The organism is Variovorax ureilyticus, from assembly GCF_050632185.1.
GTDB lineage: Bacteria > Pseudomonadota > Gammaproteobacteria > Burkholderiales > Burkholderiaceae_C > Variovorax > Variovorax ureilyticus_A.
The window spans coordinates 1,974,573-2,201,927 of the sequence record NZ_CP192579.1 but is presented as its reverse complement, the minus strand read 5'-3'; the positions used below and the strand labels follow the sequence as shown (position 1 = coordinate 2,201,927).

Below are 227,355 nucleotides of genomic sequence, written 5' to 3'. Positions count from 1 at the left end.
CGCAGCCATGGCTCCTCGAGCAGTCGGTCGAGCACGCCCCAGGTAAACGCGCCGTGGGCGCCGCCGCCCTGCAGTGCAAGGTCAATCGGAAGTGTTTTCAAGCGGTTCCTCCAAAAGGGCATCGTGTTCGTGGTGCACAGCCAAGCAATGCCCGCGCCAGCGTAGTGGCCGGGCCATCCTATGCGAGCGGTGGGCCTGACTCAAGCCGACCGTTTGACGATCGTCAGGCGTGCCACGAACAAGAAAAAGTGGTAGCGGCGGATGATGGCGGGGTTGCATGACAGTCGCGCGTCGGGGGTGTCCGCGGGCTTGGGGATTGCACCAAGGGGCCATTGCCTGCGCGATCCTTTGAAGCGACATTAGCGGTTCACAACAGCCTGCATCGGGTCGGTCGTCGTGCGCGATCGGCGTGGGCGAGGAGGATGGTCTATGGGTTTGTCGAACGACGCGGCCTTGCGAGCACGACGAGCAGGCCTTTCCTGGACAGGCGCCGCAACGAGGGTTCGCGGCCTGTTCCCGCTGTTATGTGCGGCGGTGCTCCTGTCGGCCTGTTCGAAGTCGGAGCCTGAAAAGGCCGCACCACCTCCCACCGAAGTCTCCGCCGTGAGCGTGAAGGCGCAGACGCTGCCGGTGACCTTCGAGTTCGTCGGCCAGACCGAAAGCTCGCAGCAAGTGGAGATCCGGGCCCGCGTCAACGGCTTTCTGGAAAAGAGGGTCTACACCGAAGGCACCTTCGTCGAGCCCGGCCAGGTTCTCTTCAGGATGGACGTGAAGCCCTTCGAGGCCAGCCTGAAGGCCGCGAAGGCCGAACTCGCGCAGCAGCAGGCGCGGCTCGCCACCGCACGCGCGAACCTCGCGCGCGTGAAACCCCTGGTGGCCGACAACGCATTGGCGGTCAAGGACCTCGACGATGCCACCGGCACCGAGCAGGCCGCCTCCGCCGCGGTCGAAGCTGCGGCCGCCAAGGTGACCGATGCGCAGTTGAACCTCGGCTACACCACGATCAGCTCGCCGGTCGCCGGCCAGTCGTCGTTCGCCAAGGTCCAGGACGGCGCCTATGTGAATGCCGAGAACAGCCTGCTCACCTACGTGGCGAAGCTCGATCCGATGCGGGTGAACTTCAGCCTCTCGGAGAACGAATCGCTGCGCCTGCAGGACGAGATCGCCAAGGGCAAGCTGATCAAGGCGCCGCGCGATGACTACGCGGTCGAACTGGTGCTGGCCGACGGCTCGAGCTTCCCCGGGCAGGGCCGCATCACCTTCGCCGATGCCTCCTTCAGCCAGGAGACCGGCACCTTCCTGCTGCGGGCCGAGTTGCCCAATCCGAAGGGCGAGTTGCGGCCGGGGCAGTTCGTGCGGGTGAAGGTCCACGGCTTCAGGCGGCCCGATTCGATCATCGTGCCGCAGCGCGCGGTGCAGGAGGGCCCGCGCGGCGAGTACGTATGGGTCGTTGATGCCGAAGGCAAGGCCAGCCAGCGGCCGGTGACTGTCGGCGACTGGATGGGAGACCAATGGCTGGTGACCAACGGGCTCAAGGACGGCGAGCGCGTCGTGGTCGACGGTTTCATGCGGCTCGCGCCGGGCGTACCGATGAAGGTGAAGGAGGTGCCGCCGGAGCCGCTGCCTGAGGGCAAGGCGGTGGGGCGGCCGGTCGGCCCGACGCCGGCGGGAGGGGTGGCTGCCGCTACCTCCGTGATGCCGAACTCGGGGGCGGGCCCGGCGGGCGGTGCCGCAAACGCCGCGGGTGCATCCGCAGCCTCGGCATCCGCGTCCGGCGGTTCGGGTGCCAACGGCGATGCCGTCTACTTCGATCGCGGCCGCACCGCGCTCGATGCGACCGGCCAGTGCGGCTTGTCGCGGTCGTCGCGGCGCTCAAGGCCAAGCCTGAGCTGCACGTCGTGCTGCACGGCTATGTGGATTCGAGCGGCGACCCGAAGATCAATGCGGCCCTGGCCAAGCGTCGCGCGGAATCGGTGCGCGATGCGCTGCTCGCGGCCGACGTGCCGGCTGACCGGATCGAGATGAAGGCACCGGCCAACATCGTCGGCGGCGATTCGCCCGCGATGGCGCGGCGCGTCGACGTCATCCTGGCGGGGGCACGATGAAGTTCGCGCACTTCTTCATCGACCGCCCGATCTTCGCGTCCGTCATCTCCATCATCCTGGTCATTGCCGGGGTGGTTGCGATGCTCAACCTGCCGATCGCGCAGTTCCCGGACATCACGCCGCCGCAGATTTCGGTCAGTGCCACCTACCCGGGCGCAAGCTCGTCGGTTGTGGCGGAGAACGTGGCCGCGCCGATCGAGCAGCAGGTCAACGGCGCGGACCGGATGATGTACATGAACTCCACGTCGAGCTCGACCGGGAACATGACGCTGTCGGTCTACTTCGAGATCGGCACCGATCCCTCGCTCGCCCAGGTGGACGTGCAGAACCGCGTGAACCTCGCACTGCCTCAACTGCCGTCGGCGGTGAGCCAGCAGGGCGTGAGCGTGCAGAAGAAGTCGCAGGCCTTCATGCTGATCGTGGCAATCTATTCGCCCGACAACAGCCAGGACCCGACCTTCGTCGCGAACTACGCGAACATCAACGTGCTGGATGCGATCAAGCGCATTCCAGGCGCGAACCAGAGCTCGATCTTCGGCTCGCCCGATTACGCGATGCGCCTGTGGCTCAAGCCCGACCGCATGGCGAGCCTGGGCATGACGGCCACCGACATCCAGCACGCGGTGGCCGCGCAGAACCAGCAGTACGCCGCCGGCCGGCTCGGCGCCTCGCCGACGGCGACGCCGGTGCAGCAGACGATCCCGGTCGCCACCTCCGGGCGCATGACCGAGCCCACGCAGTTCGACAACATCATCCTGCGCGCCTCCCAGCAGGGTACCGGCGCCATCGTGCGGGTGAAGGACATCGGGCGTGCCGAGCTCGGGTCGAAGGACTACTCGATCCGCTCGAAGTACAACGGCAAGACCGCCACGCTGATCGCGATCTATCAACAGCCCGGCGCCAATGCACTGCAGGTCGCCAAGGACACGCGCGCGCTGATGGCCGAGCTGAAGAAGTCCTTCCCGGCCGGACTGGACTACGACATCGCGCTGGACACCACCGAATTCGTGCAGGAGTCGATCAGCGAAGTGATCCACACCTTCTTCGAGGCGGTGGTGCTGGTGGTGATCGTGGTGTTCGTGTTCCTGCAGAGCTTTCGCGCCACGCTGGTGCCGATCCTGGCGGTGCCGGTCTCGATCCTCGGCGCCTTCATCGGCATGACCGCGATGGGCTTCTCGATCAACATGCTCACCTTGTTCGGCATGGTGCTCGCGATCGGCATCGTGGTGGACGACGCGATCGTGGTGGTCGAGAACGTCGAGCGCAACATGAGCGAGTTCGGCCTCGGGCCCAAGGATGCCGCCAAGCGTGCGATGGACGAGGTGAGCGGGCCCGTGGTCGCGATCGTGCTGGTGTTGTGCGCGGTGTTCATTCCGGTGGCGTTCCTCTCGGGCATCACCGGGCAGCTCTACAAGCAGTTCGCGATCACGATCGCGGTGTCGGTGGTGCTGTCGGGCCTCGTGGCGCTGACCTTGTCACCGGCGCTCGCGGCACTTCTGCTGAAGCCGCCAAAAGAAGGCGAGCACGAGAAGAAGGGCTTCTTCGGCTGGTTCAACCGCAACTTCGAAAAGCTGACCGAGGGCTACGCCTCGACCACCAAACTCGCCATCAAGCGCGTGCTGGTCTCGGTGCTGCTGATCGCCGGCATGGTGGTGATCATGATGGGCCTGTTCAGGAAGGTGCCGACCACTTTCCTGCCGGTGGAAGACCAAGGCTACATCTTCACCGCGGTCATCATGCCGGACGCCGCGAGCCTGGATCGCACCGAAGCCATCACCGACCGCGCGCAGCAGTGGTTCAGCAAGCAGCCGGGTGTCAAGGCGGTGGCGGCGGTGCCGGGCTTCAGCCTGATCGATTCGCAGAACAAGTCCAACGCGGGCGTGCTCTTCGTCTCGCTCAAGAGCTTCGCGGAGCGGCAGTCGCCGGACGACCGGGCCGATGCGCTGATCCGGCAAGCCAGCGCCGAGTTCTCGACCTTCAAGGAGGCGGTTCTGGTCCCGGTCAATCCGCCGTCGATCCCGGGCCTGGGCACGACCGGCGGCTTCGAGTTCTGGATTCAGAGCGAGGGCGATGCGCCATTGCAGCGGGTGGAACAGGTCACGCGCGACTTCATCGCCAAGGCGCGGCAGCGGCCCGAACTTCGAGGCCTGAACTCGACCATCAACACGCGCTCGCGCCAGCTGATGGTGGACGTCGATCGCGACAAGGCCGAGAGCCTCGGCGTGCCGACGGAGGATGTGTATTCCACCTTGCAGACGCTGTTCGGCTCGCTCTACGTGAGCCAGTTCCCGAAGAACAGCCGGCTGTTCCAGGTGATCCTGCAGGCCGAGCCCGATTTCCGCACCAAGCCGGAAGACCTGCAGAACATGTACGTGCGCAACAAGGAGGGGAAGATGGTGCCCCTCAAGGCGGTCGCGAGCACGCGCTACGTGACCGGCGCCGACATCGTCACCCGCTTCAACAACTTCGTCGCGGCCAAGGTCACCGGCGACGCGGGCATCGGCTACAGCTCGGGGCAGGCGCTGGCCGCGATGGAGGAGGTGGCGCGCGAGGTGCTGCCCGCGGGCTTCTCGTTCGCATGGTCCGGCGAGGCCTACGAAGAGCGCAAGGCCGGCTCGACGGCCGGGTTGGTCTTCGCTTTCGCGCTGGTGATGGTGTTCCTGATCCTCGCGGCGCAGTACGAGAAATGGTCGTTGCCCTTCGGTGTGCTGCTCGCGGTGCCGTTCGCGCTGTTCGGTGCCATCGCGGCGATCTGGCTGCGCGGCATCCAGAACGACGTGTACTTCCAGATCGGCCTCACGGTGCTGATCGCGCTGGCGGCGAAGAACGCGATCCTGATCTTCGAGTTCGCGGTCGAGCTGCGCCACAAGGAAGGGCTCTCGCCCTACGACGCGGCCGTCGGTGCGGCCAAGCTGCGCTTGCGGCCGATCATCATGACCTCGCTGGCCTTCATCCTGGGGTGCATCCCGCTGGCGATCGCGAGCGGCGCGTCGGCCGCCAGCCGGCAGTCGCTCGGCACGGGCGTGATCGGCGGCATGCTGGGCGCGACGGTGATCGCGATCTTCTTCATCCCGATGTTCTTCTGGGGCCTGGAAGCGTTCAGCGATCGCATGGGCGGCAAGAAAGCCGAGCATGCGAAGGGTGAGGGTCCGGAAGCGACCGGACAGGGAGCTGTCGATGCGCCGCGTTGATGCGACCTGTCGCCGCGCGGCGGCACTGGTGTCCGCGCTGTTCCTGGGCCTGCCGCTCGGCGGCTGCATGCTCGGACCGGACTACAAGCGTCCCGATCTCGACGTTCCGGCGCAATACCGCGGCGCGACGCCGATGGGCGCGGTCGATGCGGCCGCGATCGAATCGGCGTGGTGGCAGCAGTTCAATGATCTGGCGCTCGACGCGCTGATCAGCGAAGGGCTGCGCAACAACCAGGATCTGATCGCAGCGGCCGCACGGGTGGAGCAGTTCTACGGCGTGCTCGGCACCACGCGTTCGGCGCTCTTTCCGCAGGTGGGCGCGCAGGTGAGCGGAAGCCGCACGCGCGCGAGCGAGCAGACCATCAGCCCGGCGCCGTCGATCAATCCGTACAACGCCTACCAGGCTGGCCTGCTCCTGAGTTGGGAGATCGACCTCTTCGGCCGCACGCGCCGGCTCACCGAAGCCGCGACGGCGGAGCTGGAAGCGAGCGAAGCCTTCCGCCGCGGCACGGTGCTGTCGGTCGTGACCGCGATCACGTCGGGCTACGTCAACTTGCGTGAGCAGGATCGCGAGCTGGAGGTGTCGCGCGAGACGCTGGGCCTGCGCCTCGATGCGCTCAATCTCTTCGAGCGGCGCTTCAAGGGCGGCGTCGTGTCCGAGGTCGAGGTCAGCCAGGCGCGGTCCGAATACGCGACGGCGCTGCGTTCGATCCCGTTGCTCGAGCAGTCGATCGTGCAACTGGAGAACGCGCTCGCGAATCTCGTCGGCCGCAACCCGGGCCCGATCGCGCGCGGCAAGCCGATCGACCAGCTCATGCTGCCGCCCGTGCCGGCGGGCCTGCCGTCCGATCTGCTGGAGCGGCGTCCGGACATCCGTCAGGCCGAGCAGTCGATGATCGCGGCCAATGCCCGCATTGGCGCGGCGAAGGCGGCGTACTTCCCGACGATTTCGCTCACCGGGGCCTTCGGGCAGGCGAGCCGCTCGCTGTCGGACCTGTGGGAAGGACCGTCGCGGCTCTGGACCTATGGCGCGGACATCACGATGCCCATCTTCACCGCCGGCGCGATCGCAGGGCAGGTCACGAGCGCCGAAGCGGCGCAGCGGCAGTCGGTCGCGCAGTACCGCAAGGCGGTGCAGTCCGCGTTCAGCGAAACGGAGAACGCGCTCAGCGGCATCGCCACCTCGCGCACCGCGCTCGATGCGCAGGTGATGCAGGTCGCCGCGCTCGACAACTATGCGCGACTCGCGCGCAGGCGGTTCGAAGGCGGCTACACCAGTTATCTCGAAGTGCTCGACGCCGACCGCGCGCTGTTCAGCGCGCGGCTGCAGCTGGCGCAACAGCAGGGCAGCGTGCTGCTGCAATCGGCGGCGCTCTACCGTTCGCTCGGCGGCGGCTGGGTCGATGTCGCGGACAAGGAAGCGCCGCAACCCGGCGTGAACGTGAGCGAACGGCCCCGCGCCTTTCCCTAAAGCGCTCGTGAACCGCGTGGGCTGACTCAGCCCCGAAGCCGGTGCACCACGACGGAGGCCTCGAGTCCCTCGTAGGCGCCGGGATCGCCGTACCAGGTGCCCGAGACCGGCGCGGCCAGCGAAGGGTCGCGCGCGACCGCGACCCGGATCAACTGACCGCTGCCCGTGAGATTGTTGGTGGGGTCGTAGGCGACCCAGCCCGCGCCCGGCAGATAGGCATGCAGCCACGCATGCGTGGCGCCGGCGCCGCTCACCGCGTCCCCCGAGGTTTCGCCGTCAACGTCGAGCGCCGCGTCGTACAGGTAGCCGCTGACGAAGCGCGTCGCCACGCCGAGCCGGCGCGCGGCTTCCATCATCAGCAGCGCGTAGTCGCGACAGCTCCCGCTGCCGAGTTCCAGCGTCTGCAGCGGTGTCTGCGTGCCTTCCTCGTCGCGCGCGGCATAGGTGAAGTTCTGCCCGATGAAGGCGTTCATGCGCGCGAGCACGTCGCGCGTTCCGTTGGTTTCGTCGGTGTAGAGGAACTGGTGGGCCCAGCGGATGAGCCGGCCCTCCGGATCGTCGTGGTGCGGGCGCAAATAGTGCTCGAGGTCGATGCGGTCCTGCACCGAATAGGCGAAGGGCAGCACCTCGGCCGAGGGATCGAGCGCGAGCTGATTCACGCTGCCGGGCTCGTGCTCGATCGTGAATCGGCAGACGATGCGCAGCTCCGTCGCCTCCCCGACTGGCTGCACGAGCGCCACGGAATTGGAGTGCGGGTCCTGGATCAGCCGGATGCTCGCGTCCGGGCTCACCTGGAGGTCGGTGGCGAGCACGCGCAGGTCGTGGCTCTCGCGCGGCCGGAACATGACCCGGTGCAGGCCAAAGCGGACCGGCTTCCTGTAGCGGTAGACGGTGGTGTGGGTGATGTCGTAGTGGATGGGCATGGCCGATCTTTCCTTGAAACGACGGTGCTCGATTACATGGTGCTCGCCCATACGCGCCGTGTGTCGAGCGCGCTTGCGAGCCTGGCCGGCAGCGGCAGTGGTTCACCATGCCAGCGTGCGGTCAGCAGCTCGGCGCAAAGCGCGGCGAAGGTCATGCCGCGCGAGCCGAGCGCAGTGCAGACCCAGACGCCGTCTTCGGTCTCCGGCCGCATCGGACCGACCAATGGACGGCGGTCGCCGGACGCGCAGCGCACGCCGGCCCACGCGTGCACCCGTCCGTTTGCGAAATCGGCCTGCAGTTGCGCAGCCGCGTCGGGATGAAGGCGGCGGAGTTTTTCGAGATTGACTGCGTTCTCATCGGGCCGCAGCGCGGGGTCATGGCTGTCGCGATCGAAGGTCGCCCCCGTGAGCCACAGTTCGCCGCTTTCGTCGGGCACATGCGCGATCAGGTGGCCGTCGCCATTGATCGGCAGGGCGGGAAGCCTCGAACCGTGCGGCGCCACGCCCCACGCGACCTGGCCGCGCACGGGCTGCAAGGGCAGGTCCGGCGCGAGCGCGAGGCTGTCGAAGCCCGCTGCGATGACGACCCGGTCGGCCTGCACGAGGGCCTCGCCGTTCGCGCCGCGCAGCGTCCACTGCGTCGCGCCTTTTTCATCCGAGGGTTCGACGCGCGTCACGCGGTGCCCCGTTTCGACACGGATGCCCGGTTGCGCAAGCCGGCCTGCACCAGCTGGACGGGGCGCACCCAGCCGGCCCGCGCATGCCGGATCGCGGCGGCATCGGCTGGCAAGCCGAGCGCGCGAAGCTCTTGCGCCGTCGCGAGCCACGATTCGTTGGGACCTTCGGCCGTCCAGTCGGCGGGCAGGCGCGCATCGCCGGGCGCTCGCCGTTCGACCACACCGGTCGCGCCCCAGTCCCGGCCTTCCGACAGGCATTGCTCGAGCTGAGGCCACACCGCGCCAATGCCGGCGCGCGTGAGTCGCGAGAGCAATGCATCGTCCGGCGACACATGCGGCGCGAGCACGCCCACCGGCAGACCCGAGGCGCCGGTGGCGGGCTGGTCGGATGCGTCCAGCACCGTGACCGTCCATCCGCGTCGGGCGAGGCTGGAGGCGACGGCGGCGCCGGCAAGGCCGGCGCCGACCACCGCGCAGTGGCCCGGCCTTGCGACCTCCTCGCGCGAGGGCGAACGGCGGCGCGGTTCCCATGCCGGCTCGTACACACCTTGCAGGCAGTCCCGCTTGGGCGGCAACCCGGGCACCTTCGCGACCTTGAACCCGTATTGCGCCAGCGCATCGCGCACCGGGCGTGCAATGGACCAGGTGGCGACCCCCGTGCCGCGACGCGCGAAGCGGGACACCGCCTTGAGCGTCTCGGCCGACCACATCTGCGGATTGCGCTGCGGACTGAAGCCGTCGAGATAGATGCTGTCCGCCTCGAAGCGCTGCGCGCGCAGCATCGGTTGGACGTCGCCGATGCACAGGGTCAAAAGCACCTGGCCCGCGTCCAGCCAGAGACGATGGAATCCCGGGAGCAGGCCGTGCCACTGCGTTGCCAGTTCCTCGGCCAGCGCCAACAGTTCCGGCGAATTGGCGGCGGCACGCAGCAAGTCCTCGCGCGAGACCGGATAGGCCTCGATCGAGACGAAATGCAGCAGCCGGCAGCGCTTCGGGTCCGCACGCCACGCCTGCCAGGTTGTCAGGAAATTGAGTCCGAAACCGAATCCGGTTTCGAGGATCCGCCATTGCGCTTGTCCGGCCCAGGCCGCGGGCAGGCCGCAGCCGCCCAGGAACACATGCCGGGCCTGCGCGGCGGCGCCGCTTTCGGAGTGGTAGATGTCATCGAACCGCGCGCTGCGCGGGATGCCGTCCGCGCGCCATTCGACCGGTTCGGCCATGCGCGCGCGTGGATCAGTTGGAAGGGGGACGTAACCCTGCGCCACGTCGGCACCGTCGCCGAAGAAGTGCTTTTCCATCTGGCGGGCCAGGTACTGGCGGGCGCGGGCGTCGGCAAGGTTCAGGCGGTTTTCGTTCACTAGCATGGTCTGCTGCTTGAGCCAGGCGGCCCAGGCCTCCTTGCTGACGTTCTCCCAGATACGTTTGCCGAGTTCGCCAGGGTAGGGCGGGAAGTCGAGACCTTCGGCCTCTTTGCCGAGCTTGATGCACTGGACCATGCGTGCCATTTGGATGCCTTTTGGGGGTGTCTTAGTTGATTTCGCTATTTAGAACTGACAACTCGGTCGTTCCGGTTTTCTTATGCCGTATTCAGAATACGTGGCATCTTCTTTATGCCATTTACGAGCACAAGACCATGAGCCTTCGCCGCGACTTTATCAAGCTTTCCCTCGGTGCCGCCGCCGCGGCGGGCATCGCCCTGACGGCGTTGCCGTCGTTCGCCCAGGGCGGCGTGACGTTGCTGAACGTGTCTTACGACCCGACGCGCGAACTCTACGTGGACTACAACCAGGCCTTCGCCAAGTACTGGAAGGCCAAGACCGGGCAGGACGTCACGATCAAGCAGTCGCACGGCGGTTCGGGCAAGCAGGCGCGCTCGATCATCGACGGCATCGACGCCGACGTCGCGACGCTGGCGCTCGCCGGTGACACCGATGCGCTCGTCACGCACGGCGGGCTGGTCAAGCCCGACTGGCAAAAGCGCCTGCCGCACAACTCGGCGCCGTACACCTCGACGATCGTCTTCCTCGTGAAGAAGGGAAATCCCAAGGGTCTGAAGGATTGGGACGACCTGGTGAAGCCCGGCGTGCAGGTGATCACCCCGAACCCGAAGACCTCCGGCGGCGCCCGCTGGAACTACCTTGCGGCCTGGGAATTTGCCAAGCGCAAGTATGGCGGCGACGACAAGGCCAAGGAATTCGTGGGCAAGCTCTACAAGAACGTGCCGGTGCTCGACACCGGGGCGCGCGGCTCGACCATCACTTTCGTTCAACGCGGTGTGGGCGATGTGCTGCTCGCCTGGGAGAACGAGGCCTTCCTCGCGCTGAAGGAATTCGGCTCGGACAAGTTCGAGATCGTCGTGCCGTCGATCAGCATCCTCGCGGAACCCACCGTGACGGTGGTCGACAAGGTGGTCGACAAGAAGGGCACGCGTGCCGTGGCCGAGGAGTACCTGAAGTACCTGTACTCGGACGAGGGCCAGGATATTGCCGGACGCAACTACTACCGCCCGACCTCGGAGAAGGCCAAGGCCAAGTACGCGACCCAGTTCCCGAAGCTGACGCTGTTCACGATCGACGAAGCCTTCGGTGGCTGGACCAAGGCGGATAAAGCGCACTTTGCGGATGGCGGCTCGTTCGACCAGATCTACACGAACAAGTAGCTCGCCAAGCGGCCAAGCGGCCAAGCGGCCAAGCGGCCGAGCGGCCGAGCGGCCGAGCGGGCGCGATGTAGCGTCTGACGTTCATCCGTCTTCGCGGCGCCCGATGCGGCGCCTCGCCGTCCAACCCTTCGTCCCGATTGGTGCCGCCGCGATGCGGTCAGGGGCGACCTACGCCTGAAAGAAGCCCATGCCTCCTTTGAATGTTCCGGGCGCATCGAACGTCCGTCGCCGCTTGCTGCAACTGCTCGTGGTCACGGCTTCGAGCTGGGGATTGGGCGGCCCGGTCGCGCTGGCGCAGCCGGGGACATCCTCGCCGTCGCCCGAGGCGCTCCAGCAGCTGCGAATCGGCTACCAGAAGTCCGCCGCCAACCTCGTGATCGTGAAGCAGTCGGGCTGGCTGGAGAAGCGCTTTCCGAACGCGAAGATCGCCTGGATCGAGTTTCCGGCGGGGCCGCAGTTGCTGGAGGCGCTGTCGGTCGGCAGCCTCGAGTTCGGTCTTACGGGCGATTCCCCGCCGGTATTCGCGCAGGCCGCCGGCAAGGATCTGGTCTACGTCGGCGCCGAGCCGCCCAAGCCCGACAGCTCCGCGGTGCTGGTGCTGAAGGATTCGCCGCTGAAGTCGCTGGCCGATCTCAAAGGCCGCAAGGTGGCCCTGCAGAAGGGGTCGAGCGCGCACTATCTGCTCGTGCGGGCGGTCGAGAAGGCGGGCCTGCAATGGAGCGACATCCAGCCCGTCTACCTCGCGCCGGCCGACGCGCGCGCCGCCTTCGAGCGCGGCAGCGTCGATGCGTGGGCGATCTGGGACCTGTTCTATGCCGCGACCGAGCTCGCGATCCAGCCGCGCGCGTTGGCCACCGGCCGCGGCCTGTCGGGCAACAACTCCTTCTATCTCGCATCGAAGCCGTTCGCGGAAAAGCATGCGGCGGTCATCGCGGCGCTGTTCGAGGAACTGACCCGTGCCGATCGCCTGGTGCAGCAGGACCGCGCCGCCGCGATCAAGCTGATCGCCGACTTCAGCAGCCTCGATGCGGGCATCGTGAGCCTGTTTCTTCAGCGCCGGCCGCCATCGCCCGTGGGGCCGATCCAGCCTGCGACGGTGGCCGACCAGCAGCGCGTCGCCGATGCCTTCCACAAGCTCGGGCTCATTCCCAAGCCTGTGGAGGTCGCACGGATCGTGTGGCGCCCCGACACGCGGCTCGCCGCCGCCAAACCCTGACGACGAAAGACTAGGCCTCGCCATGAACATCTTCTGGTTTCTCCCCACGCACGGCGACAGCCGCTATCTCGGGACCACCGAGGGCGCGCGTCCGGTCGATCTGGCCTACCTGCAGCAGATCGCGGGCGCGGCCGATCAACTGGGCTACGAAGGCGTGCTGATCCCGACCGGCCGCTCGTGCGAAGACCCGTGGGTCGTCGCGGCGAGCCTGATCGGCGCGACGAAGCGGCTCAAGTTCCTGGTCGCGGTGCGGCCCGGGCTGCATCAGCCGAGCCTTGCGGCACGCATGGCCGCGACCTTCGATCGGCTGTCCGGCGGCCGCGTGCTGGTGAATCTCGTGACGGGCGGCGATCAGGCCGAGCTCGAAGGCGACGGCGTTTCCCTGGCCCACGCCGAGCGCTACGAGCAATCGGCCGAGTTCATCCGCATCTGGCGCGAGATCATCGCGCGCAGCCACGAAGGCCAGAGCTTCGACTACGACGGCAAGCACCTGCGCGTGAAGGGCGCGAAGCTGCTGTTTCCGCCCACGCAGAAGCCGTATCCGCCGGTGTGGTTCGGCGGCTCGTCGGAAGCGGCGCACGAGCTCGCCGCCGAGCAGGTCGATGCCTACCTGACATGGGGCGAAACGCCCGCCGAGGTCGCGAAGAAGATCGCCGATGTTCGCCAGCGCGCAGAACGCAAGGGCCGCACGGTGAAGTTCGGCATCCGCCTGCACGTCATCGTGCGCGAGACCGAGGACGAAGCCCGGCGCGCGGCCGATTCGCTGATCAGCCGCGTGAGCGACGACACCGTGGTCCGCGCGCAAGCCGCCTTCGCGCGCATGGATTCCGAAGGACAGCGCCGCATGGCCGCGCTGCACGCGGGCGGTGCGAAGCGCAGCCGGGCCGATCTGGAGATCAGCCCGAACCTGTGGGCCGGCGTTGGCCTGGTGCGCGGCGGCGCCGGCACCGCGCTGGTGGGCGACCCGAAGACCGTCGCGGCCCGCATCGAGGAATACGCATCGCTGGGCATCGAAAGCTTCATCTTCTCGGGCTATCCGCACCTGGAGGAGTCCTACCGCTTTGCGGAACTCGTCTTCCCGCTGCTGCCGCGCAAGCAACGCCCCGGCGTGCCGCTGCAGCAGGCCCTGACAGGGCCTTTCGGCGAAGTGGTCGCGAATCTCGATGCGCCTTCTCGCCTGCTGTCGCAGAGCTGACCGGCGACCCGGACAAAGGACTCCCATGACAGAACAAGTGCAAACACAACCGCTGCCGGCGTCCGTGCCGTCGCTGAACGGCGCGAAGGCATTCGGCGTCTCGGTGGCGAAGCGGCTCGTCCCGTGGCTGGTGCCGGTGGGCCTGATCGTGGCCTGGCAGATCGCGTCCTCGCTCGGCTGGCTGTCGACCCGCGTGCTGCCGGCGCCGATCGACGTGGTGAAGGCCGCGTGGAATCTCTCCGTCTCGGGCGAGCTTTGGACCCATGTGAAGGTGAGCGCCGGACGCGCACTCGCCGGCCTCGCGATCGGCGGCGGGCTCGGGCTGGCTCTGGGCCTGCTCACCGGGTCCATCCGCTTCTTCGAGACGCTGCTGGATTCGAGCATCCAGATGGTGCGCAACATCCCGGCGCTGGCGCTGATCCCGCTGGTGATCCTCTGGTTCGGCATCGACGAGTCGGCCAAGCTGTTCCTGATCTCGGTGTCGGTGTTCTTTCCGATCTACCTGAACACCTTCCACGGCATCCGCAATGTCGATCCGCAGTTGATCGAGATGGGCCGCACCTACGGCCTCACGCGCTGGCAGCTCTACAGGGAGGTGATCCTGCCGGGCGCGACCTCGTCGATCCTCGTGGGCCTGCGCTTCTCGCTCGGGCTGATGTGGGTGATCCTGATCGTGGCCGAGACCATCTCCGCGCAGTCGGGCATCGGGTACCTGACGATGAACGCGCGCGAGTTCCTGCAGACCGACATCGTGCTCGTAGGCATCCTGCTCTACGCGCTGCTTGGCAAGCTGGCCGACCTGTTCGCCCGCGCGCTGGAGCGATGGTGGCTGCGCTGGCATCCGGGCTACCAAAACGCAAAGTGAGGAGGACAAGACCATGAGTGCCATTCCCCAGATTGCGCAGCACGAGGCCGAGGTGCCCGGTGGCGTGCGCCTCGAAGTCCGAGGCCTGTCCAAGCGCTACGGCGAGCGCGAGGTATTGCGCAATACCCAGCTGACGGTCGAGCCCGGCCAGTTCATCGCGATCGTGGGCCGCAGCGGCTGCGGCAAGAGCACCTTGCTGCGCCTCGTCGCCGGCCTCGAACAGGCGACCGAGGGTGCGCTCTATACCGACGGCAAGGCGGTCGACGGACTGCACGACGACACGCGGATCATGTTCCAGGAAGCGCGCCTGTTGCCGTGGCGGCGCGTGCTCGACAACGTCACGCTGGGCTTGCCGGCCGAGCACAGGGCGCGCGGCGCCGAGGTGCTCGCGCAGGTCGGTCTCGCCGAGCGCAAGGACGAGTGGCCCGCGCGCCTCTCGGGCGGCCAGCGCCAGCGGGTGGCGCTGGCGCGTGCGCTGGTGCATCACCCGCGCCTGCTGCTGCTCGACGAGCCGCTCGGCGCGCTCGATGCATTGACGCGCATCGAGATGCATCGGCTCATCGAGAGCCTCTGGCAGCGCCACCGATTCACGGCGCTGCTGGTCACGCATGACGTGCAGGAGGCGGTGGCGCTGGCCGACCGCGTGATCCTCATCGAGGACGGGCGCATCGCGCTCGACGAGAACATCGCGCTCGCACGGCCGCGTTCACAGGGCGATCCGGCCTTCGCCGCGATCGAGAAACGCATCCTCGATCGCGTGCTGCAGAAGCCCGATGAGGCAGAACCTGCCAATGACACGCGCTGGGCAGATGGCCCCGCACACGCTTTGCGCTGGGCAGTCTGACCGCGTCATCCAAACCCATTTCTTTCCCACCCACAAGGAGTTCCTCATGTCCATCCAGGCCATCAACGTCCGCAACCAGTTCAAGGGCAAGGTCCGCGAGATCATCCGCGGCGACGTCGTCTCCGAGATCGACGTCGAGACCGCGTGGGGCATCGTGACCTCGGTCATCACGACCCGTTCCGTCGACGAGCTTCAGCTCAAGGTCGGTTCCGATGTGGTCGCGCTGGTGAAGTCGACCGAAGTGTCGATCGCCAAGCTTTAAAATGGGAATGATCCAACTCTCTGATATTCACCAGATCTATAAGGGCCCGAGCGGGCCGGTCGAGGCCCTCAAGGGCATCGATCTGACGGTGGCGCCGGGCGAAGTGTTCGGCGTGATCGGGCGCAGCGGGGCGGGCAAGAGCTCGCTGGTGCGCACCATCAATCTTCTCAATCGTCCCGTGCGCGGCAGCGTGCGCGTGGACGGGCGCGAACTCACTGCGCTCGATGACGCCGAACTGCGTGCCGCGCGCCAGGGGATCGGCATGATCTTCCAGCACTTCAACCTGCTCGCTTCGCGCACCGTCTACGAGAACGTGGCGCTGCCGCTCGAACTCGCGGGCCTGCACCCATCGGACATCCGCGGCCGCGTCGAGCCGCTGCTCGAACTGGTGGGCCTGACCGGCTTGCGTGACCGCTACCCCGCGCAGATCAGCGGCGGACAGAAGCAGCGCGTGGGCATTGCGCGCGCGCTGGCCAACCGGCCAAAGGTGCTCCTGTCGGACGAGGCGACCTCGGCGCTCGATCCCGAGACCACGCGCTCCATCCTCGCGCTGCTGCAGCAGATCAACCGCGAGTTCGGTCTGACGGTCGTGCTCATCACGCACGAGATGCAGGTCATCAAGCAGCTCGCGCAACAGGTCGCGGTGATCGACCATGGCCGCATCGTGGAGCAGGGTGCCGTGCTCGATGTGTTCACCCGCCCGCAGCACGAGACGACACGCAGCCTGCTCGATGACATCGCACCGCAGGAACTTCCCGAAAGTGTGCTGGCGCGCATCCGCACCCTGATGCACGACGGCAGCAGCGAGGCGCCCCGGCTCTTGCGACTGGCCTTCGCGGGCGACGATGCCGCCGACCAGCCGCTGCTCTCGCAGGTGATTCGCCGCTTCGGCATCGATCTGTCGATCGTGCATGGGCAGGTCGACGAGATTCAGGGGCGGCCTTTCGGCTCGCTCGCGGTGCTGGCACGCGGCGCGGGCGAATCGGTGGCTTCGGCCGTCGCCTATCTGCGCGGCGCTGGTGTGGCGGTTCAGGAGGTGGCGCATGTTTGACGTCTTCACCGGCCCCATGCTGGAACTCTTCGCGACCTCGCTGTGGGAGACCATCGTGATGGTCGGCATCTCCGGGCTGATCGGCGCGGCGGTCGGCGTGCCGCTGGGCGTGTACCTGCATCTCACGGACACCGGCGGCGTGCTCGAGAACCTTCCGGCCAACCGCATCGTGGGCGCCATCGTGAATGCGGTGCGTTCCACGCCCTTCATCATCCTGCTGGTGGCGATCATCCCGCTCACGCGCCTGTTGACGGGCTCGTCGATCGGGACTGCGGCGGCCGTGGTGCCCTTGAGCATCGCCGCTGCGCCCTTCGTCGCGCGGCTGGTCGAGACGTCGCTGCGCGAAGTCGATCGCGGGCTCGTCGAGGCGGCGCAGGCCATGGGCGCGACCACGCGCCAGATCGTCTGGAAGGTGCTTCTGCCCGAAGCCCTGCCCGGCATCGTGGCGGGCGTGACGATCTCCTTCGTGAGCCTCACCGGCTACTCCGCGATGGCGGGCGCGATCGGCGGCGGCGGGCTCGGCGACCTGGGCATCCGCTATGGCTACCAGCGCTTCCTGCCCGAGGTGATGCTGGCCGTGGTGATCGTGCTCATCCTCTTCGTGCAGGCGCTGCAGAGCGGCGGCGACTGGCTGGTGCGCCGGCTCAGCCACAAGTGATTCGTTTTTTTCTCCGAGGACCCACCGGTCCTTCTTTCTCCCTCCCACAAGGAACACGTTTCATGTCTTCATCCAAACGCAAGCTTCTCCAGTCGATCGTGGCACTGGCGATCACGTCGGGCTTTGCAGCCGTGCCGACCTTCGCACAGGACAAGCCGATCAAGATCGGCGTCACGGGCGGCCCGCACGCGCAGATCTTCGAGCAGGTCAAGAAGGTTGCCGAGAAGGACGGCCTCAAGATCCAGATCGTCGAGTTCAGCGACTACGTGCAGCCGAACGCCGCACTGGCCGCCGGCGATCTCGACGGCAACAGCTACCAGCACAAGCCCTATCTCGACCAGCAGGTCAAGGATCGCAACTACAAGCTCGTGGACGTGGCCTACACGGTCAACTTCCCGATCGGCATCTATTCGAAAAAGGTCAAGAGCCTGAAGGATCTGAAGGACGGCGCGCGCGTCGGCATCCCGAACGACCCTACCAACGGCGGCCGCGTGCTGCTGGTGTTCCAGGACCAGGGCCTGATCAAGCTCAGGCCCGAGGCCGGTCTCAAGGCCACGCCGCTCGATGTGATCGAGAACCCCAAGAAGATCAAGTTCGTCGAAGTCGATGCCGCCCAGCTGCCGCGCTCGCTCGACGACCTGGATGCCGCGGGCATCAATACCAATTTCGCGCTGTCGGCCGGCCTCAATCCGGGCAAGGACGCGATCGCGAAGGAAGGCGCGAAGAGCCCCTACGTGAATATCCTGGTCGTGCGTGAGCAGGACAAGGACAAGCCGTGGGTCGCCAAGCTGGTGAAGGCCTATCACTCGGAAGAGGTGCGCAGCTATATCCAGAGCGAATTCAAGGGTTCGGTGCTGGCCGGCTGGTAAATCGCTCCCGCCAAAGAACTGAAAAGCCCCCCGACGCGCGATAGCGCTCGGCGGGCTTTGTTTCGTGATTGGGCAGTGTCCCCGAGGAGCATCCTGATTCCGGGGCCGCGATGCCGGGTTAACCTGTATAGACAAGTCTAATCAAGAAAGTGAAGCTCGCTTGCTACGAATCGAAAGGAAGCCTATGCGCACTGTCTGATCCGCACCGTGGTCCATCAAAAAGGGAGATACCAAAAAATGAGCAATACGCAAGTCAAGGAACTGAAGCAGGGCCTCAATCGCCGCCACATCCTCTTCATCGCGCTGGGGTCGGCGATCGGCACGGGGCTTTTCTATGGCTCGGCCAAGGCGATCCAGCTGGCCGGCCCGTCGGTCATCTTTGCCTACCTGCTGGCCGGGGCGGCGGTCTTCATCGTGATGCGGGCGCTGGGGGAGATGATCCTCCACAAGCCGCTGGCCGGTTCCTTCGGTGGCTATGCCAGCCACTACATGAGCCCGTTGGCTGGCTTCGTGACCGGTTGGACCTACATCATCGAGATGGTCCTGGTCTGCATCGCGGACGTGATCGCCTTCTCGATCTACATGGGGCTCTGGTTTCCCGACGTGCCGCCCTGGATCTGGTCGCTCGGCATCACGCTGATCATCGCAGGCCTCAATCTCTGCGCAGTGAAGATGTTCGGCGAGATGGAGTTCTGGCTGTCGCTGATCAAAGTGGTCGCGATCTGCTCGATGATCGCCGGCGGCGCCTGGATCATCTTCTTCGGCTACACCTCGACCGATTCCGACGGCAGCGCGGTGCGCAACGCTGCCTCGGGCATCGCCAACCTCTGGTCGCACGGCGGCTTGTTTCCGAATGGTCTGCTCGGGTTCGTGTCTGCCTTCGCGGTGGTGATGTTCGCCTTCGGCGGCATCGAGATCATCGGCCTGACCGCCGCCGAGGCGCAGCATCCCGAGAAGAGCCTCCCGCGCGCGATCAACAGCGTGCCGTCGCGGATCCTGATCTTCTACGTCGGCACGATGTTCGTGCTGATGTCGATCTATCCATGGAGCGAGATCACCGGCGCCAGCAGCCCGCTGGTGCAGATCTTCGGCAGCATCGGGATCTCCTCGGCGGCTCAGATCCTCAACGTGGTGGTGATCGCGGCCGCCGTCTCTGCGATCAACAGCGACCTGTTCGGGGCCGCCCGCATGATGTACGGCCTTGCCAAGCACAAGCATGCGCCCGAGGCGCTCGGCTCGGTGTCGAGGTCCGGCGTGCCCGTGGTTCCGGTCATCGTGATGCTCGCGGCCATGCTGGCGGGGGTGCTGCTGCACCGGATCTACCCCGAGGGCCTGTTTTTCGTCGTGGCCGCGATGGCGACCTTCGCGACGGTCTGGGTCTGGCTGATGATCCTGCTGTCACACTGGTGCATGCGCAGGAAGATGTCCCGCGAGGCGGCGCGGGCGCTGCGGTTTCCCGTGCCCTGGTGGCCGGTCGCGCCCGCGGCCGCGATCGGCTTCCTGGTCCTCACGATCGTGCTGCTCGGTGTCAACGAAGCGTCCAGGCCGGCCCTGTATGGTGGCGCGATCTGGATCATCGGCTTGTCCCTGGCCTACTGGAAGTTCGTGAAGGACCGCGAGATCCCGCTCACGACCCTCGCGGAAGTCGGCGGGAGCGAGCTGAGAAAGCAGTTCTGAGCGACAAGACCCGCGCGTCGTGGGGTCTTGGGCGATGGTGCATCGTCGATGCCTCCACGACTGGAGGAGTTTGCATGTCCTTATTCGATGTCGGCGCCGTTGTCAGTGCACTGCATGAGGCGCGCGATGAATGGCGCGATTCGCAGCAGCGATCGCGCGAGCCCGGCAGCCGGGAGTTCCCCTCGCGCGACGCCTTGGCGGGGATCGTGGAGTCGCTCAAGGGTGCGCTGTTCCCGATGCGGCTGGGCCCGCCCGAACTGCGCCGCGAAAGCGAGGACTTCTACGTGGGCTACACACTGGATGCGGCGCTGCAGTCGCTGTGGACGCAGGCGCGGCTCGAGCTGCTCTACACCTCGCGCCACCAACCGCGGCCGGCAGAGGAAATCGACGAACAGGCCACGGCGGCGGTGCGCGAATTCGCAGCCGCGCTGCCGGGCATCCGCCGCCTGCTCGACGGCGACGTGCTCGCCGCCTACCAGGGCGACCCCGCGGCGCGCAGCGTGGACGAAGTGCTGCTGTGCTACCCGGGCATCCTCGCGATGATCCATCACCGGCTCGCGCATCGCCTCTACCGGCTGCAATTGCCGCTGCTCGCGCGCATAGTGGCCGAGCTCGCGCATGGACAGACGGGCATCGACATCCACCCCGGTGCGCAGATCGACGCGGGTTTCTTCATCGATCACGGCACCGGCGTCGTGATCGGCGAGACCGCGGTCATCGGCAAGCGGGTGCGGATCTACCAGGCGGTGACCCTGGGCGCGAAGCGCTTCCCGATCGATGGCGAGGGCAACCTGCAGAAGGGCGGGGCGCGGCATCCGATCGTGGAGGACGACGTCGTGATCTATGCCGGCGCGACCATCCTCGGCCGCGTCACGCTGGGCCGCGGCGCGACCATCGGCGGCAACGTGTGGATTACCGACGACGTGCCCCCGGTGCCAGCGTGTCGCAGGCCAGCCTGCAGAACGCGCCGTTGCGCAAGACGGCGGCCTGAGTCGCACAATCCACACCTCACGACTTCCTTCAACCCGCCTCACAAGGAGTTCTCATGGCCCAGAAAAAGATTGCCGTCGTCATCGGCAGCCTGCGCAAGGATTCGCTGAATCGCAAGCTTGCGCTGGCGATTGCGCATCTCGCTCCGTCGGACTTCACCTTCGAGCACGTGCGCATCGATGACCTGCCGCTCTACGACCAGGACCAGGACGGCAACCAGGCGCCCGCGGTCAAGCGGCTCAAGACGGAGATCGCGGCCGCCGATGGCGTGCTGTTCGTGACGCCCGAATACAACCGCGCCATTCCGGGCGTGCTCAAGAACGCGATCGACAACGCGTCGCGGCCCTACGGGCAAAGCGCCTGGGCGGGCAAGCCGGCCGGCGTGGTCGGCATCTCCGTCGGCCAGATCGGCACGGCCGTCGCCCAGCAGCAGTTGCGTGCGGTGCTGGCTTATCTCGACATGCCGACGCTCGGCCAGCCGGAAGTCTTCCTGCAGAACAAGGAAGGGCTCTTCGACGACAAGGGCCATGTGGCCGAGGGCAGCAGGCAGTTCCTGCAGGGGTGGGTCGACAAGTACGTCGCCTGGATCAAGGATCACACGAAGTAGGCTGCGCCCGCCGTTCAGGCGCCGACGGGATCCTGGCAGGCTGCGCGGGCCATGAGGGGCGTGTAGCCCGTTTCCCAATAGACGAGGGCGCCGTCGTCGGGCGCCGCGGTTCGCAGGGCGCGCACGCGCCCCAGGACGACCGCATGGCCGTGGCGCTCGAAGACCTCTTCGATCTCGCAGGCGAATGCGGCGGTCGCGCCTTCGAGCAGCCAGGCGTCCTCGACCTGCTGCCATCGCGAGCATTCGTAGCGCGCTTCGGCGTGAATGCCGTCGCGACCCGAGAACCGTTCCGCGACGAACTGCTGGCGTTCGCCGAGCACGTTGATCCCGAATCGGCCGCCGGCCTGCATCAGCGGCCAGGATGACGACGCCGTGTTGACGGACACCATCAGCACCGCCGGGGCGACCGAGAGCGAGACGACCGACGTTGCGGTGAAGCCGGAGCGCTTGCCCTCGGCGCAGACCGTGACGACGCTGACGCCGCCGGCCAGTCGGCGCATCGCCCGGCGGAAATCCTGGCTATCGACAGAGACGGCCATGTCAGGCCTCCCGCAGTCCGTGGGCGCGAAGGATCGGAAGGACCGTGTCGCGGAAGTAGGGGAACTCCTCGACATAGTCCACGAAGGACAGCGTGGTCCCGCTGAAACCGGCTTCGGCGAGGCTGATGATCCCCTTGGCCACCTGTTCGGGCGTACCGACCAGCGGGAAGCCGCCATGGCCCGCGGCCATGCGGTCGCGGATCAGCGCGAGCAGGTCGTGCGGGAAGGACTGCGCATGTGCGAACTGCAGGTTGACGAGGTTGTCGACCGCCGCCCAGTCGGCGTTCTCCTGGCCGAAGTGCGCCAGATAGGACCGCGCCTCCGCCTCGGTGGGACGGCAGACCACGTGCGAGAAGGTCAGCACGCCGACGTCGCGCCCCTTGGCCTGCGCCGATTGCCTGAGCTGCGCCACTTCCTCCTTCGAGCGCTCGAGGTCGATCGCCGGCGTGAAGAGGAAGTTGGCATTGCGTGTCGCGAATTCGCGCCCGAGGCCGGAGCCCGCGGCGTTCAGGATCGGCGGCATGGCGCCGTACGGCTTTGGCTCGCTGTGGATGCCCTTCAGGCGGAAATGCTCGCCGTCCCAGTCGAAGGTGCCCGGGTCCTGCCAGAGCTTCCGCACGACCTGGTACCACTCCTCGGCGTAGGCGTAGCGGGTTTCGTGGTCGGGCGCGAGGCGCAGTCCGAGCGCCTCGTATTCCGGGTTGTTCCAGCCGGCCACGATGTTGAGCCCGGCCCGGCCCCGGCCGAGCTGGTCGATGGTGGCGATCTGCTTGGCGACGACGGCCGGGTGGTTCGCGGCCGTGTGCACCGTGGCGAAGACCGTGAGCTGCTGCGTCCGGGCGACCAGGCCGGTGGCCCAGGTTACCGTCTCGAGCACGTTGCCGTGGAAGTTGGTCTCGCCGCCGTAGCCGATCCAGCGGGCGATGGGGAGCATGAAGTCGATGCCTGCGTCGTCGAGCAAGCGGGCGAGTTTCAGGTTGTTCTCCCAGGAGTTCTGCCAGCGTTCCGGCACCTTGGTGACGGACATGCCGCTGGAGCAGTTGGAGGCGAAAGTGCCGAGGAGGAAATGCTTGCGTTGCAGCAGGGGAGTGGGCTGGGTTGGCATGGGGTGTGCATAGGTGAACTTCGACGGGGTTCACGATAGGGACGCGTCGCCGGGGCCCTGTCCCGGGCGCGCAAGCGCTGTCCCGTGAGTGCAAGTCTTTGTGTCGTCCCGGGCCGAGGCGCGGGAAGGCCCAGGGTTATCCCCGAAGTTCCACCCCGGCGGGACCGCTCACCATCGGGGCCGCCGTAGCGTTTCAACACCAGACTGCCCGGGAGAGCGCGTGATACCAACCCCAGTAGCCCCGAGCCCCTCGGCTCGCGCCGGCCACTTCCAGACATCGGATCTCGAGGAAGCGCGCAGCCGCGTCACGCAGGTCTTCTGTGATCACAAGTTGTCCGTGGTCGGCGGCCGCCAGCGCGTTAGGGCTTCGATGCACTACCGCGCCATCGGAGCCCTCGGGCTGGGGCGCATGAGTTATGGCGCCACGGTCGCGATCGATCCGGGGCAGTTGCAGAGCTTCTATCTGATCCAGATCCTTCTCAAGGGGCGCGAAGGCGTCCGGACGGCCGGAGAGACGGTGCAGTCGACGACGCAAGTGGCCTCGGTGGTCAGCCCCAGCGAGGCGATGACGATGCTTCACTACGACGGCTGCGACAAGCTCTTCGTGCGGCTGGAACGCGAGGCGCTCGAGAAACAATGCGCCGGCCATGTCGGCCGGCCTCTGCGAGATCCGCTCGTCTTCACACCGGGCATGGCGCTCGATCAGCCGCGCGCCGCCGCGTGGGTGCGCTGGGTTCGATGGTTGTTCGAGGAACTCGGCGACGATCTTTCGAAGAATTCGCCCTGGGTCGATTCCCCGATCCTGGCGTCGCAGATCGAGCAGGCGGGCATCGCGGCGCTTCTGCAATGCCAGCCGCATTCGTACCGCGAAGCGCTGGGGCCCTCCAGGCTCGGCATTTCCCCGGGCTTCGTGCGACGCGCGGAAGCCTTCATCGACGAGCACGCGCACGAGCCGATTTCGATTGCGGACCTGGCCGCCCACGTCGGCGTCAGCACGCGCGCGCTGTTTCTCGGGTTCCGCAAATACCGGAGCACCACGCCGATGCGCCACTTGATGGAGGTGCGCATGGCGCGGGTCCACGACGAATTGTCCGAGGGGCGGCTGCCCGGCGAAACCGTGCGGGATGTCGCATTGCGCTGGGGTTTTTCGCACCTGGGGCACTTCAGTGCCCGCTATCGACAGACCTATGGCGAGTTGCCCTCCCAAACACTGAACCGCTGAGACCTCGTGGTGTCAGCGGTTCTGGTGCCCCTTTGGCCGGGGGAGAGCGAGGCGTCGCGGATCAGGCGGCCAGCGTCGCCTGGTCCTGATTGGCCGCCGGGCCGGTCGCGGCAACGACGTCGGCGCGAGCGGCTGCGAGTGCGGCCGCCTTGGCGGCATCGCCCATGCCCACACCTTCGGCGCGCACGAAGCGCACGTCGGTGATGCCGAAGAAGCCGAAGACCACCTTGAGGTAGCTTTCCTGGTGCTCCATGGCTTGGCCGCCTTCGCTGGTCGAGTAGATGCCGCCGCGGCTCGACGCGACGATCACCGTCTTGCCGCCGGCGAGGCCGACCGGGCCCTTGTCGGTGTACTTGAAGGTACGGCCCGCTTGAGCCGGGCGGTCGATCCAGGCCTTGAGCTGAGTCGGCACGGTGAAGTTGTAGAGCGGAGCGCCCACGACGATCACGTCGGAAGCGAGGAACTGGCTGACCAGACGCTCGGAGACTTCGTTTTCACGGCGCTGTGCCTCGGTCGGCTCGGCTTGCACGCCGACCTTGATGCCGAGTGCGTCCGCGCTGAAGTGGTTGGGGGTGTCCACCGCAAGGTCAAGGTACTCGACCGTGGTGTTGGGATGGTTTTTGCGCCATTCGGCCACGATCTCGGCCGTGAGTTGGCGCGAGACGGAGTTGGTGCCCAGGACGCTGGAGTCGACGTGCAACAGTTTCATGATCGATGGTCTTTCTTGAACAAGGTCGGCACGGAAATCGGCCGGCATGGAGAGAATTCTATTTTTGTGGCGATTCTTTGATAAGTCGGCAAAAATGGCTTAATTCGTTCCACCAATAGGACAATCGACGGATGCAAGACCTGAACGACATGGTGTTCTTCGCCGAAGTCGCCGAGCGCGGCGGATTCGCCGCCGCGAGCCGCGCACTCGGCATTCCGAAGTCACGGCTGTCGCGTCGCGTCGCGGACCTGGAGTCGCAACTGGGCGTGCAACTGATGCAGCGCAGCACCCGGCGCCTGTCCCTGACGTCGGCCGGCGAGATCTTCCTGAAGCACTGCGCGGCGGTGCGCGATGCGGCGCAGGCGGCTTCCGAGGCGGTGGCCCAAGTGCAGACGGAGCCGCGCGGCACGGTGCGCCTGAGTTGCCCGGTCACGCTGGCGCAGAGCAACGTCGGGCCGCTGCTGCCGCGCTTCATGGAGCGCTTTCCGGCGGTACGCATCGAGATGCGGGTGCAGAACCGGCCGGTCGATCCGATCGAGGAGGGCGTCGATCTCGCCCTGCGCGTGCGGCCCGAGATCGAGGACAGCGCGACGCTGGTCGCGAAGACCTTCGGCATGAGCCGCGGCATCCTTGTCGCGAGCGCCGATCTGCTGCGGCGGCAGGGGCCGGTGCGGACGCCGGCGGATCTGGGGAAGCTCGACACCGTCACGATGTCCACCGGCGACGGCCGGGCCGACTGGCGGCTGGAGGGCCCAGGCGGCAAGGTGGCGGTCCACACCCATGTGCCGCGCTACGTGGCGGACGACCTGCTCACGCTGAAGTTCGCGGTGGTGCAGGGCGCCGGTGCCTCGGTGCTGCCCGACTACATGTGCCGCGCGGAACTCAAGGCCGGCAGGCTGGTGGAGGTGCTGCCGGGCTGGGGGCCGGCGCCGGGCATCATCCACGCGATGTTCCCGGCGCGGCGGGCACTGGTGCCGGCGGTGCGGCAACTCATCGATTTCCTGGTCGAGAACCTCGGTCGCGAAGAACCATACGACTACATCATCTGAGCTCTTATTCGAAAAACGTCATAACCAAACAAGTAGATATTCGTTTGTCTTCGAAGGAAGGCTTCGGAGAATCACCGGTTCCCAATCCACCGAGAGCAAGCAAGAGGAACCATGGCCCATGAGCCGAAGCCGACCATCGTCATCGTGCCGGGCTGGCGCGATTCCGGTCCGGGCCACTGGCAGAGCCTGTGGGCCGAGCGGATGCAGGGCGCGGTCCGCGTCACGCAGGACGACTGGCTCACGCCGCGCCGCGAGGCCTGGGTGGCTTCGCTTGAAAAGCTCGTGCTCGAAAGTCCGCGGCCGGTGGTCATCGTCGCGCACAGCCTCGGCTGCATCGCGACCGTGCATCTTCCCGAAGCAGCCGCGGCACGGATCAGCGGCGCGCTGCTGGTCGCGCCCGCCGACCCCGAACGCCGCGCGGTGCTTTCCGATTTCGCGCCGGCCCCTTACGCGAAGCTGCCTTATCGCAGCATCGTGGTGGCGAGCAGCAACGACCCCTACTGCCCGGTGCGCCTGGCCGGCGCGTATGCCCGCGCGTGGGGGAGCGAATTCGTCCGGATGCAGAATGCCGGGCACATCAACATCGAATCCGGGCACGGCGACTGGCCGCTGGGCCTTGCGCTGCTGCAATCGTTGACGGACGAGCCGTTCCCTCTGCTGAACGGCCGCAAGAATCTCGAACCCCTGGCAACCCTATGACTTCAAGAATCAAGACACTCCTCGGCGCGTTCGCGCTGGCCGCCGCCGGTATCGCGTCCGCGCAGCCAAGCACCCTGCTCAACGTGTCGTACGACGTGGCGCGCGAGTTCTACAAGGACTACAACGCCGCCTTCGTGGCGCACTACAAGAAGACCACCGGCAAGGACGTCAAGATCGACCAGTCGCATGCCGGTTCTAGCGCGCAGGCGCGCGCCGTGGCCGATGGCCTCGACGCCGACGTGGTCACGATGAACACCAGCACCGACGTCGATTTCCTCGCCAACGCCGGCGTGGTCGCCAAGGACTGGCCCAAGCGCTTTCCGTACAACGCTTCGCCCACCACGTCGACCATGCTGTTCCTCACGCGCAACGGCAATCCGAAGGGCATCAAGGACTGGGACGACCTGATCAAGCCCGGCGTGCAGGTGGTGATCGTCAACCCGAAGACCGGCGGCAACGGCCGCTACGCCTACCTCGCGGCATGGGGCTACGTGAAGAAGAAGGGCGGCACCGACGCCCAGGCGGCCGAGTTCGTCGGCAAGCTGTTCAAGAACGTGCCGGTGCTCGCGCGCGGTGGCCGCGATGCGACGACTGCGTTCCTGCAACGCAATATCGGCGATGTGCTGATCACCTTCGAATCCGAAGTGGTCTCGATCGATCGCGAGTTCGGCGCGGGCAAGGTCGACGCGGTGTATCCGTCGATCAGCATCCTGGCCGAGAACCCGGTGGCCATCGTCGAGCGCACAGTCAACAAGCGCGGTTCGGGCGAACTCGCGAAGGCGTACCTCGACTATCTCTACTCCGACGAGGCGCAGGAAATCGCAGCCAAGCATGCGCTGCGCCCGCGCTCGGAAGCCGTGCTCAAGAAGAACGCCGCGACCTTCAAGCCGCTGCAGCTCTTCACGGTGCAGGAGCTGTTCGGCAGCCTGGGTGAAGCGCAGAAGGTGCACTTCAACGACGGCGGGCAGTTCGACAAGATCTATACGCCTGGCGCTAAATAAATGAGTGGCGCGGTTTCCTCGGCGCTGCCGTCTTCGGCGGCGCCCCTCGCGCGCTCAGGTGGCACGGGCGTGTCGCGGCGCGTGCTGCCGGGCTTCCACCTGACGCTCGGCTATTCGCTGCTGTACCTCGGTCTGATCGTGCTGATCCCGCTCTCGGCGCTGGTCTTCAGGACCTTCGCCTTGACCTGGGACCAGTTCTGGGCGGCTGTGACGGGGCCGCGTGTGATGGCCTCGTATCGACTGACCTTCGGCGCCTCATTCGTCGCAGCGCTGGTCAATCTCGTGTTCGGACTGCTGGTGGCATGGGTGCTGGTGCGCTACAAGTTTCCGGGCAAGCGGATCGTCGATGCGCTGGTCGACCTGCCTTTTGCGCTGCCTACCGCGGTGGCTGGCATATCGCTGACCGCGCTGCTCGCCGGCAACGGCTGGATCGGGCAGTACCTCGAACCGCTGGGCATCAAGCTCGCGTTTACGCCGGCGGGCGTGGTGATCGCGCTGATCTTCATCGGCCTGCCTTTCGTCGTGCGGACGGTGCAGCCGGTGCTCGAGGACACCGAAAAAGAACTCGAAGAAGCCGCCACCAGCCTGGGTGCGACGCGCCTGCAGACCTTCACGAAGGTGATCCTGCCGTCGATCATGCCGGCGCTGCTCACCGGCTTCGCGATGGCTTTCGCCCGCGCGATCGGCGAATACGGATCGGTGATCTTCATCGCCGGCAACATGCCGATGATTTCCGAGATCACGCCGCTCATCATCATCGGCAAGCTCGAGCAGTACGACTTCGCCGGCGCCACGGCAGTGGCACTGGTCATGCTCGTGATCTCGTTCGTGATGCTGCTGGTCATCAATGGCCTGCAGGCATGGCAGCGCCGCCGTTCGGGAGGACCGGCATGAGCGGGGCCGCCAAGACCGTGCGCCGCGCGCAGGCCGGCACGACCGAATCGGCAGGGGTGCGCTGGACGCTGACCGCCATCGCGCTGCTTTTCATGCTGCTGTTCCTGGTGCTGCCGCTCGCAGCGGTCGCGACCGAGGCGCTGCGCAAGGGCCTCGGCGCCTATTTCGAGGCGCTGCAGGAGCCCGATGCATGGAGCGCGATCCGCCTGACCCTGCTCACCGCGGCGATCGCGGTGCCGCTGAACCTCGTCTTCGGCATTTGCGCCGCATGGGCGATCGCCAAGTTCGAGTTCCGCGGCAAGGCACTGCTGACGACGCTGGTCGATCTGCCGTTCGCGGTCTCGCCGGTGGTTGCGGGCCTGATCTACGTGCTGGTGTTCGGTGCCCAGGGCTGGTTCGGACCGTGGCTCTCCGAGCACAACATCAAGATCATCTTCGCGGTGCCGGGCATCGTGCTCGCGACGGTGTTCGTGACCTTCCCGTTCATCGCGCGCGAGCTGATCCCGCTGATGCAGGCGCAGGGCACCGACGAAGAGCAGGCCGCGATCGTGCTCGGCGCGACCGGCTGGCAAACGTTCTGGCGCGTGACGCTGCCCAACATCAAGTGGGGCCTCATCTACGGCGTCATCCTGTGCAATGCGCGGGCGATGGGCGAGTTCGGCGCGGTATCGGTGGTCTCGGGCCACATCCGCGGCCAGACCAACACCATGCCGCTGCACGTCGAGGTGCTCTACAACGAATACCAGTCGGTTGCGGCCTTCGCGGTCGCCTCGCTGCTGGCCATCCTGGCGCTGGTCACGCTGGTGATCAAGTCCTTCGTCGAGTGGCGTCACGAGCGCGAAATGAAGGCGATCGCCGATCTGCCGCCCGAGCGGCCCACGCCGGCGACGCCTTGAGAGCCTGAAAGAGAGAAATCATGAGTATCGAAATCCGCAACGTCAGCAAGCGCTTCGGCGACTTCCACGCGTTGCGCGACGTGAGCCTCGATGTGTCGTCGGGCGAACTGATCGCGCTGCTCGGCCCCTCGGGCTGCGGCAAGACGACGCTGCTGCGCATCATCGCCGGGCTCGAAACGGCGGACGCCGGAAGCATCCTGTTCTCGGGCGAGGACACCACGGACGTGCATGTGCGCGAGCGCCAGGTCGGTTTCGTGTTCCAGCACTATGCGCTGTTCAGGCACATGTCGGTGTTCGAGAACGTGGCCTTCGGCCTGCGTGTCAAGCCGCGCAGCCTCCGGCCCAGCGAGGCGCAGATCAAGGCAAAGGTGACCGAACTGCTGAAGCTGGTGCAACTCGACTGGCTCGCGGACCGCTATCCCTCGCAGCTTTCGGGCGGCCAGCGCCAGCGCATCGCGCTCGCCCGTGCGCTCGCGGTGGAACCGAAGGTACTGCTGCTCGACGAGCCCTTCGGCGCGCTCGACGCCAAGGTGCGCAAGGAACTCCGCCGGTGGCTCCGCCGCCTGCATGACGAGCTCCACGTCACCAGCATCTTCGTCACGCACGACCAGGAGGAGGCGCTCGAAGTCGCCGATCGCGTGGTGCTGATGAACGGCGGCAAGGTCGAGCAGACGGGCTCCCCGCAGGATGTGTGGGACCACCCGGCCAGTCCGTTCGTCTACGGCTTCCTCGGTGATGTGAACCTGTTCCATGGTCGGGCCCATGAGGGCGAAGTGCATGTCGAGGGCTTTCGCATCGATTCGCCTGAGCACCGGGACCTGCGCGACGGCAAGGCGCTGGCCTATGTCCGGCCGCACGATCTCGACGTCGCGCCGTACAGGCAAGGTGCCTCGGGCATTGTGTCGACTTTGTCACGGGCGATCGTGGTCGGCCCCATCGCGCGCCTGGAACTCGAACCGGTCGAACCGAATCCCGATAATCCGGGCTCCGGAACCATCATCGAGGCGCAACTCCCTGCGCAACAGTTCCGGGAACTGGGTCTTCGCGAGGGCGACAAGGTCGTCGCCACGCCGCGCAAGGCCCGGGTGTTCGTAGAGGACTGGGTATCACCTTGATCGATTGGTATTTCGGCGCGCCGCGGCGCGCTCTTGCGTTGATTTGTGCCGCATGCATCGCCATGCTGGCGTTCGGCATGTATCTGCAGCATGTGGTGGGCCTCGAGCCCTGCCCGATGTGCATCGTGCAGCGCTACGCGCTCGTGCTCGTTGCCCTGTTCGCGGGACTGGCGGCCATGAGTCGTCGCAGGGGCTTGCAGGTTGCGGGCTCGCTGCTCGGCCTGATCGTGGCCGTCGGCGGCGCCTACACCGCCGCACGCCAGAGCTGGCTGCAGTGGTATCCGCCGGAAGTCGTTTCCTGCGGGCGCGACATCTACGGAATGATCGAGATGTTCCCGCTCCAGCGGGCGGTCCCGATGATCTTCCGCGGGGCGGGGGACTGCACCAAGATCGACTGGACATTCCTCGGCCTGTCGATCGCCAACTGGTCGTTCATCGCCTTCAGCGTTTTCGCGGTGCTGCTGCTGGTTCTGATGTTCCGTCGCGGAACCCGCTGATTTCGGCGCTCCGATTTCGGTCGTAAGACAAGAGTTTTCGTCGGAGCATTCCGATGTTCCCTCGCGTTCCTGGGGCAGAACGCGAGGGCCTGGGCGGTAGATTTGACGGCGTCCAATAACACCCCTGGCAGGCCCGCCGTCCCCACGATTCATTGCAGTTCGCCATGCGCAAGGCATGGCTCAAGCGCAGGACAGCCGGGCCAGCCGCCGCTGTCACATCATGAACACCAACGCCGCGGGCGAGGTTTCCATCCCGTTTGCGCATCCCGTCTACATCCGAAGCGTCCTTGACTGCCTGAACAGCCGCGGCATCCGTCCGTCGACCGTTCTCGAACGCGCCGGCCTCGGCTGGCACGATCTGCACGACGAAAAGCAGATGGTCGATTTCTCGGTCTTCCGTCGCTTCGTCGCGCATGCGATCCACTGCAGCGGCGAACCCGCACTCGGCCTGATGGCGGGGTCGATGCTGCAGCCCTATCACAGCCCCGTTGGCATCGCCGCGATGAGCAGCGAGACGTTGGGGCAAGGACTGCAGTTCCTGAGCCGCCATTCAAGGCTGATCTTCGGCAGTCTCGAGTTTCATTTCGAGATGGGTCCGCGGCTGAGCACGCTCAAGGTGAAGCCCTCGCGCCCGCTGTTCGAAACCCGCGTCTTCGTGGCGCAGTCGATCGTCGGCGCGTATTGCCGGCTGCTGGAGGCGATGCTCGGCCGTCCGGCCGACGAACTCGTCGTGGGACTGCCTTACTCCGCGCCGAAGGACAACGACATACCGTGTCTGCGCTACGTGCGAAGGGCGGTATTCGAGCAGGAGCACCTGACGCTCCAACTGCCCAGTGAACTGCTCGCCGTGCCTTGCAGCTGCGCCGATGCGAAGGTCTTCCTGGAGGCGTCGCAGGCCTGCCAGAAGATGGCGTCGGAGATGCGGCACGGCGGCTTCGTGCAGCGCGTTCGTCATGCGCTGCTCGACCGCCTGATGGCCAATCCGGATGTGGCCGAGCTCGCATCCAGTCTGGGAATCTCGGCCCGTACCCTGGTGCGAAGACTCGCCGAGGTCGGCATGACCTACTCCGACATCAAGGATGACCTGCGCAGAACCCATGCGGCCTCGGTACCTGCAGCACACCGACTTGCCGGTGGAGACGATCGCGTCGCAACTGGGGTATGCGGACCCGACCAGCTTCGGGCGCAAGTTCAAGACCTGGTATCAGGTCGCCCCGAGCAAGATGCGGCAGGCGCTGCGCGGGGGTGTGCAGTGGAGCGTGGCGGCCGCGCAGTGAGAGCAGTCGACGTACGACCAGAAGAATCCGTACGTCGCCCGTTTCTTCCGGTCAGCCAAGCGCCGGTCCTACTGACTCCGTGAGCAAATTCTTGCGGGCGCTTACAGAATTCTCATTCCGAGGTGCTTCTTTTTTCACGGTCGTCACGCATTGGATCGTCTCGTTCACGTGAGAGACGATTTCCAAACAACGCTCTCGAAGTGCAATGCCGCGACGGGTCAATTGCACCTTGCGCGTCGTGCGTTGAATTAAAGGCGTTTCCAGCGTCGATTCAAGCCTGGCAATGCTTCGGCTTACGCTGGATTTGTGAATTTTCAGTGCGTCGGCAGCCTGCGAAAAGCTGGCAAAAGAGGCAACGTAGGCAAAGATCCGGAGATCGTTCAGGTCGATCATTTCATCCGCGACATGGATTGATAGAATTTTGTTCGGCAATTTGGAGACTCCCTGGCCGGACTTTTCTCATTGAATTCTGCCGGCAATGCGAAAAAGGCCGCCCGGTTTTCACCGGGGCAGCCTTCAGGTTCACACTTGGATGATCGAAGAAGCGTTTGGCCCGATCAGAATGTGTGGCGGATGCCGATGTCGTAGCCGGTCGACGTCTTCGGCGTCAAGGCAGCATCCACCGCGCTGAGGGCGGGGCGGTAGGACTGAGCGAAGCCAAGGTCGCTGTTGACCGACAGACCTGCGCCATCCTTGTTGCTGACACGCGCCACCGTCGCGTACAAGGCAGTGCGCTTCGACAGGTTGTGCACGTAGCCGACCGCGAATTTGTTGGCCTTCGGATTCGCCACCGACACATAAGGATTGAAGATCGGATCGAAGCCGGCGCCAGGGTTGAGCAGCTGCGTCTGGTCTAGGTCGTACTTGACCTGGGAATAGGACACACGGATCAAGCCAGCACCGACCGGCGCTGTCGCGCCGATCAGCCAACCCTTGGTCGAGGGTTTGTTGAAGGAGCGGAGACCGGTGATCGGGTCGTTGATGTCGATGACCGGGTTGCTGTCGGAAACCTTGTACTTGGCCTGCGAGTACTCGCCGAAGAGCTTGACCGGACCAAAGTCGTATGAGCCGCCGAGGTTCCAGGTGTCCACCTTCTTCGTGAGGCCGTCGTAGAAGTCGTCACCCACCGTGGACGAGCCGTAGGAAGCGGCGAGATCGAGCGGGCCGTTGGCATAGCCGAAACGACCACCCACGTAGCCACCCGTGCGCGAGTTGTTGAGCTGATCATGGGGCGTGGCGTCGCCAGGGCTGTATTTGACTTGTTCGTGGAACGAGTACATCAACTGCCCGTAGAAGCCACCCAGGTTCGGCGGCAGGAAGTAGCCGACCGAGTTGCTGGCGCGGTCGTAGTTCATGTTGCCCATGTACCCGTTGTTGGCCGAGTAGATCAGGCTGGTACCCACACCATTGGTGCCGAACGGATCGAACACGGTGTCGTTCCAGAACGTCGGGGTGTAGTCGCGGCCCAGGCGGACTTCACCGAACGGGCCCGACAGGCTCAGCGTCGAGCGACGATTGAAGAACAATCCGTTCTTGCCTGCGGTGCCTTGATCATTGCCCAGGCCGGCCTCCAGCCAGAAGCTGGCGGCCATGCCACCGCCCAGATCTTCCGTGCCTCGGAAGCCCAGGCGGCTGGCGGTGTAGCCGGAGTTGCTCAGCCCGGTGCGGCTGGTAGTGACGGTGCCGACGTTGAGGTAGTCGGGGTTCGTCAGGGTGGGGTAGCGCTTGTCTTCCGCCTTGTTCGAATAGCCGCTGATCGAGGCATCCAGAACGCCGAAAAGTGTGACAGACGATTGAGCCGAGGCGGTGCCGATGGTGGCGAGAGCAGCCAGGGCGACCAGAGTTTTTTTCATTGCAAATTACTCCAAGGTTAAACATAGGGCACCGGTTTTCACCGGACCCGGCCAACCTCCTTTTGGGAAGTTGGTGAGATTCCATCAGAGCGATTTGCGAATGGCTGGCACAGTCCTGCCGAATTGCGCCACGATCCTGCAGGATCGACGCGTCGAATTCAGCATTGCGTTGCGGGATTGCGACAGGCTCGTGCGGACGAGCCGAATTCAGCGGTTGTGTGCAATTGCGAAATCACGCAATTGCACGAGGGCGCGAGGGGCCTGCCGTCAAAGCGGCAGGGTGTCGAAGGCTCCGTAGGCCGTCGCCAGCCAGGTCTTCACGCGTTGGCGTTCTAGCAGGCCCAGCGCGTGCGGGCCCTCGCGGTCGTTGACCGCCTTCCAGAAGCTGGTGTTGTGCGCGTCGATCTTGCGCATGCTGGCTTCGTGCAGACGCGGCAAGGTGATCACGCGCGCGCCATGCGCAGTCGCCTTGGTCAAGGACTGCGATCCAAGCAGCATGCCGAAGTCGCTGCCGCGCCCGTAGTTCTGCACCACGATGTAATTCGGCCGGTTGCCGAAGGTGTCGATCAGGACGCCGAGCAGATCGGTGGAGTCCTTGCCATCGTCCAGCACATGCCAGAAGTTCACCGACACGCCCAGTTCGGCGAAGACGTCGAACAGGTCCGACTCCTTGATCCAGCGCGCGAGCGGCGCCAGCGTCTGCGCGGCGAGGTCGACGATGACGTTCTGGTGCGGGTTGTGCTCGAAGCCGTTCACCACGGTGTCGAGCCCCTCGAAGCTGTCCACCACCACCGGCGACGCAAAGCCTTCATAGAAGCGGGTGAAGGAGCTGTGCGAGCGATCGGTGTCGAAACCCACGAAAGGCCGGCTGTGATCGATGAAGTATTGCGCCAGCACGCGCGCCGTCACCGATTTGCCGACACCGCCCTTTTCGCCGCCGATGAAGTTCAGGGAGCTCATGAAAGTTCCTGCAGAGTGGGAATGGTTGGGTGCGAAGCATTCTATGGGCCAGCTCGCGGGCCTTCACTCGATTCCGACCACCGCTTGAGCGAGCCCGCGAACCCGTGGGCGACCTAGTTCTTGGGCAACATCGAGAAGAACGGACCGAGGTTTCCGAGAAGCCAGTTCTGACTGAAATCCAGCGCGGCCCGGCGGTATTTCTCGTCGGCCTGCGCGGCCAGCAGGTCGAGGCGCGCGACCACTTTCGAGAGCTCGCGATCGACCAGCAGGTTCCGGCCCCGGTCGCTGATTTCAGTCGCAAGCAGCAGCGGCTGTCCATCCGGGCCCGGCTTGGAGCTGATGAGCCAGAGCGAGATCTCGAAATTGCGCGCCGCGCGGTAGCTGTTCTCGGCGTTCACGCCGTCGAGCATGGTCTGCTCCCAGGTGTCGCCATTGGCCTGCTTGAGCAGGCTCGCCCAGCCGACCACCAGGGCGGCCACGCGGTCGCCTGCGTAGGGCTTGGCACCGGTCTCGAAGGCGAGGCGGATCGCGTCGATACCCGTGTTCCCCTGCAGGGCGGGCAACGGCTGCTCCTTGGTGATCGCATTCCAGGTGCGGTTGGTGGCGTCCTCGGCGCTGGTGGCCCATTTGTGCCATTCGCGTGGATTGCGCCGGTAGAGCGACAGCTGCACGCGCTTGACGGACTGGAGGTTGTCGCGCAGCGCCAGGTTGGCGATGCGGTTGGTGCTGCTTTGCAGCCACTCCTTGCTTTCGTAAGGCTCCGCGCGCTGGGTCGAGGCGCATCCGGTGGCGAGCAGTGCCGCTGCGCAGGTCAGGGGCAGCCAGGCAAGACGTCGGACGAAAGGGAAATCACGAGGGAAATCGAGAGAGGAACGGAACAGGGCACGCATGGCCCGCACGTTATCATCCCCGCCTCGGGTGGCGGCCGGCCCCGAGGGCGCCGGCCAGTGAAATTTCCCTTACAAATCAACACCTTGGCATAGGGCCGACCTGTCGTGCGTCTCAACTCCATCAAGCTGTCCGGCTTCAAGTCGTTCGCCGAACCCACCAATTTCCTGCTTCCAGGTCAGCTCGTCGGGGTCGTCGGCCCCAACGGCTGCGGCAAGTCGAACATCATGGACGCGGTGCGCTGGGTGCTCGGCGAATCACGCGCTTCCGAACTGCGTGGCGAGTCGATGCAGGACGTCATCTTCAACGGCACGACCACGCGCAAGCAGGCGAGCCGTTCGAGCGTGGAACTCGTCTTCGACAACGCCGACCATCGCGCCGGCGGCCAGTGGTCGCAGTTCGCCGAGATCGCGGTCAAGCGCGTGTTGACGCGCGACGGCAATTCGAGCTACTTCATCAACAACCAGCCGGTGCGTCGCCGCGACGTGCAGGATGTGTTCCTCGGCACCGGCCTCGGCCCGCGGGCCTACGCCATCATCGGGCAGGGCACGATCAGCCGGATCATCGAGTCCAAGCCCGAGGAGCTGCGCCTCTTTCTCGAGGAGGCCGCGGGTGTCTCCAAGTACAAGGAGCGCCGCCGCGAGACCGAGAACCGTCTCGGCGACACACGCGAGAACCTCACCCGGGTCGAAGACATCCTGCGCGAGCTGGGCAGCAACCTCGAGAAGCTGGAGAAGCAGGCCGAGGTTGCCGCGCGCTACAACACGCTGCAAGCCGACGCCACGCGCAAGCAGCACCAGCTCTGGTTCCTGAAGCGCGCCGAAAGCGAATCGGACCAGACGCGCATCAAGCTCGATGCGGAAAAGGCGATCAACGATCTCGAATCGCGAACCGCCGATCTGCGCCACATCGAGGCCGAACTCGAAACCATCCGTCAGGCGCATTACTCGGCGGGCGACCAGGTCAACCAGGCGCAAGGCAAGCTGTATGAGGCCAGCGCCGAAGTGGGCCGCCTCGAAGGCGAGATCCGGTTCGTTGTCGAAGGGCGCCAGCGTGTCGAGCAGCGTCTCGTGCAACTGCGCGAGCAGATCGCGCAATGGAACGCGCGTCGCGAGGACGCCGAAGCCGAGATCGAAACCCTGGCCGGACAGGGCGTGAACGCCGAAGAGCAGGCAGAACTGCTCGCCGCCCAGCTCGAAGAGCACGATGCCCGCATGCCCGAACTGGAAGACGCGCAACAGCGCGCGCAGAACGAGGCCAATGCGCAGCGCGCCACGGTCGCGCAGGTGCAGCAGCAGATCCAGGTGCTGGCCGCCGACCAGCGCAACATCGAAGAGCAGAGCCGCCAGCTCAATCAGCGCGCCGAGCGGCTGCGCAGCGACCAGAACGCGCTGGCCGCGCCCGACGAAGCGCGTCTGCAGGACATGCAGGAGCAGCTGGCCGCCGCGCAGGAAGCCTCCGCCGAAGCCGAAGCACGTCTGCACGAGCTGCAGGACTCCGTCCCGCAACTCGATGAGGACCGCCGCAATCGCCAGCAGACGGTGAACACCGAAGGCGCACGGCATGCCGAGCTCGCGGCACGCCTCGAAGCGCTGAAGGCGCTGCAGGAAAAGGTCAAGACCGACGGCAAGCTCGCGCCGTGGCTCGCCAGGCATGGACTCGAAAGCCTGCAAGGGCTTTGGAGCCGTATCCATATCGAGCAGGGCTGGGAAAACGCGCTCGAAGCGGCGCTCCGCGAACGCCTGGGTGCGCTCGAAGTCAGCCGCCTCGACATGGTCCGCGCGTTCGGCAACGACGCGCCGCCGGCCAAGCTCGCGTTCTACACGCCGCCGTCGGCCGCCGCGCCGCAGGGTGAGGGCGCCTTGCCACGGCTTTCCGCATTGCTTCGCCTGAGCGATGCCGGCCAGCAGGCGCTGCTCGAAGAATGGCTGCACGGCTGTTTCACCGCACAGACGCTCGAAGAGGCCCTGGCGCAGCGCGAGCAGCTCAAGCCCGGGCAGGTCATCTACGTCAAGAGCGGCCATGCGGTCACTGCGCACAGCGTGAGCTTCTATGCAGAGGATTCCGAGCAGGCCGGCCTGCTGGCACGCCAGCAGGAAATGGAAAACCTGGAGCGCCAGCTGCGCGCCCAGACCCTGATCGCGGAAGAATCACGCACTGCGCTTGCGCGCGCCGAGTCGGCCTACGCCGATGCGGCGCAACGGCTCGTCACCGCGCGCCGCGAGGCGGCCGACACGCAATCTCGCGCACACGAGCTTCAGGTCGAGACGCTGCGCCTCACGCAGCTTGCCGAACAGACCCGTGCTCGCAGCGAGCAGCTCTCCAACGACCTCGGCGAGGTCACGGCCCAGCTCGAAGAGCTGCAGGAACGCCGCATCGCCGCCGAGTCGCGCTTCGAAGAACTCGACATGCAGCTCGCCGACAGCCAGGAGCGCCACGCGCAACTCGACGAGCGCGTGATCGAGGCCGCACGTGTGCTGGCCGCAAGCCGCGAACAGCATCGCAGCCTCGAGCGTCAGGCGCAGGAGGCCACCTTCGCGCAGCGATCGCTCGAAGCCCGTCGCGCCGAGCTCAGCCGCGCCATCGAGACGGCATCGCAACAGACCACCGCGCTCGCCGATGAAAACGAACGCGCGCGCGCCGAACTGGGGCGCTTGTCGGATGCCGCAGCTCAAGCGGGCCTGCAGGATGCTCTGTCGGTCAAGCTCGAACGCGAGTCCGCGCTGGGCGCGGCACGCAGCCAGTACGACGACCTCACGCTCAAGCTGCGCGCGAGCGACGAGCGCCGTCTCCAACTCGAACGCGAGCTCGACCCGCTGCGCCAGCGCATCACCGAATTCCAGCTCAAGGAACAGGCCGCGCGCCTGGGCTTCGAGCAATACCAGCAGCTGCTGGCCGATGCCCACGCCGACCTCGAAGCGATCGCGCAGTCGATCGAGACCGACAAGGTGCGCCTCACCGGCCTGCAAAGCGAAATCGACCGCCTCAACCGCGAAGTAGCCGGACTCGGCGCGGTCAACCTTGCAGCGCTCGACGAACTCGCGGTGGCTCGGGAGCGCAAGACCTTCCTCGATTCGCAGTCGGCCGACCTCAACGAGGCGATCGGCACGCTCGAAGACGCCATCCGCAAGATCGACGGCGAAACGCGCGAACTGCTCGGCGGCACCTTCAAGACGGTCAACGAACACTTCAGCCGCATGTTCCCCGAGCTCTTCGGCGGCGGCAACGCCAAGCTCATGATGACCGGGGACGAGATCCTCGACTCCGGCGTGCAGGTCATGGCGCAGCCGCCGGGCAAGAAGAACCAGACCATCCACCTGCTCTCGGGCGGCGAGAAGGCGCTCACCGCCATCGCGCTCGTGTTCGCGATCTTCCAGCTCAACCCGGCGCCGTTCTGTCTGCTGGACGAAGTCGACGCGCCGCTCGACGACGCCAACACCGAGCGCTACGCCAAACTCGTGACCGCCATGAGCCGCGAAACCCAGTTCCTCTTCATCAGCCACAACAAGATCGCGATGGAAATGGCCGAGCAGCTCATCGGCGTGACCATGCAGGAGCAGGGCGTGTCGCGCATCGTCGCGGTGGACATGGAATCGGCCGTCTCGATGGCCGAGGCTGCATGAGCCGCCCGGCCGCCCGTAGGCGAATCCCGAAGCGCCGTTGCGCGAGGGGGCTCCAATGAGCAGTCTGACCGTTGCACTCGCCATCCTTGGCGGACTCACGCTTGCGGCCGTGATCGGCTACAACGCGTGGACCTCGCACCGCAACGCGCCGCGCCAGCCCGACGCGCGGAACTCGCAGCCGCCCGGGGCGGACGACGACCCGCCGCAGGAAGACCGCGAGCCGGTGCTTCACGTCGATCCGCACCAGGTCGCCAGCGCCGAGCGGCACGAGCCCTTGTTCGACCCGGCCTTGCCCGCCCCGACCGCGTTGCCCGCGCAATCCGCCGAGCGCCGTGGCGGCCTCGACCCGCTCATCGACGTGATCGCGCCGATCTCGCTCGAAGGGCTGGCTTCCGGCGATGCGGCGATTGCCGCGATGCCGGCCACGCGCCGGGCCGGCAGCAAACCGGTGGCGATCGAAGGCCTCAACGAGCACACGGGTGCGTGGGAGCCTGCGGTCCAGGGCCAGCGCTATAGCGCGTTCCAGGTCGGCGTGCAACTGGCCAACCGCACCGGCGCGCTCAACGAGATCGAGTATTCGGAATTCGTCGTCAAGGCGCAGGCCTTTGCGGATGCGGTGAACGGTGCGCCGGAGTTTCCGGAAATGCTCGACGAAGTCGCCCGGGCGCGCGAGCTCGACCAGTTCGCCAGTTCGCACGATGCGCAATTGAGCTTCGTGCTGCGCGCGCGGCACGCCGCATGGAGCCCCGGCTACGTGCAGCAAAATGCCGCCCGCCTCGGCTTCGTGCCCGGCATGATCCCGGGCCGCATGGTGCTGCCGGCAGCCGAGCTGGGCCTGCCGCCGATCCTCGGCCTGTCGTTCGACACCCAGGCCGCGCTGGCCGACGACCCGGCGCAGTCGGCGATCCGGGAGCTCACGATCAGCCTCGATGTGCCGCAGGTCGACCGCGAGGAAGCGCCGTTCGAGCGCATGCGGGATGCCGCGGCGGCCCTGGCGCGCGACATGGACGGCATCGTGACCGACAGCGACGGCCAGCCGCTGCAGGGCGAGATCATGGACGCGATCGGCATCGACCTCGAGCAGCTCTACGACACCCTTGACGCGCGCGACCTGTCGGCGGGATCGCCGCTGGCCCGCCGTCTTTTCAGTTAACGCCGCTCTTCCGGAGATCCGCATGACGACGCGCGACGACGCGGCCCGCGAAGCCGCCGCATTGAGCGAGCAGCTTCGCCGCCACGCTCACCTCTACTACGTACTCGACGCACCGGAAATCCCGGATGCGGAGTACGACAGGCTCTTCCAGCGCCTGCAGGCGCTGGAAGCCGAATACCCGGATCTGCGCACGCCCGATTCGCCGACCCAGCGCGTCGGGGGCAAGCCGCTGGAGGGCTTCACCAAGGTGCGCCACAAGGTGCCGATGCTTTCCATCCGCACCGAAACCGACATCACGCCGGCCGGCGCCAGCGCCTTCGACGCGCGCGTGCGCAGGGAGTTGGGCCTCGCCGAGGACGCCATGCCGGTCGAATACGTGTGCGAGCTCAAGTTCGATGGACTGGCGATCAACCTGCGCTACGAGAACGGCGTGCTGGTGCAGGCCGCGACTCGCGGCGACGGCGAGATCGGCGAGGACGTCACGCAGAACATCCGCACGGTGCAGCAGATTCCCCTGCGGCTGTATGGCGAGGCTTCGAAGATTCCGCCGGTAGTGGAGGTGCGCGGCGAGGTCTACATCCGCCGCGACGATTTCGAGGCGCTCAACGAGCGTCAGCGCCAGAAGATCACCGACGGCCAGAAGAACGAGAAGGTCTTCGTCAATCCGCGCAATGCGGCCGCGGGCGCGGTTCGCCAGCTCGACCCGGCGATTGCCGCCGACCGGCCCTTGAGCTTCTTCGCCTATGGGCTCGGCGAGGTGACGCCGCCGGAACTGGGCGGACCGGCGTATGCGACGCAGTTCGAGTGGCTGCAGCAGTTCGGCGCCTGGGGCTTTCCGGTGGCGCAGCAGACGGCACGCGCGCGCGGCGCGGTCGAGCTGATCGCCTTTCACGAAGCCATCGGCCGCCAGCGCGATGCCTTGCCCTATGACATCGACGGCGTGGTCTACAAGGTCGACAGCCTCGAACTGCAGCGGCAGCTCGGCTTCGTTTCGCGCGAGCCGCGCTGGGCGGTCGCGCACAAGTACCCGGCGCAGGAACAGCTCACGCAGGTGCTCGGGATCGAGGTGCAGGTGGGCCGCACCGGCAAGCTCACGCCGGTCGCCAAGCTCGCACCCGTGTTCGTCGGCGGCGTGACGGTGACCAACGCCACGCTGCACAACGAGGACGAGGCCCGCCGCAAGGACGTGCGCGTGGGTGACACGGTGATCGTGCGGCGTGCCGGCGATGTCATTCCCGAAGTGGTCGGCGTGGTGCCCGAGAGCGCGCAGCGGCCCGACAGCGAGCGCGGCCCCGTCTTCACGATGCCGCACAAGTGCCCGGTCTGCGATTCCGATGCGGTGCGGGAAGAGGGCGAAGTCGACTACCGCTGCACCGGCGGGCTTTTCTGCGCCGCGCAGCGCAAGGAGGCGATCCTGCACTACGCGCAGCGCCGCGCCGTCGACATCGAAGGCCTCGGCGACAAGCTGGTGGAGCAGATGGTCGACGGCAACCTGATCCGGACACTGCCCGATCTCTACAAGCTCGGCCTGGTGACGCTCGCCGGCCTCGACCGGATGGCGGAGAAATCGGCGAAGAACCTGATCGACGCGCTGGAGTCCTCGAAGAAGACCACCTTGCCGCGCTTCCTCTTCGGCCTCGGAATCCGGCACATCGGCGAAAGCACGGCCAAGGACCTCGCGAAGCATTTCGGCAAGCTCGACGCGATCATGGATGCGACCGGGGAACAACTGCTCGAAGTCAACGACGTCGGCCCGGTGGTCGCGCAGAGCGTGCGCACCTTCTTCGACCAGCCGCACAACCGCGAGGTGGTCGAACAACTTCGCGCCGCCGGCGTGCACTGGGAGGAAAGCGAGCCGGAAGCACGCACCCCCAAGCCGCTGGCGGGCAAGACCTTCGTGCTGACGGGTACGCTCCCGACCTTGAGCCGCGATGAGGCCAAGGACATGCTCGAGGGCGCGGGAGCCAAAGTGGCCGGCTCGGTCAGCAAGAAGACCGACTACGTGGTCGCCGGCGCCGAGGCCGGCAGCAAGCTCGACAAGGCCCGCGACCTGGGGGTGGCGGTGATCGACGAGGCAGGGATGCTGGAGATCCTGCGGAACGGACTCTGAACGGCGCGCTCAAACTCCGGACGAAGGAGCCATCTTTACAGGGCTCGGCGCGGACGCGCTGTCAACACCGGTAGCAGGCCGGCGTTGAGCAAGAAAGGCATCGACCAGGAGTAACGTCATATGAGCGGAGTTCGTCTTCTTGCGGCATGCCTCGCGGCCGGCGGCGCGATCGTGCTGGGCGGCTGCGTGGCCGTGCCGTCGGATCCGTACTACAGCGGCGGCGTGGTGTATTCGCAGCCGACCTACGCCTACCCCTATTCCTATCCGTACTACTACCCCTACTACTGGGGACCGTCGATCTATCTCAGCGGCGTCTACGGCTACTACGGGCATGGCTATTACGGGCGCAGCTACTACGGGCGTGGTTACTACGGCCACCCATACTATGGCGGCTACTGGCGCGGCAATTCGTACTGGGGCCATCCAGGCTACTACGGGCCGTATCGGGGCGGCGCGGGCTCGGTGCGAAGAGGCCACGGCTGAACGCTGAATTCGATGGCCTCACGATAATGTCCCGATGGCCATCCGCGAAATCCTGAAGATGGGCGATCCCCGGCTGTTGCGCGTCGCGCAGCCGGTCGCCGAATTCGACACCGACGAACTCCACCTGCTGGTGCGGGACATGTTCGAGACCATGTACGCGGTCAGCGGCGCCGGGCTGGCCGCGCCGCAGATCGGCGTCGATCTCCAGCTTGTGATCTTCGGGACCGACACGGTCAATCCGCGCTATCCCGACGCACCGATCGTGCCGCGCACGGTGCTCGTGAATCCCGTGATCACGCCGATCGGCGACGAGGAGGAAGAGGGCTGGGAGGGCTGTCTGTCGGTGCCCGGCCTGCGCGGCGTGGTGCCGCGCTTCGCCCACATCCGCTATACCGGCTTCGACCCCTACGGCGATCCGATCGACCGCACCGTGAGCGGCTTCCATGCCCGCGTGGTCCAGCACGAGGTGGACCACCTGCTGGGCAAGCTCTACCCGATGAGGGTGCGCGATTTCTCGCGCTTCGGCTTCACCGAGGTCCTGTTTCCGGGCCTCGATGCCGCCGAAGACGACTGAAGATCAGTTGTAGCGGCCGCCGGTGCCGCCGACGCTGAAGCGACCCGCGCCGAGGAAGGCGATGGCGATCGCGCCGAACAGGTACATGCCTTCGAGTTCGAGGACCCAGCCTCCGCTCTTGCCGATTTCCCAGAGGCGGCCCGTGTGCACCAGCCAGAGGGCGACGAGCATGTTGATGGCCACGATCCATCCGGCCAGGCGCGTGTAGATGCCGGCGATCAGCAGGACCGGCGCAAGGATCTCTCCGACGTAGACCAGATAGGCCACGACGCCCGGAACGCCGTGCGAACTCAGTAGGTTCTCGATCCACCCAACGCCGCCCCCTCTGAGCTTGGAAATGCCGTGCAGCAGGACCAGGATGCCTAGCGTGACGCGCAGAACGAACTTGCCGGTGTCATCGGAACGAATCATGGTCGAGGAATCCTCTTCTTCGAGTGAGTTGAAAGAAAGGTCGGATTGTGGTCGATGTCGGCGCGCGCAAGCGCATGTGCTGACAACCCGCGGTTCTTTGGCAGATGTCCGCGAGCCCCCGTAAACTGCCTGCTGCCGTTAATTCCGACAAGACAAATCAAGAGGGGTTCCGAATGAACAAGGCTTTCCGTCCCGCGCTGGCTTCGCTGGCTGCCGTCCTGGCTTTCGCCGCCGCACCGGCCTTCGCCGGCAAGACGCTCGACGCCGTGAAGCAGCGCGGCAGTGTCAAGTGCGGGGTGACCAACGGCGTCGCCGGCTTCTCCGCGCCCGATACGCAGGGCAACTGGTCGGGCCTGGACGTCGACACCTGCCGTGCGGTCGCGGCGGCGGTGCTCGGCGACGGGAAGAAGGTGGAGTTCGTGCCGCTCAACTCGCAGCAGCGCTTCTCGGCATTGCAGGCCGGCGAAATCGACATCCTCGCGCGCAACACGACCTGGACGCTCACGCGCGATGCATCGCTGGGCTTCCACTTCACGACCATCACCTACTTCGACGGCCAGGGCTTCCTGGTGCCGAAGAAGCTCAAGGTGACGAGCGCCAAGCAGCTCAAGAACGCCACCATCTGCACGCAGGCCGGCACCACCAACGAGAAGAACGTCGCCGACTACTTCAAGGCGCAGAACATCCCGGTGAAGACGGTGGTGTTCGAGAGCTTCGAGGCCTCGTTCAAGGCCTTCTTCGCCGGCCGCTGCCGGGCCTTCACGACCGACACCTCCGCGCTCGCGGGCCTGCGCAACAAGGAGGCCCCGAATCCCGACGACTACGTGATCCTGCCCGAACTGATTTCCAAGGAGCCGCTGGCGCCGCTGGTGCGCCGCGGCGACGACGAGTGGTTCGCCATCGTCAAGTGGGTGCCCAATGCGCTGATCGAGGCCGAGGAGTTCGGCGTCACACAGGCCAACATCGACGAACTGAAGGCCAACAGCAAGGACCCCGCGCAGATGCGCCTCGTCGGCACCGGCGATGACCTCGGCAAGCTGCTCGGGCTGGACAAGGACTGGTCGTACCGCGCGATCAAGGCGGTGGGCAACTACGGCGAGATCTTCGAGCGCAATGTCGGTCCGAAGTCCGTGCTGAAGCTGCCGCGCGGAACGAACAACCTCTGGAACAAGGGCGGCCAGATGTACGGATTGCCGGTGCGGTGAACACCCCGCGGCCGCCGTCGGCCAGCGGGCGCGGTGCCGTCTGGATTGCCTGGATCGTGCAGGCGCTGCTGATCGCGGCGGTCGTGGGCGGCGTCTTCTGGCTGGTGAACCATGCGCTCGAAGTGCTGCGTGCGCGCGGCGTGCGATCGGGCTTCGACTTCCTGCTGCAGCCGGCCGGCTTCGACATCTCCGAGGGCTGGCTGGACTTCAGTTCGGGCCAGCCGTTCTGGCGCGCATTCCTCGCCGGGTTGATCAACACGATCCGGGCGGCGATCCCGGCCGCGGCGATGGCGGTCGTTCTCGGCACATTGCTGGGTATCGGCCGGCTGGCGCCGCATGTGCTGGTGCGCGGGCTGTGCGGTTTCTACGTCCAGGTGGTGCGCAACGTGCCGCTGCTGGTGCAGTTGCTCATGCTCTACTTCGCGCTCACACAGCTCTTGCCGGATTCGACCGAGCCGATCGAGCTGATCGACGGCTTCTGGCTCAGCAAGGGCGGGCTGTCGATGCCCTGGCCGGTCGCGGACGAGGGCGGCTTCTGGCTGAGCCATTTCGAGTGGCCTGAACGCGGCAGCTTCAACGTCAGCGGTGGTGCGGCGCTGAGCCCCGAGTACCTCGCGGTCGTGATCGCGCTCGGGCTCTACACGGCGGCTTTCGTTGCCGAGATCGTCCGCGCTGGCATCACCTCGGTGTCGCAGGGCCAGAAGCTTGCGGCACAGGCGCTGGGCCTTTCGCCGGTGCAGCAGCTTCGCATCGTGGTGTTGCCGCAAGCGCTTCGCGTGATCGTGCCGTCGCTCACGAACCAGTTGCTGAGCCTGACCAAGAATTCTTCGCTGGCCGTCGCGGTGGGCTATCCGGAGCTGGTATCGGTCGCGAACACCTCGCTCAATTCGACCGGGCGGGCCTTCGAATGCATCGCCGTGATCATGGCGGTGTACCTCGCGCTCTCGCTGATCATTTCCGGCGCGATGAACCGCTACAACGCACGCGTCGCGCTGAGGGGATGGCGTTGATCGGCGCCGTGCATGCGCCGGTCGAATGGCGCAAGGAGCTCTGGGGGTCGCCGCTTCGGGCGGTGTTCACCGTGGGGCTCGTGCTGCTCTTCGCATGGGCGGGCTATCACCTGTTCGCCTGGTCGGTGATGCACGCGGTATTCCGTCCGGACGCGGAGGCATGCCGCGCGTCCCACCATGGCGCGTGCTGGGGCGTGATCGCCGAGAAATGGCGTCCCATCCTCTTCGGCCGCTATCCCTATGAAGACCAATGGCGCCCGGCCGTGGCGGTTGTCGTGCTGTCGCTGACCACGATGCTGAGCGCGTGGCCGCGTAGCTGGCGCTGGTGGCTCTTGCCCGTGTGGCTGGTTGCGCTCGCGTTCTTCCTGGTGCTGATGCGCGGCGGCGTGCTGGGCCTGGAAGGGGTGCCGACGAACCGCTGGGGTGGCTTGCCGCTGACCATCGGGCTCGCGGTCGTCGGGCTGGCGCTGGCGTCCCCGCTGTCCCTGGCGCTGGCGTTGGGCCGGCGCTCGCAATGGCCGGTGGTGCGCACGCTCTGCGCCACCTACGTCGAGCTGGTGCGTGGCGTGCCGCTGATCTCGGTGCTGTTCATGGCCTCGTTCCTGCTGCCGCTGCTCTGGCCGGCGGGCTGGCAGCCCGATGTGCTGCTGCGCGTGCTGGCCGGGCTGTCGGTGTTCGTGGCGGCCTATCTGGCCGAGATCATCCGCGGTGGCCTGCAGGCCGTGCCGCGCGGGCAGACCGAAGTGGCCATGGCGCTGGGTTTCGGCCGCTGGCCGGTGCAGCGTGACATCGTGTTGCCGCAGGCCCTGCGGCTGGTGGTTCCGGCGCTGACCAACAACGTGGTCGGCACGCTGAAGGACACCTCGCTGGTCACGGTGGTCGGGCTGTTCGAGTTGACCGGCGCCCTGGGCCTCGCGCTCGGCGGCGATCCGACCCGGCGGCCGTTCTACCTCGAGGGCTACCTGTTCATCGCGCTGGTGTACTGGGTACTGTGCTTCGGGCTGTCGCGCTACAGCGCGTGGCTCGAGCGGCGCCTCGCGAGCGCGCCCTGAGCCTCAGGCCGCGAGCGCGTCGAGCAGCTCGGTCTCGATCGCTGCCTGCGCGCGCTGGCCCTGCAATTCGGGTCCGCTGATCAGGAAGGTATCTTCCACGCGCTCGCCGAGCGTGGTGATCTTGGCGAGCTGCAGGTTCAGGTGATGCCGCGCCAGCACGCGCGCCACCGAATAGAGCAGTCCGGCCCGGTCGCTCGCGGAGATGTTGAGCAGCCAGCGCTGCGCCTTCTCATCCGGCAGCAGGCTCACGCGCGGCTTGATCGGAAAGCTGCGCACCCGGCGCGACACCCGGCCCTTGCTCGGCGTGGGCAGTGGCCCGGCTTCGCTCAGGGTCTTGGCGAGGCCGGCTTCGACCATGTTGATGAGGTCGCGGTAATGCTCGGGGATGAAGGTGGTGATGACCTGGAAGGTGTCCAGCGCGAAGCCGTTGCTCGTCGTGTACACCTTGGCGTCGAGGATGCTGAACGACGCCTGGTCGAAATAGCCGCAGATGCGCACGAACAGGTCCGGCTGGTCGGGTGTGTAGACCGCCACCTGCAGTCCTTCGCCCACCGGCGAAATCCGCGCGCGCACGATCGGTGGGCGGTGCAGGTCGACCGGTACGCCGGCGGGCGGCACATGGTAGGAGAGCTGCCGCGCGTGCCGGGCGATCTCCGAGGGGTCGTGGCGCATGAAGTAGCTCACGTCGAGCGTGTCCCACAGCGCCTTGTGCGCGTCCAGTGGCTCGGCGTGGAGCGCGAGTTGGGCGATCGCCTCGCGCTTGCGCGCTTCGATCTCGGCGCCCGGGTCGGGCATGCGCCCACCCAGCGCACGCAGGGTGAAACGGTAGAGGTCTTCGAGCAGCTTGCCCTTCCACGCATTCCACACGCGCGGCGAGGTGCCGCGGATGTCTGCCACGGTGAGCAGGTAGAGGGCCGTGAGATAGCGCTCGTTGCCCACGCGCTTCGCGAAAGCGCCGATCACTTCCGGATCGCCCAGGTCCTGCTTCTGCGCAACCTGGCTCATCACCAGATGCTCGGCGACGAGGAATTCGATCAGCTTCGCGTCTTCGCGCTCGATCTCGTGCTGGCGGCAGAAGCGCCGCACGTCGCGTGCGCCGAGTGTCGAATGGTCGCCACCGCGGCCCTTGGCGATGTCATGGAAAAGCGCGGCGATGTACAGAATCCAGGGCTTGTCCCAGCCCGCCGCCAGTTGCGAGCAGCCGGGATATTCGTGTGCATGCTCGGCGATGAAGAAGCGCCGCACGTTGCGCAGCACCATCAGGATGTGCTGATCCACCGTGTAGACGTGGAACAGGTCGTGCTGCATCTGTCCCACGATGCTGCGGAACACCCGCAGATAGCGACCCAGCACCGAAGTCTGGTTCATGAGCCGCAGCGCATGCGTGATGCCGCGCGGCTCCAGCAGCATCCGCATGAAGGTCTTGTGGTTCTCGGGGTCGTTGCGGAACTTGCTGTCCATCACGTGGCGCGCGTTGTAGAGCGCGCGCAGCGTGCGGGCCGACAGGCCCGTGACCCCGATGGTCTTCTGGTAGAGCAGGAAGGTCTCGAGGATCGCGTGCGGCTCCCTGAGATACAGGTCGTCGCTCGCGACCTCGATCATTCCCCCTTTTCGAAGAAGCGTTCGTTGATCGGCGTCGGCTGGTCGGCCTGCGGCTGCAGCCGGTCGGCGATGTTGAGCAGCAGGATCTGGCTGAGCTGCGAAACCGCCTTGGCGGCCCAGTAGTAGCGCCGCATCAGCGCCTCGCTGGCCTTGCGCTGCGATTCGCCGACGTAGCCGAAGGTCGCAGCGACGGCGGTCTGCAGGTCGAACACCAGACGGTCTTCGCGGCGGTTCGCGGTCACGTGCAGGCGGGCGCGGATCAGGCTGAGCAGCGCTTCGTTGCGCTTGATCTGCTGCACCTCGAAGGTGGTGGCGAGACCGCTCTTCGCGAGGTCGTCCCAGCGGTTGCCGAAGCCGGCCGCCTTGGTCGCCCAGAGGATGATCTGCAGGTCGCGCAGGCCGCCGGGCGATTCCTTGCAGTTGGGTTCGAGCGCGTAGGGCGTGTTCTCGAATTTCTGGTGCCGGTGCCGCATCTCCTGCGTCTTGGCGGTGAAGAAGGCCAGCGGATCGATGGCGGCCAGGAAGCGCTTGCGGAAGCCGGCATAGAGCTTCTTGTCACCGGCGATCAGGCGCGACTCGAGCAGGGAGGTCTGGACGGTGATGTCCTTCGCCGCCTCGGCCAGGCATTCGGACACCGTGCGCACGCTGGAGCCGATCTCCAGGCCCGCATCCCAGCAGTGGCCGATGAAGGCCTCGATGCGCGCGGGGTCGATCTGCAGGCTCTGTCCCTCGGGCAGCAGGAGCAGCACGTCGACGTCGGAGTAGGGGAAGAGCTCGCCCCGCCCGAAGCCGCCGACCGCCACGAGGGCCAGCTGGCTGCCGAAATCCGCATCGGTCCACAGCGCGGTGAGCGTTTCGTCCGCCAGCGCCGCGAGCTGGCGCAGCACGGTGTGGACGCTGCGCGTCGGGGCGCGGGCGCTGCGCAGCTGGTCGAACAGCGCCAGCTTGTGCGTGCGATAGGCGTCGCGCAGCGATGGGATATCCATCTGGGCACCCCTGAAGAGCAGGCGCGGTTTCAAGCCGCGGCGGTCACGAAGGCGGGGGGCACCGGGCTTCCGGCCGACAACGTGAGGACCTCGTAGCCGGTCTCGGTGACCAGCACGGTGTGTTCCCACTGGGCGGACAGCGAATGGTCGCGCGTGACGATGGTCCAGCCGTCGTACTGGCCGCCCTTGGCGTCTTCCTTGATGTCGCGCTTGCCGGCGTTGATCATCGGCTCGATGGTGAAGGTCATGCCGGGCTTGAGTTCCTCGAGCGTGCCGGGACGGCCGTAGTGCAGCACCTGCGGCTCTTCATGGAAACCGCGTCCGATGCCATGGCCGCAGAACTCGCGCACCACCGAGAAGCCGTTGCCCTCGGCAAAACGCTGGATCGCATGGCCGATGTCGCCGAGGTGGGCGCCGGGCTTGACCTTCATGATGCCGTGCCACATGGCTTCGTACGTGATCGTGCACAGGCGCTTGGCTGCGATCGAGGCGTCGCCGACGATGAACATGCGGCTGGTATCGCCGTGCCAGCCGTCCTTGATGACGGTGATGTCGAGGTTGACGATGTCGCCCTTCTTGAGCGGCTTGTCGTTGGGGATGCCGTGGCAGACGACGTGGTTGACCGAGGTGCAGATCGACTTCGGGTAGGGCACGCTGCTGGCGCCCATGTAGTTCAGCGGGGCGGGGATCGCACCCTGGACCTGCGTGATGTAGTCGTGTGCGAGCTTGTCGATCTCGCTGGTGGTGGCGCCGGGCTTGATGTGGGGGTCAGGTAATCCAGCACCTCGGATGCGAGGCGGCACGCCACGCGCATGCCGGCCACGCCTTCGGCGTCTTTGTAGGTAATGCTCATGAGGCGGAATTATCCCATTGACACCGTTAAAATTCAGGGTTCATGCGGATGGCCCCAGTCAGCGGCTGCCGCCCTCTACGCATTCTTCATCCTCAATCCGGCCAGCCAGCCAACCCGAACGTGACGTTGCCCGTGAACCCGTCTTCCCATCCCGCCCATGTGGTGACTTTCTTCGAGGGCGGCAGCGCGCTCAGCGACTTCCGGGCCCGGCAACTGCTGCCGAAGCTCCAGGCGCTGGACCCCCGCATCGAAGGGGTCAGCGCCCGGTTCGTGCATCTGGTGAGCACCGACAAGGCGCCGGACGCGGCGGCCCGCGAGCAGTTCTCGGCGCTCCTGGCCTACGGAGAGCCCTTCGCCGCCCCGGCGAAGACCGCCGCGACCATCGTCGTCACGCCGCGCCTGGGCACCGTGTCGCCCTGGGCATCCAAGGCGACCGATATCGCCCACAACTGCGGGCTGGTCCTGCACCGGGTCGAGCGCGTCACCGAATACCACCTGACGCTCAAGGCGCCGCTGCTGGACAAGGCCCTCGGCAAATCCGCCTCTCTCGACGGCGAGAAGTTCGCCGCCATCGCCAGCCTGCTGCACGACCGGATGACCGAGTCCGTGCTGCCGCGGCTCGAAGAGGCGTCCGGCCTCTTCGCCGAACTGCCGCCGCAGCCGATGGCCCACGTCGACGTGCAGGGCGGCGGCCGTGCCGCGCTGGTCGAGGCCAACAAGACCTTCGGCCTTGCACTCGCCGAGGACGAGATCGACTACCTCGTCGACGCCTTCACCGAGGCTCGGCCGCAACCCGAGCGACGTCGAGCTGATGATGTTCGCGCAGGCCAACAGCGAGCATTGCCGCCACAAGATCTTCAACGCCGACTTTGTCATCGACGGCCAGCCGCAGCCGCAGAGCCTGTTCTCGATGATCCGGCACACCGAGCGCCAGAACCCGCAGCACACCATCGTCGCCTATGCGGACAACGCCTCGATCATGGAAGGCCATCCCGTCGAGCGATTCGTGGCGGCGGCCGGCTCGGCCAGCTATCGCAAGACCGACGCGACCAACCATGTGCTCATGAAGGTCGAGACGCACAACCATCCGACGGCGATCTCGCCGTTCCCCGGCGCGTCGACCGGTGCGGGCGGCGAAATCCGCGACGAAGGCGCGACCGGACGGGGTTCGCGCCCCAAGGCGGGCCTGACCGGCTTCACCGTCTCGAAGCTCTGGCCGAAGGAGGGCAATTACGGCAAGCCCGAGCACATCGCCAGCCCGCTGCAGATCATGACCGAGGGGCCGCTGGGCGGCGCCGCCTTCAACAACGAATTCGGCCGGCCGAACCTGCTCGGCTACTTCCGCGAATACGAGCAGACCGCGGCGAGCGACGTCGACACGGTGCAGCGCGGCTACCACAAGCCGATCATGATCGCCGGTGGGCTGGGCAGCATCGATGCGGCGCAGACCAGGAAGATCCAGTTCCCGGCCGGAACGCTCCTGATCCAGCTCGGTGGCCCCGGCATGCGCATCGGCATGGGCGGTAGCGCCGCCAGCTCGATGGCGACCGGCGCGAACGCGGCCGAGCTCGACTTCGACTCCGTCCAGCGCGGCAACCCCGAAATCGAGCGCCGCGCCCAGGAGGTCATCAACCACTGCTGGCAGCAGGGCGAAGCCAATCCGATCCTCGCCATCCACGACGTCGGTGCCGGCGGCCTGAGCAACGCATTCCCCGAGATCACGAACGACGCCGGGCGCGGCGCGCGTTTCGACCTGCGCGCTGTGCCCCTCGAAGAATCCGGCATGGCGCCCAAGGAGATCTGGTGCAACGAGAGCCAGGAGCGCTACGTGCTCGCGATCGCACCCGAATCGCTCGACACGTTCCGTTCCTTCTGCGAGCGCGAGCGCTGCCCGTTTGCAGTCGTCGGCGTCGCGACCGAGGAGCGTCAGCTGCGGCTGGTCGACGAGGGCGCCGAAGACCAGCCGGTCGACATGCCGATGGACGTGCTGCTCGGCAAGCCGCCGAAGATGCTGCGCGACGTGAAGTCGGTCGCGCGCCGCTTCAAGCCGCTCGACCTGACCGGCGTCGACCTCCAGAAGGCGGCCATCGATGTGATTTCGCATCCGACCGTGGCATCGAAGCGCTTCCTGGTCACTATCGGCGACCGTACCGTCGGCGGGCTCAGCCACCGCGACCAGATGGTCGGGCCGTGGCAGGTGCCGGTGGCCGATTGCGCGGTCACGCTGGCCGACTACAAGGGCTTCGCCGGCGAAGCGATGAGCATGGGCGAGCGCACGCCGCTGGCCGCGCTGGACGCGCCTGCTTCCGGCCGCATGGCGGTGGCCGAGGCGATCACGAACCTGCTGGCCGCGCCGATCGAGCTGTCGCGCGTCAAGCTCTCTGCCAACTGGATGGCTGCCTGCGGCGAACCGGGCGAGGACGCGGCGCTGTACGAAACCGTCAAGGCGGTCGGCCTCGAACTCTGTCCCGCGCTCGGTATCTCGATCCCGGTCGGCAAGGACTCGCTGTCGATGCGCACGCAATGGAAGGACGGCGGCATCGACAAGAAGGTGACCTCGCCGGTCAGCCTGATCGTGAGCGCCTTCGCCACGCTGGCGGACGTGCGCGGCACGCTCACGCCGCAGCTCGACGCGACCGATTCCGACACCACGCTGGTGCTCGTCGACCTCGGCCGCGGCAAGCATCGGATGGCCGGCAGCATCCTGGCGCAGACGCTGGAGCAGATCGGCGATGCAGTGCCCGATCTCGATGATCCGCAAGACCTCGTGAAGCTGGTGAATGCGGTCAATGCGCTGCGTGCCGAAGGCAAGATCCTCGCGATGCACGACCGAAGCGACGGCGGCCTGTTCGCTGCGGCGTGCGAAATGGCGTTCGCGGGTCATGTCGGGGTTGCCCTCAATGTCGACCTGCTGGTCACCGAAGGCGACGGCATCAGCGACAGCCGGGCCGAGTACGGCGACGCGAAGAACTGGGCCGGTCAGGTCAGCGCGCGGCGCGAGGAACTCACGCTCAAGGCGCTCTTCAACGAAGAGCTCGGCATGCTGCTGCAAGTGCGCACCGCCGATCGCAACGACGTGATGCAGACCCTGCGCACGCACGGCCTGAGTACCCACAGCCATTTTGTCGGCAAGACCCGCCCCGAGAGTTCGTCGATGGACGCGGGCAAGGGCAAGGTCGAGGTGTGGCGCGATGCCAAGTCGGTCTTCAGCGCGAGCCTCAGCGACCTGCACCAGGTCTGGGATTCGGTGAGCTGGAAGATCTGCCGCGAGCGCGACAACCCCGACTGCGCCGATGCCGAACACGCGGCAGCGGGCGATCCGCAGGACCCGGGCATGCATGTGCATCTGGCCGGCGGTGCGCTTGAAGACGTCGCTGCGCCGTTCCTGAACCTCGCAAGGCCCAAGGTCGCGATCCTGCGCGAGCAGGGCGTCAATTCGCACGTCGAGATGGCCTACGCCTTCACCGAGGCCGGCTTCGAGGCCTTCGACGTCCACATGACCGATCTGCAGACGGGCAGGGCGGATCTGGCGGACTTCAAGGGCGTGGTCGCCTGCGGCGGTTTCAGCTACGGCGACACCCTGGGTGCCGGCATCGGCTGGGCGCGCAGCATCACCTTCAACGCGCGCCTTGCCGAGCAGTTCAAGGGCTTCTTCGGTCGCAGTGACACTTTCGGGCTGGGCGTGTGCAACGGCTGCCAGATGTTCGCCGAACTGGCCGACATCATCCCGGGCGCCGAAGCCTGGCCTCGCTTCACCACCAACCAGAGCGAGCGTTTCGAGGCCCGCCTGTCGATGGTCGAGGTGCTCGAATCGCCCAGCCTGTTCTTCGCCGGCATGGCCGGGAGCCGGATGCCGATCGCGGTTGCCCACGGCGAGGGCTACGCCAACTTCAAGCACCGCGGCGACCCGGCCAAAGCCATTGCGGCGATGCGCTACGTGGACAACCACGGCCAGCCAACCGAGCAGTACCCCTTCAACCCCAACGGCAGCGCGGGTGGACTGACCTCGGTGACCACGCCCGACGGGCGCTTCACCGCGCTGATGCCACACCCGGAGCGCGTCTTCCGCAACATCCAGATGAGCTGGACCGCTGGCGACAGAAGCGAGCTCAGCCCGTGGATGCGGATCTGGCGCAACGCCAGAAAATTCGTGGGCTAACCCCCGAGCTTGCTCGCTTCGTGTCGCCACCCACCCCCTTCCAAGGGGGCGGCAGAGCCGGTTCCGCGGTGTTTCCGAAACAAAAAAGCGGCCTTCTGGGCCGCTTTTCGTCGCCGAAGTCTCGGTTTACTCGACCTTCGCCTTCGCGCGGAGGTCTTCCTGGTACTTCTGCAGGCGCTGCTGCTGGAGCTGCTGAACGATCTGCGGCTTCACTTCCTCGAACTTCGGCAGCTGGGCCTGGCGGATGTCGTCGACGCGGATGATGTGGTAGCCGAACTGCGACTTGACCGGCGTCTGCGTCATCTCGCCCTTGCCGAGCTTGACCATCGCTTCCGAGAACTCGGGCACGAAGCTCGCGGGCGATGCCCAGTCGAGATCGCCGCCGTTGGCGCCCGAGCCCGGGTCCTTGCTCTGCTTCTTGGCGATGTCCTCGAACTTGGCGCCCTTCTTGAGGTCGGCAATGATCTTCTTGGCCTGGTCTTCCGTTTCGACCAGGATGTGACGGGCCTTGAATTCCTTGCCGCTGTTGGCGGCGGCGAACTTGTCGTATTCCGCCTTGGCGTCGGCGTCCGACACGGCGTTGGTCTTGCGATAGTTCTCGAACAGCTGGCGGATCAGGATGGCCTGGCGGGCGAGTTCGAGCTGGTTCTTGTAGTCCTCGGTGGCATCCAGGCCCTGCTTCTGCGCCTCCTGCATGAAGACCTCGCGGGCGATGACTTCCTCGCGCAGCTGTTCTTGCATCTCCGGCGTGACGGGGCGGCCGGCCGCGGCCAGCTGCTGAGCCAGCACGTCCATGCGCGCCTTCGGAACCGGCTTGCCGTTGACGATGGCTGCGTTCTGCGCGAAGGCGGCAACGGAAACCGTGCCAACGAGTACGGCGGCCGCGACGGCGTGCAGGATATGTTTCTTCATGTTGGGAGCCTCGGTCCTGGAGGTAGACGCGCCTTGGGCGCGGTTGAATAAAGCGCTGGATGAAAAAAGGAGGGGAGTTTTTCGCCGCAAGGAGTACGGCCGGGGTGCGATCAATGCGGCTTAGAACGTCTCGATGGCAATCGCGTGAAGACCCTGTGCGATGAAAAGCTGCAGCGAATCATACACAAGCCGATGGCACGCCACGCGGGACTTCCCGCCGAAGAGCGGCGAGGCAATCCGCACCCGGAAATGCGTGCCGTAGCCCTCGGCATTGGCGCCGGAATGGCCCGCGTGCGCGGCGCTTTCGTCGATGACTTCGAGCATCGTCGGGTCGAGTGCCTCGCGCAACTGCGCCTCGAGATCGCGTGTGGTGGGGGGCATCATGCGGCGGGCTTGTCGGATTTGAGATACGGCGAGATGTACAGCCCCTGCGCGACCAGGAAGACGATCGGGAAGACGTACCCCCAGAGCTTGAAGTTGACCCACGCCTCGGTGCTGAAATACGCCGCCACATAACCGTTGAGCGCGGCCATGAAAACGCAGTAGAAGACCCACGCCACGTTGAGCCGCCCCCAGATGCGCGCCGGCAGCTCGAGCTGGGTGCCCAGGAGCATCTTGAGGAAGTTCTTCTTGTAGCCCCACAGCGCCACCGCGAGCGCCACGGCCATCGCGCCGTACAGCACCGTCGGCTTCCACTTGATGAAGCGGTCGTCGTGCAGGGCGAGTGTCAGCGAGCCGAACAGCAGGATCAGCACCAGGGTGGCCTTCTGCATGGGCAGCAGCTGGCGCTCGCGCAGCCAGATGATGCCCATCTGGATGACGGTGCCGGCCATCAGTACGCCGGTGGCGGTGTAGATGTCGTAGAGCTTGAACGCCCCGAAGAAGAGCAGGATGGGAAAGAAGTCGAGGATCAGTTTCATGATGGGCGTTCGGTCGCTCTCGGTCACTCGCAGTGGCTCAGCGCTTCTGGAAGTCGAGAGCGGCCGAATTCATGCAGTAGCGAAGGCCGGTCTCGGTCGGTCCGTCGGGAAACACGTGGCCGAGGTGCGCGCCGCAATTGGCGCACACATTTTCGGTGCGAACCATGCCGTGCGACCGGTCGATGATGTTGCGGATCGCGCCGGGCACGGCTTCCTGCGAGAAGCTGGGCCATCCGCAGCCGGCGTCGAACTTGGTCGACGACTCGAACAGCTTCGCGCCGCAGCAGATGCAGTGGTAGCTGCCATCCTCCCAGTGCGCTTCATATTTGCCGGTGAAGGGGCGTTCGGTGGCCGCATGGCGCGTGACCTCGAAGGCGCCGCGCTCGGCGCCTTTTTCGGCAAGGATGGCTTTCCATTCGGCGTCGGTCTTCTGGATGGGTGCGGTCATGATGAACAGCTGATTTCGATCGTTGAAGCCCAGTCGGGCGGGAAGCCGGCAAAGTCGTCGTGGCCGGCGTGCTCTTCAAATGGGGATTCAAGCAGAGTGAGCAAGGCAGCGACGCCGGAGTGGTCCTTGCGCTGCGCGGCTTCGATGGCTTGCTGGCCCAGATGGTTCCGCAGCACGAACTTGGGATTGCTGGCCAGCATCAGGTCGGCCGCCTTCGAAGGCGGGATTGCGGCATGGCGCTCCGAGAATGACCGGAACCAGCCGTCGAAGCCATCACGGTCGATGAAGAGGTCGCGGACCGAATCTGGATCGTCGCCGGCCATCGCCCGCGAGAGCCGCCGCCAGAAGATCGGGTAGTCGACCTTCTCTTGCGCCAGCAGTTTCAGCAGCCGCTCGATCAGGGGGCGGTCCGATTCGGCCCGGTCGATCAAGCCGAGCTTGGCCCGCATGCGCGCCTCGTATTCATGGGGGAAGACGGTCTTGTACGACTCCAGCGCCGCGACGGCGATTTCCTGGTCGCCGATCAGCGGCAGCAGCGCCTGGGCGAGGCAGAAGAGATTCCAGTACGCCACGTTCGGCTGCTGGTTGTACGCATAGCGGCCGGAGGTGTCGCTGTGATTGCAGATGTGCCGCGGGTCGAAGCCGTCGAGGAACTGGAAGGGCCCGTAGTCGATGGTGAGCCCGAGGATGCTCATGTTGTCGGTGTTCATCACCCCATGGCAGAAGCCCACCGCCTGCCATTGCGCAAGCAGCGCCGCGGTGCGCTCGCTCACCGCCTCGAGGAGCGCGGCATAGGCGTTGCCGCTGAATCGGTCGGTGGTCCGGCAGGCAGGGTAGTAGCGGTCGATCACGTAGTCGGCGAGGGCGCGCAATTCCTCGTCGCGCTCGCGGGCGGCAAAGTGCTCGAAATGGCCGAAGCGGATGAAGCTCGGCGCCACCCGGGTCACGACGGCGGCCGTTTCGACCTCCTCGCGGCGGACGGGGGCATCGGAACCGGTGACGCACAGCGCGCGCGTGGTGGGGATGCCGAGGGCGTTGATCGCCTCGCTGCACAGGAATTCGCGGATGCTCGAACGCAGCACCGCCCGGCCGTCGCCCATGCGGGAGTAGGGCGTGAGCCCGCTGCCCTTGAGCTGCACTTCGAGCCCGCCCGCCGTCTCGCCGAGCAGGATCGCTCGGCCATCTCCGAGCTGGCCGGCCCAGACACCGAACTGGTGCCCGCTGTAGACCGTGGAAAGCGGCCGCGAACCCCTGACCGATGCATTGCCCGCGAAAGCGGCCAGGGCGTCGTTCGAAGAAAGCCGATCGGGGTCCAGGCCGAGCTCCCTCGCCATCGCGAGGCTGCGGCCCACCCAGTAAGGCTCGGGCAGCGGCGTGGGCCGGAGTTCGGTATGGAACGCGGACCCCAGCGCCGAGAAGCCCGGAACCCAGCGCAGGCCGAGATCCACGACGTCGGTTTCTTCTACAAGCGTGCTCATGGGCTGGATTGTCCCGCACCTGCCATCCACCGGCCGTGTCTGCGGGTTTCTGTCATTGCGTGACGCGGCCCCCTGAGCAAACCTCGGGCCGCGAGGCGCGCGGTGATGACATCGCGTTGCCGCAGAATCACCAAAGCCCGATTCAATAAGGAGTAAATAGATGCTGGGTTTGATGCAGGATCAACCGTTGCTGATCTCGTCGCTGATCGAGTTCGCCGAACGCCATCACGGCGACGCCGAAATCGTGTCTCGCAGAGTGGAAGGCGACATTCACCGCACCACGTGGCGCCAGATTTCCGCACGTTCGCGGCAGGTGGCCAATGCGCTCGACGAGGAGCAACTGCTGTTCAGCGATCGCGTCGCGACCCTGGCCTGGAATGGCTACCGCCACCTGGAGCTCTATTACGGCGTGAGCGGTTCCGGCCGCGTGCTGCACACCATCAACCCGCGCCTGCATCCGGACCAGATCGCCTGGATCGCCAACCATGCCGAAGACCAGATCCTCTGCTTCGACATGAGCTTCCTGCCGCTGATTCAGGCGATGCATGCCAAGTGCACCACCGTGAAGAAATGGATCGCGCTGTGCGACGCCGACAAGCTTCCGGCCGACAGCGGCATTCCCAATCTGGTGAGCTACGAGGCCTGGATGAGCCAGCGCTCCACCGACTACGCCTGGCCGCGCTTCGACGAGAACTCGGCCTCCAGCATGTGCTACACGAGCGGCACCACGGGCAACCCCAAGGCCGCGCTGTACAGCCACCGCTCGACGCTGCTGCATGCCTACGCAGCGGCCTTGCCCGACGTGATGACGCTCTCCGCACGCGACTCCGTGCTGCCGGTGGTGCCGATGTTCCACGTCAATGCCTGGGGCATCCCGTATTCGGCCGCGCTGGTCGGCGCCAAGGTCGTGTTCCCCGGACCGGCGCTCGACGGCAAGTCGGTCTACGAGCTGATCGAAGGCGAGAAGGTGAGCTTCGCCGCCGGCGTGCCGACGGTCTGGCAGATGTTGCTGGGGCACCTGCAGGCCAACGGGCTGCACTTCTCGACGCTCAAGCGAACGGTGATCGGCGGCTCCGCCTGCCCGCCGGCAATGATCGATGCCTTCCAGCAACAGTACGGTGTCGAAGTGTTGCACGCATGGGGCATGACCGAGATGTCGCCGCTGGGCACGCTCTGCACGCTGAAGAACAAGCACCTCGAGATGCCGCCCGAGCAGCAGACGGCCATCCGCATGAAGCAGGGCCGCGCGATCTTCGGCGTGGACATGAAGATCGTCGACGGCGACGGCAAGGAACTGCCGTGGGACGGCAAGGCCTACGGCGACCTGCTGGTCAAGGGCCCATGGGTGGTCAAGGAATATTTCAAGGGCGAGGGCGGCAATCCGCTCATCGACGACGAGAACGGGCGCGGCTGGTTCCCGACCGGCGACGTCGCCACCATCGATGCCGACGGCTTCCTGCAGATCACCGACCGCAGCAAGGACGTGATCAAGTCCGGCGGCGAATGGATCAGCTCCATCGACATCGAGAACATCGCGGTGGCCCATCCGGCCATCGCGATGGCGGCATGCATCGGCGTGAAGCACCCCAAGTGGGACGAGCGGCCGATCGTCGTCGTCGTGAAGAAGCCCGGCGCCGAAGTGACGCGCGACGAACTGCTCGCCTTCTACCAGGGCAAGACGGCCAAGTGGCAGATCCCCGACGACGTCGTCTTCGTCGATGCGATCCCTCTCGGCGCGACCGGCAAGATCCTCAAGACGCGGTTGCGCCAGATGTTGCACGACTACAAGCTTCCGGGCGTCTGAGTCCTGATTTCTACCGCGGGGTAGCACCAACTCGAGGCGCGCTGTCGCCTGCGTGATAGAAACCGGCCCCGCGGCAGTTTCCTTACGGGCATTCCCTGACGGGCGAGGTTCCAAACACTTGTAATCTCGTCCCGCATTTCGACAGCAGACCAGGAGACATGCCATGAAGTTCGCTCTGAAATTCGCAACCGCCGCCGTGCTTGCGGCTTGCGCCACCGGTGCTCTGGCCCAGAAGGGAGAGACAGTGAAGATCGCCTGGCTCGACCCGCTGTCGGGCCTGATGGCGGCGGTCGGTACCAACCAGTTGAAGACCTACCAGTTCCTCACCGAGGAGTTCAACAAGAAGAACGCCGCCGGCGTCAAGTTCGAGATCATCGCGATCGACAACAAGCTGAGCCCGCAGGAAACTACCAGCGCATTGCGTTCGGCGATGGACCAGGGTGCGCGCTATGTGCTGCAGGGCAACGGCTCGGGCGCGGCGCTCGCGATCATCGATGCGCTCGAGAAGAACAACTCCCGCAACCCGGGCAAGGAAGCGCTCTACATCAACTACGCCGCGGTCGATCCCGACCTGACCAACAGCAAGTGCAGCTACTGGCACTTCCGGCTCGATGCCGACACCTCCATGAAGATGGAAGCATTGACCACCTTCATGAAGGACCAGCCGGAGATCAAGAAGGTCTACATCATCGGCCAGAACTATTCGCACGGCGTGCAGGTGGCCAAGTACGCCAAGGAAGACCTCGCGCGCAAGCGCCCCGACATCCAGATCGTCGGAGAAGACCTCCACCCGCTGGCCCAGGTGCGCGACTTCGCGCCGTACATCGCCAAGATCAAGGCGTCGGGCGCGGACTCCGTCATCACCGGCAACTGGGGCTCCGACCTCGCGCTCCTGATCAAGGCCGCCAACGACGCCGGCCTGAACAATGTCAAATTCTTCGTCTACTACGGCAGCGTGAGCGGCACGCCCACCGCCATGGGCGCCGCCTCTGCTGGCAAGGTCTACCAGGTTGCCTACGGCCACGCCAACATGGGCGGCGAGATTCAGCGCCTGGGCACCGAATTCACGAAGAAGTTCAAGGAAGACCTCTACACGCAGTCGGCCTACACGGCGCTGACGATGCTGAGCGACGCGTTCGCCAAGGCCAAGTCCACGGACCCGGTCAAGGTCGCGCCGGTGCTCGAAGGCATGCGCTTCAAGAGCTTCAACGGCGATGTCGAGATGCGCAAGGCGGACCACCAGCTCCAGCAGGGCCTCTACATCGAGCGCTGGGAGAAGGCGGGCGGCAAGTACCCCATCGATGCCGAAGGCACGGGCTACACCTTTGTGCCGGTCAAGTACTTCGAGCCCTACGTCGCGAGCACGCCGACGACGTGCGAGATGAAGCGGCCCAGCCCCTGATACCTCTCCAGGACTCTGACCCGGTCGAGGCCCGACTTCAACACTCGGGCCTTTTTCTTTTCCAAGTGACCCCATCGATCGATGACCGTCGAATTCCTCGTCATCTCGCTGCTCAACGGCGTGAGCTACGGCTTGCTGTTGTTCATGCTGAGCTCTGGCCTTACGCTGATCTTCAGCATGATGGGTGTGCTCAACTTCGCGCACACCAGCTTCTACATGCTCGGGGCCTATCTGGCCTACACCCTGTCCAGCGTCATCGGGTTCTGGCCCGCATTGTTCATCGCGCCGCTGCTGGTCGGCGCCATGGGTGCCGCGTTCGAGCGCTACAGCCTGCGCCGCGTGCACAAGTACGGCCATGTGCCCGAACTGCTCGTGACCTTCGGTCTGTCGTTCCTCATCCTTGAACTGGTGCAGCTCGTCTGGGGCCGCTCGACCGTGCCCTATGGCCTTCCGACGCAGCTGCAGGGGCCGCTCTTCACGCTGTTCGGCACGCAGTTCCCGAAGTCGCGGTCCTTCATCATGCTGGTCGCGCTGCTGATGCTGCTGTCGGTGTGGCTGCTGCTGACGCGCACGCGCATCGGTCTCGTGATCCAGGCGGCGCTCAAGCATCCGGAGATGGTCGAGGCGCTCGGCCACAACGTGCCGCGCGTCTTCATGCTGGTGTTCGGCGGCGGCGCGGCGCTGGCCGGGCTCGCGGGCGTGGTCGGCGGCAACACCTACGTCACCGAGCCGGCGATGGCGGCATCGGTCGGCTCGATCATCTTCGTGGTGGTCGTCGTGGGCGGGCTCGGTTCGCTCGCGGGGGCGTTCCTCGCGTCGCTGCTGATCGGCATCGTGCAGACCTTCGCGGTCGCGATGGACCAATCGATGGCCAGCGGCCTCAAGGCGCTCGGTTTCGCGGTCACCGAAAGCACCTTCGGCTATCCGCTGCTCAATCTCACGATCTCGCAGGTCGCGCCGATCCTTCCGTACCTGTTCCTCGTTCTGATCCTGATCTTCAGGCCCAAGGGTCTGCTGGGTACTCGCGAAGACTGACCCATGAGCACCATGACGACCTCTCCCGCGTACTACCGCTTCAAGCCCTGGAACCTGGGGCGCATCTTCATCTGGGCGCTGTTCGCGCTCGTGCTGAGCGTCGCGCCCCTGCTCTTCAAGAGCAGCCTTGCGCTCACGATGCTTTCGCAGATGGGCTATCTCATCATCATCTGCCTGAGCTACAACATCCTGCTCGGGCAGGGCGGCATGCTCAGCTTCGGGCATGCGGTGTATGTGGGCCTCGGCTCGTTCGTCGCGATCCATGCGATGAACCTCGCGGGCAAGGGCGGCTGGCCGATTCCGCTGGTGCTGATCCCCGTCATCGGCGGCCTGGCGGGGATGTTCTTCGCGATCCTGTTCGGCTACGTCACGACCAAGAAGTCCGGCACCACCTTCGCGATGATCACGCTGGGCATCGGCGAGCTCGTCGCATCGATGGCGCTGATGTTCCCGGGCTTTTTCGGCGGCGAGGGCGGTGTGACGACCGACCGCGTCTACGGCAAGCCCTTCTTCGGCATCACCTTCGGGCCGCAGAACCAGGTCTACTATCTGATCGCGGTGTATTGCTTCGTCTGCACCGGGCTGATGTATGCCTTCACCGGCACACCGCTCGGGCGCATCCTGAACGCGGTGCGCGACAACCCCGAGCGCGTGGAGTTCATCGGCTACAACACGCAGCGCGTGCGCTACTTCGCCTTCATCATCGCGGGCTTCTTCGCGGGCATCGGCGGTGGCCTCGCGGCGATCAACTTCGAGATCGTGAACGCGGCGGACAGCCTCAACGCCTTCCGCTCGGGGAGCTACCTGCTGTTCACCTTCCTTGGCGGCGCGGTCTTCTTCTTCGGTCCGATCATCGGCGCGGTGCTGCTGGTGTTCGCCGCGGTGCTGCTGTCGGAGCTCACGAAAGCCTGGCAGCTCTACTTCGGGCTGGTGTTCGTCTTCATGGTGATGTTCGCGCCCGGCGGTATCGCGAGCCTGATCATGATGAACCTTCGCGTGGCGAAGTTCGGCAAGTTCAAGCGCTTCTGGGGCCTGTATGGCGGCCTGGTCCTGACCGCGATCCCGGTCGTGATCGGCGCCGCGGCGATCATCGAGATGATCTATCACATCCAGCTCAACTCCGCGCTCGGACCGGAGCTCGACTTCATGCGCGTGACGCTCGACACCTCATCGTTCACGAGCTGGTTCGGAGCGGCGCTGATCTTGCTGGTCGGCCTGGGCCTGCTCGAAACGGTGCGACGCCGCTTCGTGCGTGTCTGGGGGCAGGCTCAGGAAGAGATCGAAGCCGAGATCAAGAGAAGGGAGCTGGCATGAGTGCCGTGCAGAACAAGGCCCACGCCATCGAACTCAAAGGCTTGCGCAAGAGTTTCGGCAAGACGGAAATCATTCGCGGCGTGGACCTCGCCGTGGAGGCCGGGGATCGCGTCGCGATCATCGGCCCCAACGGGGCGGGCAAGTCCACGCTGTTCAACCTGATCAGCGGCCGGCTTGCGCCCACGAGCGGCGAAGTGCTGCTCAATGGTCAGCGCATCGACGGCATGCGGCCGTTCGAGATCAACCGGCTGGGCCTGTCGCGCAGCTTCCAGATCACGAACATCTTTCCCAAGCTCAGCGTGTTCGAGAACCTGCGCTGCGGCGTGCTGTGGAGCCTCGGCTACCGCTACACCTTCCTGCGCTTTCTGTCGAACCTCGACGATGCCAACGAGCGCACCGAGGAGCTGATCCACCAGGTCGGTTTGGACAGGAAGCGCGACGTGCTCGCGGTGAACCTCACCTACGCGGAACAGCGCGCCCTGGAGATCGGTGTGACCATCGCCGGCGGCGCCGACGTGATCCTGCTCGACGAGCCCACCGCCGGCATGAGCAAGACCGAGACGCAGCACTTCATCTCGCTCATCAAGCAGGTCACGGTCGGCAAGACGCTGCTCACGGTGGAGCACGACATGGGCGTGGTGTTCGGCCTCGCCGACAAGATCGCCGTGGTCGTCTATGGAGAAGTCATCGCCTTCGACACGCCAGCCGCGGTGCGCGCCAACGCGCGCGTGCAGGAGGCCTATCTCGGTTCGGCAGTAGCCGACGCTCAGGGCGCTGGACACTGACATGCTGAAGCTCCAAGACATCCACGCCTATTACGGCAAGAGCCATGTGTTGCATGGTGTTTCATTCGACGTGCGGCCCGGCGAAATCGTCGCACTGCTGGGCCGCAACGGCTCCGGCCGTTCGACCACCGCGAAGGCCATCATGGGCCTGGTGCATGCCGAAGGCACACTGCGTTGGAAGGAGAAGGACATCCTGCGCCGCAAGGCTTACGAGGTCGCACACCTCGGCATCGGCTACGTGCCGGAGAACCGCGACATCTTTCCGAAGCTGACGGTGCATCAGAACCTGCTGCTCGGCCAGAAGGGCTCGGGCAAGGGCAGCCGCTGGTCTTTCGACGACATGTACGGCATGTTCCCGCGCCTGAAGGAACGCCAGCACACCGAGGCGGGCGTGCTCTCGGGTGGCGAGCAGCAGATGCTGACGCTGTGCCGCACGCTGATGGGCGACCCCGACCTGATCATCATCGACGAGCCGACCGAAGGCCTCGCGCCGAAGATCGTCGAGTTGGTGGGGCAGTACCTGCGCACACTCAAGGACAAGGGCATCTCGGTGCTCCTGATCGAGCAGAAGCTGACCATTGCCATGCAGATCTCCGACCGTGCGCTCGTCATGGGCCACGGCAGCATCGTGTTCGACGGCACGCCCGATTCACTGCGCGCCGACGCCGCCACCCGAAAGGAATGGCTGGAGGTCTGAACATTGGCTCTCCCCCAGCCTCGCCCACTTCGTGTGGCTCTGCACCCCCTCGCCGGGGGCAACACCAGTGGCCCGGCGAAGCCGGTTCCACGGTGTTTCCCGAAAGTCCCGGTAGTGACTGATGCTGGTTGTCGGTGCGAAGGAAACGCCTAGAATTTCACAAAAAAGAACACTCGTGCTTTTTAAGTGCGGAGTCTTCGGCGTCGATGGCGGCGAAGACTTTGAACCCGCTTTTTCGATCCTCTCCCAATCCAAAGGAACGCAGCATGACGGCTGAATACAAAGTGCTCGGCGACGTCGCCGTGATCACCATGACCAACCCTCCGGTCAATGGCCTCGGTTTCTCGACGCGCATCGGTATCACGGACGGTCTCTCCAGGGCCATCGACGATCCGGCGGTCAAGGCGATCGTCATCACGGGCGCCGGCAAGGCGTTCTCGGGCGGCGCGGACATCAAGGAATTCGGCACGCCCAAGGCCCTGCAGGAACCCAACCTGCTGAGCGTGATCCTCGCGCTCGAAGCCTCGACGAAGCCGATCGTCGCGGCAATCCATTCGGTCTGCATGGGCGGCGGCCTGGAACTGTCGCTCGGCTGCCACTACCGCGTGGCTGCACCGGGCACCAATGTCGCGCTGCCTGAAGTCAAGCTGGGCCTGATCCCCGGCGCGGGCGGCACGCAGCGCCTGCCGCGCGTGCTCGGCGTCGAGACCGCGCTCAACATGATCGTGAGCGGTGAGCCGGTCAAGAGCGAGCTGCTCGCCTCGCCGCCGGGCCAGAAGCTGTTCGACAAACTCGCCGCATCGGCGGAATCGCTGTTCGACGAGGCCGTGGAGTTCGCGAAGTCGGTTGCCGGCAAGACCGGCGAGGCGCTTCCCCTCGTGCGCAACCTGCCGTGCAAGCACCCGCAAGGCGACGCCTACTTCCAGTTCGCGCGCAACATGGTCGGCGGCATGTCGAAGAACTATCCGGCACCGCTCAAGTGCGTCGATGCGGTGCAGGCCGCCACGAAGATGAAGTTCGACGAGGGCATGGCCGAAGAGCGCCGCATCTTCACCGCGCTGATGTTCACGCCCGAATCCATCGCGCTGCGCCATCTGTTCATGGCCGAGCGTGCGGCGTCGCACATTCCTGACGTTCCGGGCGACACGCCCCAGCGTCCCGTCAAGTCGGTCGGCGTGATCGGCGCCGGCACCATGGGCGGCGGCATCTCGATGAACTTCCTGAACGCCGGTATCCCGGTCACCATCCTCGAGATGAAGCAGGAGGCGCTCGACCGCGGCATCGCGACGATCAAGAAGAACTACGAGGCGCAGGTCAAGAAGGGCAAGCTCAAGCAGGACAAGTACGAGCAGCGCATGGCGCTGCTCAAGACCACGCTGTCCTATGACGACCTGAAGGACGTGGACCTCGTGATCGAAGCCGTGTTCGAGGAATTGGGCGTCAAGGAGAAGGTGTTCACCGAGCTCGACCGCGTGATCAAGCCCGGCGCGATCCTGGCATCGAACACCTCCACGCTCGACGTGGACAAGATCGCCGCCTTCACCAAGCGCCCGCAGGACGTGGTCGGCATGCACTTCTTCAGCCCGGCCAACGTGATGAAGCTCCTGGAAGTGGTGCGCGGCAAGCACACCGCCAAGGACGTGCTCGCGACCGTGATGGGCATCGCCAAGAAGATCAAGAAGACCGCCGTGGTCTCGGGCGTGTGCGACGGCTTCATCGGCAACCGGATGATCGAGCAGTATTCGCGGCAAGCAGGTTTCCTGCTCGATGAAGGCGCCACGCCCCAGCAGGTGGACAAGGCGATCGAGAAGTTCGGCTTCGCGATGGGCCCGTTCCGCATGGGCGACCTCGCAGGCAACGACATCGGCTGGGCGATCCGCAAGCGCCGCGCCACCGAGATCGCCGACATGAAGTACAGCCGCACGGCGGACAAGCTCTGCGAGCTGGGCCGCTTCGGCCAGAAGACCGGGGCAGGGTGGTACGACTACCAGCCGGGCAAGCGCGATGCGATTCCGTCGGACCTGGTCAACAAGATGATCGAGGACCACCGAAAGGAGCTGGGCATCACGCCGCGCAAGATCTCCGACGAAGAGATCGTGCAGCGGCTGGTGTATTCGCTCGTCAACGAAGGCGCGCACATCCTCGAAGACGGCATCGCCTCCAAGCCGGGCGACATCGACATGGTGTACCTGACGGGCTACGGCTTCCCGATCTGGCGCGGCGGCCCGATGCACTATGCGTCGCAGGTCGGCCTCTTCAACGTGGCCGAGTCGATGAAGCGTTTCGCGAAGAATCCGCACGACGATGCGAAGTTCTGGCAGCCTGCGGCGCTGATCCAGAAGCTGGTGGCCGAAGGCAAGTCGTTCAGCTAATGAAGTCCACCCCCGTTGCTCGCTCACTTCGTGTAGCCGCCTCCCCCTCAAGGGAGCGCACCCAGCGGCCCGGCGAAGCCGGTTCCGCGGGTGCTCCGGGTTGGGTCGTGCGCGTAGGAAAGGATGGCTTGCATGCTGAAACGCGTGTTCCTTGCGCTGGTGCTGGTGATCGCGGCGCTGGTGGCGGCGGTGGCGGTCAATACCGGCGCACGCCGTCGCGGCAGGTCGCCGTGGCGCCGGCGCCGCCGGTCGCGATCGATCTCCCGGCTGCTGCCAAGCGGCTGGCAGGGGGCATCCAGTTCCGCACCGTGTCGAGCCTCGACGATCCCGCGGGCAACGCGGCGGAATTCGACAAGTTGCATGCCTACCTCGCCGAGCAGTTCCCGAAGGTTCATGCCACCCTCAAGAAGGAAGTGGTCGGGCAGCACGCGTTGCTCTACACCTGGGCCGGCTCCGATCCCAAGGCCAAGCCCGTCGCTCTGATGGCGCACCAGGACATGGTGCCGATCGCATCCGGGACCGAGAAGGCCTGGAAGGTCGATCCCTTCGGCGGCGTGATCGAGGACGGCTTCATCTGGGGCCGCGGCGCACTCGACGACAAGGGCAACCTGTTCGCGCAGATGGAAGCCATCGAGGCGCTGATCGCGAGCGGCTTCAAGCCCGCGCAGACGGTCTACCTCGTGATGGGCGACGACGAAGAGGTGAGCGGCCTGCGCGGCGCGCTGCCGATCGCCGAACTGCTCAAATCGCGCGGAGTGCGTCTCGATTGGGTGCTCGACGAGGGGCTGCTGGTGCTCGATGGCGTGCTGCCGGGCCTGTCGAAGCCTTCGGCGCTGATTGGCCTGGCCGAAAAGGGCTATGCAACGTTCTTCCTGTCGCTGGATACCGCGCCGGGCCACTCGTCGATGCCGCCGGCGCTCAGCGCGATCGGCCAGATGAGCGCGGCGCTCGCGCGGCTCGAATCCAAGCCGATGCCGGGCGGTATCAAGGGTATCGCCGGCCAGATGTTCGGCACGCTCGCGCCCGAGATGAGCGGCCTCAATCGCGTGCTGCTGTCGAACCTGTGGCTCACCGGACCGCTGGTGGAAAGCCAGCTCGAGAAGAGCCCGAGCAGCAACGCGATGCTGCGCACGACCACCGCGCTGACCATCGTGCGCGCCGGCAACAAGGACAACGTGCTGCCGGGCCGCGCCGAAGCGGCGGTGAACTTCCGCATCCTGCCGGGCGACACCATCGACAGCGTGGAAGCACACCTGAAGAGCGCGCTCGGCAACGACGCGATCCAGGTCAAGCGCTACCCGGGCAACTCGGAACCGTCGCCGGTTTCGCCGACGGATGGCGACGGATATCGCGCGATCGAGCGTGCGGTGCGGCAGGCCTTTCCCGATGCAGTCGTCGCGCCGGGCCTGATGGTCGCCGCCACCGACTCGCGTCACTTCAGCCTCGTCAGCGATGCGGTCTATCGCTTCTCGCCCTACCGTGCAAAGAGCGAAGACCTCGCGCGCTTGCATGGCACCAATGAGCGTCTCGCCATTTCCAACTACGGCGAAATGATCAATTTCTACCAGCAGTTGCTGCGCGACACCGCGCAGCCCCAGTAACCGATATCTCCCTCTTCTTCAAAGGACCACACCATGACCCGCGCCGTCATCGTCTCTACCGCCCGCACGCCGCTCGCCAAGAGCTGGAAGGGTTCTTTCAACATGACGCACGGCGCCACGCTCGGCGGCCACGCGGTGCAGCATGCGGTCCAGCGCGCCGGCATCGATCCGGCCGTGGTGGATGACGTGATCATGGGTTGCGCCACGCCCGAAGGCGCGACCGGCTCGAACATCGCGCGGCAGATCGCGCTGCGTGCCGGCCTGCCGATCACGACCTCGGGCATGACCATCAACCGCTTCTGCTCGTCGGGCCTGCAGACGATCGCGACCGCCGCCCAGCGCATCATCGCGGGCGAGGGCGAGGTCTATGTCGCCGGCGGCGTCGAGAGCATCTCGTGCGTGCAGAACGAAGCCAACAAGCACATGCTGGCCGATCCGTGGCTGGTCAAGCACAAGCCCGAGATCTACTGGAACATGCTGCAGACGGCCGAGCAGGTCGCCAAGCGCTACAACATCGGCCGCGACGCGATGGACGAGTACGGCGCCGCGAGCCAGCAGAAAGCCGCCGCCGCGCTCGAAGCCGGTCTGTTCAAGGCAGAGATCGCGCCGATCACCGTGCTGGCCGGCGTCGCCGATCCGGTGATGGGCCTGCGCACCAAGGAAGTCACGGTCGAGAACGACGAAGGCATCCGCGCCGGCACCACCAAGGAAGGCATCAGCGGCATCCGCTCGGCGCTGCCGGGCGGCCTGATCTCGGCGGGCAACGCGAGCCAGTTCTCGGACGGCGGCGGCGCCTGCGTGGTGGTCGACGAGAAATACGCGGAGCAGAAGGGCCTGAAGCCGCTCGGCCGCTTCCTCGGCTTTGCCGTCGCTGGCTGCGAGCCTGACGAAATGGGTATCGGCCCGGTCTTCGCGGTGCCGAAGGTGCTGGGGCGCCTGGGCCTGAAGGTGAGCGACATCGACCTCTGGGAACTGAACGAAGCCTTCGCCGTGCAGGTCATCTACTGCCGCGACAAGCTCGGCATCCCGGGTGACCGCCTCAATGTCAACGGCGGCGCGATCGCCGTGGGTCATCCCTACGGCGTGAGCGGCCAGCGTCTGACCGGCCACGCGCTGATCGAAGGCAAGCGCCGCGGCGCGAAGAAGGTCGTGGTCACGATGTGCATCGGCGGCGGCATGGGCGCTGCCGGCGTGTTCGAAATCCTGTAGCTCTCCCCCAGGCTCGCGCACTTCGTGTGAAGGTCCTGGCTCTCCCCCAGGCTCGCGCACTTCGTGTCGCTCTCCACCCCTCACCGGGGGCAACCCCAGCGGCCCGGCCCAGCCGGTTCCGCGGGGTCCCTGGCCAGAGGCCATCACATCTGAGAACGAACCATGAGCCTTCGTCCTACTCTCGATTTTCTTCTGTACGACTGGCTCCATGCCGAGTCGCTCAATGGGCGCGAGCGTTTTGCCGATCATTCGCGCGAGACCTTCGACGCGGTGCTCGACACCTGCGAGCGCATCGCGCGCGAGAAGTACGCGCCGTTCAACCGCATCGTGGACACCCAGGAGCCGCATTTCGACGGCGAGAAGGTGATCCTCCCGCAGGCCACGCACGATGCGCACAAGGCCTTCGTCGAGTCCGGCATGATGAGCGCGGCGCAGGACTACGACATCGGCGGCATGCAGCTGCCGTACACCGTGCAGGCGGCGGCCAACAGCTTCTTCGCGATGGCCTCGGTCAGCATCGGCTCGAACATGCTGACCAGCGGCAATGCCAATCTGCTGATGGTGCACGGCACCGAGATGCAGAAGGAGGTCTTCGCCAAGAACGAATTCTCGGGACGCTGGGCGGGCACGATGTGCCTGTCGGAGCCGCAGGCCGGATCGAGCCTCAGCGACGTCGCCACGCGCGCGGTGCCCGACGGCGCCGATTTCCAGAACGATCCGCTCGGGCCGCGCTATCGGCTCACCGGCAACAAGATGTGGATCTCCTCGGGCGACCACGAGCTGACCGAGAACATCGTGCACATCGTGCTCGCCAAGATCCCCGACGAGAACGGCAAGCTGATTCCGGGCACGCGCGGCATCTCGCTTTTCATCGTGCCCAAGCGCATGGTCGACACGAAGGGGCAGCTCACCGGCGAACGCAACGATGTGGCGCTCGCGGGCCTCAACCACAAGCTCGGCTGGCGCGGCACGACGAACACGCTGCTCAACTTCGGCGAAGGCAAGTACCCCGTGGGCGGCAAGGCCGGCGCGGTCGGTTACCTGGTCGGTCAGCCGGGCAAGGGCTTGCACTGCATGTTCCACATGATGAACGAGGCGCGCATCGGGGTCGGTACCGCGGCGGTGATGCTCGGCATGGCCGGCTACCACGCCTCGCTCGAGTATGCGAAGAGCCGTCCGCAAGGTCGTCTTCCGGGCGCGGCGGGCAAGGATTCGGCCCGGCCGCAGGTCCGCATCATCGAACACGCCGATGTGCGTCGCATGCTGCTCGCGCAGAAGGCATATTGCGAAGGCGCGCTGGCGCTGGAGCTCTACTGCGCCCGGCTGGTCGACGAGCAGAAGACCGGCTCGCCCGAAGCCGCCGACGACGCGCGGCTGCTGCTCGAAGTGCTGACCCCGATCGCCAAGAGCTGGCCGAGCGAGTGGTGCCTCGAAGCCAATTCGCTCGCGATCCAGATTCATGGTGGCTACGGCTACACGCGGGATTTTCCGGTGGAGCAGTACTGGCGCGACAACCGCCTCAACATGATCCACGAGGGCACCCACGGCATCCAGGCCACCGACCTGCTGGGCCGCAAGGTGCTGATGGAAGACGGGCGGGGCCTCACGCTGCTGGGCGCGCGAATCGCGGATACGATCCAGCGCGCCGCCGCACAGCCCGCGCTGGCCGGCCACGCCAAGTCGCTCGGTGCCGCGCTGCAACGCGTGGCTTCCGCGACGAAGGCCGCATGGTCCACTGGCAACCCGCAGGAGGCACTGGCCAATGCCGTGCCGTACATGCAGGCTTTCGGTCATGTGGTGCTGGCGTGGATCTGGCTCGACGTCGCGCATCGTGCTCTCGAAGCCGATGCAGCGAAATCCCAGCCGGCCACCGCGGGCCGCGTCGGCGCAACGGACTTTTTCTTCAACTACGAACTGCCGAAGATCGGCGCGTGGCTCAATGTCGTGGAGTCGCGCGACCCGACCTGTGCCGCACTGCCCGAGGAGGCTTTCTGATGACCGAAACCAAACCGCACGCCACGCTGGAAAAATGGATCTGGATCCTGATCTATGGCGGCCTCCTCGTCCTCGTCCTCGGCATCGCGACGGGGCGCGAGGAACCGGCGCTCGGCTGGGCCATGGCTGTGCCTGGCGCGGTGGTCGCCGCGGCGGGCTTCGTGCTGATCTACGTTCGCTCACGCCTTTCGGACAAGAAGGAATAGCCATGATCAAACACATCGTCATGTGGAAGCTCAAGAACCCGGGCGACGCGGCCGGGTTCAAGGCCCAGCTCGACAGCTGCAAGGGCCTGGTGCCCGGCATGCGTGAATTCGAAGCGGCCGTCCGCACCGAAGGGCTCGAAGCCAACGTGGACGTGGTGCTCGTCTCGGCGTTCGAAGACAAGGCGGCGCTGCAGGCTTATCTGGAGCATCCGGTGCACGTCGAGGTGTCCGCCGTTCTCGGCGGGCTGCGCGAATCGCGTACCGTGCTCGACTATGAAACCCACTGATTCCCCGGAGACGCCATGACCGCAAGAAGCATCCAGCAACTCTTCGACCTGAGCGGCAAGGTCGCTCTCGTCACCGGCGGCTCCCGCGGCCTCGGGCTGCAGATGGCCCACGCGCTCGGCGAAGCCGGCGCGAAGATCATGCTCAGTTCGCGCAAGGCGGACGACCTCGAGCAGGCCGCAGCGGAACTGCAGGCAGCGGGCATCGATGCCCGCTGGATCGCCGCCGACTGCTCGAAGGAGGAGGACACCCGCCGCCTGGCCGATGAAACCCTGGAGCGCATGGGCGCGGTGGACATCCTCGTCAACAACGCCGGCGCGAGCTGGGGCGCACCCGCCGAGAACCATCCGGTCGAAGCCTGGGACAAGGTGATGAACCTCAACGTTCGCGGCTACTTCATCCTGGCGCAGCAGGTCGCGCGCAGCTACATGATCCCGAAGAAGGCCGGGCGCATCATCAACATCGCATCGATCGCGGGCCTGAACGGCAACCCGCCCGAGATGCAGACCATCGCCTACAACACCTCGAAGAGCGCGGTGATCGGCTTCACGCACACGCTGGCGGCGGAGTGGGGCAAGTACGGCATCAACGTCAACGCGATCTGCCCGGGCTTCTTCATGACCAAGCTGGCGGCGGGCCTGATCAAGTCGATCGGCGAGGAGAAGATGGCTTCGCATGCGCCGTTGGGTCGTCTCGGCGACGATGAAGATTTGAAGGGCATCACGCTGCTTTACGCGAGCGATGCGGGCAAGCACATTACCGGCCAGTGGTTGGCCGTCGATGGCGGCGTCAGTGTGGTTCTTGGCGCTTGAGATGACGGATACCAACGCCAGCATCAACCTGCGGTCCTACACGGATCAGATCCCGTTCGCGCGCCATCTCGGCTTCGAGATCACGAAGTTCGAGGGCGGCGAGTCCGAGCTGCGCTACACCGCGAAGCCCGAGCACCTGAACACCTTCGACGTGACACACGGCGGTGCGGTGATGACGATGCTCGACATCGCCATGGCCGCCGCGGCGCGCAGCGAGACGCCGGAGATCGGCGTCGTCACGATCGAGATGAAGACCACCTTCATGGCGCCTTCGGTCGGGCCGCTCATCGCGCGCGGCAAGCTGCTGACGCGCACCGCGACGATGGGCTTCACCGAAGCGAAGATCTACGACGCGCAGGAGCGCGTCTGCGCGCATGCCACCGGCACCTTCAAGTACGTGAAGCGGCGCCTTCCCACTGGACCGGCGAGCGCGAACGACATGCGTCCGCCGTCTACAGACTGATTCCGACACGGAGATTTCCATGCCCACCAACAAGCAACAGATCCTCGACAATCGTCCCGAGGGCGAGGCCGTCGCCAGCAACTTCAAGCTCGTGACCAGCGAGACGCCGCCGCTTAAGGACAACCAGGTCCTGGTCCGCCATCACTACATGAGCCTCGATCCGTACATGCGCGGCCGCATGAACGAGTCGAAGAGCTACGCCCAGCCGCAGCCCCTCGGTCAGGTGATGCAGGGCGGCACGGTCGGCGAGATCGTCGAGAGCCGGCACCCGAAGTTCGCCGTGGGCGACAAGGTCGTCGGCTTCGGCGGCTGGCAGGAATACAGCGTGGTCGACGCCTCGCAACCCGGCATGTTGCGCAAGGTGGACACCACGCACGTGCCGTTGTCGCACTACCTCGGCGCAGTGGGTATGCCGGGCGTCACCGCCTGGTACGGCCTCGTGAAGATCATCAACCCGAAGGCCGGCGAGACACTGGTCATCACCGCCGCGAGCGGCGCGGTCGGCAGCGCCTTCGGTGCGCTCGCCAAGGCGCGCGGCTGCCGCGTGGTGGGCATCGCGGGCGGTGCCGATAAGTGCAAGTACGTGACCGACGAACTCGGCTTCGACGCCTGCATCGACTACCGCCAGCATCCCGACGTCAAGAGCATGAGCGCGGCGCTCAAGGAAGCCTGCCCGAATGGCATCGACGGCTACTTCGAGAACGTCGGCGGCTACATCTTCGATGCCGTGCTGCTGCGTGCCAATGCGTTCATGCGCGTGGCGCTGTGCGGGATGATCGCGGGCTACGACGGCCAGCCGCTGCCGCTCGCGAACCCGTCGCTGCTCCTCATCAACCGCGTCAAGCTCGAAGGCTTCATCGTCAGCGAGCACATGGAGGTCTGGCCCGAAGCGCTGGCCGAACTCGGCGCGCTGGTGGCCAGCGGCAAGCTCCGCCCGCGCGAATCCGTTGCGCAGGGTATCGAGGCCGCACCTGAAGCCTTCCTCGGCTTGCTCAAGGGCCGGAACTTCGGCAAGCAGCTCGTCAAGCTGATCTGACAATCTCACGGAGGCCGGCCATGGATGCGACTCACGAGGTCTTCAACCAGCCGGCCCCGCTGACCGGCTACAACCTCTTCGAGACCAACCGGCCGCTCCTGGGAGCGCTGAAGTTCAACGCGCCGCAGCTGCACACCGCAGCACTGAGCCATCTGGGCGCGGCGCTCGGCTCGGCCGAGATGCAGGCGCACGCACGCCTCGCGAACATCCACACGCCGGTGCTGCACACGCATGATCGCTTCGGACGGCGCATCGACGAGGTGGAGTTCCATCCGAGCTATCACGCGCTGATGTCGACGGCGGTGGGGGCGGGTCTGCATGGCGCGGCATGGGCGGCCACCGGGCCTTCGCCGCATGTGCACCGGGCGGCGGGATTCATGCTGTTCACCGAGCTCGAGCCGTCGATCCTGTGCCCGATCTCGATGACCTACGCGGTTGCGCCGGCCCTGCGCGGCAACGCCGCGATCCAGGCGGACTGGGGACCGAAGCTTTCCAGCCTCTGGTACGACCCGACCTTTCAGCCGTGGTCCGACAAGCCCGGCGTGACCATGGGCATGGGCATGACCGAGAAGCAGGGCGGCTCCGACGTGCGTGCGAACACCACGCGCGCCGTGCGCGTGGGCAGCGATGCCTGGGGCGAGCGTTACGCGATCACGGGCCACAAGTGGTTCTTCTCCGCGCCGATGTGCGATGCGTTCCTGGTGCTCGCGCAGGCGCCCGCCGGGCTGTCTTGCTTCTTCCTGCCGCGTGTACTCGACGATGGCAGCCGCAACGCGATCGAGATCCAGCGGCTGAAGGACAAGCTCGGCAACAAGGCCAATGCGAGTTCTGAAGTCGAGTTCCACGGCGCGACCGCCTGGCTCGTCGGCGAGGAAGGGCGCGGCATTCCGCAGATCCTCGAGATGGGGACGATGACGCGACTCGATTGCGCGCTCGGCACCGCCGGGTTGATGCGCCAGGCACTCAGCCTCGCGCTCAACCACACCGCGCAGCGCGACGCTTTCGGAAAACCACTGATCGATCAACCGCTGATGAAGAACGTGCTGGCCGACCTCGCGCTCGAAAGCGAGGCGGCCACCGCGCTGGCGATCCGCCTCGCGCGCGCCTTCGACCGGCAGGACGACGAGCACGAGCGCCTGATGGCGCGGTTGCTCACGCCGGTCGCGAAGTTCTGGATCTGCAAGCGCGGCAGCCTCTTCGCCCAGGAAGCGATGGAATGCCTCGGCGGCAATGGCTACGTGGAGGAGGGCGGCGAAGGCGTGATGGCGCGCGTCTATCGCGAGATGCCGCTCAATTCCATCTGGGAAGGGGCCGGCAACATCATGGCGCTCGACCTGCTGCGCGGCATGCGCAAGGGCGATGCAGTCGCTGCCATCGCGCAGGAGCTGGCGCCCGCGCGCGGCACCGACGCGGCGCTCGACCGCCTTGCCGATGCCTTGCCTGCGCGCATCGAGGCCATGGCGACCGAAACCGAAGCGCGCCGCCTCGCGCAGGACGTGGCGCTGGCGGTGCAGGGCGCCTTGCTCGCGCAGACGGCGCCGGGCGAAGTCACGAGCGCCTTCTGTGCGTCGCGGCTCGGCGGCGATTGGGGTCACGTGTTCGGCACGCTGGGCCGGGCAGTCGATTTCGATGCGATCATTTCACGCGCGCAGCCGCACTGAATTCAACGCAACACGAAGGATTTCCATGGCAGACCTGATCCTCCATCACTATGCAACGTCGCCCTTCTGCGAGAAGGTCCGGCTGATCATGGGCTTCAAGAAGCTCACCTGGAAGTCGGTGATCGTCCCGCAGATCATGCCCAAGCCCGACTACGTGACGCTCACCGGCGGCTACCGCCGCGTGCCGGTGCTGCAGATCGGCGCCGACATCTACTGCGACACGGCGCTGATCTGCGACGTGCTCGAACATCTCACGCCGCTGCCGTCGCTCTATCCCGAGCCGGGCAAGGGCCTGTCCCGCGTGGTCGCGCAATGGGCCGACAGCAGCCTGTTCTGGGCCTCGATGGCCTACAGCTTCAGCGGCAAGGGGGCGGCGGATGTCTTCGCCAAGGCACCGCCCGAGGCCGCCAAGGCCTTCGGTGAGGACCGCAAGGCCATGAGCGGCAGCATGATTCGCCTGCGGCCGGGCGATGCCGCATCGGCCTACAAGTCGTACCTCAGGCGGCTGTCCGACATGCTCGAACACACCGACTACCTGCTCGGCGGCTACCCGACGGTGGCGGACTTCGCCTGCTACCACCCGCTGTGGTTCACGCGCAAGCGCACGCCGTCGATGGCCGAGATCCTGCAGCTCACGCCCTCGGTGGTGGACTGGCTCGACCGCATGGCAGGCATCGGCCACGGCACGATGGAGACTTTCGACGAGGCCCAGGCCCTGGGGATCGCCAGGGCTTCGACGCCGCACACGCTGCTGTCGGACAGCACCTTCCAGGACGACCACGGTATTGCGCTTGGCTCGCACGTGACGATCGCGGCCGAAAGCTTCGGGCAGGAGCCGACCGACGGCGAGCTCCTCGCCGCGACGCGCACGCACTACACGCTGCGCCGCACCGGCGAGCGCTTCGGCACGGTGCACGTGCACTTCCCGCGCATCGGGTACGTGCTGCGGAAGGTCGAAGGCTGACCGGGCTCAGCGGCGTGCGGTGATGATGTGGGCCTGGATCTTTCCGTCGATCGGTCCGGTGCCGAATCGACGCGCCAGCGCTCTCTCGCAGATGGCCGTGGCTTCGGTCAGGCTGCCGGAGCGGCCTTCGATCTCGTTGCGCAGCGGCGTGCCCTGGCAATAGGCGAAGGCCGCTGCCTGCGGCGATGCGGCGCGGCTGCGCGCGGCGACGGTTTCGAAGCCGGGGGATGCGGCGAATCCCGCGCTGGCAAGATCGCGCTCGATCACGTGGCGGTCGTGATAGCCGTGCGGCACCCGCTCCATGAAGCGTGGCGGGTCGGTGGGAAACAGTTGGGCAAGCGCCTGAGTCGCGACATCGGCAAACTCGTTGTCTTCGATCCGGTCCCAGACGGCGAAGACGAATGCGCCGCCCGGACGGAGCACGCGACGCGTTTCAGCGTAGGCCGCAGACCTGTCCGGAAAGAACATCGCGCCGAACTGACAAACCACCGCGTCGAAGCTCGCGTCCTCGAACGGCAGCTGCATGGCGTCCGCCTGCTGCCATTGGACTGGCCGCTGCGTGCCCGTGGCGGCGGCGCGGTCGAGCATGGGCTGGTTCAGGTCCGTCGCGATCAACTCGACGCCGGGCGGCAGGGTGCGCGCCATCGCACGCGTCACGACACCTGTGCCGGCGGCTGTTTCAAGCACGCGTAACGGCGCCAGGGCGGCGACCCGCGGCGCGGTCTCGGCCGCATACGCCTCGAAGATCAGCGGGACGAGGTGCTCGTCGTAGAGGGCCGGGATGGAGCCGGAAAACTTGATGTCCGAAGCGGGAATCGCCATCGCGTGCCTCCTGGGTGTTCGCTCTAGTCGATAGGCGCGATTGTGACTGCGTCGGGCGGTTTTCCGTATTTCAATAGCGGCTTCACACACAAGAGACGAAAGGACACGCGCAAATGATTCAGGACTTCAAAGGCACCACGGCCGTTCTCACCGGCGCCGGCTCCGGCTTCGGCCTGGAGTGCGCGCGCATCGGCGCGGCCCGCGGCATGAACCTCGTGCTGGTCGATGTGCAGCAGGACGCGCTCCACAAGGCGCGCGCCGAGTTGGAAGCTGCCGGCGCGCAGGTCATGGCGCGCAAGGTCGACGTGGCCGACGCCGGGCAGATGGAGGATCTGGCCAAGGCGGTGCAGGAGCGCTTCGGCGCACCGCATTTCGTCTTCAACAACGCGGGCGTCGGCGCGGGCGGGCTGGTGTGGGAAAACACCGTGGCCGACTGGGAATGGGTGCTGGGCGTCGACCTCTGGGGCGTGATCCACGGCGTGCGCCTGTTCACGCCGATGATGCTCGAAGCCGCTGCCAAGGACCCGTCGTACCGCGGCCACATCGTCAACACCTCGAGCATGGCCGGCCTGCTGACGCCACCCAACATGGGCATCTACAACACCGCGAAGGCCGCTGTGGTGAGCCTCACCGAGACGCTCTACCAGGATCTGAAGCTCGTCACCGACCAGATCGGCGCGAGCCTGCTGTGCCCGTACTTCGTGCCCACCGGCATCAGCCAGAGCCAGCGCAACCGGCCGGGCGAACTCGCCGCCGGAAAGCCGACGAAGAGCCAGCTCATCGGCCAGGCCATGAGCGACAAGGCGGTCAGCAGCGGCAAGGTCACGGCCGCAGAGGTGGCGCAGAAGGTGTTCGACGCCATCTCCGCGAACCAGTTCTACGTGTTCAGCCACCCGAAGGCGCTGGGCAACGTGAAGAGCCGGATGGAGAACATCGTCTCCATCACCAATCCGGCCGATCCCTTCCTGGAGCGACCGGAAATCGGCGTGAATCTGCGCGCCCAACTGCGCGCGGGCTGACGTGGCACCGGCGGCGCGGGCGATGCCCGTGCTGCCGAACGGGACTGGCCCCCGCGCGACTCGCTGCTTAGACTCGGCCTCGTTCGGTTCGGTATCGCTGTCAATCCACTTCAAGGAGACACCGCATGGCCTACGTCGATGGATACGTTCTGCCGGTCCCCAAAGCCAACATCGAGAAATACCGCGAGCTCGCGCAACGCGCCGCCGCGATCTGGCGCGAACACGGCGCGCTGCAATACCGCGAATGCATCGCCGATGACGTCAAGCCGGGCGAAGTCACCTCGTTCCCGCAGAGTGTCCAGCTGAAGGATGACGAGACGGTGGTCATCGCCTATGTGGTGTTCAACTCCCGGGACCATCGCGACGAGGTCAACGCCAAGGTCATGAGCGATCCGCGCCTCGCCGACATGATGGACATGAAGAACATGCCCTTCGACGGCAAGCGCATGTTCTGGGGTGGGTTCGAGGTGCTCGTCGAGGCTTGATCGAGCGTCAGACAGGCAACGGACTGCGTTCCGAGAACTGCCCGTTCCAGTACGGGTAGTACGGATAGGGCGGCGTCGCTGCGCTCGCGGCATCGAGCCGCGCGATCTGATCGGGCGTGAGTTCCCAGCCGATCGCGCCGAGGTTCTGCTTGAGCTGCGCCTCGTCTCGCGCGCCGATCAGCACGCTCGCCACGGTCGGGCGGCGCAGCAGCCAGTTGAGGGCGATCTGCGGGATCGATTTGCCCGTCTCTTCGGCGATCGGGTCCATCGCGTCGATCACGCGAAAGAGCCGTTCTTCTTCCACCGGCGGCGCGAAGGTGGCGGTGTCGTGCAGGCGGCTGCCTTCGGGCAGCGGCCGGCCACGGCGGATCTTGCCGGTGAGGCGGCCCCAGCCGAGTGGGCTCCAGACGATCGCGCCCACGCCCTGGTCGATGCCCAGCGGCATCAGCTCCCATTCGTAGTCACGGCCGATCAGCGAGTAGTAGGTCTGGTTCGCCACGTAGCGCGCAAGGCCGCGGCGCTCCGAAGCCGCCAGCGACTTCATCAGCTGCCAGCCCGAGAAATTCGATGCGCCGATCAGGCGTACCTTGCCCGCGCGTACGAGGTCGTCGAGCGTGCCGAGCACCTCTTCGGCCGGCGTCATCGCATCGAAGGCATGCATCTGGAGCAGATCGATGTAATCGGTGCCAAGGCGCTTGAGCGCGGCGTCGGTGGCGCGGACGATGTGATGGCGTGACGAGCCGACGTCGTTGGGCCCGTCACCCGAGCGCAGCGAGAGCTTGGTCGAGATGATCGCCTTGTCGCGCCGGCCTTCGAGTGCCGCGCCGAGGATCGATTCCGACGCGCCGTTCGAATAGACGTCCGCTGAATCGAAGAGATTGACGCCGGCATCGAGGCAGATGTCGACGATGCGCCGCGCGGCGGCCACGTCGGTGCGGCCCCAGGCGCTGAAGAGCGGGCCGCTGCCGCCGAAGGTGCCGGTGCCGAAGCCGAGCGCCGGAACCTTGAAGCCGGAATTGCCGAGGTAGCGTTGTTCCATGTTTTTCTCCATTGATCGAAAGGGGGGCGAGCGAAATCAGGCGCCGGCGGCCGCACAGGCGGGGAGGACGTCCCGCCGGTCGAGTGCGCGGCTCCAGAGCGCGATGCCGAGTCCGCCCAGGGTGAACAGTGCGGCGGTCCAGCCCAGGGCTTCGAGGCCGGGGCCGTGGTCGATCACCATGCCGCCGGCCCATGCGCCGAGCGCGTTGCCGAGGTTGAAGGCCGCGATGTTCAGGCTCGAAGCGAGGTTCTGGCCCGCACCGGCGGCCTTTTCCAGCACGCGCATCTGCATCGGAGCGACCGTCGCGAACGAGGCGATGCCGAGCAGCAGCACGAAGATCACCGCGGTGGTCGGCGAATGGATGAGCCACTGCATCGAGCCGAGCGCCACGGCCAGCGCGAGCAGCGTGCCGATCAGTGCGGGCATCAATGCGCGGTCCGCGAACCGCCCGCCGAGCAGGTTGCCGATGGCCAGCCCGCCGCCGAACACCAGCAGGATCGGCGACACCGCGGATTCGGCCACGCCGGTGACCTGCGTCAGCAGCGGCTGGATGAAGGTGAAGACCAGGAATACGCCGGCGAAGCCGAGGATGGTCACCGCGAGTCCGAGCAGCACCTGCGGCCGGCCGAGTACCGCGACTTCCTCGCGCAGCGGTGCGTGATGGCCGTCGGCCTCGGCCACGCGGCACGAAGAGCGCGAGCACCGTGAAGGCGGCGACGCCGATCAGCGCCACGGCCCAGAAAGTCGCGCGCCAGCCGAAATGCAGCCCGAGCCACGCGCCGGCCGGCACGCCGAGCAGGGTGGCGGCGGTGAGTCCGGTGAACATGATCGAGATGGCCGATGCGCGCCGCTCCGGCGGCACGAGTCCGGTGGCCACGACCGAGCCGACGCCGAAGAACGTGCCGTGCGCCAGCGAGGTGATGACGCGCGCGGCCATCAGCATCTCGTAGTTGGCCGCGAGCGCACAAGCGATGTTGCCGATGGTGAAGATCGCCATCAGCGCGAGCAGCACGGTCTTGCGTGGCACGCGGCGCGTGGCGATGGTCAGCAGCGGCGCACCGACCGCCACGCCGACGGCGTAGCCCGAAATGAGCAGGCCGGCGGTGGCGATGGAAACGTGAAGATCCGACGAGACCTGCATCAGCAGGCCCATGATGACGAACTCGGTGGTGCCTATTCCGAAGGCACCGGCGGTGAGGGCGAGGAGAGCGATGGGCATGATGTCCCGTACTGTGCGGGCGCGGGTGCTTCGTGACTAGAATGCGCGTCGGATATAGAGCTGTGAGCTCAAGTCACAAGTCTTCATCCCCGACGCCATGCCCCGCATCGAAGTCAATCGCTCCGGAGAAATGGAAGCCTTCGTCCAGGTGGTCGATCGCGGCAGCTTTTCGGCGGGCGCCCGTGTGCTGGGCATGACGCCTTCGGCCGTCAGCAAGCTCATCGTGCGGCTGGAGGCGCGGCTCGGCACGCAACTGGTGCACCGCTCCACCCGCAAGCTGCAGCTCACGCCCGAGGGGCGCAATTTCTACGAGCGCAGCGTGCGCGTTCTGGCCGACATGGACGAGGCCGAGCGCTGCGCTGCAGCCGGCGCGCTGCCGCGCGGGCGGGTCAGCATCAATGCGAGCGTGTCCTTCGGGCATCACGTGCTGGCGCCGCTGGTCCCGCGCTTCACCCGGCAGCATCCGGAAGTGACGCTCGACATCTCGCTGACCGATCGGGTGGTCGACCTGATGGAAGAGCGCGCCGACGTGGCCATCCGCTGGGGCGAACTGCCGCCATCCGAACTGGTCGCGCGCCGCCTGGGCTCGACGCGGCAGGTCATCGTCGCCTCGCCGGCCTACCTGGCGCGCTACGGCACGCCGCGCACGCCGGAGGAGCTCGAAGCCCACAACCGCCTCGGCTACACCCACCGCCGCCGCTCGGCCGAATGGGCCCTGCGCGTGGACGGCCGCACCATCGAGATGCCCACCGTCGGCAACGTGCGCGTGGCCGATGGCGAGACGCTGCGCGTGCTGGCGGTGGCGGGCCTCGGGCTCGCGAGGCTGTCGCGCTACCACGTCCAGGCGGACATCGACGCGGGCCGCCTCGTACCGGTGATGGAAGACTTCAATCCGGGCGACAGCGCCCCGATCCATGCGGTATATCTCGGCAAGGCCGGGAGACTTCCGGCGCGGGTACGAGCCCTGCTTGACTTTCTTGTCGCCAACGTCACCGACAATGGGCGGCCCAGGCCATGAAAGAAATCTCCGACGCCATCGTCTGCGAAGGCTGCGACGCCATCTGCCACCGTGTGGCCCTGCGACCGCACGAGGTGGCGCGCTGCCCGCGTTGCGGCACCGAACTCGAGCGGCACCCGGGCGACCAGCACGCGCGCATCCTGCCGCTCACCGTGGCTTGCCTGATCCTCTTCACCATCGCCAATCTGTTCCCGATCGTCGAGATCGAGCTGCAGGGCCTCACGAGCGAAACAACGCTCGCGGGGGCGGTGGTTGCGCTGAGTTCCGAAGGCATGTCGCCGGTCGCGTTGCTGGTGCTGGCGACGACGATCCTGTTCCCGCTGCTGCAACTGTGCATCCTGGCCTACCTGCTCGTGCCGATGGCCTACGAGCGCCGGCCGGCGGGCTTCGGCGTGCTGGTGAAGCTGCTGCAGTCGCTTCGGCCGTGGGGCATGGTCGAGGTGTTCCTGCTCGGCGTGCTGGTGGCGATCATCAAGCTGAGCAGCATGGCGCACGTCATCGCCGGCCCGGCGCTCTGGGCCTTCGCGGCGCTCACGGTGCTGCTGACCGCCGTGATCTCGTTCGACCCGCGCGCCTTCTGGGAAATGGCTTTCGAGCCCGGTCCGGGACAAGAGCCGTGAACGAGCTTCCGCCGCCCATCGAAACCGCTGCGCAGCGCGGCTTCCTGAGCTGCCACCATTGCGGCAGCGTCTGGGAAGGCGCCGCCGAAGGCGAGCCCTGCGCGCGCTGCGCGACCCGGCTGCACAGTCGCAAGCCCGATACCTTCAACCGCACCTGGGCGTATCTGCTGGCCGCCGCCATCCTCTATCTGCCCGCCAACATGCTGCCGGTGATGATCACCAAGAGCCTGTTCGGCACGCAGCAGGACACCATCCTGAGCGGCGTCATCTATTTCTGGGTCTCGGGCGCGTACGGGCTCGCGGCGCTGATCTTCGTCGCGAGTTTCCTGGTGCCGCTCTTCAAGCTGACGGCGCTGACCTTGCTGAACTACCTGTCCCAGCGCGGCAGCGACTGGCGACAACTGGAGCGCGCCAAGCTCTACCGCATCCTGGAAGTGATCGGGCGCTGGTCGATGCTCGACGTCTTCGTGGTGGCGCTGCTCGCCGGGCTGGTGCGCATCCACGGCTTCGCCGAGATCACCGCGGGCTTCGGCATCGCCGCCTTCGGAGCGGTGGTGGTGCTGACCATGCTCGCATCGCTGAGCTTCGATCCGCGCTCCACCTGGGACGTGCGAAACGCGCCCGCTCCCGAGGCCGGCCCCGACGACGAAATGAAAAACAGTGGAGAAACCGCATGACCCCACCCCCGCTGGCCGCACCGGCGGTCGCGAAACGGCGCAACTGGCTGCCGTCGCTGATCTGGCTCATCCCTATCGTGGCGGCGCTGGTCGGCGTGACGCTGGTCGTCCGGCTCCTGATGGAGCGCGGCCCCGAGATCGTGCTGACCTTCCGCACCGCCGAAGGGCTCGAGGCCGGCAAGACCGCGGTGAAGTACAAGGACGTGCAGATCGGCACGGTGCAGAACATTCGCCTCGCGCATGACCGCTCGCATGTGCGCGTGCTGGTGCAGCTCAAGAAGGAGGCCTCGGGCTTCACCGCCAAGGACACGCACTTCTGGGTGGTGCGGCCGCGGCTCGACACTTCAGGAATCTCCGGCCTCGGCACCTTGCTGTCGGGCGCCTACATTGGCGCCGATCCAGGCATGTCGGAGGAGAGCTCGGGCGAATTCACCGGCCTCGAAACGCCGCCGATCGTGACGCGCGATGCATCCGGCCGCCAGTTCCTGCTGCGTGCGCACGACGTCGGCTCGCTCGACATCGGCTCGCCGGTGTATTTCCGTCGCATCAAGGTGGGGCAGATCGCGGCCTTCGAGCTCGATGGCGACGGGCGGGGCGTCACGCTGCGCGTGTTCATCAATGCGCCCTACGACAAGTTCGTCGGCGTCAACACGCGCTTCTGGCATGCGAGCGGCTTCGATGTCGAGCTCAACGCCGGCGGCCTCAAGGTGCGCACGCAGTCGCTCGCAACGGTGCTGCTCGGCGGTATCGCCTTCCGGTCGCCCGACGACGTGAGCGGCCCGGTGGCGCAGGAGAACACCGCCTTCACGTTGTCCGATGACGAGACCTCAGCGATGAAGGAGCCCGACGGCCCCTCGCAGACGATGCTGCTCTATTTCAACCAGTCGCTGCGCGGGCTGTCGCCGGGCGCTGCGGTGGACTTCCGCGGCGTGGTGATCGGCGAGGTCAAGTCGATCGGCGTGGAGTTCGACCGCAACGAGCGCGAGTTCAAGATGCCGGTCGTGATCCAGATCTATCCCGACCGGCTGCGGCGCCGGTCGGCGACCTCGCCCGATCCGCGCTTCACGCAACTCGATCGCTGGCAGTTGCTCGTCAGCAAGGGCCTGCGCGCACAGTTGCGCACCGGCAGTCTGCTGACCGGGCAGGTCTATGTGGCGATCGATTTCTTCCCCGAAGCGCCCCCGGTCAAGCTCGACACCACGCGCAATCCGCTGGAGCTCCCGACCGCACCCAACAGCCTCGACGAGTTGCAGTCGCAAGTCTCCGACATCGCGCGCAAGCTCAACAAAGTGCCCTTCGACGAGATCAGCGGCGACCTGCGCAAGACCATCGCCACGCTGAACCGGACGCTCGGCTCCATCGAGCAGCTCATCAAGGGCCTCAACGACAACGTCTCGCCCGAGATGGCCGCCGCGGTGAAGGACGTGCGGCGCACGCTCGGCGCGGCCGAGAAGACCATCGCCGACGACTCGCCGCTACAGCAAGACCTGCGCCAGACGCTGCAGGAAGTCACGCGCGCGGCGGGCTCGCTGCGGGTGCTGACGGACTACCTCGAGCGGCATCCCGAATCCCTCTTGCGCGGCAAACCGGAGGACAAGCAGAAATGAAGAAGAAGACCCCCATCCGCCTCGCCGCAGCGGCGCTCGCGACTGTGTGGCTGGTGTCGGCCTGCGGCAGCGCCGGCGGTCCGCAGTACTACAGCCTTGCGGAGGCGACCCCGCCACCGCCCGCCGCGCAGAAGACGAATGCCGCGCCGGCCTACATCGAACTCGCGCCGATTTCGATGCCCGAACGTTTCGCGCGGCCGCAGTTCGTGGTGCGCAAGAAGGACACGCCGGAAAGCCCGGCGGTCGACATCCTCGAACAGCATCGCTGGTCCTCGTCGTTCGAGGACGAACTCCGCGACGCGCTCGGCACCGGCATCGCGAGGCGGCTTGGCGCCGTCGACGTGACCAAGACCGGGCGCCAGCGCGGCCAGCCCGCGACCCGCATCGCGGTGCAGCTGGGGCAGTTCGATGCGATCGAGGGCAAGCGCGTCGATGCCAGCTTCACCTGGACCGTGCGCCGCACCGACGAAAGTCCCGCGACCGGCTGCCAGCTGTCGATCTCCGAGCCGGTGGGTCCGGGCTTCGATGCGCTGGCGCTGGGCGCGCAGCGCGTCACCGCCAGACTGGCCGACGCGATCGCCGGCAGCGTGTCGGCGGCGAAGACGAACCAGGTTCCGAACTGCGCGGCCTGAGCGTTCGGCGGCGGCCATGAACTCGACCGGCTTCGCGTTGTTCGCCACCGCCATCGGCGCGTGCGGCATCGCGTGGGGGCCGCGCGGACTCGTCGGCGTGCAGTTGCCGGAGGCGGAGGAGGATGCGACGCGTGCCCGCATGATGCGGCGCTTTCCGGCGCAGGTCGAATGCGAGCCGCCGCCCGAGGTGCAGCGCGCCATCGCCTCGATCCGCGCGCTGCTCGACGGCGAGCCGCTGGACCTTGCCGAGATCCGGCTGGATCAGGACGGCATCAGCGAATTTCACCAGCGCGTCTACGCCATCGCGCGCCGCATCCCGCCTGGCCGCACGCGCACGTATGGCGAGATTGCGGAGGAACTCGGCGACAAGGGGCTCGCGCGTTCCGTCGGGCAGGCGCTCGGACTCAACCCCTTCGCGCCGGTGGTGCCGTGCCACCGCGTGCTCGCGGCGGGCGGCAAATGGGGCGGCTTCTCGGCGCATGGCGGCGCGGCGTCGAAGCTGCGCATGCTGGCCATCGAGGGCGCACGGCCGGACAGCGATACCGCACCGCTCTTCTGAACGCAGAAACCAGGAACCCCGCGGAACCGGCTTCGCCGGGCCGCCGGGGTTGCCCCCTGCGAGGGCCACACGAAGTGTGGCGAGGCTGGGGGATAGCCCGCATTTCACGGACCTTCGAGACCTTGGCGACAATCCGCCCAATGACTTCCTCGCGCTTCTTCAGGATCGCGCTCGTGCTGGGCCTTTTGTCGGCCATCGGGCCGTTCGCGATCGACATGTACCTCCCCGCCTTGCCCGAGATCGGCAGCAGCCTCGATGCCGCCATCGGGCCGGTGCAGATGAGCCTCACGGTGTTCTTCATCGCGCTCGGTGTGGGGCAGTTGCTGTACGGGCCGGTGTCGGACATGGTCGGGCGCAAGCCGCCGCTGTATTTCGGGCTCGGCCTGTTCGCGCTCGCGAGCATCGGCTGCGCGCTGGCGACCGACATCGAGATGCTGATCGCGCTGCGTTTCGTGCAGGGCCTGGGCGCTGCCGCCGGCATGGCGATCCCGCGCGCGGTGGTGCGCGACCTGCACACCGGCAACGAAGCGGCGCGGCTGATGTCGCTGCTGATGCTGGTCTTCAGCGTGTCGCCGATCCTCGCGCCGCTGGCCGGCAGCGCGGTCATCGCGTTCACCGGCTGGCGCGGCGTGTTCTGGGTGGTGTCGGTCGCCGCGGTGATCGGCCTGGCCACCATCGCGTCGGTGCTCAAGGAAACGCGACCCGCCGAGGAGCGCGTGGAAAGCAGCCTGGGCAGCGCGCTGCGCGCCTACGGCGTCCTGCTGCGCGACACGCATTACCTCGGGCTGGTCTTCATCGGCGCATTCGCAATGGCCGGCTTCTTCACCTATCTCGCGAATTCCTCCTTCGTGATGATCGACCACTACGGCCTGTCGCCCACGGTGTACAGCGTCGCCTTCGGCGTCAACGCCGCGGCTTTCTTCGGCGCGGCACAGCTCAACGGCATGCTGTGCGAGCGCTTCGGCATCGTGCGCGTGGTCAAGACCAGCGTGACGGCCTGCGGCCTCGTGATGACGGCGATGTTCCTCTATTACCTGAGCGGCGGCGACCGGCTCGCAGTGCTGATCGTGCTGTACTTCATCGCGAGTGCGCTGATGGGCTTCGTGATCCCGACCACTTCGGTGCTCGCGCTCGAGCAGCACGGCGCGATCGCCGGCACCGCCTCGGCGTTGCTCGGCACGTTGCAGATGCTCACCGGTGCGGTGGTGATGACGGTGGTGGGCCTCTTCACCGACGGGCGGCCTCTGCCGATGGTCGCGGGCATGGCGGGCGGTGCGCTGATCGCGGTGCTGCTCGCCTGGATCACGCTCGGCGGCCGTCGGTCGACCCGCTACGCGGCCGGGTGAGGCGATGTCGGCCACCACAGCGTCCACCTCCGCCGTCGTCGCCGCCCGCGATGGCCTTCCGATGCCACAGCGCTGGCATGCGATGCTGGTCATCATCCTCGGCATCGCGGTGTCCGTGCTCGACGGCACCATCGTCAATCTCGCGCTGCCCGGCATCGCGCGGGAACTGAAGTCCGACGCCTCCCATGCGATCTGGGTGGTCAATGCCTATCAGATCGCGACGCTGGTGATGCTGCTGCCGCTCGCCTCGCTCGGCGACCTGATCGGGTACCGGCGCGTGTACCTCGTGGGGATGGCGCTGTTCGCAGCGTCGTCGGTGATCGCGACCTTCGCGAATTCGCTCGGCATGCTGATCGGCGCGCGGGCGCTCCAGGGCCTCGGGGCGGCCGGGATCATGAGCGTCAACTCGGCGCTGGTGCGGCTCGTCTACCCGCGCTCGCAACTGGGGCGGGGCATGGCGATCAATTCGATGGTGGTGGCGACCGCGTCGGTGGCCGGGCCGTCGGTGGCGGCGGCGATCCTGTCGGTCGCCTCGTGGCCCTGGCTCTTTGCGCTCAATGTGCCGCTGGGCATTCTGGTGCTGGCGCTCGGCGTGAGGGCACTGCCGGTCAGCGAGACCGCACCGGCTTCGGGACGGCGCTTCTCGGGCATCGACGTGCTGCTCAACATGCTCATGTTCTCGCTGATCTTCATCGGCGCCGACCGGCTCGGCGTGCGCGGCGAGTCGGGGCAGGGCGTCAGTGCGGGCGCATGGGCGATCCTGCTGGCAGGCGTCTCGGTCGGGTTCGTCTATCTGCGGCGGCAGTTGTCGCTCGCGGTGCCGCTGTTTCCTGTCGATTTGCTGCGCATTCCGGTGTTCGCGCTGTCGATGGGCACGTCGATCGGCGCGTTCTGCGCGCAGATGCTGTCCTTCATCGCGCTGCCGTTCCTGCTGCTGGAGACCTACGGCCGTTCGCACTTCGAGGCCGGCTTGCTGATCACCGCATGGCCGCTCGCGATCGTCTTCATGGCGCCGATCGCGGGGCGGCTGATCGGCAAGTATCCGGACGGCCTGCTGGGCGGCATCGGCCTCGCGCTGCTTGCGACCGGGCTGGTGCTGCTGGCCGCATTGCCCGCGCATCCTGGCAATGCCGACATCGCATGGCGCATGGTGCTGTGCGGACTGGGCTTCGGACTGTTCCAGTCACCGAACAACCACACCATCGTGACCTCGCCGCCGCCGCATCGCAGCGGCGCGGCGAGCGGCATGCTGGGCACCGCGCGGCTCACGGGCCAGACGCTGGGCGCGGTGATCCTCGCCGGCATCTTCAGCTTCTGGCCGCCGCACGACGGCAAGGGACAGGTGATCGCGTTGTCCATCGCCGCTTGCTGCGCAGCGATCGCGGCGGTGTTCAGCACGCTGCGCACGCGCCAGCCGGCCCCCGGCACGCCTGAGTTACTTGGTTGGAATGACCTCGCCGATCCGATCCGCCATATAGGGATAGAACGGATTCGACGACAGCCGCGTCAGCGAATCGAGGCTCACGATCAACGCACCCCGCTCGCCCCGCACCGCAAGCGCGCCGAGATTGACGCCGAACTCGTCGGTGTTCTCCGGGCGCATGCCGTAGAGCGAATCGTTCATCGGGAAGGGCAGTGCGAGGTGCGAGAGCGAGAACACCTCCAGCGGAAACTCCAGATCCAGCGTGCGCGTCTTCTCGTCGGTCGCGCCTGCTTCGGTGACGCGCTCGACCACCTGCCGGCTGTTGGGCCCGGTGTTGGTGATGATGGTCGAGCGGGAAGTTTCTGGGCGCGGCCGGCAGGATGCGGTCCAGCCGCAGGTCGCTGCCCGAACGCAGCAAGGGGCCGAATTTGATGCTGCGATTCAGGTCGAACAGCACCAGTTCGCTGCCGTTGGCCGGCAGCCGTGAATAGAGCCCGGTCACGATCGCACGGGTGCTCACCGTGAAATCGATCAGCGACTGGAAGGTAAGGATCGGCGGCAGCTTTGCGAGCTTGCCCGCGCTTTCCTCGCGCGCGATGTGGGCGCGCAGGTCGCGCGTGAGCAGCGACGATTGCCGCGCACCGTTCACCGGGAACGAGTTGTACTTGAAGGGGTTGAACTCCGGCACGATGCCCAGCCACGCCGCCTTGGCGAAGGCCGGGAAGATCGCCGGCCAGCCGAACACGCCCGCGAAACGCGAGAGCTCGGTAATGCCGATCATCGGCGCGATCAGGATGACGCGGTCGGGACGCGCGAGGCTCTGGTCGTCGAGCCCGTCGAGCGCGAACTTCATCGCGAGTGCGCCGCCGTTGGAGAAGCCCACCACATGCAGCGGCAGCGGCGCGGGCACGCGCCGGCGCGCTTCGCGCACCGCGAGGCGCGTGGCCTCCGACCAGTCTTCCCAGTCGACCTTCGTGAGCCCGGCAGGCACGGTGCCGTGCCCCGGCATGCGGATCGCGACGACGACGTAGCCGCGATCGCGGTAGAGCCGGGCCACGTGCCGCAGGCTGTAGGGCGAATCGGTCAATCCGTGCAGCAGCACGACCGCGCCGCGCGGTGCGCCATCGGGCTCGAGGATGTAGGAGCGGTTCCAGTCCTGCGCGAAGCGGCCCGGGTAGATCGGGCTGTTCTTGTAGTAGCGGTTGCTCGGAACCTGCGCCTCGGGCGGGGTCTTTTCGGTGACCTCGGCGCGGACCTCGTCGAAGGCCTTGTTCTCGGCGGCGATGTAGGCGGCCCAGTCGGCCTTGCGCAGCTCGTCCTGCGAAAGCTCGTGCGGAACGAAGGTGTGCCAGCGCTCGAGCGGCGGCCCGCGTTGCACGTCGTAGGTGCGCAGGGCGATCGCCGTGACGAACACGATGACCAGCACCAGCGCGGTCCACTTCAGGAACTTCAACAACCGGGAAACCATTGCAGCCAGCCCTCTCGTGCTTGCGCGGCGTCGTGCCGCTGCCGGCGGGCAATCTAGCACGAGGGCACCGGTTGCACGCGCCCATTCGATCGCCTTGCGCGGCCTGCGCCGCTTGCCTTCATACTGGCGGGCCTTCGACTGCATCGTGGAAGGCCTCCCATGACCCAGATCGGCAAGCCACCGGGCGACGAAGCGCTGATACGCCACGGCTGCAGGACGGTCGACTGCGCCCCGGCTGCGAGGCCCTGGGTGCTGGCCGCGGCGATCATCGGTTCCAGCATGGCCTTCATCGACGGCACGGTGGTGAACGTCGCGCTGCCCGCGATCCAGGCGGACCTGCATGCGACCGCCTTCCAGGCGCAGTGGGTGGTGGAGTCGTACGCGCTGTTCCTCGCGGCGCTGCTGCTGGTCGGCGGGGCGCTGGGTGACCGCTTCGGGCGGCGAAGAATTTTCGCGACCGGCGTGGCGCTGTTCGCGATCGCGTCAGTGGCATGTGCACTGGCGCGCGATGTGCACCAGCTCATCCTCTCGCGGGCCGTGCAGGGCATCGGCGGCGCGATGCTCGTGCCGGGCAGCCTCGCGCTGATCAGTGCGTCGTTTCCGGAGAAGGAACGCGGCCGTGCCATCGGGACGTGGTCGGGCTTCAGCGGCATCACGGCGGCGATCGGGCCGGTGCTCGGCGGCTTCCTGGTCGATCGCTATTCGTGGGTCTGGGCCTTCCTGGTCAACGTGCCGATGGCGGTCGCGGTGCTGCTGATCGTGTGGCGGCACGTGCCTGAAAGCCGCGGCGGCGGTGCCTCCACCGGCCTCGACGGCTGGGGCGCCGGGCTGGCGACGCTGGCGCTGGGCGGCGTCGTGTATGCCTTCGTCGAAGCGCCGACGCAGGGGTGGATTTCAAGAACGGTGCTCTTCGCGCTGGTGGCGGGCATCGCGGCTGGAATTGCATTCATCGTGGTCGAGCTGCGGGTGCGTTCGCCGATGCTGCCGCTTTCATTGATGCGCATCGGCAACTTCGGCGGCGCGAATCTGCTGACGCTGCTGCTCTATGCGGCGCTCGGCGGCGGGCTCTACTTCTTCCCGCTCAATCTCATCCAGGTCCAGGGCTATTCGGCCACGGCGGCCGGCGCGGCGCTGCTGCCGTTCATCCTGATCATGTTCGCGCTGTCGGGATGGGCGGGGCAACTCGTCGATCGCTTCGGGCCGCGAGGGCCTTTGGTCATCGGGCCGAGCATCGCGGCCGTCGGGTTCGCGATGTTCGCGCTACCGGGCGTGGGGGTCAGCTATTGGACGGCGTTCTTTCCTGCGGTGGTGGTGCTGGGCTTCGGCATGACCGTGACCGTCGCGCCGCTCACCACGACGGTGATGAACGCGGTCGGACCGGACCTGGCGGGCGTCGCATCGGGCGTGAACAACGCGGTGTCGCGCGCGGCCTCGGTGCTCGCGATCGCGGTGTTCGGCGTGGTGATGGCGTGGGCGTTCGGCGGCCAGTTGGGTGAGGGGTTGCGCGACGCGGGGGCATCCGCGCAGGCCACGGCATTTCTTGAGTCGCAGCGGAGCCAGCTGGCGGGTGCTGCGCTTCCACCGGGGGTGGACGAGGCGACCGGCAAGGCGCTGCGGTATGCGGTGAACGCGGCGTTCGTGTCCGGGTTTCGGTGGGTGATGGGGATCTGCGCGGCGCTGGCGCTCCTGAGTGCGGCGAGTGCGTGGTTCTTCATCGCCAGCGGGCCAGCTACACTCCCGGCCCCTTTTTCTGATCGGAGAGCCAAGCGCCCATGAGGAAGAACGAGAGCAAGAACCCGCCGTGGATGGCCGCCGCGCTGGACTACGTTCCCAAGTGGCTGGACTTCCAGGTCGAGCGCTACCGCCAGCCCGGCTGCGCGGTCGCCATCGTCCACGACGACCGGTTGATCGCCGAGTTCGGCATCGGCGTCGCGGACATGCGGACCGGCAAGCCGATGACGCCGAGGCACCGCTTGCGCATCGCGTCGCATTCCAAGACCTTCACCGCCAGCGGTGTGATGCTGCTGCGCGAGCAGGGCAAGCTCGGGCTCGACGATCCCGTCGGCCGCTACGTCGGCGGCCTGCACAAGGACCTCGCCAAGGCGCGCATCGGCGAGCTGCTGTCGCATGGCGCGGGCGTGGTGCGTGATGGTGCGGATGCCGGGCAGTTCCTCGATCGCCGGCCCTATCTGTCGCGCGCCGAACTGCTCGATGAGCTCGCGAAGAAGCAGCCGCTCGAACCCGGTGTCCAGCTGAAGTATTCGAACCATGGCTACGGCCTGCTCGGCATCCTGATCGAGGAGATCAGCGGCTCGCCGTACACGGACTGGATCACGCGCCACGTGATCGAGGCCGCGGGCCTGAAGGAGACCGTCCCCGACATGCCGCAGCTGCCGAAGTCCGCGCCGATGGCGTCCGGCCACACCACCGAGTTTCCGTTCGGGCAGCGGCTGATCGTGCCGGGCAACAACGTCTGCCATGCGATCGCGCCCGCAGGCGGCTTCGTCTCGACCGCGTCGGACGTGGCGCGCTTCTTCGCGCAGCTCGCGCCCGGGAGCAGGCACAGCATCCTCTCGCCGGCCAGCCGCCGCGAGATGGCGCACCGCCGCTGGCGCGACGAGTGCAACACCATGGAGTTCCACTACGGCTTCGGCACCATGATGAGCGAGCGGGGGCCGAAGGAATGGTTCGGCCACACCGGCAGCCTGCAGGGCTTCATCTCGCGGACGGCGCGGTTTCCGGCGACGGGCTTCACCATCACCGTGCTGACCAACGCGATCGATGGCCTGGCGTATGCGTGGGTCGACGGCGTGGCAAGCATTCTTTCCGCATTCAGCAGCCACGGCGCACCGGCCAGGGGACTTCAGGACTGGAACGGCCGCTGGTGGTCGATGTGGGGCACGACCGACCTGGTCGCGATGGGCAAGGTGGTCTGCCAGATCGCGCCGGCCATGCTGACGCCGTTCGACAGCGCCACGACCGAGTTCACGATCACCGGCAAGGACGAGGGGGCCATCCGCAAGACGTCCGCGTTCAACAGCCCCGGGCAGACGATGCGGCGCGTCCGTGACGGCAAGGGTCAGCCGGCCGAACTCTGGGTCGGCGGCACCAAGCTGCTGCCGAAGGAGGCGATGGTGGCCGAGGTGACGGGGCGCTACCGCAAGTCCGGAAAGACGCGGCGCTGACGGCCGTCCGCCGCATACTCCCTTCGCGTTAGCGCGCATGGCCGATAGTCAAGGCGCGCACCCCCTCCACACTGCGCCAACTCGGCCGTCCGCTGTGCGACCAGGCACACGGGCGCTGACGCAGGAGGGAAAGCAATGACCCAGAGGTGCTGGCGCGCGGCAAGTCTCCTGCCGCTTCTCGCGTGTGCCGTGCTTGCGGCATGCTCCAAGGGGCCGCAACCCGGCGAAGTTCTCGACGAAGCCCGGCTGGCCGGACGCGATGCAAAGTCGTTTCCGCAGGCCGACGAGGACTACTTCCACGACATGGACAACGGCATTGCGCTCTCGTCCGAAGAGATCCGCGGCCGCAACATGTGGCTGGTCTGGAGCGGCGGCAACGACCGCTTCTGGAACCTGATGACCGAGTACACCTTCGGCGCCTTCGATCTGCTGAAGATCATCAGCTCGCACCCCAGCCAGGGCTATTCGCGGACCAACCGGTGGAAGTACTTCGGGCTGGTGAACGAACCCTGCTTCGAGAACGCGAGCGGCCCCGACAAGAACCGGCGCGGCCTGTGGCTCGACGTGCGCAGCAAGGACTGCGCGCCCGATCCGTTCGAGAACGAGACGAAGTACCCGGGCGTGAAGATCGGCTCGCGCGGCCAGCCGCTGGGCGACGGCACCACGCAGCCCGTGGGCTCGTACTACGGCTATGCCACCGGCATTGCGGGCCTCAGGCTCTTTCCGAACCCGGCCTTCGACGAGAAGGCCGCCAAGGAATGGGATGCCGAGCGCTACTACACCGACCCGAGCTACTACAACCGCAAGGACCTCGTGCGGCCCTACCGCGTGGGCATGTCGTGCGGCTTCTGCCATCTGGGGCCGAGCCCGATCAAGCCGCCGGCCGATCCGGGCAATCCGAAGTTCGAGAACCTGAGTTCGTCGGTGGGCGCGCAGTACATGTGGGTGGATCGGCTCTTCATCCACAACTCGAACAAGCCGCAGGGCCGCACCAACTACATGTACCAGCTCGCGCACACCTACCGCCCGGGCACGATGGACACCTCGCTGGTCTCCACCGACATGATCAACAACCCGCGCACCATGAACGCGGTCTACGAGTTCGGCGCGCGCATGGGCTCGGCCAAGCGGCTCGGCGCCGAGAAGCTCGCGGGTGGCGAGCTGGACAACAAGCAGTTCAACGACTTCCTCGCCGAAGGGCCGTTGACCGAGTTCTACTCGAAAGGCGACAGCATCGTGCGCACGCCGCGCGTGTTGAAGGACGGCGCGGATTCGGTGGGCCTCCTGGGGGCGCTCAACCGCGTGTACCTGAACATCGGTCTCTTCAGCGAGGAATGGCTGCTGCACTTCAACCCCGTGGTCGGCGGCAAGACCATCACGCCGATCCTCATCGCCTCGGCGCAGAAGAATTCCAGCTATTGGCAGGCCACCGAGATCGGCAACTTCGACACGGCGAAGTTCTTCCTCAAGGCCGCGAAGCCCGACCACCTCAAGGACGCGCCCGGCGGCGACAAGTACATGGCCGATGCCGCCACGCTGAAGCGCGGCAAGGTCGCGTTCGCCGACACCTGCGCGCGCTGCCATTCGAGCAAGGCGCCCCCGGTGCCCGAATCGCTCGGGCTGACGCCTGCGCGCTGCGCCGGCCCGGGCTACGTCGAATGCTTCAAGCGCTACTGGACCTGGACGCAGACCGACGAGTACAAGGCGCAGATGCGCAAGATCGTGCAGGCGCCGGATTTCCTGGAGGGCAACTACCTTTCCACCGACCAGCGCATCCCGGTCACGCTGCTGCGCACCAACGCCTGCAGCCCGCTCGCGACCAACGCGCTGCGCGGCAACATCTGGGACAACTTCTCGTCGCAGACCTACAAGAGCCTGCCCTCGGTGGGGACGATCACGATCGTCGATCCCTTCACGGGCGAGCCCAAGCCCTACCTGATGCCGGCGGGCGGGCGTGGCTTCACGCGGGTGCCTTCGCTGATCAGCGTCTGGTCCACCGCCCCGTTTCTCCTGAACAACACGGTCGGCGAGGCGGACCCGGACAACAACCCGTCCGTCGAAGCGCGGATGAAGGTCTTCGACGCCTCGATCGAAGAGATGCTGTGGCCCGAGAAGCGCAAGACCGATCCCGAGCTCGGCGCGAAAGCCGGCGGCATCATCGACCGCACGACCGAGCGCAGCACCGTCACCATTCCTGCCGGCTTCGTACCCGAAGCGGCGCAGCCCTGCAGGGCACGCTGCATCGCTGGCTGCCGTGGCTGGTCAAGGAAGAGGGCGACATCGTGCTCGGGCCCATTCCCAAGGGCGTCCCGGTGAACCTGCTGGCCAACCTCAGGCTTCGCGCCGAAGCCGACGGCATCGACGAGAAAGTCAGCTACGTCAAGGACGTCGGCGAGCTGCTCGTCAAGCTCAAGCGCACGCTCGCCAGCGTGCCAGCGGACGCGACCGACGAGGAGCTGCGCAAGCATTTCGCGGTGGTGCGCGGCCCGCTGCTGGCGCTGAGCAAGTGCCCCGACTTCGTGGTGAACCGCGGCCACTATTTCGGCACTGCGCGGTTCAACCAGCAGGAGGGCCTGAGCGACGACGAAAAGTCCTTCGGCCGCGAGCCGGTCCTCGGCGACGACGACAAGCGCGCATTGATCGCTTTCCTCAAGACTTTCTGACCGCCTCCCGACCGCGTCCCATGCACGGAGCCGACCCGACCGACTGGGACTACGTCATTGTCGGATCGGGGGCGGGCGGGGGCACGCTGGCGGCCCGTCTGGCCGAGGCGGGCATGCGCGTGTTCCTCATCGAAGCCGGGGACGATCCGCGCACGGGCGACAGCCGCCTGCCGGACGACTACGACGTGCCGGCCTTCCACGCCTTCGCGTGCGAGAACCCGGCGATGAGCTGGAACTTCCATGTGCGCCACTACGCCGACGAAGCGCAACAGGCGAGGGACTGGAAGCACGTGCCGGGGCGGGGCGTGTTCTATCCGCGCGCGGCGGGCCTCGGCGGCTGCACCGCGCACAACGCGATGATCTTCATGTTCCCGCATGCCTCGGACTGGGATCACATCGCGCAGCTCACCGGCGATCTCTCCTGGCGAGCCACCCACATGCACCGCTACGCGCAGCGGGTGGAGGATTGCCGTCACCGGCCGGTGTGGCGCGCGCTGCGGCATCTCGGGCTCGACCCGACCGGCCATGGCTGGCAGGGCTGGCTGCGCATCGAGAAGGCCATTCCGCTGACGGTGCTCGGCGACGACGGATTGGTGCGCGTGCTGCGCGACACCGCGCGGACTTTCGCGAGCACTCTGCCCACGCCCTTGCTCAGCACGCTGCGCTGGTTGCGCGGCGGTATGGGCGACCCCAATTCGCGGCGCGCGACCGGCAAGAACTTCGAAGGCATCTGCTATACGCCGCTCGCGACATCCGGCCACTGCCGCGTCGGTGTGCGTGAGCGGCTGCTCGACGTCGCCCGCCGGCATCCCGACCGCCTGCATATCGAGCTCGGTGCACTCGCCACCCGGCTGATCTTCGATTCCGATGGCGGCGTCTGCGGCGTCGAGTACCGCAAGGGCGAGAGGCTCTACCGCGCCCATGCGAACCCGAGCGCATCGAGCGGCGAGCTGCACGAGGCGAGGGCGCAGCGCGAGGTCGTCCTGTGCGGCGGTGCCTTCAACACGCCGCAGTTGCTGATGCTCTCTGGCATCGGACCGGCAGACCATCTCGCCGAGCACGGCATTCCGGTGCGCGTCGATCTTCCGGGTGTCGGACGCAATCTGCAGGACCGCTATGAAGTCGCGGTCACGCACCGCATGTGCGCGCCGTGGGAAGTCCTCGAAGGCGCGCGCTTCGACCGCGACGACACGTTGTGGCGCCACTGGAACGGCGGCGAATCGGGCATGTACGCATCGAACGGCGCGGCGCTCGGCGTGGTGCAGCGATCGCAGGCCGCAGAGCGTCGCGGGCTGCCGCCGGACCTGTTCTGCATGGCGCTGCTGGCACGCTTCGAGGGCTACTTCACCGGCTTCTCGAAATGGATCCGCGACTATCACGACCGCCTCACATGGGCCGTGCTCAAGGCGCATACGCAGAACCGCGCGGGCACCGTCCGGCTGCGTTCGGCCGATCCGCGCGACATGCCGGCGATCGACTTCCATTACTTCGAGGACGGCAGCGACGCGGCCGTCGAAGACCTGCAGGCGGTGATCGAAGCCATCCGACTCGTGCGCCGCATGACCGCGCCGCTGATCAGCAGCGGATGGATCGCCGAGGAGCTCGCGCCCGGTCCTGATGCAAAGAGCGACGAGGCGCTGGCCGCTTATGTGCGCGACACCGCATGGGGCCATCACGCCTCGTGCTCGTGCCCCATCGGCGCGCAGGAAGAGGGCGGCGTGCTGGACAGCACCTTCCGGGTGCACGGCGTGAAGCGCCTGCGCGTGGTCGATGCCTCGGTGTTCCCGCGCATCCCGGGTTTCTTCGTTGTCGCGGCGGTCTACATGATTGCGGAGAAAGCGGCCGACGTGCTCTTGCAGGAGGCGGACCGCACACCTCTTTCGGCAAATTGACGGCCCCCATCGATCGGCAGACACTTCGCCGGCAAAGGGGCTTCCCCGAGGAGAAGGTGTATGGCGTACGACGTGGCACAACTGCTCGAGATGTCGCAGCAGCAGCTCGACGACCTGTTCCGCGAAAGCCCGGCCGGAGACATCCCCAACGGCGAAGCCGAGGGCACCGCGATCATCGCGCCCGGCACGCGCTATTCGGAATCGATCGCGAAGATCATCAACTACTTCGGCTGGCAGGGGAAAGTGTTCGATGCCGAGAAGGGCGTGCTGAAGAACAAGATCACGCCCTTCGGCGTCGAGGCCATCGTGGCCAAGGTCGGCAAGGGCGACAGCTGGCTCGACGGCAAGGAGTGCATCGTGCTCGACTACTCCGCCACCTCTCTGGTCGCCCACTGGATTCGCGACGAGATACGGCTCATCTCCCCCAACTTCTACCTGGGCAAGGTGTATTGGGGCAAGGAACGCCTGATCGACTTCTGCCTCAAGTTCTGATGATGCGGTGACGCCTCAATCCCACTTCATGGTGGTGGCAGCGCTGGCGGAGGGCCGTGAACAGGCCCTGCGGGAGTTGCTGGGCACCATGAACCTGCTGCCGGGCACGGCCGACCCCGCGAACGCGCTCGTGCCTTTCGGCGAGTTCGAGGGTCTGCATTTCGCGCGCTTCGCGGTGCTCGTCGACGCCACCGGGTCGGACTTCGAGGTCTTCGATCTGCCGAGGCCGCGGGTGCCGGTCTATCTCGCGTTCCTCGGCGAGTGCGACGGGCCGGCCGAGGCGCAGCTTGCGGAATTCGTCGACCGCGCGGGCGAAGGGGTTCGCCGCATCTTCGCGCACTGCGAAGGCTTCGATGCGGGCGGCGATCTGCTGGCGTGGCTGAAGGCGCGCCGGTGCCCACGGCCGCGGGCTACGTGAACTGGATCGGCCGCACCGTGAGGCAGATTCGCGAGAACAGCGCGCTGCAACGGGCGCTGTCGTCGCAGGTGCCGCGCGACGGCACCGTGGCCCACGATCCGCAGGCCGCGCGGCGTGCGCTGATGGCCTACGTGCAGCAGGAGCAGCTCGAAGGCCGCCTGCTTTTGACATCCGCGGAGCGCACGCCGTTCGGCTGGCAGGTCCGCAATGGCCTCCACGCGGCAGGCATCCCTCTGATCGGGCTGATCCTGTTGCCGCTGATCGTCGTGCTCTCGCCTGTTGCCATCGTGCTGCTGCGCCGCCACGAGAAGAGCGACCCGGAGTTCTGCCCTCGGCCCGAGCGTGCTGCCGTGCGAGAGATGCAGCAGCTCGAAGACCACGACCTCACCAACAGCTTCACCGCGCTCGGCTGCGTCAAGCCTGGATGGTTCCGCCGTCGGCTGACGCAGCTCCTCCTGCTGCTCATCGACTACGCGGCCCGCCATGTCTTCGGACGCGGTCATCTCGCGCGCGTGCAGACGATCCACTTCGCGCGCTGGGTCTTCCTCGACGACAAGTCGCGCGTGCTGTTTGCAAGCAACTACGACGGCAGCCACGAGGCCTACATGGACGACTTCATCAACAAGGCGGCGTGGGGGCTGAACCTGATCTTCAGCAACGGCTTCGGCTGGCCGCGCACCGACTGGCTCGTGAAGGGCGGCGCGCGCCACGAGCTGCGCTTCAAGTACTACCAGCGCCGTCACCAGTTGCCGACGCAGGTCTGGTACAAGGCCTACCCCGGTCTTACGCTCACGGACCTGAATCGCAACCAGCGCATCCGCGAAGGCTTCGAGATGGCATCGATGAGCGACGAACAGGTGCTTGCATGGCTGAGGCTGCTATGAACCGGCCGGCCATCGACTACGAGGATATCCAGGGCATCGTGCGCTTCGGCCACAAGCGCATGACACAGGCCTGCTTCCTGCTCTTGCGCGTGACGGATGCCCGCGCCGCGCGCGCATGGCTCGCCAACGCGCGCGTTACCAGCGCGATGACGCAGGAGCCGGCGCCCACGACCGCGCTGCAGATCGCATTCACGAGCAGTGGCCTGCGCGCGCTCGGCGTGGCCGACGACATCGTCGAAGGCTTCTCGACCGAATTCATTGTCGGCATGAGCAGCGATCCGGCCCACTCGCGCCGGCTCGGCGACCTCGGGCCGAACGATCCCGCGCACTGGCAATGGGGCGGCACGCCCGACGCGATCCCGCATGTGATGGTGATGCTTTACGCCGAGCCCGGCGGCCTCGAAGCATGGGGCATCGAAGCGCTGGCCGGTGCGGAAGAGGGCCTCGAGCAGCTCGCCTGCCTTACGACCTCCGACATGGACGGCGTCGAGCCTTTCGGCTTTGCGGACGGCATCTCCCAACCCACGCTCGACTGGCAGCGCAAGCGCGCGGCGCGCGACGAGGAGCGCGAGGACTACACCAATCTCTCGTGTCTCGGCGAGTTCCTGCTCGGCTATCCGAACGAATACGGCGGCTACACCGACCGGCCGCTGCTCGATGCGGCGCGCGATCCCGACGCGGTGCTCGCGCCCGCGGAAGACGCGCCGGACAAGGCCGATTTCGGCCGCAACGGCAGCTACCTCGTGCTGCGGCAACTCGAACAGGACGTCTCGGGCTTCTGGCGCTTCATCGACGCACAGGCGCAGGGCGATCCGGCGGACCGCAAGCGGCTGGCCGAAGCGATGGTCGGCCGGATGATGGATGGCGAGCCGCTCATGGGCCGCGCCAACGAGGCCATCGACGGTGAGGACGATCCTCGCAACACCTTCACCTACCGCGACGACGACCGGGGCCTGCGCTGCCCGATCGGCGCGCACATCCGCCGCAGCAATCCGCGCAACGCCGATCTGCCGGCGGGGCCGCCGGGCTTCATTTCGTGGGCGGCGCGCACGCTGGGTTTCGACGCGAGGGCGCTCGCGAACGACCTCGTCGCCTCGACGCGCTTCCACCGGCTGCTACGGCGCGGGCGCGAATACGGCCCCGGCGTGTCGCTCTCCGATGCGCTCTCGGGCCACACGCCGCAGGAGGGCACCGGCCTGCACTTCATCTGCCTCGGCGCGAACATCGCGCGGCAGTTCGAGTTCGTGCAGTCGGCGTGGCTCGCCGGCATCCGGTTCGACGGATCGCGCGACGAAAGCGATCCGCTCATCGGCAACCACCTCCCGCGTGCCGATGGCGCCGCGACCGATTGTTTCTCGATGCCCGTGGCCCACGGACCCGACCAGCGTGTCTGCGGCCTGCCGCAATTCGTGACGGTGCTCGGCGGCGCGTATTTCTTTCTGCCCGGGCTTCGCGCGCTGCGCTACATCGCGAAGGGAGAACCATGAATTCGAATGTCAGTCGCCCGACGCCGCGCGCCAACACCGGCTCGTTGTGGCGCAACGCCGTCAGCGACGCGGGCATGGCCTTCATCCGCCTGGAGCGCCGCTTCGATCCCCTGTTCCGGCCGGCTTTCGATGCCTTCCTGCGCGATCCGCTCGCGCGCTTCGCCACCGCGCTCATCAACAGCCGGCGCGAGAACGAAGGGCTCGGCATCGCAGAGGAAAGGCTCCTGCCCGACGAGGAAAGCTTCACCGACTCGATCGTCAAGAGCTTCACTCGGCAGATGACCGACCTGTGGAAGCCGGGCGGCTTCGAGCGCGGCGGCAACACCAAGACGCAAGGCATCGTGCGCGGCGAATTCATCGTGCACGACGACATTCCCGAGCAGATGAAGCGCGGCATCTATGCAAAGCCGCAGACTTTCCGCGCGTGGGTGCGCTTCTCGGGGCCGGGGCCCTACATCACGCCGGACATCGACGACGTGGGCTTCATGAGCATCAGCATCAAGCTGATGGGCGTGCCCGGCGAGAAGCTGATGGACGAGGAGAAGCACACGCTGGACATGTTCGCCGTTTCCACGCCGACCTTCGTCACGCCGGATGTCCGCTGCAACGCGGCGCTGCAGATCGAGAGCGTGAAGAACGCGCAGATCTTCTACTTCGTGAACCTGCGCGAATCGCACATCCTCGACCTCGTGATGCAGTCGCTCTTCATCAAGACGCAGAGCAGCCCTTTCGAGGCGCCTTACTTCAGTTGCGTGCCCTACCTCATGGGCGAAGGGCAGGCGATGCAGTATTCGGTGTGGCCCAAGACGAACAAGCGCACGCCGATCCCGCGCCTGCCGTTCCGGCCGCCCGACGACTACCTGCGCAAGGCGATGGTCGCTTCGCTCGAGGCGGGCGATGTGGAACTCGACTTCCGCATCCAGATGCAGACCGACTCGCACCTCATGCCGATCGAGAACGCGGGCGTGCTGTGGCCGGAGAAGCTCTCGCCGCGCGTCAGCGTCGCCACGCTGCGCCTGCCGCGGCAGAAGTTCGATTCACCCGCGCAGATGGAATTTGCAAAGCGCCTGTCGTACAACCCGTGGCACACCATCGCGGACCATCGACCGCTCGGCAACCAGAGCCGGGCGAGAAGGCGCATGTACTGGGCGCTGTCGACGCTGCGGCACAACATGAATGCGGTGCCGCATTTCGAGCCGACGGGGGATGAGGTGTTCGAGTAGGGCCGCCATCAGGCCCGATGGCCCAGATCGAATGACCGGCGATTGGCCCACAGATTGACCAGCGCATCGAGCTCCGTCACATAGATGCCCACTTGCGGCGGGCCGATGGAGCCGTCGTCGCGGCGCTTGCTGCGCATCGTCGCATGCCAGAGGCCGTCCGACAGGTGCCGGTATTGGCCGAGGAATTCGCAACCCAGCGGCGTCGTGAGCGAGAAGCCGCACCGGCGCAGAAGAATGCCGTCGCTGCGCGAGCCTTCCACGCCTTTGGTCGAGACGAGGATATGCACCCCGTCGTCCTGGAGGATGTTTTCTCTGGGAAGCGCGGGAAGCACTCCCGGCGTTCCGCTTGAATCTGGCGTGTCCATGGCTCTGCCTATCGGCGGCCGATGGAGCAAGTTGTAGGCGGGTCTTCGCGAAAAAATGTAAGCGCTGTACTTTTCGCAGGCCGGCCCGCCTCGTCAGATCAACCGTCGGATGGTCTTCTTGCGCCAGACCAAACGGTAGTAGCAGGCCTGCATCGTCAGCATCGCCGTGAAGGCCACGGGGTAGGCGATCCAGATGCCGTGGAGGCCGATGCGGTGGCTCATCCACCAGGCCACCGGCACTTCGATCAGCGCGATGCAGAAGATCGAGATGCTGGTCGGCACCAGCACCGAGCCGCTCGCGCGCATGATCCCCGACAGCGCCGAGCCCATGCCGAAGATCACGGTGCTCCACAGCATGATGTGCAGCAGCGTCTGCGCGACTTCGATCACCGGGTCGCTGGTGATGAAGAAGCCCATCAGCGGCCGCGCGAAGAGGTAGCCGAGCACCACCAGCGCGCCGGTGAGCACGAGGTTCATCATCAGCGCGGTGCGCGTGATCGCGCCGAGGCGGTCGGAGCGGCCCGCGCCGATGGCCTGCGCGCCGAGGATCGACGCGGTGATCGCGATCGAGATCGCCGGGAACTGCACGTACGCGACCACCTGGTTCACAGCGCCGTACGCGGCGGTCGCCTCGGAGCCGTAGGTGTTCACGAAGGACAGCAGCGCGAGTTCGGCCAGCGACACCACGATCATCTGCACGCCGGTCGGCACCCCGACCTTGAGCACCGCCTTGAGCAGCGCCGGGCGCACCCGCAGATGTCGCACGAAATCGGCATCGGGCGCGAGCGGGCTCTTCTTGCGGCGCAGATGGAATGCCAGCCAGGTCGTCGCGACCACGAAGGAGACGACCGTCGCGCACGCGCCGCTCGCCACGCCCATCTGCGGCAGGCCGAACCAGCCGCGGATCAGCGAGGGCGTGATGACCAGGCCGATCAGCGTCGAGATCATCAACGTGTAGAGCGGCGTGACCGTGTCGCCCACGCCGCGCAGCATCGCGGTGGAGAGCAGGAACACGAACAGGCCCGGCATCGCGATCAGGATGATCCGCGCATAGCGCGTCGCGTCGGCCAGGATGTCGGGCGGCGTGCCGAGGATGCGCAGCATCGGCTCGGTGAACGCGCCGCCGAACAGTGCCACGCACAGGCCGAACAGAACGCCCACCGTGAGCGTGGTACCGGCGACGGCACGCGCCTTGTCGGGTTCGCGTGCGCCCCAGGCCTGCCCGATCAGCACCGAGGCGCCGGCGCCGAGCCCGATCGTGAAGGCGATGAAGAAGAACATCACCGGAAAGAAGCCCGACACCGCGGCGAGCGCGCCGACGCCGATCATCTGTCCGAGAAAGACATTGTTGAGCGTGCCCGACAGCGACTGCAGGATGTTGCTGAGCAGCATCGGCGCCAGGAAGATCAGGAAGGTCTTCCACAGCGGCCGCGCCGCCATCGCCGCCGCGCGCGGATGGGCGTGCGAAGGCGTGCTCATTCGGCGGCACTCCAGGCCGCCGCGGCGAGCTTGTGCAGGTGTGCCTGGACGTCTTCGGGCCAGCTTGCGATGTGTTCGTCGAAATGCGCGCGATCGCCGGCAAAGAGCGCGCGGGCCGCTTCCTCGAACCCGGGCAGATCGCCGGCGATGGCGGACATGAACCGGTAGGCGGCTTCACGGGCGGCGCGCTGGGCGTCGCGGTCCGCGTGCACGTGGCGCGCCTCGTCGATCAGCCGTCGCAGAGCGACCGATGCGCCCCCGGGCTGGCGGCCAAGCCATTCCCAGTGACGCGGCAGCAGCGTGACTTCGCGCGCGACCACGCCGAGCCTGGGTCTTCCGACGCCGCGCGCGGCGGGCTCGCCGCCAGCGGCTGCCGGGACCTCAGAGGCGCCTTCGCGAAGGTCGATGTCGAGCCGCTCGCCGGTGCTGTCGTCGAACACGAAGGGCTGCACCTGACCGGAGCGCGCGCATTGCTTGCGCACCTCGGCGATGACTTTCGCACGCGGGCCGGACGCAATGCGGTGGAAACCGGCAAAGGCGGTGAGATGGGATTCCTGGGAAGAAGGCATGGGGCGCGAATAATATCCGGGCAAAAATGAAAATGCAATCTACCCGGGTAAAAATTGCATCAGCGCGCGCGCCGGAAGCTGCGCCAGGAGCGGCGCACGCTGTTCCGGATCCCGCGGGCGACGCGCCAGGGCAGGCTCTGCCGAACCATGAGCATGAGCCTGTCCTTCCAGGCCTTCCAGCGCGGATACCAGCGTGCGAAGAGCGGGATGCGCATCAGCGCGGGCTCGACGAGCTGAAAGAGCCGCGCGAGGATCGCGGTGCCGGCCAGCTTGGCCGCGAGCAGCAGCATCACCGCGCTTTTCGCGTGCCCCTCCGCGAGCAGCAGCAGGCCGATGAGCTTGATGGGGAACAGCATCAGCATCGGCGCGAAAAAGGCGAGTACCGCCCCCCAGGGTGAGAGGTTGCGCAGCGCCTGCTCGATGCGTGCCCAGAGCGGCAGGCGGGCAAGCTGCCCGACGAGCCGGGCAAGCGGCTCCCAGCCCCATTCCTCGAAGAGCAGCACCGGCACGATCACGATCGCGGCGAGCGCGCGCAGGAGTTTCTTGAGGAGGCCCATTGCCGACGATTGTCGGGCGTGCGCCGCGAGAACTCGCTACACGAAGTAATGACGAAGTCGTCGCCCGGGGCCTCGATCTGCCTATGGCAAACTTCCGCGCTTTATCTCGCAAGGCGCCTGACGCGGGCGCCGGACCCAGGGACGTCCTTCCAGCATGCAGAAAATCATTCGCCAGCTCGCCGCCGAGATCAAGGTCGGCGAGCACCGGTGAAGGCCGCCGTCGACCTGCTCGACGGGGGCGCCACCGTGCCCTTCATTGCCCGCTACCGCAAGGAGGCGACCAACGGGCTCGACGACACCCAGCTGCGTGAGCTGGAAGCGCGCCTCGCGTACCTGCGCGAGCTCGAAGACCGCCGCGCGGCAGTGATCAAGAGCATCGACGAACAGGGCAAGCTCACGCCCGAGCTGCGCGCCGCGATCGAGGCCGCGCCGACCAAGCAGGAGGTCGAGGACCTGTACCTGCCGTTCAAGCAGAAGCGCCGCACCAAGGGCCAGATCGCGCGCGAGTTCGGCATCGAGCCGCTGGCCGACAAGCTGCTGGCCGACCCGACGCTGGATCCGGCGGTCGAGGCCAAGGCCTTCCTGCAGCCGGCCACCACGCTCGACGACGGCAAACCCGGCCCCGATTTCTCGACCGTGCCGGCCGTGCTCGACGGTGTGCGCGACATCCTCTCCGAGCGCTGGGCCGAAGATGCCGCGCTGGTGCAGAGCCTGCGCGAATGGCTGTGGAGCGAAGGCCTCTTCAAGTCGAGCCTGATGACGGGCAAGGACGAGAACAACGCCGAAGTCGCCAAGTTCCGCGACTACTTCGACTACGACGAACCGATCGGCCGCGTGCCGTCGCACCGTGCGCTGGCGGTGTTCCGCGGCCGCGCGCAGGAGGTCCTCGATGCCAAGCTGGCGCTTCCGGTCGAGCCCGAGCCGGGCAAGCCGTCGATCGCGGAGGGCAGGATCGCGCTGCACCTGGGCTGGAGCCATTCGGGCCGTGCGGCCGACGACCTGATCCGCAAGTGCGTGGCATGGACGTGGCGCGTGAAGCTCGCGCTGTCGACCGAGCGGGACCTGTTCACCCGTCTGCGCGAGGACGCCGAGAAGGTCGCGATCAAGGTCTTTGCCGACAACCTGCGCGACCTGCTGCTCGCCGCGCCGGCCGGCCAGCGCGTGGTGATGGGCCTCGATCCGGGCATCCGCACCGGCGTGAAGGTCGCAGTGGTCGATGCCACCGGCAAGCTGGTCGAGACCGCGACCGTGTTCCCGCACGAGCCGCGCAAGGACTGGGAAGGCTCGCTGCACACGCTCGGCAAGCTCTGCGCCAAGCACAGCGTGAACCTGATCGCGATCGGCAACGGCACTGCGAGCCGCGAAACCGACAAGCTGGCGGCCGACCTCATCAAGCTGCTCGCGAAGATGAGCGCGCAGGCCGGTGCCGGCACGCACGTGATCGAAAAGGTGGTCGTGAGCGAGGCGGGTGCCTCGGTCTATTCCGCCAGCGAATTCGCGGCGCAGGAAATGCCCGATGTGGACGTGAGCCTGCGCGGCGCGGCGAGCATCGCGCGCCGCCTGCAGGACCCGCTGGCCGAGCTCGTGAAGATCGACCCCAAGTCGATCGGCGTGGGCCAGTACCAGCACGACGTGAACCAGAGCGAGCTCGCACGCACGCTGAGCGCGGTGGTCGAGGACTGCGTGAACTCGGTCGGCGTGGACCTCAACACCGCGAGCGTGCCGCTGCTGTCGCGCGTCTCGGGGCTGTCTTCGAGCGTGGCCAAGGCGGTGGTGCGCTGGCGCGAAGCCAACGGCGCCTTCGCGAGCCGGCAGCAGTTGCTGGACGTGACCGGCTTCGGCGCGAAGACGTTCGAGCAGAGCGCGGGCTTCCTGCGCATCCGCGGGGGCACCAATCCGCTGGACATGACCGGCGTGCACCCCGAAACCTATCCGGTGGTCGAGCAGATGATCGAGAAGACCGGCAAGCCGGTCAGCGAGCTGATGGGCCGCGCGGACATGCTCAAGACGCTCAAGCCCGAACTGTTCGCGAACGAGAAGTTCGGTGTCATCACGGTCAAGGACATCTTGGGCGAACTGGAGAAGCCCGGCCGCGATCCGCGTCCCGACTTCAAGGTCGCACGCTTCAACGAAGGCGTCGAAGACATCACGGACCTCGTGGAGGGCATGGTGCTCGAAGGCACCGTGAGCAACGTGGCGCAGTTTGGCGCGTTCGTCGATCTGGGCGTGCACCAGGACGGCCTCGTGCACGTGAGCCAGCTTTCCCACAAGTTCGTGAACGATGCGCGCGAGGTCGTGAAGACCGGCGACATCGTCAAGGTCAAGGTGATGGAAGTCGACGTGGCGCGCAAGCGCATCGGCCTCACGATGAAGCTCGACGCGGCACCGTCGCGCCGCGACGGTCCGCGCGAGAACCGCTTCGAAGGGGCAGGGCGCGGCCACCAGCAGGGCGCGCGCCGCGACAACTCGCCGCAGCCGGCCGGCCAGATGGCCAATGCGTTCGCGAAGCTGCAAGGGCTGCGCAAGTAGATGGACGCGGCGGCGAGCAAGGCGTGAAGGCACTTCGCATCCATGCCGGGCCAGCCGCCCGCGAACACATCGCCGCGCATGGCCTGCGGCCGCAGGACGTGCGCACCATTCCCGGGGCGGCCGGCGGTCCGAAAGGACTGATCCTCGGGCCGATCGATCGCTTCCTCTTCGGCGACTGGCTGCCGCAATCGACGCAACCGGTCGACCTGGTCGGTGCGTCGATCGGCGCATGGCGGCTCGCCAATGCCTGCCTGCACGATGCGAGGCACGCCTTCGGGCAGTTCGAGCAGGGCTACATCCACCAGCACTTCGAAGTGCCGCCGGGGCAGAAGCGGCTGACGGCGCGGCAGGTCAGCGCGCAGTTCGGCGAAGGGCTGCGCAGCTTCTATGGCGGGCGTATCGACGAGGTGCTGCGCCATTCACGATACCGCCTGCATGTGATCACGGCGCGCGGCCGGCACATCCTGGGCCGTGAAGGCCGGGCGCGCACGCCGGTCGGCTACCTCGGCGCCTTCATCACCAACAGCGTTCATCGCAAGAGCCTCGGCGCATGGCTGGAGCGCGTGGTGTTCTCCACGCCGGGCGCGGCGCTGCCTTTCGGCACGCGCGATTTCCGTACCCGGCAGGTCGAGCTGATCAGGGGCAACTTCGAGCTCGCGCTGCAAGCCTCGTGCTCGATTCCGTTCATGCTCGAAGCAGTGCATGACATCCCCGGAGCGCCGCCCGGCGCGTACTGGGACGGTGGCATCACGGACTACCACCTGCATCTCGACTACCTGAATGCGGACGGCATCGTGCTGTATCCGCACTTCCAGAAGGCGGTGGTGCCGGGCTGGCTCGACAAGGGCCTGAAGTGGCGGCACAAGCCCACGGGCTTCCTCGACCGCACCGTGGTGCTCGCGCCCGATCCCGAGTGGGTGCGCAGCCTGCCCAACGGCAAGCTGCCCGATCGCAACGACTTCGTGCGCTACGGCAACGACGTGCAGGCACGCGTGAAGGCCTGGAGCACCGCCGCGAAGGAATCCGAGCGGCTTGCGGACGAGTTCGCCGAGTTCCTGCAACGCGGCAGCGCGGGCGACCTGCTGCCCCTGTGACTTGCGTCCGCGGGCCGGCTAAAGTCGACGCCCATCGGAGAAGATTTTCATGAACGTGACGCGCGTCATCGGCCTGATCCTGATCGTTGCGGGCATCGCGGCCCTCGGCATGGGTGGCTTCAGCTACACGAAGGAAACCCACCAGGCCAAGATCGGCCCCATCGAGCTGTCGATCAAGGAGCGGCAGGAGGTGAACTTTCCGATCTGGGCAGGCGTGGCTGCGATCGTCGTGGGCGGTGCGCTGCTCGTGTTCGGCGGCCGGAAGGGCTGATTCAGGCGCCGGCCGCCTGCCGGCCGTAGGCCGCGAGCAGGCGCAGCGCGGATGCAAGCATCGGCGTGAAGGTGAGCGCCATGCCTGCCACGCGGAACGCATAGCGCTCCCTGACCTGGCTCACGCCCACCGCATGAAGCACGCGCCCGAGCAGGATGCAGATGCCCAGCCCATGAAGGAACCACGGTTGAGGTGCCGTCGATGCGACGAAGTACATCAGCAGCAGATTCAACGGCACGTATTCCGCGAAGTTCGAATGCACGCGCATCGCGCGCAGCATGCGCTCGTCGCCCGCATCGCCGATCACGATGCGCAGGCGTCGCCGCAGGGTCAGCGTGCGGAAACTCAGGCCGAAGAACAGCAGCGCGAGCAGGGCGGCGTAGAGCCAGACGATGTGCATGGCGTCAGCCGAAATCGTGCGGGCGCAGCTCGATGGGCTGGCCGTGCGGCGTGCGGTCGGCGGCGCGGTCCCAGGCGTCGCGGTAGCGCGCGAGTTCGCCGGCCGTGCTTGCGCCTTTGGCGGCGACGAGCGATTCGAGCGCGGCGAGCCAGTGCCGGTAGTAGGTATCGCCCAGATCCGCGTCGCCGGCGGCTTGCGCAGCAGTGATCTGGCGCGCGAGGGCATCTGCCCATTCGTGCCAGGTGAACAGGCCGCGCCGATGCAGCGTCACCGCCATCGCGAAGGCATGGGCCTCCCAGGGCTCGCGGAAGACCGGTTCGACACCGTCGTCCGTCGGCATGCCGGGCAGCAGGGGCGCGACGTTCGGCGCAGCGCTCATTCGGCGGCCTCCAGGTAGCTTTCCCACGCGTCCACCGAGACGCTGAGGCCGGGCTCGGAGCCCGGTCCCCACAGGTCCTCGCCCGCGAAGACGACCGTGTACAGCCACTGCGGCTCTTCGCCGAGCCCCTGTGCGTGCGCATCGGCGAAGACGTGCACGCCGTGCCGGTACACGATGCTCCCGACCTTGCCTCGCACGTAGGCAGGCAGGCGCGTGTGGTGATCGACGTGGCCCGCACGGGTCCGCACCCGCTGGCCGACGGCGAGGCGCGCGGGCCCGGTGGCGGGCCGCTCGACGTTGGTGCCCTTGGCGAGCACGGCCGGCACGTCGGTCGCCTGGAGCACGCGCTTCACGGGTTGGGGTGCATGCAGCATGTGGCCCGCAGCGATTTCATCGGGCATGACCTGAGACCGTTCGGCCATGAGCTTCTCGAGCGCAGCGAGCCAGATCTGGTAGTAGCTCATCTGTGCATACGCCGGCAGGGTTTCGCGCGCAGTTCGGCTGGCATCGATGTTCCACGAGCCGGTGCCGCCCATGGCCAGGGTCAGCGCGAGCGCGCGAGCTTCCCAGTCGGCATGGAAGCGTTCGTCCTCGGGCTCCGGCACGATGCGGCCGGGCACGCTCTTGCCGCCGAGATCGGCGTGGCTGACGTAGGTCATTGCGCAGCCTCCGGCGCGCGGGCGAGACCGGTGCCGATCATCGAGTCGCGCGTGACGAGGTCGGCGAGCCGCTCTTCGCTCCAGCCGTCGGTGCCGGCAGGGCGTTGCGGGATCACGAGATAGCGCACCTCGGCGGTGGAGTCCCAGACGCGGATGCGGGTCGATGCAGGCAGCTCGACGCCAAACTCGGCCAGCACGCCGCGCGGGTCCCTCACCGCACGCGAGCGATAGGGCGCGCTCTTGTACCAGGTCGGCGGCAGGCCGAGCACCGGCCATGGGTAGCAGCTGCACAGCGTGCAGACCACCATGTGGTGCTGGTCGCCGGTGTTGGCCACCGCCACCATGTGTTCGCCCTGGCGGCCGGTGTAGCCGAGCGAGGCGATCGCGGCGGTCGCGTCCTTGAGCAGCCAGTCATGGAACGCCGGATCGGCCCAGGCCTTCGCGACGACGCGGGCGCCGTTGCGCGGGCCGATCTTCGTCTGGTAGGCGTCGATGAGCACGTCGAGCGCAGCCGGGTCGATGTAGCCCTTTTCCGTGAGCACGGTTTCGAGCGCGCGGACCCGCAGGTCCATCTCGCCGAGCTCGCTGTGGTCCTCGTGACCGTGGCCGTGGTCGTGAGGGGGTGGTCGTGGGCCATGGCGTGCTACATCGACGCTTCGAGCATCTGCCGGTAGTCCTCGCGCGTGGCGAGCCGGGGATTGGTCTTGTGGCAGTGGTCGGCCATCGCGCCGTCGATGATCTTCTCGAACATGTCCGCCCGGACCCCGACCTCGGCGAGGCCCTTGGGCAGGCCGAGCTGCGCATTCATGTCACGGATCGCGCCGCCGAGATCACCGGGCGAATCGAGGTGCATCGCCTGCGCCATGCGCTGCAGCCGCTGCTCCTTGCGCACCGATTCGGCGCCTGAATTGAACTGGATCACCGCGGGCAGGAAGAGGGCGTTGAGCGTGCCGTGGTGCAGCCGCGGATCGATGCCGCCGAGGCTGTGGCTCAGCGAATGCACGCAGCCCAGGCCCTTCTGGAAGGCCATCGCACCCTGCATCGATGCGCTCATGAGATTGAGCCGCGCCTCGCGGTCGCTGCCGTCCCGGGTGGCGCGCTCGATGTGGCCCCAGGCGCGCTCCAGCCCGTCGAGCGCGATGCCGTCGGCCGGCGGATTGAAGGCGGACGACATGAAGGTTTCCATGCAGTGCGCGATCGCGTCCATGCCGGTGGCGGCGGTGAGCTTCGGCGGCAGGCCGAGCGTGAGCTCGGGGTCGCAGATCGCGGCCTTGGGCATCAGGAACCAGCTGTGGAACCCGAGCTTGCGGTGGTCGTCCACGATGACGATCGCGCCGCGTGCGACTTCGCTGCCGGTGCCGCTCGTGGTGGGGATGGCGATCAGCGGCGCCACGCGGTCGGTGATCTTCGGCGAACCGCCCTCGATGGTGGCGTAGGTCTTGAGCGGGCCTTCGTGCGTCGCCGCGATCGCGACGCCCTTGGCGCAGTCGATCGCGGAACCCCCGCCGACGGCGATCAGGCCGTCGCAGCGCTGGTCACGGTAGATCGCGGCGGCGGCGCGCACGGCGGCCTCGGTGGGGTTGGAGGGCGTCTGGTCGAACACCGGGGCAGGCAGGTCGCCGAGCGCATCGAGCGCCTTCTGCAGGATGCCCACGGCGCGCACGCCGGCATCGGTGACGACCAGCGGCCGCGTGATGCCGACGCGCTCGCATTCGCTGCGCAGCAGCCGGATGGCGCCGAAATCGAACTGGATCTGTGTGAGGTATTGGATGAGAGCCATGGGGTCGTGGTCCGGACGGTACGATGCGGGTCCTCGAATCTAACAAGCAGCGAGCACCTTGGACACTCCCAAAACCCTGCGCTTGACGCAACCGGGACAAACGGCCCGGACGTCGGGAGCGCGTTGAACCGATGAGCGCACTCACCCCCAAGATGGCCAACGTGATCGAGCGCATGGAGCGCGCGAAGCGCCCGCCGCTGCACACGCTGACGCCGGCAGAGGCCCGCGCGGCGTACGAGAGGGGCGCCGGCGTGCTCGAGGTGCCCAAGCCGCAGCTCGCGCGCGTCGAGGACTTCACGCTTCCTGCGCGCGACGGCTACGCGCTGCCGGCGCGGCTCTACGCGCCCTCGAACGAAGTGCTGCCGGCGCTGATGTTCTTCCATGGTGGCGGCTTCACCGTCGGCAGCATCGCGACGCACGACATCCTGTGCCGCGTGCTGAGCGAGAAGAGCGGCTGCGCGGTGGTCTCGGTGGACTACCGGCTCGCGCCCGAGCACCGGTTTCCGACCGCGTCGAACGATGCATGGGATGCGCTCTCGCATCTGGCGGCGAACGCGGCGCGATTCGGGCTCCACGGTTCGCGGATCGCGGTCGGCGGCGACAGCGCCGGCGGCACGCTGGCGGCGGTGTGCGCCATCCACGCGCGCGACGCGGGGTTGCCGCTCGCCCTGCAGATGCTCATCTATCCGGGCACCACTTCGCACCAGGACACCGCTTCGCATCTGCGCTTCGCCGCCGGGCCGCTGCTCGGCGAGGCGCTCATCAGCTACTTCTTCGCCCAGTACGTCAATTCGAAGGCCGATCGCGACGACTGGCGTTTCGCGCCGCTGAACGCCGACGACGTGGAAGGCGTCGCGCCCGCCTGGATCGGCCTCGCCGAATGCGATCCGGTGGTGGACGAGGGCATCGCCTACGCCGACAAGCTGCGCGCCGCGGGCGTGCCGGTCGAGCTCGAGATCTATCGCGGCGTGATCCATGAATTCGTCAAGATGGGCCGCGCCATCCCCGAAGCGCTGCAGGCGCAGGCCGACGCCGCGCGCGCGCTTCGAGAAGCCCTGCAACCCTCTCCAAGACCATGACAGAGACACTCAAGAAATCCGACTTCCGCTTCTTCCACCGCCTGCGCGTGCGCTGGGCCGAAGTCGACATGCAGAAGATCGTCTTCAACGCGCACTACCTGATGTACTTCGACACCGCGATCGCCGACTACTGGCGCGCGATGGCGCTGCCGTACGAAGAAGCCATGCTGGCGCTCGGCGGCGATCTCTACGTGCGCAAGGCCACGGTCGAATTCAATGCCTCGGCGCGGGTGGACGATGTGCTCGACGTGGGCATGAAGTGCGTGCGCGTGGGCAATTCGTCGATCCTGTTCCTGGGCGGCCTGTTTCGCGGCGACGAACTCCTCGTCACCTGCGAGCTGGTCTATGTCTACGCCGACCCGGCCACGCAGACTTCCAGGCCCGTGCCGCCGCTCCTGCGCGAGATCCTCGCGGGCTACGAGGCGGGCGAGCCGATGCGCGAAGTCGTCACCGGCGGCTGGGACGCGATCGGCGAGGGCGCCGGCAAGGTGCGGCGCGACGTCTTCATCGACGAGCAGCGCATTCCCAAGGAGCTCGAATGGGACGAGCTCGACGCGATCGCGGTGCATGCGGTCGCGCGCAACCGCCTCGGGCAGGCAATCGCCACCGGCCGGCTGGTGCAGGAGTCGCCCGGGCTGGGCCGCATCGGGCGGATGGCGGTGCATCGCACACTGCGCGGCGGCGGCCACGGCGAGGCGGTGCTGCGCGCGCTCGAAGCGGCGGCGGCGGCGCGCGGCGACAACGAAATCATGCTGCACGCCCAGCGCAGCGCCGAGGCCTTCTATGTGCGCCTCGGCTATGCACCGCACGGCGAGCCGTTCGAGGAAGCCGGCATCGCCCACATCGAGATGCGCCGCAAGCTCTGAGCCCGGCGCACTTGCCGCCCGATGAACCTCCGCACGAAGATCGTCACGCTCGCCATCGTGCCGCTGCTGACGGCGCTGATGCTGGTGGCCTTCGCGGTGCGCCACCAGGAGCGCGATCTGGCGCGGCGCGAACGCCTGCTGGCCGAACAGACCTACATGGCCCAGCGGCGCAGCGAGCTGCGCAGCTACGTCGATCTCGCGGTCAGCGTGGTCCGGCCGCTGTACGAAACCGGCAAGGATGACGAGGCAGTGCGCGCCGAGGCGCTGCGCCTGCTCGCCGCGCTGGACTACGGCGATGACGGCTACTTCTTCGTCTACGATCTCGAAGGGAAGTCGCTCATGCATTCGCGGCAGCCCGAGCTGGTCGGCCAGCGGCTCTGGGAACTGCGCGATTCGGCGGGCCGGCCCACGATCCAGCAGTTGATCGCGCAGGCGCGCAACGGCGGCGGCTATGTCGAGTACGAATGGCGCAAGCCGTCCAACCAGCAGATGGCGCCCAAGCTCGGCTACGTGACGATCCTGCCGCGATGGAACTGGATGCTCGGCACCGGCCTGTACCTCGACGACATCGACACGGCGATGCACCGCCTCGACCAGCAGATGAGCGCCAACCTCACCACCACGATGCTGTGGATCGTCGGCATCGCGGCCCTGGGTATCGCGGTCGTGAGCGCGACGGGACTGCTGCTGAACCTGAGCGAGCATCGCGTGGCCGAAAGCAAGCTGCGGCAGCTGGCACGGCAGGTGGTGCAATCGCAGGAGGACGAGCGCGCCCATCTTGCACGCGAGCTGCACGACGGCACCAGCCAGACGCTGGTGTCCGCCAAGCTCTTGATCGAATCGGCGGTGGATGCGCTGGAGCGCGGGCGGCAGGCGGTGCCGGCCGCGCTGGCGAAGGCGCTGCAGCGGCTCAACGAATCGCTTGCGGAGGTGCGCGGCATTTCGCACCGGCTGCGGCCGGCGCTGCTCGACACGCTGGGCCTGCCGGCAGCGCTCGAACGGCTCGGCGCCGAGTTCGGGGACGAGGGGCCGATCGGGGCCACCGTGTCGATCCACGGCTCGCCGCGCGAGCTGCCGCAGGAGGTGAAAACCGCGCTGTTCCGCGTCGCGCAGGAGGCATTGACCAATGTGCGCAAGCATTCGCATGCCACGCAGGTCGACATCGCGCTCGCGTTCGATGCCCGACACGTCCGCCTCGACATCACCGACGACGGACGCGGCTTCGACGAAGAGGCGGTGCAGGCCGACCCCCGCAGCGGCATCGGCCTGCGCAACATGCGCGAGCGCGTCGCGGCGATCGGCGGGCAACTGGATGTGCACTCGGGCAAGACGGGCACGTCGATCCTGGCCGAGGTCGCGCTCGATGGTGCGGAGGCTGCATGAGGAATCACGAGACGATCCGCCTGTTCCTGGTGGATGACCATCCGCTGGTGCGCGACGGGCTGCGCGCGCGCCTTTCGTCGCTGCCGGAGATCGACATCGTCGGCGAGGCGGACGGCGCGGCCGAGGCGCTGCCGCTGATCGAAGAGCTGAAGCCCGATCTCGTGCTGGCCGACGTCGGCATGAAGGACATCAATGGCATCGAACTTGCTGCCCGGCTCCAGGAGCGGCAGCCGCAGGTGCGCGTGGTCATGCTCAGCATGTACGACAACCCCGAATACGTGCAGCAGGCGCTCCAGGCGGGTGCGCGCGGCTACGTGCTCAAGGATGCGCCGGCGAGCGAGATCGTCGCCGCGATCGATGCGGTGACGGCGGGCGGCACCTTCCTGAGCCCGGCGGTGTCGAAGCGGCTGTTCCGCAACCAGGCGCCGCGGCCGCTCCTGACGCCGCGCGAGAGCGAGATCCTCTCGGCGCTGGGGCGCGGCGCGTCGAGCAAGGAGATCGCGCTCGAACTGGGCCTGAGCGTGCGTACCGTCGAGGCGCACCGGCAGAGCATCAAGCGTCGCCTCGGCATCGAGGGGCAGGCGGAACTCATCAAGTACGCGGTCGAGCACGCCAGGAGGCCTTGAGGGTTATCCCTTAGGTGGTTGCGCGCGGGAGGCTTGCGCGGTGCAACCGATGCGCCAGAAGCTGCCTCTAACGACACTCTCGGGGAACAGCTTCAGGAGACATCCGCATGCACACCCTTCGCCGCCACCTGGTGTGGCTTGTCGTCGCCGTCGTCGGCGCTTTCGCGCTCGGAACGGTGGCGCTTTCGCGAGGCGAGTCCATCAACGCGCTATGGATCGTCGTCGCGGCCATCTGCACGTACCTCATCGCGTACCGCTACTACAGCCTCTTCATCGCCGAGCGCGTGCTCGGCCTCGACGGCAGCCGCATGACGCCGGCCCACCGCCACAACGACGGCCTGGACTACGTGCCGACCGACAAGAACGTGTTGTTCGGCCACCACTTCGCGGCCATCGCGGGCGCAGGTCCCCTGGTCGGGCCGGTGCTCGCGGCCCAGATGGGCTACTTGCCCGGGCTGCTGTGGATCCTGGCCGGCGTGGTCTTCGCCGGCGCGGTCCAGGACTTCATCGTGCTCTTCATCTCGACCCGGCGCGACGGGCGTTCGCTCGGCGACCTGATCAAGCAGGAGATGGGCATCGTGCCCGGCATGATCGCGCTGTTCGGCACCTTCATGATCATGATCATCATCCTTGCGGTGCTGGCGCTGATCGTGGTCAAGGCGCTCGCCGAATCGCCGTGGGGCACCTTCACCGTTGCGGCGACGATTCCGGTGGCGGTCTTCATGGGCGTTTACCTGCGCTACATCCGCCCGGGCCGGATCGGCGAGATCTCCATCCTGGGCTTCGTGCTGCTGATGCTCGCGATCTTCGGCGGCCGGGCCGTGAGCCAGGACCCCGAATGGGCCGCGATGTTCACCTTCGACGGCAAGGCGCTCACCTGGCTGCTGATCGCCTACGGCTTCATCGCCGCCAGCCTGCCGGTGTGGCTGCTGCTCGCCCCGCGCGACTACCTGTCGACCTTCCTGAAGATCGGTACCATCATCGCGCTGGCGATCGGCATCGTCTTCGTCGCGCCGAGCCTGCAGATGCCCGCGCTCACGCAGTTCGCGCAGGGCAATGGTCCGGTGTGGTCGGGCAGCCTCTTCCCGTTCCTCTTCATCACCATCGCCTGCGGCGCGGTGTCCGGCTTCCATGCGCTGATCTCGTCCGGCACCACGCCGAAGATGCTCGACAACGAGCGCCACGCGCGCTTCATCGGCTATGGCGGCATGCTGGCCGAATCCTTCGTCGCGGTGATGGCGCTGGTCGCCGCCGCCTGCATCGAGCCCGGCGTGTACTTCGCGATGAACAGCCCGGCCGCGCTGGTCGGCACCACGCCCGACGCGGTCGCGCACGCGATCTCCGGCTGGGGCTTCTCGATCACGCCCGACATGCTGCTGCAGACGGCCAAGGACGTCGGCGAGACGACCATCCTCGGCCGAGCAGGCGGTGCGCCGACGCTGGCGGTGGGCATGGCCCACATCCTCCACCAGGTCGTGGGCGGGCAGGCCATGATGGCTTTCTGGTACCACTTCGCGATCCTGTTCGAGGCGCTCTTCATCCTCACGGCGGTGGACGCCGGCACCCGCGCCGGCCGCTTCATGCTGCAGGACCTGCTGGGCAGCTTCGTGCCCGCGCTCAAGCGAACCGACCTCGGCGATCTCCAACCTGATCGCGACCGGCCTCTGCGTTGCGGCCTGGGGCTACTTCCTCTATCAGGGCGTGGTCGATCCGCTCGGCGGCATCAACACGCTGTGGCCCCTCTTCGGCATCTCCAACCAGATGCTCGCCGCCGTGGCACTGATGCTCGGCGTGGTCGTGCTGTACCGCATGAAGCGCGAGCGCTACGCCTGGGTCGCGATCGCGCCGGCGATCTGGCTGCTGGTGTGCACCTTGACGGCGGGCTGGCAGAAGATCTTCTCGTCGGACCCGAAGGTCGGCTTCTTGTCGCACGCAGCGAAGTACGCCGACGGCCTGGCCCAGGGCGTGCTGATCGCGCCGGCCAAGACGCCGGAAGCCATGGCGCGCATCGTCTTCAATGACCGGCTCGATGCGGCGCTGTGCGGGCTCTTCATCTTCGTGGTGCTCAGCGTGCTGGCGTACAGCGTCAAGACCTGTCTGGCGGCCCGCGCAACGAGCCAGCCCACGGCGCGCGAGACGCCTTTCGAGCCGATCCCTGCGTCGGCGGCCGCATCATGAGAGCCTCGGGCGCCAGCCTGTCCGAATCCGGGCGCTATCTGGCGCGCTCGGTGGTGCAGTCGCTGCGCCTGATGGTCGGCATGCCCGACTACGACGCCTACCTGAGCCACATGGCGCGCACGCATCCCGACCGCGTGCCCATGAGCTACGAGGCGTTTTTCAGGGAGCGGCTGGAGGCGCGCTACGGCAGCGGCAAAGGCCGCTGCTGCTGAATCGCTCAGATGTCTTCGAGCAGGGGATAGGGCAGGGGTTCGACCGTGAGCGCCGGGCCGTCCGCGGCCCGCGCATGGAGACCGCCAGCTTCGATCGCAGCGATCTGGATCGAGATCAATCCGGCCCAGCCGCCGCCGGGCGCCGCAGCGGCCTGGGCGACCAGTCCGACCGGCTGTTCCGGATCGCTGGCGGCAAACACCTCCTGCCCGGCCGCGATGTCGCCGCTCGCCTGAACCAGGTAGGTGCGCCGCTTCAGCGTGCCGCGGAACTGGCTGCGCGCCACCACTTCCTGGCCCGGATAGCAGCCCTTCTTGAAGTTCACGCCGCCGACCGATTCGTAGTTGATCATCTGCGGCACGAAAGCCTCGACCACCGGCGACGTCAGCGTCACGATGCCGCTGCGCACCTCGCTCCATTGCCAGAGCGCAGGGTCGAGCGCGGGACCTTTGGGGGCGCTGCTGCCGGCCGGCGCGATCCAGAGCGCGCGCGGGACGCCGTCGGATGGATGGAGCGTCACGGCGTGCGCATCGCCCACCGCGATCGATCGCCCGGGGAGCGAAGCCGGATCGACGTCGTTGGCCGCGAGTGCCGTGCCCGCGAGGCCATAGAGCGCGAATTCCTCGCTTGCATCGCTGAGTTTGGCTTTGGCACGCAGTACGTACATCGACAGGCGTTTGAGGGTCGCGGCCAGGATGTCGCGGCTGCAGACGAGCAGGATGCGCTCCGGTTGCGGCCGGATGCCGATGAAACTCGCGATCGCCCGCCCCTTGGCGGTGCACAGCGCCGCGAGGCGGGCCTCGGCAGCGTCGAGCAACGCGAAATCCTGGGTGAGCTGTCCATGCAGGAAGCCGGCAGCGTCGGGACCTTCGGCCCGGATGACACCGAGGTGGGAGAGGGCGGTCACGCCATTCAGAACGACTGAGGTCATCGCTGAATTATCATGGCCGATCCCGATCCGTTCGATCGGCAGGGCTTCCGCCGCTTCTCACTCTTTGCTCCCTTCGCCGGATTCCGTGCGCCGCTTCTTCCTCACGATCTTTCTGTTGGCTGCCCTGGGCGCGCTCGCTGTCGGCGCCGCGGGCCTCTGGTGGCTCAACCAGCCGTTGCGGCTCCCGGCACCGAGCGTCGACCTCTCGATCGAGCCGGGCACCACCCCGCGCGGCATTGCGCAGGCCGTCGCCGACACCGGCGTGGACGTGCCGCCGCGACTGCTCTACTGGTGGTTTCGCCTTTCGGGCCAGGACCGGCAGATGCGCGCCGGCAGCTACGAACTGGAACGCGGTATCACGCCGCACACGCTGCTGCGCGTGCTGGTGCGCGGCGAGGAGGCCACGCGCAGCGTGGTGCTCGTGGAAGGATGGAACTTCCGGCAGATGCGTGCCGCGCTCGCCAAGGCCGACCAGCTCAAGCCCGACACCATCGGCCTGACCGATGAGGACCTGATGGCCAAGCTCGGCCGGCCGGGCCAGCATCCGGAAGGCCGATTCTTCCCGGACACCTACACCTATTCGAAAGGCTCGACCGACTTCAAGCTGTTCCAGCGCGCCATGCGGGCGATGGACAAGAAGCTCGAAGCCGCCTGGGCCGCCCGGGCATCCGATATCGCGCTCAAGACGCCCGACGAGGCGCTGATCCTCGCCAGCATTGTCGAAAAGGAGACAGGCAAGGCCCAGGACCGCGCGGAGATTTCCGCCGTCTTCCACAACCGCCTGCGCATCGGCATGCCCTTGCAGACCGACCCGACCGTGATCTATGGCATGGGCCAGCGGTTCGACGGCAACCTGCGCAAGAAGGACCTGCAGACCGACACCCCCTGGAACACCTACACGCGCAACGGCCTTCCGCCCACGCCGATCGCGATGCCCGGCAAGGCGGCGCTGCTGGCCGCCGTGCAGCCGGCGCAGAGCAAGTCGCTCTATTTCGTTTCGCGCGGCGACGGCACGAGTCAATTCAGCAGCTCGCTCGACGAGCACAACCGGGCGGTGAACCGCTACCAGCGCGGCACCGCCGATCCGAACCAGCGGAGCGGTCAATGAAGGGGCTTTTTCTCACGCTCGAAGGCATCGACGGTGCCGGCAAGTCGAGCCACATCGATGCGCTCGAAGCGCTGTTCAAGGCGCAGGGGCGGCGGGTCACGCGCACCCGCGAACCCGGCGGCACGCCGCTGGCCGAAACCCTGCGCGGCCTGATCCTCGAGCAGCCGATGGACGCGCTGACCGAATCGCTGCTGGTCTTCGCGGCCCGGCGCGACCATGTGGTGCGCGTCATCGAACCGGCGCTGGCGCGCGGCGACATCGTGCTCTGCGACCGCTTCACCGACGCGACCTTTGCCTATCAAGGGGAGGGCGCGGTTTCGATCCGGCCGTGCTCTCGACGCTCGAAACGTGGGTGCAGGCGAATCCGGAGCACCCATCCGATGGGCTCCTGCAGCCCGACATCACGATCTGGTTCGACCTGGCGCCGGAGATCGCGGCCGAGCGGCTCGCCGGTGCGCGCGTGCCGGACAAATTCGAATCGCAGCCGGTCGAGTTCTTCAGGCGTGTCGCCGCGGGTTATGCCGCGCGCGCAAAGGATGCACCACGCTTCGTTCGCATCGATGCCGACCGGTCCCGCGAAGAGGTGTGGCAGCAAATCGAAGCGGCTCTGGCCGAGCGCGGCCTCGTGGCATCGCAAAGCGGAGGTGCGCCATGAGCCGCCGGGCCGCCCCAAGGCGAATACCTCAGCGCTGCTGCGCGGAGGTCGTGCGATGAGCGGGGACACGCTCTTGCCGTGGCTGCGCAAGCCGCTCGCCGAGCTGCTGCGCCAGCGCGGCCATGCATGGTTGCTGCAAGGTCCTTCCGGATTGGGCCAGTACGAGCTGGGCCTGGCGCTGGCCGCGGCCTGGCTGTGCGAGCAGCCCGAAGAGGCCAAGAAGGAAGGCGCCTGCGGGCACTGCCCCAGTTGCCACGCCATCGAGGTCCGCACCCATGCGGATCTCTGCGTGCTCATGCCCGAGGTCGCGATGCAGGAACTCGGATGGCCGCTGGACGAGAAGGCGCAGGCCGACATCGACGACAAGAAGCGCAAGCCGAGCCGCGAAATCCGCGTCGAAGCCATGCGCGACGCCGTCGGCTTCGCCCAACGCACCAGTGCGCGCGGCTTCGGCAAGGTGGTGCTCGTCTATCCGGCCGAGCGCATGAACACGATCACCGCGAACGCGCTGCTCAAGACGCTCGAGGAACCCGTCGGCGACGTGCGTTTCGTGCTCGCCAGCGAGGCGGCATGGCAGCTGCTGCCCACGATCCGCAGTCGTTGCCTCGGCTTCGCGCTGCCGTGGCCGGAGGCCGACGAAGCCCGTGACTGGCTGGTCGGGCAGGGCGTTCCGGCGGCCGATGCTGCCGCCCTGCTGCGGGCTGCCGGCGGTCGCCCCAGCGATGCACTGCGCCTCGCGGCCCAGGGTCAATCGCCCAAGGCCTGGGGACTGCTGCCCAAGGCGATGGTGCGCGGCGACGTCAGCGCATTGGCCGGTCACGCGCCGGCGCAGGCCATCGATGCGCTCCAGAAGCTGTGCCACGACCTGATGGCCGCCGACAGCGGCGCCGCGCCGCGTTTCTTCGAGATGGCGGACCTTCCGCCGGCGCCGTCCAGGGGCGCGCTGGCGCGCTGGTCGAGGTCGCTCGCGAATGCGGCAAGAACCGCAGAACATCCGTTCAATGCGGGCCTCATGCTCGAAGCGCTTGTGAGCGAAGCGCGAACCACCCTAAACTCGGCACGCCGCCGCCCATGAACACACCTGCAGCCTCCACCCCGTCCGCCCCCGTCCGGCCCAGCGTGATCCAGCTGGCGATCAAGGAAAAAGGGGCGCTCTATGCAGCCTACATTCCGTTGTTCGCCGAGGGTGGGATCTTCATCCCGACCTCGCGCGAGTACCGTCTCGGTGACGACGTCTATGTGCTCCTGACGCTGCCGGATGACCCGCAGCGCTATCCGATCGCCGGCAAGGTCGCCTGGATCACGCCGTCGCGTGCCGCCGGCAACAGGGCGCCCGGCGTCGGCATCCGCTTTCCGTCCGATGACAAGTCGCGCCAGCTCAAGGCGCGCATCGAGGAGGCGCTCGGCGGCACGATGGCTTCCGACCGGCCCACCCAGACCATCTGATCCGAATCCCGGCCTCCCGGGGCGCGGACCTCAAGCGGCGCACCATGCGTCGCGCCCATTCCATTCCGCGATGTTTACCGATTCCCACTGCCACCTGACCTTTCCCGAGTTCGCGGACCAGATGCCGCAGGTTCGCGCTGCGATGGCTGCAGCGCAGGTCGACAGGGCGCTCTGCATCTGCACGACGCTGGAAGAATTCGATGACGTCCAGGCGCTCGCGGCTGGTTATGACAACTTTTGGGCTTCGGTAGGCGTCCATCCGGACAGCGAGGACGTCCTGGAGCCGACAGTGGAAGACCTCGTTCGCCGTTCGGCCCTGCCGAAGGTCATCGCCATCGGCGAAACCGGCCTGGACTACTACCAGATGGAAGAGCGCAAGGGCGGCAGGCGCATCGCGGACCTCGAATGGCAGCGCGAGCGCTTCCGCGTGCACATCCGCGCCGCGCAGAAGACGCGCAAGCCGCTCGTCATCCATACGCGCGAAGCCTCTGCCGACACGCTGGCCATCCTCAAGGAGGAGGGCGAGGACGGCGGCCCGAAGGCGGCCGGTGGTGTCTTCCACTGCTTCACGGAGACGGCGGAAGTGGCCCGCGCGGCGCTCGATCTGGGCTTCTACATTTCCTTCTCGGGCATCCTGACTTTCAAGAAGGCGCAGGACCTGCGCGATGTGGCGGCGTTCGTGCCACTCGACCGGATGCTGATCGAAACCGACAGTCCCTACCTCGCCCCGGTGCCGTACCGCGGGAAGACGAACAATCCCTCGTACGTTCCTTTCGTGGCGCAGCAGATCGCCGAGCTACGGAAGTTGCCCGTCGAGGACATCGGCAAGGCCACCAGCGACAATTTCGATCGACTGTTCACGCAGGCGAAATCATGAAAAATTACTTTAAAAAACTCATTTATCTTATTGTTCTCTCAGCAGCTTTTTCTGTTCATGCGGATTCGTTCGACGACTTCTTCCGGGCCGTGCGCGCTGACAATGCCAGCGGCGTCAAGAGCCTCCTGAATCGCGGTTTCGACCCCAACACCCGGGATGCGCAGGGTCAGACGGGCCTGCTGATCGCGCTGCGGGAGCCTTCGCCGAAGGTGATCCAGGTCCTGCTCGACTCGCCCAAGACGGACGTCGAGGCGCGCAATCCGAAGGACGAAAGCCCGCTGATGCTGGCGGCGATCAAGGGCCAGCAGGACGTCGTCACCAGGCTGATCGAGCGTGATGCCGACATCAACAAGCCCGGCTGGACGCCACTGCATTACGCCGCGACCAACGGCCATGTGGCGATCATGAAGCAACTGCTGGACAAGGATGCCTTCATCGACGCGCAGTCGCCCAACGGCACCACGCCGCTGATGATGGCGGCGATGTACGGCTCGGCGGCGGCAGTGAAGTTGCTGCTCGACGAAGGTGCAGACCCGCTGATGAAAAACCAGCTCGGCATGACCGCGACCGATTTCGCGCAGAAGGCCAATCGGACGGACGCGCTGAAGATGATCGGCGAGGCCGTTCAGGCCAAGGCCAAGAGGCCTGCCGACGGCAAGTGGTGACCCCGTCTGGGCGTTGACGGGGGCGGCCCCGGCGCCGCGCACCCGACCCGGCAAGGGTTTGTTCTAGGCTTGCGCGTGGCGTCAGGCGCCACGATCCCACTTGCAAGTGCAAGAGGAGATCCCATGGCCGACCCCATGAACCGGCTTCGCCGCAGACTTGTCGCAGGCGGCACTGGCGCCGTCGCCACCCTCGGGCTGGGCCCGCTCGGCCGAGCCGCCTTCGCGCAGGCCGCGACCGTGGACATGCCGTTCGTCAATGGCAAGCGCAACCTCGCGGTCTACCCGGAAAAGCGGGCGCTGATCGTGCTCACCTCGCGTCCGCCGCAACTGGAAACGCCGTTCGACGTCTTCAACGACGGACTTCTCACGCCGAACGATGCGTTCTTCGTGCGCTACCACAACGCCGGCATTCCCACCTCGATCGATGCCGACAAGCACGTGATCAAGGTCGGCGGCAATGCCGTCGGCAAGCCCTTCGAGCTGACGCTGGCCGAGTTGCGCACGCAGTTCAAGCCGATCGAGTACGTCGCCGTCAACCAATGCTCCGGCAACGGCCGCGGGCTGTTCGACCCGCGGGTCACGGGGGGCAGCTGGGCAACGGCGCGATGGGCAATGCGCGCTGGGTCGGCGTCGCACTCAAGGACGTCCTGGCACGCGCGGAACTGAAGAACAGCGCCCGGCAGGTCACGTTCAACGGCCTGGACACGGCACTCTTCGGAGGCGGCGACTTCGTCAAGGCCCTCGACGTCGGCCATGCGATGGATGGCGAGGTGATGCTCGCCTGGCAGATGAACGGCGCCGACATCCCCATGCTGAACGGCTACCCGGTGAAGCTCATCGTGCCGGGCTACTACGGGACCTACTGGGTCAAGCACGTCTCGGAGATCCAGGTCATCGACGGCGTCTTCGACGGCTTCTGGATGAAGCCGGCCTACCGCGTGCCCGACAACGACTGCGCCTGCGTGGAGCCCGGCACCACGCCGACGGCGACTCGGCCGATCGGCCGCTTCAACGTGCGCTCGTTCATCACCTCGCTGTCCGACGGCGCGCACGTGCGGGCCGGTCGGCCGCTCGTGGTGCGCGGCATCGCGTTCGATGGCGGGCAGGGCATTCGCGAAGTCGCGTACTCGACCGACGACGGGCAAAGCTGGCGCGGCGCCAGACTGGGCAACGACATGGGACGCTATTCGTTCCGGGAATTCACCTTCGGCTTCACGCCTCCCAAGGGGGCCCATGTGCTTCGCGTGAGGGCCTGGAACCGCACCGGGCAAAGCCAGCCCATGGAAGCGCTCTGGCAGCCGGCGGGCTACATGCGCAACGTGGTCGAAAGCGTCAAAGTCCTTGCCGTGTAGGGAGCGACAGACATGAATTGCAGACCCTCCATTGCCGCGATCGCTTCCGCGCTGGTCCTGGGCATCGGCGCGGCGGATGCCGGCGGCGCCGAGAGAACGATCACCCTGCCGCCGGACGGCGTGCAACTCAAGGCGAGCACGCTGCCCGGCTACGAGAAGGCGCAGGCCAACTGCGTGACCTGCCATTCGGCCGAGTACATGCTCTACCAGCCCCCCAACGCGCCCCGCCCGTACTGGGAGGCCATGGTCAAGCGCATGAAGCAGGTCTTCAACGGCCCGATCAACGAGGAGGACATGCCGCTGATCGTGGACTACCTCGTCAAAACCTATGGCAACGAGCAGCCCAAGTAGTAGGCATTGAACCGTTTGGCCACTTCCGGGAATGAACCGCCATGGCCGGCAAGCGCCGTCCGGGCTCATTCGTCTCTCTGGAGGTCACCTTGGATGTCTCACCGCGATCGGCCAACCAGTCCCCAGAGCCCTCCATGACGCGCTTGCCCCACGATGCGCTTCGGCCGGAGGCCGAAGGGGGGCGTTGGCCGAAATCGCCGAGGCACGCCTGGTCGGCCGGACGGCGAACGGCGAGTTGCAGGCGTTCGAGCAGCTCTACCGTGTCTACCATCCCCGGCTCACGCGATTCCTGGACCGCGTGACGCGACGCCCCGGGCTCGTCGGCGAGTTGCTCAACGACACGATGCTCGTCGTCTGGAACCGGGCCGCCACCTACGACGGCCGAAGCAAGGTCTCGACCTGGATCTTCGCGATCGCCTACCGCAAGGCGCTCAAGGCGCTCAGCCGGCTCGACGAGCCCATGGAAGAAGACGAAGGCCGCGAGGATCAGCCCGCCCCGCCGGAGACAGGTCCCGACTACCGTGCGGCGCAGTCGCAATTGCGCGAGATCCTGGCGCAGGCCATGGACCACCTTTCGTTCGAACAGCGGGCGGTCGTCCAGCTCACCTACTTCCACGGCATCGGCTGTCGCGAGATCGGCGAAATCGTCGGCTGCCCGGTCGACACCGTGAAGACGCGCATGTTCCATGCGCGGCGCAGGCTGAGGACCCTGCTGGAGGGCAAATTGGAGGGATGGCGATGAGCGGGCGCGTGGTCCAGTTCGACACCGACGTGCATCGCAGGGTGCAGTCGATGCTCGCCTGGTATGTCAGCGAGCGTCTCGATGCGCAGGAGCGTGCCCATGTCGAGGGTCACTTGGCTGAATGTCCGCGCTGCCGGACGGAACTGGCAGCCGAGCGGGCGCTGCAGTCCGCCTATGCGGCGGACGTCGATCCCCCGGGCGACGTCGACCAGGGATTCGCTGCGCTGCGCGCACGCATCGCGGGCAGCGCGCCGTCGCGGCAGAGCGAAGGTTGGATGGCGCGTCTTCGGAATCGATGGCTCGAAAGTCCGCCATGGACGCGCTGGGCATTGCTGGGCCAGTGCGTCCTCGTCGCGACCCTGGGCGGCGTGCTGGTCGTGCAGCCATCGCCCGTGAAGCAATACCGGGCACTCGGCGAGCCCGCGGGGCCGCCCGCATCCGCCAGCGTCGGGCGCCTGATCGTGAGGTTCCAGCCCGAGGCCACCGAGCAGGAGATGCGGCGCGTGCTGCGCGACGTCGAAGCGCGGCTGGTCTACGGGCCGACCACGACCGATGCCTACGTGCTGGCGGTGCCGGCCGGTCTCGAGACCGCCGCAGTGGAGCAACTGCGCCGGGAAAAGGCCGTGACGCTCGTCGAATCGCTCGACGGCCGGACGACGCCATGAAGTGGCTCCGGGTTGCATGGCTCCTCGCACTGCTCGCAGTGCTGCCGCCGGCGAGCGCCCAGCCTGCCGCACAGACAGGACCACCGGCGACCGGCGGCCAGCAGGTCCTGCTGTTTCTGCAGCTGCCGCAGGAGCACTACCGGCCCGAGAGCGCCTATTCGGGCGGTTACGGCGACGGCTCCGCCCATGGGGCCCGCCGCCGCGTGGCCGCCGCGCTGGCGCACGAGCATGGGCTGGTGCTGGTCACCGACTGGGCGCTGCCGCTGCTGGGGGTCGATTGCTTCGTCATGAACGTGCCCAATGACCGGGAGCTCGATCGCGTGGCGGAGGCGCTGTCTCGTGACCCGCGCGTTGCCTGGGCCCAGCCGATGAACGTCTTTCGGGCACGCGGCCACGACGATCCGCTGTTCACCTCGCAGCCAGCGGCGCAGGCCTGGCACCTGGAAGAGCTGCACGAGATCTCGACGGGCCGCAACGTGCGGGTCGCGGTGATCGACAGCCGCGTGGACGAGCGCCATCCCGACCTCGTGGGCCAGGTGGCGTTGAGCGAGAGCTTCGTCGACGGCCACGGCGAACTGCCCGAAGATCACGGCACGGCGGTCGCGGGTGTCATCGCCGCGCGCGCCGACAACAAGGTTGGCATCGTGGGCGTGGCGCCCGATGCGCGCCTGCTCGCGCTGCGCGCCTGTTGGCAGGAAAGCAGCCAGTCCACCCTGTGCACGAGCCTGAGCCTGGCGATGGCATTGCACTTCGCGATCACGCACGACGCCGACGTCATCAACCTGAGCCTGAGCGGACCGCGCGACCGGCTGCTCGACAGGCTGCTGGACGTGGCGCTTTCGCGCGGCATCAGCGTGATCGGCGCCTTCGATCGCCGCGCCCCGGACGGCGGCTTCCCCGCCTCGCATGCCGGTGTCGTGGCAGTCGCCGACGAGTCCCGCGCATCGGCGCTGCCGGGCGTCCTCGTCGCGCCGGGACGCGATGTGCTGGCCAGCCTGCCCGGCGGCCGCTGGGATTTCGTCTCGGGCTCGTCGTATGCCGCCGCCCATGTGGCGGGGTTGTTCGCACTGATGCGCGAGCGGGCGCCGGCACACGGCGCGCCGCCCGCGCTTGCCAGCATCGTCTTCTTTCCCGGCGGAAGCATCGACGCTTGTGCCACACTCGCACGGGTCGCAGGCCATGGAGCATGCATCCGCACCATGACACGTTCCACGACATCACCCAACGTTCGTCAGTGACATGCCGACCGCCGGCCTGCGCGTCGCGCTCGGCCCAGTGCTGTGCCTCGCCTGCGGCGTCGCGTTCGCGCAGGTGGGCGGGAGCATCGCGTTCCTCTCGGACTATCGCTACCGCGGCGTTTCGTTGAGCGACGACCGGCCGACATTTCGCCTGGGCCTCGGCTATGACGATCCGAGCGGCTGGTTCGCTGGTGCATCGCTTGCGGGCGTGTCGCTGGGTCCGTACGCGCGCCGCCAGGTGCAGGTACTCGGCTATGCGGGTTATGCAGGGCGGGTGTCGGATCGCATCGGCTGGGAAGCAGGTGCAACCGGTGTCCACTTCGGCGCCGATTCCTACGACGACTACGGCGAAGTGTTTACGGGCCTGAACGGCGAAAGGTGGAGCATGCGGCTGCACTATTCACCCGACTATTTCGGAAGCGGCGTCCGCACGGTCTATGGCGAATTCAACGTCGGGCTGCCCCTGTCGCAGCTCATTCGCGTGACGGCCCACGCCGGTGCCCTGCAGCGGGTCGGCGGCGTCCGCGCGCAAGGCATGGGCCTGAACCTCGACGCGAGCCTCGGACTGGCGATCGCACGCGACGCGTGGGAAGTGCGGCTCGAGTGGGTCGGCGGCGAGCGCAGTGCCATCTATCCGACGTTGTACGGGCGCGAGTCGAGCGGAGCGCTGGTCCTGACTGCTGCCATCAGCTTCTGAGACTCGCACGAATGAACCTTACGGACCTGGCCCGGAATACACCGGACCCCAGTCCGAGGCGGAGGCACGCATGGCGTCTACGGGCGCATCGACAGCCGCCAGGCCCATCATCCATGCAGGAGCAACTCACCATGAAACCCTCGATTGTTGTCATCGTGTCCGCCATGTCGCTCGCCTTCAGCCTGTCAGCCGTGGCCGCCGGAGGCGGTGGTGGCGGAGGCGCGGGAGGCGGCGCAGACGGAGGGAGCCAGGCGTACAACCCGGACCCCGATTTCAGGGCCGGCATGACCGCCGTCAAGAAGGAGGACTGGAACCAGGTCGTCTCGCACATGACCGTGTACCTCCTGCGCAGCCCCGGCGACGCCGATGCCTGGAACGAACTCGGCCACGCGCACAGAAAGGTGGGGCAGGTCGATGTCGCGCTGACGGACTACGATAGGGCGCTGAAGATCAATCCGAAGCACAAGGGCGCGCACGAATACCTCGGCGAGGCCTATCTGCAGATGGGGGATCTTGCCCGGGCCGAGCAGGAGATGAAGGTGCTGGAATCGCTCTGTTTCTTCCCGTGCGAAGAAAAAGCGACCTGAGATCGGCGATCGCGAAGTACCGAAGCCAGCACGCGAAGGCAGGATCTTGACGCCTTGAAACCACATATCCGCGCCGTCCTGATGATGCTCTGCGGGGCCCTCTGCGTGCGTGGGTTCGCCAGCACACAGCAGATCGAGACCGACGGCCATGGCGAGGCCATCAGCGTGACGGCGACCGCCGAGATGCTGGTAGACCCGCACACGGCGTGGAAGGTCATCACCGACTACGACCGCCTCGCGGAATTCATCCCGTCCATGCGCAGTTCGCGCGTGGTGCGGCGCGATGCCGACCGGCTCCTCATCGAGCAGACCGGCGAGTTCAGCTTCCTGTTCTTCAGGCAGCCGGTGGAGGTGAAGCTTGCGGTCGTCGAGTCCCCGGAGCGGTCGGTCGCGGCACGCGCCGTCGGCGGCAACCTGCGGGAGATGGACGGCCGCTACACGCTCGAGCGCCTTCCCTCCGGCTTCGTGCGGCTGAGCTACTCGGGCCGGCTGGTGCCCGACTTCCCGATCCCGCCGGTGATCGGCAAGATGGTCGTGCGCAACGTCGTCGCGAATCAATTCAGAGCGATGGTCAGGGAGATCGAACGCCGCGATGCGCAGGCGAGCCGGCACAGCCTGCCCGGCGCAAATGCGCGCTCGGCCACCGCCATTTGACCCAAATCAAGGGCTGCCATCGCTGCGCGCTGAAACATCGGACATGGCCGCCCGACCGCCTCAGATTGTCTTTTGTGCCCGCGGCCTGGGCAAGACGTACCACGCCGGAGACGTCGACGTGGTCGCCTTGCGCGACGTGGATCTGGACATCGCGGCCGGCGAGTTCGTCGTGCTGCTCGGACCGTCCGGCAGCGGCAAGTCGACCCTGCTGAACATCCTCGGCGGCCTGGAAGTGGCCACCACCGGCAGCCTCCGCTACCTGGACCACGACCTGACGTCCGCGAGCGACGAGGCGCTCACGCGCTACCGGCGCGACCACGTCGGATTCGTGTTCCAGTTCTACAACCTCATTCCCAGCCTGACGGCGCGCGAGAACGTGGCGCTGGTCACCGACATCGCGACCGACCCCATGCCCATCGACGAGGCACTGGAGCGGGTGGCGCTGACGGCCCGGCGCGACCACTTTCCGTCCCAGCTCTCCGGCGGCGAGCAGCAGCGCGTGGCCATCGCCCGTGCCATCGTCAAGCGGCCGCAGGTGCTGCTGTGCGACGAGCCGACCGGCGCGCTGGACTACGCGACCGGCAAGCTGGTGCTCGACGTGATCTCGCGCATCAACCTCGACCTGGGCACCACCGCGCTGGTGATCACGCACAACGCCGCGATCGCCGGCATGGCCGATCGCGTCATCTACCTGGCGGACGGCAGGGTGCAGCGCATCGAGCGCAACGCGAAGCGTGCGACCTCCGCTGAGCTCGCCTGGTGAGCCGGCCATGAAAGCACTCGACCGCAAGCTGGTGCGCGACCTGCGCGCGATGTGGAGCCAGGCGCTCACGATCGCGCTGGTGGTGGCCAGCGGCGTGGGCGGCTTCCTCACGAGCCTTTCCGCCGTCGACTCGCTGGCCGTGGCGCGCGATACTTTCTATACCGAGGGCCGCTTCGCGGATGTCTTCGCCACGGTCAAGCGCGCGCCGCTGGGCCTGGCCGAACAGCTGCGGGCGCTGCCGGGCGTGGCCGACGTGCAGCCGACGATCGAAGAGGTGGTGCGCATCGACATCGCCGGCAGCAGCGATCCGGTGCTGGGCCAGCTGATCGGCGTGGACCGTCGCCGGCCGCCGCGCCTGAACCAGGTCGCGATCGTCCAGGGCGCCGGCCTGTTCGACCAGACCGGCATCGACGAGCCCGTGCGCGACACCATCGACGCGCTGGTCTCGCAGGGCTTTGCGCAGGCCCGCGGCCTGCGCCCGGGCGATTCGGTGGGCGCCCTGGTCAACGGCCGCAAGCGGCGTCTGCGCATCGTCGGCGTCGCCGTGTCGCCGGAGTTCGTCTTCGCCGGGCTCTGGGGCATGCCGGACCAGCGCGGCTTCGGGGTCTTCTGGGTCGACCAGGAGGCGCTGGCGGCCGCCTACGACATGGACGGCGCCTTCAACACGCTCGCCGTGCGGCTCGCGCCCGAAGGCGCACGCCGGATCACGGAGACCGAGGTGATCGACGCGCTCGCGCAGCCGCTGGCGCGCTACGGCGGCGCTGCGCCGCGCGGCCGCATCGACCAGATCTCGCACGCCATGCTGGACAACGAGATCAAGGAGCAGCGCGTGCTCGGCACGGTGCTGCCCTCGATCTTTCTGGGCGTGGCCGCCTTCCTGCTCAACGTCGTGATCTCGCGACTCGTCGCCACGCAGCGCGAGCAGATCGCCGCGCTGAAGGCGCTGGGCTACGCCAACAGGGCGATCGCTGCGCACTACCTGAAGCTGGTGCTGCTGATCGTCCTGCTGGGCATCGGGCTCGGGATCGTGCTGGGCGACTGGCTGGGGGCCGCCTTCGTCGGGCTGTATGCCGAGGTCTTCCACTTCGCGCATTTCGAGCACCGCCTGGACCCGGCCCTCGTCCTCATGGCCGGCGGGCTGACGCTGGGCGCCGGCGTGCTCGGCACGCTCTCGGCGATCCTCGCCACCGTGCGACTGACGCCGGCCGAGGCCATGCGGCCGCCGGCGCCCGGGCGCTTTCGCCGCACGCTCGCGGAGCGGCTCGGCTTCACCGGCCTGAGCCCCGCGCTGCGGATGATCCTGCGCAACATGGAGCGCAAGCCGCTGCGCACCGGCCTGTCGATCGGCGGGATCGCGGCGGCGCTGGCGATCGTCGTGATGGGCAACTTCTTCCGGGACGCGATCGAGGTGATCGTTGACAGCACCTTCGGGCTGTCGATGCGCAGCGACGTGTCGGTGTGGATGACCGAGCCGGTCGACGCCGCCATCGCGCTGCAGCTCGCGCGCCTGCCCGGCGTGCTGGCTCACGAGTCGCTGCGCGACGTGCAGGCCACGCTCGTCAACGGGCCGCGGCGCCAGCGCGTGATGGTGCGCGGCGGGCCGGTGCGCAGCGAGTTGCTGCGCATCGTCGATGTCGACGGACGGCAGACGCTGCCGGGCGGCGACGGCATCGTCCTGACGGACCGCCTGGCCGACAAGCTCGGCCTGCGGGTGGGCGATGCGGTGCGCGTCGACGTGCAGGAGGGCCGCCGCAACCAGCTCACGCTGCGGGTGGAGGCAACCGTGCGCGAGATGATGGGCCTGAACGCCTACATGAACCGCGCCGCACTGAACCGCGCGCTGGGCGAGGGCGACATTGCCACGGGCTTCGTGCTGGCGCTCGAGCGCGGCAGCGAAACCCGCTTCCTGCAGGCCACGCAGGGCCTGCCCCGGGCGGCGGGCGCATTCAGCAAGGCGACGATGCTGCGCAACATGCGGGAGGTGACAGCGCGCAACATCCTCATCATGAGCACGGTGCTGACCCTGTTCGCGGTCGTCATCGCCGTCGGCGTGGTCTACAACAACGTCCGCATCGCGCTCGCGGAGCGCGCCTGGGAACTGGCAAGCCTGCGCGTGCTGGGATTCACGCGGGCCGAGGTGTCGGGGCTGCTGCTGGGCGAACTGGCGCTCGGTATTGCCGTGGCACTGCCGCTGGGCATGCTCGGCGGCAATGCGCTGGTCCACGTCATCACAGACTTGCTGAAATCGGACCAGTTCTTCTTTCCGGTCGTGATCTCCCCGCGCACCTATGCGCTGGCGGCGCTGGCGGTCCTTGCCGCAGCGGCCGCGAGTGCGCTGGTGGTGCGGCGGCGCATCGACCGGCTCGACATGGTCGCGGCCCTGAAGACGCGGGAGTGAAGGAGACATGAAGCGCAATACCCTGGCCATGACGATCGCCGCGGGCGCGGTGCTGGCCGGCCTGCTGGCCTGGGCCTTCGCGCCGCGCCCCATCGCGGTCGAAGTGGCGACCGCCACCATCGGGCCCTACGAGCAGTCCATCGCGGAAGACGCCCGCACGCGATTGCGCGACCGGTACGTCATCACCGCGCCGCTGGCCGGACGGCTGGCGCGCGTCACGCTTCGGGAGGGCGACCCGGTGGCGGCCGGCGACACGGTCGCGACGCTGACGCCCGTTCTCTCGCCGATGCTCGACGAGCGCACCCGCCGCGAGCAGGACACCCGCGTGGAGGTCGCCGAGGCCATCGTGCAGCGTGCGGAAGCCAACGTGCAGCGCGCCCGCGTCGGACTCGAGCTGACACGCTCGGAACTGCACCGCTCCGAGAAGCTGGCGCGCGACAACTTCATTGCGCCGGCCAAGGCGGAGTCCGACCGGCTCCTGGAGCAGGCCGCCCAGAAGGACCTCGACGCAGCGCTCCAGGGCCGCCACGCCGCGGCGCATGAGCTGGAGACGGCGCGCGCGGCGCTGCTGATGTCGCGAAGCCCTTCAGGGCAGGTGGCCAGTTTTGCGCTGCGCTCGCCGGTGGCGGGACGTGTGCTCAAGGTGGTGCAGCCGAGCGAGACCACCGTCGCCCTGGGGGCACCCGTGCTCGAGATCGGCGACATCTCGCAACTGGAGATCGTGACCGAGTTGCTGACCACGGACGCCGTGCAGACCCGGGTGGGCGCGATGGTGCGCATCGAGCGCTGGGGCTCGCCCGGCGCGCTCGAAGGCCGTGTTCGGCGCATCGAGCCTGCTGCGTTCACCAAGGTTTCGGCCCTCGGCATCGAGGAGCAGCGCGTCAACGTGATCATCGACATCACGAGTCCTCCGTCCTTGTGGCAGGCGCTGGGCGATGGCTACCGCGTGGGCGTACGGATCGTGACGGTGGACCAGCGCTCGGTCCTGCGCGTTCCGGTCAGCGCGGTGTTTCCCTTGCCGGACGAAGGCATGGCCGTGTTCGTCGTCGCGGAAGGGCGGGCGCGGCTCGTTCCCGTGGAAATCGGCGGGCGCAATGGCGTGGAGGCCTGGGTGCAGGGCGGCATCCAGGCTGGCGCAGAAGTGATCGTCTATCCGCCCGCGTCGCTGCGCGACGGTGCCCGCGTGAAGAAGCGCAGCGTTCCGTTGGTCGGACAAGGCTGACTCGGGCCCTACACTTTGCAGGTCAACAACAACCGGAGGTTCGTTCCATGAAGATCCTAGTCGCCACCGATGGGTCCAAGAATTCGCTGCGCGCGGTCAAGTACGCGGCAAGGCTCGCGCATCTGCTGCGCACCGCATCGAACAAGATCACGCTGATCAGCGTCCACGACGACGCCGGCCTGCGCCATGCCAAGGCCTTCGTCGGCAAGGCGGAAGTCGCGGACTACCTGCGCGAACTCAGCGAGAAGGAACTCAGGCCTGCCCGCAAGCTGCTGCAGGCGGACGGCGTCGGCTACGACATGGAGATCCGCACGGGCCACGTGGCGCAGGAGATCGTCGATTGCGCCGACAAAGGCAAGTTCGACATGATCGTGCTGGGCTCGAAGGGCCGGAGCGCCGTGGCCGACCTGCTGATGGGCTCGGTCGCGCAGCGCGTGCTCGCCACCGCGAAGCAGCCCGTGGTCGTCGTGAAGTGACCGGCCCGCGCGGGACGCCATGAATCTCGATCTCGAGAAGTACATGGCCAGTCCACGCAAGTAAGACAATGTGCATTATGTCAAATTAAAGAAGCGAAATCTGACCCGATGTCCACCAGCAGCCTTCGTGCCCTTTCGCTTCTGGAAACCCGCCTTCTCGGCGTGCTCGCCGAGAAACAGCGCACCGTGCCGGACAGCTATCCGCTGACGCTCAATTCGCTGGTGGCCGGGTGCAACCAGAAGACCAGCCGCAATCCGATCCTCGAGATCACCGACGCCGAAGCGCAGTCGGGCATCGACAGCCTCAAGGCCCTCAGCCTGGTCACTGAAACCAGCGGCGGGCGCGTCTACCGTTACGCGCACAACATCGACGGCGTGCTGAAGATTCCTTCGCAGTCGATCGTCCTGCTCACCGTCCTGATGCTGCGGGGACCGCAGACGGCGGGCGAACTTCGGATTGCATCCGATCGCATGCACAACTTCGCCGACATCTCGTCCGTCGAGGCGTTCCTCGATGAACTGGCCGCGCGGACGGCAGGCAGCCTCGTGATGAAACTGCAGCGCCTGCCTGGAGCGCGCGAAAACCGGTGGTGTCATCTGCTCAGCGGACCGCCGGCCGAGGATGCGCCCGTCCCTACTGCTGCGGCGGGCGGCGACGAGGTGTCGTTGGGTGAAGTGGCCGCACTGAAGGCCAACGTCGCCCGGCTCGAGACCGAGCTTGCGGGCATGAGGACCCTCGTCGGACGGATCTGCTCGGAGCTGGGGATCAGCGACGCTTCTTAACGAAGGTCGCGACGACCCAGCAGCACATTGCCGCCGGTCGTATTGAAAGAGATGGTCGGCGCGCTGAAGTCGCTCAGCGGCGCCCCGAGGCCGATCTCGCCGCTGCCATGGAGCACGCACTCGTCACGCCGCAGCGCGATTTCGCCGCTCGCGCCTGCGGTGCCATGGAAACGCACCCAGGTGCCATAGGTGCTGACGTCCACCAGAATGCAGCTGCCGTGTCGCGATTCGATGCGCGCATGCAGGCGTGAGACCCGCGGATCGTTGACGACGAATTGCGCTTCGTCGACCCGGCCCAGATGGATCGGCAGGTCTTCCACACGGAACAGCGTGCGCACATCGAGCCATGCCAGCTCGATCTGCCCGAACGATGAATCCGGCCCGCGCGCAGACGGCACCAGCGAAGCCGGCATCGTCAGGAATTCCGACACCTCGTCCTGCCAGTCGATGCGATGGACGACCGGCATTTCATTCTTGCCGCGAATATTGATCGGCCCGAGGCTGCGGTGGCGCACTTCGCCTTCGTGCAACTGCTCGATCACCGACTCGGTGGCCCAGATCTGTCCGGGGCCCGCGAGGTCGCTGAGGCGGGATGCGAGGTTGACGGCATCGCCATAGCAATCACCGTCGACTTCGACGACCTCCCCGCTCGCAACGCCGATCTGCAACTCCATGCGCAGCGGAGTGGGCCAGGTCTGCAGCCGTTTCTGATGGTTGCGCTGCAGTTCGAGCACCGCGCGTGTCGCCGTGACGCCATTCGCGAAAATGGCGAAGACGCCGTCGCCAAGCGACTTCACGACACGGCCGCCGTGGGACTCGCAGACACCACCGATCCATTGCGTCAGCCGCGTCACCGTCTCGGTGGCGCGCGCGTTTCCCATGGCCTCGAAGACCCTGGTGCTCCCTGTCAGATCAGCGAAAACGACAGTCGAATTGACGCCCATGTTGTGCAGTTTTTGGTAGCTCTCGCCTTTCGATTATGGCAAAGCAGCATGAAAACACGGCCTTCGTGTACCAAATCGTTCGACTTGCGCATGCGCCCCTGTTGCTTTTTCAAATAGTCACAGTCCTTGTGAACACTTTCGTGTTTGAAAGTAACACTTAGGTTTAAGTTCTTAGGCCAATACTTGAACTGAAGCGTGAAGTATGTTGTTTTTAAACATGAAATGATGTTTCCACACTTGTGCGGCTTCGAGGCGCGGCTTAACGTAGGCACCCATCAAGGCTTTCGGCGCACCGCCGCCTTCATCCCAATGTCCCTCAGCAGGTTCTTCCGCTTTCTGTCTCTTCCCGGCTTCGGCTCGCGCCGTTCCGCGGATCGTCAGATGGGCCAGATCCGCACGGCCATGCTGTCGCTGTTGCAGGTCCATGGTGGCCATTCGGTCCAGCGGGTTGCGCAGCGCGTTCGTTTCGCCGGCGACCTGGAGGCACTCTGGTATCTCCGCCAGGACGTGCTCACCGCGCTCAGCGCGGTCGATGGCGAAGTCGCCGCACGGCGCCAGATGACACAGATCAACCGCCTCTTCAAGGGCGGCCTGCCAAACACGATGGGGCCACGCACCCATCAACGCATCACGAGCTGATTCGTATCCAGCAGAAACGCAGAGGCCCACCGGCCTCTTTTTTGCCTTGCGCTCAGTGGGCGTGCCGATGGCCCCAGACCATGAAGATGTCGCGGCCATCGGCCGCAAGCTCCACCTTGGCGCCGACGGGCAGCAGCACTTTCGTGGGCACGTGGCCGAATGGCAGCCCGGTCAGCACAGGCGGCTTGATGAGTTCGCGAAGCCGGGCGATCACGGTCTGCATACCGAAACCCCGGTCATGCGCCACCTTGCGGATGCCCGTGAAATGCCCGAGGACCACCGCCTTCTGCTTGGCCAGCACGCCGGCCTGACGGAGCTGGTCGAGCATGCGCTCGACGCGGTAGGGATGTTCATTCACATCCTCGAGGAACAGAACGCCCTTCTCGATCGAAGGGAAGTAAGGCGTTCCGAGCAGGCTGGTCAGCACGCACAGATTCCCGCCCCACAGCACCGCCCCATGGATCCCCCGAAGCGGCGCCAGCCCGTCGGCGTCGCGGGCAGGCATGCGCCAGCCGGTGCCCTCCCCTGTCCGCTGAGCAGATCGTCGAAGCAGGCTTCCATGATGTCGTCCGCGCCGTCTTCGGCACCGAAGTCCTCGCCCACGGCAGGGCCGGCCCACGTGACGCTGCCGGTCTTGGCGAGCAGCGCGTTCTGGAAGGCGGTGAAGTCGCTCAGGCCGACGAACTCGGTGCCGTCATGGATCGCCTTGGCAACCGCCTTGTAGGGAATGGCGTCGAGGATGCGCGTGAGCCCGTAGCCGCCGCGCGAAATCAGCGCCACGTCGGCGCCGCTGGCAGCGGCGCGCGAGATGGCAGCGACGCGCGCGGCATCGTCGCCTGCGAATCGCTGATGGACGGAGAGCGCGGCTTCGTCGATCTCGACCTCGTGGCCGAGTGCCCGGAGCCGCTTGACGCCACGCTTGAACGCAGCCTTGTCGCGCACTGCGCTCGACGGCGAATAGATGTAGATGTGCTTTTTCACGGCGCGAAGTATCCCATTGCGTCCTTCAGGAGCTGTTCCGCCTGCGCCGCATCGGGGCCGGACACGCGCTTGGGCGTGCGGCCCATGGCACGCAGTCCGGCTTCGTGGCCCCGATCGGGGAAAGGCGCCCGCCAGGCGTCGGCAGCCATGCTCTCGCCGGCATCGGGTGCAACCATCACATGCAGGAAGCGCCTGGCCGCGGCCGAGGAAGCGAGCAGCGATGCGAGTTCCGCGCCACCCGCGCTGTGGACCAGCACCATGGGCCCGGGATCGACCTGTTCGATCCATTCGAGCAACACATCGCGATGCCATTCGAGCCGATGCACCGTCTCGCGCTTGGGCTTGTCGCTCATGCCGAAGCCGATGAGGTCCGGCGCGAGCACGCGCGCGATGTGCTGGCGCGCGAGAAGGCGGAAGAAGTAGCTCCACTCGCCGGGCCCGTGGATGCAGAGCAGCACCGCCCGCGAATCCCTCGGTCCTTCATCGAGGTAGTGCATCCGCCATCCCCGAAGCGCCGGAAGATCGCTCACGTAGTTCGCATCGAAGGCGTAGTCGGCGAGCGAGGCGAAGCGTTCGGGCGGCGTGCGCAACGCGTCGTCGCGCAGCGGTTCGGCGGCCACGCGGGCCTCGTTGCGGCGATTCTGGAAGAAGGCCTGCAAGAGCGCCCGGCACTCCGACGCGAGCACGCCGCCCTGGACCGACGTGTGGTGGTTGAGTTGCGGCGGGGCGAACAGATCGACCACCGACCCGGCTGCTCCGGTCTTGGGATCGGCCGCGCCGAACACGACGCGCTTCATCCGTGCATGAAGCATCGCGCCGGCGCACATCGGACAAGGCTCCAGCGTGACGAAGAGCTCGCAACCGTCGAGGCGGTAGTTGCCGAGCGCAGCGCCCGCGGCACGCAGCGCGTTGACTTCCGCGTGCGCACTCGGATCGTGCTGTGCCACCGGCGAATTGCCAGCGACGGCGACCAGCGCGCCGTCCTTCACGACCACGGCGCCGATCGGCACCTCCCCGGCATCGCCCGCACGGCGGGCCTCAGCCAGCGCGAGCCGCATCCAGTGCGCGTCAGTTGTCATCCGGCATGGGACGCCGCTGCTGTGCGGCTTCGAGCGATTGCTTGATCTGCTCCTGGAGCTGACGGCCCTGCGTGCTGACATCGCCCGCCGGCGCTCCTGCGGGCGCCGAGGCACCGGCCGGCAACGCCGGGGTCGTCGCCGCGCCCAGTTGCTTCCTGGCCAGCACGCCGACGACGAGCAGCGCGAGGACGAGTCCAAGCAGTCCGACGACGCGCATCTCAGTTCTCCCCGATCGTTGCCGGGTCGGCGACCTGCATGCCGAGGCGCTCCATCCACAGGGCCAGCGCGCGTTCGTCGGGCGAACCCTCGCTGTAGCGCGCGTACATCGCGGCGTGCGATTCCTTGCGGTGCTGGTTCAACTTGAGCTTGCATTGCAGCGCGGTCACTCGAAGCTCGAAGCCCACGATGCCACCCAGCATCTTGTGCTGGAACTCCTCGCCGAGGTCTCGCCACTGCTGTGCATAGGCGGGTTCGTGCTGTCCGATGAGGCGCTTCAGGAGCGCATCCTTCTCGTCCGGCGTTTCGATCAGCCGGGCTTCGACCGTGCAATGCACCGCGAGATAGTTCCAGGTCGGCACGCGGGCGAGATCGGGATAGACCGACGGCGACAGGTAGGCATGCGGCCCGAGAAAGGCCGCCACCGCGTTCGGTCGCACCTGCAGGTAGCGCCAATGCGGATTGGGCTTGGCGCAATGGCCGAGCAGCGACCAGCCGCCCTCCCCGCGATCCTCCAGCACCAGTGGCAGGTGGGTGATGAACGGCAGGCCCTCGTCATCGGTGGAGACGAGGCTGGCCAAGGGGTGGCTGCGCATCAGCTCGATCGCGACCTCTCGGTCGGTGGCGTTGAACTGGGGAGGCATGTACATGGGCGGGTCCTGTCTCGGGAATCGCCCGATTGTCCCCGACTGGGCTGGCGCGCGCCCGCGGCTTTCAGCGTCTCGAACCGCTCAGCGCAACCTCCGCGAAAATCGGAACCCATGCATGTCCGGAGAATTTGTGTCGTCGTTTTCTCAACCATCGTCGTCGTCCTCGCCGCAGGTTGCTCGACCGTCACGCGGCAGGCGGTCGATGAGGCGCGCATCGAGTCCCTCATCGGCCGCATGACCGTGGAAGAAAAGGTCGGCCAGCTCAGCCTCTACGCACCGGCTGGCGTCGATATCGTCGCGAATCCGCAGGCCGCGAAACAAAGCCTCGCTCAGCAGCTCGCCGACATCCGCGCCGGACGCGTGACCGGGCTCTTCAACAACGAGGGCCTCGAAGGCAAGCGCCGCGCGCAGCAGGCGGCGGTGAACGAATCGCGCCTGGGCATCCCGCTGATCTTCGGTGCGGACATCATCCATGGCTTCCGCACGGTGTTCCCGGTGCCCCTGGCGGAAGCGGCGAGCTGGGAGCCCGCGCTCGCCGAGCGCACCGCGCGCGCGTCCGCCGAGGAGGCGAGCGCCGACGGCTTCCGCTGGACCTTCGCGCCGATGGTCGACATCTCGCGCGACGCGCGCTGGGGGCGCGGTGTCGAAGGCGCGGGCGAGGATGTCTACCTCGGTCGCCAGTTCGCGACGATGCGCGTGCGCGGATTTCAAGGCAACGACCTGTCGCGCCCGGATGCGATGCTCGCGACGCCCAAGCACTTCGCGGGCTATGGGGCGGCCGAAGGCGGGCTGGACTACAACACGGTCGACCTGTCCGAACGCACGCTGCGCGAGGTCTACCTCCCGCCCTTCCATGCGGCGATCGATGCCGGAGCGCTGTCGATCATGAGCGCCTTCAACGAGATCGGCGGCATTCCGTCGAATGCGAACGCGGCATTGCTCACCGGCGTGCTGCGCAAGGAATGGGGTTTCGACGGTTTTGTCGTCTCCGACTACACCGCCGACGAAGAGCTGATCGCCCACGGATTCGCGGCCGACGGGCGCGAAGCGGCACGCCGTGCTTTCCTGGCAGGCACCGATGTCAGCATGCAAAGCGGGCTCTACATGAAGTACCTGCCGGCGCTGGTCGCGTCCGGCGAGGTGCCGATGTCGCGCCTCGACGAAGCGGTGCGGCGCGTCTTGCGGGTGAAGATGCGGCTCGGGTTGTTCGACCGCCCGTTCCAGGGCCTCGAAGCCGGGCCGGAAACGTCGCGCTTCGACATGGCGGCCCATCAGGCGCTGGCGCGCGATGCGGCGGTCCGCTCCATCGTCCTGCTCAAGAACGACAAGGATCTCCTGCCCCTGCCCCGCTCGGGCAGGAAGATCGCGCTGATCGGTCCGTTCGCGGGCACGTCCGACCTGTTCGGGCCGTGGCGCGTCTTTCCGGATCAGGCGCCGCCGGTTGGCATCGAGGAAGCCATGCGCGCCCACCTCGAATCGCCCGATCTGTTGACCGTGGCGCGTGGTGCGGATGTCGACGCGGCCATCCCCGGCGGCATTGCCGCGGCGGTCGAAGCAGCGTACGCGGCCGATGTGGTGGTGCTGTCGATCGGCGAGAACGAGCAGATGTCCGGCGAGTCGCGCTCGCGCTCGGACATCGAGATCCCGAAGGCGCAGCAGGACCTCGCCGATGCGGTGGTCGCCACCGGCAAGCCGGTCGTCGTGCTGCTGCGCAACGGACGCCCGCTGGCGCTGCGTGGCGGCGTGCGACGCGCCGACGCGATCCTCGTGACCTGGTTTCTGGGATCGCAGACCGGCCCGGCGATCGCCGACGTGTTGTATGGCGACGTGAATCCGTCGGGCCGCTTGCCGGTGAGCTTCCCGCAGACGCCGGGGCAGGTGCCCTACTACTACAGCCACAAGCGCACCGGTCGCCCGCAGCTCGCCGACGCGCCCGCACAGATGTACAAGGCGCGCTATCTCGATGCGACCAACGACGCGCTCTACCCCTTCGGCCATGGACTCGGCTACGCGCGCATCCGCTACGACGCGCTCGAACTTCCGTCGAACCGCATGCCGTGGGACGGCCCGCTCCACGTGCACGCGCGCATCTCCAACGGCGGCGCGCGCGACGCGGAGGAAGTGGTGCAGCTGTACATCGGCGCGCGGTCGGCGAGCGTGACGCGGCCGGTGCGCGAGCTCAAGGGCTTTCGCAAGGTGCATGTGAAGGCGGGGCGATCGGCCGACGTGGACTTCACGCTCACGCGCGCCGACCTGATGTTCATCGGCCAGGAACTGAAGCCCACGGTCGAGCCCGGTGCCTTCGACCTGTGGGTCGGTCCTTCCGCGACACAAGGCCTGAAGACCCGTTTCGTGCTGACTGCGCCGGACTGAGCATCGCCATGCAGAACTCGCTTTTCGACGACGACTTCGAGGACACGGACGAACCCGCGCCGGCGCCTGCTGCCGCGCCTGTGCCCAGGAAACGCACCGCCGCACGCCAAGCAAGGGTGCTGCCCATGCCGACCGATCCGGCCTTGCGGGCGCTCGCGAGCGAATTGCCGCCGAACCTGCGCCTCGGCACCTCGTCGTGGTCGTTCCCGGGTTGGGCCGGCACGGTCTGGGAAGGCGAATACGAGCAGTCGGTGTTGTCGAAGCACGGCCTTGCCGCCTACGCGCAGCATCCGCTGTTCCGCGCGGTGAGCATCGACCGCAGCTTCTACAAGCCGGTGACGGCGATCCAGTTCGCGGCCTATGCGGCGCAGGTGCCCGAGGACTTCCGCTTCACGGTGAAGGCGCCCAGCCTCGTCGCGGATGCGATGGTGCGCGGCGAGGACGGGCGCGGCATGCAGGCCAACCCGGCTTTCCTCGATCCCGCGCTCGCCGCCACGGAATTCGTGCAGCCGGCGCTGGATGGGCTCGGCCACAAAGTCGGCGCGCTGGTGATCCAGCTCAGCCCCCTGCCCGGCCCGATGCTGGCGCGCATGCCCGAGGTGCTGGAGCGCCTCGGCGCGATGCTGCGATCGCTGCCTGCGCTGCAGCCGATCGCACCGGACGGCGTGATCGCGGTCGAGGTGCGCAATCCCGAGTTCCTCACGTCCGCTTTTTGCGATGTGCTGCGCGATGCGGGCGCGACCTACTGCCTGGGTCTTCATTCGAAGCTGCCGCCGATCGAGGCGCAGCTTCCGCTCCTGCGTGCGCTCTGGCCCGCGCCGCTGGTGTGCCGCTGGAATCTCAACCGGCTGCATGGCGCCTACGGCTATGAGGACGCGAAAGCGCTCTACGAGCCCTTCGACAGGCTGCTCGACATCGACCTCGACACGCGTGCCACGCTCGCGCGCGTGATCGCCGGCACCATCCGAGCAGGCCAGCGCGCCTACGTGACTGTCAGCAACGAAGCCGAGGGCTCCGCGCCGCTGACGGTGCAGGCGCTCGCCGAGGAGATTCGCCGGCGGCTCGCAGAGCTCAGTCCACCAGATCCGGATCGCTCGCGATGATCTCGTCCCACAGGGTCTGGAACGACAGCCAGCCGAAGGTCGGCGAGCCGAGCACCGACGCGAGCCAGCGTGCGTCACCGTCGCTCCAGCGGGTCGGCTTGCCGGCGGCCTCGGCCAGAAGCTGCGCTTCGCAGCAACGGTTCATCAGCACGAACCACCACGCGGCCTCGTCGATGCTCTGTCCGGTCGTGAAGATGCCGTGGCCGGCGTGGATCGCCACCCGCCGGTCACCGAAGCCGGCCGCGAAGCGGTTGGCCGCCTCGGCGTCGCGCACCACGCGCGGCTCGAGGATCAGTGCCTGGTTCTCGAAGAAGATGCACGCATCCTGCGTGATGGGCTCCAGCAGCCTTTCGAACGACGACCAGGTCGAGGCATGCGGCGCATGCGCATGGCAGACCGCGTTCACCTCCGGCCGCGCGCGGTGGACCGCCGTGTGCAGCAGCAGCCCGACCGGATTGACCATGCCGCTGCCGCGAACCACCTTGCCCTCGGGATTGACCTGTACCAGGTGCGACACCTTCACCTGATGCATCGCGACCCCGACCGGATTGACCCAGAAGTGATCGGGCAGCTCGGGATCGCGCACCGTCACATGGCCCAGCAGGCCCTCGGAGAAACCCCGTCGTCCGAAAATCCTGCAGGTGGCGGCCAGCCGTTGCAGCGAATGGGTCCGCTCGGCTTCCCGGGTCTCGAAGCGCGGCGGGGTCCGTGTCACGAAGTTCTGAACGCCGATCTGCACGAGTTCTCTCCTTGAGGGCGAGGACCGCGTAGTGAATCACGACGGTGCGGCTTCGGCAACGGCCTCAATCTCGGCGCCCCCCGGCCGGCCGCGACTAGCGCTGTGGCTGCGGGGCTATTCGCCGGGCGCTTCCGCCTCTTCGCTCTTCGGCCGGTACCAGCGCGGATAGAACTCGGCCACGCGCGGGCCGTCGGACGCGAGCGCATGGCAGCCGTCGAGCTGGAAGGGCTTGTGCGTCTCAGACACCGTGAGGTTCGTTCCGGCGAGCGTCTGGAGCACGCCCGTCCCCATGGTCCGCAGCAGCTCCGACATGTGCGTGCAGCCGCGGATGCCGCCGAAGAGCCGCGCGGTCTGGCGGCTGAAGCCCGGACCGACCCGCAGCCCGATCAGTTGGGCATAGTCCGGGGCAATGTCGCCGCAGGCACCGGGAAACGGCGCGGCGTCGGTCGCGGCGACGGCGTCGACGATCAGCGCGGTCGAATCGACGGTGAGCCGCAGCCACATCGAGTGGATCGCCTCGCCGCCCAGCCGCTCGCCGCCCGGGAAGACGAAGTGCTGGTCACGCACGTCGCGCAGGTGGCCTTCGATGTCCCAGAGGCCGTCGCGGCGACGGTAGCCGCGGATCGTGATGGTGCGCCCGTGGACCGGGTCGCGCTCTGCAGTGGATGGTGGCAATGGCATGGCTGGCGGTCGATGATGCCCGAGGCCGCGCCTCCGCCCATATGAGCGCCGAACAAGTGGGTGCCCTGGTCGTGGGATTGGCGGCCTTGGCAATTGGAATCAAAGCGATCATATGGATTCAGCGACGCGGGCGCTTGAAGGAGTCGACCACCTCCGTGTCGCTGACGATCTGCCGCAGCAGCTCCATCGCCGCCGGGGACAGCACCCGGCCGTGCCGCGAGATCACGTGCGTGCGTCCCTGATGGAGCAGCGGATTCTTCATCGGCAGCGCACTGATCTCCGCCGTGTCCAGATGCGCCGGCAACGACAGGCGCGTCGACAGTGCATAGCCCAGCCCGGCCGCCACGAAGTGGCCCAGCGCACTGAACGAACTGGTGGTGAGCAGCGCGTTGAGGCGGACGCCCTCGCTGATCTCGGCCGCTTCGATGTGCTGGCGCACGCCGAAGCCGTGATGCAGCGTCGCGCCGGGATAGGCCTGCAGATCCGCCAGTTTGAGTGGCCGCCCGAGCCGCGTCAGCGGATGCGTCGCCAGCACCAGCGTCTGGATCGGCTGCGGATGCGAGTGATGCGAGCGCAGCCGCTCGTCCGTCGGCGGCTGGAACAGCATGCCGATGTGCGCGCGCTCGTCGACGATGCGCTTCACGATCTCGTCGCTGCCGCCCACGTCCAGCGCGATGGTGATCCTGGGATGCGACTGCATGAAGGTGCGCAGGCTGTTGCGCATCAGCCAGTCCACGAAGCCTTCGCCGGCCACGATGTCGATGTGGCCGCTTTCGATCTTGCGGATGCTGTCGAGCTGGGCCAGAAGTTGCTGCTTCTGGCTCTGCTGGCGGCGCAGGTAGCTGGCGAGCAGTTCCCCGGCATCGGTGGGCGCCACCCCCGGCCGCGCCGCTCGAGCAGGCGCGCGCCGCATTCCGTCTCCAGCAGCGCGACCGCCCGGCTGACCGCCGACGGGTCCATGCCGAGCACCTCGGCCGCGCCGCGCACGGAGCCGGTTTCCAGCACTTGCATGAAGTAGCGAAGGCGGCGGGTTTCCAGCTTGTCGTCCATGAAGCGTCTCTCTGAGCGTTGCATTTAATGCAACAAAGATTCGGAGATTCTGTCATTGATGCAATGTCGTGTTTCTTTCAGACTTGGCCCGCCCACACCGGGCGCCGTACAGAAAGTCCGCTCCCCATGACTGCCGCCGCTTCCGCCACGCTCGCACCCGAATCGCTGGATGACTCCGGCATCGGCAAATCCAAGCTCGTCGTCGACAACATCCTTCCGCTCGGGGCGGCCTACGGGGTGGCGCTGGTCAAGCAGCAGCTTCCAGTTGCATAGTGCGTTGATGCTGTCCGTCTTCGACATCTTCAAGATCGGCATCGGACCGTCGAGCTCGCACACCGTCGGGCCGATGCGCGGCGCGCGCATGTTCGCGGATGCGCTTGCGCGGGACGGGCTGCTCTCGCGCACGGCGCGGGTCCATGTGACGCTTTATGGCTCGCTCGGCGCGACCGGACACGGTCACGCGACCGACGTGGGCGTCATCCTCGGCCTGCTCGGCGAGGCCCCGGACACGGTTGACCCGGGGACGGTGCAGCCACGCATTCAGGAACTGCGGCGCTCCGGCAAGCTGCAATTGCTGGGGCGGCACCCGATCGCGTTCCAGCCGCTGCACGACATCGAATTCGCCGGCCAGGAATCGCTCAGCGAGCACCCCAACGGCATGCGCCTGACCGCCCACTCGACGGACGGCGCGATGCTGGCCGATCGCTGCTACTTCTCGGTCGGCGGCGGTTTCGTCATTGAACGCGGCGCTTCTGGCAGTGCAGCAGGTGAATCCCAGGCGACCACGTGGCCGCATCCATTTCGGACCGGCGACGAACTGATGTCACGGGCGCGGGCGCGCGGGCTCTCGGTCGCGCAATTGGTGCTCGCCAATGAATGCATCTGGCGCGCGCCGGCCGAGGTACGCACAGGTGTTCTTCGCATCTGGCAGGTGATGCAGCAATGCGTGCAGCGCGGCTTCGGGATCGACAACCCCTCCGCGAGCGAGCACCTGCCCGGGACGCTCCACATTCGCCGCCGTGCACCGCAGCTCTACCGCGAATTGCTCGCACGCGACGGCGACGCGGAAGGCGCGGACCCCTTGGCCGCCATGGACTGGGTCGACGCCTTCGCGATGGCTGCCAACGAGGAGAACGCTGCAGGCGGTCGCGTCGTCACCGCACCGACCAACGGGGCCGCGGGTGTCGTGCCCGCGGTGCTGCACTACTACGCCCGGTTCTGTCGCGGCGCGTCGGAAGACGGCATCGTCGACTTTCTCCTCACGGCTGCGGCCATCGGCATGCTCTACAAGGCCAACGCCTCGATCTCGGGCGCCGAGGTCGGTTGCCAGGGCGAAGTCGGCGTCGCCTGCTCGATGGCGGCCGGCGCCTTGGCCGCCGTGCTTGGCGGTACGCCCGCCCAAGTCGAGAACGCCGCCGAGATCGGCATGGAGCACAACCTCGGCCTCACCTGCGACCCGGTCGGCGGGCTGGTGCAGATCCCCTGCATCGAGCGCAACGCGATGGGGGCGGTGAAGGCCATCAACGCCGCGCGCATGGCGCTGCGCGGCGATGGCAGCCATTACGTCTCGCTCGACGCGGTGATCCGCACGATGATGCAGACCGGCGAGGACATGAAGTCGAAGTACAAGGAGACTTCGCTCGGCGGGCTCGCGGTCAACGTGGTGGAGTGCTGATCACTCCCACTCCATCATCAACGGGGCTCGCAGACCCGCATGGTTAGAGGGATTGGCTGTGATCGACATGGGCCTTTACCGTCGCTTTTACCGTCAGAAACGCAGATCTTTTGCTGGCGCGGGAGATGGAGCGATTTGCGGGGGAGCGACGTTTTCGACACCATGATCAATCAACTCTCAGGATATCCGAGAAATCTTCCATCGTCAGCCCAAAGCGGACACGCGTGAGCACTGCCCTTTGGATGGCACTTGGACCGACTCTAGGGATGCTGCCCCGATTGCTCTTCTTCCCAAAAGCGCTGCATCGCTTCGAACGCCTTTCGCTCAACGTCCTGTATCCGTGTCAAAGCATGAGGCTCAGGCAGGGGGCGGAAGCATGAGCAAATCTGTTCAACGTCTCTTCGAGCAGCCAGCCAAGCCTTGAGTAGAGGCTGCCACTGTCGATCCCAATGACCGTAGGGTCTGGAGTCCGGCGACGACACTTTGCGCAGCGCTTGATGCATGACTGATCCGGCGGTCCGTGTTGGGTCATCCCATTTGACCGGGATGCTCCAGCCTGCGTCCCGGACTCCATCAGTGCTTCGGGCGTCTGGGCCAACCACAGCAACAGGTGCGCCCGCGACGGTTCCAAACCCGAAGAGCTTGTGATCAATGCGGTCGCCTTCCTCAAATGGACAGTTCGAACTACTCATCAGGGTCTCCTCTCTGCATGCGATCACTTCATTGGCTTCATGCAGGCGCCGCTCACGCCATAAACGCTGGTTGAGCGATAACGACCGGGCTCACCACGTCACGAATCTCACTAAGTCCGGCAATAAGCAGGTCGTACTGCTCGGTGCGCCGTCCTTGATCCCAGATGATCGGAAGCACCTTCCGATAGGGGCTGCCGCGCTTCAAGTAAAGGCTGACATCCTCACCAATCTGCGAAATCAGGTCTTGCGACGCGCTTTTTCCCGCCAGTACTTGACCTCGATCACCAGATGCAACGATGGGATCACCAGGTCTGCCCGCGGCTTCTTCTGCCCCACCGACGCGAGCCACTCTTCATCGCGCAGGTCGGGCAACACTGGCGCAAGCACCGCGCACAGAAGATTCTGAAAGTGGTATTCGTTTTCAACCGCCCACTTCTGCGCTGTCGAATTCGGTGTCTTCTTCTGATCGTCCCAAGTCCATCGGCGCAATCCGGCTGGAAGCCGGCGAAGGAGGAGTCCCACATCTTCCAGACTCGGCACGCGCAGATCTATCTGAGACGCGCCCTGCGCGAGGAAACGAAAGGCCGCCAGGTCCAAGGCTGCCTGTTCAGCATCGTCGTAGACAATCAGCTTTATGCGGCCAAGCAACTGCGACGCAAAGTCGTTGTCGGTCGCCGGCGAAGATCTCGCCAATCGACGCGCCACATAGATGGCCGCACACGCGCTGGCGGGGGCCACTTGCAACTCGTCGTCCAATCTCAACTCGGATCGCATCCTGATCATTGACAACAATTCTTGGCGCCATCCAACTTCCACAGGCAGTAGCGGTTGCAACCTAGCAAGCAGAGATGCGAACCATGCTCCAAACTTCTGCCACCGTGCGCTATCGGCAATCGTCACCAACCCGACCAGGACGCCAGTGTACGCCAACGGTTGCATCAGGCTGACCAGTGCCGTCTGCGAACCGCCGCTACGCCCCGTCAACCAATCCACTCCTTGCGCAAAAGATTCGCGGGATGCTGCACTCAAGGTCGGATCGATACCCAACAAGAATCCCAAGGCCGCAACGGCATGAATTGACCGGCCGCCGCCCGCGATCTCCTCGCATAGCTCCCGGGCCATCAACGCGCATTGTTCGGCAGGAAAATCCTCGGCGAGCACCCAGTGATAGAAGGCGATCGAAAGCGGACCTGCATTCGTCAATGTTTGTGCGTGGCCAGCTACGGCCTGCAGCGCCTCGCGCAGGATCGGGTTGCCGCCGGTCACAGAAACCACCTCGTTGTCCCGATCTTGCCAAGCATCACGCTAGGGCTCCACCGGCTACCCAAGCGATCCAGCCGACCCAAGAGGCCCGCGACGAGGTCGGAGTAGTAGATGGTGACAGGCATCGCCGCCGGCAGGAAGCTGCGCCAGGAGTGGTTGGAAAACCAGTAGACCTGCTTCGTAAGATAAATGATGTCCGTGAACGTCGAATCACGATGCAGAGTTAACAGCAGCGGCTTAGGCAATCCATCCGTCGGTCGCTTGAGTTGCTGAGGCCCAGTCAAGGTCAACAAAGTTTCATTGTCGCCGACCTCCGCATAGAGGCCTCGTATCGGAGTTTTCTCTCCCCTTCCTTTTGTTCCGACAGAATCATCGTCGAACAGCAGGTAGGGGTGGTCTTGCTTGACATGCAGGAACGCGAACTGCAGATCGAATTCCGAGAATTCTTTGAGCGCGGCCTTGACTGACTCTATCTCCGTGTTACGCATGGGTTTGAACGCGTGCACGATCACCCGAACAGAATCACCCTTGATCCAGTTCATCTCGCTGCGCACACGCTGGAGAGTTGCCTGCAATGAATCGGTCAGCGCCTCACCGTACTTCGCCATCGGCACGGCATTCGACAGGTTGGAGAGCAGATAGCCGCCGTCACCTCGGAAGACGCTGGTGATACCGACGATCCTCTCCTTCTTTGAGAACCGTGACTCGCCTATCGCTGCGCTACCCAGGCCAATGACCACTTCGTGCGCGATCCCCTTGTCCGATTTGATCAATCAGGGAATGCCGCCGAGCTTTGCATAGACGGCCAGTGCGAGATTGCTCAGTGTGTATGCTAGGTTGCCGGGCGCCATCGCGAACGTCTCAAAGGCGATGAACTGCGTGGGGATCTGGTTGGAGAGAAACGCCGCCTTGGCTACCAGATAGGGGTTACGTTGCGGTGGTAGCTGTCGCGAATCTCTCTCGGTCTGCACCAGCGCCAAGTGCCAGGGCGCCCCCTCGGCCCCCATACGCACGGCCTTGGAAGCCGCCGCGTGGTACGCGTCTGCTGTGAAGCCGTCAGCCTCCACGAACGTCAGCGTAATGTCCCGCAGACCGTAGATTCCGAGGAATCCTCTGCCAAACGGCAGCGACTTGCCGTCGACCGTCAACCCGTCCCGGAACTTCCTGAGGAATAGTTCGAATTGCCCACGTCGCGCCCGATCACAGACTACACAGACGTTCGGCCGCGTCGGCGTGAACACATGCCGGCTGTAAGGGCCGAACTTTGTCAATCCTACCGCCGCGCGCGTTTCTGACTTGAGCGTGCCGGCATCGAACACGTAGGTCGGTGTGCTGCCTTCCTCGAAACGTGGAAACGTCGAGCTATCTTTTTCGTTGATCAGGCTACCGATACTGACACTCAGCCCTTCTTGCAACTCGATGACACCCAAGCTTCGCACCCAGTCTGAAATCCGGGTAATGTGCTCCATTCGGGAGCGTCCCCTGCTGTTCTCGAACACGATCTCATCGATCTTGCCTTGCGCCCTTCCGGAGGCGTTTCGCATGAAGTGCTGCAACAAGTGCCGGATGTTCTCGGGTGAGGCCTCCAGATGCAGCTCGTCCAGGGGTAGCACCTCCTCAACATTCATGAACCGCTCAGACAGCCGTGCCTTGCCTTCTGAGATGCTTCCAATACGACCGACAAGCCTGCGCTGGGGCAGCATGCGCGCATCTTCCACTGCCGTCTCGCGCTCGACCACCAAGCCATCCAGGCGAACGCCGTGCTCGCTCAGCACCGCCAGGCTGGTCGCACATGTTTTCTGAATTTCGATATCCCACAGCAGGCCAAGCAGATCGGAGCCCTGTAACTTCAAGGATCGGATCGAGATCAAGACGCGCGACTGCAGATGAACATGCTCATCAGCGTCTAGAAATCCCGTCCGCAATGTGCGTCCCACTGTCGTGATCGGGTTGTAGCGGGCCACTGGCCGCCTGTTGGCACTCAGCAATGACACCAGACGCTGTTCAAGCAACGGCCGGATCAGCGAGGCGTGCTCGACCGCTGAGACCTGCTTTTCTTTGCCAATGGGCGTGGCGTCGGACGCAAGTGGCAACGCCACAATCTGATCTGCCCGACGGGTTACCGCAAACTGCGTCCGATACTCGCTACGAAGGTCGCGCAGCTGCTGCGAGTCCTTGAATGACATGGTCTGCAGTCGGATGACATCGCCGTGCACGAGCAACGGCGTGAAATTGAGCTGCAGTTGTCGTCCCATGCCCTCTCCTATTTCTTCTTCAGCATAAGTTGGATCATCGCAAACAGACGATGAAAGAGGTAATCGACATGGTCCACATCGATCACCGGCACTTGAATCACCTCGGAATGGCGGATCAGATGGCTATTGCCAATCGAGTTCAACTCCTGCGCTTCAGCTTCCAACCTAGTCCGCAACGACGGCTCCGCTGCGGTGGCATCTAAGATGATCGTGACCGACCTCTTCTTGTCGCGAGGATCTGCGAGCGATTTGAGCCTCTCCCATGCATCCCACAGCCGTTCCAGTGCCTCTCGTCGAACAAGGGGATTTCGGTCGGAAAATTTCGCACGACACTCATCCAGCATGTTGTCAAGCGTGCGGTCCCCGGTATTGAAGGCCGTTCGCCTCAGTTCATCACCCAACACCAGCGGCAGCACTCGAACAATGCGTCCCGTCGAAAGCATCTCAAAGGCAACGCCATTGCGCGAGAAAATGCGGTTGATGGTCGTTCGAAACTCGTCCTGCCCGGCTTGTTGATCGAAACTCAGATGGTGATGACTGAAGAAGTCATGGTATTTTCCAGGGATTGGCCTCGCCACAGCGTCATGGATGAATTCGATGAAGTCCAGGATCAACAACGTTTCCGGCGCAAAAGGCTGGCGTTGAGAGAAAAAGCCCTCCTCCACGTCGTGAGTGGATTCAAGCGGCCACGCCAGTCCTGGCATCTCCGCGATCACAGCCGCAGCCAGGGAGTTGGAATCGCACCCACAGATAGCCTGCCCATCTGGACAACGCTCGGGAAAGCGAAGTCCTAAGGCGCCGCTGTTGATGAGCCCCTGCACCAAAGCGATCACGCCGGCCCAAACCGTAGGTGAGATCGACTGCTCGATCCGCGCCTTTGGACCGTTCTCCCGATCGCTGAAGTAGTCCGACATCAGTGCACCACCTTGTAAACGATTAGTCCGGCTACAGCCGGGGTCGTGAACAGCCATTCGTGATCGGTTGGCAGCGCATGGATGGGTTCTAGCAACCAGCTCATCTAGCCTGCCTCCCGAATGGATGTGATCAGCGGTGATTCGTCTTCGTCGTAGGTCAGATGAATCTGAGTTTTGGCACGCGTGACACCAACGTAGAAAAGTCGAGCCGCTTCTTCCAACTGCTCATCGGTCCTGTCGTAGCTGCTGGGGAACACGCCGTTCTCCAGCCCAACCATGATGACCGCCTGGAACTCAAGCCCTTTCGAACTGTGTAGTGTCATGAGATTGATCTGGTCCGGACTCTTGCCCTGATTCCCGAATATTTCTACCGTGAATGCCTGCAAGGGCCCGCCCTCCGCGGCAGCGCCTATCAGCTCGTCCAGGTTGTCTTTCTCATCGGCAAGACCAGGCTCCTGCCGGATCAGCTCATCCAGTACGTCGCGACGCAACACTGAGAGCCATCGATGCAAGGGAAGCGCACCGTCCCGCAGTGAGAACAGGGCTGCAATCAAGCGCTTGCGTGCGCTCAGCAATTCGGAGTCGCGCGGGATGGAGCGGCGCAATCGTCGCCAGGCTTTGAGCAACAGCGAAAGAGGCACCGTCCCTGTCTGCCAGCCGCCAGCGCACCATCGCGCTGCATCTGTGAGCCACTCGGTCAACCGGGTGCGCTTAATCGGCGAGCCGTTGTCGAGCCGGAAATACCGCAAATCCAGGGCATCCGCAGCCTGTGCGATCAGTGTCCCCTCGTTAAGCGAGCGATACAGTAGCGCAATATCCCCCGGGGTCCATGACGGATTGGCCGCGAGCAACGCCGGCACCAGCGTCCCAAGTGCGTAGTCCGCCTGCTCGCGGATGTTGCACTCCAGACGGTGGATCAGAATTTCGCCAGTCCGCCCATCGTGAGAACGAAACTCTGCGGGTTCCGGCAGGAGCGCCATGGAAGCGGCAATGATGCGGTCGGCGCACCGGTAATTCAACTTTAGCCTGATGGATTCGATCCGCGGGAGACGAGCCAATGCTCGCAATAAACTCGGCTTGGCACCGGTGAACCCATAAATGGACTGATCCGGATCCCCAACAGCAACGATCCGAGTTCCCGTCCGAAGCAATGCCAAAACAACTCGATGCAGGGGAGTCCGAGATCCTGATATTCGTCGATCACGACCACCGGATACTTAGCTTGAATGGCACGTCGGACCCACTCGTGCTTCTCCACAAGTTGCAGGCCGGCAAGGACCAGGCCATCGAAGTCGATCAGGCCATTCTTCAGAAGCAATGCTTCGTAGGCCTCAACCACTGCTGTTTCGCGGGCTGACCATGCGCGCCACTCGTCACTATCCTTGTCTGGGATGGTGCGCCGCAGCTTGTCGCAGGCCATGCGAAACCAATTCGGCACATTGCCTCCCAACTGCCCGCGATACGCATCGGCAAAGAGCTTTCGCGCCTGCGCGGGTGACGCAACGATCAGTGGATCCGGTACATCGATACCTGCCAGCGCGGCGTAGGGAGAGACCAATTCCGTCAGACAAAAGGAGTGCACAGTGGAGAGCAGGAGACGATCACCGTCGTCCGCACCGAGCTTGTTCAGTCTTGATCGCAACTCACCGACGCAAGCATTGCTATAGGTGATGCACGCCAGCCGGCGGGGGCGATGTACGTCTTCAGTGAGCATGCAGGCGATCTTGACGGTGATCGTCTTGGTCTTGCCGCTGCCAGGCCCAGCCAGAATGACACAGTTCCCGGTCGATTGGTACGCGCGCCATTGATCCTCGTTCCCGCGCAAATCCTCAGCGGCTTTGAGATATGGGGGCGCGGTGGAGGTCATGCCAGTTTGGCTTTCAGATAGTTCAGCGCAGATTCAATGTACTCAGGACATACGTCGACATCCTCTTTCATCAATACCGCCGCCAGCCGCTGCGCCATACGGCCCTTGCCGATGGAGTCGATGTCCTTGAGGAATTGCGTGGGGTCGAGCGAATCAGGATCAGTCGAGAGGCTCGCGAAGCGCGCGTGCATCTTCTTGTTGGTGGTCAGTTCCTCGATGGCTGCGAGGAAATGGTCTTCTGCCCCGGCCTTGAAAACATCGACTTCAAACGTGAACTCGTTCAGGAAGACGCCGTATTTTGGCGCAAGCTTCAGCACCTCAGCATAGTTCGCCTCTTCCCAAACGTCTTTATCCAGCAAGTGCTGCATGATCTGGTTGACAACACGATTCTCGCCATAGCTGTCTGTGACACCTGCATCATCCGGATCCGCATCCTCCTGACTCGCCTCTTCCTCCTTCGGATCGAAGTCCGTCAGCACCACGAACGGGATATCGAGCCCCTTTGGTCCCAGCAATTGGACGTAGGGAGCGAAGTTGGTGCCGGCGATGGAGCAGACTGTGATGCCCATCGCATCAAAATCCAGGCTCTCGTCATACAGCTTCGCAAGCGTCGGCAGCAAGAACTTTTCCGCATCGCCTTCCACCAGGATGACGCCCTTGGAGAAAAACAGTTCGCCGCGCGTGACGTCGATGTAGCGTTCCAGATCCTCGCGGTCGCTGGCATCAAGTTTGATCCCTTTGAGGGAGCGCCCGACTGTGTGCCCTTCACCGGCGACCTGGCGCAGGACGACCACATTGGCGAGTGGCGCGACACTGGCCACATTCGGCGAATGCGTAGTCAGCAGAATGCTGCGCGGCCCGGGTCCGGCTTGCGCGTCGTCGCGCGCTTGCAGGTAGTTCCGATAGATAAGCCGCTGCAGATGAGGATGGAGGTGAGCCTCGGGCTCTTCTATCGCCAGAAACGTGTGTTGGCGCTCCCCCTCGTCCACCAGGTATTGGTGTTCCAGATGCTTTAGCGCGAGGTAAAGCACATTGGCGGAACCGAGACTGGCCTCTGCCACACCGCGCTTGCCACCGTCGATCATCATTTGCAGCGCACGTATCAACCGGTCCGGCTCCGTCGGTGCAAAACCCAGCGCCGTGTCGACGGCATGTTTGTTACCCACCATGGCAGTGAGCTGATCGTTGACCTGGCCCACAACCTCTGCCAGTTCGGGTAGCGCGGCAATCTTGGAGGTGGTTGTGTGAACCTCCGCGGCGATCGTGCTGAGCGCTTTTGCATCTACCGTCTTCGCAGCACGGTCCAGGAGGGGGCGCAGAGGAGAGCGCGCCCAGCGCGCGAGATCCGATTCGGCATCGCGCAGCGCCGGAAACAGATCCAACGGCATCCAGCGCCTCAGATCGTAGCCAACCGCGTTGTCGGGACGGTCTCCACCGAATACGATGAATTCGTAGTCTGCCTCGCTGCGCGGCGCACCTGCAAGCCCCGGCACGGGCTGGTAGCGATACGTGATTCGCGCCACCATCGGATCCGGCCGTACGAGGTGATCCGCCAATACTGCCAGCAGATTTTCATCGTCTTCGAAACCTCGAAACTCGACTGACACCTCAATCACGTCCTCCGCCTTCAGCGGCCGCGCCAGCCCATCCCAGAAATCATCAAGACGCAACCTGCGCAATGAGTCGGGAAGTGACGGATCGAGGATCAGTCGCAGCGCAAACAGCAGGTTGGTCTTGCCGACCTTGTTTTCCCCAAGAACTACGGCGTGTTCACCCAGGCGCACATCAAGCAACTTGAAATTGCGAAAATTCTTGATAACGATCCGGCTCAATCGCATGGGCACTCCTCGTTTCTTCGTTAGTTATTCATCCAGGGATCGGCGCGCCCCAGGTTACGGCCACCGCCGGCAGTGTCCCTTGCACATCGTCGGCTGAGCCGGTCCTGCCCCACGCATACCGGCGTCGGGCCGCCATGAAAACAGGGGCCAAGTGCGCGAACAACGCATCAGCGAGAGCCTTCGTCCGGCGAGGATTCAAGAATGATCTCTTCTGCGGAAAAATTCAGGAGGTCAGGGTGAACGGAGATCCCGTCCACCTTCACTTCCAGCGGTAGCGTGCTGAACACCGCCAATGTCTGTCGTAGCGCGGGTCCGATGTTCCTGGCAATACGCATCTCTGCCCTATCGGCTGCGACCCTATAGAGACGGTAGATGTCGTAGGGCTCAGGCCCATAGACGGCCTTGTGTAGTTCCCCAAACGAAAGGTGAATCGGGTTGGTGAACGCCCCGGTAGTGCTCTTCGCATCGACCAGCCTGACTTCACCACCCAACGCAATCACCCGGAAATCAAACACTGAGACTGCATTGATGCTGGCAGTCCACTCGAACTCTTCGAGGTTGTCCCGCTGGCACTCCTGCTCGAAGTAGGCATTGAGAAACTCCTCGCCAGCAACGCCAGTCGCCTCCGCAATCCGGCGTGATCGCATGAAGTCCTCGGGACTGATGCCTCGGCTGCCGCGTCGGGCATTGATCGCCTCCGCGCCAGCAGCCCCGCCGAGCGCAGCGTCTTCGAGCAGACTGGTCTCCGCCCAGTCATACAGCGAATGCCCCTCCGGAGGTGCTGCTGCCGAGAGGACCTCCTGGACAAGCCCATCGTCCAAAGCCCACATAGAGCCAGATGGAAACCGACGGGCAAGCTCTGCGTGAATTCCGGCATCTACGGGCACCGCAGCTGACACCAGCACCACATTTGCAGTCGTCGGCATCACGTCGCCAGAAAACTCGAAAAGCGCGAAATCCCCCGGTGTCAGAACGTCGTACAGCTCCGGAATTTCGACAGGGTTGTCGATCAACTCGCCGTTGAGGCGCCAATTCTTCTGCTGTTTGAGAATCTTTCGCTGCAGATTGTTGACTGGCGCAAGCCCCGGGCCGCACAGATACAGGTCGAGTGGATAGCGTGGCTGCGGAACCAGTGACGGCTCACCGAGTTGGGGGTACAGCTTCCCAACAAGAACATCTGCATCCAGATTAAAGGCCTTCTGCTTCCCGGCAGGATGGTTCTGGAAATGCCACTTGAACAGTGTCAGATCCGATGCGGTCAGGCGCTTCAGCGCCAACTTCCTCGGCATGGCAGGCTCCTCTCGTTCTACCCCAAACGCTCAACCCCAGGCTCCAGCGACCATTGGAAGGCTTGTGGTGTGTATATATGTGTATTGGTGCATACTAGCACCACTTTTTAATTTTCCAGGGGAAGAATCCATGGCACGCAGCCCGATCGCCCCTGACGGCAAGACCGTCAGAACCTCCGTCATGCTGCCGGAGGACACCCATCTGCAGGTCCAGGCCCTGGCAGACGCCAACCATGTCTCATCAGCCTGGGTCATCCGCATGGCCGTGCAGCGTTTTCTGGAGGAAAACCAGGGCCAGCTCGCGTTGCCACTACGCCTGCCAGCCCGACAAGGACATCACCAATGAACAACGACATCATCCTGCGCAAGCTTGCGCGCCTGCAGGCCGACGGCAAGCCCCGTGTCCTGGATCTGTTCGCCGGCTGTGGCGGCATCTCCCTCGGTTTTGAAGCTGCGGGTTTTGACATGCGAGGTGCTGTGGAATTTGACGCAGATGCTGCGCGATCCCACGGCCTGAACTTCCACGCCGCCGCCCCGGCGCACAGTGAGCCCATCGACATCACAAAGACAACGCCTGCAGCGCTGTGTCTGCAACTCGGCCTGGGGCCTGTCGCTGAAGCCTTTGATGTGGTCGTGGGTGGCCCCCCTGTCAGGCATTCGCCCGCGTCGGGCGATCCAAGCTCCGGGAGATCGAGGAGCACCCCGAAGCATTCATTCATGACCCGAGGGCCCAGCTGTACAAGAAGTACCTGGAGTACGTAGACGCCTTTCAGCCCCTGGCGGTTCTCATGGAGAACGTGCCGGACATACTGAACCATGGCGGCCAGAACATCGCCGAGGAAACCTGCGAGGTACTGGAAGCCAAGGGCTACACCTGCGGCTATACGCTGCTGAATGCCGCGTTCTACGGTGTCCCTCAGATGCGGGAGCGGATGTTTCTCATGGCCTACCGGCATGAGCTGGCCACAAAGATATCCTTCCCCTCCCCCACCCACTGGCTCGTGCTGCCCCCGGGCTACGAAGGTTCCAGGTCGGTGGCGCTGAAAACGCTGCGCACCCTGGTGGACGATGCACACTCGTACATTGCACCGCCGGCTGCCAATCCGGACCTCCCTCCGGCAGTCACCGCGGAGGATGCGCTGGGCGACCTGCCAGCCATCAATGCGCGTGAGCTGCTGGCCGCAGGCAAGATTGCCCGTGGCGCCCGGCGCTTTGACACGCCGGTGAGCTACAGCCGCAAAAAACCTTCTGCCTATGCGGAGCTGATGCGCAACTGGCCGGGCCATGAAGCCCCCAGGGAAGGATTGACCGATCATGTCATCCGCTACCTGCCCCGGGACTATGAGCTTTTCGCGCGGATGAATCCCGGCGATCAGTATCCCCAGGCCTACGCTCACGCGGTCGCAATGTTCGAGGAGCGGCTTGCTGCTGCCCGGGCGCGTGGCGAGAAGCTGACAGAGGGATCGGCAAAGTACAAGGCTCTGTGGGCTTCCATCGTGCCGCCCTACGACGCAAGCAAGTTCCCGAACAAGTGGCGCAAGATGTGGCGGGAGCAGCCTGCGCGCACGCTCATGGCCCACCTGGGCAAGGACAGCTACAGCCACATCCATTACGACAGCAGGCAGGCGCGGACCATTTCCGTGCGTGAGGCTGCCCGGCTGCAGTCGTTTCCCGATGGCTTCCGTCTGAGCGGCACCATGAACCCCGCCTTCAAGCAGATCGGTAACGCCGTACCGCCGTTGCTCGCGAGGGCGATTGCCACACACATGATGCAGGCCCTCAGACAGGCCGCGAACAACAGGGAGGCAGTGGATGAACCTCGTCGAACGGCAGCGGCAGTTTCTTGACGCCGCGCAGAGGTATTTCGGAACCTCAAAGGCCGTCCGCCCACGCGAACTCTTCGGCGTCTCCAACAGTGCCAAGATCGTTGAGGGCGGCATCCAGCTAGGCGTTGTCAATCTGGATAACGTCAAAGAAGATGCCGAGGCGCTCATATTCGGTTGCGTACTGCGCTTCCCGCCTGAGGATGAGGTTTACTTCGCGGTACTGATCCGTAAGGATCGTGCGAGCTTCCTGGCCCGACTCGCCGAGATGAAACGGCTGGGGGCTGCCTCCAAAGCAACAGCTGCTGAGGCAGAGACGGATTCCGAGTTCGCCCTCGAGTCGCAGGGCGAAACGGACGACGCCAGCGAATCGCCCGGAAGCACCATCAAATACAGTGCCCGCAACAATCTTGTCCCTGTGTACTTGGCGGGGGACGGCCGTCTCTGGCTGCGTAACGCCAAGTTCTGGGACAGCCTGAACTTCGACCTGTCGCCGTTTGGTCCCTCGACCGAACCCGATGAGATCGTCGTTGCGCTCTATCCGCCGACCGCTTCCGCCCGGCGAAGTCTCCTTGCGCGGGAGTTCATCGGATGGCTTGGGAGCCTTGTCGGTCAGCAGAAGATCCATGAACTGCCGGTATGGAGCGACACCGCAACACTCGGCCCGGCGATGCGCCGCATGCCCTCCTCCATCCCTGTCGGAGACATTGAGGCAGCAGTCAGAGCCCTTGGAGGGCACTACCCGAAGGGTGAAGTCCGCCGCTTCCACGCGGCACTGAATTTTCTGGATCACAAGCACTTTGTGATCCTGTCCGGGATCTCCGGCACCGGCAAAACCCAGTTGGCGCTGAAGTACGCCCGCGCGGTCCACGGCCTTACGACGGCAACGGCTTCCGATCCGCTGCTGTTCGAGTGCCCGGTCCGGCCGGAATGGACAGACCCTACTGGCCTGACCGGCTATTACGACGTCCTCACCAACCGGTACGTTGTTCCGACCTTCCTTGAAGCGGTCCTGGTAGCCACCGCCCACCGCGAGTCACCGGTGTTCGTCATCCTCGACGAGATGAACCTCGCCCGGGTCGAGTACTACCTGTCCGATGTGTTGTCGGCCATGGAGAGTGGTGGAGCTCTGCAACTGCACTCCAACGGAGTCCCCTGGAGGGCACCACAGGTGCCAGCATCCGGGCCGAGCTTCCCATTCCGCCGAACCTGTTCATCATCGGCACCATCAACGTCGACGAAACAACCAATCCGGTGAGTGACAAAGTGCTCGACCGGGCCTCTGTGATCGATATGTCGGACGTTGACGTTCCTGGCTTCCTCGCATCGCTGTCCGATCGTTACCCTCACCTCCAGGCAGCCCGCGCCGCTTCCGAGGCACCCCTGACCACGGTTCACGGATTCATGCGGGACCACGGCATGGGGTTCGGATACCGGCTCATCGAGGAGTTCGTCCGCTACCACGCATTCGACGCCAAGCACCTGCAAAACGATGCCGACACGGTAACCGATCAGCTTCTGGTTCAGAAAGTGCTCGTCAAGCTACGTGGCAGCGAGCGGCAACGCGCTCTGCTCGACAGCCTGCTGAAGGCCTGCAACGGTCTGCAGAACACGCAGGCCCTGTTGCGGAAGCTACAGGCGGACCTGGACGAGTACGGCTCGTTCCAAGCTATGCGGTGAGCCGTGGCCACGCTGAGCATACGGGGAGAAAGTGATGGCCGTTCATGGGTGGTCTGGCCGGAGCCGGAGCATATTCCGCCCGGCGCGATACGCGAAAGTGCGTCCTATCTGTTCGTGCTCAGGGACTGCGATCAGGCCCACGCCGCAGACCTCCTGATCGATGACGTCGCGGTTGAAGCCCTGCGTGCACGTGAGGCCGGGACCGCCCTGTGGCGCTGGGCACCGGGTTTTCATGCAGGCGTGATCGAGGCAACGCTGCGTATTCCCGGCGTCGGGGCGCACCGCTTCGAGATCACCACAGATCCAGACATCCGCAAGCTCACCCGCGATGACTTTGATCTCATGGTGCGGGAGGTGCTTGAAGACAGCCAGGCACTCTTTGCACTCAGCGCTTTCCGCAAAGGCATCGCCCGCCAGCGGGGCAACCGTCCTCCGCCCCTTGCAAGGCTTGAGTACCTCCGGTCGCGGGCCGACGCCATCGTGCGGTCTGTCGAACTGATCGCACGCGCACCACGGCACTTTCTGCAGGCCGAAGAAATAGCTCTGCCCGCACACAAGGCCCGGGGCGCCACTGGTCCCGAGATCATCCGCTCGTTCCGCACAGGGGTGGTTCGCACGGAAACCGGTATGCCATCACGCCTGCCTCCCGCGCTGGGCGGCAGGCTCCCCGACCGTATCAGGGTCCGCCAGCGAAGGAACAGTGTTGACCTGTCAGAGCATCGGCAGATCAAGGCCTGCCTGATCGCGTGGTCGGCGTGGCTCAACAGCATCGCGGATGCCCTGGGACGGAGCGACCGGGGCACAGATGCGGAAAGCCGAGGTACAGCCGGTCACTGGGCAGTGCGCACCCGTCACATCGCCCGGCGTTTGACCCAGTCGGCGAGTTCCGGTTTTATGGCCGGCGTCAGTGAAGGAACGGCGACGCTGCACATGACTTCGCTGTTCCGCAATGACCCGGTCTACCAGCGCTTCTACAAGCTGTGGCAGGAGATGAATCTCGGGCTGGCGGCCGTGTTCGGGGACTTCCTGCAGATGCCCCTGGCCAGGACATACGAGCTCTATGAGCTCTGGTGTTTCCTGCGGCTGCTCCGGGCAGCGGCGCAGGAATATGGTCCGGACGGCGTAGATCTCAGGCCCTTGTTTCTCACAGACGCGGCCGGTGGCGTCACCCTCGCGGCCGGATCCGTGTCGGTAAGCGTCGGGCTGCACAGGATGCTGTGCTTTCAGCGGCAGTACCGGGAGTACTGGGTTGAGCCGGATGGCCAGGGAAGCTTCAGTCGCACCATGGTGCCGGATCTGGTTCTGGCTGGCAGCTTTGCCGGTGCGGAGAAGCAGGTCATTGTGCTCGATGCAAAGTACCGTATCAATGATGGTCTCAGCGATGCGCTCAGCTCAATACACACCTATCGGGATGCGCTGGTTCAGGAGGCAGGAGATGGCCAGCCCGAGGGCGTCGTCACCGCGGCCTATCTGCTGACACCGCACGTGCCTGTTCTCGGCGCCGGCTTTAAGGACACAACAATTCCGGGCCGGCTGTTTCACCCGCGTTATAGGGAGAAGTTCCGCTTCGGCGCAGTGACTCTGAAACCTGGAATGAACAGCGATGAGATGCGCGCCTGCCTGCGGACAATCGTGTCGGATGCAACCTGCGAGGCGGTCAATGGCTGACGTCCTAACCGTGGAGCAGCGACGGCTCAACATGAGCAACATCCGAGGTCGCGACACCAAACCTGAAATGGTCATCCGTCGCGGTCTGCATGCGCGGGGCCTGCGCTACCGCCTTCAGGATCGCAGCCTGCCAGGACGGCCTGATCTCGTTTTTCCGAAGGATCATGCGGTCGTTCTCGTACATGGGTGTTTCTGGCATGGCCACACCTGCCCCATGTTCAGACTCCCTGGCACAAGACCCGAATTCTGGATGGCGAAGATCAATGCCAATCGCGCCAGGGACACGCGGGCCAGCGAAGCGCTGGCCATGCAGGGCTGGCGGGTTCTGACCATCTGGGAATGCAGCCTGAGAGGGACAGCCCGCTGGCCAGTCGAAGATCTGCTCGATGCCAGCGTCGCCTTCATCAGAGGAGACACACTTCATCTTGAGATCGCAGGACACTGGCCATGACCCAGAAAGAAATGAGAGCTGGAGAAACGCGCCATGTGCCCCGACCTCACCCCGGCGTCGCGCCCGGCCTGGCACTCTACCGTTCTGGCAGTTCGGATGAACCAGCTCCGCAACCCTTCCAGGTCGCTCAGGCAGTGCTGCATGCCTGTGAACTTGCGGTCGCCAGAGGGAGACCGGCGGCATCGGACGACACCAGCCCCCGCTTTGTGTGGCTTACTGAACGTTCACTGTCAATTGAGCTTGTGCTTCGTGCGGGACAGCCAAGCATGCGGACTTTTTTTCATGGCTCGGGCTATTTCTCCTGGGGGCGGCACTTGCTTACGGAGCCCTGAAACCCAGCGGCTGGATTTCGGACAAAGACTTCAACGCGTACTTTCAGGTCTCAGCCGCCTTCCTCACTTTGTGTTTTGTACTCTTGCGACCAAGTGCCCATGGATTCCCCGGCTGGCACGCATCCGACCTCCAATATGCGAAGCAACGCTGCAGCATACTGCCCGACGTGTGCGAAGCCGATCTCGATGCTGTGCAGTACTTCGTTGATCACGCAATCGCAGGGACGAGGCGGCGTGTATCCGCACTCTGGTGGCTAACCGGTGCGACATGGGCTATCGCCGCATACCTCGCGCAGAAGGGGCTGGATGCGAAAGACGGCAACATGCTGGGGTTTGCCCTTTTGCCTACCATCTGCGCCGCTTTTGGAGCAGGCCTGATCGCACTCTATGCGCGGTCAATCGACCATGTGCACGGCCTTGCGCGTGCGCTTCTCTTTGACCAGCAATCCGCACTTAAGAATCTGATGCAAATGCGCGAGGCACGAAAGCGGCGCCGCGCACGCAGACCTCAATTGTGACTGGCAAGTAGCCAGCGCTATTGTTTGCGGGTCAATGAACGAAACCCCCGATCCCGCGCCATGAACGCTTCCAGCATATGCGGGATCAGCGTCAATGCATCGACTGCCTCGCCATAGGTCTGCGCGTGCAGCGCGGCGTAGCGGTCGAGATTAGCTTTCAGGCTGGCCGGGCAGGCAAAGGTTAGCTTGACATTCTCGGTCTTGGGCAGCGGCCCGAGCCGCAGCTTCCTGATAGTGCTCATTGCGAGGCTCCCCGATTGAAGAACAGCGGCTGGTATGGCCGAAGCACCAGATCCCGTTTAACGATGATCCGCACGGGCAGGCCGGGCCGCGTGGTCAAGGTCGGCTGGATGTTCATGTTGCGCCGGGTTATCTCCTGGCCGACCTGATTGATGCTGTCCTGGGCGCTGTCGCGTCCGGCGATGACGATGCGGTTGTCGGCCTGGCGGTTCTCGGGAGCGGCCAATTCCGCGCCCACGCCCAGCAGCGTGGTCAGCGCCGCACCGGCAAAGATCCGGCCCCAATGCCAGTCCACATCGTCTTCCAGGCCGGCATAGCCAGCCGGGTCGGTGCCTACGAGGTTGTCGAGCGTCAGCGAGGACGTATCGGGCAGGATGACCCGGTTCCACACCACCTGCACGCGGCTTTGCCCGTAGCTGACCTGGCTGTTGTATTTGCCCAGGATGCGCGATCCCTGCGGGATCAGCAGGAACTTGCCCGTGGCCGTGTCATAGACCGGCTCCGTCACCGTGGCGATCACGTCGCCCGGCAAGTCCGACTTGATGCCCGTCACCAGCGCCCCGGCGAGTACCGTTCCGGCCATGACCTGATACGGCGACGCCGGAAGTGCCAGATTGCCGGAATTGCGGGTTTCCGTGGAGCCGCCTTTCAGGAACGTCTCTTTCTGGCCTTGCCGGTTCTGCATGGCGGTCGGGTCGGCGGACTGGGCCGCCGTCGAGGCCGGTCCGGCGGCGCGCGGGTCGAAGGCCGCGAGCGTGTTGGCGGCACCGGTGCACCCGGCGCCGCCTGTGCCATCGTGGCCGTGGCGGCGGGCTGGCCCTGGCCGCCCGTGCGGAAGAACACCGACGAAGCCGCAGCGGCTTCCGCCTCCTTGCGCAAGGCGTCATTCGGATCGTGACCGGGGGCCGCGTACGCGGCCACGGCCGGCTGCTGCGAGGCCACGATGGCCGGGCCGAGATCGCCCGGCAGCGGCGGCCCCAACTCGGGCACCTTCTGCGGCAGCTTCGAGTAGTCGGCTGGCAGACCGTCCAGCCCTTCGGACTTCGAGACCCGATCGACGTTGTAAAGCTCGGTCTGCTCGCCCGCGCCGCGCCGCTGCGGTTGCAGCGACCAGATCGTGGCGCCGAGCACGGCGACCGACAGGCCGCCGACGAGGATGGCCAGCGTGCGCCGGTTCAGTCGCGTGACCGGGCGCGGCTGGGCGCGCAGCGCCACCGCCTCGGGCGTGACCTTGCCCGGCTGCGGCGTGGCAAGGTCGGGAGCGTCGTCCTGGCTCATGGTCAGTTCCTCCGTGCAACGCCGTCCGTGCGCTCGATCCGCACGACATCGCTCTTGTCGCCACCCAGGCGCAGTTCGGCCGCGCCGAACAGGCGATCCACGATGTAGTACGGCGAGCGGAAGCGGTAGTTCACCAGTTGCCCGTCGCCCTGAGCGCCAATCACGAACAGCGGCGGCAATTCACCCTGGGCGATACCGGCAGGGAACTGGATATAGACCTTCTCGCCATCATCGAAGGCACGGAGTGGCTTCCAGGGCGGATTGCTGCCGCTGATCGCGTAGCGGAAGCGCAGGTTCTCCAGCGACAAGCCGGAATCCACCGGCGCGGCGGCGCTGGCAGCCTGCGCCTGGCGCTGCAAGGCCAGCACCCGGTCGCGCGGGTATTCCCACGACACCGATGCCATCCACGTTTTTTCCGTCGAAGCCAGCTCCAGCAGGTACGTCCTACGGCTGGTGGTGATGACCAGATTCGTCTTGAGGCCCGAGCGGATCGGCTTGACCAGCACGTTCACTCGCAGCTCGGCCCCGCCGCCGCTGGACGTGTCGCCCACGATCCAGCGCACGGTATCGCCAGCGGCCACCGTCACCAGTTCCTCGCCCGGCTGGAGTGCAATCACGGTCACGCGGCCCACGGCCGCATAGACCTGATACAGCGCGCCATCGGTGAAGGGCCACACCTGAATCGCGTTGACATAGCCCTCGCGCGTGGGCGCGATGCGTGCCTCGGCGTTGGCACGCGAGACGCGCACCTTCTCGTCGGCCGGTTCCGGCGCAGGCTTGGCTTCCTCGCCCTCGGACACTGGCTTCAACTGCGCCGGCATCGGCAACACCTCGGGCACGGTCACAACTTCCACTGGCTGAGGCGGTTCGGGCAGCGGCTGCGCCTGCACCGGCTCATCGAGCGAAATCTCCGGCGGCGGCTTGCCCTGCGTGGCGCAGCCCGCGAACAAGATGGTTGATGCAAGCAGGATCACCGGCAAAGCGGATTTACGGAAAAGATCATTCATGGCTTGGCTCCTTCGGAAGAATCCAGTTCGCGGCTCCACGACAGGCCGTTGACGTAGATGCCCAAGGGGTTCTTGCGCAGACGTTCTTCGGTGCGCGGCGGCTGAAGCACGATGGACACCACGGCCGTCCACCGCTCCAAGCCCGCCGCAGCACCGTTGACGTAGCGGCGTTCCGTCCAGCGCACGTTGAAAGACGTGTCGCTTGCGCGCACGACGCTGGTGATCTGTACCGTCACCGACTCCTTGCCGATGCGCGCGAACGGGTCGTTGACCCGCGCGTAGTCGTTGAGTACGACTGCGCCCTTGTCGGTCGTGTAGTCGTAGGCATCGAGCCAGTTCTGGCGCACGACGATGGGGTCGATGGACAGCGAGCGCACTAGGCCGATAAATCGGCCCAGGTGGTAAGCCGTCTGCGCGTCGCTGGGCTTGTAGGGCGTGGCGGCTTCGCCGACCGCTCGCACTGGCCCGCGTTGTCCACCTCCACCACATACGGCGTCACGATGGACTGCGCCGAGCGCCATACCAGGCCACCGGCCATCAGCAGCGCGAGCGTGAGACACCCGAAGGCCATCAGCCGCCAGTTCTTCGCCTGCACGCGCGGCGAGCCGATACGTTCGTCCCACACCTGGCCGGCAGCTTGGTATGGCGTGGCAGGCGGCGGCGTGTCGGCGTAGCGCACCTGCGGTTTCTTGAATCGCATGGTCAGTTCTCCTTATGAATCGGAATCGCGCAGGCTCGGCCCCTGGCCGGAGCCGCCACCATCGCCACCGCGCAGCGCGTGGGCAGTGGTGGTCGCGGCATGGGTGAGTTGCTGGCGGCGGTGCAGCCGCTTGGCCCAGGCGGGTTGCTCTGGTGTCTGTGCAGCGGTGCCGCCTGCGGGGGCTTCGCTTGTGGCGGGCTGACCGGCTGACGCACCAGCGTCGCCATTCCAGCCAGCGCGGAACGGCGCAGCCATGCGCTGCCCGGCGGCGGAAGCGCGGGATGCCGCCGCGCGTCCTGCCGACTGCGCGCCGGTCTTGGCGACATTGCCCAGGCCCGCCATTGCACCCTTTGCACCACCGCCTGCGGCGGCGGAACCGGCCTGGAACGCCGATTTCGCGCTGCTGGCTGCCGACGTGGCGGCGCGCGCACCGCTGCCGGCCAGCTTGGCGGCAGCCGGGGCCATGCGCGCCCCGGCCATGACGGCACCACCTACGCCCGTTGCGGCGGCACCGACGGCCACCGCCGTTCCTGCTGCGCCGATAGCAGCGCCGGCCATCGCGCCCGCACCGAGCTGCGGCGCACCGGACACAAGACCCGTGGCGATGCCGGGGCCGAAGATACCCAGCGCCAGCAAAGTGAGCGAGGCCAGCATGATGACCAGCGCATGGTCGATGGACGGCTCGGCGGGATGGACTTGGAACTGCGCGAACAGGCCCGAGCCGATACCAACGATGACGGCCAAGACCAAGACCTTGACGCCGGCGGACACGACGTTGCCCAGCACCTTTTCCGCCAGAAAGCTCGTCTTGTTCCACAGCGCGAACGGCACCAGCACGAAGCCGGCGAGCGTGGTCAGCTTGAACTCGATCAGCGTGATGAATAGCTGGATCGCCAACACGAAGAAGCACAGCACCACGACCAGCCACGCGAGGAACATCACCACGATGGGGTCGAGGTTCACGAACACTTCGGGGAACCCCGCCATATCGCCGATCTGCTTCAAGATCGGCGCCCCTGCGTCGATGCCGGTCTTCGCCAGCCGACCCGGCTGCAAGAAGGTCTCCATCGTGATGGCCGAGCCGGTGGCGGTGATGCCCAGCCCCGCAAACGAGCGAAACACGATGCTGGCCAGCCAATTGAAGTTGTTGAGGATGTAGGCGAAGGCGCCGACGTAGAGCACCTTGCGCAGCAGCTTGGCGATCACGTCCTCGCCCTGGCCGGTGGCGTGGCTCATGGCCCAATACAGCCCGGCGAGAGTCATGTCGATGACGATTAGCGTGGCCGTGAGGAACGCCACTTCGCCCCGCAGCAGCCCGAAACCCGAGTCGATGTAGGTAGCGAAGGTGTTAAGGAACTGGTCGATGATGGTCACGTCATTCATGGCGTGCCCTCCGGTTCGGCGGGAAAGGCTGGCGCCACGCCATCGGCCGGTTCCTTGAAGCTGGGCGGGATCGACGGCAGATCGGACAGCGTCTGGTGTTCATCCAGCCCGGCCCCGCCGGAAACGAAGCGCCGCCGGAAGGCTTCGGCGGCGTCGCGACAAGCGTCCTCGCCCGTGGCCCGCCCGTCGGCTGCGCATTGCGCGCGCAATGCCTTGAGCCGCACGGGATCGACTGCCAAGGCATCGGTAAGGTTGTCGGCCGGCTGCTTGCCGCAAGCGGCCAGCAGCGCGGCAAGCACCGCAACAGACAGGGCGAGGACGCATCGCATGGCGGCCTCCCGTCAGTTGCCGTAAAAGTTCACAGACTGCGGCGTATACGGCGTACCTTCGCCGAGGAAGCGCCGTCGCACCTCGCGGGCACGCTCCGTGGCCGCCGCCTGCCGCGCCAGCTCTAGCGACGCTGCCCGGTCTTGCGTGATCTGGAGCCGCTGGGTCTGAATGGACTGCTTGGCCTGCAAGGCCAACAGTTGGTTCGTGGCTTGCATGGCTTGTAGCGCACCGACGGCAGATTGGCTCTTGCTGACCAGATCCGTCAGAACACCTTCATCGTCATGGAGGTTCTGCGATGCCTGGGCTTGCATCTGCATCGTGGTCTGCAAGCCATTGAGCGTGTTCTTCCAACGCTCCTGCGCATCGCGGTACATCTGGTCGCCGCTGATCGTGGCGGCGTACTGTTCGGGATACAGGCGCGCGAACTCCCGATCCAGATTCGTCACGTCGTAGGCCAAGCCCCTGGCTTGGGCAATCAGCCGTTCGGTCGTCGCCAGGTTAGCGCGCAACTGGCCGACCACGCTGGACGGCAGGCTTGCGAGGTTGCGCGCCTGGTTCATCAGCATCTGCGCTTCGTTCTGGAGCTGGCGAATCTGGTTGTTTATCTGTTCGAGGGTACGGATTGCAGTCAGCGTGTTCTGCACATAGTTGGTCGGATCAAAGACAATGCGCCAGGCCAGTGCTGGTGAAGGAGTCAATGTCGTCAGCGATAGCGCGGCAGCGAGAGAAATGGAAAGCGCACGGATCTTCATTGCGGGTTCTCCTGTGGGTAGTCGGTAGCACGGAGGGAACCCGGCGCAAGGCCGGGGAACGAGGGCAGCAGGTCGGCCGCCCAATCGAGGCCGCGATGGCGCAGCCAAGCGCCCGCGAAGCCGGGCACGCCGGTGTCCGGCGGCAAGCGGCCAAGAACTTGATCAATGGCGCGCTGGTCCTGCGGCGTGGAAGCGCCAGCGAAGGCCAGCGTCGCAGGCCCCAAGTCGAGGTCGAACAGGCGATTGCCGAGGCGGGATTGGTAGTAGTAGTCGCGCTTCGGCTGCGCCGTGGCAACGATCTCGATCTGCCGCCTGTTAAGCCCGAAGCCCTCGTAGATCGTGCGAATCTGCGGCTCGGTCGCCTGCGGGTTCGGTAGAAAGATGCGGCTGGAGCAGCTTTCGACAATCGCGGGCGCGATGCTCGAATCCTTGATGTCGGCAAGGCTCTGTGTGGCGAATATGACACTGACGTTCTTCTTGCGCAGCGTCTTGAGCCACTGGCGGATGCGCGCGGCAAACACCGGGTCATCGAGGAACAGCCACGCTTCATCGAGGATCAGCAGCGTGGGCACACCGTCAAAGCGTTCATCGAAGCGCGCAAAGAGGTAATGCAGCACGGCCATGACGGCGGCCTTGCTGTGCATCAGCTCCTCCATCTCGAAGCACTGCACGCCCGCTGACCCCGCATCGGTGCTTTCCAGCCGGTCGTGGTCGGCGTCCAGCAGCTTGCCGTGGGCGCCGCCGAGCACGTAAGGCGACAGTGCCTGCCGCAGCGCGTTCGATTGCAGCAGCACTGACAGGCCCGTCATCGTGCGCTGCTCCATGGGCGCACCGGCCAGGCTTCCCAGCGCCGACCAGATGGCCGCTTTCTCGTCGGGGCCGGTCGCCACGCCTTCGTGCATCAAGCGGCCTTCGATCCATTCGGCTGACCATGTGCGGTAGCCCGCGCGGTCGATGCGGGCCAAGGGCTGGAAGGCGATTTCGCCATCCGTCCCGAGGTCGTAGTGCTCGCCGCCCAGACCGAGGATCGTGGCGCGCATCGAGCGGCCCATGTCGAACGCGAAGATGCGCGAGCCGCGATAGCGGCGGAACTGCATCGCCAGCGTGGCGAGCAGCACCGATTTGCCCATGCCCGTGGGGCCAGCCACCAGCGTGTGGCCCACGTCGCCGATGTGCGTGACGAGCCGGAAAGGCGTCGCGCCATCGGTGCGCGTGACGATCAGCGGCGGGCCGTCAAGATGGGCATTGCGCTCGGGGCCGGCCCACACCGCCGACACCGGCATCATGTGCGCCAGGTTCAGTGTCGAAACGATGGGCTGGCGCACGTTCGCGTAGGCGTTGCCAGGGATCGATGACAGCCACGCATCCACGGCGTTGAGCGTTTCGGGGATGGTGACGAAGCCTCGGCCCTGGATGACACGCTCCACCATGCGCAGCTTCTCGTCGGCCACGGCCGGGTCGGCATCAAGCACCGTTACCGTGGCGGTGAGGTAGCCGAAGGCGACTTGATCGCTGCCCAGCTCCTGCAAGGCGGCGTCGGCGTCGGCCGCCTTGTTGCTGGCGTCGGTATCAACCAGCGGGCTTTCCTGCTGGAAGATCGTTTCGCGCAGCAGCGCGATGACGTTCTTGCGCTTGGCGAACCACTGGCGGCGCAGGCGTCCCAACTCCCGTTCCGCTTCGGCTTTGTCGAGGCAGAGAAAGCGCGTGCTCCAGCGGTAAGCAAAGCCGAGCCGGTTGAGGTCGTCCAGAATCCCCGGCCACGTCGATGTCGGGAAGCCCCGCACCGATACCACGCGCAGGTGCTGGTCGCCCAGCATGGGCGCCAGTGCCGCCTACCAGCGCAGAATCGGTCAGCAGCGAGTCGATGTGGAACGGCACCTCGGGCACGCCCACGCGGTAACGCCGCGTCGAGATGGTGGAGTGCAGGTAGGTCAGCGTCTGGCTGTCATCGAGCCAGGCGATTTCCGGCATCACGCCATCGAGCAGGTCAAACACGCGATCCGTCTCCGCCACGAAAGCATCGAGCCGGCCGCGCCAGTCCACGCCTTCGGTCGGCCGGTTCTCGTACAGCATCCCCGCCGCGCGGGCGCGCACTTCCTCGGGCGGCAGGTACACCAGCGTCAGGTGATAGCCGCTTTCGAAGTGGTTGCCCGAGTCCTCGAAGGTTGCCCGGCGTTCCTCGTCCACTAGCCACGACAGCGGCTCGGGAAACTCCGAGTGCGGATAGTCGGCGGCGGGCCGGCGCTCTGCCTCAATGAACAGCGCCCAGCCCGAACCCATGCGGCGCAATGCGTTGTTCAACCGCGCCGACGTGGCGATCAGCTCGCCATGCGTCGCGCTGTCGAGGTCAGGCCCGCGAAACCGGGCCGTGCGCTGGAAACTGCCGTCCTTGTTCAAGACGACACCCGGCGCAACCAATCCAGCCCACGGCAGCCAGTCGGCCAGGAAGGCCGGGCGCTGGCGGTATTCGGTGAGGTTCAGCATGGCGGCGTCCCCTCACACGTCCAGCAGCGGGCGGTGCTTGATGTGCTGGGCGAACACGGCCATGAACTGCGGATCGACGCGCGCGCCCCAAACCGCCAGCGAATGGCCGACGATCCAGAGCACCACGCCCGGAATCCACAGTTGCAGCCCCAGCCCGACAGCGGCGGCCAGCGTGCCGTTCGCAATGGCGACCGTTCGCGGTGCGCCGCCCAGCAAAATCGGCTCGGTCAGCGAGCGATGCAGCGGCACCTCGAACCCGGCCGCGAAGGTATCCAGGCTGCTCATACGACAGCCCCGCCGGAGAAGCTGAAGAACGACAGGAAGAAGCTCGAAGCGGCGAAGGCGATGCTCAAGCCGAACACGATCTGGATCAGCTTGCGGAAGCCGCCCGACGTGTCGCCGAAGGCCAGCGCGAGGCCCGTGGCGATGATGATGATGACCGCGACGATGCGCGCCACCGGCCCTTGAATCGACTCCAAGATCGACTGCAACGGCCCTTCCCACGGCATCGAGGAGCCGGCGGCTTGCGCGGTTCTGGCCAGGAACAGCAGCAGCGCGGCCAGCAGTAGCCCTTGCCCCGCAGGGCGGGCGAGACTGCGCAGCCGTGCAAGGCGTAAAGCCGGATTTACGGAAACACGGAAAGCAGGAATGGTCATCTGCGTCATGGCAGTTCTCCAGGTTGGTCAGGGGACGAGGAAGTCGCCGCAGCGGGTGCGGCATCGGGGATCGGCGGCAGCTCGGGAAACGGCGTTTCCAGCGCGTCCGCCAGTTGGTAGCCCACGCCGTCGAAGCCGACGACGCGGGCGATGTTCTCGATGCGGCGCTTGCGCCCGCGCCCGGCGATGTGGATCACCACGTTGACTGCCTCGGCGATCAGCGCACGGGGCGGGTTCACGGCTACTTCGAGAATCAGTTGCTCCAGGCGCAGCAGCGCGCCGAGCGCGGAGCCGGCGTGGATCGTGGCGATGCCGCCGGGGTGGCCCGTGCCCCAGACCTTGATGAGATCCAGCGCCTCGGCGCCGCGCACCTCGCCGACGACGACGCGATCCGGTCGCAGGCGCATGGACGAACGCACCAGCTCGGTCATCGACACTACGCCTTGCTGCGTGCGCAGCGGCACGTGGTCGCGGGCCGCGCATTGCAGTTCCACCGTGTCTTCGAGTACGAGCACGCGGTCGCCCGTGGCGGCGATCTCGGCCAGCAACGCATTGGCGAGCGTGGTCTTGCCGCTGCTGGTGGCGCCGGCGATCAAGACGTTCTGGCGTTCGCGCACAGCGTGCACCAGAAAGCCCGCCTGGGCGCTGGTAATCATTCCGTCGATGACGTACCGCACCAGCGGGATCACGCCGATGGCGCGCTTGCGCAGCGCGAAGGCCGGCCCCGGTGCGGCCGGCGGCAAGATGCCCTCGAAGCGTTCTCCCGTTTCCGGCAACTCGGCCGACAGCAGGGGTTGGCCGCGATGCACCTCCGCACCGACGTGGGCCGCGACAAGGCGAATGATGCGTTCACCATCGGCCTCGGGTAGCTCCACACCCATTGGTGCGCGGCCTGACGAAAGCCGGTCGATCCACAAGGTGCGATCAGGGTTCAGCATTACTTCCACCACGTCCGGGTCTTCCAGCGCCGCGGCGATCAACGGCCCCATGGCCGTGCGCAGCATCTGGATGCGACGGTCGAGCGACGAGGCGCTCATGGACTGCCGAGCGGCGCTCATGACGCACGCTCTTGCGCTTGCGCTTGCGCGGCTGCCGCCGCGTCTTCCATCCGCATTGGGTCGGGATGCAGCTCCTCCACCACGTCGCGCACTAAGCTCCGGCCCCGCAGCAGGTGGCGGCCGAGTTGTTCGATGAACTGCTCGAAGCGCGCTTTGCCCTGGGCGCGGGCGGCCTCCTGATGGGCCTCGGGAACCGGCGTGCTCACGGTCAGGTAGTAGCGGATGAACAGCGCCAGCGTCTCGATGGCGATGTTCTGGTCGCGCTCCATGCGCTCGGCCTGCCGTGACAGGCGATCCAGCCGCTTGGCGATGGCCGCCTCGCGCTGGTCTGCTGCGTCCGGCGACAGCCAGGACGCCAAGGCAGCGGCGACGATGGACGACTTGGACACGCCTTTCTTGGCGGCCAGCTCGTCCAAGCGCTTGGCGTGCTCGGGCTGGATGAACAGGTTGAGGCGGTAGTGACTCATAGCTCGATTCCGTCGCTGGGGTCGAGGGAAGCCAGCCGGGCCACGCTCTGCATGGCCGGATCAAGCTGGCGCGGAAGGGGAAGCGGCAGGTCGTCGTCGTCATCGAACAGCGCCAAGTCGGCTGCGGGCGCGGCCAGTTCGGGGTCATAGGCGACGGTTTCGGAAAGCTCGGGCTGACGGCGCGGGCCGCCGTCATCGCTGGCCAAGTTCCCCAGGCCATAGGCGGATGCCGTGGCCGATGCAGCCTGAACGGCAGGAATTGCCAGCCCGCTCCAGTCGTCAGGCCGCGACGGCGGCGCGTCGGCGTACTGCCTGTCCGCAAGCGCAGGCGGCCGCAGCACGCGGTGCTTGAAATTGCTGTCCGCGTAGTAGCGCAGCTTTTTGGCTTTGATCGGCGCCACGCTGGACACCATGACCACAGCCTCGTCGGGCGGAAGCTGCATGACTTCGCCCGGCGTCAACAGCGGGCGGGCCGTCTCCTGGCGCGACACCATCAGGTGCCCCAGCCATGGCGCCAGCCGGTGGCCCGCGTAGTTGCGCTGTGCACGTAGCTCAGTCGCGGTGCCGAGTGTTTCGGAGATACGCTTGGCGGTGCGTTCGTCGTTGGTGGCGAACGTCACGCGCACATGGCAGTTGTCGAGGATCGAATGGTTCTGGCCGTAGGCTTTGTCGATCTGGTTGAGCGACTGCGCGATGAGGAAGCTGCGGATGCCGTAGCCCGCCATGAAAGCCAGCGCCGTCTCGAAGAAGTCCAGGCGCCCCAGTGCCGGAAACTCGTCGAGCATCAGTAGCAGCTTGTGGCGGCGCTCGATGCCGTCGGAGCCGTCGAGCGATTCGGTGAGGCGCCGGCCGATCTGGTTGAGGATCAGGCGGATGAGCGGCTTCGTCCGCGATATGTCCGAAGGCGGCACCACCAGGTACAGCGACACCGGATGCTCGGCCGCGATCAGGTCGGCGATGCGCCAGTCGCAGCGCGACGTGACTTCGGCCACCGTGGGGTCGCGGTACAGGCCGAGGAACGACATGGCGGTGCTCAACACGCCGGAACGCTCGTTGTCGCTTTTGTTCAAGACCTCGCGCGCGGCGGAGGCCACTACCGGATGCGGGCCACCTCCTTCCTCCTTGACGAGGTGCGGCGTGGTCATCATTCGGTGCAAGGTCAGCTCGAAGGGGCTGGCCGGATCGGACAGGAAGTTGGCGACGCCGCGCAGCGTCTTGTCTGCACCCGCGTAGAGCACATGCAGAATGGCTCCGACCAGCAGCGCGTGCGAAGTCTTTTCCCAATGGTTGCGCTTCTCCAGCGCGCCTTCGGGATCGACCAGAATGTCCGCGATGTTCTGCACGTCGCGCACTTCATGCGCGCCGCGCCGAACCTCCAGCAGCGGGTTGTAGGCCGCCGACTTCGCATCGGTCGGGTTGAACAGCAGGCAGTGCGAGAAGCGCGAGCGCCAACCGGCGGTGATCTGCCAGTTTTCGCCCTTGATGTCGTGGATGACGGCCGAGGCTGGCCAGGACAGCAACGTCGGCACCACCAGTGCCCACGCCCTTGCCCGAGCGCGTGGGCGCGAAAGTCAGGACGTGTTCCGGGCCTTCATGGCGCAGGTATTGGCGGTCGTGCTGGCCAAGGAACACGCCGGACGGTTGTGTGAGACCCGCCTTGCGAATGTCCTGCGCGTTGGCCCATCGCGCAGAGCCGTAGGTTGTGACCAGGCGCGACTGTCGCGATCGCCAGATCGACATGCCGATAGCGACGACCACCGCGAGCAGGCCGCTGCCGCCCGCGATGGCGCCGCCGGTATCAAACACGCGCGGCGCGTAAGCATCGAAAACGAACCACCACTCAAACAGCTTCCACGGGTGGTAGATCGGCGTGCCAAGAAAATCGAACCAGGGCGAGCCGAGGCGTAGTTGGTAGCCAAGGGCTGCTGCTGTCCATTGTGTGGCACCCCACACACCGGCGATCACGATGCCGAATACCACGGCAATCTGACCGAACAGCACGTTCGTTCCTTGCATGACCTGGCCTCCGATTTCTCCTGCGCTGATTCCTCATGGAAAAAGCGGCACAAAGACGTGCCGTAGGCGTCAGGATCGGTGCCGGGTCAGTGCCGGTCAAAGGCCGTTATGGCAGGAATTGAGGCTAAAAAAGCAGGAGTTCTTGCTGTAGCGAGGGCAATAAATGCGTTGCAACCACGAGCGCATTTCAGCGTGGCGAGGTAACGGACGGATTTTTCCAAAGCGAAGCGAGTGCGCGGGTGACTACCTGGGCTTCTGCTCCGGCCGATCACCGTAGAAACGCCGCTTTGCGGCTTCTGCGGCGCGTCGGCAAAGTTCATCATCGACCTTCGCGCGATCTTCCTTGCACAGGCGTTGAATCTCCTTGATGCGTTCGGGATTGGCTGTAAGCGCGTCTACCGTTTCCGAGAGTTGAGAGGGTCCACATGCAGTCAGTGTGGCAGCCAGCATCAGCAGCATCACCTTATGCATGGTTCCAATCCTTTCATCGGGTGGGTCGGATATTTTTGGCATTGCTCAGATTACCTGCCGAGTCAATGAAGGCCACTCGTTCAATGAACCGGGTCAACATTTCTGGAGTCTCCGCATCACGACGCAGCAGATAGGTTGTCAGCATCGGCGGTTTACCCGCCAAGGGTCGAGCCACAACACCAAGCTCGCGACTGGAGCTGATGTGCGCCGCGCCAGCCAGGCCCAAGGCCAATCCGGCGGAGACCAGAGTCATCATGAGGTCAAAGGTGGAAACGTGCTGGACTATCAGCGGCTCCTGCTCGTGCTTGCGCAGGATGCGCTCGACCTGACGTGCATGGCCTTCGCAGATTGCGGGATCGCCCAACACCAGCGGATAGTGCAGCACTTCCTCCAGCGGAACCTGCCTGAAGGAGAGCACGGGATGGCGAGCAGGTACTGCGACCATCAATTCGTCCTCCCAGGCAGATGTGGCCACGATGCCATCGCCCACATCATCGGCCATCGAAAAACCGGCATCGTATAGGTCATCGTGCAAGCCTTTGATCTGCTGGGCCAGCGGAACCTCGAATAATCGAACCTCGACCTCGGGGTCTTCTTCACGGCACTGCGCAAGCAGCGCCGGCAAGCGTGATGGCGTGATGCCATCGGACAAGGCAATGCGCAATTGCCCGTGATAGCCATTGGAAGCAGACCTGACGCTATCGCGGGCTTGCTCCAGCGCAGTAAAGATGCGCGGTACGTGTTCCAAGAGCAATCGACCTGCACGGGTCAGTTGCGTGCTGCGGGTAGTGCGAACGAACAGGCGCGCACCAAGTTCTTCCTCCAGTTCCTTGATGGTGCGAGACAGCGGCGATTGGTCGATGTGTAGCCGTTCAGCGGCACGAGCGAAATGAAGCTCCTCCGCGACAGCGATGAAACATCGAAGGTGGCGCAATTCCACTTATGCCCTTCCTAGCGTGTCAGATCGTCCACGTTCTATGGGGTGCGGTCTGATGCTTCATTCATATGAGCACACCAGGGACGCTGTCCCTCCGAACCGAAAGTGTCTCGGTTGCGATGCAAGCAGTCCAAATTGAATTAGAGAAAAGCTAGTGATATGTTACTCACTAAAGTATCAAAAAACAATGACTGAATCGATTAATAGGCGAGGCAAGTCCCCCTCCTTTCGGCGGGAGGAATATCTGCGATTGTCAACTGATGTCTTGCAATGTCTTCACGCAGGATTCGCCTGATCTCTGCGATTGACGCAGCGGTCTCCTGCACGCTGTGCCCGGACACGATGATCCTTTCCGATGCGGCCCCCTCCAGATGGGCACTTCTGTACGGAACCAGGCCGTCGTCGGAGTCCGCAAGAGAACCATCGGTGTTCTGCCTGGCGATAATCGAGTGATATGACACCCGATCCGAGATAGGAAGCTCTGCTGCGGCTTTGACAAAGGGATCCTTTTCGTCGAGCTGATCAATGCTGTTGGGAATGCGCTCCAGGAGCGTTTCCTGGGTTGTTCCCATGGTGTCGGCGCGAGCCGGAATGGCGCCAGCGAGCGCTTCCAGCAGCTTCAGCGGCAAGCGGACCAATCCGGCCACCCAGCGCCCAAACCCTTGGCCGGCAACCACGGTTCCACGGTGGGGCGTGGCGATGAATATCACCCGCTCAACACCTCGAAATGGCTGAAATTGCAGGAGAGGGTCAATTTTGGCGCGGCTCTTGCCAAGACGATCCAGATCGATCCTCGGATCCGATTCGGCCCATTTCAACAATTGCTGATCCGACGTGGAGACCATCAACCGCGCGAGCACTCCGCCCATGCTGTGCCCAACCAACACCAGCCCGTGTGAAGCTGCGGTTTTATCCTCCGGGTCGAAGTGATGCAAAGCGGCCAGCAGAACTTGTCGGATTGCCGCATGATTGGCTGGCAGCGGCATGTTCGTGGGGTAATAGACCTGCCAGACTTGGAAGGCGCACCGCAGTTCTTCGTCGGCCAGAAGTTCATTGGCCACGTTGACCCAAGCCTCGGGGCTGCTCGCCAGTCCATGCAGCATCACGATGATGCGCCGCTGTGGATCGAATGGCTGCATCAGATACAGGCGCGGCTGATCGATTCCACGGTCACGCCCAAGCAGACCCAACAACGATTGCCGATTGAACTCCGAGCGTGCCAGCCACAGACCATAGCCAGCTGTGAAATTGCCAGCCAGCGGAACGCGTTGCCCATGGAGCGACAAATAGTCTTGGACCAGCGGGTCATACACCGCAACGACGAGTTCGTGCGAGGCCAGCAGCTCCTCCATAGAGCGCACGTCGAAGCGGAGCACTACCGTCACGTTGGGGGTGGGCATTTCGTTCCAGGCGGTGGATTTCTTCGAAAAATCATCTCCGGTGGGTAACCCGTTGTGATTGGTTAACGACTGGGCATCGGTTACGGCCACCAGTTCAGCGCCCAGGCCATCCCTACGGTAGATGCCGCGCAGACCTTGGAATCTCAGTGCACTGGCAGGCAACAACTCACGCGGCATTGCCACGCCGTTCGGCAGGCGAGCATTCAGGTCAACTCGCAAAGCCCAATCACCCAAACGCAGCACACCTTTGGCCTTCACAGCCTTCGCATCCGGTGTCCCTTGGCGTACGCCAAACAGCTGTGCGACCGTTTTTTGTACTGCGTAGTTGTACCAGTCGCGCACCTGCGTCTGCCGCTCCTCAAACGCGCGTTCGCCGGGTACACGCCTGGTAAAGAAGAGATAGGCATACGCATACCGTGCCGTCTCGATCCAAGCTGAAGTGGAGGAGGATTCGGTGTAAGGAGCCGACATTGAAATGGACATGGCATGCTGCAACCAAAGCTCAGCCAGAGCCGATGTCTTGGTCTCTTCGTCCATGTCCTTGACTGCGGCTATCGCCGCAATACAAGCAAGTGAGGTGCTCTTTGCGCAGGCCCGTTCATCAATTTCGGCGACGCGGAGGGCCTGCACAGTCAACGCACTCAGTTTTCCCGTGCCGAGGACATCGCCCCGCCGTAGCGCAACGTATTCATCCGGTGCCATTGCGCGTACAGTCACAGAGGGCTTGAACTCGCTGACAATCGCGCAGCCGCCAAGTGCGAACACGGCAACGATCACGATCGACCACCGCAAAGAGAATGCAAAGGCCACCTGTCTCACACCTTGATGCTGCACCGGCGTTGCCGACCTCAGCCGCGACCGTAATTTCAAGCGGCGGTATAGCCGCCATCGACCACCAGCGCGCTGCCGCACATGTAGCTGGCGCCCTCGGAGAGCAGGAAGCAGGCAGCGTGGGCGATCTCTTCGGACTGGCCCAGGCGCCCGATTGCGTGCATGCCCTTGAGCGCCGCCAACGTCGCCTCGTCCAACACTTTGAGCAGCGGCGTATCGATATAGCCCGGGTGGATGGAGTTGATGCGGATGCCCTGCGCCGCGTAGGCCAGCGCCGCTGAACGCGTGAGGCCGGTGACACCATGCTTGGCGGCGACGTAGGCTGGGGCGGTAGCGCTGCCAACCAGGCCGAGGATGGACGACATGTTGACGATGGCACCACCACCGGCGGCCAGCATGGCCGGAATCTGCGCCCGCAGGGCATATTGAACACCAGAGAGATTGACGTCGATGACGTGCTGCCACTCGTCCGCCGCCAGTTCTCCCGCAGGTTTGAGCGTACCGCTGATACCGGCATTGTTGAATGCCAGATCCAGGGCGCCGAAATGTTCGAGTGCGCACTGCACCGCTGCTTGTGCGTCGTCGGGACGGGCGGTGTTGCCGGCGTGCGCCACGGCGCGGCCGCCGGCGGCGTCGATGACCTCCACCACGCGCCGTGCGGCCTCAAGGTCGATGTCGGAGACAACAACCTGCACGCGGTTGGCGGCCAGCAGACGGGCCGTCGCCTCGCCGATGCCGGAGCCACCGCCGCTGACGATGGCGCTGTTGCCCTTGAAGCTGTATTTCATGGTGAAGACTCCATTTTGAAATGCGGGTTGAATCGGTGGCGCAAGCGCCTCACGGCGGCGCGGCGCGCCTGCGTTCGGCCAGCATGAGTGCAATGGCGCAGGACGCCAGGCGCGTGGTGCGCGAGTCGGAGCGGCTGGTGAGCACGATGGGCACACGCGCGCCCATGACGATGCCGGCGCTCTCGGCACCGCCCAGGAACTCAAGCTGCTTGGCCAGCATGTTGCCGCTTTCCAGATCAGGCACAACAAGCACGTCAGCCTGCCCTCCCACGGCCGACCGGATGCCCTTGACTTGCGCAGCCTCGGGCGAGACCGCGTTGTCGAAGGCCAGCGGCCCGTCGACTAGGCCCCCTGTGATCTGGCCGCGGTCGGCCATCTTGCACAGGGCTGCCGCATCCAGCGTCGAGCGCATGCGAGGGTTCACCGTTTCCACCGCCGCCAGGATGGCGACTTTGGGTTCGGCCACACCGATGACGTGCGCCAGATCGATGGCGTTGCGCACGATATCGGCCTTGTCCTCAAGCGACGGAGCGATGTTGATGGCGGCGTCGGTGATGATGAAGGGCCGGGGGTAGCTGGCCGTCTGCATGATGTAGCAGTGCGTCAAGCGGCGCTCGGTGCGCAGGCCAGCCTCGGGGGCCAGAATGGCGCCCAGGTACTCGTCGCTGTGCAAGCTGCCTTTCATCAGTGCCTGCACCTCGCCCTTGCCAGCCAGCCTGGCGGCGGTGGCCGCGGCAGCGTGGCTGTGCGGCACATCAACGATCTCACTGTCCCCCAGATCCAGCCCGAAATCGGCTGCAACGGCGCGCAGCTTGGCAAGCGGCGCCACCAGCACTGGCGTGATGATGCCGGCATCGCGTGCGTCCAGTGCACCGCCCAGGCTGAGCGCGTCGCAGGGGTGCACGACGGCAGTGCGCACCGGGGCCATGGCTTTGACATGGGCGATGAGACGCGCGACACCGCTGGGAGCAACGGCACTAACGTGTTCAGAAGTTTGTTCGTTCATGTGATTCCTTTGCGGTGCGGTTGGCGTACCAGCATCACGGGAACCGGCGCGATGCGCGCGATCTGCTCCGCGTCGCTGCCGAGCAGCAGCCGATCCACGCCGCGACGCCCGTGGGTGCCCAGGATGACCAGATCACACGCACTCGCCTCGGCCTGCTTGGCGATTTGTTCCGATACGCGCTCGGCACCGCTTTCAAGAAGCACCGTCTCCACGGCAAGTCCGTCCTGACGCAATCCGTTGGCGGCCTCATCCAGCAAGGCCTGGCCGGCCGCCATGAAGCGCGGACGGACGTCTTCCATATAGACCTTGGGACGTTCGAAGCCCTTGGTGTGATGAGCCGGCTCGACGACATGCAGCAGGATCACAGTGGCGCCACTCAGGTGGGCCAAGGCGCGCGCATGATCAAGGGCCAGAAGGGATGTAGGACTGCCGTCCAGCGGCACCAGAAATCGGGAATACATGGAACTCCTCCAAGAGCTGTGGACTGCCCGCGTTGGAAACCACCCGCTGGCGCCGCGGGTTCCCTGACTCATGACATGTGCTGGCCGCCGTTCATCGCCACGTTGCTGCCAGTCATGAAAGCAGCGGCCTCACTGGCTATGAAAGTCACCAGTGCCGCGATTTCGGCCGGCTGACCGAGGCGACCAACCGGAATCGCATCAACGATCTTCTGGCGTACGTCCTCGCGCACGGCCATCACCATCTCGGTGGCCAGATAACCTGGCGACACGGTGTTGACCGTTACGCCCTTGCGAGCCACTTCCTGCGCCAGCGCCTTGGTAAAGCCATGGACCCCGGCCTTGGCCGCCGAATAGTTGGTCTGCCCGAACTGGCCCTTGCTGCCATTGATCGACGAGACGTTGATGATGCGACCCCAGCCACGCTCGACCATCGGATCGATGAACGGCTTGGTGACGTTGAACATGGAATCCAGGTTGGTACGCAGTACGGCATCCCAGCCGACCTTGTCCATCTTGCGCAAGGTCGCGTCGCGGGTGATACCGGCGTTGTTCACCAGGATGTCAATACGATGTCCATCGACATGAATGCGCCGCGCCAGCTCCTGCGCCGACTCGTAGTCGGACACATCCACCCCGTAGGCCGCAAATCCGTAGCCCTGCGCCGCCTGCGTGTGCTGCCACTGGTCAATCGTGGGGTTGCCTGGCGTATGCGTGACGATCACGCGGTGGCCGGCATCGTGCAGGGAACGGGCGATCGCAGCGCCCAGTCCCCGGTTGCCTCCGGTCACCAAGGCCGTTCGTTGAGGGATGCTCATGGCAACCTCTTCACTTCTTGGCTTTGCCCTGGGGCGCAGTGGATGGCGCGGTCCAGGGCTGGGCCCATTGCTGGCAAAGCTGGGCAAAAGAGGCTGTGTCACCACTGGCGCCGAATGCCCCGGAGACGGATGCCTGCCAGGCCGAGAGCGATTGGCGCAAGCCATCGGCAAAGACTGCCTGGCTTTTCGCGGCGGCCTGGCCGACCGCTTGGGTATCGCCCATGCGGCCCTGGGACAGGCGCCAGAACACCTCGGTCGGCAAGGTTGCAAGCGCCTGCCAGTCGGCCGCCTGTTGGAGGTTCTGGATGCGCGAGGTGGTCTCCAGCATGCTGCCAGCGCTGAGCTGTTGCATGGCTTCTAGCCAATGATGCCCGCTTTCTTGCAGCAAGCGGGTGATCTGAAGCTGCAGTTCGGCATTGGCCTTGTAAAGTTGGATGGGCAGTTCACTGTTCATTTCATTGCTCCACGGTCATGAAATGCCCCATTGGGGCGGGTATGGGCCATCCCGGAGGAATGTCCCGGTCGAAGTCGGGTCGCTGAATCGCGGCCTTGGGGCGTCATGTCATCGCATCGCCACATAGGTCCCCGGCGCATCACCAAGCTGTGGTTGCGTGCCGCTCATCGCAGGCGGCGCCACGCGCCCGGTCGAACGCCGCGCCAGCCATTGCTGCCGGGCCGGCCACCAGGAGCCCTCGTTCAGCGGGGTTTCGGCACGCCACGTTTGCGGATCGACGTAGCGAGCGCCGACGCTGCGGGTCGCAATCTGGTAGCTGCGCCGCGGGTGCCCCGGCTCGCTGACCACGCCGGCGTTGTGCCCGCCACTGGTGAGGACGAAGGTCAGCTCCGCATCACTGAGCAGGTGCATCTTGTAGACGGATGGCCAAGGGGCGACGTGATCGCGCACCGTGCCGACGATGAGCATCGGCACTTCGATGTCGGCGATCGCCACCGGCCGTCCGCCGACCTGGTAGCGCCCCTCGGCCAGATCGTTGTTCAGATACAGGCGCCGCAGGTACTCGCTGTGCATGCGATATGGCATGCGCGTCACGTCGGCGTTCCAGGCCATCAGGTCATTGAACTGCTGGCGTTCGCCCAGCAGGTACTCGCGCACGCGGCGGGACCAGATCAGGTCGCGCGAGTTGAGCATCTGGAAAGATGCGGCCATCTGCTTGCCGTCGAGATAGCCTTTGTCCCACATCCCGGCTTCTAGCCAAGCCAACTGGCTGTCGTCGATGAACAGTGCGATTTCGCCCGACTCGCGGAAATCGGTCTCCGACGCCAGCAACGTCAAGCTGTGCAGCCGATCATCGCCGTCGCGCGCCATCGCAGCAGCGGCGATCGTCAGCAAGGTGCCGCCCAGGCAATAGCCAACCGCCTGCACCTTGCGCTCGGGCACGATGGCCGTGACCGTGTCCAGCGCATCCATGATCCCCAGCCACCGGTAATCCTCCAGGCCAAGGTCACGATCGACCACGGTCGGGTTCTTCCATGAAATGATGAACACCGTGTGCCCTTGGTCGACCAGGTACTTCACCATCGAGTTGTGTGGCGACAGGTCTAGGATGTAGTACTTCATGATCCACGAGGGCACGATCAGCACCGGCTCGGCATACACATCGGGTGTCGTGGGTGTGTACTGGATCAGCTCGATGAGGTGGTTGCGGAACACCACCTTTCCCGGCGTGACCGCCACGTCCTTGCCAACCTCGAAGCCTTCGACCCCGGCCGGCGCATCCTCAAGCGCGAGACGCTGCGCATCGTCGAAGAAGTTCATGGCGCCGCGCCACAGGTTGGCGCCGCCGCTGGCTCTGATGGCTTCCAGCACTTCCGGATTGGTCCAGACGAAATTCGAAGGCGACCACATGTCCAGCCACTGCCGCCCCGCGAAAGTGACCATGTTCTCGTGATGGCGCGACACGCCACGCACGCCGGTGGTGGCGTTGTGCCACCACTGCTGCTGCAGCAAGAACCCTTGGTGAATGACGTTGAACGGCCACTGCTGCCAGGCCGGAGCCGCGAAGCGCCGATCCTGCTCCAGCGGTTCGATGCACGTTGGGCAGCCCTGAGCGCTTGCAGCGTGCGCGGCGTAGCGCGCCAGGCGTTGCTGCTTGTGCAGCCCTTTTTCGATCAGGCTGCGCTGCTTGCCCGGTGAAAGGCTCAGGTGCAGCGCCCAGTCGTACCAAGCCAGCAAACCCGCAGCCGGCGACAGCCCGCCAGTGGCGCGCGCCCGCCAGGCGTTCGCCAGCGTATCCAGGACATCGGGGTGAAAGATTTCGGATGGTGCCGGCACGGACTTGTCAGACGTGGCAAGGGGGTTCATGTTTGATCATCTCATTTAGCAAGTGACTTATTACTATCTTATCGCTTGCAGGAAAAGATGCAAGCCTTGCTGGCCATGTGGGATGAATTTCCACTGGCGCCCCGGCGAATCAACTTCCCGCACCCTCAACGAACTAGCCGACTTGTCAGTCGAATGCCTCGTCAACCGCTTGAATGGCGCGCTCGCTTCTTGAGATTCATCAAAGTCGGTCGTTGAGCGCACCGGATGGACAAGAGCTGGCCCTTACCGCAACAGCCTGTCTGCTTTCTGATCTTGCGTCCTGGTTAATTTGCGTGTTAGGATAGTAATAGGTCACTTACTTTATGGAGTCTGAGCGATGAGCGAACGTCCTCAATATCTGTCCGCCGAAGAGCGGCGTGCAGCCACGGTGCAAGCCGTGGTCGACTTGGCAGCGGAGCAAAACCCGGCCGATATCACGACCACGGCCATCGCCGATCGAATGGGTTTGACGCAGGGCGCGTTGTTTCGTCACTTCCCTAACAAGGACGCGATCCTGGAGGCAACGATGACCTGGGTCGGCGAGCGTCTGCTGGTACGCGTGGACAAGGCGGCCGAAGGCGCTAAGTCACCTGCCGCGGCGCTCGAAGCCATGTTCATGGCGCACATCGACTTCGTGGCCAAGCATCCCGGCGTGCCGCGCATGCTGTTCGGAGAGCTGCAGCGCTCCGGCGAGACACTCGCCAAGCGGATGGTGCAGACCTTGATTCGTCAATACGAACAGCGCCTGCGCCGTTTGATGGAAGCCGGCAAGGTGCAGGGCGAGTTGGATGCGGATCTGAATGTGGATGCCGCCGCCGTGTTGTTCATCGGCACGATCCAGGGACTCGTCATGCAGTCGCTGCTGGCCGGCAAGGTCAGTCGCATTCGGCGAGACGCGCCGGGCGTGTTTGCCATCTATCGGCGTGGCATCGAAAGCACCAAATGAAGGATCCGTCTGCTCCGCAAGCGCGACTGCGACCTCCAAACCCTTCGATAAATCGGGAGCAACAAACATGACGGCACACAGCGGACGCGCGATCTGGATGCGTGTGATTTCCTTGATTGCCATCGGATTTGGCCTGCTGACCCTCCAGGAAGGTGGCGCAGTGCTGTTTGTCGACGGTGCGGCGCGCCAGGCAGCCGGGCACTATGTGCCGTTCGTGCTCTGGTTCAATTTTCTGGCCGGTTTCGCCTACATCGTCGCGGGCGTTGGCTTGTGGATGCGCCGGCGCTGGGCTATGTGGTTGGCGGTTGCCATCGCGGTGGCGAGTGCGCTCGTGTTCCTGGCTTTCGGAGTGCATGTGGTTCTGGGTGGCGCCTGGGAGCGGCGGACGGCGGCGGCCATGACGCTGCGCACGCTGGTGTGGGCGGGCATAGCGGCCATGGCTTGGCGCCGGTCAGCGGCGAATGTGCCGACCGCGCGCGAGCACTGAACATATTTATCTAGCGGAAACCCTTCAATGACCACTCCAAACCTCTCCATCAAAAAAATTCGTTGGGCCGTGATCGCTGTCGTCGTGATCGCTCTTGGCGGCGCACTGGCGTTCTGGCTATCGCGCGACCGTAACAAGGAAGATGCGTTGCGCCTCTACGGCAACGTAGACATCCGCGAGGTGCAACTGGCCTTCCGCCAGCCCGGGCGCGTGATGCAGATGGCTTTCGATGAGGGTGATGCCGTCCGCGCCGGCGCGCGCCTGGCCGCGCTCGACGCGCAACCGTATCGGGACGCCCTTGTGGCGGCACAGGCCCAGGTGCAGGTGGCGCAGGCGGAACTGGCCAAGCTGCGCCGTGGCCTGCGGCCGCAGGAAATCACCCAGGCGCGCGAGGCGCTCAAGAAAGCTCAGGCGCTCGTCACCGAGGCCGAGCGCAATTTTCAGCGCCAGAGCGGCCTGCTGGCATCGGGCGCCAGCAGCCAGCGTACGGTCGATGCCGCCCGCACCGCAAGGGATCAGGCCGCCGCGGGCGCCGAAGCAGCCAAGGCCGCCTTGTCGCAAGCAATCGAAGGTTTTCGCAAAGAGGACATCGCCGCGGCAGAGGCTCGTCTGGCGGCCGCGCAGGCAGCAGCAGCGCAAGCCACCACGTCCCTGGCGGACACCGAATTGACGTCGCCCAGCGACGGAACCGTCATCGCGCGGGTGCGCGAACCCGGCAGCATGGTCGCGAGCCAGAGCACGGTCTACAGCCTGAGTCTGGATAAGCCTGTGTATGTGCGCGCCTACGTGGGTGAGTCGGATCTGGGGCGCATCGCGCCCGGCACGGCGGTGCGCGTCAAGAGCGATTCTTCGGAGAAGGTCTATCGCGGCCAGATCGGCTTCATCTCGCCGCGCGCCGAGTTCACGCCCAAGACGGTGGAGACAACGGACTTGCGCACGGATCTGGTCTATCGCCTGCGCATCGTCATCGACGAAGCCGATGCCGACGCCGCCTTGCGCCAGGGCATGCCCGTGACGATAGCGGTCGATGCCAAACCAGTCTCTGGCGCGCGCGTGGGGGAGCGTTGAGATGCAGGCGAACACGGCCATGGCCACCACGCCTACAAGCGCCAGCGCCGATAGCGCCGCCGTCGTCATCGAAGGCCTGAACAAGCATTTTGGCGACGTAAAGGCCCTGCGGAGCTTGAGCGCACGCATCCACTATGGGCGGCTGACGGGACTGGTCGGCCCCGATGGCGCCGGTAAGACGACGCTGATGCGGATTCTGACCGGGCTCCTGGTGCCCAATGCTGGCCGTGTCACTCTGGCCGGCTTCGACGTGGTCAAGGACAACGACGCGATCCACGTCGCCAGCGGCTACATGCCGCAGCGCTTCGGCCTGTACGAAGACCTGTCGGTGATGGAGAACATGCGGCTGTATGCGCAGTTGCGCGGCATGGATGCGGATCGCAACGCCGCGCTGTTCGCCGAACTGCTAGATTTCACGCGCCTCGCGCCCTTCACCAAGCGCCTGGCCGGCAAGCTCTCCGGCGGCATGAAACAAAAGCTCGGCCTTGCCTGTGCGCTCATGGCGCGACCCAAGGTGCTGCTGCTGGACGAGCCTGGAGTCGGGGTGGACCCGGTCAGCCGCCAGGATTTGTGGCGCATGGTGCAGGCCCTGACCGATGAGGGCATGGCGGTGGTCTGGTCCACCGCCTATCTGGACGAGGCCGAGCGTTGCGAAAGCGTGCTTCTGCTCAACGAAGGCCAGTTGCTCTTCGACGGCCCACCGCAAGAGCTGACCGCGCAGCTCAAAGGCCGGAGCTTCCGTCTTGAAGATGTCGGCACCGAACGCCGAGCAGTCCTGACGAAAGTCCTGGATTTGCCCAGTGTCAGCGATGGTGTGATTCAGGGCGCTGGTGTCCGCGTGGTGCTGCGCGAGGGCGCGACCGTGCAGGACGTACAACTGCTGGCGGATCAGGCCCAAGTGCGCCTGGCCCAAGTGCCGGCCCGCTTCGAAGACGCCTTCATCGATCTTCTCGGCGGCGGCCCCGGCGGTACATCGCAGCTCGCCGAGCGCCTGTCGCCGGTCGAGCTGGGTTCCGACATTGCGGTGTCTTGCCGCAATCTCACCAAGCGCTTCGGCGAATTCACGGCCACCGACAACGTCAGCTTCGAAGTGCAAAAGGGTGAAATCTTCGGCCTGCTTGGGCCCAATGGCGCCGGCAAATCCACTACCTTCAAGATGCTGTGCGGCCTGCTCAAGCCCACTGCGGGCGAGGCGCAAGTGGTGGGGCACGATCTGCGCCGCGCCACCGGCGCAGCCAAGAGCCGACTCGGCTACATGGCGCAGAAGTTCTCACTCTACGGCCTGCTTTCGGTGCGGCAGAACCTGGAATTCTCGGCCGGCGTCTACGGGCTGGAAGGTGAAACCCGCCGCGAACGCATCGAGGAAATGATCGCCACCTTTGATCTGGGCGGCTGGCTGTCCTCGACACCCGATTCCCTGCCGCTGGGGCACAAGCAACGCTTGGCATTGGCCTGCTCGCTGATGCACAGGCCCCCGGTGCTGTTTCTGGACGAACCCACTTCAGGGGTAGATCCCATCACCCGGCGCGAATTCTGGACCCACATCAACGGTCTGGCACGCAAGGGCGTGACCATCATGGTCACCACCCATTTCATGGACGAGGCCGAATACTGCGACCGCGTCGCCATGCTTTCGCGCGCGCGTCTAATCGCCCTGGATACGCCTGATGCGCTCAAGCGAATCGCCGCCAATTCCGAGCGGCCCGACCCGACCATGGAGGACGCCTTCATTCACCTGGTGGAGTCTGCCGACCGTCAGATGGAGGTTGCCGCATGAACGCCGTTGAGAAGCACAAGGCCGACGCTGGCCCGACCCAGGGCGATCTGCGCCGCTTTGACCTGCGGCGCCTGGTGGCCCTGGTCACCAAGGAAAGCTACCAGGCACTGCGCGATCCCTCGACGCTGCTGATCGCGTTCGTGCTGCCGGTGGTGTTGCTTTTGCTGTTCGCCTATGCGGTATCGCTGGATGCCAAGGAGGTTCGCGTCGGTGTGGTGCTGGAGTCGCCCGGCGCGTCGGCCCAATCTTTGGGCGCAGCCTTTTCCGGCACGCGCTTCCTGAACACACACTTCGCCCATGACCGCCGCGAAGTGGCCGAGCAGCTCATCTCAGGCACGCTGCGCGGCTGCGTGGTGATCCCGCAGGACTTCGAGCAGCGTTTGGCCCAGCGCGGTAGTGAACCGCTGGTGCAGATCGTCACCGATGGTTCCTACCCCAACACTGCCAACTACGTCGAAAACTATGCCCGCGGCGTGGTGCAGTCCTGGCGTGCGGGATTGGATGCTGCAGCGCCGGCGCAAGCCATCGTGCTGGAGCCACGCTACTGGTTCAACCCCGAGTTGGAAAGCCGCCGCGCGCTGATTCCTGGCGCCATCGCCATCGTCATGACCATCATCGGCACCATGCTAACGGCGCTGGTGGTGGCGCGCGAATGGGAGCGCGGCACGATGGAGGCGGTGCTGTCCACACCGGCCTCGGTGGCCGAAATCCTGATCGGCAAGCTGCTGCCGTACTTCGTGCTCGGCATGCTGTCCACGCTTGGCGCGGCGGCGCTGGCGGTGTTCGTGTTCGGCGTGCCGATGCGGGGCTCGCTGGCAGCGCTGCTGCTGCTGTCGGCGGTGTTCATGGTGCCGGCGCTGGGCCAGGGTCTGCTGATCTCGTCACTGGCGCGCAACCAGTTCTTGGCGGCGCAGATCGCGCTGTTCTCGGGCTTCCTGCCGGCTTTCATGCTGTCGGGCTTCCTGTACGAGATCGACGCGATGCCCGCACCGATCCGGGCCATCACCCGGGCGGTTCCGGCGCGCTACTTCGTCGATTCGCTCAAGACAGTGTTCCTGGCCGGCGACATCTGGGCCGTCTTCCTGCCCAACCTGGCGGCCATGGCGGCGATCGGTGCGCTGTTCTTCGTCATCGCCAAGCGCGCCACGCGCAAAAACCTGGAGTGAACCGATGTTCTTCTCTGCATTCTCGTTCACCCGCCTGCGCGCCCAGTTCATCAAGGAAGTGCTGAGCGTCCTGCGCGACCCGCGCAGCCGCATGGTGGTGTTCGCCCCACCGATCCTTCAATTGCTCATATTCGCTTTTGCCGCGACGCTGGAGGTGCGCAACGTCGACATTGCCGTCTACAACCAGGACGCCGGGCGTTGGTCAAACGAACTGGTGCAGCGCCTGGACAGTGCCCGCTTCATCACCCACGTCCGGCACGTCGACAGCCAGCTGCAGCTGCACGAGCTTATCGACCGCGGCGAGGTGATCGCCGCGCTCGCTATTCCCGTCGATTTCTCGCGCGCCATCGCCGCCGGTGACAGCGGCAGCGCCCAGGTGCTGGTCGATGGCCGGCGCAGCAACTCGGGGCAAATCACTGTGGCCTATCTGTCCACTATCGCTGCTGAGGTCGGCGCTGAGGTCATTCCCGACGCGCAAGCGCCGACGCCGGTCGTCGTGCGCCACTGGTTCAATCCGAACCTGGTCTATCGCTGGTACATAGTGCCCGGCCTCACGGGCATCCTGGCGCTGTTCAGTTCGCTGATGATCACTTCATTGTCGATTGCGCGCGAACGCGAGCTCGGCACCTTCGACCAATTGCTGGTGTCGCCCACCTCGACACCGGAAATCATCATTTCCAAGTCGCTGCCGGCGCTGGCCATCGGCACGCTGCTGGGCCTGTTCATGATCAGCGCCGGCGTCTTCCTGTTCGGCATTCCGTTCACGGGCTCGTTCGCGCTGCTGCTGGCCAGCCTGGTGCTGTTCATCGCCTCGGTGGTCGGCATCGGCCTGATGATTTCCGCCGTCAGCATGACGCAGCAGCAGGCCATCCTGGGCGCGTTCGCCGTCGGTATTCCGGCGGTGCTGATGTCCGGCTTTGCCACGCCTGTGGAAAACATGCCCGTCGTCCTGCAATGGCTGGCTCAGGCCATTCCGCTGACCCACTTCCTGATCATCGTCGAAGGCAGCTTTCTCAAGGCCATGCCGACCGGTGACATTCTCGCCAGCCTGTGGCCGCTGGCGGTCATCGCCCTCGCCACGCTGACCATGGCCACCGTATTCGTCCGAGGACGCCTGCAATGAAATCCAAGACCCGCACACCCTTTCTTCGCGCAACCGCCACCGGCCTGACCCCTGGGCGCGTACGTCCCCTCGCGCTGGCACTGTCCTGCGTGCTGCTGACTGCCTGCGCAACCGTGGGCCCCGACTACCGCGAACCACCGCCGGTCGACATCGGCAGCGGCTGGACTCTGCCGTTGGCAAGCGCATCCCAATCCGCAGACTTAAGCCAATGGTGGTCTGCACTGGATGACCCCGCCCTCGATCGCCTGATGGTCACGGCGCTGGCACAGAACCTGGATCTGCGCCAGTGCTGCGGCACGCATCGATGAGGCGCGCGCCTTGCGCGATCGTGTGGCCGGCGAAGCATTGCCCACTGTCGGCGCAGGTGTCAGCGTCAACCGGCGCCGTCAAAGCGAGAACGGCCCTTTGCCCGTAGGCTCCATCCCCGGTCTTGACGCCACGCAGACCATCTACGACGCGGGTTTCGACGCGGCCTGGGAGGCCGACTTGTTCGGGGCCAAGCGGCGCGCCCTGGAAGGCGCTGGCGCCCGCCTGCAGGCGACCGAAGCCGAGGCACAGGGCGTACGCATGCGCATCGTGGCCGAGGTCGCGCGCACCTGGTTCAACGCCGTCGGCGCCCGCTACGAGTTGCACGCACAACAAGCCACGCTGGATACGCTGCAGCAGACTTGGGAGTTGGTGCGCCTGCGGCATGCGCTGGGCGACGCGTCGGCCGCCGATGTAGAGGCAGCTTACGCCCAATGGACGGCAGTCAACGCGCTCATCCCGGATATCGAGGCGCGCCAGCGCGCCGCGGTGCTCAGCCTGGGCGTGCTACTCGGCGCACCGCCGGAGCGGGAGCTGGCACTGCTTGATAGCCCCTTGGCGCCGAGCACGCTGCGGGCGCTGCCGGTGGGCGAGCGCGCCGACATGCTGCGCCGGCGCCCGGACGTGCTGGCTGCGGAACGTCGCCTGGCAGCGAGTTCGGCCGACATCGGCGTGGCCACGGCCGAGCTGTTTCCCAAACTCTCCATCGGTGTCGGTGGCGGGTTCCAAGCGCTCAGTACGGGCGATTGGTTCGATGCCTCCAGTGCGCGCTTCTCCATCCTGCCGATGATTTCCTGGCGCCTGTTCGACGGCGGCCGCGTACGAGCCGAAATTCGGGCACGCGAGGCCGCCGAGCGCCGTGCCGCGCTGGCCTATGAGCAGGCCGTGTTAGCGGCCCTGGGCGACGCCGAACGCGCGCTGGTCGACTACCACAGCGGGCTGGATACTTTGGCGCGCCGCGGCATGTCACTGGATGCGGCGCGCACCAGCTACGGCCACGCCAGGACGCGCTACGCGGCAGGCGACATCGCGCTGGTCGAACTGCTGGCCGCCCAGCGCAGCCTGCACGAGGCCGAAACCGCAGCCGCGCGGGCACATACCAACGCCGCCGTGCAATTGGTGGCGCTGTACAAGGCCCTTGGTGGTGGCTGGGACGTATCCACGGCGGCACCGACCGCAACCCATCCGCTTCGTGGCGCTACCGCCCCCTCGCGTTTTCAAGCCGTTGACTCAACACAAGGAGACCGTCATGCAAATCAACGTTGGAAGTCTCGACCGCATTGTCCGCATCGTCGTCGGGCTGATTCTGCTCAGCTTGCCGTTGTGGCTGGACTCACCCTGGCGGTGGCTGGGGCTCATCGGAATCATGCCCCTCATCACTGGCCTGGCTGGTCGCTGTCCGGGCTACCGTCTGCTTGGCCTGAGCACTTGCCCGATACAAAAAACCGGAGTGAGCATCCCATGAAACTGCATTTTCTGGGCGCTGCGCGCGAAGTTACCGGGTCGTGTTTCCTGGTGGAAGCGCTCAACGTACGCTTCCTGGTGGATTGCGGCATGGTTCAGGGCGGACGCACGGCGGCGGCACGCAACCATGAACCATTCCCGTTCGACCCGGCGGCGATTGATTTCGTGCTCCTGACCCATGCCCATATCGACCATAGCGGGCTATTACCCAAACTCACGCGTGCCGGGTTCAAAGGCGCCATCTATGCCACCACCGCCACGGTTGATCTGCTGGGCGTGATGCTGCCCGACAGCGCTCACATCCAGGAGAGCGATGCAAAGCGCAATGCGCAGCGACTCCGCGGAAAGGACGCACTGCCGCCGCTGTATACGCTGCAGGATGCCAGCGACTGCTTGCAGCAGGCGCGAGGCGTCGAATACGACCGGGAGTTCGCGCCCCGCGTCGGGGTGCGCGCACGTTTCCGCGATGCCGGGCACATTCTTGGGTCGGCCATCATCGAGGTTTGGGTTACCGAATATGGCTACCCGACAAAGCTCGTCTTCAGTGGCGACCTCGGTCAGCCGGGGCGCCCAATACTGCGCGACCCGACACCCATCGAGGACGCCGACATCCTCGTCATCGAGTCCACCTACGGCAACCGCCAGCACAAGGATTTCTCGGCGACCGAAGAGGAAATGATCGGCATCGTCGAAAAAACATTGTTCGAACGCGGCGGCAATGTCATTGTGCCGGCCTTCGCGGTCGGCCGAACCCAGGAAATCCTTTATCACCTGCACCGACTAACCTGCGAGGGGCGGCTGCGGCAACCGAAGGTATTCGTCGATTCGCCAATGGCCACGCAGGCCACGCGCATCACGCGCGAGCATCTTGAACTATTCGACGAACAGGCAAAACACCTGGCCGGGTGGCATGCGCGCGGCGAAAACCTCCCATACCTGCACTTCACGGAGAGCGCTGAGGAGTCCATGGCGCTGAACCGGATCCGCTCCGGGGCCATCATTATTTCTGCCAGTGGCATGTGCGATGCGGGGCGCATCCGGCACCACCTTCGCCACAATTTGCCACGCCGGGAATGCAGCATCTTGTTTCCCGGTTTTCAGGCGCAGGGGACGCTTGGTCGGCGCCTGATCGAGGGTGCCGAACGTGTACGCATCTTCGGTGAGGACATCCCGGTACGTGCGGCGATCCACAGCGTGGACGGCCTCTCCGCGCATGCCGACCAGAAGGCGTTGCTGGATTGGGCTCGGGGTTTTGTTCAACCCCCGGCGCAAACCTTCGTGGTGCATGGGGAACTGTCCGCCGCGCAGGCCTTCGCCGAACTCTTGCAACAGCAACTCGGCTGGCAGGTTACGGTGCCCGAATATGGTCATGTGCTGCGCTGGCCGGATTTTCTGGCGGTCGAGCGATGACCCCGTCGGCAAATCCTGACGAGCGCCTGCGCGCCATCCTCGATTCACCCACTTACCGCCTCGCATACGAGGACATCGACTTGCTTGGCCAGGAAGAACTGCGGCCATTGCGGCTGCAGCTCGAACTGCTCAAGCCCGAACGCATCCTGCACGAACAAGGGATCCATTCGACGGTGGTGGTCTTCGGCAGTGCCCGCATCAGCGACGCCGAAACCGCGGCTGCGCGCCGCGACACGCTGGAGCGACAGACACGCGCCGCGCCGTCCGATGCCAAGCTGGCGCGGGAACTCGCCCAGGCCCGACGCCGGGTGGATCAAGCGCGCCACTATGAGCAGGCGCGACGCTTCGCAAGCCTGATCTCTGCACGATTTCAGCAGCAGAACCGCCGTGACTTCGTCGTCGTCACTGGCGGCGGGCCGGGCATCATGGAGGCGGCCAACCGTGGTGCCTTCGAGGCTGGCGCACGCTCGATCGGCCTCAACATCACGCTGCCGCACGAACAAGCGCCGAACCCTTATATGTGTCCGGAGCTGGCGTTCCGGTTTCACTATTTCGCGGTGCGCAAGATGCATTTCCTGCTGCACGCAAAAGGTTTGGTGGCCTTCCCCGGCGGCTATGGAACGCTTGATGAGCTGTTCGAGGTGCTGACCTTGATCCAGTCCGGCAAGATGAAGCGGATTCCGGTGATTCTTGCGGGGCGCGCATTCTGGCGCCGCGCCGTCGATTTTGATCTTCTGCTCGACGAAGGCTATGTATCACCATCGGATCTCGACTTGTTCACCTGCGTGGACGAAGCCGAGGAAATCATCGACGCCCTCGAACGCTTTTACGTCGATCGGGCAGTGGATGGCGGGCCAGCGTGATGCGGATGGGCAAGCAGAATGCGCGCCTGCGCGGCACCAAGACGCCGCGGCCGATATGGGCCGCCACCGCGTTGCTGCTTGCCGGCGCGGCGCTCGGTTCCAACGCTGCCCGCAGCGCGGAACTCCCGCTCTCGATTGATCTTTCCCACTGTCCGCCCGAGCAATCCCTGCGCTGGAGGGGCGGGACCTTGCGCCTGGAGAACGATTTGTTCACCGGCACCGACCGCAACTACACCAATGGGGTGGCGTTGACCTTGGTGTCGCGCGATCTGCAAGGTGCGCTCCGCCCGGAGTGCCTGCCCCGGCCGATCGGTTGGTACGCCCGTTTCATCGGTTGGGCTGATCCCGAGTTCTGGCGAGACTCCGGCGCCCAGGCATCGTCGCAAAACCTTGTCGTTCGCTTTGGCCAGTCTATGTACACACCCGAGGACAAGACGCGTACCGATCTGATTGCCGACGATCGGCCGTACGCTGGCCTGCTCTACCTGGGCCTGGCGTGGAATCGCCGAATCCACCCACAGGCTGCCAGCTATGAAATGCTGGACGTACGCGAACTAACCCTGGGCGTGATCGGCCCCTGGTCGCTGGCAGAGAAGTCGCAGGATCTGGTGCATCGGGTGCGTGGCATCGAGCGATTTCGCGGCTGGGACACGAGCCTGCGTTCCAGATGGCCATGGAGCGCAAGTTCAAGTCGTACACGGAGGGTGCCGTCCAGCCAGGATGGGACAGCGACGTGATCGGCAGCTATGCCCTGCGGATCGGAAACATTGAAACCGCGGCCAGCACCGGGGTGGAATGGCGGGCCGGCTGGAACATTCCGAACGACTTCGGCAGCTATCCAATCCGCCCTGGCGCGGAAAACCGGCCACCTTCAGCGGTTGCCGATTTGCGCACGACAACACCGCAATCGGCCTTGGCGCCCAAACCCGGCGCGCATGTCTTCCTGAACCTCGAGGCCAAGGCGGTCGCCTGGGACTTCTCGCTCGACGGAAACCTGTTTCGCCACAGTCACCACGTCAGCCGTCGGCCCTGGGTCGTTCAGGCGGCCATCGGCATCAGCAGCCAATGGATTGTTGCCGGGCACGGCGTGCGGCTTGCAGTCATGCGCGTCTGGAGAACCCGCGAGTTCGACCAGCAGATCGGCCGCCACGCCTTCGGATCGATTGCCCTGAGCATCGAATTTTGAGCATGCCAGCCACCATCAGCCCGTTTGCAAAACATTCATCAACGACCCCCATGGAGAATCCCGTGAGCCACCCCTTGAACACCCGCTCGCTTTTCACAGTCGCCTTGTCCGTGGCCTTGGCCATTACCGCAACAGGACTTGGCGCACAGTCCGTAGAGGCCACGAAACCAATGGCACTGCGCACCGTCATGGAGAAGCTTGGCCGTGACATGCAAGCCGTCACTGGCGCGATTTCCAAGGAAGAATGGGCGCTGGTCGCCGAGTTGGCGCCAAAAATCGCCAAGCACGCCGAACCGCCCCTTTCGGAAAAGATGCGCATCCTCGGCTGGCTTGGCACTGATGCCGGAAAGTTTCGAGACTTCGATGGCCACGTCCACGACGCCGCGACCGCCATGGGGGATGCCGCGAAGCGGGGCGACGGCCAGGCCGTGATTACAGCGTTTTCCAAAACGCAGCAAAGCTGCCTGGCCTGCCACCAAAGCTTCCGGCAATCGTTCGTGGAGCAGTTCTATGGGAAACGCTGACAGGGATTTTTCACAGACCGGTTCGCATAAGACATCACGATCGAGAGAGTCACGATGAGCAACTCACAGCCGAGCCTCATCCTGGTGCTCAACTGCGGTTCCTCAAGCATCAAGTTCGCAGTATTCCCTGTTGATGCCGACCCATTGCCGCGCACGCCGCTCTGGAACGGCAAGGTACAAGGTATCGGCGGGCCTGCACCGAATTTCGGCGAATCCGGCGTGGAGCCGTTTCCGGTGGAACTGGATGCCGAGCATCCGCACACCGCCGCCCTGCAGTTTATTCAGGAACGCATCAGCAAACGCCTTGATGGCCGCCGCGTAACCACCGTGGCGCATCGCGTAGTGCATGGTGGGAGCCGCTATTGGGCCCCCACCCTTGTCACCCAGCAGATGCTGGACGACCTGCGCAGCTACATTCCGCTGGCCCCACTGCACCAACCGTTCCCGCTGAAGGCGATGGGACTTTTGCTGGAGCAGCGCCCGGACATCGTGCAAGTGGCCTGTTTCGACACTGCCTTTCACCACAGCCTGCCGAAGGTGGAGCAGATCCTGCCGCTACCGTATTCAGCCTGGGAACGCGGTCTGCGCCGCTACGGTTTCCACGGGCTTTCGTACGACTACATGAGCCACGCTCTGCCCGAGCGCCATGGTGATCTGGCACGAGGCCGCACCATTGTTGCGCACCTCGGCAGCGGGGCCAGCTTGTGCGCTATGCAGAACCTGGAAAGCGTCGCCACCACGATGGGCTTTTCCGCGCTTGACGGCCTGATGATGGGCACCCGCACGGGCTCGCTCGATCCCGGCGCTTTGCTCTACTTGATGGAGGTCGAAAGACTTTCGCTGGAAGAAGTGGGCAGCACGCTTTACAACCAGTCCGGCCTTCTCGGTGTTTCCGGGATTTCGGCCGAACCGCGCGTGGTGGTGAAGCACGAGAATGATCCCGGTGAGGCTGGCGAACGCGCCCGCATCGCGCTGGCGCTCTACGTGCGCCGCATCGTGCGCGAGATCGGCGCGCTGACCGCAGTCCTGGGCGGCCTGGATCTGCTCGTGTTCACTGCCGGTGTCGGTGAGCACAACGCCTTCGTGCGCGAGCGCGTCTGCCGCGACCTGGCCTTCCTCGGCATCAAGCTCGATGCCGATGCCAACACCATTAATGCCCCCGTCATCTCCACCACTGGCAGCCGCGTGCGTGTCGCGTTGGAGCCCACCAACGAGGAATGGGTCGCAGCACGCTGTACGCAGAAACTCATGATCGCCGGGTGATGTCCCACGCAGGGTTCATCGGCACCAAAGAAGGACAATCGTATGACCACCGGTTCCATCATTCGCCAGCGCTGGTTTGCCGGCCACGGCCCCATCGTCCATCACGAGGAGACCGTCGCACGTGTAGATGCATTGGTAGCCGGTTTGATCGCCGATGGCCGCGTTGCCGATGAGGCGACAGCCTACACCTTGCTTGCTGCCGCCGACCGCTTGGGTTGCGTGGCAATGAACGTGGTCGCGCACATGACCTATGCGAAGCGCATTGACCTGTCCGGCGCGCTGCTGGCTGAGGAGGACTTCAAGCTGACGCCAGAAGGCCACACCGGTGGCTCGCTGAACATGGTGCAGGCCTTCGTCGGCTACCTGCTCGCCAACGCGCTCACCGGCAGCACGCGCGGCTGGATCATGGGCCAAGGCCACTGCGTCGCCGCCATCGAAGCCGTCAATGCGCTCACCGGCGACATCTCGCCCGCGCAGCGGGGCCGTTACGACCGCAGTGAGGAAGGCCTGTCGCGCCTGTGCGCTGATTTCTATTCCTATGCCATCAATGCGCAGGGCCTCCCGGCTGTGCCGCTGGGCAGCCATGCCGGCCCCAACACCGCCGGCGCCGTGTCCGAAGGCGGCTACCTCGGCTTTGCCGAACTGCAGTACATCCACATGCCGCTGCCTGGCGAATCGCTGGTTGCCTTTCTCAGCGACGGTGCCTTCGAGGAACAGCGCGGCCCGGACTGGGCACCACGCTGGTGGCGCGCGCAGGACAGCGGCTTCGCCGTGCCGGTGATGATTCTCAATGGCCGCCGCATCGAGCAGCGTACTCAGATCATGCAAGAAGGCGGTGCGCAATGGCTGGCTGAAGACGTGCGCCACAACGGCTTTGATCCAGTGATCGTCGATGGTCGCGACCCGTCCGCGATCGCCTGGGCGATCCTCAAAGCCGAGGACACGCTGCATGCCTTCGCCGCCGATCCGGATCGGCGCTATCCGGCGCCTCTGCCTTACGTGATCGCCGAGACCGAGAAGGGCTTCGGCTTTCCCGGTGCAGGCAGCAATGCCGCGCACAACCTGCCGCTGAGCGGCAATCCACACACCGATGCCGCCATGCGCGGGCTGTTCAACGAGAGCGCGGCGGCGCTGTTCGTTCCGCCTGTTGAACTCAACGCCGCACTCGACGCCTTCGCGTGCCATGCCGCCCAACAACGTCCGCTGGAGAGCGCGAATCCGATGGCGCATCGCTATCCCGCCGCGCCCAAACTGCCCGAGCCATGCTGGGAGACACCAGGCAGCGAAGGCAGTGCAATGACGGCTCTGGATCAGTGGTTTGTCGAATTCGCCAAGGCCAATCCCGATCTGCGCATGCGTATCGGCAACCCTGACGAATTGGCCAGCAACAAAATGGGCGGCACGTTGGCGCTGCTCAAGCACCGCGTCAACGAGCCCGAAGCCGGTGTGCCTGAGGATTTGCACGGCGCCATCATCACCGCGCTCAACGAGGAAGCTGTGGCTGCGGCAGCACTCGGCAACAAAGGCGGACTGAATCTGGTCGTCAGCTACGAGGCCTTCGCGGTCAAGATGCTTGGCCTGATACGGCAGGAAATCATCTTCGCCCGCCACCAGCGTCAGGCCGGCCGGCCAGCTGACTGGCTGTCGGTGCCGCTTATCGTCACCTCGCACACTTGGGAGAATGCGAAGAACGAACAGTCGCACCAAGATCCGACCATCGGTGAAGCCCTGCTGGGCGAAATGTCTGACACCTCGCGCGTGCTGTTCCCGGTGGATGGCAATACCGCCGTCGCCGCACTGCGTGACGTCTATGCTGGACGCGGCCAGCTGGCTTGCCTGATCGTCTCCAAGCGCGACGTGGAGAATCGCTTCGACGCCGAATCGGCGCAACGTCTGATCCGTGACGGCGCAGCCCATCTGATAGGCAATCCCGCCAATGCCGAGGTGCAACTCATCGCGCTGGGCGCCTACCAGTTGGACGAGGCAATCAAGGCACAGCAGCACCTCGCTGAGCTGGGCAAGTGCGCCTGTGTCACCGTCGTCCTGGAACCCGGCCGCCTGCGTATTCCACGCGATGCCATCGAAGCTGAATTCGTCGATGACGACGTAACCGTTAGCACACTGTTCCCATCGGGCCTGCCGCGCGTGATTGTCACGCACACTCGCCCGGAACCCATGCTTGGCATTCTGCGCCGCATTGACAGTGGCCCCGCCAAGACTCGCGCCCTTGGCTACATCAGCCGCGGCGGTACCTTCGATGTCCCTGGCATGCTGTTCGCCAACCGCTGCACCTGGGCACATGTGGTGGATGCAGCAGCGACCGTAGCCGGTTGGAGTCGCGAGGTGCTGCTCGATCGCGCACAGCGCACCGCTATTGATGGCATCGGCGATCCAAGTGATTTACTGATCCGGTGAGCCAGGTGCGCGAGCCCTATGCCAGCCATCAAGTGTGCCGACAGCGCTGCCCGGTAGTATGTCTCTGCGATGGCGCGATGACCGTTCTCTTGGAGTAGCTTCAGCCGATCGACACCCCCCGTCCCCGCCCCATATCCCAGGACACACCGGCGTCTTTGATCGTCGCGGCGATCTGCTGTCCCAGCCGTTGCTCGATGACTGGCCTCCACGGCACCAGGCTGAAACCCATGCCGTCATCGAGCATGGCGTAGCGTCCGCTGGCCAGCTTGACGGAGCGCCGGTAGATGCCCGCCACGCGCTGCCCGTCGGCCACCGGGCGATGCTCCAGGCCGGTTTCGGCCGCAATGTCCTTGGCGGCCTGCGCCAATTCCCGATTGCGCAGCGTGCCCAACAGGTTCCGGGCTAGGATTACGCGCTGCCCGCGCCGCTCGACCAGCCCCTGTTCGGCCAGGAAGTCGGCGCGCTGCTGCATCGCCTGTTTGGCCTCGCTGCCGAAGCCCAGGTCGCCCAGGCCAGAGCCGCCGCCGATCAGTTGCTGGTCGAGCCAAGTGGCCCCGATCACGCGGGCCTGCCGCTCGATAGGCAGGTGCGATTTCAGTTCCACGGCCACGCCGCCCAGGCGCTGCGCGTCGTAGCGGCGGCCCTGCTCCGGCAGATCGTGCGGCACCTTCCATAGACCTTCGGCCACGCGCTCCACAATGCCGGCCCGGCGCAGGGCTTCCAGCCGGCGGACGTGGGCCGCGACGACTTCGTGCGGATCACGACCCGGCACAGCCTGACCCTGCGCGACGGCCAGATGATGGTCAGTGCGGTACAGGCCACCGCTCGCCAGTGCGGTGATGTTCCTGTCGGCTGCGCGCACGTCGGCCGATCCCTTCACCTCCACCACGGCGCCGGTCGGATAGTTCGCCAGCTCGTCGTGGGCGTTGAGCGCGACGTAGTGGGCCTTGCCGTCCACGCCGTCGATGACCAGATAGCCCCGATCGCGCAGCTCGTCGGCCAGCCCCTTCGCGGCTACGCGGCCGAGGATGGCGCGGCCGTCGTCGCCCGGCTCGAATACCGCCAGCTCACGCGGCTCGCCGCGCATGGCCCGTTGCATGGTGCGGATGATGTCGCCACGCTCGCCCAGGGCGCGCAGGGTCTTTTCCGCGTCGGCATGGACAGCCCATGTGCCGGGCTGCATCTCGCCGGCCAGGCCCAGGCGCTGCAAGCGTTGCAGGCGGCCGATCAGCAACAGGCGCTGGCGTTGCAGCCGCGGTTCGTTGAAGCGTTCGATCTGCACTCGGCCGTCCTCGCCGGCCTCGCGTTGCAGGGTGCGATCCAGGCTCGTCCACCGCTCTTGTTCCACCTCGCGCTGCAAGGTCTGCTGGATTTCGAGCTCCGTGCGCGGCCCCAGCCATTCGGTCGCCAGCTCAGCAGCGCGATGGCGGAAGCCATCGGCGATGTAGTCGCCCGCGATGATGAGGTCTTTGCCGGTGTCGTCGCGCCCACGCACGACGATGTGCGTGTGCGGGTTGTCGGTGTTCCAGTGGTTGACGGCTACCCAATCGAGGCCCGTGCCCAGGTCGGCCTCCATGCGACCCATGAGGTGCCGCGTATAGGTGCGCAGGTCTTCCAGCTCCGCGCCATCCTCAGGCGAGAGGATGAAGCGGAAATGGTGCCGGTCGTCGGCGCAGCCCTCCGTGAAGGCGTCGAGGTCGGCAGCATCGGTCTGTGGCCCGTAGGCTTGGCCAGTGCTCGCCTTCGCGGCCTACGCCATCGCGCTCGATGTAGCGAAGGTGCTTGGCGAGCGACTGCGGGCTGGCCTGGCGCTGATTGACCAGCAGCGTCTTGATGGTTACGCGCCGCGACATGGGAGTGAGCTTCGCGCCCGCGAAGCGCGCCGCCGTGTGGCCGCGCCCGAGGCGCGAGCCGGGCCGCTGGCCGGAGTGCTGTCCGTTGCCGCCAGTGCGAGGACGGCGCATCGCCGATTTGCCGCCGCTGGCCTTGCCCGCCTGCTTGAGCACCTTCGAGACGAAGCCCTGGCCCCGGTTCATCGGGGCCTTTGGAGGGTTCGGGCGGATACGGAAATCGTCGTCTCGGCGGTCACTCATGGCTGTGCTCCCTGCAAGCTCTGGCGTGTCCGGTCGTGCAAAGCACGCGGACACACCCGCATTGGCGCGGGCCTCGCGCCACAAGCGGCACGGCGGCGAAGCCGCTGTGTGCCGCGCCACCCCCATGTGCAGACTGGCTTTCGACGCGGCCCGGTGCCGCGTCCTTTTGTCTTGCCTTCCGCCTTTGCCCCTCGCTGGCGCTTCGGGCAGCGGTTGCCCGGCGGCGCTACTGCGCGAGCAGCCAGCGCGCCGGCGAACGCGGCGACGGCCATAGGCCGGGCGCATTCGAGGCAAGACGCCTGCACATGGGAAGGCAGCGCGAAGTGCAGCGCGGATGCGCTCGCACTGCACACGCGACGACATGCGGAAAGCCACCGGATCGGCACGCCCGATGGCACGATGAGATGCACGGCAACGTGCAGCGAATCGGCGGCCATCATGGGCGAGACTCCAGCCAGACCGGATGCGCGACGCTGATCACGGCGGATACGCTGACCGGCCCGAAATACCGGCTGTCGAACGATGCCGGGTTGGTCACGCTGAGCAGGAACAGTTCGCCGGAATTAAGGAGACGGCATTGCTGCCAGGATGGCAGCGGCCGGCCCCAACGGTCAGCGGGCAGCACGGTGGCCGAAGGCAGGCCGTCGATGCGGACGATGCGGCCAGTGATGCACACCTCCTGCGGAGCGACAGCGCCCACGCGCTTGAGCAGCGGCACGCGCGCCGGCAGGTAGCCGCGCTGCGCGGCCAGCGCGGCAGCCTCTGGCGGCAGCGTGGTCAGCACGATGCTGCCCACGGACAAAGGACGTGGCAGCGAGCCGGCACCGTGGTCCAGCGAATCGACGCGATACCAGCCGACCGCCACACTGTCGGACGGGTTGTAGATCAGGCGCGGCAGCGGATGCGCGAAGGACGCCCAACCCAGCGCAGCGAGGCCGCAGGCGGACAGGCCCGCCAGCACGATGCGGGTGCGCAAACGTGCGCGGGGTCGCGGGCGAGCACGCGATGCGGTGCTGGCAGTAGAAACGGCGGTCATGGCAGCGCCCTCCCGATCAGCCAGGCGGCGTGCCGCTCGGCGGTGTATTCGGGCAGCGGCAGGCGCGCGGCGAGGCGGTTGGCGAGCGTGCGCCAGTACGCGGGCGAGGCGCCGACAGGCGCAATGCCCAGCGCCTCGATGGCGTCGATGCGCTCCAGCACGGGGCGCACCTGGTTGTCACCCTCGGCGTGCAGCAGCAGGCGCGCGCCCGGCTGCACGCCGGGGATGCGCTGCGCCGCATCGAACGGCGTGCAAGCCTGCATCACCATGAGCTGCCAGCGCACGGTGCCGTAGTCGTTGGCCTGCCAGCGGACGCGGCACAAAACCGCGTTCGGCAGGAACACGGCGCTGCGCCGCCAGCGGTCGAGCCGGTGCGTGCGCGCGGGTTCGCCAAAGCGCAGGTAGAGTTTGAAGCGCGGTTCGATGTAGGCCAGCGCCACGCGCGTCAGCGGCGCGCTGGCAGGTTGGCCGGAAGGTGCTGCGAGCGCAGCCGTGGCCGCGCCAGCGGCGGACACGTTGGCAGATGAAGCGGATGCGGTCATGGCGTGTTCTCCTTGCGGTGTTCTGGAAACTCCCGCTCCAGCAAGCTGCGCAGCAAGTCAACCACGGTCACGCCTTGCGTGAAGGCCGACACCTTGATGCGCGCCCGCATGGCGGGCGTGATGTCGAGGGTCAGACGCGCGGTGTAGAGGTCGCCCTTGTTGAGTGCATCGGCGTCGCCCTGGCGAATCCACGCCTCGGCGTGCGGATTCGCGGGCGGGCGCGCGCCGATGCCGACGCGCTTTGCGCGTATGGGTGGCTTCGCTGTCATGTCGGCCACCGCAGCAGTTCATCGACCAGCGCGGTGATTTCACGGGCGGCGGCGCTGTCCGGCGCCGTCTCGCGTGCAAGCCGGCCAGCGGCCACGCTGTCGGCGAACACGATGCGCTGATGTACTTCCGCGCGCAGCGCGGGGAGCGGCTGGTCGGCGAGCGTCTGACGCGCTTCGCGCCCGATCACGGTGGTACTGACGCGCCGATTGATAACAAAGGCTGCGCGGAGCAGCGGCCGAAACACCTGCGCCTCGCGGATCAGCGCCACCATCTCGGCGCTGGCCCACAAGTCATAGGGGCTGGGCTGCACCGGGATCAGCACGCGCTCGGCCGCCAGCAGCGCGGAGCGCGCCAAGGCGGCAATCCTGGGCGGCCCGTCGATGACGACGTGATCGGCCCGCCTGGCGAGTTCTGGCGCCTCTTGGTGCAGCGTTTCGCGTGCGAGGCCCACGGCGCTGAACAGCCGTGGCAAGCCTTGCTGGCTTCTGCGCTGCGTCCAGTCCAGCGATGAACCCTGCGGGTCGGCGTCCAACAGGACGACGTGCTGGCCGCGCATCGCCAGCTCGCCGGCGATGTGCGTGGCGAGCGTCGTCTTGCCGACGCCGCCTTTCTGGTTGAGTAGCGCGACGATCATGGCCTGGCCCCCCATGCTGGAAAGCCGGGCTTTGGCTGCTGCGTTTGTTGCCGCGTGGCGGTTATCCACCGCAGCGGCGTTTTCCTACTAAAAGTTAGAGAAATGAAGTTAGGGAAGTTAGAGGGCGAGGAAACCCAGTACTGGCGCGGGCTTGCGACCGATCGGCACGCCTGATAGCACGATAGTCCCACGCCTGATAGCACGATACCCCGCACGCCTGATAGCACGACACCATCCACAGGCTTTCCCGGAGTTATCCCAGTGCCGTCGGCGGCACGGGCCGGAACGTCAGCAGCTCCATGCCGTTGTCCGGCATCCGCTCGATGCCCAGGACGTAGCCGGGCAGCGACTGCCGCGCGACGAGCGCGCGCAGGTCGCAGGCGAAGTCGTAGGGCTTCGCGGTACTGCCCGATTTCTGGTGCAGGTAGCGAAAGTCGAACTGCCAGCCGTAAGCCTGTTTGCCGCCGTGCTTGCGCACCAGGCGGTACAGCCATCGCTCGATGCCGCCCGAGAGCCGGAAATACGCCGGGTCGATGGTCAACACCAGCGCGGCGTCGAGCACGCCCGCATAGAACCAGTCCGGCAGAATCAGTTCGATGCCCAGCGGCGTGCCGCTGGCATCGGCCAGCTCCTTCCATTCGTTGATCCACGAGAAACGATGCAGGCGCCGCCCGGTCGTCTCGCGGATCGACGTGGCCACCGTGGTCGATTGCAGCCGGTCGAGCGCGGCCTTGAGGCGCTGGTAGTCGCGCAGCGACTTGCCGCGCCCGATGAAGCGCAGGATCTCGTAGGGCGTGGCGCGCATCAGCCGCGACGGCCGCAGGCCCGCGTCCTTCGCCTCCACGATCTGCGAGGCAGCCCAGATCAGCACGTCCGCATCCCAGATTGTGGCGATGCCGTGCTCCTGCGTGCCTTCCACGCGGATCGTGACGTTGCCCGCGCGGAAGTCGATGGGCTTGACCCGCTTGGATTTGCCGAGCGAGAAGAACGGATAGGCCATCAGGTCTTGGCTGTCGCGCGGCGCCATGTCGCCGGGCAAGGCGCGGAACAGGTCGAGCTGTTCGCGCTCTTGCGTCGGCCGCTGCCGCATGGGCAGCGCGGTGCTGGACATGGCGATGGCCTGCCGCGCGCCGTCGATCAGCGCGCACGGCTGTCGGCCGAGTGGTGCTCGGCGTATTCGGGATCGGAGGTCGTCTCGAAACTGCGGTCGGCGGCCCAGGTGTCGAGGTCGGCCACGGCGTACATGACGCGCCGGCCGAACTTGCGAAAGCGCGGGCCGCCGCCGATCACGCGCTGCTTTTCCAGCGTGCGCGGCGATAGGCGCAGGTACTCGGCGGCTTCGTCGTTGGTGAGATAGCGTTGGGGCTGCGGGGCAGCGGTCGAGGCAGTGGCCGAAACTGTTGCAGAGGGCCGCAAGGGAGCGGGACGCATGGTGTGAACCTCCATCGGTTGAAAACGCCCGGCCACACAGCGCAACCGGATGGAGGCAGTCTCAGAAGACGCGGCCCTTCTGCTCAGGGTCGTTTTGCGTTGCCTTCGAAACGGCCCTTCTCAAGCGGCGGAAGCTGTGCTAGGCAGCGATAGCCGTTGCGCATCAACGCATCGCCGCGCCGCACCAGGCGGCGCACCTTGGAGCGCAGGCCTCCGTCGGCGTACCAATCGGCCACAGCATCCGCACCGAATAAGCCTTCGCCAACCTCGCGCAAGGACGCGCCCGCAAGGGTTGCGTCGAGCGCCTGCAAGGTGTGCAGCTCCAGCAATGCGGCGGGCGTTGGCCGGGAATTGACGATGAATAGGGCCGTGCCCAGCGAATGACTGCGCGCAGGCGCAACAGCACCGCCGCGATGGGCATAGGCGACGGCCATGCCGTCTTCCAGGCCGGGCGCCAGCGCGAAGCGCAAGCAATGGCCTGGGCTGCGAGCGATCAGCGCCAGCCCTTTGCCGTCGTGGAGCAGTTGCTTGTGGCCGGGAATGCGCCAGAACGCGAAAACCGTGGCATCGAGTGGCGGATCGGCATCGGGATAGAGCTGCACCACAGCGGCATGGCCGGGCAACCAGGCTGGATGCGCGTCACGCGCGTCCAGCGCCGGATTTTCCAGCAGGCGCAGGCCCCAGCGATGCGCCGCTTGCTGTGTGCTTTCCGGTCGGCGATGGTGGCGCAGCCAGTCAAGGCGGTAATCGGGATGACGGCGCAGGTACTCCCAAGCCAGCGCGAGCGCGTCCAGCCACAAGACGTACAGGTAGGCCGCAGTCGGATACCAATGCGCGACGTGATGAGGATCGACCATGACGCCTCCTCCTGTGAACAGGAATCGCCGCCGCGTCAGGACTACGTGCTACATCGCCATCGTCCGAACGTCATGGGTGAAAAAGTTGGATAGGCGTTGGCAAGACCGATCGGCTCCGAAGCGCTGCGGTTTCCGTCTCAATGCTGCGGCGGCAGCGCCCCGATCGTGGGACGCCGTACAGGCCAGCCTGGCGCAGCAGGCGCAGGAGATCATGACTATTTGGATCAGACTGACTGGGGTATGCCGCAACAATGCCGATTGAGACCGTCCCGGCATGACGTCAGACTGAAAAAGTCACAGTAGGCGGCGTCCCGCCGGCCGTATTCAGTCCGGGATAGCTCCGTCATGCTCGGCCAGTCGGGTGTATTCCGCCAGCGTGCGCGTGGGCTGGAAATAGAGATCGCGCATCACCGGCTGCTTGCGCGGCCCGACGATACAGGCCAGCTCGGACAGCTTGACGGTGCCTTGCGCCGGCATCCCGATCCCCAGGTCGATGAGACCCCAGGCGGTGTCGCCATCGGCGGGATCGAGCGCGGCCAATAGCCAGGTTATATGCGCGTCCGGCGTGAACAGTCGAACCACAGGCACCGGGTCGATGGTTTCGCCAGCGGCGCGGGCCTTGCCGTTGGCGAGCAGTTGCGCACGCTCCGAGTCGGTGGCAAGTGGCTGGGGCATGGTCGGAAATCCCACAAGTCCAATGATGCACGGATGCGGTTTCACGCCGAAGCGCAGAACCGCGAAACCGGATTTGCGCCTTCGTGCTCAAGCACGGATGCGCTTGCGTGGCTTTGCTGGAACCCGCCGATGCGGATTTCCGTAAAGTCACGAAACCGGAAAATAACATAAGATGAACACTATAGATTGTAGCTCTATAGAGCGCAATAAGCTGTCATCTTGGTTTTCGAAGGGAAACCATAGGTGGCGGCTCGGTACTCATTGGCGAAGGCGTTGAAGACGGTCAGAAAAGCGCGGGGCTTGAGCCAAGAAGCGTTTTCGGACGTGTCGAGCCGCACCTACATGAGCACCCTTGAGCGCGACCTTAAAAGCCCGACCTTGAACAAGCTGGCCGAGCTGTGCAAGGTCATGGAAGTGCATCCGCTCACGCTGCTGACGCTGGCCTATGCCGGGGACAGCACGAGCAAGGCCGAGGAGTTGTTGGCGCAGGTGCGCCGTGAACTTGAGGCGGTATTGAATTCAGATGGAGATTGAGAAGCGCAATGGCATATAGAAATGGAAACTACACCGCCTTTTATGTTGCAGAGCCATTCAATCCCAGCTCGCTGGGCGCCAATGCGACAAAAGATTTTCAGTATTATAATGTCCTGCGGATGTGGAAAGGCGCTGATGCGACGTTCCCCTTCGTCGATTCGCACGATAAAACATACAGTGTCCGTGATGGCAGCGATTGGGAATACACCCTGAAACCGAGACTTAGGGAACGCCTTCGGAACTCGAAGAACATCATCCTCATATTGAGTTCGATCACGACCAACTCCCGTGCCCTCCGAGAAGAAATCGACTACGGGATCAACGACCAGGGGCTACCCGTCATCGTCGTCTACCCTGAATATTCCACCAAGGAAAGCCTGCTTATCGGTGGATCATTGAAGCAGGCTGTCAAGAACCTGTGGGAAAATCTTCCGGTGCTCCGGGATTCGATGAGCAAAGTTCCTACGCTTCATGTTCCGATGGACAAGGCGCTCATTAAGAGTGCCTTGCAGGATGGTGGATTCATGGTTGGGAGTAAGAAGACCCCAGATATCTATAGGTACAACCCATAATCATTTGGCACGTCGGAGCAAACGGCCCACGTCATGGTGAAGGTCAACTTTTTTGACAAGCGGGTCATCAAGAAATTCCTTGAGGTCACCGCTGTCGTCAGCGGCACGCTGTCATTCGTGGTTATTTTTGTTGACGTCCCTGCCGAGTGGAAGCTGAAGGCTGGATTGGCTTTCTTGGCAATACTGGCACTCACCTACTTGGCGATATGGCTCTGGTCGAACAACCTAAACAGTATCGACATCAATGTCGAGGGCAGCGATGTCGCGATCAAGACTGGCGATATTTTCCAGCAGCCTGGATTGAAGGCAATCGCCTTCAATGAATATTTCGATACGCAGGTGGACAACAAGATAATTGGGGAGACTTCCCTCAACGGCGTTTTCATCCAGAAGCATCTCGGCGTCCCGCTCTCCGAGCTAGACCGTCACATCGAGGAATACGCTTTTGATAACAGCGAAGTCCTGGATGAAAACGAGGCCAGGAAACAGGGGAAGAAGAAAGGTATCAGATTGGCACAATCTGCCTATACAAAGACTACCTCCTGACCGCGTTCTCCAAGTTCGACGAGAACAACAAGGCGCTGCTGACAATGCCGGAGTACCTTGAGTTTCTCATCAATTTCTGGGACAAGGTAAACAACATCTACGCCCAGCAAAGCGTATCTACCACGATCTTCGGTTCGGGAATAACGCGGATCAAGGGACACAAAAACATCTCCGACGAGGATCTCCTGAAGATAATGCTGTGGACGTTCAGAATCAGCGAAATGCGATTCAAGTACCCCGCGAAGCTGACCATCGTGATTCACGAAGACAAGATTGACCAGATCAATCTTCTCGATATTAAATCCGCCAGGAACGGCGTGTAATCTCCAATAGGAGTTCGGGGCGAACCTGCTGCTCATGGGTGCTGTCTGGGCAGGTACTGCATCAGCAGCACAGCGCCCCGCCGCGTGGGCGGGACGCTGCGGCGGTCACGCCGCCTGGGGCTTGCTGCGCGACCAGATCAGATCGTGCGTGCCGCCCTCGCCTTCGATCAGGCGGGCATAGACCGTGGCCGGGAACGAAGGATCGTCGAGGGTCACGGAGATGTACTCCCGCCCGGCCTCGCTGGTCTTCTTCCACGCCGCGCCGATGTCGTGGCCGGCGGCCTGCAGGCGGAAGTCCGGGGCCTTCTCGTTGTCCCCCTTGTCGTTGGGCACCAGCTTGACCTTGACGTTGAGCGTCAGGGTGCGAAGCGTGCCGGTGAAGCCGTCTTTGTCGGTGGTGAAGGTGCCGATGTTGGCCATGATGGATCTCCTTTCGGTTGAACAAGGTTCGCGCCCATCGCGTCCTTGTTGTGATCCGGCCGGCGGGGGACGGGCGGGCTGCACCGCTTGCGGCCGCAACGCTGTGGAGGGCCGGGAGGCGAAAAGAATTTGTCCCGCGAGGAATCTGCGCAGCAGAGGGGAAATTGTTTTCGCCGGACGGTTGCAGCCATGAAGCCCGAGGCGCAGCCGCGCCACCGCCAGGATTCACAACGAGACAAGGATGCTTTGGGCCGAACCGCTCCGAAAGGAGATAGGGCCGGCTCGACATCCCCGCACGAATGCTTCTCCGGCTCGCACATTGACGCGGGCCAGGTCATTCCCCCAACGACAAGCGAGAACGCCCCTGCCGCACCTTGCGGCGCCGGTTTTGAGGCGTGGCGTGGAAGCTCCATAGCGATGCCGGGCGGGTTGTCCGTGAACCGTCCTTCGTGACGTGATGGGCAGGAACCGCCAGCGTCGAGGACGGTACGCATCCGCACAACCTGCCGGAGAAAGCGCCAGCGTGTTCACCAGCACCCCGTCCCCTCGCCGCGGGGCGCTGGTCGGGCCGATCCAGCGCAGCCGGTTCGGCCGCATCGAGGGGCGCCAAGCTGTGCGCGGCGGGGATAGCCCGCAGGGCTTTCCCCTGGAGGCAAGTAGAGCGCGCAGCGCCGCAGGCGCGAAGGCGTGAGGGATTGGAGCCGAATGGCCGTGACGACAAAGACGGCACGGGGCGCAGCCCGCAAAGCCCGGCGGTGCAAGGCACCGACACGCCCAGGAGCGTCGCAGCATCATTCTGCCATATGCGCAACAAATATATTTGGCGCACAAAACATCATTTTCATGCAAAAATATCGACCATCATGCACAACATAGCCAACTGAGGTGAATCATGACCTTCCGAGCAGATGAAGCAGCACGCGCCGGGTACGAGGAAGTGGAGAAGTACCTTGTCCCCCGTCCCCGGGACGCCGATGAGGCCCAGCGGGCGCGAAGCAGGAGGGCGCTAGAGGACATAGCTGACGGGCTGGGGCCAGTCGTTGACCGATACCCTTCGTGGCATCCGCTGGTGCGCAATCACGATAGCCGCCATCCCGTCACCGTCCCCAGCGATCGTTGCGGCTACAAGGGGCTGGATCACACGAGGTTCTTCGTCAACGGATTCATCACCTGCCCGTATGGTGATGGCCAAGAGGTTTTAGATTCCGTTCTGGCACTTCCCCGCCACCACGCGGCCTACATCACGGCGGAAAAGCTGGATGTGCAGTTCTACAACCCGCAGACGACGCCCATTCTGGTCAAGTGTCATTGGGAAGAACTTTTCCCAGACCACATGATTCCGCTGTCTGTCGCTGTCCCCCTGCTTCTGGAGAAGGAAGTCCCCTGCTGGACGTGGTCGCAAGTCGCCGAGACCTGGGAGTCGATGCGCTCGTATTTCCTGGGTGCGCCTCACGGTGCCCGGTCATCGCTGTTCGTAAGCCAGGAAACTGGACAAGGCATCAAAAAGGTCTGGGAGACGCTGATCTACACAGGGATGTTTGGCCCGATCAAGGTGTGATGGACGCAACGAGGCATCTCAAGTGATACGCCAACGCCGCCTGCGCATAAGCGTAGGCAGCGGCGTTCTCGTTCGGCTGTTGGCCTTGAACACCGGGCGCGGCCACTGCCGCGCCCGGATTTTTGCGCCCACCGCGCCCAGGACGGAGCGCCCAGGACGGAGCGGCCTGGGCGCGGTGCTGATCGCGGCTATTCCTTCGTCTCGATGATCCACCACACGGCCCGCGCCAAGGCGCAGCCCGTGACGGGGTGAATGTCGGTGAGGTCGGCGTATGCCGTCCAGCCCGAGGGCGGACGATAGCCGCACACGTCGCCTTCGCCGTGCCAGCGGCGGGCGCGTACCGTGCCGGGGGCGTAGATCGCCGCCATGCGCGGGCGGCTGGTGGTGGTGTGGGTGGCGGTTCTCCTTCTAGCGAAGCGCCTCGGTCGGGGCCGGGGCGCTTCCCTTCGGCGCGGGTCAAGCGGCCAGCGCCTCGGCGGGTTCATCCGCCATTGCTTCTGCATCCTCCGGGGCGTCCTGCTCCGGGCCTTCTTCCTGCGCGCCTTGCTGCGTTGCCTGCTGCGGACCTGCGACCTTGAAGATGGCGGGCATCCACCCCGTGCCATCCGCCAGCCGTTCGGCTTCGCTGGCAATGTCGGCCTTCTTGAGCTTCGCCAGCCGGTTGACCTGCTCGGGCGCGTACTCGCCCACGGCATCCAGAATCACGGCCTTGGAAACGTGCTTGAAGTAGCCTTCTGCGGTTGGCTTCCACCATGCGGCCATATCGAGGCCCACGGCCTGCGCCAGTTCCTCGCCGCGTTGGTGCGTCGTGGCGCGGGGCGTCACCACGTCCACCGTTGCGGCAACGCATACCGCCAGCAGGCGTACCAGCTCGTCTTGCGGCTTCGCCAGCAGCACGGCGAACAGTTCGGCGCTGTCCTCCGGCAAGCCTTCACCGGCCACCTGTTGCAGTTCGCGCAGCGCCACGGCGGCAAGCGATTGCGGCCAGTCCGGGGCCATGCCTTCCAGTCGGTCTTGCACCGTGAGGCGCACGCCCAGCGGCAGATTGTGGCCGTAATGGCTCCCCTGCAAGACAGTCTGCACCATGCCATGCACCACGGCAGCCAGCGCCGCTTGCGGATGCCGGGCCACTTCGATTTGCAGCGCGGCGGTGCGATGGGCGCTCAACCGTTGCGCCAGCCGGTCGGACATGGCTGCGGTCTTGGGCTGACTGTCGTCGTCTCCGTCCTCGCCTTCGTCATCGTTATCGGCATCCTCGCCGCCGGAACCTTGCCGCAGCCGTTCCAGCGTGCGCAATGCCTTGGCCTCAGCCTCGCGCATCAGGCCGCGATGAATGACGGCCTCGCCATTACGGTCGATGGTGACGATGGCACCGGCTGCAGCCTTCACGTTCGAGCCGTAGCCTTGCAAACTATCTTCCAGCGCCTGCAACTGCTCGCCCAGGGCTTCGCCTTCCTCCTGCAAGGCGTCGGCCTTATCCTCGTCGTCGGCATCCATCGCCGCATCCACGGCTTCACCGATGGCCCGCATCTTCTCCTGCAGCCGCTCGATGCGCTGCGCCTCGCGCTTGGACGGCTCGCGCCGTTCCCTCGGTGCGCGCTGGAAGACGTGCAGGTCGGCATGGGTCACGCCCGGCGTGGCATCCACCCAGGCCCAGCCCTCGGCCTTCACCTCGGCGGCAATGCCCGCCAGCCGGTCTTGTGCCAGCTTGTCCAGCAGCGCGGAATCGATCAGATACACGCCCGCGTCACCTTCCGCGAACAGGTCACGGCGCACGCCACCGCCTGCGGCTTCGTAGGTATCCAGTCCCACGAATCGCACCAGCGGGTGCCGGTTCGCGTCAATCTCGCGCTCGGTGAGGCGTTCGCGCAAGTTGGACGGGTGCCGCTGCCAAGTCGGCGCATCGTAGAACGCGCTTTCCTGCGCGGCGTGGTCGTCGGTGATGGCAAGGGCCATCAATTGATCGAGTGTGACGGCATCGGCGCGATAGTCGGCCATCAGGCGCGGCGAGACGTTCGCCAGCTTCAAGCGGCGCTGCACCACCAGCGGCGTCACGCTGAAATCCGCCGCAATGTCCTCGATGGGCCGACCTTCGGCCACCAGCGCGGCGAACGCCTCGAACTGGTCTGCCGCGTGCATGGCTTCGCGCTGCACGTTCTCGGTGAGGCTGGCGGTACGGGCGGTGCCATCGGCTACCAGCAGGCAAGGCACCTCCCAATCTTTGGCGATGCGGTGCTTCTTTGCCAGTAGCTTGAGGGCTGCGAAGCGACGGCCACCTGCCACGACTTCGTAATGCTCGCCATCGGCGGCGGCGATTACGATCAGGTTTTGCAGCAAGCCCACGCGCTGAATGGACGCGGTCAGTTCGGGGATGGACATGCGCGGGGTCTTGCGCACGTTGCGCCCCGTGGGGCGCAGCACCAGCCGCGACAGGGGAACCAGAATCAGGTTCTTGCTCGGGTCGGCGGCTTCCAGCGGAATAGCGGCGGCGGTGTTGATGGCGCGGGCTTCGGTTTGGGTAATGGCGTTCATGGTGTATCTCCAATCGAATGAAACAAGGAATGGAGGGGAAACCGCCCCTCCGGCGGGGGACGGATCAGGCTTTGAGGGCGCGCATGCCATCGGCCAGCAGCCACAGGGCGCGGTTCAGACGGATGTTTTGGTCAATGCCCTGCACCGGGCGCGTGCTCTGCCTGCGGCCATTCGCGGCGCGGCCATGCAATCCGCCCTTGGTCAAGTTTTCCTGCGTGCGGTTGAACACGCTCCACAGGTCGGGGCGACGGTCGTCGAACCGGCGCGGCATCAGGATTTGCGATTCGGTGATGGGCGCAGGCTTGTCCGGGTCGTCGTACTTGAGGGACAGCGCGGCGCGGGCGAACACTTCGGATTCGCCATCGTCCAGCGTGATGCCGCGCATCAGGTCGCGCGATGCCTTCACCTGCTCGAAGCCGCCCAACACTTGATAAGCGCCTTCGATGACGTGTCCGGCCACGTCGCCTTTGTGGGGCACGCGCACATCGGCCACGGTGTCGCCGCAGACAAGGCCATTGCTGCAAACGAAACGGAACATCCCGGCCAGCATCTGATAGCTGCTCGTCCCATCATGGGAATTGAGCAACACGATTTCATTGGCTTCCGCGCCGTTGATCTGGCTGGCGTGGCGCAGGCGTAGCATGTGTTTCGTGTGCTCGCGCTTGCCTTCATCGCGCACACGGGTCTGCGTCACCATGAAGGGCTGAAAGCCTTCTTTGCGCAGCTCGGTCAGCACGGCGGCGGTGGGGATGTAGCTGTACCGCTCGGAACGGCTCTCGTGTGGGGCGTCCGCAAAGATGGACGGGGCCACGCGGCGGATTTGGTCATCGGACAGCGGGAAATCGCTGCGCAGCGACGGGGAACGGGAAGCGAAACGGGATGCGAGTTGCATGGTCTTTCTCCTGACAAAAAAGGGTTTGCTGTTCACACCGCACACCGGATTCCAAGATTTGGAGCCCAGCCTTTCGGCTGTTCGGTGCGGTCGGCACGAGGAACCCGGTTGGCCTCGTTGCCACCGTCTTTCCTGAGTTCATCGCCCGCGACGGTCAGGAGCGCGCGAACAGGGGCCGTCAAGGAAACAAGCGCAGGGTGGGTGCGGCCCGCAGGCGTAGCCGAGGACACGGCCCAGCGCGCCTTGACGGCACACGGCCGCGGGCTACAGTCGCGAGCAAGGTGATGGAGTCAGGGAAGATGGCTGGACAGGCAACGGCCATCCCTGTGTGCCGACCGCACGGCAAGCGAAGCGCGCAGGCCCGGATCTGGAAGCCGGGCCGGAGGCGTTAGCCGAGCTGAGCGAGGGAACGATGAAAGCCCGAATGGGGCGAGACGCCGCAGGCGGCTCGATGCGCAGCACGACAGCGCGACCGGCCATGTCTTTTTGGCCGGGGACGCTCTGACTTCGATGCCCGATGAACACCACGCCCAGGACGGCCCTCATGCGCAAAGCATCGAGGAACTGCCTCTGCTGCTGGAACTGCGATTGGTTTATGGCCGATCCGGCGCAGCCGGTTCGGCGGTCTTTGAGGGGCGCCAAGCATTGCGCGGCGGGGATAGGCCGCAGGGCTTTCCCCTGGAGGCAAGCGAAGCGCGCAGCGCCCCGTCAGGGGCGCGAAGGCTTCAGGCCGAGTCGTCAGGGCGCAGGCTGGATTCCGAAACCGGCATCCACGGCGAAGACGAGTTCAGCAGATAGCGCGCGCCGCGCGCGTACAGCCCCGAAGGCTCGACAGGTCGGTAGAACCCGGTAACGCGGCGCCAGAACCGCAAGCCGGCATCGTTCGTGTAGATCACCGCGTCGCCGATCCTGAAGCGCAAGGGCTGGCCGTTCTCCGGTGCGAACGGCTTGAGCGCATCGTGCTGCGCCGTGATTTCGATGATGTAGTCGTGATGGCTGCTCATGGCATTGATTTCCTGTAACGGTTGAGAAAGTGCAAGGAGCGCCTTGCGGCGCTCCATGGGCCGGGTCAAACGACGACCCGCCCAGCCAGGCGCGCATCGCGCGCATAGGCGCTCAAGCGCTTCTCGGCGCGGAACGACAGGTCACGCTCGATCGGCAGGCCCAGTCCACCGCGCACAGTCGCCAACTCGCCCAGGCTGACCCAGCCGATTTCCGGCATCCCCAAGCCCAGGTCGCACAAGCCGAAGGCGTGATCGTGGTCGTCGGGATCAATCTCGGTCAGCAGCCAGGTCGCGCCAGCGTCCGGCGTGAAGAGCTTGACCACGGGCCCCGGATCGAAGTCCGGGTTGTCCAAAGAGTCGCGGCCGTTGGCCAGCAGCATCGCGCGCTGCGCGTCGGTGATGAGTGCGTTGTTCATGGTGAACTCCTGAAGATTGCCGGGCGGAATTGCCCGTCACCTCCGGGGCACGGCGCAGCGCAAGCGGTCAGGGGTCGAAGACGGCCGGAGGCCGCCAGCGTGCTTGCACGCGCAGCCCTTGACGGCGAGAACGCCGTGGCACGATGAAGGGAACAGCAAGACTGCCCCACCCCACCACCCGCGCAGACCTGCCTTCGGCAAGTGCGCAGCACGCGCAGGCCAGCGAGGCCGGAGTTGCGCCACCGGGCGCAGCAAAAAAGGGGCCGAAGCCCCCGTCGTCAGAGCAGGCCACATTCGGCGAAGGACGTGGTGACCGCGCCGCCGACGACGATATGATCCAGCGTGCGCACGTCCACCAGCGCCAGGGCTTCCTTGAGGCGCTGGGTCAGGACCCTGTCGGCCTGGCTCGGCTCTGGACTCCCGCTCGGATGATTGTGCGAAAAGACCACCGCTGCCGCGTTGAGCCGCAGGGCCTCCTTCACCACCTCGCGCGGATACACCGATGCCTGGTCGATGGTGCCGCGGAACAGTTCCACGTACTCGATCAGCCGATGCTGGCTGTCGAGGAACAGCGCCGCGAAGACCTCGTGCCCGAAACTGGCCAGCTTGGTGCGAAGGTAGTCCTTGACCAGCACCGGCGAAGTGAACAGCGTCCCGCGCGGGTTCTTCTGGTCGATGACCTGGCGTGCCGCCGCCAGAATCTGGTCCGCCGACGCCAGCAGGTAGCGACCCTGCGCGTCACGCACCAGCAGCGAAGAATCGAGAGACAGAGAAAGTTGCGACATGATCGTGCTCCGGTTGCTCAGGCGGAATTGCCTGGAACCGGCCGCAGCACGGCGCAGCGCAAGCCGTCACAGGGGCGAAGACGGCCACGGCCGCAAGCGCCGAAGACGCGCAGCCCTTGACAGCGAGAACGCCGTGATACGGTGAAGGGAACAGCAAGACCGCCCTCCCCGCCCACGCTGACTGACTGGGCAAGCGGAGCGCGCAGGCCTGACCAGGCCGGAGGCGTCAGCGATGGACGCCCGTAGGGGCGAGATGCCAAGAGCGGCTCGATGCGAAGTACGACAGCGCGTCCCGTTCGGGGACGCCCTGAAATCGGGTATCTTTAGAGCCAACAGATTCCCGAATTGGGTCTCGCCCGGTCTGATAGTCAGAACACCGCAATTGCGAGGAAAGGCATGCCAGCGCTATATCAACTTGCCCTGCTCGGCACCCCAACGGCAGCTCAAATTTCCGAACTTGAGGAAGTTGTCGGAAAGGCTGTCGGCATGTTCAATTTGCGGTTGGGGCATGAGATTGGATGGGAGGTTTGTCCCGATGAATTCAATCCAGACCAACAGCGATCGTCTGCGGCGGCATTTTTCGGAGGTCATGAGCCTCCCCTTGCGAATGTGGCAAGGCTCCTGGCGCGAGGCATCCCGCTGCTCCCAGTCGCCTCTGACATCAATCGAGTCGGCGCAGAAATCCCCGCCTTGCTGCAACCGCTCAACTGCTTGGCATACACCGCTGGCGGGGCGCAACGTGTCGCAACTGCTTTGCTGGAATGTGCAGGGCTCCTTCCTCGACAGCGCCGGGTGTTCGTAAGCTATCGGCGGGGCGAGGCTAGGGAAGCTGCCTTGCAGTTGTTCGATGCGCTGTCTGCTCGGCTATTCGATGTGTTTCTCGATACACATGGCATTCCACCTGCTGAAGATTTTCAGACCATGCTATGGCATCGGCTTTGTGACTCGGATGTCCTGCTGATGCTCGACACCCCAGGATACTTTGAAAGCCGTTGGACGAGTGCGGAATTCGGCCGCGCTCTGGCCAAAGGCATCAGCGTCTTGCGGGTGGGGTGGCCGGATACAACGCCTTCTGCGCGTACGGCGACGGCCAGTCGGGCGGAACTGCTACCCGAAGAAGTCGATCCGGCGACCGGACGCATCGCAGACGGCGCGGTGGATCGCATCTGTCTTCAGTTGGAGGAAGTTCGCAGCCAGAGCCATGCGGTTCGCTCTGTCAATCTCGTGAGCAATCTGCGCAACGCTATTCAAACAATCGGCGGCCAAGTTGTCGGAGTGGGCGCCAACAGAGCTGTTTATGTCCAACTGCCGGATGGGCGGAATGTAGTTGTTTATCCAACAGTCGGAGTTCCCACGTCAACTACATTGCACGATGCGTCTACGAATTCACCGGAACAATCCGTTGCCGTTGTCTACGATCACGTAGGCCTGCATCCTAGGTGGCTGGGCCATCTGGACTGGCTGGGTCAGCACATTCACTCCGCCAGGTGGGTTAAAGCCAGCGAGGCGGGTTGGCAATTCGCTGACTGGGCGGCGTAGCCATGAGCGCAATATTCCTCTCGGCCAGCGTGCCACTTGTTGGACGTGGCACCTACCACGAAACTGCCAATCCATTTCTCATCCAATGTGCGGTGAGAGAACTGGTCATAGCAGTCATTCGCCAGCACAAGATCGTCTGGGGTGGGCATCCTGCGATTACCCCGATGATTTGGAGCATATGTGAAGACTTGGGCGTCGATTACTCGCAGTCTGTCGTCTTGTATCAGAGCACGTTCTTTGCAGATGTGTTCCCTGAAGAGAACAAGCATTTCCAGAATGTAGTTTTCACTGACGCTGTCCCCAATGACAAGGCGGCGAGCTTGCTTGTCATGCGTGAAAAGATGCTCTCGCGTGCGGACCTAAGCGCTGCTGTGTTTATTGGTGGAATGGATGGGGTAGAAACCGAGCATGAGCTTTTCAGGCGATTCCATCCTGCAGCCAAGGTGCTCCCGGTGTCCTCGCCGGGCGGAGCGGCGTTGAATCTAGCCAAGGACCATGGCTATTTCACCGGTGAAGCGCTCGTTGATGTGGACTTCGCTCAGCTCTTCCATACGCACCTGGCGGTGCCCTTGGCTGGCAAACCAAGTTAATTCATTTCTCGGCGCTGGCCTCTAGAACATCAACCGAGGATTGTTCATGCCACGGAAAGTCTTCTACAGCTTTCACTATCAGCGCGACAGTTGGCGCGCCTCCAAGATACGCAATATTGGCGTTGTAGAGGGCAACCCGTCAGCGACCGATAACAAATGGGAAGAGGTGAAGCGAGGCGGAGACGCCGCGATCAAGCGCTGGATCGACGACCAATTGCAAGGGCGGACTTGCACCATTGTTTTGATTGGCACGGAAACGGCAAATCGCCCCTGGATTCGATATGAGATCGAGCAATCATGGAACAGCGGAAAGGGGCTCTTGGGGATACGTATCCACAAACTGCTGGACCACAACCAGCAACCATCGGTGGCGGGGGAAAATCCATTCGATTCATTTACCTTGAATGACGGTAGAAAACTATCCACCGTCGCCCGCGTCTACGATCCGCCAGGGACCAGCAGTAGCGCGGTCTACACCTCTATCAGCGACAACTTGTCGAACTGGATCGAAGCAGCGATCGCCGCGCGCTAGAAGTCAGAGCACTTCGTCAAACAACGATCCGGTACTCATGGGGTACCCATAGAGTTCCGAGATTTGCGATTGGAATTGTGTCTGTCCACCGTAGCTGGGGTGCCTCACGCAAATCACCGGCACAGCATCTGTGATGCGATGAGCTGCAGCGGCGGCATCGTTGCCGATGGCGACGATGCGAGAAGGCTTCAGCAGGACAATGAGTTGCTGGAGCAGTTCTTCGCCTGCTCGCCTTTCTTGCGCGTTGTGCTGGCGGTTAGTAAACGGATCTCCGGATTCATGCGGATGAAGGGGAAAGACGTTCCAAAGGAAGATGCGAGCATCAATGTGTTCCAGCATGCCCCATATGACCGCCGCAGTTCGCTCGGCTACAGCGCTTCCTATCGTGGGCCGCTCTGCGACCAGATCGAGATTCCAGCGCTTAGCGTGCTGGCCCATGTGCACGTCATCAGTCAGGGCTAAACCAGTACGGCGCCCTCCGCGATATCCGAGATCCCTTCCGATCCAGATGGCATCTACAGACTCCTCGGTTGCACGACGCAGCATGGCGGAGAGTGCTGCAGCGCGGCGCCGTGGCGCATCGCGCCGATCATGGACTTCACATCGATCCGAATACGGATTGAAGCAGTCTTCGAATTGCAGCGAAGCAACTGCCTCAACGAATGGATGGATCTTCATTTTTCGGACTCAAGTGACATGTATTTGATGGTGCGTTGTTCTCGGTTTCCAATGATCCAGCCGCCTTGATTTGCCTTGAGCTGTCGGAAAACAGCATACCCTTCCAGGATAGCTTTTTCCCAGAGCTTCAGCGGGCATTTCTCTACTTCATAACCGCTCACAAACTCGCCGATGGTTTTGAGAATTCCGAGTGAGACTTTCTCCTGATTCTCGAAGAAATTCAGTTCTTTGGCTCTTGAAAAAATCCAGGCAGCAACTCCTTCCTCAACGACGATGGCTCGGCCACTGTCCTGCTCTTCATCGAATTTCGGATTGCTCTTCCGCTTGTGCCTGATCAATGCCCGCATCACGGGCGACCAGTGAAGGATCGCCGCGTTAGCAAAATGGAAAACGTCATGGAACCGGTAGCCATCGCGGTCGGCAATGTTGTCAGTCAAAGGGTCTCCAATGAACACTCCATTCCATTGGAGATAGCTTTTGCCACTACCTCGTTGGTTGACGCGGATTCTGAATTCTCTGGGCAACTGTTCCTCGATTCCAAATTTACTATCGAAATCAAGGTCAAGCAGATCATCTGCTTGTGGCTCCAAGAACGCACCGCGAGCTTTACGAAGGTTGGAGCGAGCCACTTCCGAAAATGCTAGCTCGGCCGCATGGATTGCATCCAAGTAAGCCCGTGCGAACGCGACCAATTCAGTGCGCGCAGGGGTACTTCCCAATAGCGCTGCGGCTGACTGCCCCAAACGTACAAGAGTAGTGTCTAACGATGCAGGCGCAGCAATAGGCACTGCGATATAGGCCATTGCACCTTCGGCGATATCACTTGCAGCACCAACATTCTTGAAATTTCCGTGATTGGCCGCTTCCCCGAAGATCTCATCGAGAGGAACATTCAAGCGCCTGCAGATTGCAGCCAGGTACCAAAGGGTGTCGCCAAATTCTTCTTCCGCAGCTTTCTTAAAGCCAGGGTATGCCGATTTGTCACGAACATGTTTTTTAACCGTGGCCATTATTCCGCCAACTTCTCCGTACAGTCCTTGGAGAACCGGATTGAAGTCGCTCGGATTGAGCACGTCCGTGGCTGCAATTTCTGCAGCGTAATCCGAAAGCAAGAGGGAGCCTTCCTTTTTCATCGGTCACCTGCGAAGCGTCAGCCATTCAAAGGGGGCGCCTTGGTAGCCGCTCACGGCCAAGCTGCGTATCCAATGCTCAAGATTCGCGACCAATTGCGCATCGTCAAAGGTGGTGAGACCTATTCCAGTTTTACATAGAGGACGTCCCTGCTGATCATGCAACTCATTGGGAAACTCAGGCCCCTCCCCCCAAAATATACGAAATCGTTGCTGATCAAAACCCTGTTGACGCCCGTATCACGAGCAACGTGATCAGGGTTCAGAGAGCCATCAGGGCGGGAGTGGAACGAATCGCGCTGTTGCCAAGCAGCCCCAGCCGCAACTCTGAAATAAATGTTGTCCCCGCAACTTTGCTTCCGACTGCCATTGCGGTACGGCTTCTTGGATTCAAAACGCGGGTCTCGGCCGTACTCGTCAAATGTCATTGCCTCGGTGACCCGCATCGCATAGACCAGGTGCCCACCGCGTCGAACACTTTGATCATTGCTTCCGCTGCCAACCACCCAATCACCAATGTTGGCGCTTCTTCGGATGCTGGGTTTGCAAGTCGCGAGCGTGCAGTAGCTGTAAAAGGGGTTGGGCGCAAAACCACTGTCGTACCGCACGACATAGGAGTGAATACGTGCCATCAGCAGGGATGCCGCTTGAGTGGAACCGGGTCGCAGGCACCGCCGTCAGGCTTTTCCCACGAATCCTTTCCGTTGATCGCGTCGATGATTGAATCACCGTTCCACCCAACCAGTGCGTCCGCATGTTCTTTCAGCGCATCCGGCAGGTCGCATTCCTTTTCGCCATGCTCCCAAACACCAACAATGCGCTTGCCCTGTTTGGCCGCGTATTCGATTTCCC

General features: G+C 65.6%; 198 protein-coding genes and 26 pseudogenes (2 of these 224 running past the window's edge). 133 read left to right on the top strand and 91 right to left on the bottom strand.

The features are described 5' to 3' along the window. Positions 1–101 carry the beginning of a patatin-like phospholipase family protein gene (locus ACQ858_RS10880; RefSeq protein WP_431276633.1) on the bottom strand. The gene continues 913 nt to the left of window position 1, outside the view, so 101 of the gene's 1,014 nt are visible here — the first part of the coding sequence; its start codon is at positions 99–101; the stop codon falls past the left edge of the window. Positions 102–429: 328 nt separating this feature from the next. On the opposite strand from ACQ858_RS10880, the pseudogene ACQ858_RS10875 reads away from it, so the two are divergent. The 4 genes and pseudogenes from ACQ858_RS10875 to ACQ858_RS10860 all read left to right on the top strand — a co-directional run. Beyond that, positions 430–1,539: pseudogene (locus tag ACQ858_RS10875) on the top strand (efflux RND transporter periplasmic adaptor subunit); the annotation flags it as partial. Positions 1,540–1,844: 305 nt separating this feature from the next. Further along, on the top strand, positions 1,845–2,105 hold the full coding sequence (locus ACQ858_RS10870; protein WP_431276632.1) for an OmpA family protein: 261 nt from the start codon (positions 1,845–1,847) through the stop codon (positions 2,103–2,105). Beyond that, positions 2,102–5,296 carry an efflux RND transporter permease subunit gene (locus tag ACQ858_RS10865; RefSeq protein WP_431276631.1) on the top strand — a complete coding sequence of 1,065 codons (3,195 nt, stop codon included), beginning with the start codon at positions 2,102–2,104 and terminating at the stop codon, positions 5,294–5,296. Before ACQ858_RS10870 ends, ACQ858_RS10865 begins: the two co-directional genes overlap by 4 nt. Continuing rightward, positions 5,283–6,767, top strand: coding sequence for an efflux transporter outer membrane subunit (locus tag ACQ858_RS10860; protein ID WP_431276630.1), 1,485 nt, complete (start codon positions 5,283–5,285; stop codon positions 6,765–6,767). The genes ACQ858_RS10865 and ACQ858_RS10860 overlap by 14 nt, the downstream gene beginning before the upstream one ends. 26 nt (positions 6,768–6,793) lie before the next feature. Here the strand turns inward: ACQ858_RS10860 and ACQ858_RS10855 are convergent, their stop codons facing one another. After that, positions 6,794–7,690, bottom strand: a complete 897-nt coding sequence (locus tag ACQ858_RS10855; protein WP_431276629.1) for a transglutaminase family protein — start codon at positions 7,688–7,690, stop codon at positions 6,794–6,796. A gap of 32 nt (positions 7,691–7,722) precedes the next feature. Continuing rightward, a pseudogene (gene mnmD, locus ACQ858_RS10850) lies at positions 7,723–9,863 on the bottom strand (tRNA (5-methylaminomethyl-2-thiouridine)(34)-methyltransferase MnmD). A 137-nt stretch (positions 9,864–10,000) separates the two neighbouring features. Here mnmD and ACQ858_RS10845 point away from each other — a divergent pair. The 12 genes and pseudogenes from ACQ858_RS10845 to ACQ858_RS10790 all read left to right on the top strand — a co-directional run bounded on the left by ACQ858_RS10845 (position 10,001) and on the right by ACQ858_RS10790 (position 21,260). Continuing rightward, a complete protein-coding gene (locus ACQ858_RS10845; RefSeq protein WP_431276628.1) occupies positions 10,001–11,026 on the top strand; it encodes a sulfate ABC transporter substrate-binding protein in 1,026 nt (341 codons plus the stop codon). Positions 11,027–11,213: 187 nt separating this feature from the next. Next, on the top strand, positions 11,214–12,242 hold the full coding sequence (locus tag ACQ858_RS10840; protein WP_431276627.1) for a sulfonate ABC transporter substrate-binding protein: 1,029 nt from the start codon (positions 11,214–11,216) through the stop codon (positions 12,240–12,242). A 22-nt stretch (positions 12,243–12,264) separates the two neighbouring features. After that, on the top strand, positions 12,265–13,437 hold the full coding sequence (ssuD, locus tag ACQ858_RS10835) for an FMNH2-dependent alkanesulfonate monooxygenase (RefSeq protein WP_431276626.1): 1,173 nt from the start codon (positions 12,265–12,267) through the stop codon (positions 13,435–13,437). Positions 13,438–13,462: 25 nt separating this feature from the next. Next, on the top strand, positions 13,463–14,302 hold the full coding sequence (ssuC, locus tag ACQ858_RS10830) for an aliphatic sulfonate ABC transporter permease SsuC (protein WP_431276625.1): 840 nt from the start codon (positions 13,463–13,465) through the stop codon (positions 14,300–14,302). 13 nt (positions 14,303–14,315) lie between these two features. Then, entirely contained in the window at positions 14,316–15,146 is an 831-nt protein-coding gene (locus ACQ858_RS10825; protein WP_431276624.1) for an ATP-binding cassette domain-containing protein, read from the top strand. Between the two features lie 46 nt (positions 15,147–15,192). Further along, entirely contained in the window at positions 15,193–15,408 is a 216-nt protein-coding gene (locus tag ACQ858_RS10820) for a TOBE domain-containing protein (RefSeq protein WP_431276623.1), read from the top strand. 7 nt (positions 15,409–15,415) lie between these two features. Then, positions 15,416–16,459: a methionine ABC transporter ATP-binding protein gene (locus ACQ858_RS10815; protein ID WP_431276622.1), complete on the top strand. Its 1,044-nt coding sequence runs from the start codon at positions 15,416–15,418 to the stop codon at positions 16,457–16,459. Continuing rightward, entirely contained in the window at positions 16,452–17,117 is a 666-nt protein-coding gene (locus tag ACQ858_RS10810; protein ID WP_431276621.1) for a methionine ABC transporter permease, read from the top strand. The genes ACQ858_RS10815 and ACQ858_RS10810 overlap by 8 nt, the downstream gene beginning before the upstream one ends. 62 nt (positions 17,118–17,179) lie before the next feature. Then, positions 17,180–17,986, top strand: coding sequence for a MetQ/NlpA family ABC transporter substrate-binding protein (locus ACQ858_RS10805; protein ID WP_431276620.1), 807 nt, complete (start codon positions 17,180–17,182; stop codon positions 17,984–17,986). A 237-nt stretch (positions 17,987–18,223) separates the two neighbouring features. Further along, positions 18,224–19,663, top strand: a complete 1,440-nt coding sequence (locus ACQ858_RS10800) for an amino acid permease (protein ID WP_431276619.1) — start codon at positions 18,224–18,226, stop codon at positions 19,661–19,663. A 74-nt stretch (positions 19,664–19,737) separates the two neighbouring features. Beyond that, positions 19,738–20,654, top strand: a pseudogene (gene epsC / locus ACQ858_RS10795) (serine O-acetyltransferase EpsC). 54 nt (positions 20,655–20,708) lie between these two features. Then, positions 20,709–21,260, top strand: coding sequence for an NADPH-dependent FMN reductase (locus ACQ858_RS10790; RefSeq protein WP_431276618.1), 552 nt, complete (start codon positions 20,709–20,711; stop codon positions 21,258–21,260). 14 nt (positions 21,261–21,274) lie between these two features. On the opposite strand, the gene ACQ858_RS10785 is transcribed toward ACQ858_RS10790, so the two are convergent. Beyond that, positions 21,275–21,799 (bottom strand): flavin reductase family protein, encoded by a 525-nt coding sequence (locus ACQ858_RS10785; protein ID WP_431276617.1) that lies wholly within the window; start codon positions 21,797–21,799, stop codon positions 21,275–21,277. A gap of 1 nt (position 21,800) precedes the next feature. Next, positions 21,801–22,904, bottom strand: a complete 1,104-nt coding sequence (locus tag ACQ858_RS10780) for an LLM class flavin-dependent oxidoreductase (protein WP_431276616.1) — start codon at positions 22,902–22,904, stop codon at positions 21,801–21,803. A 220-nt stretch (positions 22,905–23,124) separates the two neighbouring features. On the opposite strand from ACQ858_RS10780, the gene ACQ858_RS10775 reads away from it, so the two are divergent. Continuing rightward, on the top strand, positions 23,125–24,126 hold the full coding sequence (locus tag ACQ858_RS10775) for an AraC family transcriptional regulator (RefSeq protein WP_431276615.1): 1,002 nt from the start codon (positions 23,125–23,127) through the stop codon (positions 24,124–24,126). A 61-nt stretch (positions 24,127–24,187) separates the two neighbouring features. Here ACQ858_RS10775 and ACQ858_RS10770 read toward each other — a convergent pair whose 3' ends face one another. Beyond that, positions 24,188–24,835 carry an FMN-dependent NADH-azoreductase gene (locus ACQ858_RS10770; protein WP_431276614.1) on the bottom strand — a complete coding sequence of 216 codons (648 nt, stop codon included), beginning with the start codon at positions 24,833–24,835 and terminating at the stop codon, positions 24,188–24,190. Positions 24,836–24,966: 131 nt separating this feature from the next. On the opposite strand from ACQ858_RS10770, the gene ACQ858_RS10765 reads away from it, so the two are divergent. The 8 genes from ACQ858_RS10765 to ACQ858_RS10730 all read left to right on the top strand — a co-directional run bounded on the left by ACQ858_RS10765 (position 24,967) and on the right by ACQ858_RS10730 (position 32,346). Next, positions 24,967–25,884, top strand: coding sequence for a LysR family transcriptional regulator (locus ACQ858_RS10765; protein WP_431276613.1), 918 nt, complete (start codon positions 24,967–24,969; stop codon positions 25,882–25,884). Positions 25,885–25,995: 111 nt separating this feature from the next. Further along, positions 25,996–26,583: an RBBP9/YdeN family alpha/beta hydrolase gene (locus tag ACQ858_RS10760; protein ID WP_431276612.1), complete on the top strand. Its 588-nt coding sequence runs from the start codon at positions 25,996–25,998 to the stop codon at positions 26,581–26,583. Then, complete coding sequence (locus tag ACQ858_RS10755) at positions 26,580–27,584, top strand: sulfate ABC transporter substrate-binding protein (RefSeq protein ID WP_431276611.1); 1,005 nt, start codon at positions 26,580–26,582, stop codon at positions 27,582–27,584. The genes ACQ858_RS10760 and ACQ858_RS10755 overlap by 4 nt, the downstream gene beginning before the upstream one ends. Next, positions 27,585–28,478: a sulfate ABC transporter permease subunit CysT gene (gene cysT / locus ACQ858_RS10750; RefSeq protein WP_431276610.1), complete on the top strand. Its 894-nt coding sequence runs from the start codon at positions 27,585–27,587 to the stop codon at positions 28,476–28,478. Further along, the gene (cysW, locus tag ACQ858_RS10745; RefSeq protein ID WP_431276609.1) at positions 28,475–29,374 is read left to right on the top strand and encodes a sulfate ABC transporter permease subunit CysW; all 900 of its coding nucleotides are present in this window, start codon (positions 28,475–28,477) and stop codon (positions 29,372–29,374) included. The genes cysT and cysW overlap by 4 nt, the downstream gene beginning before the upstream one ends. Positions 29,375–29,394: 20 nt before the next feature. Beyond that, complete coding sequence (locus ACQ858_RS10740; RefSeq protein WP_431276608.1) at positions 29,395–30,489, top strand: sulfate/molybdate ABC transporter ATP-binding protein; 1,095 nt, start codon at positions 29,395–29,397, stop codon at positions 30,487–30,489. Continuing rightward, the gene (locus ACQ858_RS10735; RefSeq protein WP_431276607.1) at positions 30,486–30,986 is read left to right on the top strand and encodes a disulfide bond formation protein B; all 501 of its coding nucleotides are present in this window, start codon (positions 30,486–30,488) and stop codon (positions 30,984–30,986) included. Before ACQ858_RS10740 ends, ACQ858_RS10735 begins: the two co-directional genes overlap by 4 nt. 220 nt (positions 30,987–31,206) lie before the next feature. Further along, positions 31,207–32,346, top strand: a complete 1,140-nt coding sequence (locus ACQ858_RS10730) for an AraC family transcriptional regulator ligand-binding domain-containing protein (RefSeq protein ID WP_431276606.1) — start codon at positions 31,207–31,209, stop codon at positions 32,344–32,346. On the opposite strand, the gene ACQ858_RS10725 is transcribed toward ACQ858_RS10730, so the two are convergent. The 4 genes from ACQ858_RS10725 to ACQ858_RS10710 all read right to left on the bottom strand — a co-directional run bounded on the left by ACQ858_RS10725 (position 32,315) and on the right by ACQ858_RS10710 (position 35,966). Continuing rightward, entirely contained in the window at positions 32,315–32,656 is a 342-nt protein-coding gene (locus ACQ858_RS10725) for a LysR family transcriptional regulator (RefSeq protein ID WP_431276605.1), read from the bottom strand. The genes ACQ858_RS10730 and ACQ858_RS10725 overlap by 32 nt on opposite strands. Before the next feature lie 164 nt (positions 32,657–32,820). Then, positions 32,821–34,116 (bottom strand): porin, encoded by a 1,296-nt coding sequence (locus ACQ858_RS10720; RefSeq protein WP_431276604.1) that lies wholly within the window; start codon positions 34,114–34,116, stop codon positions 32,821–32,823. 267 nt (positions 34,117–34,383) lie between these two features. Further along, entirely contained in the window at positions 34,384–35,076 is a 693-nt protein-coding gene (locus ACQ858_RS10715) for a mobilization protein (RefSeq protein WP_431276603.1), read from the bottom strand. Positions 35,077–35,189: 113 nt separating this feature from the next. Then, complete coding sequence (locus ACQ858_RS10710; RefSeq protein ID WP_431276602.1) at positions 35,190–35,966, bottom strand: hypothetical protein; 777 nt, start codon at positions 35,964–35,966, stop codon at positions 35,190–35,192. 105 nt (positions 35,967–36,071) lie between these two features. On the opposite strand from ACQ858_RS10710, the gene smc reads away from it, so the two are divergent. From smc to def, 5 genes are all read left to right on the top strand, one after another. Continuing rightward, the gene (smc, locus tag ACQ858_RS10705; protein WP_431276601.1) at positions 36,072–39,587 is read left to right on the top strand and encodes a chromosome segregation protein SMC; all 3,516 of its coding nucleotides are present in this window, start codon (positions 36,072–36,074) and stop codon (positions 39,585–39,587) included. Between the two features lie 55 nt (positions 39,588–39,642). Further along, on the top strand, positions 39,643–40,740 hold the full coding sequence (locus tag ACQ858_RS10700; RefSeq protein ID WP_431276600.1) for a cell division protein ZipA C-terminal FtsZ-binding domain-containing protein: 1,098 nt from the start codon (positions 39,643–39,645) through the stop codon (positions 40,738–40,740). 22 nt (positions 40,741–40,762) lie between these two features. Then, positions 40,763–42,850, top strand: a complete 2,088-nt coding sequence (gene ligA, locus ACQ858_RS10695; RefSeq protein ID WP_431276599.1) for an NAD-dependent DNA ligase LigA — start codon at positions 40,763–40,765, stop codon at positions 42,848–42,850. A 120-nt stretch (positions 42,851–42,970) separates the two neighbouring features. Further along, positions 42,971–43,333: a hypothetical protein gene (locus tag ACQ858_RS10690; protein ID WP_431276598.1), complete on the top strand. Its 363-nt coding sequence runs from the start codon at positions 42,971–42,973 to the stop codon at positions 43,331–43,333. A gap of 34 nt (positions 43,334–43,367) precedes the next feature. Beyond that, positions 43,368–43,907 carry a peptide deformylase gene (gene def, locus ACQ858_RS10685; RefSeq protein WP_431276597.1) on the top strand — a complete coding sequence of 180 codons (540 nt, stop codon included), beginning with the start codon at positions 43,368–43,370 and terminating at the stop codon, positions 43,905–43,907. Between the two features lie 3 nt (positions 43,908–43,910). Here def and ACQ858_RS10680 read toward each other — a convergent pair whose 3' ends face one another. Then, positions 43,911–44,318, bottom strand: coding sequence for a DoxX family protein (locus ACQ858_RS10680; RefSeq protein ID WP_431276596.1), 408 nt, complete (start codon positions 44,316–44,318; stop codon positions 43,911–43,913). Positions 44,319–44,491: 173 nt separating this feature from the next. Here ACQ858_RS10680 and ACQ858_RS10675 point away from each other — a divergent pair, with 173 nt between their 5' ends. From ACQ858_RS10675 to ACQ858_RS10665, 3 genes are read left to right on the top strand one after another with little or no spacing between them, the layout of a single operon-like run. Then, positions 44,492–45,523: an amino acid ABC transporter substrate-binding protein gene (locus ACQ858_RS10675; protein ID WP_431276595.1), complete on the top strand. Its 1,032-nt coding sequence runs from the start codon at positions 44,492–44,494 to the stop codon at positions 45,521–45,523. Beyond that, positions 45,520–46,533: an amino acid ABC transporter permease gene (locus ACQ858_RS10670; protein WP_431276594.1), complete on the top strand. Its 1,014-nt coding sequence runs from the start codon at positions 45,520–45,522 to the stop codon at positions 46,531–46,533. Before ACQ858_RS10675 ends, ACQ858_RS10670 begins: the two co-directional genes overlap by 4 nt. Next, positions 46,524–47,585: an amino acid ABC transporter permease gene (locus ACQ858_RS10665; RefSeq protein ID WP_431276593.1), complete on the top strand. Its 1,062-nt coding sequence runs from the start codon at positions 46,524–46,526 to the stop codon at positions 47,583–47,585. Before ACQ858_RS10670 ends, ACQ858_RS10665 begins: the two co-directional genes overlap by 10 nt. A 3-nt stretch (positions 47,586–47,588) precedes the next feature. Here ACQ858_RS10665 and ACQ858_RS10660 read toward each other — a convergent pair. Together ACQ858_RS10660 and map are read right to left on the bottom strand one after the other, a co-directional pair. Beyond that, positions 47,589–50,173: pseudogene (locus ACQ858_RS10660) on the bottom strand ([protein-PII] uridylyltransferase). 29 nt (positions 50,174–50,202) lie between these two features. Next, positions 50,203–51,026: pseudogene (gene map, locus ACQ858_RS10655) on the bottom strand (type I methionyl aminopeptidase). Positions 51,027–51,068: 42 nt separating this feature from the next. Here map and purL point away from each other — a divergent pair. Then, positions 51,069–55,185 (top strand): annotated as a pseudogene (gene purL, locus ACQ858_RS10650) (phosphoribosylformylglycinamidine synthase). 126 nt (positions 55,186–55,311) lie between these two features. On the opposite strand, the gene ACQ858_RS10645 reads toward purL, so the two are convergent. The 5 genes from ACQ858_RS10645 to ACQ858_RS10625 all read right to left on the bottom strand — a co-directional run bounded on the left by ACQ858_RS10645 (position 55,312) and on the right by ACQ858_RS10625 (position 58,943). Beyond that, positions 55,312–56,097: a foldase protein PrsA gene (locus ACQ858_RS10645; protein WP_431276592.1), complete on the bottom strand. Its 786-nt coding sequence runs from the start codon at positions 56,095–56,097 to the stop codon at positions 55,312–55,314. A 120-nt stretch (positions 56,098–56,217) separates the two neighbouring features. Beyond that, positions 56,218–56,478: a BolA family protein gene (locus tag ACQ858_RS10640; protein ID WP_431276591.1), complete on the bottom strand. Its 261-nt coding sequence runs from the start codon at positions 56,476–56,478 to the stop codon at positions 56,218–56,220. Next, on the bottom strand, positions 56,478–57,017 hold the full coding sequence (locus ACQ858_RS10635) for a septation protein A (RefSeq protein ID WP_431276590.1): 540 nt from the start codon (positions 57,015–57,017) through the stop codon (positions 56,478–56,480). The genes ACQ858_RS10640 and ACQ858_RS10635 overlap by 1 nt, the downstream gene beginning before the upstream one ends. Before the next feature lie 37 nt (positions 57,018–57,054). Beyond that, positions 57,055–57,465 (bottom strand): peptide-methionine (R)-S-oxide reductase MsrB, encoded by a 411-nt coding sequence (msrB, locus tag ACQ858_RS10630; RefSeq protein ID WP_431276589.1) that lies wholly within the window; start codon positions 57,463–57,465, stop codon positions 57,055–57,057. After that, positions 57,462–58,943 (bottom strand): protein adenylyltransferase SelO, encoded by a 1,482-nt coding sequence (locus ACQ858_RS10625; RefSeq protein ID WP_431276588.1) that lies wholly within the window; start codon positions 58,941–58,943, stop codon positions 57,462–57,464. The genes msrB and ACQ858_RS10625 overlap by 4 nt, the downstream gene beginning before the upstream one ends. Before the next feature lie 160 nt (positions 58,944–59,103). Between ACQ858_RS10625 and ACQ858_RS10620 the strand changes: the two genes are divergently transcribed. The 17 genes and pseudogenes from ACQ858_RS10620 (at position 59,104) to ACQ858_RS10540 (ending at position 78,584) form a co-directional block, all read left to right on the top strand. After that, complete coding sequence (locus tag ACQ858_RS10620; RefSeq protein ID WP_431276587.1) at positions 59,104–60,747, top strand: 3-(methylthio)propionyl-CoA ligase; 1,644 nt, start codon at positions 59,104–59,106, stop codon at positions 60,745–60,747. Positions 60,748–60,910: 163 nt separating this feature from the next. Beyond that, entirely contained in the window at positions 60,911–62,149 is a 1,239-nt protein-coding gene (locus tag ACQ858_RS10615; RefSeq protein WP_431276586.1) for a branched-chain amino acid ABC transporter substrate-binding protein, read from the top strand. An 81-nt stretch (positions 62,150–62,230) separates the two neighbouring features. Further along, a complete protein-coding gene (locus ACQ858_RS10610; protein WP_431276585.1) occupies positions 62,231–63,184 on the top strand; it encodes a branched-chain amino acid ABC transporter permease in 954 nt (317 codons plus the stop codon). A 12-nt stretch (positions 63,185–63,196) separates the two neighbouring features. Continuing rightward, entirely contained in the window at positions 63,197–64,498 is a 1,302-nt protein-coding gene (locus tag ACQ858_RS10605; protein ID WP_431276584.1) for a branched-chain amino acid ABC transporter permease, read from the top strand. Then, positions 64,495–65,283 (top strand): ABC transporter ATP-binding protein, encoded by a 789-nt coding sequence (locus ACQ858_RS10600; protein ID WP_431276583.1) that lies wholly within the window; start codon positions 64,495–64,497, stop codon positions 65,281–65,283. Before ACQ858_RS10605 ends, ACQ858_RS10600 begins: the two co-directional genes overlap by 4 nt. 1 nt (position 65,284) lies before the next feature. After that, positions 65,285–65,980, top strand: coding sequence for an ABC transporter ATP-binding protein (locus tag ACQ858_RS10595; RefSeq protein WP_431276582.1), 696 nt, complete (start codon positions 65,285–65,287; stop codon positions 65,978–65,980). A 266-nt stretch (positions 65,981–66,246) separates the two neighbouring features. Then, positions 66,247–68,352 (top strand): 3-hydroxyacyl-CoA dehydrogenase NAD-binding domain-containing protein, encoded by a 2,106-nt coding sequence (locus ACQ858_RS10590; RefSeq protein ID WP_431276581.1) that lies wholly within the window; start codon positions 66,247–66,249, stop codon positions 68,350–68,352. Between the two features lie 132 nt (positions 68,353–68,484). Further along, positions 68,485–69,953 (top strand): annotated as a pseudogene (locus tag ACQ858_RS10585) (M20 family peptidase). A gap of 33 nt (positions 69,954–69,986) precedes the next feature. After that, positions 69,987–71,162, top strand: a complete 1,176-nt coding sequence (locus ACQ858_RS10580) for an acetyl-CoA C-acyltransferase (protein WP_431276580.1) — start codon at positions 69,987–69,989, stop codon at positions 71,160–71,162. A gap of 162 nt (positions 71,163–71,324) precedes the next feature. After that, positions 71,325–73,157, top strand: coding sequence for an acyl-CoA dehydrogenase (locus ACQ858_RS10575; RefSeq protein WP_431276579.1), 1,833 nt, complete (start codon positions 71,325–71,327; stop codon positions 73,155–73,157). Next, positions 73,157–73,363 carry a hypothetical protein gene (locus ACQ858_RS10570; RefSeq protein WP_431276578.1) on the top strand — a complete coding sequence of 69 codons (207 nt, stop codon included), beginning with the start codon at positions 73,157–73,159 and terminating at the stop codon, positions 73,361–73,363. Before ACQ858_RS10575 ends, ACQ858_RS10570 begins: the two co-directional genes overlap by 1 nt. 2 nt (positions 73,364–73,365) lie before the next feature. Next, a complete protein-coding gene (locus ACQ858_RS10565) occupies positions 73,366–73,650 on the top strand; it encodes a Dabb family protein (protein WP_431276577.1) in 285 nt (94 codons plus the stop codon). 15 nt (positions 73,651–73,665) lie between these two features. Continuing rightward, the gene (locus ACQ858_RS10560) at positions 73,666–74,460 is read left to right on the top strand and encodes an SDR family oxidoreductase (protein ID WP_431276576.1); all 795 of its coding nucleotides are present in this window, start codon (positions 73,666–73,668) and stop codon (positions 74,458–74,460) included. Position 74,461: 1 nt separating this feature from the next. After that, the gene (locus tag ACQ858_RS10555; RefSeq protein ID WP_431276575.1) at positions 74,462–74,923 is read left to right on the top strand and encodes a PaaI family thioesterase; all 462 of its coding nucleotides are present in this window, start codon (positions 74,462–74,464) and stop codon (positions 74,921–74,923) included. Positions 74,924–74,942: 19 nt separating this feature from the next. Continuing rightward, positions 74,943–75,959, top strand: coding sequence for an NADP-dependent oxidoreductase (locus ACQ858_RS10550; protein WP_431276574.1), 1,017 nt, complete (start codon positions 74,943–74,945; stop codon positions 75,957–75,959). 20 nt (positions 75,960–75,979) lie between these two features. Beyond that, positions 75,980–77,620, top strand: a complete 1,641-nt coding sequence (locus ACQ858_RS10545) for an isovaleryl-CoA dehydrogenase (RefSeq protein WP_431276573.1) — start codon at positions 75,980–75,982, stop codon at positions 77,618–77,620. A 25-nt stretch (positions 77,621–77,645) separates the two neighbouring features. After that, positions 77,646–78,584: a glutathione S-transferase family protein gene (locus ACQ858_RS10540; protein WP_431276572.1), complete on the top strand. Its 939-nt coding sequence runs from the start codon at positions 77,646–77,648 to the stop codon at positions 78,582–78,584. Positions 78,585–78,590: 6 nt separating this feature from the next. Here ACQ858_RS10540 and ACQ858_RS10535 read toward each other — a convergent pair whose 3' ends face one another. Then, positions 78,591–79,406 (bottom strand): class I SAM-dependent methyltransferase, encoded by an 816-nt coding sequence (locus ACQ858_RS10535; protein WP_431276834.1) that lies wholly within the window; start codon positions 79,404–79,406, stop codon positions 78,591–78,593. Between the two features lie 113 nt (positions 79,407–79,519). Between ACQ858_RS10535 and ACQ858_RS10530 the strand changes: the two genes are divergently transcribed. Next, positions 79,520–80,425: an SDR family oxidoreductase gene (locus ACQ858_RS10530; RefSeq protein ID WP_431276571.1), complete on the top strand. Its 906-nt coding sequence runs from the start codon at positions 79,520–79,522 to the stop codon at positions 80,423–80,425. A gap of 125 nt (positions 80,426–80,550) precedes the next feature. Continuing rightward, positions 80,551–80,910, top strand: a complete 360-nt coding sequence (locus ACQ858_RS10525) for a DUF1428 domain-containing protein (protein WP_431276570.1) — start codon at positions 80,551–80,553, stop codon at positions 80,908–80,910. 7 nt (positions 80,911–80,917) lie between these two features. On the opposite strand, the gene ACQ858_RS10520 is transcribed toward ACQ858_RS10525, so the two are convergent. Continuing rightward, entirely contained in the window at positions 80,918–81,949 is a 1,032-nt protein-coding gene (locus ACQ858_RS10520; RefSeq protein WP_431276569.1) for an aldo/keto reductase, read from the bottom strand. A 36-nt stretch (positions 81,950–81,985) separates the two neighbouring features. Further along, positions 81,986–83,168, bottom strand: a pseudogene (locus ACQ858_RS10515) (MFS transporter). Between the two features lie 97 nt (positions 83,169–83,265). Here ACQ858_RS10515 and ACQ858_RS10510 point away from each other — a divergent pair. The 8 genes and pseudogenes from ACQ858_RS10510 to ACQ858_RS10475 all read left to right on the top strand — a co-directional run. After that, positions 83,266–84,186: a LysR family transcriptional regulator gene (locus ACQ858_RS10510; protein WP_431276568.1), complete on the top strand. Its 921-nt coding sequence runs from the start codon at positions 83,266–83,268 to the stop codon at positions 84,184–84,186. Then, positions 84,183–84,806 carry a paraquat-inducible protein A gene (locus ACQ858_RS10505; protein ID WP_431276567.1) on the top strand — a complete coding sequence of 208 codons (624 nt, stop codon included), beginning with the start codon at positions 84,183–84,185 and terminating at the stop codon, positions 84,804–84,806. Before ACQ858_RS10510 ends, ACQ858_RS10505 begins: the two co-directional genes overlap by 4 nt. Then, positions 84,803–85,483, top strand: a complete 681-nt coding sequence (locus ACQ858_RS10500; protein ID WP_431276566.1) for a paraquat-inducible protein A — start codon at positions 84,803–84,805, stop codon at positions 85,481–85,483. Before ACQ858_RS10505 ends, ACQ858_RS10500 begins: the two co-directional genes overlap by 4 nt. Then, positions 85,480–87,090 carry an intermembrane transport protein PqiB gene (locus ACQ858_RS10495; RefSeq protein ID WP_431276565.1) on the top strand — a complete coding sequence of 537 codons (1,611 nt, stop codon included), beginning with the start codon at positions 85,480–85,482 and terminating at the stop codon, positions 87,088–87,090. The genes ACQ858_RS10500 and ACQ858_RS10495 overlap by 4 nt, the downstream gene beginning before the upstream one ends. Further along, on the top strand, positions 87,087–87,722 hold the full coding sequence (locus ACQ858_RS10490) for a PqiC family protein (protein WP_431276564.1): 636 nt from the start codon (positions 87,087–87,089) through the stop codon (positions 87,720–87,722). Before ACQ858_RS10495 ends, ACQ858_RS10490 begins: the two co-directional genes overlap by 4 nt. A gap of 16 nt (positions 87,723–87,738) precedes the next feature. After that, positions 87,739–88,281 (top strand): methylated-DNA--[protein]-cysteine S-methyltransferase, encoded by a 543-nt coding sequence (locus ACQ858_RS10485; RefSeq protein ID WP_431276563.1) that lies wholly within the window; start codon positions 87,739–87,741, stop codon positions 88,279–88,281. Positions 88,282–88,421: 140 nt separating this feature from the next. Further along, on the top strand, positions 88,422–89,627 hold the full coding sequence (locus tag ACQ858_RS10480; protein WP_431276562.1) for a multidrug effflux MFS transporter: 1,206 nt from the start codon (positions 88,422–88,424) through the stop codon (positions 89,625–89,627). 4 nt (positions 89,628–89,631) lie between these two features. Next, positions 89,632–91,050 (top strand): annotated as a pseudogene (locus ACQ858_RS10475) (MFS transporter); the annotation flags it as partial. On the opposite strand, the gene ACQ858_RS10470 reads toward ACQ858_RS10475, so the two are convergent. Beyond that, on the bottom strand, positions 91,019–92,518 hold the full coding sequence (locus tag ACQ858_RS10470; RefSeq protein ID WP_431276833.1) for an alpha/beta hydrolase: 1,500 nt from the start codon (positions 92,516–92,518) through the stop codon (positions 91,019–91,021). The pseudogene ACQ858_RS10475 and the gene ACQ858_RS10470 sit on opposite strands and share 32 nt — an antisense overlap. A gap of 159 nt (positions 92,519–92,677) precedes the next feature. Here ACQ858_RS10470 and ACQ858_RS10465 point away from each other — a divergent pair, with 159 nt between their 5' ends. From ACQ858_RS10465 to ACQ858_RS10420, 10 genes are all read left to right on the top strand, one after another. Next, on the top strand, positions 92,678–94,294 hold the full coding sequence (locus tag ACQ858_RS10465; RefSeq protein WP_431276561.1) for an MFS transporter: 1,617 nt from the start codon (positions 92,678–92,680) through the stop codon (positions 94,292–94,294). Further along, positions 94,291–95,703: a serine hydrolase domain-containing protein gene (locus ACQ858_RS10460; protein WP_431276560.1), complete on the top strand. Its 1,413-nt coding sequence runs from the start codon at positions 94,291–94,293 to the stop codon at positions 95,701–95,703. Before ACQ858_RS10465 ends, ACQ858_RS10460 begins: the two co-directional genes overlap by 4 nt. Before the next feature lie 135 nt (positions 95,704–95,838). Beyond that, a complete protein-coding gene (locus tag ACQ858_RS10455) occupies positions 95,839–98,019 on the top strand; it encodes a hypothetical protein (protein ID WP_431276559.1) in 2,181 nt (726 codons plus the stop codon). Next, positions 97,986–98,366: a hypothetical protein gene (locus tag ACQ858_RS10450; protein ID WP_431276558.1), complete on the top strand. Its 381-nt coding sequence runs from the start codon at positions 97,986–97,988 to the stop codon at positions 98,364–98,366. Before ACQ858_RS10455 ends, ACQ858_RS10450 begins: the two co-directional genes overlap by 34 nt. A gap of 20 nt (positions 98,367–98,386) precedes the next feature. Continuing rightward, a complete protein-coding gene (locus ACQ858_RS10445) occupies positions 98,387–100,258 on the top strand; it encodes a GMC family oxidoreductase (RefSeq protein ID WP_431276557.1) in 1,872 nt (623 codons plus the stop codon). 60 nt (positions 100,259–100,318) lie between these two features. After that, positions 100,319–100,750 (top strand): hypothetical protein, encoded by a 432-nt coding sequence (locus ACQ858_RS10440; protein ID WP_431276556.1) that lies wholly within the window; start codon positions 100,319–100,321, stop codon positions 100,748–100,750. 7 nt (positions 100,751–100,757) lie between these two features. Continuing rightward, entirely contained in the window at positions 100,758–101,168 is a 411-nt protein-coding gene (locus ACQ858_RS10435; RefSeq protein WP_431276555.1) for a hypothetical protein, read from the top strand. Next, entirely contained in the window at positions 101,144–102,052 is a 909-nt protein-coding gene (locus ACQ858_RS10430; protein WP_431276554.1) for a hypothetical protein, read from the top strand. Before ACQ858_RS10435 ends, ACQ858_RS10430 begins: the two co-directional genes overlap by 25 nt. Then, positions 102,034–103,539, top strand: coding sequence for a Dyp-type peroxidase (locus ACQ858_RS10425; RefSeq protein ID WP_431276553.1), 1,506 nt, complete (start codon positions 102,034–102,036; stop codon positions 103,537–103,539). Before ACQ858_RS10430 ends, ACQ858_RS10425 begins: the two co-directional genes overlap by 19 nt. Beyond that, positions 103,536–104,762: a hypothetical protein gene (locus tag ACQ858_RS10420; RefSeq protein ID WP_431276552.1), complete on the top strand. Its 1,227-nt coding sequence runs from the start codon at positions 103,536–103,538 to the stop codon at positions 104,760–104,762. The genes ACQ858_RS10425 and ACQ858_RS10420 overlap by 4 nt, the downstream gene beginning before the upstream one ends. A gap of 8 nt (positions 104,763–104,770) precedes the next feature. On the opposite strand, the gene ACQ858_RS10415 is transcribed toward ACQ858_RS10420, so the two are convergent. The 4 genes from ACQ858_RS10415 to ACQ858_RS10400 all read right to left on the bottom strand — a co-directional run bounded on the left by ACQ858_RS10415 (position 104,771) and on the right by ACQ858_RS10400 (position 107,732). Next, entirely contained in the window at positions 104,771–105,049 is a 279-nt protein-coding gene (locus tag ACQ858_RS10415; RefSeq protein WP_431276551.1) for a hypothetical protein, read from the bottom strand. 171 nt (positions 105,050–105,220) lie between these two features. Then, the gene (locus ACQ858_RS10410; RefSeq protein ID WP_431276550.1) at positions 105,221–106,606 is read right to left on the bottom strand and encodes an MATE family efflux transporter; all 1,386 of its coding nucleotides are present in this window, start codon (positions 106,604–106,606) and stop codon (positions 105,221–105,223) included. Beyond that, positions 106,603–107,175: a DUF2239 family protein gene (locus ACQ858_RS10405; RefSeq protein ID WP_431276549.1), complete on the bottom strand. Its 573-nt coding sequence runs from the start codon at positions 107,173–107,175 to the stop codon at positions 106,603–106,605. Before ACQ858_RS10405 ends, ACQ858_RS10410 begins: the two co-directional genes overlap by 4 nt. A gap of 59 nt (positions 107,176–107,234) precedes the next feature. Continuing rightward, positions 107,235–107,732 carry a hypothetical protein gene (locus ACQ858_RS10400; protein ID WP_431276548.1) on the bottom strand — a complete coding sequence of 166 codons (498 nt, stop codon included), beginning with the start codon at positions 107,730–107,732 and terminating at the stop codon, positions 107,235–107,237. Positions 107,733–107,886: 154 nt separating this feature from the next. Between ACQ858_RS10400 and ACQ858_RS10395 the strand changes: the two are divergent. From ACQ858_RS10395 to ACQ858_RS10385, 3 genes and pseudogenes are all read left to right on the top strand, one after another. Then, positions 107,887–110,261 (top strand): annotated as a pseudogene (locus ACQ858_RS10395) (Tex family protein). Between the two features lie 23 nt (positions 110,262–110,284). Then, on the top strand, positions 110,285–111,355 hold the full coding sequence (locus ACQ858_RS10390; protein WP_431276547.1) for a phospholipase: 1,071 nt from the start codon (positions 110,285–110,287) through the stop codon (positions 111,353–111,355). A gap of 49 nt (positions 111,356–111,404) precedes the next feature. Then, positions 111,405–111,626 carry a hypothetical protein gene (locus ACQ858_RS10385; protein WP_431276546.1) on the top strand — a complete coding sequence of 74 codons (222 nt, stop codon included), beginning with the start codon at positions 111,405–111,407 and terminating at the stop codon, positions 111,624–111,626. A 1-nt stretch (position 111,627) separates the two neighbouring features. On the opposite strand, the gene ACQ858_RS10380 is transcribed toward ACQ858_RS10385, so the two are convergent. The 5 genes from ACQ858_RS10380 to ACQ858_RS10360 form a co-directional block, all read right to left on the bottom strand. Further along, entirely contained in the window at positions 111,628–112,026 is a 399-nt protein-coding gene (locus ACQ858_RS10380; protein WP_431276545.1) for an MAPEG family protein, read from the bottom strand. Positions 112,027–112,030: 4 nt separating this feature from the next. After that, the gene (locus tag ACQ858_RS10375) at positions 112,031–112,405 is read right to left on the bottom strand and encodes a nitrile hydratase accessory protein (RefSeq protein WP_431276544.1); all 375 of its coding nucleotides are present in this window, start codon (positions 112,403–112,405) and stop codon (positions 112,031–112,033) included. Continuing rightward, positions 112,402–113,064 (bottom strand): nitrile hydratase subunit beta, encoded by a 663-nt coding sequence (gene nthB, locus ACQ858_RS10370; RefSeq protein WP_431276543.1) that lies wholly within the window; start codon positions 113,062–113,064, stop codon positions 112,402–112,404. The genes ACQ858_RS10375 and nthB overlap by 4 nt, the downstream gene beginning before the upstream one ends. Continuing rightward, positions 113,061–113,636: a nitrile hydratase subunit alpha gene (gene nthA / locus ACQ858_RS10365; RefSeq protein ID WP_431276542.1), complete on the bottom strand. Its 576-nt coding sequence runs from the start codon at positions 113,634–113,636 to the stop codon at positions 113,061–113,063. The genes nthB and nthA overlap by 4 nt, the downstream gene beginning before the upstream one ends. Positions 113,637–113,707: 71 nt before the next feature. After that, positions 113,708–114,844, bottom strand: a complete 1,137-nt coding sequence (locus ACQ858_RS10360) for an iron-containing alcohol dehydrogenase (RefSeq protein ID WP_431276541.1) — start codon at positions 114,842–114,844, stop codon at positions 113,708–113,710. A gap of 131 nt (positions 114,845–114,975) precedes the next feature. Here ACQ858_RS10360 and ACQ858_RS10355 point away from each other — a divergent pair, with 131 nt between their 5' ends. The 6 genes and pseudogenes from ACQ858_RS10355 (at position 114,976) to ACQ858_RS10330 (ending at position 121,188) form a co-directional block, all read left to right on the top strand. Continuing rightward, positions 114,976–115,923, top strand: coding sequence for an alpha/beta hydrolase (locus ACQ858_RS10355; protein WP_431276540.1), 948 nt, complete (start codon positions 114,976–114,978; stop codon positions 115,921–115,923). Continuing rightward, complete coding sequence (locus tag ACQ858_RS10350) at positions 115,920–116,789, top strand: YbgC/FadM family acyl-CoA thioesterase (protein ID WP_431276539.1); 870 nt, start codon at positions 115,920–115,922, stop codon at positions 116,787–116,789. The genes ACQ858_RS10355 and ACQ858_RS10350 overlap by 4 nt, the downstream gene beginning before the upstream one ends. 21 nt (positions 116,790–116,810) lie before the next feature. Further along, positions 116,811–118,172: a cache domain-containing protein gene (locus ACQ858_RS10345; RefSeq protein WP_431276538.1), complete on the top strand. Its 1,362-nt coding sequence runs from the start codon at positions 116,811–116,813 to the stop codon at positions 118,170–118,172. Further along, positions 118,169–118,798 carry a response regulator transcription factor gene (locus ACQ858_RS10340; protein WP_431276537.1) on the top strand — a complete coding sequence of 210 codons (630 nt, stop codon included), beginning with the start codon at positions 118,169–118,171 and terminating at the stop codon, positions 118,796–118,798. The genes ACQ858_RS10345 and ACQ858_RS10340 overlap by 4 nt, the downstream gene beginning before the upstream one ends. Before the next feature lie 107 nt (positions 118,799–118,905). Continuing rightward, positions 118,906–120,976: pseudogene (locus ACQ858_RS10335) on the top strand (carbon starvation CstA family protein). Next, the gene (locus tag ACQ858_RS10330; RefSeq protein WP_431276536.1) at positions 120,973–121,188 is read left to right on the top strand and encodes a YbdD/YjiX family protein; all 216 of its coding nucleotides are present in this window, start codon (positions 120,973–120,975) and stop codon (positions 121,186–121,188) included. Before ACQ858_RS10335 ends, ACQ858_RS10330 begins: the two are co-directional and overlap by 4 nt. Positions 121,189–121,193: 5 nt before the next feature. Here the strand turns inward: ACQ858_RS10330 and ACQ858_RS10325 are convergent, their stop codons facing one another. Continuing rightward, positions 121,194–122,117 (bottom strand): YgfZ/GcvT domain-containing protein, encoded by a 924-nt coding sequence (locus ACQ858_RS10325; protein WP_431276535.1) that lies wholly within the window; start codon positions 122,115–122,117, stop codon positions 121,194–121,196. Positions 122,118–122,202: 85 nt separating this feature from the next. Between ACQ858_RS10325 and mltG the strand changes: the two genes are divergently transcribed. The 19 genes and pseudogenes from mltG to ACQ858_RS10230 all read left to right on the top strand — a co-directional run bounded on the left by mltG (position 122,203) and on the right by ACQ858_RS10230 (position 138,796). Then, a complete protein-coding gene (mltG, locus tag ACQ858_RS10320) occupies positions 122,203–123,225 on the top strand; it encodes an endolytic transglycosylase MltG (protein ID WP_431276534.1) in 1,023 nt (340 codons plus the stop codon). Then, a pseudogene (gene tmk, locus ACQ858_RS10315) lies at positions 123,222–123,880 on the top strand (dTMP kinase). The gene mltG and the pseudogene tmk overlap by 4 nt, the downstream one beginning before the upstream one ends. Positions 123,881–123,935: 55 nt before the next feature. Further along, entirely contained in the window at positions 123,936–124,955 is a 1,020-nt protein-coding gene (locus ACQ858_RS10310) for a DNA polymerase III subunit delta' (RefSeq protein WP_431276533.1), read from the top strand. Further along, on the top strand, positions 124,952–125,326 hold the full coding sequence (locus tag ACQ858_RS10305) for a PilZ domain-containing protein (RefSeq protein WP_184523228.1): 375 nt from the start codon (positions 124,952–124,954) through the stop codon (positions 125,324–125,326). The genes ACQ858_RS10310 and ACQ858_RS10305 overlap by 4 nt, the downstream gene beginning before the upstream one ends. Before the next feature lie 70 nt (positions 125,327–125,396). Further along, a complete protein-coding gene (locus ACQ858_RS10300) occupies positions 125,397–126,203 on the top strand; it encodes a TatD family hydrolase (RefSeq protein WP_431276532.1) in 807 nt (268 codons plus the stop codon). Continuing rightward, positions 126,200–126,868 carry an ankyrin repeat domain-containing protein gene (locus tag ACQ858_RS10295; protein WP_431276531.1) on the top strand — a complete coding sequence of 223 codons (669 nt, stop codon included), beginning with the start codon at positions 126,200–126,202 and terminating at the stop codon, positions 126,866–126,868. The genes ACQ858_RS10300 and ACQ858_RS10295 overlap by 4 nt, the downstream gene beginning before the upstream one ends. Positions 126,869–126,991: 123 nt before the next feature. Then, positions 126,992–128,220, top strand: a pseudogene (locus ACQ858_RS10290) (molybdopterin-dependent oxidoreductase). A gap of 12 nt (positions 128,221–128,232) precedes the next feature. Continuing rightward, positions 128,233–128,571, top strand: a complete 339-nt coding sequence (locus ACQ858_RS10285; protein ID WP_431276530.1) for a cytochrome c — start codon at positions 128,233–128,235, stop codon at positions 128,569–128,571. Between the two features lie 184 nt (positions 128,572–128,755). Beyond that, positions 128,756–129,313 carry an RNA polymerase sigma factor gene (locus tag ACQ858_RS10280; RefSeq protein WP_431276529.1) on the top strand — a complete coding sequence of 186 codons (558 nt, stop codon included), beginning with the start codon at positions 128,756–128,758 and terminating at the stop codon, positions 129,311–129,313. Further along, the gene (locus ACQ858_RS10275) at positions 129,310–129,978 is read left to right on the top strand and encodes an anti-sigma factor family protein (protein ID WP_431276528.1); all 669 of its coding nucleotides are present in this window, start codon (positions 129,310–129,312) and stop codon (positions 129,976–129,978) included. Before ACQ858_RS10280 ends, ACQ858_RS10275 begins: the two co-directional genes overlap by 4 nt. Beyond that, positions 129,975–131,216: a S8 family serine peptidase gene (locus tag ACQ858_RS10270; RefSeq protein WP_431276527.1), complete on the top strand. Its 1,242-nt coding sequence runs from the start codon at positions 129,975–129,977 to the stop codon at positions 131,214–131,216. Before ACQ858_RS10275 ends, ACQ858_RS10270 begins: the two co-directional genes overlap by 4 nt. 1 nt (position 131,217) lies before the next feature. Then, positions 131,218–131,913 carry a TorF family putative porin gene (locus ACQ858_RS10265; RefSeq protein WP_431276526.1) on the top strand — a complete coding sequence of 232 codons (696 nt, stop codon included), beginning with the start codon at positions 131,218–131,220 and terminating at the stop codon, positions 131,911–131,913. A gap of 113 nt (positions 131,914–132,026) precedes the next feature. Next, on the top strand, positions 132,027–132,500 hold the full coding sequence (locus tag ACQ858_RS10260) for a tetratricopeptide repeat protein (protein WP_431276525.1): 474 nt from the start codon (positions 132,027–132,029) through the stop codon (positions 132,498–132,500). Positions 132,501–132,554: 54 nt separating this feature from the next. After that, on the top strand, positions 132,555–133,154 hold the full coding sequence (locus ACQ858_RS10255) for an SRPBCC family protein (RefSeq protein WP_431276524.1): 600 nt from the start codon (positions 132,555–132,557) through the stop codon (positions 133,152–133,154). A gap of 43 nt (positions 133,155–133,197) precedes the next feature. Continuing rightward, positions 133,198–133,917, top strand: a complete 720-nt coding sequence (locus tag ACQ858_RS10250; protein ID WP_431276523.1) for an ABC transporter ATP-binding protein — start codon at positions 133,198–133,200, stop codon at positions 133,915–133,917. 7 nt (positions 133,918–133,924) lie between these two features. Then, the gene (locus ACQ858_RS10245) at positions 133,925–136,315 is read left to right on the top strand and encodes an ABC transporter permease (RefSeq protein ID WP_431276522.1); all 2,391 of its coding nucleotides are present in this window, start codon (positions 133,925–133,927) and stop codon (positions 136,313–136,315) included. A gap of 7 nt (positions 136,316–136,322) precedes the next feature. Next, entirely contained in the window at positions 136,323–137,537 is a 1,215-nt protein-coding gene (locus ACQ858_RS10240) for an efflux RND transporter periplasmic adaptor subunit (protein WP_431276521.1), read from the top strand. Positions 137,538–137,584: 47 nt separating this feature from the next. After that, positions 137,585–138,013 carry a universal stress protein gene (locus ACQ858_RS10235; protein WP_431276520.1) on the top strand — a complete coding sequence of 143 codons (429 nt, stop codon included), beginning with the start codon at positions 137,585–137,587 and terminating at the stop codon, positions 138,011–138,013. 108 nt (positions 138,014–138,121) lie between these two features. Then, positions 138,122–138,796: a YceH family protein gene (locus ACQ858_RS10230; protein ID WP_431276519.1), complete on the top strand. Its 675-nt coding sequence runs from the start codon at positions 138,122–138,124 to the stop codon at positions 138,794–138,796. Here the strand turns inward: ACQ858_RS10230 and ACQ858_RS10225 are convergent. Continuing rightward, positions 138,793–139,740 carry an adenylate/guanylate cyclase domain-containing protein gene (locus ACQ858_RS10225; RefSeq protein WP_431276518.1) on the bottom strand — a complete coding sequence of 316 codons (948 nt, stop codon included), beginning with the start codon at positions 139,738–139,740 and terminating at the stop codon, positions 138,793–138,795. The genes ACQ858_RS10230 and ACQ858_RS10225 overlap by 4 nt on opposite strands. Positions 139,741–139,935: 195 nt before the next feature. Between ACQ858_RS10225 and ACQ858_RS10220 the strand changes: the two genes are divergently transcribed. Continuing rightward, on the top strand, positions 139,936–140,379 hold the full coding sequence (locus ACQ858_RS10220) for a hypothetical protein (RefSeq protein WP_431276517.1): 444 nt from the start codon (positions 139,936–139,938) through the stop codon (positions 140,377–140,379). 52 nt (positions 140,380–140,431) lie between these two features. Here the strand turns inward: ACQ858_RS10220 and ACQ858_RS10215 are convergent. The 4 genes and pseudogenes from ACQ858_RS10215 to ACQ858_RS10200 all read right to left on the bottom strand — a co-directional run bounded on the left by ACQ858_RS10215 (position 140,432) and on the right by ACQ858_RS10200 (position 143,305). Beyond that, positions 140,432–141,360: pseudogene (locus tag ACQ858_RS10215) on the bottom strand (LD-carboxypeptidase). Further along, the gene (gene tadA, locus ACQ858_RS10210; RefSeq protein ID WP_431276516.1) at positions 141,357–142,439 is read right to left on the bottom strand and encodes a tRNA adenosine(34) deaminase TadA; all 1,083 of its coding nucleotides are present in this window, start codon (positions 142,437–142,439) and stop codon (positions 141,357–141,359) included. Before tadA ends, ACQ858_RS10215 begins: the two are co-directional and overlap by 4 nt. Continuing rightward, complete coding sequence (locus ACQ858_RS10205; RefSeq protein ID WP_431276515.1) at positions 142,429–142,656, bottom strand: hypothetical protein; 228 nt, start codon at positions 142,654–142,656, stop codon at positions 142,429–142,431. The genes tadA and ACQ858_RS10205 overlap by 11 nt, the downstream gene beginning before the upstream one ends. Before the next feature lies 1 nt (position 142,657). Next, complete coding sequence (locus tag ACQ858_RS10200) at positions 142,658–143,305, bottom strand: FMN-binding negative transcriptional regulator (protein WP_431276514.1); 648 nt, start codon at positions 143,303–143,305, stop codon at positions 142,658–142,660. Between the two features lie 111 nt (positions 143,306–143,416). On the opposite strand from ACQ858_RS10200, the gene ACQ858_RS10195 reads away from it, so the two are divergent. Both ACQ858_RS10195 and ACQ858_RS10190 read left to right on the top strand, forming a co-directional pair. Beyond that, positions 143,417–145,678 (top strand): glycoside hydrolase family 3 N-terminal domain-containing protein, encoded by a 2,262-nt coding sequence (locus ACQ858_RS10195; RefSeq protein ID WP_431276513.1) that lies wholly within the window; start codon positions 143,417–143,419, stop codon positions 145,676–145,678. Positions 145,679–145,686: 8 nt separating this feature from the next. Then, positions 145,687–146,781, top strand: coding sequence for a DUF72 domain-containing protein (locus ACQ858_RS10190; protein WP_431276512.1), 1,095 nt, complete (start codon positions 145,687–145,689; stop codon positions 146,779–146,781). Here the strand turns inward: ACQ858_RS10190 and ACQ858_RS10185 are convergent. From ACQ858_RS10185 to ACQ858_RS10170, 4 genes and pseudogenes are all read right to left on the bottom strand, one after another. Beyond that, positions 146,750–147,520 carry a class II aldolase/adducin family protein gene (locus ACQ858_RS10185; RefSeq protein WP_431276511.1) on the bottom strand — a complete coding sequence of 257 codons (771 nt, stop codon included), beginning with the start codon at positions 147,518–147,520 and terminating at the stop codon, positions 146,750–146,752. The genes ACQ858_RS10190 and ACQ858_RS10185 overlap by 32 nt on opposite strands. A 114-nt stretch (positions 147,521–147,634) precedes the next feature. Further along, the gene (locus ACQ858_RS10180; protein WP_431276510.1) at positions 147,635–148,201 is read right to left on the bottom strand and encodes a DUF2889 domain-containing protein; all 567 of its coding nucleotides are present in this window, start codon (positions 148,199–148,201) and stop codon (positions 147,635–147,637) included. Positions 148,202–148,319: 118 nt separating this feature from the next. Then, positions 148,320–149,114 carry a LysR substrate-binding domain-containing protein gene (locus tag ACQ858_RS10175; RefSeq protein ID WP_431276509.1) on the bottom strand — a complete coding sequence of 265 codons (795 nt, stop codon included), beginning with the start codon at positions 149,112–149,114 and terminating at the stop codon, positions 148,320–148,322. Positions 149,115–149,128: 14 nt separating this feature from the next. Continuing rightward, positions 149,129–149,212 (bottom strand): annotated as a pseudogene (locus ACQ858_RS10170) (helix-turn-helix domain-containing protein); the annotation flags it as partial. Positions 149,213–149,377: 165 nt separating this feature from the next. On the opposite strand from ACQ858_RS10170, the gene ACQ858_RS10165 reads away from it, so the two are divergent. Both ACQ858_RS10165 and ACQ858_RS10160 read left to right on the top strand, forming a co-directional pair. Continuing rightward, entirely contained in the window at positions 149,378–149,524 is a 147-nt protein-coding gene (locus ACQ858_RS10165; RefSeq protein WP_431276508.1) for a hypothetical protein, read from the top strand. Between the two features lie 4 nt (positions 149,525–149,528). After that, positions 149,529–150,926 carry an L-serine ammonia-lyase gene (locus tag ACQ858_RS10160; RefSeq protein ID WP_431276507.1) on the top strand — a complete coding sequence of 466 codons (1,398 nt, stop codon included), beginning with the start codon at positions 149,529–149,531 and terminating at the stop codon, positions 150,924–150,926. Positions 150,927–151,670: 744 nt separating this feature from the next. On the opposite strand, the pseudogene ACQ858_RS10155 reads toward ACQ858_RS10160, so the two are convergent. From ACQ858_RS10155 to ACQ858_RS10120, 8 genes and pseudogenes are all read right to left on the bottom strand, one after another. Further along, positions 151,671–152,392 (bottom strand): annotated as a pseudogene (locus tag ACQ858_RS10155) (hypothetical protein). 488 nt (positions 152,393–152,880) lie between these two features. Next, positions 152,881–153,654 (bottom strand): Piwi domain-containing protein, encoded by a 774-nt coding sequence (locus ACQ858_RS10150; RefSeq protein ID WP_431276506.1) that lies wholly within the window; start codon positions 153,652–153,654, stop codon positions 152,881–152,883. Then, a complete protein-coding gene (locus tag ACQ858_RS10145) occupies positions 153,655–155,136 on the bottom strand; it encodes a hypothetical protein (protein WP_431276505.1) in 1,482 nt (493 codons plus the stop codon). Between the two features lie 8 nt (positions 155,137–155,144). Continuing rightward, entirely contained in the window at positions 155,145–156,050 is a 906-nt protein-coding gene (locus tag ACQ858_RS10140; protein ID WP_431276504.1) for an AbiJ-NTD4 domain-containing protein, read from the bottom strand. A gap of 104 nt (positions 156,051–156,154) precedes the next feature. Continuing rightward, positions 156,155–157,180 (bottom strand): 3'-5' exonuclease, encoded by a 1,026-nt coding sequence (locus ACQ858_RS10135; RefSeq protein WP_431276832.1) that lies wholly within the window; start codon positions 157,178–157,180, stop codon positions 156,155–156,157. Continuing rightward, positions 157,072–157,917, bottom strand: coding sequence for a UvrD-helicase domain-containing protein (locus ACQ858_RS10130; RefSeq protein WP_431276503.1), 846 nt, complete (start codon positions 157,915–157,917; stop codon positions 157,072–157,074). Before ACQ858_RS10130 ends, ACQ858_RS10135 begins: the two co-directional genes overlap by 109 nt. After that, positions 157,914–159,755, bottom strand: coding sequence for an ATP-dependent nuclease (locus ACQ858_RS10125; protein WP_431276502.1), 1,842 nt, complete (start codon positions 159,753–159,755; stop codon positions 157,914–157,916). The genes ACQ858_RS10130 and ACQ858_RS10125 overlap by 4 nt, the downstream gene beginning before the upstream one ends. A gap of 167 nt (positions 159,756–159,922) precedes the next feature. Next, positions 159,923–161,044: a hypothetical protein gene (locus ACQ858_RS10120; protein WP_431276501.1), complete on the bottom strand. Its 1,122-nt coding sequence runs from the start codon at positions 161,042–161,044 to the stop codon at positions 159,923–159,925. A gap of 130 nt (positions 161,045–161,174) precedes the next feature. Here ACQ858_RS10120 and ACQ858_RS10115 point away from each other — a divergent pair, with 130 nt between their 5' ends. The 8 genes and pseudogenes from ACQ858_RS10115 (at position 161,175) to ACQ858_RS10080 (ending at position 167,516) form a co-directional block, all read left to right on the top strand. Beyond that, positions 161,175–161,390 carry a ribbon-helix-helix protein, CopG family gene (locus ACQ858_RS10115; RefSeq protein WP_431276500.1) on the top strand — a complete coding sequence of 72 codons (216 nt, stop codon included), beginning with the start codon at positions 161,175–161,177 and terminating at the stop codon, positions 161,388–161,390. Beyond that, positions 161,387–161,955, top strand: a pseudogene (locus ACQ858_RS10110) (DNA cytosine methyltransferase); the annotation flags it as partial. The gene ACQ858_RS10115 and the pseudogene ACQ858_RS10110, both read left to right, overlap by 4 nt. A 9-nt stretch (positions 161,956–161,964) precedes the next feature. Next, positions 161,965–162,891, top strand: coding sequence for a DNA cytosine methyltransferase (locus tag ACQ858_RS10105; protein WP_431276831.1), 927 nt, complete (start codon positions 161,965–161,967; stop codon positions 162,889–162,891). Continuing rightward, positions 162,857–164,125, top strand: coding sequence for a hypothetical protein (locus tag ACQ858_RS10100; RefSeq protein ID WP_431276499.1), 1,269 nt, complete (start codon positions 162,857–162,859; stop codon positions 164,123–164,125). Before ACQ858_RS10105 ends, ACQ858_RS10100 begins: the two co-directional genes overlap by 35 nt. Further along, positions 164,122–164,547 (top strand): hypothetical protein, encoded by a 426-nt coding sequence (locus ACQ858_RS10095; RefSeq protein ID WP_431276498.1) that lies wholly within the window; start codon positions 164,122–164,124, stop codon positions 164,545–164,547. The genes ACQ858_RS10100 and ACQ858_RS10095 overlap by 4 nt, the downstream gene beginning before the upstream one ends. A gap of 3 nt (positions 164,548–164,550) precedes the next feature. Further along, on the top strand, positions 164,551–166,215 hold the full coding sequence (locus ACQ858_RS10090; protein WP_431276497.1) for a DUF2357 domain-containing protein: 1,665 nt from the start codon (positions 164,551–164,553) through the stop codon (positions 166,213–166,215). Next, a complete protein-coding gene (locus ACQ858_RS10085) occupies positions 166,208–166,666 on the top strand; it encodes a very short patch repair endonuclease (RefSeq protein WP_431276496.1) in 459 nt (152 codons plus the stop codon). Before ACQ858_RS10090 ends, ACQ858_RS10085 begins: the two co-directional genes overlap by 8 nt. Positions 166,667–167,165: 499 nt before the next feature. Continuing rightward, positions 167,166–167,516 (top strand): hypothetical protein, encoded by a 351-nt coding sequence (locus ACQ858_RS10080; protein WP_431276495.1) that lies wholly within the window; start codon positions 167,166–167,168, stop codon positions 167,514–167,516. A gap of 17 nt (positions 167,517–167,533) precedes the next feature. On the opposite strand, the gene ACQ858_RS10075 is transcribed toward ACQ858_RS10080, so the two are convergent. From ACQ858_RS10075 to ACQ858_RS09970, 22 genes and pseudogenes are all read right to left on the bottom strand, one after another. Beyond that, positions 167,534–167,758 (bottom strand): DUF2274 domain-containing protein, encoded by a 225-nt coding sequence (locus tag ACQ858_RS10075; RefSeq protein WP_431276494.1) that lies wholly within the window; start codon positions 167,756–167,758, stop codon positions 167,534–167,536. Further along, positions 167,755–169,034 (bottom strand): annotated as a pseudogene (locus ACQ858_RS10070) (TrbI/VirB10 family protein). The gene ACQ858_RS10075 and the pseudogene ACQ858_RS10070 overlap by 4 nt, the downstream one beginning before the upstream one ends. 2 nt (positions 169,035–169,036) lie before the next feature. Next, positions 169,037–170,041 carry a P-type conjugative transfer protein TrbG gene (gene trbG / locus ACQ858_RS10065; RefSeq protein ID WP_431276493.1) on the bottom strand — a complete coding sequence of 335 codons (1,005 nt, stop codon included), beginning with the start codon at positions 170,039–170,041 and terminating at the stop codon, positions 169,037–169,039. Then, positions 170,038–170,741 (bottom strand): annotated as a pseudogene (trbF, locus tag ACQ858_RS10060) (conjugal transfer protein TrbF). The gene trbG and the pseudogene trbF overlap by 4 nt, the downstream one beginning before the upstream one ends. A 12-nt stretch (positions 170,742–170,753) precedes the next feature. After that, a complete protein-coding gene (trbL, locus tag ACQ858_RS10055) occupies positions 170,754–172,124 on the bottom strand; it encodes a P-type conjugative transfer protein TrbL (RefSeq protein WP_004358719.1) in 1,371 nt (456 codons plus the stop codon). Further along, entirely contained in the window at positions 172,121–172,453 is a 333-nt protein-coding gene (locus ACQ858_RS10050) for a hypothetical protein (RefSeq protein WP_004358720.1), read from the bottom strand. The genes trbL and ACQ858_RS10050 overlap by 4 nt, the downstream gene beginning before the upstream one ends. Before the next feature lie 12 nt (positions 172,454–172,465). Then, a complete protein-coding gene (trbJ, locus tag ACQ858_RS10045; protein WP_004358722.1) occupies positions 172,466–173,206 on the bottom strand; it encodes a P-type conjugative transfer protein TrbJ in 741 nt (246 codons plus the stop codon). Beyond that, positions 173,203–175,690, bottom strand: a pseudogene (gene trbE / locus ACQ858_RS10040) (conjugal transfer protein TrbE). The gene trbJ and the pseudogene trbE overlap by 4 nt, the downstream one beginning before the upstream one ends. A gap of 12 nt (positions 175,691–175,702) precedes the next feature. Then, on the bottom strand, positions 175,703–175,975 hold the full coding sequence (locus ACQ858_RS10035; protein ID WP_004358727.1) for a VirB3 family type IV secretion system protein: 273 nt from the start codon (positions 175,973–175,975) through the stop codon (positions 175,703–175,705). Further along, positions 175,972–176,355 carry a TrbC/VirB2 family protein gene (locus tag ACQ858_RS10030; protein WP_004358728.1) on the bottom strand — a complete coding sequence of 128 codons (384 nt, stop codon included), beginning with the start codon at positions 176,353–176,355 and terminating at the stop codon, positions 175,972–175,974. Before ACQ858_RS10030 ends, ACQ858_RS10035 begins: the two co-directional genes overlap by 4 nt. After that, positions 176,352–177,404 (bottom strand): P-type conjugative transfer ATPase TrbB, encoded by a 1,053-nt coding sequence (gene trbB / locus ACQ858_RS10025; RefSeq protein ID WP_028839641.1) that lies wholly within the window; start codon positions 177,402–177,404, stop codon positions 176,352–176,354. The genes ACQ858_RS10030 and trbB overlap by 4 nt, the downstream gene beginning before the upstream one ends. After that, positions 177,401–177,871 carry a ribbon-helix-helix protein, CopG family gene (locus ACQ858_RS10020; protein ID WP_004358731.1) on the bottom strand — a complete coding sequence of 157 codons (471 nt, stop codon included), beginning with the start codon at positions 177,869–177,871 and terminating at the stop codon, positions 177,401–177,403. Before ACQ858_RS10020 ends, trbB begins: the two co-directional genes overlap by 4 nt. Then, positions 177,868–179,887: pseudogene (locus tag ACQ858_RS10015) on the bottom strand (conjugal transfer protein TraG). The gene ACQ858_RS10020 and the pseudogene ACQ858_RS10015 overlap by 4 nt, the downstream one beginning before the upstream one ends. A gap of 243 nt (positions 179,888–180,130) precedes the next feature. Then, on the bottom strand, positions 180,131–180,358 hold the full coding sequence (locus ACQ858_RS10010) for an EexN family lipoprotein (protein WP_083881277.1): 228 nt from the start codon (positions 180,356–180,358) through the stop codon (positions 180,131–180,133). Between the two features lie 13 nt (positions 180,359–180,371). Then, positions 180,372–181,298, bottom strand: a complete 927-nt coding sequence (locus ACQ858_RS10005) for a LysR substrate-binding domain-containing protein (protein WP_004358735.1) — start codon at positions 181,296–181,298, stop codon at positions 180,372–180,374. A gap of 197 nt (positions 181,299–181,495) precedes the next feature. Further along, positions 181,496–183,505: an esterase/lipase family protein gene (locus ACQ858_RS10000; RefSeq protein ID WP_431276492.1), complete on the bottom strand. Its 2,010-nt coding sequence runs from the start codon at positions 183,503–183,505 to the stop codon at positions 181,496–181,498. Positions 183,506–183,561: 56 nt separating this feature from the next. Continuing rightward, a complete protein-coding gene (locus tag ACQ858_RS09995) occupies positions 183,562–184,314 on the bottom strand; it encodes an SDR family NAD(P)-dependent oxidoreductase (RefSeq protein WP_288099940.1) in 753 nt (250 codons plus the stop codon). Positions 184,315–184,363: 49 nt separating this feature from the next. Beyond that, positions 184,364–185,365 (bottom strand): annotated as a pseudogene (locus tag ACQ858_RS09990) (bifunctional enoyl-CoA hydratase/phosphate acetyltransferase); the annotation flags it as partial. Next, entirely contained in the window at positions 185,317–185,781 is a 465-nt protein-coding gene (locus ACQ858_RS09985; protein WP_028840150.1) for a universal stress protein, read from the bottom strand. The gene ACQ858_RS09985 and the pseudogene ACQ858_RS09990, both read right to left, overlap by 49 nt. Before the next feature lie 68 nt (positions 185,782–185,849). Beyond that, positions 185,850–186,596, bottom strand: a complete 747-nt coding sequence (gene phbB / locus ACQ858_RS09980) for an acetoacetyl-CoA reductase (RefSeq protein WP_028840149.1) — start codon at positions 186,594–186,596, stop codon at positions 185,850–185,852. 10 nt (positions 186,597–186,606) lie between these two features. Next, on the bottom strand, positions 186,607–187,050 hold the full coding sequence (locus ACQ858_RS09975; protein WP_431276491.1) for a phasin family protein: 444 nt from the start codon (positions 187,048–187,050) through the stop codon (positions 186,607–186,609). 108 nt (positions 187,051–187,158) lie between these two features. Further along, positions 187,159–188,916 carry a PHA/PHB synthase family protein gene (locus ACQ858_RS09970; RefSeq protein ID WP_431276490.1) on the bottom strand — a complete coding sequence of 586 codons (1,758 nt, stop codon included), beginning with the start codon at positions 188,914–188,916 and terminating at the stop codon, positions 187,159–187,161. Between the two features lie 337 nt (positions 188,917–189,253). On the opposite strand from ACQ858_RS09970, the gene ACQ858_RS09965 reads away from it, so the two are divergent. From ACQ858_RS09965 to ACQ858_RS09900, 14 genes and pseudogenes are all read left to right on the top strand, one after another. Then, positions 189,254–189,862, top strand: coding sequence for a TetR/AcrR family transcriptional regulator (locus ACQ858_RS09965; RefSeq protein ID WP_021249553.1), 609 nt, complete (start codon positions 189,254–189,256; stop codon positions 189,860–189,862). Positions 189,863–189,929: 67 nt separating this feature from the next. After that, positions 189,930–190,349, top strand: coding sequence for a hypothetical protein (locus tag ACQ858_RS09960; protein WP_021249552.1), 420 nt, complete (start codon positions 189,930–189,932; stop codon positions 190,347–190,349). A 27-nt stretch (positions 190,350–190,376) separates the two neighbouring features. Then, the gene (gene hlyD / locus ACQ858_RS09955) at positions 190,377–191,417 is read left to right on the top strand and encodes a secretion protein HlyD (RefSeq protein ID WP_288099948.1); all 1,041 of its coding nucleotides are present in this window, start codon (positions 190,377–190,379) and stop codon (positions 191,415–191,417) included. Position 191,418: 1 nt separating this feature from the next. Continuing rightward, positions 191,419–193,194, top strand: a complete 1,776-nt coding sequence (locus ACQ858_RS09950) for an ATP-binding cassette domain-containing protein (RefSeq protein ID WP_004356016.1) — start codon at positions 191,419–191,421, stop codon at positions 193,192–193,194. Then, positions 193,191–194,360, top strand: coding sequence for an ABC transporter permease (locus ACQ858_RS09945; RefSeq protein WP_431276489.1), 1,170 nt, complete (start codon positions 193,191–193,193; stop codon positions 194,358–194,360). The genes ACQ858_RS09950 and ACQ858_RS09945 overlap by 4 nt, the downstream gene beginning before the upstream one ends. A 4-nt stretch (positions 194,361–194,364) precedes the next feature. After that, entirely contained in the window at positions 194,365–195,483 is a 1,119-nt protein-coding gene (locus ACQ858_RS09940; protein ID WP_004356012.1) for an ABC transporter permease, read from the top strand. Next, positions 195,480–197,013: pseudogene (locus ACQ858_RS09935) on the top strand (efflux transporter outer membrane subunit); the annotation flags it as partial. The gene ACQ858_RS09940 and the pseudogene ACQ858_RS09935, both read left to right, overlap by 4 nt. A gap of 25 nt (positions 197,014–197,038) precedes the next feature. Next, positions 197,039–197,254 (top strand): YgaP family membrane protein, encoded by a 216-nt coding sequence (locus ACQ858_RS09930; RefSeq protein WP_431276830.1) that lies wholly within the window; start codon positions 197,039–197,041, stop codon positions 197,252–197,254. After that, a complete protein-coding gene (locus ACQ858_RS09925) occupies positions 197,251–198,663 on the top strand; it encodes an MBL fold metallo-hydrolase RNA specificity domain-containing protein (protein ID WP_004356006.1) in 1,413 nt (470 codons plus the stop codon). Before ACQ858_RS09930 ends, ACQ858_RS09925 begins: the two co-directional genes overlap by 4 nt. Continuing rightward, the gene (locus tag ACQ858_RS09920) at positions 198,660–199,526 is read left to right on the top strand and encodes a TIGR00730 family Rossman fold protein (protein WP_004356003.1); all 867 of its coding nucleotides are present in this window, start codon (positions 198,660–198,662) and stop codon (positions 199,524–199,526) included. Before ACQ858_RS09925 ends, ACQ858_RS09920 begins: the two co-directional genes overlap by 4 nt. Further along, positions 199,526–200,712, top strand: a pseudogene (locus tag ACQ858_RS09915) (lipid A deacylase LpxR family protein). The gene ACQ858_RS09920 and the pseudogene ACQ858_RS09915 overlap by 1 nt, the downstream one beginning before the upstream one ends. 2 nt (positions 200,713–200,714) lie before the next feature. Beyond that, positions 200,715–201,236 (top strand): cytochrome c, encoded by a 522-nt coding sequence (locus ACQ858_RS09910; RefSeq protein WP_245538407.1) that lies wholly within the window; start codon positions 200,715–200,717, stop codon positions 201,234–201,236. A 54-nt stretch (positions 201,237–201,290) separates the two neighbouring features. After that, entirely contained in the window at positions 201,291–202,499 is a 1,209-nt protein-coding gene (locus tag ACQ858_RS09905; RefSeq protein ID WP_004355996.1) for an acetate/propionate family kinase, read from the top strand. 42 nt (positions 202,500–202,541) lie between these two features. Beyond that, the gene (locus ACQ858_RS09900) at positions 202,542–204,914 is read left to right on the top strand and encodes a D-xylulose 5-phosphate/D-fructose 6-phosphate phosphoketolase (protein WP_004355994.1); all 2,373 of its coding nucleotides are present in this window, start codon (positions 202,542–202,544) and stop codon (positions 204,912–204,914) included. A 100-nt stretch (positions 204,915–205,014) separates the two neighbouring features. Here the strand turns inward: ACQ858_RS09900 and ACQ858_RS09895 are convergent. From ACQ858_RS09895 to ACQ858_RS09855, 9 genes and pseudogenes are all read right to left on the bottom strand, one after another. After that, positions 205,015–207,007 (bottom strand): annotated as a pseudogene (locus ACQ858_RS09895) (relaxase/mobilization nuclease domain-containing protein). A gap of 436 nt (positions 207,008–207,443) precedes the next feature. Next, positions 207,444–208,043 carry a S26 family signal peptidase gene (locus ACQ858_RS09890; RefSeq protein ID WP_004355992.1) on the bottom strand — a complete coding sequence of 200 codons (600 nt, stop codon included), beginning with the start codon at positions 208,041–208,043 and terminating at the stop codon, positions 207,444–207,446. Next, complete coding sequence (locus ACQ858_RS09885; RefSeq protein WP_004355991.1) at positions 208,040–208,585, bottom strand: DUF2840 domain-containing protein; 546 nt, start codon at positions 208,583–208,585, stop codon at positions 208,040–208,042. The genes ACQ858_RS09890 and ACQ858_RS09885 overlap by 4 nt, the downstream gene beginning before the upstream one ends. Beyond that, on the bottom strand, positions 208,582–208,854 hold the full coding sequence (locus tag ACQ858_RS09880; RefSeq protein WP_004355990.1) for a hypothetical protein: 273 nt from the start codon (positions 208,852–208,854) through the stop codon (positions 208,582–208,584). Before ACQ858_RS09880 ends, ACQ858_RS09885 begins: the two co-directional genes overlap by 4 nt. After that, positions 208,851–209,489: a ParA family partition ATPase gene (gene parA, locus ACQ858_RS09875; protein ID WP_028838243.1), complete on the bottom strand. Its 639-nt coding sequence runs from the start codon at positions 209,487–209,489 to the stop codon at positions 208,851–208,853. The genes ACQ858_RS09880 and parA overlap by 4 nt, the downstream gene beginning before the upstream one ends. Positions 209,490–209,742: 253 nt before the next feature. Beyond that, on the bottom strand, positions 209,743–210,600 hold the full coding sequence (locus ACQ858_RS09870) for a replication initiator protein A (protein WP_004355988.1): 858 nt from the start codon (positions 210,598–210,600) through the stop codon (positions 209,743–209,745). 26 nt (positions 210,601–210,626) lie between these two features. Next, a complete protein-coding gene (locus ACQ858_RS09865) occupies positions 210,627–210,920 on the bottom strand; it encodes a helix-turn-helix domain-containing protein (protein WP_028838244.1) in 294 nt (97 codons plus the stop codon). 83 nt (positions 210,921–211,003) lie between these two features. Further along, complete coding sequence (locus ACQ858_RS09860) at positions 211,004–211,777, bottom strand: DUF2285 domain-containing protein (RefSeq protein WP_004355986.1); 774 nt, start codon at positions 211,775–211,777, stop codon at positions 211,004–211,006. Positions 211,778–212,101: 324 nt separating this feature from the next. Continuing rightward, a complete protein-coding gene (locus ACQ858_RS09855; protein ID WP_004355984.1) occupies positions 212,102–212,452 on the bottom strand; it encodes a DUF2958 domain-containing protein in 351 nt (116 codons plus the stop codon). 243 nt (positions 212,453–212,695) lie between these two features. Here ACQ858_RS09855 and ACQ858_RS09850 point away from each other — a divergent pair, with 243 nt between their 5' ends. From ACQ858_RS09850 to ACQ858_RS09840, 3 genes and pseudogenes are all read left to right on the top strand, one after another. Continuing rightward, positions 212,696–212,986: a helix-turn-helix domain-containing protein gene (locus ACQ858_RS09850; RefSeq protein ID WP_004355982.1), complete on the top strand. Its 291-nt coding sequence runs from the start codon at positions 212,696–212,698 to the stop codon at positions 212,984–212,986. Between the two features lie 8 nt (positions 212,987–212,994). Continuing rightward, positions 212,995–213,558, top strand: a complete 564-nt coding sequence (locus ACQ858_RS09845; protein WP_004355979.1) for a TIR domain-containing protein — start codon at positions 212,995–212,997, stop codon at positions 213,556–213,558. Positions 213,559–213,591: 33 nt separating this feature from the next. Further along, positions 213,592–214,427: pseudogene (locus tag ACQ858_RS09840) on the top strand (macro domain-containing protein). 105 nt (positions 214,428–214,532) lie between these two features. On the opposite strand, the gene ACQ858_RS09835 reads toward ACQ858_RS09840, so the two are convergent. After that, positions 214,533–214,847: a DUF736 domain-containing protein gene (locus tag ACQ858_RS09835; protein WP_004355976.1), complete on the bottom strand. Its 315-nt coding sequence runs from the start codon at positions 214,845–214,847 to the stop codon at positions 214,533–214,535. A gap of 892 nt (positions 214,848–215,739) precedes the next feature. On the opposite strand from ACQ858_RS09835, the gene ACQ858_RS09830 reads away from it, so the two are divergent. Next, entirely contained in the window at positions 215,740–216,405 is a 666-nt protein-coding gene (locus tag ACQ858_RS09830; RefSeq protein WP_004355974.1) for a hypothetical protein, read from the top strand. Between the two features lie 188 nt (positions 216,406–216,593). Here the strand turns inward: ACQ858_RS09830 and ACQ858_RS09825 are convergent, their stop codons facing one another. The 6 genes from ACQ858_RS09825 to radC all read right to left on the bottom strand — a co-directional run bounded on the left by ACQ858_RS09825 (position 216,594) and on the right by radC (position 222,034). Next, positions 216,594–216,773 (bottom strand): hypothetical protein, encoded by a 180-nt coding sequence (locus tag ACQ858_RS09825; protein ID WP_004355972.1) that lies wholly within the window; start codon positions 216,771–216,773, stop codon positions 216,594–216,596. Between the two features lie 88 nt (positions 216,774–216,861). Beyond that, positions 216,862–218,937, bottom strand: coding sequence for a ParB/RepB/Spo0J family partition protein (locus tag ACQ858_RS09820; protein ID WP_028838246.1), 2,076 nt, complete (start codon positions 218,935–218,937; stop codon positions 216,862–216,864). 64 nt (positions 218,938–219,001) lie between these two features. Then, complete coding sequence (locus ACQ858_RS09815; RefSeq protein ID WP_431276488.1) at positions 219,002–219,829, bottom strand: DUF932 domain-containing protein; 828 nt, start codon at positions 219,827–219,829, stop codon at positions 219,002–219,004. Between the two features lie 725 nt (positions 219,830–220,554). Then, positions 220,555–220,890 carry a hypothetical protein gene (locus ACQ858_RS09810; protein ID WP_431276487.1) on the bottom strand — a complete coding sequence of 112 codons (336 nt, stop codon included), beginning with the start codon at positions 220,888–220,890 and terminating at the stop codon, positions 220,555–220,557. 8 nt (positions 220,891–220,898) lie between these two features. Beyond that, complete coding sequence (locus tag ACQ858_RS09805) at positions 220,899–221,249, bottom strand: DUF2958 domain-containing protein (protein WP_431276486.1); 351 nt, start codon at positions 221,247–221,249, stop codon at positions 220,899–220,901. A 278-nt stretch (positions 221,250–221,527) separates the two neighbouring features. Beyond that, a complete protein-coding gene (gene radC, locus ACQ858_RS09800) occupies positions 221,528–222,034 on the bottom strand; it encodes a RadC family protein (RefSeq protein ID WP_431276485.1) in 507 nt (168 codons plus the stop codon). Between the two features lie 396 nt (positions 222,035–222,430). On the opposite strand from radC, the gene ACQ858_RS09795 reads away from it, so the two are divergent. From ACQ858_RS09795 to ACQ858_RS09785, 3 genes are read left to right on the top strand one after another with little or no spacing between them, the layout of a single operon-like run. Continuing rightward, positions 222,431–223,573: a toll/interleukin-1 receptor domain-containing protein gene (locus tag ACQ858_RS09795; protein ID WP_083960882.1), complete on the top strand. Its 1,143-nt coding sequence runs from the start codon at positions 222,431–222,433 to the stop codon at positions 223,571–223,573. Between the two features lie 2 nt (positions 223,574–223,575). Beyond that, positions 223,576–224,163 carry a hypothetical protein gene (locus ACQ858_RS09790; RefSeq protein ID WP_028838252.1) on the top strand — a complete coding sequence of 196 codons (588 nt, stop codon included), beginning with the start codon at positions 223,576–223,578 and terminating at the stop codon, positions 224,161–224,163. Positions 224,164–224,209: 46 nt separating this feature from the next. Then, complete coding sequence (locus ACQ858_RS09785) at positions 224,210–224,695, top strand: TIR domain-containing protein (protein ID WP_083960883.1); 486 nt, start codon at positions 224,210–224,212, stop codon at positions 224,693–224,695. A 3-nt stretch (positions 224,696–224,698) separates the two neighbouring features. Here ACQ858_RS09785 and ACQ858_RS09780 read toward each other — a convergent pair whose 3' ends face one another. The 4 genes from ACQ858_RS09780 to ACQ858_RS09765 all read right to left on the bottom strand — a co-directional run. Beyond that, a complete protein-coding gene (locus ACQ858_RS09780; RefSeq protein WP_083960884.1) occupies positions 224,699–225,373 on the bottom strand; it encodes a uracil-DNA glycosylase in 675 nt (224 codons plus the stop codon). Next, positions 225,370–226,506, bottom strand: a complete 1,137-nt coding sequence (locus ACQ858_RS09775; protein ID WP_028838254.1) for a nucleoside triphosphate pyrophosphohydrolase family protein — start codon at positions 226,504–226,506, stop codon at positions 225,370–225,372. The genes ACQ858_RS09780 and ACQ858_RS09775 overlap by 4 nt, the downstream gene beginning before the upstream one ends. A 119-nt stretch (positions 226,507–226,625) precedes the next feature. Then, positions 226,626–227,135, bottom strand: a complete 510-nt coding sequence (locus ACQ858_RS09770; protein ID WP_431276484.1) for a hypothetical protein — start codon at positions 227,133–227,135, stop codon at positions 226,626–226,628. Continuing rightward, a protein-coding gene (locus ACQ858_RS09765; RefSeq protein ID WP_028838255.1) for a TIR domain-containing protein crosses the window boundary here: on the bottom strand, positions 227,135–227,355 show its 3' portion. Its footprint extends 247 nt past the window's final position; the window shows 221 of its 468 coding nt (coding positions 248–468); its start codon lies beyond the right edge, outside the window — the gene reads right to left on this strand; it ends in the stop codon at positions 227,135–227,137. Before ACQ858_RS09765 ends, ACQ858_RS09770 begins: the two co-directional genes overlap by 1 nt.

Bases quoted from the DNA above. Each gene is read 5' to 3' on its own strand.
- ACQ858_RS10620 (WP_431276587.1), top strand. From the start codon at position 59,104: ATGCTGGGTTTGATGCAGGATCAACCGTTGCTGATCTCGTCGCTGATC.
- ACQ858_RS09885 (WP_004355991.1), bottom strand. From the start codon at position 208,585: ATGACCGCATCCGCTTCATCTGCCAACGTGTCCGCCGCTGGCGCGGCC.
- ACQ858_RS10480 (WP_431276562.1), top strand. From the start codon at position 88,422: ATGACTTCCTCGCGCTTCTTCAGGATCGCGCTCGTGCTGGGCCTTTTG.
- ACQ858_RS10765 (WP_431276613.1), top strand. From the start codon at position 24,967: ATGCAAGACCTGAACGACATGGTGTTCTTCGCCGAAGTCGCCGAGCGC.
- ACQ858_RS10165 (WP_431276508.1), top strand. From the start codon at position 149,378: ATGACTGCCGCCGCTTCCGCCACGCTCGCACCCGAATCGCTGGATGAC.
- ACQ858_RS10840 (WP_431276627.1), top strand. From the start codon at position 11,214: ATGCCTCCTTTGAATGTTCCGGGCGCATCGAACGTCCGTCGCCGCTTG.
- ACQ858_RS10240 (WP_431276521.1), top strand. From the start codon at position 136,323: ATGAAGCGCAATACCCTGGCCATGACGATCGCCGCGGGCGCGGTGCTG.
- ACQ858_RS10640 (WP_431276591.1), bottom strand. From the start codon at position 56,478: ATGCCCCCCACCACACGCGATCTCGAGGCGCAGTTGCGCGAGGCACTC.
- ACQ858_RS10520 (WP_431276569.1), bottom strand. From the start codon at position 81,949: ATGGAACAACGCTACCTCGGCAATTCCGGCTTCAAGGTTCCGGCGCTC.
- ACQ858_RS10205 (WP_431276515.1), bottom strand. From the start codon at position 142,656: ATGCGCGTCGTCGGACTGCTTGGACTCGTCCTCGCGCTGCTCGTCGTC.
- ACQ858_RS10805 (WP_431276620.1), top strand. From the start codon at position 17,180: ATGTCTTCATCCAAACGCAAGCTTCTCCAGTCGATCGTGGCACTGGCG.
- ACQ858_RS09865 (WP_028838244.1), bottom strand. From the start codon at position 210,920: ATGCGTCCCGCTCCCTTGCGGCCCTCTGCAACAGTTTCGGCCACTGCC.
- ACQ858_RS10785 (WP_431276617.1), bottom strand. From the start codon at position 21,799: ATGGCCGTCTCTGTCGATAGCCAGGATTTCCGCCGGGCGATGCGCCGA.
- ACQ858_RS09790 (WP_028838252.1), top strand. From the start codon at position 223,576: ATGAGCGCAATATTCCTCTCGGCCAGCGTGCCACTTGTTGGACGTGGC.
- ACQ858_RS10420 (WP_431276552.1), top strand. From the start codon at position 103,536: ATGAATTCGAATGTCAGTCGCCCGACGCCGCGCGCCAACACCGGCTCG.
- ACQ858_RS10800 (WP_431276619.1), top strand. From the start codon at position 18,224: ATGAGCAATACGCAAGTCAAGGAACTGAAGCAGGGCCTCAATCGCCGC.
- ACQ858_RS10465 (WP_431276561.1), top strand. From the start codon at position 92,678: ATGACCCAGATCGGCAAGCCACCGGGCGACGAAGCGCTGATACGCCAC.
- ssuD (WP_431276626.1), top strand. From the start codon at position 12,265: ATGAACATCTTCTGGTTTCTCCCCACGCACGGCGACAGCCGCTATCTC.
- ACQ858_RS10140 (WP_431276504.1), bottom strand. From the start codon at position 156,050: ATGTCGGACTACTTCAGCGATCGGGAGAACGGTCCAAAGGCGCGGATC.
- ACQ858_RS10860 (WP_431276630.1), top strand. From the start codon at position 5,283: ATGCGCCGCGTTGATGCGACCTGTCGCCGCGCGGCGGCACTGGTGTCC.
- ACQ858_RS10180 (WP_431276510.1), bottom strand. From the start codon at position 148,201: ATGCCATTGCCACCATCCACTGCAGAGCGCGACCCGGTCCACGGGCGC.
- ACQ858_RS09845 (WP_004355979.1), top strand. From the start codon at position 212,995: ATGGCATATAGAAATGGAAACTACACCGCCTTTTATGTTGCAGAGCCA.
- ACQ858_RS10505 (WP_431276567.1), top strand. From the start codon at position 84,183: ATGAAAGAAATCTCCGACGCCATCGTCTGCGAAGGCTGCGACGCCATC.
- ACQ858_RS09775 (WP_028838254.1), bottom strand. From the start codon at position 226,506: ATGAAAAAGGAAGGCTCCCTCTTGCTTTCGGATTACGCTGCAGAAATT.
- ACQ858_RS10130 (WP_431276503.1), bottom strand. From the start codon at position 157,917: ATGACCTCCACCGCGCCCCCATATCTCAAAGCCGCTGAGGATTTGCGC.
- ACQ858_RS09890 (WP_004355992.1), bottom strand. From the start codon at position 208,043: ATGACCGCCGTTTCTACTGCCAGCACCGCATCGCGTGCTCGCCCGCGA.
- ACQ858_RS10810 (WP_431276621.1), top strand. From the start codon at position 16,452: ATGTTTGACGTCTTCACCGGCCCCATGCTGGAACTCTTCGCGACCTCG.
- ACQ858_RS09995 (WP_288099940.1), bottom strand. From the start codon at position 184,314: ATGAAATACAGCTTCAAGGGCAACAGCGCCATCGTCAGCGGCGGTGGC.
- ACQ858_RS09970 (WP_431276490.1), bottom strand. From the start codon at position 188,916: ATGAACCCCCTTGCCACGTCTGACAAGTCCGTGCCGGCACCATCCGAA.
- ACQ858_RS09785 (WP_083960883.1), top strand. From the start codon at position 224,210: ATGCCACGGAAAGTCTTCTACAGCTTTCACTATCAGCGCGACAGTTGG.
- ACQ858_RS09825 (WP_004355972.1), bottom strand. From the start codon at position 216,773: ATGGCGGCGATCTACGCCCCCGGCACGGTACGCGCCCGCCGCTGGCAC.
- ACQ858_RS09815 (WP_431276488.1), bottom strand. From the start codon at position 219,829: ATGCAACTCGCATCCCGTTTCGCTTCCCGTTCCCCGTCGCTGCGCAGC.
- ACQ858_RS10340 (WP_431276537.1), top strand. From the start codon at position 118,169: ATGAGGAATCACGAGACGATCCGCCTGTTCCTGGTGGATGACCATCCG.
- def (WP_431276597.1), top strand. From the start codon at position 43,368: ATGGCCATCCGCGAAATCCTGAAGATGGGCGATCCCCGGCTGTTGCGC.
- ACQ858_RS10700 (WP_431276600.1), top strand. From the start codon at position 39,643: ATGAGCAGTCTGACCGTTGCACTCGCCATCCTTGGCGGACTCACGCTT.
- ACQ858_RS09925 (WP_004356006.1), top strand. From the start codon at position 197,251: ATGAAACTGCATTTTCTGGGCGCTGCGCGCGAAGTTACCGGGTCGTGT.
- ACQ858_RS10555 (WP_431276575.1), top strand. From the start codon at position 74,462: ATGACGGATACCAACGCCAGCATCAACCTGCGGTCCTACACGGATCAG.
- ACQ858_RS10270 (WP_431276527.1), top strand. From the start codon at position 129,975: ATGAAGTGGCTCCGGGTTGCATGGCTCCTCGCACTGCTCGCAGTGCTG.
- ACQ858_RS10715 (WP_431276603.1), bottom strand. From the start codon at position 35,076: ATGAGCTCCCTGAACTTCATCGGCGGCGAAAAGGGCGGTGTCGGCAAA.
- ACQ858_RS10355 (WP_431276540.1), top strand. From the start codon at position 114,976: ATGAGCGCACTCACCCCCAAGATGGCCAACGTGATCGAGCGCATGGAG.
- ACQ858_RS10275 (WP_431276528.1), top strand. From the start codon at position 129,310: ATGAGCGGGCGCGTGGTCCAGTTCGACACCGACGTGCATCGCAGGGTG.
- ACQ858_RS09780 (WP_083960884.1), bottom strand. From the start codon at position 225,373: ATGAAGATCCATCCATTCGTTGAGGCAGTTGCTTCGCTGCAATTCGAA.
- trbB (WP_028839641.1), bottom strand. From the start codon at position 177,404: ATGAGCGCCGCTCGGCAGTCCATGAGCGCCTCGTCGCTCGACCGTCGC.
- msrB (WP_431276589.1), bottom strand. From the start codon at position 57,465: ATGACCGCACCCATCCAGAAGACCGACGCCGAATGGAAAGCCATCCTT.
- ACQ858_RS10535 (WP_431276834.1), bottom strand. From the start codon at position 79,406: ATGGCGATTCCCGCTTCGGACATCAAGTTTTCCGGCTCCATCCCGGCC.
- ACQ858_RS10440 (WP_431276556.1), top strand. From the start codon at position 100,319: ATGGCGTACGACGTGGCACAACTGCTCGAGATGTCGCAGCAGCAGCTC.
- ACQ858_RS10445 (WP_431276557.1), top strand. From the start codon at position 98,387: ATGCACGGAGCCGACCCGACCGACTGGGACTACGTCATTGTCGGATCG.
- ACQ858_RS09985 (WP_028840150.1), bottom strand. From the start codon at position 185,781: ATGTATTCCCGATTTCTGGTGCCGCTGGACGGCAGTCCTACATCCCTT.
- ACQ858_RS10565 (WP_431276577.1), top strand. From the start codon at position 73,366: ATGATCAAACACATCGTCATGTGGAAGCTCAAGAACCCGGGCGACGCG.
- ACQ858_RS10560 (WP_431276576.1), top strand. From the start codon at position 73,666: ATGACCGCAAGAAGCATCCAGCAACTCTTCGACCTGAGCGGCAAGGTC.
- ligA (WP_431276599.1), top strand. From the start codon at position 40,763: ATGACGACGCGCGACGACGCGGCCCGCGAAGCCGCCGCATTGAGCGAG.
- ACQ858_RS10345 (WP_431276538.1), top strand. From the start codon at position 116,811: ATGAACCTCCGCACGAAGATCGTCACGCTCGCCATCGTGCCGCTGCTG.
- ACQ858_RS10760 (WP_431276612.1), top strand. From the start codon at position 25,996: ATGGCCCATGAGCCGAAGCCGACCATCGTCATCGTGCCGGGCTGGCGC.
- ACQ858_RS10195 (WP_431276513.1), top strand. From the start codon at position 143,417: ATGCATGTCCGGAGAATTTGTGTCGTCGTTTTCTCAACCATCGTCGTC.
- ACQ858_RS09945 (WP_431276489.1), top strand. From the start codon at position 193,191: ATGAACGCCGTTGAGAAGCACAAGGCCGACGCTGGCCCGACCCAGGGC.
- ACQ858_RS10540 (WP_431276572.1), top strand. From the start codon at position 77,646: ATGGCAGACCTGATCCTCCATCACTATGCAACGTCGCCCTTCTGCGAG.
- ACQ858_RS10145 (WP_431276505.1), bottom strand. From the start codon at position 155,136: ATGGGACGACAACTGCAGCTCAATTTCACGCCGTTGCTCGTGCACGGC.
- ACQ858_RS10225 (WP_431276518.1), bottom strand. From the start codon at position 139,740: ATGGGCGTCAATTCGACTGTCGTTTTCGCTGATCTGACAGGGAGCACC.
- ACQ858_RS10690 (WP_431276598.1), top strand. From the start codon at position 42,971: ATGAGCGGAGTTCGTCTTCTTGCGGCATGCCTCGCGGCCGGCGGCGCG.
- ACQ858_RS10425 (WP_431276553.1), top strand. From the start codon at position 102,034: ATGGCTGAGGCTGCTATGAACCGGCCGGCCATCGACTACGAGGATATC.
- ACQ858_RS10385 (WP_431276546.1), top strand. From the start codon at position 111,405: ATGAACGTGACGCGCGTCATCGGCCTGATCCTGATCGTTGCGGGCATC.
- ACQ858_RS09810 (WP_431276487.1), bottom strand. From the start codon at position 220,890: ATGGAGCGCCGCAAGGCGCTCCTTGCACTTTCTCAACCGTTACAGGAA.
- ACQ858_RS10710 (WP_431276602.1), bottom strand. From the start codon at position 35,966: ATGCGTGCCCTGTTCCGTTCCTCTCTCGATTTCCCTCGTGATTTCCCT.
- ACQ858_RS09830 (WP_004355974.1), top strand. From the start codon at position 215,740: ATGACCTTCCGAGCAGATGAAGCAGCACGCGCCGGGTACGAGGAAGTG.
- ACQ858_RS10595 (WP_431276582.1), top strand. From the start codon at position 65,285: ATGCTGAAGCTCCAAGACATCCACGCCTATTACGGCAAGAGCCATGTG.
- cysT (WP_431276610.1), top strand. From the start codon at position 27,585: ATGAGTGGCGCGGTTTCCTCGGCGCTGCCGTCTTCGGCGGCGCCCCTC.
- ACQ858_RS10300 (WP_431276532.1), top strand. From the start codon at position 125,397: ATGTTTACCGATTCCCACTGCCACCTGACCTTTCCCGAGTTCGCGGAC.
- ACQ858_RS10100 (WP_431276499.1), top strand. From the start codon at position 162,857: ATGAACCTCGTCGAACGGCAGCGGCAGTTTCTTGACGCCGCGCAGAGG.
- ACQ858_RS10175 (WP_431276509.1), bottom strand. From the start codon at position 149,114: ATGCGGCGCGCGCCTGCTCGAGCGGCGCGGCCGGGGGTGGCGCCCACC.
- phbB (WP_028840149.1), bottom strand. From the start codon at position 186,596: ATGAGCATCCCTCAACGAACGGCCTTGGTGACCGGAGGCAACCGGGGA.
- ACQ858_RS10400 (WP_431276548.1), bottom strand. From the start codon at position 107,732: ATGGGCCTCCTCAAGAAACTCCTGCGCGCGCTCGCCGCGATCGTGATC.
- ACQ858_RS10330 (WP_431276536.1), top strand. From the start codon at position 120,973: ATGAGAGCCTCGGGCGCCAGCCTGTCCGAATCCGGGCGCTATCTGGCG.
- ACQ858_RS09920 (WP_004356003.1), top strand. From the start codon at position 198,660: ATGACCCCGTCGGCAAATCCTGACGAGCGCCTGCGCGCCATCCTCGAT.
- ACQ858_RS10350 (WP_431276539.1), top strand. From the start codon at position 115,920: ATGACAGAGACACTCAAGAAATCCGACTTCCGCTTCTTCCACCGCCTG.
- ACQ858_RS09880 (WP_004355990.1), bottom strand. From the start codon at position 208,854: ATGACAGCGAAGCCACCCATACGCGCAAAGCGCGTCGGCATCGGCGCG.
- ACQ858_RS10075 (WP_431276494.1), bottom strand. From the start codon at position 167,758: ATGAGCACTATCAGGAAGCTGCGGCTCGGGCCGCTGCCCAAGACCGAG.
- ACQ858_RS10460 (WP_431276560.1), top strand. From the start codon at position 94,291: ATGAGGAAGAACGAGAGCAAGAACCCGCCGTGGATGGCCGCCGCGCTG.
- ACQ858_RS10495 (WP_431276565.1), top strand. From the start codon at position 85,480: ATGACCCCACCCCCGCTGGCCGCACCGGCGGTCGCGAAACGGCGCAAC.
- ACQ858_RS09950 (WP_004356016.1), top strand. From the start codon at position 191,419: ATGCAGGCGAACACGGCCATGGCCACCACGCCTACAAGCGCCAGCGCC.
- ACQ858_RS09835 (WP_004355976.1), bottom strand. From the start codon at position 214,847: ATGGCCAACATCGGCACCTTCACCACCGACAAAGACGGCTTCACCGGC.
- ACQ858_RS10780 (WP_431276616.1), bottom strand. From the start codon at position 22,904: ATGCCAACCCAGCCCACTCCCCTGCTGCAACGCAAGCATTTCCTCCTC.
- ACQ858_RS09770 (WP_431276484.1), bottom strand. From the start codon at position 227,135: ATGGCACGTATTCACTCCTATGTCGTGCGGTACGACAGTGGTTTTGCG.
- ACQ858_RS10580 (WP_431276580.1), top strand. From the start codon at position 69,987: ATGACCCGCGCCGTCATCGTCTCTACCGCCCGCACGCCGCTCGCCAAG.
- ACQ858_RS09900 (WP_004355994.1), top strand. From the start codon at position 202,542: ATGACCACCGGTTCCATCATTCGCCAGCGCTGGTTTGCCGGCCACGGC.
- ACQ858_RS10410 (WP_431276550.1), bottom strand. From the start codon at position 106,606: ATGAGCACGCCTTCGCACGCCCATCCGCGCGCGGCGGCGATGGCGGCG.
- ACQ858_RS10770 (WP_431276614.1), bottom strand. From the start codon at position 24,835: ATGAAACTGTTGCACGTCGACTCCAGCGTCCTGGGCACCAACTCCGTC.
- ACQ858_RS10235 (WP_431276520.1), top strand. From the start codon at position 137,585: ATGAAGATCCTAGTCGCCACCGATGGGTCCAAGAATTCGCTGCGCGCG.
- ACQ858_RS10360 (WP_431276541.1), bottom strand. From the start codon at position 114,844: ATGGCTCTCATCCAATACCTCACACAGATCCAGTTCGATTTCGGCGCC.
- ACQ858_RS10305 (WP_184523228.1), top strand. From the start codon at position 124,952: ATGAACACACCTGCAGCCTCCACCCCGTCCGCCCCCGTCCGGCCCAGC.
- ACQ858_RS10035 (WP_004358727.1), bottom strand. From the start codon at position 175,975: ATGAGCAGCCTGGATACCTTCGCGGCCGGGTTCGAGGTGCCGCTGCAT.
- ACQ858_RS10485 (WP_431276563.1), top strand. From the start codon at position 87,739: ATGAACTCGACCGGCTTCGCGTTGTTCGCCACCGCCATCGGCGCGTGC.
- radC (WP_431276485.1), bottom strand. From the start codon at position 222,034: ATGTCGCAACTTTCTCTGTCTCTCGATTCTTCGCTGCTGGTGCGTGAC.
- ACQ858_RS10050 (WP_004358720.1), bottom strand. From the start codon at position 172,453: ATGCGATGCGTCCTCGCCCTGTCTGTTGCGGTGCTTGCCGCGCTGCTG.
- ACQ858_RS10590 (WP_431276581.1), top strand. From the start codon at position 66,247: ATGACGGCTGAATACAAAGTGCTCGGCGACGTCGCCGTGATCACCATG.
- ACQ858_RS09960 (WP_021249552.1), top strand. From the start codon at position 189,930: ATGACGGCACACAGCGGACGCGCGATCTGGATGCGTGTGATTTCCTTG.
- ACQ858_RS10605 (WP_431276584.1), top strand. From the start codon at position 63,197: ATGACGACCTCTCCCGCGTACTACCGCTTCAAGCCCTGGAACCTGGGG.
- ACQ858_RS10610 (WP_431276585.1), top strand. From the start codon at position 62,231: ATGACCGTCGAATTCCTCGTCATCTCGCTGCTCAACGGCGTGAGCTAC.
- ACQ858_RS10680 (WP_431276596.1), bottom strand. From the start codon at position 44,318: ATGATTCGTTCCGATGACACCGGCAAGTTCGTTCTGCGCGTCACGCTA.
- ACQ858_RS10030 (WP_004358728.1), bottom strand. From the start codon at position 176,355: ATGACGCAGATGACCATTCCTGCTTTCCGTGTTTCCGTAAATCCGGCT.
- ACQ858_RS10755 (WP_431276611.1), top strand. From the start codon at position 26,580: ATGACTTCAAGAATCAAGACACTCCTCGGCGCGTTCGCGCTGGCCGCC.
- ACQ858_RS10525 (WP_431276570.1), top strand. From the start codon at position 80,551: ATGGCCTACGTCGATGGATACGTTCTGCCGGTCCCCAAAGCCAACATC.
- ACQ858_RS10615 (WP_431276586.1), top strand. From the start codon at position 60,911: ATGAAGTTCGCTCTGAAATTCGCAACCGCCGCCGTGCTTGCGGCTTGC.
- ACQ858_RS10325 (WP_431276535.1), bottom strand. From the start codon at position 122,117: ATGACCTCAGTCGTTCTGAATGGCGTGACCGCCCTCTCCCACCTCGGT.
- ACQ858_RS10250 (WP_431276523.1), top strand. From the start codon at position 133,198: ATGGCCGCCCGACCGCCTCAGATTGTCTTTTGTGCCCGCGGCCTGGGC.
- ACQ858_RS10645 (WP_431276592.1), bottom strand. From the start codon at position 56,097: ATGAAGAAACATATCCTGCACGCCGTCGCGGCCGCCGTACTCGTTGGC.
- ACQ858_RS10230 (WP_431276519.1), top strand. From the start codon at position 138,122: ATGTCCACCAGCAGCCTTCGTGCCCTTTCGCTTCTGGAAACCCGCCTT.
- ACQ858_RS10600 (WP_431276583.1), top strand. From the start codon at position 64,495: ATGAGTGCCGTGCAGAACAAGGCCCACGCCATCGAACTCAAAGGCTTG.
- ACQ858_RS09795 (WP_083960882.1), top strand. From the start codon at position 222,431: ATGCCAGCGCTATATCAACTTGCCCTGCTCGGCACCCCAACGGCAGCT.
- ACQ858_RS10510 (WP_431276568.1), top strand. From the start codon at position 83,266: ATGCCCCGCATCGAAGTCAATCGCTCCGGAGAAATGGAAGCCTTCGTC.
- nthA (WP_431276542.1), bottom strand. From the start codon at position 113,636: ATGGACCTGCGGGTCCGCGCGCTCGAAACCGTGCTCACGGAAAAGGGC.
- ACQ858_RS10010 (WP_083881277.1), bottom strand. From the start codon at position 180,358: ATGCATAAGGTGATGCTGCTGATGCTGGCTGCCACACTGACTGCATGT.
- ACQ858_RS10190 (WP_431276512.1), top strand. From the start codon at position 145,687: ATGCAGAACTCGCTTTTCGACGACGACTTCGAGGACACGGACGAACCC.
- hlyD (WP_288099948.1), top strand. From the start codon at position 190,377: ATGACCACTCCAAACCTCTCCATCAAAAAAATTCGTTGGGCCGTGATC.
- ACQ858_RS10105 (WP_431276831.1), top strand. From the start codon at position 161,965: ATGCGGGAGCGGATGTTTCTCATGGCCTACCGGCATGAGCTGGCCACA.
- ACQ858_RS09860 (WP_004355986.1), bottom strand. From the start codon at position 211,777: ATGGTCGATCCTCATCACGTCGCGCATTGGTATCCGACTGCGGCCTAC.
- parA (WP_028838243.1), bottom strand. From the start codon at position 209,489: ATGATCGTCGCGCTACTCAACCAGAAAGGCGGCGTCGGCAAGACGACG.
- ACQ858_RS10635 (WP_431276590.1), bottom strand. From the start codon at position 57,017: ATGAAACTGATCCTCGACTTCTTTCCCATCCTGCTCTTCTTCGGGGCG.
- ACQ858_RS10665 (WP_431276593.1), top strand. From the start codon at position 46,524: ATGGCGTTGATCGGCGCCGTGCATGCGCCGGTCGAATGGCGCAAGGAG.
- ACQ858_RS09870 (WP_004355988.1), bottom strand. From the start codon at position 210,600: ATGTCCAGCACCGCGCTGCCCATGCGGCAGCGGCCGACGCAAGAGCGC.
- ACQ858_RS10125 (WP_431276502.1), bottom strand. From the start codon at position 159,755: ATGCGATTGAGCCGGATCGTTATCAAGAATTTTCGCAATTTCAAGTTG.
- ACQ858_RS10790 (WP_431276618.1), top strand. From the start codon at position 20,709: ATGGCCCAGAAAAAGATTGCCGTCGTCATCGGCAGCCTGCGCAAGGAT.
- ACQ858_RS10020 (WP_004358731.1), bottom strand. From the start codon at position 177,871: ATGAGTCACTACCGCCTCAACCTGTTCATCCAGCCCGAGCACGCCAAG.
- ACQ858_RS10405 (WP_431276549.1), bottom strand. From the start codon at position 107,175: ATGCCTTCTTCCCAGGAATCCCATCTCACCGCCTTTGCCGGTTTCCAC.
- ACQ858_RS10200 (WP_431276514.1), bottom strand. From the start codon at position 143,305: ATGTACATGCCTCCCCAGTTCAACGCCACCGACCGAGAGGTCGCGATC.
- trbL (WP_004358719.1), bottom strand. From the start codon at position 172,124: ATGAATGACGTGACCATCATCGACCAGTTCCTTAACACCTTCGCTACC.
- ACQ858_RS09905 (WP_004355996.1), top strand. From the start codon at position 201,291: ATGAGCAACTCACAGCCGAGCCTCATCCTGGTGCTCAACTGCGGTTCC.
- ACQ858_RS10720 (WP_431276604.1), bottom strand. From the start codon at position 34,116: ATGAAAAAAACTCTGGTCGCCCTGGCTGCTCTCGCCACCATCGGCACC.
- ACQ858_RS10845 (WP_431276628.1), top strand. From the start codon at position 10,001: ATGAGCCTTCGCCGCGACTTTATCAAGCTTTCCCTCGGTGCCGCCGCC.
- ACQ858_RS10740 (WP_431276608.1), top strand. From the start codon at position 29,395: ATGAGTATCGAAATCCGCAACGTCAGCAAGCGCTTCGGCGACTTCCAC.
- ACQ858_RS09965 (WP_021249553.1), top strand. From the start codon at position 189,254: ATGAGCGAACGTCCTCAATATCTGTCCGCCGAAGAGCGGCGTGCAGCC.
- ACQ858_RS10115 (WP_431276500.1), top strand. From the start codon at position 161,175: ATGGCACGCAGCCCGATCGCCCCTGACGGCAAGACCGTCAGAACCTCC.
- ACQ858_RS10265 (WP_431276526.1), top strand. From the start codon at position 131,218: ATGCCGACCGCCGGCCTGCGCGTCGCGCTCGGCCCAGTGCTGTGCCTC.
- nthB (WP_431276543.1), bottom strand. From the start codon at position 113,064: ATGACCTACGTCAGCCACGCCGATCTCGGCGGCAAGAGCGTGCCCGGC.
- ACQ858_RS10865 (WP_431276631.1), top strand. From the start codon at position 2,102: ATGAAGTTCGCGCACTTCTTCATCGACCGCCCGATCTTCGCGTCCGTC.
- ACQ858_RS10490 (WP_431276564.1), top strand. From the start codon at position 87,087: ATGAAGAAGAAGACCCCCATCCGCCTCGCCGCAGCGGCGCTCGCGACT.
- cysW (WP_431276609.1), top strand. From the start codon at position 28,475: ATGAGCGGGGCCGCCAAGACCGTGCGCCGCGCGCAGGCCGGCACGACC.
- ACQ858_RS10470 (WP_431276833.1), bottom strand. From the start codon at position 92,518: ATGGTTTCCCGGTTGTTGAAGTTCCTGAAGTGGACCGCGCTGGTGCTG.
- ACQ858_RS10085 (WP_431276496.1), top strand. From the start codon at position 166,208: ATGGCTGACGTCCTAACCGTGGAGCAGCGACGGCTCAACATGAGCAAC.
- ACQ858_RS10820 (WP_431276623.1), top strand. From the start codon at position 15,193: ATGTCCATCCAGGCCATCAACGTCCGCAACCAGTTCAAGGGCAAGGTC.
- ACQ858_RS10375 (WP_431276544.1), bottom strand. From the start codon at position 112,405: ATGAGCGCTGCGCCGAACGTCGCGCCCCTGCTGCCCGGCATGCCGACG.
- ACQ858_RS10260 (WP_431276525.1), top strand. From the start codon at position 132,027: ATGCAGGAGCAACTCACCATGAAACCCTCGATTGTTGTCATCGTGTCC.
- ACQ858_RS10380 (WP_431276545.1), bottom strand. From the start codon at position 112,026: ATGCACATCGTCTGGCTCTACGCCGCCCTGCTCGCGCTGCTGTTCTTC.
- ACQ858_RS09930 (WP_431276830.1), top strand. From the start codon at position 197,039: ATGCAAATCAACGTTGGAAGTCTCGACCGCATTGTCCGCATCGTCGTC.
- ACQ858_RS09805 (WP_431276486.1), bottom strand. From the start codon at position 221,249: ATGAACAACGCACTCATCACCGACGCGCAGCGCGCGATGCTGCTGGCC.
- ACQ858_RS10285 (WP_431276530.1), top strand. From the start codon at position 128,233: ATGAATTGCAGACCCTCCATTGCCGCGATCGCTTCCGCGCTGGTCCTG.
- ACQ858_RS09910 (WP_245538407.1), top strand. From the start codon at position 200,715: ATGCCAGCCACCATCAGCCCGTTTGCAAAACATTCATCAACGACCCCC.
- tadA (WP_431276516.1), bottom strand. From the start codon at position 142,439: ATGACAACTGACGCGCACTGGATGCGGCTCGCGCTGGCTGAGGCCCGC.
- ACQ858_RS10815 (WP_431276622.1), top strand. From the start codon at position 15,416: ATGATCCAACTCTCTGATATTCACCAGATCTATAAGGGCCCGAGCGGG.
- ACQ858_RS10575 (WP_431276579.1), top strand. From the start codon at position 71,325: ATGAGCCTTCGTCCTACTCTCGATTTTCTTCTGTACGACTGGCTCCAT.
- ACQ858_RS10675 (WP_431276595.1), top strand. From the start codon at position 44,492: ATGAACAAGGCTTTCCGTCCCGCGCTGGCTTCGCTGGCTGCCGTCCTG.
- ACQ858_RS10545 (WP_431276573.1), top strand. From the start codon at position 75,980: ATGGATGCGACTCACGAGGTCTTCAACCAGCCGGCCCCGCTGACCGGC.
- ACQ858_RS10310 (WP_431276533.1), top strand. From the start codon at position 123,936: ATGAGCGGGGACACGCTCTTGCCGTGGCTGCGCAAGCCGCTCGCCGAG.
- ssuC (WP_431276625.1), top strand. From the start codon at position 13,463: ATGACAGAACAAGTGCAAACACAACCGCTGCCGGCGTCCGTGCCGTCG.
- trbJ (WP_004358722.1), bottom strand. From the start codon at position 173,206: ATGAAGATCCGTGCGCTTTCCATTTCTCTCGCTGCCGCGCTATCGCTG.
- ACQ858_RS10120 (WP_431276501.1), bottom strand. From the start codon at position 161,044: ATGCCGAGGAAGTTGGCGCTGAAGCGCCTGACCGCATCGGATCTGACA.
- ACQ858_RS10825 (WP_431276624.1), top strand. From the start codon at position 14,316: ATGAGTGCCATTCCCCAGATTGCGCAGCACGAGGCCGAGGTGCCCGGT.
- ACQ858_RS09855 (WP_004355984.1), bottom strand. From the start codon at position 212,452: ATGCCCCAGCCACTTGCCACCGACTCGGAGCGTGCGCAACTGCTCGCC.
- ACQ858_RS10295 (WP_431276531.1), top strand. From the start codon at position 126,200: ATGAAAAATTACTTTAAAAAACTCATTTATCTTATTGTTCTCTCAGCA.
- ACQ858_RS09975 (WP_431276491.1), bottom strand. From the start codon at position 187,050: ATGAACAGTGAACTGCCCATCCAACTTTACAAGGCCAATGCCGAACTG.
- ACQ858_RS10570 (WP_431276578.1), top strand. From the start codon at position 73,157: ATGACCGAAACCAAACCGCACGCCACGCTGGAAAAATGGATCTGGATC.
- ACQ858_RS10855 (WP_431276629.1), bottom strand. From the start codon at position 7,690: ATGCCCATCCACTACGACATCACCCACACCACCGTCTACCGCTACAGG.
- ACQ858_RS09820 (WP_028838246.1), bottom strand. From the start codon at position 218,937: ATGAACGCCATTACCCAAACCGAAGCCCGCGCCATCAACACCGCCGCC.
- trbG (WP_431276493.1), bottom strand. From the start codon at position 170,041: ATGAATGATCTTTTCCGTAAATCCGCTTTGCCGGTGATCCTGCTTGCA.
- ACQ858_RS10550 (WP_431276574.1), top strand. From the start codon at position 74,943: ATGCCCACCAACAAGCAACAGATCCTCGACAATCGTCCCGAGGGCGAG.
- ACQ858_RS10455 (WP_431276559.1), top strand. From the start codon at position 95,839: ATGACCCAGAGGTGCTGGCGCGCGGCAAGTCTCCTGCCGCTTCTCGCG.
- ACQ858_RS10245 (WP_431276522.1), top strand. From the start codon at position 133,925: ATGAAAGCACTCGACCGCAAGCTGGTGCGCGACCTGCGCGCGATGTGG.
- ACQ858_RS09940 (WP_004356012.1), top strand. From the start codon at position 194,365: ATGTTCTTCTCTGCATTCTCGTTCACCCGCCTGCGCGCCCAGTTCATC.
- ACQ858_RS10530 (WP_431276571.1), top strand. From the start codon at position 79,520: ATGATTCAGGACTTCAAAGGCACCACGGCCGTTCTCACCGGCGCCGGC.
- ACQ858_RS10730 (WP_431276606.1), top strand. From the start codon at position 31,207: ATGAACACCAACGCCGCGGGCGAGGTTTCCATCCCGTTTGCGCATCCC.
- ACQ858_RS10725 (WP_431276605.1), bottom strand. From the start codon at position 32,656: ATGATCGACCTGAACGATCTCCGGATCTTTGCCTACGTTGCCTCTTTT.
- ACQ858_RS10625 (WP_431276588.1), bottom strand. From the start codon at position 58,943: ATGAGCACGCTTGTAGAAGAAACCGACGTCGTGGATCTCGGCCTGCGC.